Source organism: Aeromonas sp. s2 (assembly GCF_040907935.1).
Lineage (GTDB): Bacteria > Pseudomonadota > Gammaproteobacteria > Enterobacterales > Aeromonadaceae > Aeromonas > Aeromonas dhakensis.
On the sequence record NZ_JBFOCR010000005.1, the window covers coordinates 57,370 to 288,055 of the forward strand.

Annotated in this window: 185 protein-coding genes, 1 pseudogene and 1 other annotated feature (2 of these 187 running past the window's edge); of the genes and pseudogenes, 83 read left to right on the top strand and 103 right to left on the bottom strand. The window is 61.8% G+C overall.

Translation table 11 applies throughout. From position 1 onward, the window contains the following. From nrdA to ubiG, 3 genes are all read right to left on the bottom strand, one after another. Positions 1-266, bottom strand: partial view of a class 1a ribonucleoside-diphosphate reductase subunit alpha gene (gene nrdA, locus AB5Y81_RS01795; RefSeq protein ID WP_026139081.1) — the 5' portion only. 2,002 nt of this gene lie to the left of the window's left edge; 266 of the gene's 2,268 nt are visible here — the first part of the coding sequence; it begins with the start codon at positions 264-266; its stop codon lies beyond the left edge, outside the window. Between the two features lie 644 nt (positions 267-910). After that, positions 911-1,597, bottom strand: a complete 687-nt coding sequence (locus AB5Y81_RS01800; RefSeq protein WP_279484378.1) for an HAD-IA family hydrolase — start codon at positions 1,595-1,597, stop codon at positions 911-913. Continuing rightward, positions 1,597-2,313 (bottom strand): bifunctional 2-polyprenyl-6-hydroxyphenol methylase/3-demethylubiquinol 3-O-methyltransferase UbiG, encoded by a 717-nt coding sequence (ubiG, locus tag AB5Y81_RS01805; RefSeq protein ID WP_016350657.1) that lies wholly within the window; start codon positions 2,311-2,313, stop codon positions 1,597-1,599. The genes AB5Y81_RS01800 and ubiG overlap by 1 nt, the downstream gene beginning before the upstream one ends. A 201-nt stretch (positions 2,314-2,514) precedes the next feature. Between ubiG and gyrA the strand changes: the two genes are divergently transcribed. Both gyrA and AB5Y81_RS01815 read left to right on the top strand, forming a co-directional pair. Beyond that, positions 2,515-5,250, top strand: coding sequence for a DNA topoisomerase (ATP-hydrolyzing) subunit A (gene gyrA, locus AB5Y81_RS01810; protein ID WP_279484377.1), 2,736 nt, complete (start codon positions 2,515-2,517; stop codon positions 5,248-5,250). Between the two features lie 198 nt (positions 5,251-5,448). Continuing rightward, positions 5,449-5,616, top strand: a complete 168-nt coding sequence (locus tag AB5Y81_RS01815; protein ID WP_005300645.1) for a hypothetical protein — start codon at positions 5,449-5,451, stop codon at positions 5,614-5,616. A 36-nt stretch (positions 5,617-5,652) separates the two neighbouring features. On the opposite strand, the gene AB5Y81_RS01820 is transcribed toward AB5Y81_RS01815, so the two are convergent. Further along, positions 5,653-6,708 (bottom strand): PA0069 family radical SAM protein, encoded by a 1,056-nt coding sequence (locus tag AB5Y81_RS01820; RefSeq protein WP_279484376.1) that lies wholly within the window; start codon positions 6,706-6,708, stop codon positions 5,653-5,655. A 174-nt stretch (positions 6,709-6,882) separates the two neighbouring features. On the opposite strand from AB5Y81_RS01820, the gene AB5Y81_RS01825 reads away from it, so the two are divergent. From AB5Y81_RS01825 to AB5Y81_RS01890, 14 genes and pseudogenes are all read left to right on the top strand, one after another. Beyond that, positions 6,883-7,470, top strand: a complete 588-nt coding sequence (locus AB5Y81_RS01825; RefSeq protein WP_042049426.1) for a tetratricopeptide repeat protein — start codon at positions 6,883-6,885, stop codon at positions 7,468-7,470. Positions 7,471-7,706: 236 nt separating this feature from the next. Next, the gene (thrS, locus tag AB5Y81_RS01830; protein WP_005300655.1) at positions 7,707-9,635 is read left to right on the top strand and encodes a threonine--tRNA ligase; all 1,929 of its coding nucleotides are present in this window, start codon (positions 7,707-7,709) and stop codon (positions 9,633-9,635) included. 21 nt (positions 9,636-9,656) lie between these two features. Continuing rightward, positions 9,657-10,187: a translation initiation factor IF-3 gene (infC, locus tag AB5Y81_RS01835; protein ID WP_185219337.1), complete on the top strand. Its 531-nt coding sequence runs from the start codon at positions 9,657-9,659 to the stop codon at positions 10,185-10,187. 86 nt (positions 10,188-10,273) lie between these two features. After that, complete coding sequence (gene rpmI, locus AB5Y81_RS01840) at positions 10,274-10,471, top strand: 50S ribosomal protein L35 (RefSeq protein ID WP_005300673.1); 198 nt, start codon at positions 10,274-10,276, stop codon at positions 10,469-10,471. Between the two features lie 15 nt (positions 10,472-10,486). Next, positions 10,487-10,843 (top strand): 50S ribosomal protein L20, encoded by a 357-nt coding sequence (rplT, locus tag AB5Y81_RS01845; protein ID WP_005300683.1) that lies wholly within the window; start codon positions 10,487-10,489, stop codon positions 10,841-10,843. Between the two features lie 316 nt (positions 10,844-11,159). Next, positions 11,160-12,143 carry a phenylalanine--tRNA ligase subunit alpha gene (gene pheS, locus AB5Y81_RS01850; protein WP_005300689.1) on the top strand — a complete coding sequence of 328 codons (984 nt, stop codon included), beginning with the start codon at positions 11,160-11,162 and terminating at the stop codon, positions 12,141-12,143. 12 nt (positions 12,144-12,155) lie between these two features. Continuing rightward, positions 12,156-14,543 (top strand): phenylalanine--tRNA ligase subunit beta, encoded by a 2,388-nt coding sequence (gene pheT / locus AB5Y81_RS01855; RefSeq protein ID WP_279484374.1) that lies wholly within the window; start codon positions 12,156-12,158, stop codon positions 14,541-14,543. Positions 14,544-14,546: 3 nt separating this feature from the next. Beyond that, entirely contained in the window at positions 14,547-14,843 is a 297-nt protein-coding gene (gene ihfA, locus AB5Y81_RS01860) for an integration host factor subunit alpha (RefSeq protein ID WP_005300715.1), read from the top strand. A 54-nt stretch (positions 14,844-14,897) separates the two neighbouring features. After that, on the top strand, positions 14,898-18,842 hold the full coding sequence (locus tag AB5Y81_RS01865; RefSeq protein ID WP_279485543.1) for a transporter substrate-binding domain-containing protein: 3,945 nt from the start codon (positions 14,898-14,900) through the stop codon (positions 18,840-18,842). A 1-nt stretch (position 18,843) separates the two neighbouring features. Next, positions 18,844-20,091 (top strand): response regulator, encoded by a 1,248-nt coding sequence (locus AB5Y81_RS01870; protein ID WP_010634037.1) that lies wholly within the window; start codon positions 18,844-18,846, stop codon positions 20,089-20,091. Between the two features lie 3 nt (positions 20,092-20,094). Continuing rightward, a complete protein-coding gene (locus AB5Y81_RS01875) occupies positions 20,095-20,694 on the top strand; it encodes a GNAT family N-acetyltransferase (protein WP_010634036.1) in 600 nt (199 codons plus the stop codon). A gap of 66 nt (positions 20,695-20,760) precedes the next feature. Then, positions 20,761-21,552, top strand: a pseudogene (cobB, locus tag AB5Y81_RS01880) (Sir2 family NAD+-dependent deacetylase); the annotation flags it as partial. Between the two features lie 85 nt (positions 21,553-21,637). Further along, positions 21,638-22,114 (top strand): hypothetical protein, encoded by a 477-nt coding sequence (locus AB5Y81_RS01885; protein ID WP_201891551.1) that lies wholly within the window; start codon positions 21,638-21,640, stop codon positions 22,112-22,114. Continuing rightward, positions 22,114-23,763, top strand: coding sequence for a sensor domain-containing diguanylate cyclase (locus AB5Y81_RS01890; protein ID WP_279484372.1), 1,650 nt, complete (start codon positions 22,114-22,116; stop codon positions 23,761-23,763). Before AB5Y81_RS01885 ends, AB5Y81_RS01890 begins: the two co-directional genes overlap by 1 nt. Positions 23,764-23,849: 86 nt before the next feature. Here the strand turns inward: AB5Y81_RS01890 and AB5Y81_RS01895 are convergent, their stop codons facing one another. The 7 genes from AB5Y81_RS01895 to AB5Y81_RS01925 form a co-directional block, all read right to left on the bottom strand. Then, positions 23,850-24,854 carry a substrate-binding domain-containing protein gene (locus AB5Y81_RS01895; protein WP_211029581.1) on the bottom strand — a complete coding sequence of 335 codons (1,005 nt, stop codon included), beginning with the start codon at positions 24,852-24,854 and terminating at the stop codon, positions 23,850-23,852. Continuing rightward, the gene (gene rbsK, locus AB5Y81_RS01900; protein ID WP_279484371.1) at positions 24,854-25,786 is read right to left on the bottom strand and encodes a ribokinase; all 933 of its coding nucleotides are present in this window, start codon (positions 25,784-25,786) and stop codon (positions 24,854-24,856) included. The genes AB5Y81_RS01895 and rbsK overlap by 1 nt, the downstream gene beginning before the upstream one ends. A 107-nt stretch (positions 25,787-25,893) precedes the next feature. Continuing rightward, positions 25,894-26,769: a ribose ABC transporter substrate-binding protein RbsB gene (gene rbsB / locus AB5Y81_RS01905; protein WP_214453787.1), complete on the bottom strand. Its 876-nt coding sequence runs from the start codon at positions 26,767-26,769 to the stop codon at positions 25,894-25,896. Between the two features lie 21 nt (positions 26,770-26,790). After that, positions 26,791-27,756 (bottom strand): ribose ABC transporter permease, encoded by a 966-nt coding sequence (rbsC, locus tag AB5Y81_RS01910; protein ID WP_005300744.1) that lies wholly within the window; start codon positions 27,754-27,756, stop codon positions 26,791-26,793. After that, on the bottom strand, positions 27,753-29,276 hold the full coding sequence (rbsA, locus tag AB5Y81_RS01915; protein WP_279484370.1) for a ribose ABC transporter ATP-binding protein RbsA: 1,524 nt from the start codon (positions 29,274-29,276) through the stop codon (positions 27,753-27,755). The genes rbsC and rbsA overlap by 4 nt, the downstream gene beginning before the upstream one ends. Before the next feature lie 20 nt (positions 29,277-29,296). After that, positions 29,297-29,716, bottom strand: coding sequence for a D-ribose pyranase (rbsD, locus tag AB5Y81_RS01920; protein ID WP_139430836.1), 420 nt, complete (start codon positions 29,714-29,716; stop codon positions 29,297-29,299). A gap of 205 nt (positions 29,717-29,921) precedes the next feature. After that, a complete protein-coding gene (locus tag AB5Y81_RS01925; RefSeq protein ID WP_279484369.1) occupies positions 29,922-30,539 on the bottom strand; it encodes a glutathione S-transferase family protein in 618 nt (205 codons plus the stop codon). 268 nt (positions 30,540-30,807) lie between these two features. On the opposite strand from AB5Y81_RS01925, the gene AB5Y81_RS01930 reads away from it, so the two are divergent. Further along, positions 30,808-31,545: a hypothetical protein gene (locus AB5Y81_RS01930; protein ID WP_211030101.1), complete on the top strand. Its 738-nt coding sequence runs from the start codon at positions 30,808-30,810 to the stop codon at positions 31,543-31,545. A gap of 72 nt (positions 31,546-31,617) precedes the next feature. After that, positions 31,618-32,295 carry a DUF2987 domain-containing protein gene (locus tag AB5Y81_RS01935; RefSeq protein WP_279484368.1) on the top strand — a complete coding sequence of 226 codons (678 nt, stop codon included), beginning with the start codon at positions 31,618-31,620 and terminating at the stop codon, positions 32,293-32,295. Positions 32,296-32,378: 83 nt separating this feature from the next. Here AB5Y81_RS01935 and ttcA read toward each other — a convergent pair whose 3' ends face one another. The 11 genes from ttcA to ccoN form a co-directional block, all read right to left on the bottom strand. Further along, positions 32,379-33,287 carry a tRNA 2-thiocytidine(32) synthetase TtcA gene (gene ttcA / locus AB5Y81_RS01940; protein WP_005300763.1) on the bottom strand — a complete coding sequence of 303 codons (909 nt, stop codon included), beginning with the start codon at positions 33,285-33,287 and terminating at the stop codon, positions 32,379-32,381. 67 nt (positions 33,288-33,354) lie between these two features. Continuing rightward, positions 33,355-34,299, bottom strand: coding sequence for a universal stress protein UspE (uspE, locus tag AB5Y81_RS01945; RefSeq protein ID WP_017764530.1), 945 nt, complete (start codon positions 34,297-34,299; stop codon positions 33,355-33,357). Positions 34,300-34,433: 134 nt separating this feature from the next. Continuing rightward, a complete protein-coding gene (locus AB5Y81_RS01950) occupies positions 34,434-35,189 on the bottom strand; it encodes an FNR family transcription factor (RefSeq protein ID WP_005300768.1) in 756 nt (251 codons plus the stop codon). Between the two features lie 68 nt (positions 35,190-35,257). Next, positions 35,258-35,944: a sulfite exporter TauE/SafE family protein gene (locus tag AB5Y81_RS01955; RefSeq protein ID WP_368146527.1), complete on the bottom strand. Its 687-nt coding sequence runs from the start codon at positions 35,942-35,944 to the stop codon at positions 35,258-35,260. After that, on the bottom strand, positions 35,928-36,119 hold the full coding sequence (gene ccoS, locus AB5Y81_RS01960; RefSeq protein ID WP_005300771.1) for a cbb3-type cytochrome oxidase assembly protein CcoS: 192 nt from the start codon (positions 36,117-36,119) through the stop codon (positions 35,928-35,930). The genes AB5Y81_RS01955 and ccoS overlap by 17 nt, the downstream gene beginning before the upstream one ends. Before the next feature lie 121 nt (positions 36,120-36,240). Continuing rightward, the gene (locus tag AB5Y81_RS01965; protein WP_279484367.1) at positions 36,241-38,640 is read right to left on the bottom strand and encodes a heavy metal translocating P-type ATPase; all 2,400 of its coding nucleotides are present in this window, start codon (positions 38,638-38,640) and stop codon (positions 36,241-36,243) included. A 92-nt stretch (positions 38,641-38,732) separates the two neighbouring features. Continuing rightward, complete coding sequence (locus AB5Y81_RS01970) at positions 38,733-39,221, bottom strand: FixH family protein (RefSeq protein ID WP_017782879.1); 489 nt, start codon at positions 39,219-39,221, stop codon at positions 38,733-38,735. Positions 39,222-39,339: 118 nt separating this feature from the next. Beyond that, a complete protein-coding gene (gene ccoP / locus AB5Y81_RS01975) occupies positions 39,340-40,329 on the bottom strand; it encodes a cytochrome-c oxidase, cbb3-type subunit III (protein WP_017780111.1) in 990 nt (329 codons plus the stop codon). Beyond that, on the bottom strand, positions 40,329-40,508 hold the full coding sequence (locus AB5Y81_RS01980; protein WP_005300779.1) for a CcoQ/FixQ family Cbb3-type cytochrome c oxidase assembly chaperone: 180 nt from the start codon (positions 40,506-40,508) through the stop codon (positions 40,329-40,331). The genes ccoP and AB5Y81_RS01980 overlap by 1 nt, the downstream gene beginning before the upstream one ends. A 12-nt stretch (positions 40,509-40,520) precedes the next feature. Beyond that, positions 40,521-41,135 carry a cytochrome-c oxidase, cbb3-type subunit II gene (ccoO, locus tag AB5Y81_RS01985; RefSeq protein WP_005300783.1) on the bottom strand — a complete coding sequence of 205 codons (615 nt, stop codon included), beginning with the start codon at positions 41,133-41,135 and terminating at the stop codon, positions 40,521-40,523. A gap of 16 nt (positions 41,136-41,151) precedes the next feature. Next, positions 41,152-42,576: a cytochrome-c oxidase, cbb3-type subunit I gene (ccoN, locus tag AB5Y81_RS01990; protein ID WP_005300785.1), complete on the bottom strand. Its 1,425-nt coding sequence runs from the start codon at positions 42,574-42,576 to the stop codon at positions 41,152-41,154. A 283-nt stretch (positions 42,577-42,859) separates the two neighbouring features. On the opposite strand from ccoN, the gene AB5Y81_RS01995 reads away from it, so the two are divergent. From AB5Y81_RS01995 to rmf, 15 genes are all read left to right on the top strand, one after another. Beyond that, a complete protein-coding gene (locus AB5Y81_RS01995; protein WP_024941808.1) occupies positions 42,860-43,318 on the top strand; it encodes a hypothetical protein in 459 nt (152 codons plus the stop codon). 109 nt (positions 43,319-43,427) lie between these two features. Beyond that, on the top strand, positions 43,428-43,886 hold the full coding sequence (locus tag AB5Y81_RS02000) for a GAF domain-containing protein (protein WP_005300791.1): 459 nt from the start codon (positions 43,428-43,430) through the stop codon (positions 43,884-43,886). A 101-nt stretch (positions 43,887-43,987) separates the two neighbouring features. Beyond that, on the top strand, positions 43,988-44,626 hold the full coding sequence (gene proQ / locus AB5Y81_RS02005) for an RNA chaperone ProQ (protein ID WP_024941807.1): 639 nt from the start codon (positions 43,988-43,990) through the stop codon (positions 44,624-44,626). Between the two features lie 8 nt (positions 44,627-44,634). Next, positions 44,635-46,650, top strand: a complete 2,016-nt coding sequence (prc, locus tag AB5Y81_RS02010; protein WP_279484366.1) for a carboxy terminal-processing peptidase — start codon at positions 44,635-44,637, stop codon at positions 46,648-46,650. A gap of 133 nt (positions 46,651-46,783) precedes the next feature. After that, the gene (gene pepN / locus AB5Y81_RS02015; protein WP_139725520.1) at positions 46,784-49,408 is read left to right on the top strand and encodes an aminopeptidase N; all 2,625 of its coding nucleotides are present in this window, start codon (positions 46,784-46,786) and stop codon (positions 49,406-49,408) included. 70 nt (positions 49,409-49,478) lie between these two features. Continuing rightward, on the top strand, positions 49,479-49,700 hold the full coding sequence (locus AB5Y81_RS02020) for a DUF2835 domain-containing protein (protein ID WP_005300804.1): 222 nt from the start codon (positions 49,479-49,481) through the stop codon (positions 49,698-49,700). Positions 49,701-49,978: 278 nt separating this feature from the next. Continuing rightward, a complete protein-coding gene (locus tag AB5Y81_RS02025; RefSeq protein WP_368146529.1) occupies positions 49,979-54,820 on the top strand; it encodes an NAD-glutamate dehydrogenase in 4,842 nt (1,613 codons plus the stop codon). 47 nt (positions 54,821-54,867) lie between these two features. Then, positions 54,868-55,878, top strand: coding sequence for a quinone-dependent dihydroorotate dehydrogenase (gene pyrD, locus AB5Y81_RS02030; RefSeq protein WP_017780106.1), 1,011 nt, complete (start codon positions 54,868-54,870; stop codon positions 55,876-55,878). A gap of 87 nt (positions 55,879-55,965) precedes the next feature. Then, positions 55,966-56,502 carry a cell division protein ZapC gene (locus tag AB5Y81_RS02035; protein ID WP_010634013.1) on the top strand — a complete coding sequence of 179 codons (537 nt, stop codon included), beginning with the start codon at positions 55,966-55,968 and terminating at the stop codon, positions 56,500-56,502. Between the two features lie 270 nt (positions 56,503-56,772). Further along, positions 56,773-57,276, top strand: a complete 504-nt coding sequence (locus AB5Y81_RS02040; RefSeq protein WP_124249443.1) for a hypothetical protein — start codon at positions 56,773-56,775, stop codon at positions 57,274-57,276. Positions 57,277-57,976: 700 nt separating this feature from the next. Next, entirely contained in the window at positions 57,977-60,151 is a 2,175-nt protein-coding gene (gene rlmKL / locus AB5Y81_RS02045; RefSeq protein ID WP_279484365.1) for a bifunctional 23S rRNA (guanine(2069)-N(7))-methyltransferase RlmK/23S rRNA (guanine(2445)-N(2))-methyltransferase RlmL, read from the top strand. Continuing rightward, positions 60,145-60,375, top strand: coding sequence for a glutaredoxin family protein (locus AB5Y81_RS02050; RefSeq protein WP_017780103.1), 231 nt, complete (start codon positions 60,145-60,147; stop codon positions 60,373-60,375). Before rlmKL ends, AB5Y81_RS02050 begins: the two co-directional genes overlap by 7 nt. Before the next feature lie 73 nt (positions 60,376-60,448). Next, positions 60,449-62,371 (top strand): ABC transporter ATP-binding protein, encoded by a 1,923-nt coding sequence (locus AB5Y81_RS02055; RefSeq protein WP_117403747.1) that lies wholly within the window; start codon positions 60,449-60,451, stop codon positions 62,369-62,371. 8 nt (positions 62,372-62,379) lie between these two features. Beyond that, positions 62,380-64,017: a DUF3466 family protein gene (locus tag AB5Y81_RS02060; RefSeq protein WP_017780101.1), complete on the top strand. Its 1,638-nt coding sequence runs from the start codon at positions 62,380-62,382 to the stop codon at positions 64,015-64,017. A 163-nt stretch (positions 64,018-64,180) separates the two neighbouring features. Further along, on the top strand, positions 64,181-64,357 hold the full coding sequence (rmf, locus tag AB5Y81_RS02065) for a ribosome modulation factor (protein WP_010674759.1): 177 nt from the start codon (positions 64,181-64,183) through the stop codon (positions 64,355-64,357). Positions 64,358-64,445: 88 nt separating this feature from the next. Here rmf and fabA read toward each other — a convergent pair whose 3' ends face one another. From fabA to AB5Y81_RS02085, 4 genes are all read right to left on the bottom strand, one after another. After that, positions 64,446-65,006: a 3-hydroxyacyl-[acyl-carrier-protein] dehydratase FabA gene (gene fabA, locus AB5Y81_RS02070; RefSeq protein ID WP_005300828.1), complete on the bottom strand. Its 561-nt coding sequence runs from the start codon at positions 65,004-65,006 to the stop codon at positions 64,446-64,448. Positions 65,007-65,084: 78 nt separating this feature from the next. Continuing rightward, positions 65,085-67,064, bottom strand: coding sequence for a Lon protease family protein (locus AB5Y81_RS02075; protein WP_017779050.1), 1,980 nt, complete (start codon positions 67,062-67,064; stop codon positions 65,085-65,087). A gap of 209 nt (positions 67,065-67,273) precedes the next feature. Next, the gene (locus AB5Y81_RS02080) at positions 67,274-68,524 is read right to left on the bottom strand and encodes a site-specific integrase (RefSeq protein WP_026141275.1); all 1,251 of its coding nucleotides are present in this window, start codon (positions 68,522-68,524) and stop codon (positions 67,274-67,276) included. A gap of 322 nt (positions 68,525-68,846) precedes the next feature. Then, a complete protein-coding gene (locus tag AB5Y81_RS02085; protein WP_017779038.1) occupies positions 68,847-69,161 on the bottom strand; it encodes a YebG family protein in 315 nt (104 codons plus the stop codon). A gap of 170 nt (positions 69,162-69,331) precedes the next feature. Here AB5Y81_RS02085 and AB5Y81_RS02090 point away from each other — a divergent pair, with 170 nt between their 5' ends. Continuing rightward, positions 69,332-70,228, top strand: a complete 897-nt coding sequence (locus AB5Y81_RS02090; protein WP_042051819.1) for a triacylglycerol lipase — start codon at positions 69,332-69,334, stop codon at positions 70,226-70,228. A gap of 49 nt (positions 70,229-70,277) precedes the next feature. On the opposite strand, the gene AB5Y81_RS02095 is transcribed toward AB5Y81_RS02090, so the two are convergent. Beyond that, entirely contained in the window at positions 70,278-72,248 is a 1,971-nt protein-coding gene (locus AB5Y81_RS02095; protein ID WP_279484359.1) for an SDR family oxidoreductase, read from the bottom strand. A gap of 248 nt (positions 72,249-72,496) precedes the next feature. Between AB5Y81_RS02095 and AB5Y81_RS02100 the strand changes: the two genes are divergently transcribed. The 4 genes from AB5Y81_RS02100 (at position 72,497) to AB5Y81_RS02115 (ending at position 75,835) form a co-directional block, all read left to right on the top strand. Then, positions 72,497-73,075, top strand: a complete 579-nt coding sequence (locus tag AB5Y81_RS02100) for a phasin family protein (protein ID WP_279484358.1) — start codon at positions 72,497-72,499, stop codon at positions 73,073-73,075. Between the two features lie 82 nt (positions 73,076-73,157). Continuing rightward, positions 73,158-74,342: a patatin-like phospholipase family protein gene (locus AB5Y81_RS02105; protein ID WP_279484357.1), complete on the top strand. Its 1,185-nt coding sequence runs from the start codon at positions 73,158-73,160 to the stop codon at positions 74,340-74,342. A gap of 1 nt (position 74,343) precedes the next feature. After that, positions 74,344-74,994 (top strand): TetR/AcrR family transcriptional regulator, encoded by a 651-nt coding sequence (locus tag AB5Y81_RS02110; RefSeq protein WP_065017611.1) that lies wholly within the window; start codon positions 74,344-74,346, stop codon positions 74,992-74,994. Positions 74,995-75,037: 43 nt separating this feature from the next. After that, complete coding sequence (locus tag AB5Y81_RS02115) at positions 75,038-75,835, top strand: hypothetical protein (RefSeq protein WP_042051813.1); 798 nt, start codon at positions 75,038-75,040, stop codon at positions 75,833-75,835. 66 nt (positions 75,836-75,901) lie between these two features. Here AB5Y81_RS02115 and AB5Y81_RS02120 read toward each other — a convergent pair whose 3' ends face one another. After that, positions 75,902-77,326 (bottom strand): wax ester/triacylglycerol synthase family O-acyltransferase, encoded by a 1,425-nt coding sequence (locus AB5Y81_RS02120; protein WP_095592766.1) that lies wholly within the window; start codon positions 77,324-77,326, stop codon positions 75,902-75,904. Between the two features lie 292 nt (positions 77,327-77,618). Next, positions 77,619-77,996 carry a polyhydroxyalkanoic acid system family protein gene (locus tag AB5Y81_RS02125; protein ID WP_279484356.1) on the bottom strand — a complete coding sequence of 126 codons (378 nt, stop codon included), beginning with the start codon at positions 77,994-77,996 and terminating at the stop codon, positions 77,619-77,621. Between the two features lie 211 nt (positions 77,997-78,207). On the opposite strand from AB5Y81_RS02125, the gene AB5Y81_RS02130 reads away from it, so the two are divergent. After that, a complete protein-coding gene (locus tag AB5Y81_RS02130) occupies positions 78,208-78,951 on the top strand; it encodes a hypothetical protein (RefSeq protein ID WP_279484355.1) in 744 nt (247 codons plus the stop codon). Between the two features lie 90 nt (positions 78,952-79,041). Here AB5Y81_RS02130 and AB5Y81_RS02135 read toward each other — a convergent pair whose 3' ends face one another. The 3 genes from AB5Y81_RS02135 to prpB form a co-directional block, all read right to left on the bottom strand. Continuing rightward, the gene (locus AB5Y81_RS02135) at positions 79,042-80,487 is read right to left on the bottom strand and encodes a bifunctional 2-methylcitrate dehydratase/aconitate hydratase (protein WP_123246134.1); all 1,446 of its coding nucleotides are present in this window, start codon (positions 80,485-80,487) and stop codon (positions 79,042-79,044) included. Positions 80,488-80,616: 129 nt separating this feature from the next. Beyond that, positions 80,617-81,744 (bottom strand): 2-methylcitrate synthase, encoded by a 1,128-nt coding sequence (prpC, locus tag AB5Y81_RS02140; protein ID WP_279484354.1) that lies wholly within the window; start codon positions 81,742-81,744, stop codon positions 80,617-80,619. Positions 81,745-81,755: 11 nt separating this feature from the next. Further along, a complete protein-coding gene (gene prpB / locus AB5Y81_RS02145) occupies positions 81,756-82,643 on the bottom strand; it encodes a methylisocitrate lyase (protein ID WP_279484353.1) in 888 nt (295 codons plus the stop codon). 148 nt (positions 82,644-82,791) lie between these two features. Between prpB and AB5Y81_RS02150 the strand changes: the two genes are divergently transcribed. From AB5Y81_RS02150 to rsmF, 4 genes are all read left to right on the top strand, one after another. Next, positions 82,792-83,424 (top strand): paraquat-inducible protein A, encoded by a 633-nt coding sequence (locus tag AB5Y81_RS02150; RefSeq protein ID WP_279484352.1) that lies wholly within the window; start codon positions 82,792-82,794, stop codon positions 83,422-83,424. Continuing rightward, the gene (locus tag AB5Y81_RS02155) at positions 83,402-84,010 is read left to right on the top strand and encodes a paraquat-inducible protein A (RefSeq protein ID WP_010633988.1); all 609 of its coding nucleotides are present in this window, start codon (positions 83,402-83,404) and stop codon (positions 84,008-84,010) included. The genes AB5Y81_RS02150 and AB5Y81_RS02155 overlap by 23 nt, the downstream gene beginning before the upstream one ends. A gap of 77 nt (positions 84,011-84,087) precedes the next feature. After that, complete coding sequence (locus AB5Y81_RS02160) at positions 84,088-86,640, top strand: MlaD family protein (RefSeq protein WP_279484351.1); 2,553 nt, start codon at positions 84,088-84,090, stop codon at positions 86,638-86,640. A 130-nt stretch (positions 86,641-86,770) separates the two neighbouring features. Next, the gene (gene rsmF, locus AB5Y81_RS02165) at positions 86,771-88,198 is read left to right on the top strand and encodes a 16S rRNA (cytosine(1407)-C(5))-methyltransferase RsmF (RefSeq protein ID WP_279485542.1); all 1,428 of its coding nucleotides are present in this window, start codon (positions 86,771-86,773) and stop codon (positions 88,196-88,198) included. 214 nt (positions 88,199-88,412) lie between these two features. Here the strand turns inward: rsmF and AB5Y81_RS02170 are convergent, their stop codons facing one another. From AB5Y81_RS02170 to AB5Y81_RS02245, 16 genes are all read right to left on the bottom strand, one after another. Then, the gene (locus tag AB5Y81_RS02170) at positions 88,413-88,688 is read right to left on the bottom strand and encodes a RepB family protein (RefSeq protein ID WP_139752365.1); all 276 of its coding nucleotides are present in this window, start codon (positions 88,686-88,688) and stop codon (positions 88,413-88,415) included. A gap of 181 nt (positions 88,689-88,869) precedes the next feature. Next, on the bottom strand, positions 88,870-89,898 hold the full coding sequence (locus tag AB5Y81_RS02175) for a site-specific integrase (RefSeq protein ID WP_279484350.1): 1,029 nt from the start codon (positions 89,896-89,898) through the stop codon (positions 88,870-88,872). Between the two features lie 298 nt (positions 89,899-90,196). After that, entirely contained in the window at positions 90,197-90,976 is a 780-nt protein-coding gene (locus AB5Y81_RS02180; protein WP_279484349.1) for a YchF/TatD family DNA exonuclease, read from the bottom strand. Between the two features lie 17 nt (positions 90,977-90,993). Beyond that, positions 90,994-91,941 (bottom strand): DNA polymerase III subunit delta', encoded by a 948-nt coding sequence (holB, locus tag AB5Y81_RS02185; protein WP_017779019.1) that lies wholly within the window; start codon positions 91,939-91,941, stop codon positions 90,994-90,996. Continuing rightward, positions 91,926-92,567: a dTMP kinase gene (gene tmk / locus AB5Y81_RS02190; protein WP_279484348.1), complete on the bottom strand. Its 642-nt coding sequence runs from the start codon at positions 92,565-92,567 to the stop codon at positions 91,926-91,928. Before tmk ends, holB begins: the two co-directional genes overlap by 16 nt. Beyond that, positions 92,567-93,568 carry an endolytic transglycosylase MltG gene (gene mltG / locus AB5Y81_RS02195; RefSeq protein ID WP_005300892.1) on the bottom strand — a complete coding sequence of 334 codons (1,002 nt, stop codon included), beginning with the start codon at positions 93,566-93,568 and terminating at the stop codon, positions 92,567-92,569. Before mltG ends, tmk begins: the two co-directional genes overlap by 1 nt. Continuing rightward, on the bottom strand, positions 93,558-94,412 hold the full coding sequence (gene pabC, locus AB5Y81_RS02200) for an aminodeoxychorismate lyase (protein WP_043170178.1): 855 nt from the start codon (positions 94,410-94,412) through the stop codon (positions 93,558-93,560). Before pabC ends, mltG begins: the two co-directional genes overlap by 11 nt. Positions 94,413-94,431: 19 nt before the next feature. Then, positions 94,432-95,673: a beta-ketoacyl-ACP synthase II gene (gene fabF / locus AB5Y81_RS02205; protein ID WP_010633978.1), complete on the bottom strand. Its 1,242-nt coding sequence runs from the start codon at positions 95,671-95,673 to the stop codon at positions 94,432-94,434. A gap of 82 nt (positions 95,674-95,755) precedes the next feature. After that, positions 95,756-95,992, bottom strand: a complete 237-nt coding sequence (acpP, locus tag AB5Y81_RS02210; protein WP_005300909.1) for an acyl carrier protein — start codon at positions 95,990-95,992, stop codon at positions 95,756-95,758. Positions 95,993-96,149: 157 nt separating this feature from the next. After that, complete coding sequence (gene fabG, locus AB5Y81_RS02215) at positions 96,150-96,884, bottom strand: 3-oxoacyl-ACP reductase FabG (RefSeq protein WP_005300916.1); 735 nt, start codon at positions 96,882-96,884, stop codon at positions 96,150-96,152. A 13-nt stretch (positions 96,885-96,897) separates the two neighbouring features. After that, positions 96,898-97,833 carry an ACP S-malonyltransferase gene (gene fabD / locus AB5Y81_RS02220; protein ID WP_017788074.1) on the bottom strand — a complete coding sequence of 312 codons (936 nt, stop codon included), beginning with the start codon at positions 97,831-97,833 and terminating at the stop codon, positions 96,898-96,900. 69 nt (positions 97,834-97,902) lie between these two features. Then, a complete protein-coding gene (locus AB5Y81_RS02225; protein ID WP_010633976.1) occupies positions 97,903-98,862 on the bottom strand; it encodes a beta-ketoacyl-ACP synthase III in 960 nt (319 codons plus the stop codon). A 7-nt stretch (positions 98,863-98,869) separates the two neighbouring features. Beyond that, positions 98,870-99,889 carry a phosphate acyltransferase PlsX gene (plsX, locus tag AB5Y81_RS02230; RefSeq protein WP_017779016.1) on the bottom strand — a complete coding sequence of 340 codons (1,020 nt, stop codon included), beginning with the start codon at positions 99,887-99,889 and terminating at the stop codon, positions 98,870-98,872. A 9-nt stretch (positions 99,890-99,898) separates the two neighbouring features. Then, positions 99,899-100,066 carry a 50S ribosomal protein L32 gene (rpmF, locus tag AB5Y81_RS02235; protein ID WP_005300935.1) on the bottom strand — a complete coding sequence of 56 codons (168 nt, stop codon included), beginning with the start codon at positions 100,064-100,066 and terminating at the stop codon, positions 99,899-99,901. A 19-nt stretch (positions 100,067-100,085) separates the two neighbouring features. Next, on the bottom strand, positions 100,086-100,607 hold the full coding sequence (gene yceD / locus AB5Y81_RS02240) for a 23S rRNA accumulation protein YceD (protein ID WP_010633974.1): 522 nt from the start codon (positions 100,605-100,607) through the stop codon (positions 100,086-100,088). Between the two features lie 250 nt (positions 100,608-100,857). After that, the gene (locus AB5Y81_RS02245) at positions 100,858-101,523 is read right to left on the bottom strand and encodes an START domain-containing protein (RefSeq protein ID WP_017779015.1); all 666 of its coding nucleotides are present in this window, start codon (positions 101,521-101,523) and stop codon (positions 100,858-100,860) included. Positions 101,524-101,769: 246 nt separating this feature from the next. On the opposite strand from AB5Y81_RS02245, the gene AB5Y81_RS02250 reads away from it, so the two are divergent. Further along, positions 101,770-102,351, top strand: coding sequence for a nucleoside triphosphate pyrophosphatase (locus AB5Y81_RS02250; RefSeq protein WP_026141059.1), 582 nt, complete (start codon positions 101,770-101,772; stop codon positions 102,349-102,351). 72 nt (positions 102,352-102,423) lie between these two features. Here AB5Y81_RS02250 and AB5Y81_RS02255 read toward each other — a convergent pair whose 3' ends face one another. Both AB5Y81_RS02255 and rluC read right to left on the bottom strand, forming a co-directional pair. Next, positions 102,424-103,071: an HAD-IA family hydrolase gene (locus AB5Y81_RS02255; protein WP_279484347.1), complete on the bottom strand. Its 648-nt coding sequence runs from the start codon at positions 103,069-103,071 to the stop codon at positions 102,424-102,426. After that, positions 103,071-104,015 (bottom strand): 23S rRNA pseudouridine(955/2504/2580) synthase RluC, encoded by a 945-nt coding sequence (rluC, locus tag AB5Y81_RS02260; RefSeq protein WP_010633970.1) that lies wholly within the window; start codon positions 104,013-104,015, stop codon positions 103,071-103,073. The genes AB5Y81_RS02255 and rluC overlap by 1 nt, the downstream gene beginning before the upstream one ends. 411 nt (positions 104,016-104,426) lie before the next feature. On the opposite strand from rluC, the gene rne reads away from it, so the two are divergent. Further along, positions 104,427-107,528, top strand: a complete 3,102-nt coding sequence (rne, locus tag AB5Y81_RS02265) for a ribonuclease E (RefSeq protein ID WP_279484346.1) — start codon at positions 104,427-104,429, stop codon at positions 107,526-107,528. Positions 107,529-108,266: 738 nt separating this feature from the next. On the opposite strand, the gene AB5Y81_RS02270 is transcribed toward rne, so the two are convergent. The 4 genes from AB5Y81_RS02270 to apbC form a co-directional block, all read right to left on the bottom strand. Next, positions 108,267-109,736 carry an inorganic phosphate transporter gene (locus AB5Y81_RS02270; RefSeq protein ID WP_005300957.1) on the bottom strand — a complete coding sequence of 490 codons (1,470 nt, stop codon included), beginning with the start codon at positions 109,734-109,736 and terminating at the stop codon, positions 108,267-108,269. A 399-nt stretch (positions 109,737-110,135) separates the two neighbouring features. After that, complete coding sequence (dcd, locus tag AB5Y81_RS02275; RefSeq protein ID WP_005300960.1) at positions 110,136-110,717, bottom strand: dCTP deaminase; 582 nt, start codon at positions 110,715-110,717, stop codon at positions 110,136-110,138. Between the two features lie 63 nt (positions 110,718-110,780). Next, positions 110,781-111,425, bottom strand: a complete 645-nt coding sequence (udk, locus tag AB5Y81_RS02280) for a uridine kinase (RefSeq protein ID WP_005300963.1) — start codon at positions 111,423-111,425, stop codon at positions 110,781-110,783. Positions 111,426-111,535: 110 nt separating this feature from the next. Beyond that, positions 111,536-112,618, bottom strand: a complete 1,083-nt coding sequence (gene apbC / locus AB5Y81_RS02285) for an iron-sulfur cluster carrier protein ApbC (RefSeq protein WP_017779010.1) — start codon at positions 112,616-112,618, stop codon at positions 111,536-111,538. 186 nt (positions 112,619-112,804) lie between these two features. On the opposite strand from apbC, the gene metG reads away from it, so the two are divergent. Together metG and AB5Y81_RS02295 are read left to right on the top strand one after the other, a co-directional pair. Continuing rightward, positions 112,805-114,838: a methionine--tRNA ligase gene (gene metG / locus AB5Y81_RS02290; protein ID WP_279484345.1), complete on the top strand. Its 2,034-nt coding sequence runs from the start codon at positions 112,805-112,807 to the stop codon at positions 114,836-114,838. A 197-nt stretch (positions 114,839-115,035) separates the two neighbouring features. Beyond that, positions 115,036-115,671: a glutathione S-transferase family protein gene (locus tag AB5Y81_RS02295; RefSeq protein WP_010633965.1), complete on the top strand. Its 636-nt coding sequence runs from the start codon at positions 115,036-115,038 to the stop codon at positions 115,669-115,671. Between the two features lie 89 nt (positions 115,672-115,760). Here AB5Y81_RS02295 and AB5Y81_RS02300 read toward each other — a convergent pair whose 3' ends face one another. Continuing rightward, positions 115,761-116,033: an acylphosphatase gene (locus AB5Y81_RS02300; protein ID WP_005300975.1), complete on the bottom strand. Its 273-nt coding sequence runs from the start codon at positions 116,031-116,033 to the stop codon at positions 115,761-115,763. Positions 116,034-116,118: 85 nt separating this feature from the next. Here AB5Y81_RS02300 and AB5Y81_RS02305 point away from each other — a divergent pair, with 85 nt between their 5' ends. Next, a complete protein-coding gene (locus AB5Y81_RS02305; RefSeq protein WP_213343409.1) occupies positions 116,119-117,549 on the top strand; it encodes a methyl-accepting chemotaxis protein in 1,431 nt (476 codons plus the stop codon). 146 nt (positions 117,550-117,695) lie between these two features. Here AB5Y81_RS02305 and AB5Y81_RS02310 read toward each other — a convergent pair whose 3' ends face one another. Continuing rightward, positions 117,696-119,210: a flagellin gene (locus AB5Y81_RS02310; RefSeq protein ID WP_041207233.1), complete on the bottom strand. Its 1,515-nt coding sequence runs from the start codon at positions 119,208-119,210 to the stop codon at positions 117,696-117,698. A gap of 347 nt (positions 119,211-119,557) precedes the next feature. Between AB5Y81_RS02310 and AB5Y81_RS02315 the strand changes: the two genes are divergently transcribed. Further along, positions 119,558-120,751, top strand: a complete 1,194-nt coding sequence (locus tag AB5Y81_RS02315) for a class I SAM-dependent methyltransferase (protein WP_005300980.1) — start codon at positions 119,558-119,560, stop codon at positions 120,749-120,751. Positions 120,752-121,221: 470 nt separating this feature from the next. Here the strand turns inward: AB5Y81_RS02315 and AB5Y81_RS02320 are convergent, their stop codons facing one another. Then, positions 121,222-121,866 (bottom strand): glutathione S-transferase family protein, encoded by a 645-nt coding sequence (locus AB5Y81_RS02320; RefSeq protein ID WP_279484344.1) that lies wholly within the window; start codon positions 121,864-121,866, stop codon positions 121,222-121,224. A gap of 260 nt (positions 121,867-122,126) precedes the next feature. On the opposite strand from AB5Y81_RS02320, the gene AB5Y81_RS02325 reads away from it, so the two are divergent. From AB5Y81_RS02325 to AB5Y81_RS02340, 4 genes are all read left to right on the top strand, one after another. Further along, the gene (locus AB5Y81_RS02325) at positions 122,127-123,311 is read left to right on the top strand and encodes an acyltransferase (protein ID WP_279484343.1); all 1,185 of its coding nucleotides are present in this window, start codon (positions 122,127-122,129) and stop codon (positions 123,309-123,311) included. A gap of 389 nt (positions 123,312-123,700) precedes the next feature. After that, a complete protein-coding gene (gene selD, locus AB5Y81_RS02330; RefSeq protein WP_010633959.1) occupies positions 123,701-124,738 on the top strand; it encodes a selenide, water dikinase SelD in 1,038 nt (345 codons plus the stop codon). Continuing rightward, positions 124,735-125,835 (top strand): tRNA 2-selenouridine(34) synthase MnmH, encoded by a 1,101-nt coding sequence (gene mnmH / locus AB5Y81_RS02335; protein ID WP_017779004.1) that lies wholly within the window; start codon positions 124,735-124,737, stop codon positions 125,833-125,835. The genes selD and mnmH overlap by 4 nt, the downstream gene beginning before the upstream one ends. 25 nt (positions 125,836-125,860) lie before the next feature. Then, positions 125,861-126,505 (top strand): MBL fold metallo-hydrolase, encoded by a 645-nt coding sequence (locus AB5Y81_RS02340; RefSeq protein ID WP_005300995.1) that lies wholly within the window; start codon positions 125,861-125,863, stop codon positions 126,503-126,505. On the opposite strand, the gene AB5Y81_RS02345 is transcribed toward AB5Y81_RS02340, so the two are convergent. From AB5Y81_RS02345 to AB5Y81_RS02375, 7 genes are all read right to left on the bottom strand, one after another. Continuing rightward, positions 126,495-127,496, bottom strand: a complete 1,002-nt coding sequence (locus AB5Y81_RS02345) for an HD domain-containing phosphohydrolase (RefSeq protein ID WP_017779003.1) — start codon at positions 127,494-127,496, stop codon at positions 126,495-126,497. The two genes, AB5Y81_RS02340 and AB5Y81_RS02345, sit on opposite strands and share 11 nt — an antisense overlap. Beyond that, on the bottom strand, positions 127,493-130,663 hold the full coding sequence (locus tag AB5Y81_RS02350) for a response regulator (RefSeq protein WP_279484342.1): 3,171 nt from the start codon (positions 130,661-130,663) through the stop codon (positions 127,493-127,495). The genes AB5Y81_RS02345 and AB5Y81_RS02350 overlap by 4 nt, the downstream gene beginning before the upstream one ends. 205 nt (positions 130,664-130,868) lie before the next feature. Then, positions 130,869-131,156, bottom strand: a complete 288-nt coding sequence (rplY, locus tag AB5Y81_RS02355) for a 50S ribosomal protein L25 (RefSeq protein ID WP_005301003.1) — start codon at positions 131,154-131,156, stop codon at positions 130,869-130,871. A gap of 106 nt (positions 131,157-131,262) precedes the next feature. Continuing rightward, positions 131,263-132,114 carry a hypothetical protein gene (locus tag AB5Y81_RS02360; protein WP_279484341.1) on the bottom strand — a complete coding sequence of 284 codons (852 nt, stop codon included), beginning with the start codon at positions 132,112-132,114 and terminating at the stop codon, positions 131,263-131,265. A 63-nt stretch (positions 132,115-132,177) separates the two neighbouring features. Continuing rightward, entirely contained in the window at positions 132,178-136,092 is a 3,915-nt protein-coding gene (hrpA, locus tag AB5Y81_RS02365) for an ATP-dependent RNA helicase HrpA (protein ID WP_258117934.1), read from the bottom strand. Positions 136,093-136,309: 217 nt separating this feature from the next. Further along, positions 136,310-136,732, bottom strand: a complete 423-nt coding sequence (locus tag AB5Y81_RS02370; RefSeq protein ID WP_005301012.1) for a CBS domain-containing protein — start codon at positions 136,730-136,732, stop codon at positions 136,310-136,312. 84 nt (positions 136,733-136,816) lie between these two features. Continuing rightward, entirely contained in the window at positions 136,817-137,887 is a 1,071-nt protein-coding gene (locus AB5Y81_RS02375; protein WP_005301015.1) for a transcriptional regulator, read from the bottom strand. 591 nt (positions 137,888-138,478) lie between these two features. On the opposite strand from AB5Y81_RS02375, the gene AB5Y81_RS02380 reads away from it, so the two are divergent. The 3 genes from AB5Y81_RS02380 to katG all read left to right on the top strand — a co-directional run bounded on the left by AB5Y81_RS02380 (position 138,479) and on the right by katG (position 145,008). After that, positions 138,479-139,801: a YjiH family protein gene (locus AB5Y81_RS02380; RefSeq protein ID WP_017779000.1), complete on the top strand. Its 1,323-nt coding sequence runs from the start codon at positions 138,479-138,481 to the stop codon at positions 139,799-139,801. A 586-nt stretch (positions 139,802-140,387) separates the two neighbouring features. Beyond that, a complete protein-coding gene (locus AB5Y81_RS02385) occupies positions 140,388-142,076 on the top strand; it encodes a glycosyltransferase family 39 protein (protein WP_258117930.1) in 1,689 nt (562 codons plus the stop codon). Positions 142,077-142,821: 745 nt separating this feature from the next. Continuing rightward, positions 142,822-145,008 carry a catalase/peroxidase HPI gene (gene katG, locus AB5Y81_RS02390; RefSeq protein ID WP_258117929.1) on the top strand — a complete coding sequence of 729 codons (2,187 nt, stop codon included), beginning with the start codon at positions 142,822-142,824 and terminating at the stop codon, positions 145,006-145,008. A 468-nt stretch (positions 145,009-145,476) separates the two neighbouring features. On the opposite strand, the gene AB5Y81_RS02395 is transcribed toward katG, so the two are convergent. From AB5Y81_RS02395 to AB5Y81_RS02410, 4 genes are all read right to left on the bottom strand, one after another. After that, positions 145,477-145,806, bottom strand: a complete 330-nt coding sequence (locus AB5Y81_RS02395) for a YbaB/EbfC family nucleoid-associated protein (protein ID WP_005301028.1) — start codon at positions 145,804-145,806, stop codon at positions 145,477-145,479. A gap of 113 nt (positions 145,807-145,919) precedes the next feature. Then, positions 145,920-148,466 carry a DNA polymerase III subunit gamma/tau gene (gene dnaX, locus AB5Y81_RS02400; RefSeq protein WP_258117928.1) on the bottom strand — a complete coding sequence of 849 codons (2,547 nt, stop codon included), beginning with the start codon at positions 148,464-148,466 and terminating at the stop codon, positions 145,920-145,922. Between the two features lie 184 nt (positions 148,467-148,650). Then, complete coding sequence (gene apt, locus AB5Y81_RS02405; protein ID WP_005301034.1) at positions 148,651-149,196, bottom strand: adenine phosphoribosyltransferase; 546 nt, start codon at positions 149,194-149,196, stop codon at positions 148,651-148,653. A gap of 131 nt (positions 149,197-149,327) precedes the next feature. After that, positions 149,328-149,705 (bottom strand): YbaN family protein, encoded by a 378-nt coding sequence (locus AB5Y81_RS02410; protein ID WP_010633947.1) that lies wholly within the window; start codon positions 149,703-149,705, stop codon positions 149,328-149,330. Positions 149,706-149,883: 178 nt separating this feature from the next. Between AB5Y81_RS02410 and dusC the strand changes: the two genes are divergently transcribed. The 3 genes from dusC (at position 149,884) to AB5Y81_RS02425 (ending at position 152,156) form a co-directional block, all read left to right on the top strand. Next, complete coding sequence (gene dusC, locus AB5Y81_RS02415) at positions 149,884-150,828, top strand: tRNA dihydrouridine(16) synthase DusC (RefSeq protein WP_258117927.1); 945 nt, start codon at positions 149,884-149,886, stop codon at positions 150,826-150,828. A gap of 97 nt (positions 150,829-150,925) precedes the next feature. After that, the gene (locus AB5Y81_RS02420; protein ID WP_017782825.1) at positions 150,926-151,294 is read left to right on the top strand and encodes an RNA polymerase-binding protein DksA; all 369 of its coding nucleotides are present in this window, start codon (positions 150,926-150,928) and stop codon (positions 151,292-151,294) included. Positions 151,295-151,388: 94 nt separating this feature from the next. Then, entirely contained in the window at positions 151,389-152,156 is a 768-nt protein-coding gene (locus AB5Y81_RS02425; protein WP_279484340.1) for an ABC transporter substrate-binding protein, read from the top strand. Positions 152,157-152,196: 40 nt separating this feature from the next. On the opposite strand, the gene rnd is transcribed toward AB5Y81_RS02425, so the two are convergent. The 7 genes from rnd to AB5Y81_RS02460 all read right to left on the bottom strand — a co-directional run bounded on the left by rnd (position 152,197) and on the right by AB5Y81_RS02460 (position 159,852). Beyond that, positions 152,197-153,309, bottom strand: a complete 1,113-nt coding sequence (gene rnd, locus AB5Y81_RS02430) for a ribonuclease D (RefSeq protein ID WP_181969393.1) — start codon at positions 153,307-153,309, stop codon at positions 152,197-152,199. A gap of 96 nt (positions 153,310-153,405) precedes the next feature. Further along, complete coding sequence (gene fadD, locus AB5Y81_RS02435; protein WP_124249486.1) at positions 153,406-155,082, bottom strand: long-chain-fatty-acid--CoA ligase FadD; 1,677 nt, start codon at positions 155,080-155,082, stop codon at positions 153,406-153,408. Positions 155,083-155,280: 198 nt separating this feature from the next. Next, on the bottom strand, positions 155,281-156,147 hold the full coding sequence (locus AB5Y81_RS02440; RefSeq protein ID WP_185450460.1) for an alpha/beta fold hydrolase: 867 nt from the start codon (positions 156,145-156,147) through the stop codon (positions 155,281-155,283). A 9-nt stretch (positions 156,148-156,156) separates the two neighbouring features. Next, positions 156,157-156,672, bottom strand: coding sequence for a Slp family lipoprotein (locus tag AB5Y81_RS02445; protein ID WP_010633940.1), 516 nt, complete (start codon positions 156,670-156,672; stop codon positions 156,157-156,159). 95 nt (positions 156,673-156,767) lie between these two features. Further along, entirely contained in the window at positions 156,768-157,469 is a 702-nt protein-coding gene (gene tsaB, locus AB5Y81_RS02450) for a tRNA (adenosine(37)-N6)-threonylcarbamoyltransferase complex dimerization subunit type 1 TsaB (protein WP_279484339.1), read from the bottom strand. Positions 157,470-157,627: 158 nt separating this feature from the next. Beyond that, positions 157,628-159,538 (bottom strand): ATP-dependent DNA helicase, encoded by a 1,911-nt coding sequence (locus AB5Y81_RS02455; protein ID WP_010633938.1) that lies wholly within the window; start codon positions 159,536-159,538, stop codon positions 157,628-157,630. Between the two features lie 71 nt (positions 159,539-159,609). Continuing rightward, positions 159,610-159,852 (bottom strand): hypothetical protein, encoded by a 243-nt coding sequence (locus AB5Y81_RS02460; protein ID WP_017764451.1) that lies wholly within the window; start codon positions 159,850-159,852, stop codon positions 159,610-159,612. Between the two features lie 186 nt (positions 159,853-160,038). Beyond that, positions 160,039-160,163 (top strand) — a sequence feature (His leader region). Between the two features lie 28 nt (positions 160,164-160,191). Here AB5Y81_RS02460 and hisG point away from each other — a divergent pair. The 11 genes from hisG (at position 160,192) to hisIE (ending at position 174,977) form a co-directional block, all read left to right on the top strand. Beyond that, complete coding sequence (gene hisG, locus AB5Y81_RS02465; protein ID WP_017764450.1) at positions 160,192-161,088, top strand: ATP phosphoribosyltransferase; 897 nt, start codon at positions 160,192-160,194, stop codon at positions 161,086-161,088. Positions 161,089-161,100: 12 nt separating this feature from the next. Then, on the top strand, positions 161,101-162,426 hold the full coding sequence (gene hisD, locus AB5Y81_RS02470) for a histidinol dehydrogenase (RefSeq protein WP_279484338.1): 1,326 nt from the start codon (positions 161,101-161,103) through the stop codon (positions 162,424-162,426). Further along, on the top strand, positions 162,423-163,490 hold the full coding sequence (gene hisC, locus AB5Y81_RS02475; RefSeq protein ID WP_368146532.1) for a histidinol-phosphate transaminase: 1,068 nt from the start codon (positions 162,423-162,425) through the stop codon (positions 163,488-163,490). The genes hisD and hisC overlap by 4 nt, the downstream gene beginning before the upstream one ends. 15 nt (positions 163,491-163,505) lie before the next feature. Then, on the top strand, positions 163,506-164,636 hold the full coding sequence (gene hisB / locus AB5Y81_RS02480) for a bifunctional histidinol-phosphatase/imidazoleglycerol-phosphate dehydratase HisB (protein ID WP_010633935.1): 1,131 nt from the start codon (positions 163,506-163,508) through the stop codon (positions 164,634-164,636). Continuing rightward, positions 164,636-165,265, top strand: a complete 630-nt coding sequence (hisH, locus tag AB5Y81_RS02485; protein ID WP_279484336.1) for an imidazole glycerol phosphate synthase subunit HisH — start codon at positions 164,636-164,638, stop codon at positions 165,263-165,265. The genes hisB and hisH overlap by 1 nt, the downstream gene beginning before the upstream one ends. A 5-nt stretch (positions 165,266-165,270) precedes the next feature. Next, a complete protein-coding gene (hisA, locus tag AB5Y81_RS02490) occupies positions 165,271-166,020 on the top strand; it encodes a 1-(5-phosphoribosyl)-5-[(5-phosphoribosylamino)methylideneamino]imidazole-4-carboxamide isomerase (protein ID WP_201880631.1) in 750 nt (249 codons plus the stop codon). A 151-nt stretch (positions 166,021-166,171) separates the two neighbouring features. After that, positions 166,172-167,281, top strand: coding sequence for a two-component system response regulator (locus AB5Y81_RS02495; protein ID WP_010633932.1), 1,110 nt, complete (start codon positions 166,172-166,174; stop codon positions 167,279-167,281). Beyond that, entirely contained in the window at positions 167,274-169,427 is a 2,154-nt protein-coding gene (locus tag AB5Y81_RS02500) for a PAS domain S-box protein (RefSeq protein WP_279484335.1), read from the top strand. Before AB5Y81_RS02495 ends, AB5Y81_RS02500 begins: the two co-directional genes overlap by 8 nt. Further along, on the top strand, positions 169,424-173,395 hold the full coding sequence (locus AB5Y81_RS02505) for a PAS domain S-box protein (protein WP_279484334.1): 3,972 nt from the start codon (positions 169,424-169,426) through the stop codon (positions 173,393-173,395). Before AB5Y81_RS02500 ends, AB5Y81_RS02505 begins: the two co-directional genes overlap by 4 nt. Before the next feature lie 180 nt (positions 173,396-173,575). Beyond that, the gene (gene hisF, locus AB5Y81_RS02510) at positions 173,576-174,349 is read left to right on the top strand and encodes an imidazole glycerol phosphate synthase subunit HisF (RefSeq protein ID WP_279484333.1); all 774 of its coding nucleotides are present in this window, start codon (positions 173,576-173,578) and stop codon (positions 174,347-174,349) included. After that, positions 174,342-174,977, top strand: coding sequence for a bifunctional phosphoribosyl-AMP cyclohydrolase/phosphoribosyl-ATP diphosphatase HisIE (hisIE, locus tag AB5Y81_RS02515; protein WP_201889258.1), 636 nt, complete (start codon positions 174,342-174,344; stop codon positions 174,975-174,977). Before hisF ends, hisIE begins: the two co-directional genes overlap by 8 nt. A 91-nt stretch (positions 174,978-175,068) precedes the next feature. Here the strand turns inward: hisIE and AB5Y81_RS02520 are convergent, their stop codons facing one another. From AB5Y81_RS02520 to AB5Y81_RS02530, 3 genes are all read right to left on the bottom strand, one after another. Then, positions 175,069-175,389 (bottom strand): hypothetical protein, encoded by a 321-nt coding sequence (locus AB5Y81_RS02520; RefSeq protein WP_279484332.1) that lies wholly within the window; start codon positions 175,387-175,389, stop codon positions 175,069-175,071. Positions 175,390-175,455: 66 nt separating this feature from the next. Beyond that, positions 175,456-176,154: a YafY family protein gene (locus AB5Y81_RS02525; RefSeq protein ID WP_201880787.1), complete on the bottom strand. Its 699-nt coding sequence runs from the start codon at positions 176,152-176,154 to the stop codon at positions 175,456-175,458. A gap of 193 nt (positions 176,155-176,347) precedes the next feature. Further along, entirely contained in the window at positions 176,348-177,970 is a 1,623-nt protein-coding gene (locus tag AB5Y81_RS02530) for an acyl-CoA synthetase (RefSeq protein WP_279484331.1), read from the bottom strand. Positions 177,971-178,602: 632 nt separating this feature from the next. Here AB5Y81_RS02530 and AB5Y81_RS02535 point away from each other — a divergent pair. Then, positions 178,603-180,129, top strand: coding sequence for a YfcC family protein (locus tag AB5Y81_RS02535; RefSeq protein ID WP_279484330.1), 1,527 nt, complete (start codon positions 178,603-178,605; stop codon positions 180,127-180,129). Between the two features lie 58 nt (positions 180,130-180,187). Here AB5Y81_RS02535 and AB5Y81_RS02540 read toward each other — a convergent pair whose 3' ends face one another. Beyond that, on the bottom strand, positions 180,188-180,376 hold the full coding sequence (locus AB5Y81_RS02540) for a hypothetical protein (protein WP_017764436.1): 189 nt from the start codon (positions 180,374-180,376) through the stop codon (positions 180,188-180,190). A gap of 504 nt (positions 180,377-180,880) precedes the next feature. Here AB5Y81_RS02540 and AB5Y81_RS02545 point away from each other — a divergent pair. Continuing rightward, the gene (locus AB5Y81_RS02545) at positions 180,881-181,426 is read left to right on the top strand and encodes a glycine zipper 2TM domain-containing protein (protein ID WP_016350791.1); all 546 of its coding nucleotides are present in this window, start codon (positions 180,881-180,883) and stop codon (positions 181,424-181,426) included. Between the two features lie 127 nt (positions 181,427-181,553). Here the strand turns inward: AB5Y81_RS02545 and AB5Y81_RS02550 are convergent, their stop codons facing one another. The 12 genes from AB5Y81_RS02550 to mocA all read right to left on the bottom strand — a co-directional run bounded on the left by AB5Y81_RS02550 (position 181,554) and on the right by mocA (position 203,194). Further along, positions 181,554-184,772: an ExeM/NucH family extracellular endonuclease gene (locus AB5Y81_RS02550; protein WP_279484329.1), complete on the bottom strand. Its 3,219-nt coding sequence runs from the start codon at positions 184,770-184,772 to the stop codon at positions 181,554-181,556. A gap of 528 nt (positions 184,773-185,300) precedes the next feature. Further along, the gene (gene xdhC, locus AB5Y81_RS02555; RefSeq protein WP_117403607.1) at positions 185,301-185,786 is read right to left on the bottom strand and encodes a xanthine dehydrogenase iron sulfur-binding subunit XdhC; all 486 of its coding nucleotides are present in this window, start codon (positions 185,784-185,786) and stop codon (positions 185,301-185,303) included. After that, a complete protein-coding gene (gene xdhB, locus AB5Y81_RS02560; protein WP_206220100.1) occupies positions 185,783-186,661 on the bottom strand; it encodes a xanthine dehydrogenase FAD-binding subunit XdhB in 879 nt (292 codons plus the stop codon). The genes xdhC and xdhB overlap by 4 nt, the downstream gene beginning before the upstream one ends. After that, a complete protein-coding gene (xdhA, locus tag AB5Y81_RS02565; protein WP_279484328.1) occupies positions 186,654-188,972 on the bottom strand; it encodes a xanthine dehydrogenase molybdenum-binding subunit XdhA in 2,319 nt (772 codons plus the stop codon). The genes xdhB and xdhA overlap by 8 nt, the downstream gene beginning before the upstream one ends. A gap of 329 nt (positions 188,973-189,301) precedes the next feature. Further along, positions 189,302-190,678 carry an NCS2 family permease gene (locus AB5Y81_RS02570; RefSeq protein ID WP_279485541.1) on the bottom strand — a complete coding sequence of 459 codons (1,377 nt, stop codon included), beginning with the start codon at positions 190,676-190,678 and terminating at the stop codon, positions 189,302-189,304. 285 nt (positions 190,679-190,963) lie between these two features. Next, entirely contained in the window at positions 190,964-192,280 is a 1,317-nt protein-coding gene (gene guaD, locus AB5Y81_RS02575) for a guanine deaminase (RefSeq protein WP_279484327.1), read from the bottom strand. A gap of 24 nt (positions 192,281-192,304) precedes the next feature. Further along, complete coding sequence (locus AB5Y81_RS02580; RefSeq protein ID WP_017780980.1) at positions 192,305-193,822, bottom strand: nucleobase:cation symporter-2 family protein; 1,518 nt, start codon at positions 193,820-193,822, stop codon at positions 192,305-192,307. A 95-nt stretch (positions 193,823-193,917) separates the two neighbouring features. Next, a complete protein-coding gene (locus AB5Y81_RS02585; protein ID WP_215269079.1) occupies positions 193,918-196,815 on the bottom strand; it encodes a molybdopterin-dependent oxidoreductase Mo/Fe-S-binding subunit in 2,898 nt (965 codons plus the stop codon). After that, a complete protein-coding gene (gene ygfM, locus AB5Y81_RS02590) occupies positions 196,812-197,588 on the bottom strand; it encodes a molybdopterin-dependent oxidoreductase FAD-binding subunit (protein WP_215269080.1) in 777 nt (258 codons plus the stop codon). Before ygfM ends, AB5Y81_RS02585 begins: the two co-directional genes overlap by 4 nt. Positions 197,589-197,668: 80 nt before the next feature. Further along, positions 197,669-198,997, bottom strand: coding sequence for a putative aminohydrolase SsnA (ssnA, locus tag AB5Y81_RS02595; RefSeq protein WP_215269081.1), 1,329 nt, complete (start codon positions 198,995-198,997; stop codon positions 197,669-197,671). A gap of 30 nt (positions 198,998-199,027) precedes the next feature. Then, entirely contained in the window at positions 199,028-202,138 is a 3,111-nt protein-coding gene (gene ygfK / locus AB5Y81_RS02600) for a putative selenate reductase subunit YgfK (RefSeq protein WP_279484326.1), read from the bottom strand. 420 nt (positions 202,139-202,558) lie between these two features. Next, the gene (gene mocA, locus AB5Y81_RS02605; RefSeq protein ID WP_279484324.1) at positions 202,559-203,194 is read right to left on the bottom strand and encodes a molybdenum cofactor cytidylyltransferase; all 636 of its coding nucleotides are present in this window, start codon (positions 203,192-203,194) and stop codon (positions 202,559-202,561) included. Between mocA and yqeC the strand changes: the two genes are divergently transcribed. Continuing rightward, a complete protein-coding gene (gene yqeC, locus AB5Y81_RS02610) occupies positions 203,193-204,041 on the top strand; it encodes a selenium cofactor biosynthesis protein YqeC (protein ID WP_279484323.1) in 849 nt (282 codons plus the stop codon). The genes mocA and yqeC overlap by 2 nt on opposite strands. A gap of 19 nt (positions 204,042-204,060) precedes the next feature. Further along, positions 204,061-205,653, top strand: coding sequence for a selenium-dependent molybdenum cofactor biosynthesis protein YqeB (gene yqeB, locus AB5Y81_RS02615; RefSeq protein ID WP_279484322.1), 1,593 nt, complete (start codon positions 204,061-204,063; stop codon positions 205,651-205,653). A gap of 72 nt (positions 205,654-205,725) precedes the next feature. Here yqeB and AB5Y81_RS02620 read toward each other — a convergent pair whose 3' ends face one another. The 12 genes from AB5Y81_RS02620 to fadI form a co-directional block, all read right to left on the bottom strand. Next, positions 205,726-206,649: a DMT family transporter gene (locus AB5Y81_RS02620; protein WP_279484321.1), complete on the bottom strand. Its 924-nt coding sequence runs from the start codon at positions 206,647-206,649 to the stop codon at positions 205,726-205,728. Positions 206,650-206,833: 184 nt separating this feature from the next. Further along, positions 206,834-207,766, bottom strand: coding sequence for a carbamate kinase (gene arcC / locus AB5Y81_RS02625; RefSeq protein WP_010633906.1), 933 nt, complete (start codon positions 207,764-207,766; stop codon positions 206,834-206,836). A 95-nt stretch (positions 207,767-207,861) separates the two neighbouring features. Continuing rightward, on the bottom strand, positions 207,862-209,286 hold the full coding sequence (gene hydA, locus AB5Y81_RS02630) for a dihydropyrimidinase (RefSeq protein ID WP_368146534.1): 1,425 nt from the start codon (positions 209,284-209,286) through the stop codon (positions 207,862-207,864). A 99-nt stretch (positions 209,287-209,385) separates the two neighbouring features. Further along, positions 209,386-210,603 (bottom strand): YgeY family selenium metabolism-linked hydrolase, encoded by a 1,218-nt coding sequence (locus AB5Y81_RS02635; RefSeq protein ID WP_279484320.1) that lies wholly within the window; start codon positions 210,601-210,603, stop codon positions 209,386-209,388. Between the two features lie 96 nt (positions 210,604-210,699). After that, positions 210,700-211,899: a diaminopropionate ammonia-lyase gene (dpaL, locus tag AB5Y81_RS02640; protein WP_279484319.1), complete on the bottom strand. Its 1,200-nt coding sequence runs from the start codon at positions 211,897-211,899 to the stop codon at positions 210,700-210,702. Between the two features lie 127 nt (positions 211,900-212,026). Then, positions 212,027-213,214, bottom strand: coding sequence for a knotted carbamoyltransferase YgeW (gene ygeW / locus AB5Y81_RS02645; RefSeq protein WP_279484318.1), 1,188 nt, complete (start codon positions 213,212-213,214; stop codon positions 212,027-212,029). A gap of 428 nt (positions 213,215-213,642) precedes the next feature. Then, positions 213,643-215,577, bottom strand: a complete 1,935-nt coding sequence (locus tag AB5Y81_RS02650) for a sigma 54-interacting transcriptional regulator (protein ID WP_279484317.1) — start codon at positions 215,575-215,577, stop codon at positions 213,643-213,645. 215 nt (positions 215,578-215,792) lie between these two features. Further along, on the bottom strand, positions 215,793-216,677 hold the full coding sequence (locus AB5Y81_RS02655; protein WP_279484316.1) for an AEC family transporter: 885 nt from the start codon (positions 216,675-216,677) through the stop codon (positions 215,793-215,795). 11 nt (positions 216,678-216,688) lie between these two features. Then, on the bottom strand, positions 216,689-217,246 hold the full coding sequence (locus tag AB5Y81_RS02660) for a YaeQ family protein (protein WP_010633897.1): 558 nt from the start codon (positions 217,244-217,246) through the stop codon (positions 216,689-216,691). 192 nt (positions 217,247-217,438) lie between these two features. Beyond that, positions 217,439-217,579 (bottom strand): TIGR02808 family protein, encoded by a 141-nt coding sequence (locus AB5Y81_RS02665; RefSeq protein ID WP_005301193.1) that lies wholly within the window; start codon positions 217,577-217,579, stop codon positions 217,439-217,441. A 295-nt stretch (positions 217,580-217,874) separates the two neighbouring features. Then, positions 217,875-219,998, bottom strand: coding sequence for a fatty acid oxidation complex subunit alpha FadJ (gene fadJ / locus AB5Y81_RS02670; protein WP_208199408.1), 2,124 nt, complete (start codon positions 219,996-219,998; stop codon positions 217,875-217,877). Then, positions 219,998-221,308 (bottom strand): acetyl-CoA C-acyltransferase FadI, encoded by a 1,311-nt coding sequence (fadI, locus tag AB5Y81_RS02675; RefSeq protein WP_005301198.1) that lies wholly within the window; start codon positions 221,306-221,308, stop codon positions 219,998-220,000. The genes fadJ and fadI overlap by 1 nt, the downstream gene beginning before the upstream one ends. Positions 221,309-221,501: 193 nt before the next feature. Between fadI and AB5Y81_RS02680 the strand changes: the two genes are divergently transcribed. The 9 genes from AB5Y81_RS02680 to AB5Y81_RS02720 form a co-directional block, all read left to right on the top strand. Beyond that, complete coding sequence (locus AB5Y81_RS02680; protein WP_279484315.1) at positions 221,502-222,452, top strand: AAA family ATPase; 951 nt, start codon at positions 221,502-221,504, stop codon at positions 222,450-222,452. 34 nt (positions 222,453-222,486) lie between these two features. Beyond that, complete coding sequence (locus AB5Y81_RS02685; protein ID WP_162513016.1) at positions 222,487-223,377, top strand: DUF58 domain-containing protein; 891 nt, start codon at positions 222,487-222,489, stop codon at positions 223,375-223,377. Beyond that, on the top strand, positions 223,362-223,934 hold the full coding sequence (locus tag AB5Y81_RS02690) for a DUF4381 domain-containing protein (protein ID WP_124249788.1): 573 nt from the start codon (positions 223,362-223,364) through the stop codon (positions 223,932-223,934). Before AB5Y81_RS02685 ends, AB5Y81_RS02690 begins: the two co-directional genes overlap by 16 nt. Then, the gene (locus AB5Y81_RS02695) at positions 223,931-224,941 is read left to right on the top strand and encodes a VWA domain-containing protein (RefSeq protein WP_279484314.1); all 1,011 of its coding nucleotides are present in this window, start codon (positions 223,931-223,933) and stop codon (positions 224,939-224,941) included. The genes AB5Y81_RS02690 and AB5Y81_RS02695 overlap by 4 nt, the downstream gene beginning before the upstream one ends. Further along, positions 224,941-226,431: a tetratricopeptide repeat protein gene (locus AB5Y81_RS02700; protein ID WP_279485540.1), complete on the top strand. Its 1,491-nt coding sequence runs from the start codon at positions 224,941-224,943 to the stop codon at positions 226,429-226,431. The genes AB5Y81_RS02695 and AB5Y81_RS02700 overlap by 1 nt, the downstream gene beginning before the upstream one ends. Continuing rightward, positions 226,428-227,969 (top strand): hypothetical protein, encoded by a 1,542-nt coding sequence (locus tag AB5Y81_RS02705; protein ID WP_279484313.1) that lies wholly within the window; start codon positions 226,428-226,430, stop codon positions 227,967-227,969. Before AB5Y81_RS02700 ends, AB5Y81_RS02705 begins: the two co-directional genes overlap by 4 nt. A 12-nt stretch (positions 227,970-227,981) precedes the next feature. Beyond that, positions 227,982-228,572 (top strand): sigma-70 family RNA polymerase sigma factor, encoded by a 591-nt coding sequence (locus tag AB5Y81_RS02710; protein WP_005301215.1) that lies wholly within the window; start codon positions 227,982-227,984, stop codon positions 228,570-228,572. Continuing rightward, positions 228,565-229,302 carry a DUF3379 domain-containing protein gene (locus AB5Y81_RS02715; protein WP_368146536.1) on the top strand — a complete coding sequence of 246 codons (738 nt, stop codon included), beginning with the start codon at positions 228,565-228,567 and terminating at the stop codon, positions 229,300-229,302. Before AB5Y81_RS02710 ends, AB5Y81_RS02715 begins: the two co-directional genes overlap by 8 nt. 410 nt (positions 229,303-229,712) lie before the next feature. Beyond that, on the top strand, positions 229,713-230,686 hold the 5' portion of the coding sequence (locus tag AB5Y81_RS02720; protein WP_005301224.1) for an outer membrane protein transport protein. 325 nt of this gene lie beyond the right edge of the window; only the first 974 of its 1,299 coding nucleotides appear in the window; the start codon lies at positions 229,713-229,715; the stop codon falls past the right edge of the window.

A 230,686-nucleotide genomic window follows, 5' to 3' on the forward strand; every position in this document is an offset into this window, starting at 1 on the left:
TTGCGCAGGTGGAAGATGGCCAGACGGGCGGCCATGTACTGGTAGTCCGGGCTTTGCTCGGAGATCAGATCAGCAGCGGCCTTGATGACGGTTTCGTGGATATCGGCGGTACGGATGCCGTCATAGAACTGGATGTGGGACTTGAGTTCCACCTGGGAGACCGACACGTTGTCGAGACCCTCGGCGGCCCAGTCCAGCACGCGGTGAATTTTATCCAGATCGATGGGTTCTTTGTGGCCGTTACGCTTCGTCACAAACAAGTTCATTGGCTGATGACCTTTAGTTGATTCCCGAAAAACCATCGCACGGCGTTGGCCTCCGGCCCGGGCAGGGCGATGGAGGTGGGTACCTATTGTGCGATGAATCACAAGATATAGTGTTATTTTGAATTCGAGCTACAAGATAGTGAGGTCTGCCCGGCTTTGCAATCTGTGGATAAGGCAATTGCTGTGGATAAATTGTGGGTGTTGTCGATGGAGTTAGTGGACGCTCACAGCGAACGGGTTTTCATCCGTCCGATCCGGTAAATGCAAGTCTGATGATCGAACATGGAAAATTTAAATAACTTTTTTTGCTTGCGAAAACGGGGTGTTTTTACTAGCAAATTCAGCCTGATTATCCCTTGTGCAGCAAGGGTCAAAAGGTGTCCGATCCCGCTGCCGCACTGCTTGTCAAACCGGCAAAACGGGGGATCAATTGCCGATCCTCCGTTTTGCTGCGCGAGTGACCAGATGGGCGTCATTTTCACCGCTCAGTTCAAGGGATGGTCGCAAAGCTGCGTCTGATATCCATCTCTTGTGTTATCCACCTGCTGCGTTATCCAAGAGAACCCAGGCGTGGAGCTCCCCCTGATCATCCACTTCTATATGTATCCACGGCAGCCTTGCCTGACTGCTCAGGCGGGCAAGGCTTAATCCAGCTCGTAGCGCAGCCAGTGATGCAGGGCCTGCACGGTATCAAAGTGAAGATCGGCGCCCCACTGGGCGGGATCCTCGTCGTCATTGAGGTAACCCCAGCCGGCGACGGCGGTACGCATGCCGGCGTTGCGGCCGGCCTCGATGTCGCGCACATGATCCCCCACATAGAGGCAGTGAGCTGCTTCGACCCCCAGCTGCTCGCAGGCAAAGAACATGGGGGCGGGGTCGGGCTTGCGCACAGGCAGGGTGTCGGCGCTGACGGTGACGCCGCAACTGGCAAGCGCCGGCAGGGCCGCCAGCAGCGGCTCGGTGAGAAAGCCCGGCTTGTTGGTGACGATGCCCCAGGGCAGCTTTTTCTCGTCGAGCCACTCGATGAGATCCACCATGCCTTCATAGGGGTGGGTGCCGACACAGAGGTTGGCCGCGTAGTAGTCGAGCAGGGCGGTACGAAGGCGGGTGGCGCCAAGCTCTTCCAGCAATTCGTCGCCAAGGCCGGCCCTGAGCAGCCCGAGCGCCCCGTGGGAGGTGGTCTGACGGATGATGTCGTCAGAGAGGGGGGCGAAGCCCTCGCTTATCAGCACGTGGTTGACGGCGGCCCCCAGATCGGGGGCGGTGTCGAGCAGGGTGCCGTCCAGATCGAACAGCACGCAGCCAAGGGGCGCAGCAGAGTGAGTCGTCATCAGCCTTGCTCCGGGCGCTCGAACGCCACCATGTAGTTGACGTCGACGTTGCGACCGAGCTTGAAGCTGTTGGAGAGCGGCGCATAGTGCACCCCGCTCATGTCCCGTACCAGCAGGCCTGCCGCCTCACCCATGCGACACAGTTCGGCGGGGGTGATGAACTTCTTGTGGTCGTGGGTACCCTTGGGCACCATCTTCATCAGGTACTCGGCGCCGAGGATCATCATCAGATAGGCTTTCGGGTTGCGGTTGATGGTGGAGACGAACACCTTGCCGCCCGGGCGCACCAGGGTGGCGATGGCGCGCAGCACGGAGGCGGGATCCGGCACGTGCTCCAGCATCTCCATGCAGGTGACCACGTCGTACTGGCCGGGGGCCTCATCGGCGTGGGCTTCGGCGGTGATCTGGCGATACTCGAGCTCCACGCCCGCCTCGAGGGCATGGAGGCGGGCGACCCCGAGGGGCTCCTTGCCCATGTCGATGCCGGTGACCTTGGCACCCCGGCGGGCCATGCTCTCGGCGAGAATGCCGCCGCCGCAGCCGATGTCGAGGATGCGCTTGCCGAACAGGCCACCGCTCTTGTCGGTGATCCAGTCAAGGCGCACCGGGTTTATCTGATGCAGTGGCTTGAACTCTCCCTCCATGTCCCACCAGCGGGAGGCGATGGCTTCGAATTTGGCAATTTCTGTCAGATCGACATTGGCATCACTGTGCATTTTTTGATGATCCTGTGGCAAGGGCGCGCAGGCTGGGTGGGGCGCGCGCAATCTGTTGTCCTGGCGGGCATTATAACGGACGGACTTTGTCACACCAGCCCGACTTGTTACCGGATTTGTGGCTTAAGGTATTTGGCTCAGTGTGTTACCATGTCGCGCTGTTTAAGCCAAAGAACAACTAATTAGGGATTAAGGCTTTCTATGAGCGATCTGGCCAGAGAGATCACGCCGGTCAACATCGAAGAAGAGCTCAAGAGTTCCTATCTTGATTACGCCATGAGCGTGATCGTAGGACGAGCTCTGCCGGATGTGCGTGATGGCTTGAAACCGGTTCACCGCCGCGTTCTGTATGCAATGAACGAGCTGGGGAACGACTGGAACAAGCCCTATAAAAAATCGGCCCGTGTGGTCGGTGACGTAATCGGTAAATATCACCCGCACGGCGACATTGCCGTGTATGACACCATCGTTCGCATGGCGCAGGATTTCTCCATGCGTTACATGCTGGTCGATGGTCAGGGCAACTTCGGTTCGGTCGACGGCGACAGCGCCGCCGCCATGCGTTACACCGAAGTGCGGATGGCCCGCATCTCCCACGAGTTGCTGGCCGATCTGGACAAAGAGACCGTGGACTGGGTGCCGAACTATGACGGCACCGAGATGATCCCGGCTGTCATGCCCACCAAGGTTCCCAACCTGCTGGTCAACGGCTCCTCCGGTATTGCGGTGGGCATGGCGACCAACATTCCGCCTCACAACCTCACCGAGATAGTCAACGGCTGTCTGGCGTTGATCGAGAACGGCGACCTCACCATCGACGAGCTGATGACCTACATCACCGGCCCGGATTTCCCCACCGGTGGCATCATCAACGGTCGTTCCGGCATCGTGCAGGCGTACCGTACCGGTCGTGGCTCCGTCTATGTGCGTGCCAAGGCCGAAGTGGAGGTGGACGAGAAGACCAGTCGCGAGACCATCATCGTTCACGAGATCCCCTATCAGGTGAACAAGGCTCGTCTGATCGAGAAAATCGCCGAGCTGGTCAAAGAGAAGAAGATCGAGGGCATCAGTGCCCTGCGCGATGAGTCCGACAAGGACGGCATGCGCATCGTTATCGAGATCAAGCGCGGCGAGTCCGGCGAGATTGTGCTGAACAATCTCTACAAGCACACCCAGATGCAGACCACGTTCGGCATCAACATGGTGGCGCTCGATAACAACCAGCCCAAGGTGATGAACCTCAAAGAGATCCTGGATGCGTTCCTGCTGCACCGCCGTGAAGTGGTGACCCGCCGGACCGTGTTCGAACTGCGCAAGGCGCGGGATCGGGCTCACATCCTGGAAGGTCTGGCGGTGGCGCTGGCCAACATCGACCCGGTCATCGAACTCATTCGCCACAGCGCGACCCCGGCCGATGCGAAAGCGGGCCTGGTTGCCCGCGGCTGGGAGCTCGGCAACGTGGCCTCCATGCTGGAGAAAGCCGGTGACGACGCGGCCCGCCCCGAGTGGCTGGAACCCGAGTTCGGCATCCGCGAAGGTCACTACTACCTGACCGAGCAGCAGGCCCAGGCCATCCTTGACCTGCGTCTGCACAAGCTGACCGGCCTCGAGCACGAGAAGATCCTGGAAGAGTACCAATCTCTGCTGGATCTCATCGCCGAGCTGCTGTTCATCCTGGCGAGCCCGGTACGGTTGATGGAAGTGATCCGTGACGAACTGCTGGCCGTGCGCGAGCAGTACGGCGACGAGCGTCGTACCGAAATCAGCATGTCCAGTGCCGAGATCAACATCGAAGATCTGATCACCCCGGAAGACGTGGTCGTGACCTTGTCTCACCAGGGTTACGTGAAGTATCAGCCGCTCTCCGACTACGAGGCCCAGCGCCGCGGTGGTCGTGGCAAGTCGGCCACCCGGATCAAGGAAGAGGACTTTGTGGAGCGTCTGCTGGTGGCCAACACCCACGACACCATTCTGTGCTTCTCCACCCGTGGCAAGGTCTACTGGCTCAAGGTGTATCAGCTGCCGGAGGCGTCCCGTGGCGCCCGCGGTCGTCCGATCATCAACCTGCTGCCGCTGGATGAGGGTGAGCGCATCACCGCCATCCTGCCGGTTAAAGAATATGACGCCGACAAGTATGTCTTCTTCGCCACCGCCAACGGTACCGTGAAGAAGACCAGCCTGTCCGATTTCAGCCGTCCGCTCTCCTCCGGCATCCGCGCCATCAACCTCAAAGAGGGTGATGAGCTGATCGGGGTGGACATCACCGATGGCAGCAACGAGATCATGCTGTTCTCCGATGCGGGCAAGGTTGTTCGCTTCGCGGAAGGCAGCGGTCGCGCTGATGCCGATGCCACTGACGAAGTCGACACCGGCAACGACGATGATGGCAGCGACAACGGCGAAGGCACCGAAAGCAAGGGCACCTTCAAGGGCGTACGTCCCATGGGTCGTACTGCTGCCGGTGTGCGCGGCATCAAGCTGGGCGCCGGTGACAAGGTGGTGTCTCTCATCGTGCCCCGTGGCGACGGGGCCATCCTCACCGCTACCGAGAACGGTTACGGCAAGCGTACCGCGCTGGATGAGTACCCGACCAAGAGCCGTGGTACCCAGGGTGTCATCTCCATCAAGGTGGACGAGCGCAACGGCAAGGTGATCGATGCGATCCAGGTCGAAGATACCGACCAGATCATGCTGATCACCAACGGCGGTACCCTGGTACGTACCCGGGTGTCCGAGGTGAGCGTCATCGGCCGCAACACCGGCGGTGTGCGTCTGATCCGTACCGGTGAAGACGAAACCGTGGTCGGCCTGCAGCGTGTTGCCGAGAGCGACGAAGAGGAAACCGAGGCACTGGCCGTCGAGGGTGAGGTGTCTGAAGGCACCGATACCGCCGCAGACACCGGTGCTGTCGATGCAGGGGAGGCGGGCGACGAGTAATCGTTCCCCCTTTTCCCGATACGAAAGAGCGACCTTCGGGTCGCTCTTTTTTTATGCCCGCCGTTAGCTGCCCCAGCCAGGCTGCCGCCAGAGCGGCAACCGAGATGTCATCGGGGCGTCATGCCTCTGTCATGGGGGCAGGGCATCTTGCCTGCGTCGGCGATCACAACGGCGGCCTCTGCCGCACAGGAGCATCTTATGACCAGCTGGGTGATGTGGGAAATCTGGTGGAGCCGGGTATGGGGCGAAGCCGGGAGGGACGAGGCGCAGCACGAACAGGAGCTGGAAGTGGCCCATGAACCGGCGAGGCTGCCGGTCGAGCTGATTGCCCGCGAGCGCGCTGCGGGAGTGCGCCCCCGAGGCTGACTTGGTCATGCCCACGGGCTGGCGTCATGACGGGAATTAAAACAGCCGCAGCTGCTCGCCCGGGCGGATGAAGGCATCCTGGCGCAGTTGAAAGTGGCGCTTGCCGAGCCCGAGCCGCTTGGCGATCAAGCGAAAGCGCTGGGCCAGCAGATCGGCAAACTGGCCTGCTCCCCGCATCCGGGTCCCGAAGGCGGGACTGTTGAGGGCGCCGTCCCGGCTGGCTCGCAGCTGGTTGAGGATCGCCTCCTTCTGGCCTGGGTAGTATTGTTCCAGCCAGTCACTGAACAGCGGTGCCAGCTCGTGGGGCAGTCGCAGCAGGATATAGTCGGCGCAGTGGGCGCCGGCCTCGGCGGCGCTCTTGATGATCTGCTCGAGCTCGGGTTCGTTGAGCCGCGGGATCATGGGGGCCGCCAGCACGCCGACCGGCACGCCGGCGCGGGCCAGTCTCTCCACCACCTTGAGCCGGCCGGCCCCCGTGCTTGCTCTTGGCTCCAGTTGTCGCCGCAGGGTTTCATTCAAGGTGGTGACCGACACCATCACCTGACAGAGGCCCTCTTGGGCCAGCTCCGTCAGCAGATCGAGGTCGCGCAATATCATGGCGCTCTTGGTGATGATCCCCACCGGATGGCGATGGGCCAGCATCACTTCCAGCAACTGGCGGGTGAGGCGATAGTGGTGCTCGATGGGCTGATAAGGGTCGGTATTGGCCCCCAGCACTATGGTCTGCGGCTGATAGGCGGGTCTGGCAAACTCCCGGCGCAGCAGCTCGGCGGCATTGAGCTTGGCGAACAGCCGGGTTTCGAAATCGAGGCCGGGGGAGAGCTCGAGATAGGCGTGGCTCGGTCTGGCATAACAGTAAATGCAACCGTGTTCGCACCCCTGATAGGGATTGATGGAGCGGCCGAAGGGAACGTCGGGGGAACTGTTGTAACTGATGATGCTGCGGGCGCTGATCTCCGTCACCTCGGTGCGGGGAGCGCTGGCGGCGAATGCCGCTTCCCACTCGGGTTGGGCCCAGCCGTCGTCGACCGCATCGACCCGCTGGCCGCTGAAACGGTGATCAACATTGTGGGAACTGCCTCGTCCTGCCATCGCATTGCACTAGCACTGTTTATATATACAGTTATCATGCTGCCCCCCATTGCCGAATGCAAGTTCTGCCGACCTATCCCGCCATAAAAAGCATGTCAAAAGGATCTCTTGCTTGATCGCGGCGCTACATTTCGTTTACATAGACGAAATGCGAACTGGATCACGGAAATCATCATGGCCCCCATCACCTACCGCTGGCTCTTCATCGCCGTCATTGCGCTGGTTATCTGGCGCCTGATCCCGCTCTCTACCGAGCAGGAGCTGGCCTCGGCCAACCGCGCCTGGCGCACCGGTCACTTCGATGAGGCAACCCGGATCTGGTCGCCGCTGGCGGATCAGGGCCAGCCACGGGCGCAGGCGCTGATGGGCTGGAGCCATGAAATGGGGCAGGGGAGCGAGCAGGATATGGATCGCGCCATCAGCCTCTATCGTCAGGCGGCGCAGGCGGGGGACGCCTTCGGCCAATACCGGCTGGGGGAGCTCTATTTGCGGGGTGCCGGGGTGAAGCGGGATCTGCGCGAGGCATTTCACTGGATGGAGCTGGCGGCCAGGAACGGCGATGTGCCCGCCATGTTGAAGGTGGGGGTGCTGCATCTGATGGGGGTCAGCGGGCGGGTCGATTTGCCCCGTGCCAAGGAGTGGCTCTATCAGGCCGCCAGGCAGGGCAACCAGCTGGCGCTCAAGGTGCTGCAGGAGCTGGAACTGGCCCAGGAGGGGAGCTCCACGTTCGACTTCAACTGGCAGCCTCTGCTAGGAGAATAACCTCCAAGCGGTTCATCTGGTTGTAGAAAATCTCAGCAAACCCGATACAGCCCCGTCTACTTCTGGTAGCATGGTTCGGTTTTTGGTTTGTCTTGCGACGTTGAACGGGTTGTTTGCGTCACGGGGCGTCTTCGCAAAGTGCTGTGGAGAGCCAGAACATCACCCATTTTTGAATGAATCTTTCCATCCCGCATGTGCCCTTTGGTAGGGGGCACCACTGTATAAGGAAACACACAATGCCAATCATTACTCTGCCTGATGGCAGCCAACGTCAATTTGCCCACGCCGTTTCCGTCATGGATGTGGCCGCGGACATCGGTCCCGGTCTCGCCAAGGCGTGCATTGCCGGTCGGGTAAACGGTGAACTGGTGGATGCCTGCGAGCTGATCGAAGCCGATGCCTCCCTGGCCATCATCACCGCCAAAGACGAAGAAGGTCTGGACATTCTGCGCCACTCCTGTGCTCACCTGCTGGGTCATGCCATCAAGCAACTCTGGCCCCAGACCAAGATGGCCATCGGTCCCGTCATCGACAATGGTTTCTACTACGACATCGATCTCGACCGCACCCTGACCGATGAAGATCTGGCTGCCCTGGAAGAGCGCATGCTGGCGCTGGCCGCCAAGGATTACGACGTCGTCAAGAAGAAGGTCTCCTGGCAGGAAGCACGCGATGTGTTCGAAGCCCGTGGCGAGACCTACAAGGTCGAGATCCTGGATCAGAACATTGCCCGTGATGACCAGCCAGGTCTTTATCATCACGAAGAGTACATCGACATGTGTCGCGGCCCGCACGTGCCCAACATGCGTCACTGCCACCACTTCAAGTTGCAGAAGATGTCCGGCGCCTACTGGCGCGGTGACTCCAACAACAAGATGCTGCAGCGCATCTACGGCACCGCATGGGCTGACAAGAAGCAGCTCAAAGCCTATCTGCAACGTCTGGAAGAGGCCGCCAAGCGCGACCACCGCAAGATCGGCAAGCAGCTCGACCTGTACCACATGCAGGAAGAAGCGCCGGGCATGGTGTTCTGGCACAACGATGGCTGGACCATCTTCCGCGAACTGGAAACCTTCATCCGCGGCAAGCTCAAAGAGTACGACTATCAGGAAGTGAAGGGTCCCTTCATGATGGATCGCGTGCTGTGGGAGCGTTCAGGTCACTGGGAGAAGTACGCCCAGGCCATGTTCACCACCCAGTCCGAGAACCGCGAGTACGCCATCAAGCCGATGAACTGCCCGGGTCACGTGCAGATCTTCAACCAGGGTCTGAAATCCTACCGCGACCTGCCGCTGCGCATGGCCGAGTTCGGCTCCTGCCACCGCAACGAGCCGTCAGGCTCCCTGCACGGCCTGATGCGGGTACGGGGTTTCACTCAGGATGATGCCCACATCTTCTGTACCGAAGAGCAGATCATGGAAGAGGTGTCTGCGTGCATCCGCATGGTCTACGACGTCTACGGCACCTTCGGTTTCGAGAACATCGTGGTCAAGCTCTCCACTCGTCCGGAACAGCGTATCGGCTCCGACGAAGCCTGGGATCGCGCCGAGGCCGCACTGGCCGAAGCGCTGGTGCTGAACGGTCTGAAGTACGACCTGCAGCCGGGCGAGGGGGCCTTCTACGGTCCCAAGATCGAATTCACCCTGCATGACTGCCTTGACCGTGCCTGGCAATGTGGTACCGTGCAGCTCGATTTTGCCCTGCCGGGCCGTCTGGGTGCCACCTATGTGGGCGAAGACAACGAACGTCACGTCCCCGTGATGATCCACCGCGCCATTCTGGGCTCGCTGGAGCGTTTCATCGGGATCCTGACCGAAGAGTACGCCGGACTGTTCCCGACCTGGTTGGCACCTACCCAGGCCGTGGTCATGAATATTACCGACAATCAGGCCGATTATGCGGTGAAAGTAGCCAAAGCATTGAATGATGCGGGCCTTCGCGCAAAAGCGGACTTGAGAAATGAGAAGATTGGCTTTAAAATCCGCGAGCATACTTTGAAGCGGGTACCTTTTATGCTGGTCTGCGGCGACAAAGAAGTAGAAGCCGGCAAGATTGCAGTACGTACCCGTAAAGGGGCTGACCTGGGCTCTTATCCTGTTGAAGAGCTGATTGCTCTGTTGACCCAGGAAGTTCAGACCCGCGGACAAAAGAAAGTGGAGGAATAAGCTATAAAAGGCGGAAAAAAACTGGGCAAGCAACCGCAAGCCCGCGCTCACCGGATCAACGAAGAGATCCGTCTGAAAGAAGTTCGTCTGACTGGCCTGGATGGTGAAGCCATTGGCATCACCTCCATCCAGGATGCTCTGAACTTGGCCCTTGAGGCCGGAGTGGATCTGGTCGAGATCAGTCCGAACGCTGAGCCGCCCGTTTGCCGGATCATGGATTACGGCAAATTCCTCTACGAAAAGAGCAAAACCACCAAAGAACAGAAGAAAAAGCAGAAAGTCGTCCAGGTCAAGGAAATCAAATTCCGTCCTGGCACCGACGAAGGCGACTATCAGGTAAAACTACGCAACCTGGTTCGCTTTCTGGAAGACGGGGACAAGGCAAAGGTCACCCTGCGCTTCCGTGGTCGTGAAATGGCCCACCAGGATCTTGGTATCAAGGTTCTGGAACGCGTCAAGAACGATCTGGAAGAGCTGGCCGTAGTCGAATCGTTCCCGAAAGTCGAAGGCCGTCAAGCTGTGATGGTCCTCGCACCCAAGAAGAAATCTTAAGGCCCACAAGAAATTGACTCATGGGGGCAGCCCCATGAGTCGGTTCGCCTTGCGATTTTGTTGTCACTCACAATGCGGAGTATGAAATGCCGAAGATGAAAACCAACCGGGGCGCCGCAAAGCGCTTCAAGAAGACTGGCTCAGGTCGCTTCAAGTGCAAGCATAACCACCTGCGTCACATCCTGACCAAGAAGAGCAGTAAGCGTAAGCGTCAGCTGGGACCGAAGTTCTTTGTTTCCGCTGCCGACCACAAACGTGTTGTCGCTTGTCTGCCGTACGCATAAGGGGGGATGTGAAAAATGCCAAGAGTTAAACGTGGTGTGACCGCTCGCGCTCGTCACAAGAAAGTAATGAAAGCCGCCAAGGGTTACTACGGCGCCCGTTCCCGTGTCTACCGCGTAGCGGTACAAGCGGTAACCAAAGCTGGTCAGTATGCCTACCGTGACCGTCGCCAGAAAAAGCGTCAGTTCCGTCAACTGTGGATTGCTCGTATCAACGCAGCAGCCCGTCAGAACGGTCTGTCCTACAGCCGTCTGATCAACGGTCTGAAGAAGGCTTCCATCGAGATTGATCGCAAGATCCTGTCCGATATCGCCGTTCACGACAAGCTGGCTTTCACCGCCCTGGTTGAAAAGGCCAAAGCAGCTCTGGTCTAATCCGGTTCTGTTATAAATGCTAAAAGGAGGCTTAGGCCTCCTTTTTTGTTGTCTGTCATTTGTCGCTTGCAGGCGGCGATGACTCTACCATCATGATAGCTATACATATGGCTTCATATGCCATCAAGCTGAAATTGTGTACCCAATCGCAAAGAAGAAGCAGGTCCGGCTCGAAGCCCTACTTGATAACAAAATGATTTCTAGGGAGAAAAGGGCACCTTAACTATGGTCAGTGAAGGGGCTTTTTTTGTATTATTCCCCTCTTGACCTTATTTAGCCTAAAGGCTCCTGTACCGGGAGTGGTGACGAGGAAGACATGCAACAGCTTGAAGAAGTAGTCGGCCAAGCCAGGGCCGAAATTGAGGGCGTAAGCGACATCGCCGCCCTTGACGAAATCCGGGTCAAATATCTGGGTAAAAAGGGCTTTTTTACCGAGCAGATGAAGGGCCTGGGCGCCCTGTCCGCTGAAGAGCGTCCCGCCGCGGGCGCCGTGATCAACCAGGCCAAACAGCAGGTTCAGGATGCCCTGAACGGGCGTCGTGAAGCCCTCGAAGTTGCCGTGTTGAACCAGAAGCTGGCCGCCGAGACCATCGACGTCAGCCTGCCGGGCCGCCGCATCGAGAATGGCGGTCTGCACCCGGTGACCCGCACCATCGAGCGCATCGAGCGCCTGTTTGGCGAGATGGGCTTCAAGGTTGCCCGTGGTCCCGAGATTGAAGATGGCTTCCACAACTTCGATGCGCTGAACATCCCGGCGCACCACCCGGCGCGTACCGATCACGATACCTTTTACTTCAATCCTGATCTGATGCTGCGTACCCACACCTCGGGCGTGCAGATCCGCACCATGGAGCATCAGCAGCCGCCGATCCGCATCATAGCGCCGGGCCGCGTCTATCGTAACGACTATGACATGACCCACACCCCGATGTTCCATCAGGTCGAAGGCCTGCTGGTTGACGAGCATGCCAGCTTCACCGAGCTCAAGGGCATCCTGCACGACTTCCTGCGCAACTACTTCGAGGAAGACTTGACCATTCGCTTCCGTCCTTCCTACTTCCCGTTCACCGAGCCGAGCGCCGAAGTGGACGTGATGGGCAAGAACGGCAAGTGGCTGGAAGTGCTGGGCTGCGGCATGGTGCACCCGAACGTGCTGCGTTCGGTCGGCATCGATCCGGAAAAATACTCCGGCTTTGCCTTCGGCATGGGCGTTGAACGCCTAACCATGCTGCGTTACGGGGTCAACGACCTGCGTGCCTTCTTCGAAAACGACCTGCGCTTCCTCAAGCAGTTCAAGTAAGGGCGAGAGAACATGAAATTCAGTAAATCCTGGGTGATGGAGTGGGTCCGCACCGAGTTGAGTGACAACGCACTAGCCGAGCAGATCACCATGGCCGGTCTGGAAGTGGACGCCGTGGAAGCGGTGGCCGGCCAGTTCAACAACGTGGTGGTGGGTGAAGTGGTCGAGTGCGCCCAGCACCCGGACGCCGACAAGCTGCGAGTGACCAAGGTCAACGTGGGCGAAGAAGAGCTGCTGGACATCGTCTGCGGCGCGCCTAACTGCCGCCAGGGCCTCAAAGTCTGCGTGGCCAAGGTTGGGGCGACCCTGCCGGGTGATTTCACCATCAAGAAAGCCAAGCTGCGTGGCCAGCCGTCTCACGGCATGCTCTGCTCCTTCAGCGAGCTGGGTATCGACGTCGAGGCCGATGGCATCATCGAGCTGCCGCTTGACGCTCCTATCGGCACCGATATCCGCGACTACCTCGCACTCAACGACGTCAGCATCGACGTGGATCTGACCCCGAACCGTGCCGACTGCCTCGGCATCGCTGGTCTGGCCCGTGAAATCGGCGTGCTCAACAGCGTGGACGTGGTCGAGCCGACCTGGACCCCTGCTGTTGCCACCATCGACGCTAGCTTCCCGATCCGGGTTGAAGCGCCGGCCGATTGCCCCCGTTATCTCGGCCGTGTCATCAAGGGGCTGAACCTGCACGCCCAAAGCCCGCTCTGGATGCAGGAGAAGCTGCGCCGTGGCGGCATCCGCTCCATCGACGCCATCGTCGACATCACCAACTACCTGCTGCTGGAATACGGTCAGCCGATGCACGCCTTCGATCTGGCGACGCTGGAAGGTGAACTGGTGGTGCGCCGCGCCAAGGCCGACGAGCCGATGACCCTGCTCGATGGCAACGAGGTGAAGCTCAAAGAGACCACGCTTGTTATCGCAGACGCCCAGGGCCCTGCCTGCATGGCCGGCATCTTCGGCGGCAATCGCACCGGTGTCTCCGAGACCACCACCGACATCCTGCTGGAGTGCGCCTTCTTCGCGCCGCTCTCCATCACCGGCCGTGCCCGTGCCTACGGTCTGCACACCGACTCCTCCCACCGCTTCGAGCGCGGGGTGGATCCTGAGCTGCAGGCCAAGGTGATGGATCGCGCCACCCGTCTGCTGCTGGATATCTGCGGCGGTGAAGCGGGCCCGGTCATCGAGGTCAAATCCGATGCCCATCTGCCGAAGGCTGCCCCCATCAAGCTGCGTCGTGCCAAGCTCGACAAGGTGATCGGCATCAGCGTGGCGGATGCACAGGTGGTCGAGATCCTGACTCGCCTGGGCATGCAGGTGACCGTGGACGCCGACGGCTGGATCGCGCTGGCTCCCTCCTGGCGTTTCGATATCGCCATCGAGGAAGATCTCATCGAGGAAGTGGCCCGCATCTACGGCTACAACAACATCCCGAACCTCAAACCCGCCGCATCGCTCGCGATGGTCGAGCAGGCGGAAGGGCAGGTGACCCTCAAGCGGGTGCGTGACCTGCTGGTCGATCGCGGCTTCCAGGAAGCGATCACCTACAGCTTCGTCGATCCCAAGGCTCAGCAGACCCTGTTCCCGCAGAGCGATGCCATCGTGTTGCCGAACCCGATCTCGGTCGAGATGTCCGCCATGCGCGTCTCTCTGTTCCCGGGTCTGGTACAGGCGGTGGTTTACAACCAGAACCGTCAGCAGCCGCGGGTGCGCCTGTTCGAGCAGGGCCTGCGTTTCATCAAGGACGAAAATGCCGAGAACGGCATCCGTCAGGAGCCCATGCTGGCCGGCATCATCACCGGCAACCAGAGCGACGAGCACTGGGACATCAAGAGCCGCGCTGCCGACTTCTTTGATCTGAAAGGGGATCTGGAAGCGGTGCTGGACTTGACCGCCGAAGGCGCCACCTTCACCTTCGAGCGTGCCGAACACAGTGCCCTGCACCCTGGCCAGAGCGCGGCGATCCTGCGCAATGGCGAGGTCATCGGCCACATCGGCGTGATCCACCCGAGCCTCGAGAAGAAGCTGGGCCTCAAGAGCCGTGCCGTGATGTTCGAGCTGGAGCTGGACAAGCTGACCCCGGCCAAGGTGCCGGTTGCAGCCGAAGTTTCCCGCTTCCCGGCCAACCGTCGCGACATCGCCGTGGTGGTTGATGTTGCGGTTCTGGCCGGCGATGTGCTGGCAGTAATTAAAAAAGTTGGCGGAAATCAGGTAGTTGGAATAAACTTGTTTGACGTATACCAGGGTGCTGGTATGGCCGAGGACAAGAAGAGCCTGGCCATCAGTCTTGTTCTGCAAGACACCCAGCGCACTCTGGAGGAGAAAGAGATTGCCGAGACCGTAGACAATGTCGTGCGGGCCCTTGGTGAAGAGTTGAATGCATCCTTGAGGGATTGATCTATGGCGCTTACCAAAGCCGACATTGCAGAGCACCTGTTCACCCAGCTCGGGATGAGCAAGCGTGAAGCCAAAGATATGGTGGAAGCCTTCTTTGAAGAGATCAGACAAGCGCTTGAGCGTGGTGAACAAGTCAAGATTTCAGGCTTCGGTAACTTTGATCTTCGTGAGAAGAACCAGCGTCCAGGACGTAACCCGAAAACCGGCGAAGATATTCCCATCAGCGCCCGGCGGGTGGTCACCTTCCGCCCTGGTCAGAAACTCAAGGCCAGGGTCGAAAATGTTGAACCCAACGAGTGACAAAAAGCCAGGCAACCGCCTGGCTTTTACTTTTTCATGATAAAAACCAGTCTTTTGCTAGGTCTGCTGCTGGCCGCGCCACTGCAGGCGATGGATCTGCCTCTCTCCACGACCGCCAAGGCATTTGCCGATGCCACCAAGTCGCTGACCATCTGTTATCCGGCGCTCATCAGGCCGCCTTATCTCGATGAGTCGGGAGGGCTGCTGGTCGATCAGATGGAGCGACTGGCCGAACAGCTCCCCTTTCCGCTCATCTATCAGAAGCTGCCCAACTGGTCTGCCGTGCGCAGCGGATTGCTTGAGGGGCGCTGCGATCTCATTCCCAACGTGGGCCCCTCCCTGGAGGCCCTGCCCGGGATGGCGCTCAGTCGTGCCATGCTGGAGGCCGAGTCCGCCATCCTCTATCGCGGCGAGCTGGAGCAGGCCAGGTTTCTGGTCTCGCCCATCTGGCAGGCGAACGAGGTGCTGCGGGCCCTCTATCCCCATTCAACCCAGCAGCCCCTGACCGAGGCGGACAACTGGTACGCGGCGCTGGCGGCGGGCAAGGGGACGGCCTACCTCGGCGACTACCTGCAGCTGCGTTACCTGATGCGCGAATACCCGGACACCGGGCTGCGGCTGCGCCGCCTGCGCAGCGACGAGCTGGTGGTGAGCTACCGGCTGATGATGCGGGACAAACCGGCGCTGCGCGAGCTGATCGACACCGCCATCCGCTACTTGCCGCCGGGCTCCCTCTATCAGGATCTCGACCGCTACCTGGCGCAGGGGGAGCAGGACATCAACCCGCTCCACTTCACCGACAAGGAGCAGGCCTGGCTGGTCGGCACCTCCAGCGCCATCAAGCTGGTGGTCAACCCGGATCTGATGCCCTACAGCGGCCTCGACGAGCAGGGCGATCTCAAGGGGTGGAGCGCGGACGTGCTGAAACTGGTGAGCCAGCAGACCGGGCTCAACTTCCACGTGATCCCCACCGCAAGCCGAGAAGAGGCGCTGGCCAAGCTGCGCAGCGGCGAGGCGGACATGATGGTCGGCCTGCTGGAGACGCCGGCGCTGACCGATGCCTTCGACTTTACCCGGATCATGGCGGTCAGCCGTTATGCCCTGGTGAGCCGCAAGACCCAGCCGTTCGAGACGCTGGCGGCGGTGAAGGGCAGGATAGCGGTGCCCGCCACCCTCTATGACGAAGAGATGCTGACCCGCCTGGAGGGTACGCATCACTGGCGCAAGAGCGACACCCTGGCAGCGGGGATCGCGGCGGTACAGAGCGGCGCGGCCGACGCCATGCTGGCCGAGCTCTATCAGCTGCAATACCCGCTTCGCAACAACCAGCTGGACGGGCTGGAGGTGCGGGAGCTGCCGCAGCGTTTCGGGTTGGGGTTTGCCATCAGTCGGCACAGCCCCAGGCTTGCCGGGGTGATGGAGCAGAGTCTGATGACCCTCACCGGCAAGCAGAATGACGATCTCAAACTGCGCTGGCACCGGCTGGTACTGACCCAGCAGGCCGGGGTCAGCTACGGGATCTGGCTGGGTTCGGTGTTGCTGGCGCTGCTGATCAGTGCCGGTGTCATCTGGCTGATCTGGCGCTCGCGCCAGCAGCTGGCCCGGGAGGTAAGTCAGCGCCAGGAGATGGAGCAGACCCTGGCACTGGAGAGCCAGTTCCGGGAGTCCCTGTTCCAGGCGCTGCCGGTGCCCGTGTTCCTGCGGGACAATCAGGGCGAGATCATCAAGCGTAACAAGCAGGCCAAGCGGCTGGAGGCCCGCTATCTGGCGGAGTTGCACTTGCCGCAGGCCCAGTTACAAGAGAGCGAGGGGGAGATGGCTCTGGGCGATCAGGTCTACTCCTACGCCCAGATCCCGCTCCAGCTCGGCAAGCAGTCGCCGGCGGGGGATCTCATCGCGCTCTCCAACATCAGTGCCCTGCGCGAGCGCACCCGCTTGTTGCGCCAGGCCGAGCGGCGCCTGCGGGCGTTGACCAACACGGTACCCGGCGTGGTGATCCAGTTCCTGCTGCACGAGGAGGGGATCCGCCAGGTGGAGTTCATCAGCCGCGGCAGCTATGAGCTGCTGGGGCTGGCCAGTCAGCAGATCCGCCGCAACCCGGGCGAGGCGCTGGGACGGCTGGCGCCGCAGGACAAGGTCGAGATGCAGCAGCCCATGCGCGAGATGCTGCAGGCCGGCCAGCCCTTCTCCTATGCCCTGCGCTACCAGCATCCGCTCAAGGGTACCCGCTGGCTGCAGTTCTACGGCCGGGGGCGCAGCCTGCCCGAGCAGGGGTGGCGGGTATACGGGGTGGTGCAGGATGTGACGGTGCGGGTCGAGCAGGAGCAGGCGCTGCAGGCCTCCCATGAGCGGGCCGAGCAGGCCGTGCTGGCCAAGGGCCGCTTCCTCGCGGCGGTGAGCCACGAGATCCGCACCCCCATGAACGCCATCCTGGGGCTGCTGGAATGGCTCAGCCACACCCCCCTCAATGCCGAGCAGCACTCTGCGCTCTCCCATGTCAGGCAGGCAGGGGACGAGCTGCTGGGCCTGCTCAACGACGTGCTCGATTTCAGCCGCAACGAGAACCGGCAGCTGGCGCTCTCGCCCCAGCCTACCGATCTGGTGGATTTGTGTGAGCATGTGGCTGCCGTGCACTGGTCCAAGGCCCGCTCCAAGCGGCTGCAACTGCGGCTGGATCTGGATCACCGACTGCCCGCTCAGGTGGAGCTGGATCCCCATCGGGTGCAGCAGGTACTGCACAACCTGCTGGCCAATGCCATCAAGTTCAGCAGCCGTGGCGAGGTGGTGCTGTGGGCCCGCCGGGACGGCACCCAGCTGCTGTGCGGGGTGGATGACGAGGGGCCCGGCATCAGTGCCGAGCTGCTGCCGCGCCTGTTCCTGCCCTTTGAACAGGGTGGGGAGGAGGGGCAGCCGCGGGCCCAGGGGACCGGGCTCGGGCTCGCCATCTGTCGCCAGCTGATGGAGCAGATGGGGGGAGAGATCCGGGTCGAGCCGCGCACAACTGGCGGCAGCCGCTTCACCTGTGCATTGCCGCTGGTGTTGCTGCAGGAGATGCCGCGCTGGCGCCCGCGGGTGAGCAGCGTCCATGTGGCACTCGACGGGGCGGAGCGGGACTATCTGCTGCCCTGGCTCGGCGAGCTCGATCTGCCGGACGATCCGGCCGGCCCGGTGCTGAGCGCCCGCCAGGATGAACAGGGGCTGCGCTACTGGGACTGGCAGGGCGAACCCTGGGTGCCGGGCTCGGTGGTCAGCTTGATGCAGCCGCGGCTGGTGCCCTCCGCCCAGGGCATGATCACGCTGCCGGGGCAGGGGATGCGGGTGCTGTTGGTTGAAGATCACGAGGTGAACCGGGTATTGATCAGCATGCAGCTGACCCAGCTGGGGGCCCAGGTGATCAGCGCGGCCAACGGCCAGCTGGCGCTCGACATGCTGCAGCACGAGACGGTCGATCTGGTGCTGACCGATCTGCAGATGCCGGTGATGGACGGAGCCGAGCTCTGCCGCCGACTGCGAGACACCCCGCGCTGGCAACATCTGCCCACCTATGTGATCACCGCCGATCTCAGCGAGCCGGCGGCGGCGCAGCTGGCCAGCTGCGGTTGTCGTGGTCATCTGGACAAGCCGCTGCTGCTCAAGGATCTCGCCAATCTGCTGCGCACCCTGGGGGACCCCGCACCCGAGCCGAACCCGGAGCAGAAGGCGGCAGCGCCTGCTTCTTGGTCAGAAGCCCAGATGCCGCTGCTCACCCCCGAGCTCATCTCCCTCTATCTGGAGGCGACCGGCCAGGATCTGGCCGACATTGAGCGCTGTGTCACACAAGCAGACGAGATGGCACTGGAAGCCGCTTTACACAAGATGAAGGGGGCCGCCAAAATGGTGGGCGCGACCCCGCTCGTCCAGGTGATTGAACAGTGGAAACGGGATCCACGGCAACCCCTGCTACCCCCGCTGCGGCAAGCTCTGGACGAGGTGTGCCGGCGACTACGTGAGAGGCTCTGACATGATCATCACAGATGAAGAGTTACTGGCCTTGCTGAACTCGGAAGAGACGGATGAGCGCCTGTTCCACCCCGTGACCATCTATGCCCTGGACGGGGTTGCCTATCGGGCGGCAAAAGCCGTCGAACTGCCGGAATTTGCCACCCTGCGCCGCACCCGGCCCGATGCCTGCTGGCAGTGGGAAGGTCTGTTTGCCGCCGGTGCCATCGCCCTGTTCGATCCCGACTCCCACGCTGGTGCCGACTACCTGCCGCAATTGACAGCGCAGGCGGAGGGGATCTATCGCCTCACTGATGACTGGCTGGCGGGGGTCAATGGCCGCTATCTGGCGTGGCAGGAGTGGCTGGCCCAGACCCGGGTGTTGCTGCTGGAGGATCACCCGTTTCAGGGGGCCCACATTCAGCAGGAGATCAGGGGACTGGGATTGCCCTGTCAGTGGGTGCAGGATGGCAATGCCTGCATCAAGGCGCTGGCCGGTGGCGAGATCAAGCTGCTGGTGAGCGATCTCAGCCTGGTGGATCAGGATGCCATCAGCCTGCTGATGAGCCAGCCCCAATACCAGCACAGCGGCCTGCCCATCGTGCTGCTCTCCGCCCACGACCAGACCCTGATCGACGGCGCCCGCCGCCTGCTGCACGATGCCGGGTTCAACGTGCTGGCGGCCCTGGCCAAGCCGCTGCTGGCCGACGATCTGCTGAGCCTGCTCAAGGGGCTTTATCTGGGGCCGCAGCGTCAGCGCCGCCTGAGCGGACTGCGCCGTACCATCCGCACCTGGCAGGGGGAGGAGAAGGGGCTGCTCGGGCTCTTGTCCGATCCTCCGTCACCCTTGCCCATTTGGCTGGCGGTGACCGGCTTGCCGCCGCGCTGGGAGCTGGTGCGCGAGTGGCTCGTCCAGCGGGGCAGGGAGCCTGGCGAGCTCACCCTGCTGATCCACCGGCGCGACCACCTGTTGAGCCAGGCGGAGCGTTTTGCCCTGGTGCTGCAGGCCAGTCTGGCGGGGGCACGGCTCGCCCTGCTGCTGGACAACGATCAGCACATTCCGTTCGACTTGCTGGAGCGGATGCCGCTGCAGCACCTGCTGTTGGGGCAGAGCCTGCTGCCGAGCCTGGAGGCCATGACCCCGGACTCCCTGCTGGGGCGCTTCATCAACCGAGCCCGGGAGCTTGGCATCGCCCTCTATCTGGACGATCCCTTCAACCTGCTGGACCACAACCTGTGGCGCGATCGCGGCATGGCGGGGCGCTGGTAGAGGGTGGCCCGCTACCTCTGCTGGCCGCCGGACGAAGCCCGGCTGCGACGCTCCCTGTCCGGCTGGCTTCATCCCCGCACCCGCGCCGACCTGCCGCTGATGATGGAGGTCGGGGGCGTTCCCTGCCGTTTGCAGGAGCTGGCGGGGGCCGATCCCGCCCGCATCCGGGCGGCTTATGACGAACTCGGTGAGCAGAGCGTCTACCTGCGTTTCATGCGCGCCAAGCAGAGGTTGAGCGACGAGCAGCTCGCCTTCTTCCTAGATTACCCCAGGGAACACCAGATCGGCCTGCTGCTGACCGACGGTCAGGGGCGGCCGCTGGCCCAGGCCCAGTCCATCCGGCGGCGGTTACACCCGGATCGGGCCGAGTTCTCCTGCATTGTCGCCGATCACTTCCAGCACAGAGGGGCGGGGCGGCGCATCCTGCTGGCGCTGGCCTTGCTGGCGCGAGGCGAGGGGATCCGCGAATGGACGGCGGAGGTGCTACCCCAGAATCGCCCCATGCTGGCGCTGCTGCGCGGGCTGGGCCTGCCGCTCACCCTGGTGACGGGTCGGGAGCTGGTGTTCGTGCGACTCGATCTGAGCGTGCTCGACACCCTGTAACCGCATCATAAGACCAAGGGCGAATAGGCCGGTTTTTCACCCTGTGCTAAGGTCAGCCAGAGAGCTAGCCAGAGGGAGTCAGTCATGGTGCAGTCAGCGAAACACATCGTCATTCTTACCGGTGCCGGGATCTCGGCCGAGTCGGGCATCAAGACCTTTCGTGCCTGTGACGGTCTGTGGGAGGAGCACAGGGTGGAGGACGTGGCGACGCCGGAGGGCTATGCCCGGGATCCTGAGCTGGTACAGGGCTTTTACAACTCTCGCCGTCATCAGCTGCAGCAACCCCACATTCACCCCAATCCGGCCCACTATGCGTTGGCCCGGCTCGAGCGCCTGCTGCCGGGCTGCGTCACCCTGGTGACCCAGAACATCGACAACCTGCACGAGAGCGCCGGCAGCAAGAACCTCATCCACATGCACGGTGAGCTGCTCAAGGCGCGCTGCCCAGGCTCGGGCCAGGTGATCGAGTGGCGCGGCGATCTCCATCAGGAGGAGCTGTGCACCTGCTGCCAGTTTCCCCAGCCGCTGCGCCCGCACGTGGTCTGGTTCGGCGAGATGCCGCTCGGGCTGGATCGCATCTACGGCGCGCTGGCCCAGTGCGATCTTTTCATCTCCATCGGCACCTCTGGCGCCGTCTATCCGGCGGCCGGTTTCGTGCACGAAGCGGGATTGAACGGAGCACACACCATAGAGCTCAACCTGGAGCCGAGCGAAGTGGGCAGCCAGTTTGACGAGAAACGCTACGGTCCGGCTTCCCTGCTGGTACCCGCCTATGTGGATGAGCTGCTGCAACGCTGCGGCGTACACCAGCCGGCGCAGATCGAGGGCCACAACTGGATGGAGATGCGCGGCCCCTAGCTATTGTGCATCAGCGCAGTTGCAATGAACCGGTGAAATCGCCACACTGGCAGCCAAAAAATGGGACGCAGTTGGCGCAACTTACATGATCACTCTCAAGCAATGGATCGCTTTTTCCCTCCTGATGCTGGCCTGTGCCGGCGCATCGGCACAGGCCTCCCTGATGACCCTGGTGTTGCCAGATGGCCAGCAAGTGGCCCTCGATGAGGCGACCCTCTCCGCCTTGCCACAGACCGAGTTCACCACCACCACCCCCTGGACCCAGGGCGCCCACCACTATCGCGGGCCGACCCTGGCGACCGTGCTGGCGGCGCAAGGGATCCAGGATGCTCGCAAGATCGCCGTCTCGGCCCTCAATGGTTATCAACAGGTGGTGGATCTGGCCCTGTTCGACGGCGTGCCGCTGACCCTGGTGCGTACGGAGGACGGCAAGCCGCTGACCCGGCGCAACAAGGGGCCACTCTGGTTGCTTATCCCGTTTACCAGCTATCCCAAACTGGACGTGCCCGCCATCCACAACTGCATGGTGTGGCAGGTGACCCGCATCGAGATCGTCGATTGATGGGGCTATCCCGCCACAAACTGCTGCTGGTGGCGGTCTCGCTGCTGTTTCTGCTCTCGTCGGGCAGCAGCCTCTATCTGCAGCATCGCCAGGAGCAGCTGGTCGACACCTTCTATCGCAACATCCACTGGAACATCAGCCAGGTGATGCTCGAATCCCAGCGTTTCCTCGCCGATCTGCGGCTCTATCGGGTCGGCCAAGTGGAGATGGAGACCCTGAGCCTGGATTACGATCTGCTGTGGAACCGGCTCGACATCTTCCTCATCAGCAGCGAAACCGCCGAGGCGCGCGAGCGGCACGGGTTTGGCAGGGCGCTGGCCGGACTGTTCGAGCAGATCAAGCGGCTCGAGCCCCAGATGGCGGCAGGGGAGCTGCGGGAAGGGGCCCAACTCGCCCGCCTGCAGGAGGAGATCGCCAGCCAGACCCGGCTCATCGAGCAGATAGGCAACCAAATCCTCTCCGGCCAGGAGCGGGAACGTTCGGTGAGCCAGATCCGCAGCAGCCTGTTCTGGCTGCAGATCTGGCAGCTGATCCTGCTGCTGACCGGCGGTGCTCTGGTGGCCGCCCTCATTCGCGCCAATCTGGCGAACCGTCGGCTCGCCCTGCTCGACCCCCTGACCCGGCTTGGCAACCGCCGGGCCCTGCAGGAGCAGCTCTCCCGTGCCCTGCTTGCCGGCGAGGCGAGCGCCCTGGTGGTGCTCGATCTCAAACGCTTCAAGCTGGTCAATGATCTGCTCGGCTATCAGGTGGGTGATCGGCTGTTGCAGACGGTGGCCGACAAGCTGCAGCAAGCCCACGGCAACCATGCCTACCGGCTCGGTGGCGACGAGTTCGCGGTAGTGCTGACCACGGCGGACGGGACGCTGGAAGCGCGCATCCACCAGCTGGTGAGCCTGCTCCACTTCGAGTTCGTGACCCGGGAGTGCAGCTTCGAGCTGGCCTGCCGGCTCGGGGTGGCCAGGGCGCAGCAGCAGGATGCCGGCCGGCTGCTGGATCAGGCCATCCTGGCCCTCAATCAGGCCAAGCGCAGCCAGGAGGGGGACATCAGCTGGTTTGCGCCGGCCATGCTGCAGCAGTTGCAGTTGACCCAGCATCAACTTCATCAGCTGCGAGACTGGCTGGCCGGACGCGAGCCGGCGCCGCTGCGGGTGGCACTGCAGGCGATGACGGATGAACAGGGCAACGGCCTGTGGCAACTGGCGCTCTACTGGCAAGAGCATGGCACGCCCTGTCATATGCGCTGGCTGCAGGAGTGCGGCGTGCTGGGCCCAGTGCTGGCCCGGCTGCTGCAAGCGCACGAGGCGCAGCATGTCGATGGGCGGGCGTTGTTGCTCCCGCTCGACAACCAGGCTCAGCTGGCTCAGGTGCTGGCCTGTCTGCCGGGCACATCCCGCACGCCGCTGGTGCTGCTGGTGCTGGCACTGCAACCGGATGCTGCCTTGCTGGCGGGATTGCGGCAGCAGGGTTGCACCCTGGCGCTCAGAGACATTGGCAGCGCCACCCCGGCCCAGCTGGCAGCCGGCTGGCCCGTGCGCTACTGGTTGCCGCAGGATGATGAACATGGCGAGTTGTTGCAGCCGCTGGCCCGGCGACTGGGGCTGGTGCAACTGCAGGTGCTGGCGGGCAGTGAGGCAAGGCAGCTGGCCTGAGCACAAAGGGCGGTATTGAACCTGCCAGAGACAAAACGAAGCAAGGCGACCCCAGGGTCGCCTTGCGCTTTTATTGCAGGTGAATGTCAGGGGCGAGGGGCGCAGGAATCTCTGATCACCAGGTCGGGATCGACGGTGATCAGGTGGTCCGCCAGCACCTCACCGTTGATGCGTGCCAGCAGCCGGGTGACGGCGAGGCGGCCCAGCTCCTCTTTCGGCTGGTTGACCGTGGTGAGCGGCGGTGACATGAATTCGGCCAGCGCCACGTTGTCATAGCCGACGATGGAGAGATCCCGCGGGATCACCAGTCCCGCCTGATGCGCTGCGCTGATGGCCCCCATCGCCATCATGTCGTTGCAGACGAACAGCGCAGTGGGACGCTCGGGCAGAGCCAGCAGACGGCGCATCGCTTGATGGCCGCTGGCGCAGTCAAAGTCACCCTCCTGAACCCACTGTGGGTTGACGGTGAGCCCGGCCTCCTGCATCGCCTGCTCGAAGCCCGCCTGCCGCTGGTTGGCGGGGGCGCGGCTGTGGGGGCCCGTGATGCAGCCGATGGCGGTGTGACCCAGCCCCAGCAGGTGGCGGGTCGCCAGGTAGCCGCCGCGATGGGAGTTGTCGGCGATGAGATCCACGTCGGCGCTCTCCATCCCCCAGTCCATCACCACCACCGGCAGGCTCTTGAGCCAGTCGAGCTGGTTGAACACCTCCTGCTGCCCCTCGCTGCACATGATGAGCAGGCCGTCGACCCGCTTGCGCAGCATCATCTTGAGGTAGGAGAGGGCGGTCTCGGCCTGCCCCTCGGTGTTGCCCAGCATCAGGTTGTAGCCCTGCTCGAAGCAGTAACGCTCCACCCCGCGCACCACCTCGGCGAAGAAGGGGTTGCTGGAGGTGGTGACCAGCATGCCGATACTGTTGGTCTCCTTCACCTTGAGGCTACGGGCCACCAGGCTCGGGGCGTAGTTGAGCTCGCGCATGGCGGCGAAGACCCGCTCGCGGGTCTCCTCGGCGACGAAACGGGTCTCGTTGATGACGTGGGAGACGGTGGTGGTCGACACCCCCGCCAGCGCCGCCACCTCCTTGATATTGGCCATCAGTGCCCCTGCGCAGTCTGCTCAAGCAGGAAGGCGTCGACCTCCTGCTTGCTCGGGATGGAGCTTTGGGCACCAAACCGGGTGACGGAGAGCGCCGCGGCGCCATGGGCAAAGTGCACGGCCGCGTCAAAGTCGGCGCCGGCGAGCTCGGCTGCCAAGAGGGCGCCGTTGAAGGTATCGCCGGCCGCCGTGGTGTCTACTGCTTTCACCCGAAAGCCCGGGATGAGCGCTTGTTGCTGCCCCTTGCTGCAATAGACCCCCTGCGAGCCCAGGGTGATCATCACTTCTTCGATGCCCATCTGGTGGAAGCGGGCGGCAGCCTTTGCCGCGCTCGCCTCGTCGGTGACCTTGACGCCGGTCAGCAGCTCGGCCTCGGTCTGGTTGGGGGTGATGAGATCGACCAGTGCCAGCAGTTCGCTTGAGAGCGGGCGAGCGGGGGCGGGGTTGAGCACCACCCGGGTGCCGTGGGCGCGGGCCAGGCGGGCGGCTTCCAGCACACTCTCCAGAGGCACTTCCAGCTGCAGCAGCAGGGTGTGGGCGGCGGCTATCATCGCTTCATGGCCTTTCACCACGGCCGGGCTGAGGGCGCCGTTGGCTTCGGCTGAGATGCCGATGCTGTTCTCCCCCTCATCGCTCACATAGATGATGGCGATCCCGGTGGGGAGCTTGGGGTCGAGCTCGATGGCGCTCACGTCGATACCGTCTTTGGCAAAGCCGGTCTTCATCTGCTGGCCGATGGCGTCATCGCCGATGCGGGCGATAAAGGAGACTTGTGCACCTAACCGGGCGGCGGCCACCGCCTGGTTGGCGCCCTTGCCACCGGGCACCACTTGATAGCTGTGGCCGGTCAGGGTTTCACCCGGGCGAGGAAAGTGGGGAACGCGCAGCACGTGGTCTGCATTGACACTGCCCAGAACGACGAGACGATTCATGTTGAGTACTCCTGATGCATCTTGGCATGGACACGAAAGCCGGATCCAGGCCGGGAGGCACCGTAAACCTTGAGTGAAAAGGGGGAGGCGAACCTCCCCCCGTCAACTTACTTGCTGACCACTTGCAGCGGAACCGGGATGGATTTTTCCACCGGCTGTCCCTTGAGCACCTTGTCGGCGGTTTCCACGCCGATGGCACCGATCAGGGCGGGCTGCTGGGCCACGGTGGCGGCCAGTTTACCCTTGGCCACGGCGGCCTTGCCATCGTCGGTGCCGTCGAAGCCGACGATCATCACCTCTTTGCCGGCGGCCTGCACGGCGCGGATGGCACCCAGCGCCATCTCGTCGTTCTGGGCGAACACCGCCTGCACGCTCGGGTGGGCGGCCAGCAGGTTCTCCATGACGTTCAGACCCTTGGTGCGGTCAAAGTCGGCGGGCTGGGAGGCCAGCACTTCCAGTTTGTTGGCGGCCACGGCCAGGGAAAAGCCTTCGCCGCGGTCACGGGCGGCGGAGGTACCGGCGATCCCTTCCAGCTGGATCACCTTGGCACCGGCACCCAGCTTCTGGGTGATGAAATCGCCGGCCAGTTTGCCACCTGCCACGTTGTCGGAGGCGATGTGAGCCTTGACGTCACCCTGCGCCGCGCCGCGGTCCAGGGTCAGCACCGGGATGTTGGCCTTGTTGGCGAGGCGAATGGCGTTACCCACGGCTTCGGAGTCGGTCGGGTTGATCAGGATGGCGTTGACCTTGCGCACGGTGAGATCTTCCATGTTGGAGAGCTCCTTGGCCGGGTCATTCTGGGAGTCCAGCACCACCAGCTCGTAGCCAAGCTCCTTGGCCTTGGCTTCGGCCCCTTCCTTCATGGTGACGAAGAAGGGGTTGTTGAGGGTGGAGACCACCATGGCCAGGGTGTGATCGGCGGCCTGGGCGGTGCCCAGCACGGACATGATGGCGGCAGCGAGCAGGGTATTGAGCTTTTTCATCATTTCATTCCTTGTGTGTGCTTACTTGCTTTTGTTATCGATCATCACGGCGAGCAAAATCACGCTGGCCTTGGCGATCATCTGGTAATAGGACGAGACGTCGAGCAGGTTGAGGGCATTGTTGAGGAAGCCGATGATGAGCGCCCCGATCAGGGTACCCATGATGCGGCCCTTGCCCCCCATCAGGCTGGTGCCACCCAGCACCACGGCGGCGATGGCATCCAGCTCGTAACCCATGCCGGCGGTCGGCTGGGCGGAGGAGAGGCGGGAAGTGACGATGAGCCCGGCCAGTGCCGACAGCATGCCGCACAGACCATACACCGCGAGCTTCACCCGATCCACATTGATGCCGGAGAGGCGGGTGGCCGATTCGTTGCCGCCGAGGGCATAGATGTAGCGACCCAGGCGAGTGTGGTTGAGCATGAACCAGGCCAGCAGGAAGACGATGGCCATCAGCCAGATGGGCACCGGCAGGCCGAACAGGTAACCGGTACCCAGCCAGGCGAAGTGATCGGCGCCGTCACTGAAACCGGTGGAGATGGGGCGCCCCTCGGTATAGACCATGGTGACGCCGCGCAGGGCGGTCATGGTGACCAGAGTGGCGATGAAGGCCTGTACCTTGCCCTTGGCAATGATGAGGCCGCTGATGCCCCCAAGCAGGGCACCGGCACCCAGGGTGAGGGGGATCACCAGCATGATGGGCAGCTCCATGGCCACCATGGTGGCGGCCAGGGCGCCGCACAGGGCCAGCACCGATCCGACCGACAGATCGATGCCGGCGGTGAGGATGACCAGGGTCATGCCGACCGCCATGATGGCGTTGACCGAGGTCTGGCGCAGGATGTTGAGCAGGTTGTCGGCGGTGAAGAAGTTGGGGCTCAGGAAGGAGACCACGCCGATCAGCACCAGCAGGGCCACCAGCGATTTGTTCTCGATCCACCACTCCTTGCTCATGATGCCGCGGCGGGAAAGGGTTTGGGTTGTCATTGTGCTGCCTCTTGCTCTGCTTGCCACTGTTTGCCGACTGCCGCCGCCATCAGTTTTTCCTGATTGGCGTCGCGGGTATTGAACTCTGCGCTGATGCGCCCTTCGTGCATCACCAGGATGCGGTCACTCATGCCGAGCACTTCCGGCATCTCGGAGGAGACCAGGATGATGCTCATCCCCTCCTTCTTGAACTGGTTGATGAGCTGATAGATCTCCTTCTTGGCGCCGACATCGACGCCGCGGGTCGGCTCGTCCAGGATCAGCACCTTGGGCCGGGTCAGCAGCCCCTTGGCGATGGCTACCTTCTGCTGGTTGCCGCCGGAGAGCAGTTTTATCAGCTGATCCTGACTCGGGGTCTTGATGTTGAACAGGCGCACATAGTCGCCCACCGCCTGGCGTTCGGCCTGGCCGTCAATCTTGCCACCACGGATGAACTCGCCGAGGGCGCACAGGCTCATGTTTTCGCGCACCGACAGCTCCAGCACCAGGCCATCGCCCTTGCGATCCTCGGAGATGTAGGCGATGCCGGCCGCCAGGCCATCGGCCGGGCTTCTGGGGGCCAGCGCGTGACCATCCACCGACACCTGGCCGGCGCTGATGGGGCTGGCACCGTAGATAAGCTTCATCAGCTCGGTGCGGCCGGATCCCATCAGGCCGCTGAAGCCCAGAATTTCACCCTGACGCAGGGAGAAGCTCACCCCGCGCACGCCGGGGCCGGCCAGATCCTTGACCTGCAGGCTGACCGGGCCGAGCTCGCGCACCAGGCGCGGGTACTGCTCTTCCAGCCGGCGGCCCACCATCATCTCGATGATCCTGTCTTCGTCGAGCTCGCTCACCGCCTGCTCGCCGATCCACTTGCCGTCGCGCAGCACGGTGACCCGATCGCAGATCTCGAAGATCTCTTTCAGGCGGTGGGAGATGTAGACGATGCCGCAGCCCTGCTCACGCAGCTCGCGGATGACCTTGAACAGCTGCTCGGTCTCGGTGTCGGTCAGCGCATCGGTGGGTTCGTCCATGATGATGACGCTGGCATCGAACGACAGCGCCTTGGCAATTTCCACCATCTGCTGTTCACCGATCGAGAGACTCCCGAGCCGGGTATCCGGGCCGTGTTTGACGCCAAGTCGTGCCAGCAGGGTGCTTGCCCGTTCGCGCAGCTGCTTGTGATCGATGCTGCCAAAGCGGGTGCGCGGTTCGCGGCCGAGGAAGATGTTGGCGGCAATGGAGAGCTCCGGCAGCAGGTTCAGCTCCTGGTGAATGATGCTGATCCCCTGATCCTGGGAGTTGCGGGGCCCTTTGAAGTGAACCGGCTGGCCGCGATAACTGATGGTGCCCGCATCGGCCTGATAGATGCCGGTCAGTACCTTCATCAGGGTGGATTTGCCAGCGCCGTTTTCGCCGAGCAGGGCCATTACCTGACCCGGGTAGACCTTGAGGCCTGCCTCATCGAGCGCCCGCACCCCGGGGAAGGTCTTGACGATCCCGGTGAGCGACAGAATGGGCGAAGGGGTTGTACTCATGGCTGATTCCTTGAAAAGGCTTAAAACGCCACGCCGGCGCAGAGAATGAGGTTGGCGTAGGGGGTCACCTCGCCGCTGCGTACAATGGCCTTGCTCTGGCGGGAGCGGGTTTTGAACTCCTCGTGCAGGCAGTATTCGATGGTGATGGGCTTGCCCTGGGCTGCGGCGTGCGCCTCCAGCTGATCCACCAGCGCCTGATGGGCGGCTGGGCTGATCTGCTTGATCTCGCTCGCCATGATCACCTTCTCCACCACCAGGTCGGTGAGCAGGGCGGTCAGCACGGTGCCAAGGCTCGGCGTCCCCGCCATCAGCGCCAGATCGATGCGCTCGGGGCCCGCCGGAATGGGCAGGCCCGCATCGCAGACGGTGATCTCGTCGGTGTGGCCCATCCTTGCCACCAGGGCACTCAGGGGAGCATTGAGCAGTACGCCTCGTTTCATACAGCACCTCGGCAGGCTATGCCCGCGTATCTGATGTTAGCTAGGCAACCGGTTACGCAACCGGTTGCGTCATGAGGAGGAAGATAGGCGTTCAGGCGTTCTGGATCCACCAGGAGATGGCAGAAATGTGAAAACGATCTCAATGGCGAGGGGAAAGCGGGGAAAAAAGGTGCCATAAGAGCACTGGCACTCGCAACGAGAGGAATTAGAGGGCGAGCGCTTGTTGCACGTCGGGGCGTGCCAGCATGCGCCGATAGTGATCCGCGACCTTGGGAAAGTCGCTGATGGCCACCCCGTCGCCCTCGAGCCAGCTCGCCACCACGAACAGGTAGATGTCGGCCAGGCTGAACCGCTCCCCCAGTACCCAGGGGCCGGCCAGATAGTGGCGCTCTATCTCGGCAAAGCCCTCGCGCATGTTGTGCGGCACCTTGGCCTGCATGGCGGCGATGGCCTGCGGGTCATCGGCCCAGCGGCTGGCCCGGCGGCCGTGGGCATGGGCGACGTGCACGGTGGCGGCGAGAAAACCGTGCACCTCCTGCATGCGGGCCAGCAGGAAGGGGTCGTCCAGCGGTGCCAGCTGTGCCTCTGGGAAACGCTGCGCCACATAAAGCAGCAAGGCCGGCGTCTCGGTGAGCACACCGTGCTCAGTGACCAGAGCCGGGACCCGTCCCTTGGGGTTGATGGCCAGATAGGTGGGGGAGCGCTGCTCGCCGGCCGCCAGATCCAGCCGTTTGACAACGTGAGGGGCACCGGCTTCGGTGAGGGCGATACGCACGGCCATGGCGCAGGTGCCGGGCGCGAGATAGAGGGTCAAATCAGACATGAACATCTCCTTGTGAAGCGCGTGCCCCCTGTGATCCCGGGTGGGGCGGGGCGCGCAAAAAAATCCGCACTGTCGCCTGGCATCCTACGCCCCTGGTGGCCGTCGGCCAAGGGCGGGATCCCGGCCAGGACAAGGGGAACTGATGAAATCAAAGGCTTTTTGAGCGCAGACGTGCGGGAAAAACGGCTACGCATGCCGGGTCAAATCGCTATAATGTGCTCCCTGAATAGCGGTCTTTCGGATGTTGGATAGTCAATTGAGTAACAAAATGCGGATAGGTGGTTCCCTCGAACAGTCCCTGAGCCAGGGATATCGTCTCGACCTCAAGGGGGTATTACAGGAGAGCTGGCAACAGACGCGGCGCACCGGGTTCGGCCTGCTGCTGGCCATCGTCGGGGTAACGGCCATCTGGATACTGTTGAGCAACACCCTGCTCGCCCCCTATGTCAATCAGGAAGGGGGGATGGACGTGGCCCTGGTGCTGAGCCTGCTCATCACCGTCATCATGTCGCCCATGACCTCTTCCCTCGACATGCTGGGGTTGCAGCAGTCGGTGGGGGTGCGTGCCCGGCCGAGCCAGGTGTTCGACTTCTTTCGCCACTTCCTGCGCCTTGGCAGCCTGAGCCTGCTCGGCAGCCTCATCACCAGCCTGTTCGGCCCGCTGTTCGAGCTGGTGGGTCTGCCGGTGATGCTGGCCTTCATTCCGTCGGCCCTGATCGGCATGGGGCTGGTGTTTACCGTGCCGCTGGTGCTGGAGCGCGGCCTGTCGCCGGCGCAGGCCATTCTGGTTTCCCTGCGGCTGTTTGCCCGCGGCTGGCCCAGCATAGTGCTGCTGCACGGGGTCATGATGGCGCTCTTCTTCCTGGCGCTGATCCCCATGGGGTTGGGACTTATCTGGGTGGCACCGCTCTATTTCAACTGCAAGGGGATCCTCTACCGGGATCTGTGCGGGGTGGCGGTCGAAGTGACCGACGTGAGCCAGGGCCCCGATCACTTCAACGCCTGACGGGCATGCAGGGCGTCAGACAACAGCAACAGATAGCGGCGCGTGTAGATGCGTGATGCAAAAGGATGGCATATGAACAATCGATACGGGATGGCAGCCGCGCTGTTGCTGGCCCCTATGCTGGCAGTGGCGCAGCCCTCCCTAGAGCTGCAGTACGGCACCTTCTACAGCCAGATGAAGACCTTCGCCAAAGGGGAGTTTGGGCACGCCAGGCTGGGTTTTTATCTGACCGATCCGCAAAATGGCCGGCGCTGCCTGCTCACCTCGGCCCGTGTCTCGACCCTGGATCGGGACGTGGCGGCCGAGGTGACCATCGACAGCGAATTGCGGCTGCCCTATGACGACGATCTGAATCTCGACAAGGCGACCGTGGTAGTGGGGCTCACCGAGCCTCATGCAGTCTGCGATCTGTCGGTGCAGGTGATGGCCGACGTGCCGCCACCGGCAGACAGTCGGTGGGAGCTCAAGGTGAGCGAACTGACGGGCCGCCAGCACGACATGCAGAGCCTGCTGGAGAAGCTGGCCGGCATGGTCGGCAAATATTTCCTGCCCGAGATGACGGGGATGAGGATCAGTTTGGTGCAGCCAAGCGGCACCGCCTACCTCATCGACGGTGCCCGCCAGCTGCCGCTGCCCTGGCAGGAGGGGCAACTGCTGCTGAGCAACGCCCAGCTGGCGGAGTTTGCCGAGGGCAAGCTGCAGTTGCAGGGGGAGATCCTGCGGCTGACCCCTTGGCTGCACAAGGGCTGATGGGTCCCGGGCCGCCAGCTGGCCGGTATAAAAGTAAAAAAGGAGCGCCTGGCGCTCCTTTTTTCATTGGTGATGGTGAGGGCTTAGCGCACCTCAATCACGTCCAGCATGTCCATCTCGTCGATGTCCAGCAGCGGTGCCTTGGGCAGTTCGGGCGGATCAAACGCCTTGTCGCCGCCGTCGATGATGCCGGAGTCGCGGTTGATGCTCTTGAAGTCAAACAGCTTGTGATCGAGCAGGTGGCTCGGGATCACGTCCTGAATGGCGGTGAACATGGTCTCGAGACGACCCGGGAAGCGGCGATCCCACTCCTGCATCATCTGCTTGATGGCCTGGCGCTGCAGGTTCTCCTGGGAACCGCACAGGTTGCACGGGATGATGGGGAAGGCTTTGACCTCGGCATAGCGCACCAGGTCCTTCTCCTTGCAGTAGGCGAGCGGGCGGATCACCACGTTCTTGCCATCGTCGCTCACCAGCTTGGGCGGCATGGACTTGAGCTTGCCGCCGTAGAACATGTTGAGGAACAGGGTCTCGAGGATGTCGTCGCGGTGGTGACCAAGGGCAATCTTGGTGCAACCCAGCTCCTGGGCGGTGCGGTAGAGAATGCCGCGGCGCAGGCGGGAGCAGAGGGCACAGGTGGTCTTGCCCTCCGGTACCTTCTCCTTGACGATGGCGTAGGTATCTTCTTCGACGATCTTGAAGTCGATGCCAAGGGTGCTCAGGTATTCGGGCAGCACGTGCTCGGGGAAACCGGGCTGCTTCTGATCCAGGTTGACCGCCACCAGATCGAAGTGGATGGGGGCGCTGGCCTTCAGGCTCATCAGGATGTCGAGCATGGCGAAGCTGTCCTTGCCGCCGGACAGGCACACCATGACCTTGTCACCCTCTTCAATCATGTTGAAGTCGGCAATGGCCTGACCTACGTTGCGCCGCAGGCGCTTCTGCAGTTTGTTGAAACTGTATTTTTCTTTGGCGTTAAGCTCTTCTAGCATGACCTGAAACCCGGGACAAAAATAAGCGGCTTATTATAGCCATGTCCCGGGGGAGGGCAAGAAAGGCTTATGCTGGACGGCGGCTATCGACCGGGCAGCTGTAGTCGGCGGGCTTGAGGATCAGCATGTCGCAGGCGAGGCGATCCACCACGTGTTCGGCTGTGTTGCCGAGCAGGGCGGCGGAGAGCCCGGTGCGACCGACGCACCCCATGATCATCAGGGTGGCCTGCAGCTCGCCGGCGAGATCGGGCAGCACCTCTTCGGGCAGGCCTTCCGCCACCCGGGTCCAGAGATGGCCGATGCCGTATTTGTCGGCGTGGCTCAGCAGCAGGCTCTCGTGATGTTTGCGAATGGCGTCGTTGTAGGCGTTGGGGTCAAACTCCGGCAGCTCGATGGCCACGTTGACCGGGGTACCCGGGTAGGTGTTGACCAGATAGAGGTTGGAGCCGAGCAGCTCGGCGATGGCGATCCCCTCTTCGGTGATCCGCTCGTTGAGCAGTTTCTGATCCTGATCGTCGCTGGAGCAATTGATGGCGGCGATGATGTTGCCGCCCCGCTGCCAATGCCCCTCTTTCACCAGCAGCACGGGGCAGGGGCACTTGCGCAGCAGATGCCAGTCGGTGGGGGTGAAGATGAAGGTTTGCAGGAAGGAGTGGTGGTGAGTCGCCTTGACCACCAGATCGTGGCGCTGCTCCAGTACTTCCTGAATGATGCATTCGAAGGGACGGTTGTGCCAGACCACCTTGATCTCGCAGTCCAGCCCACGGGCACGGTAGGGTTTGAGTATGTCGTCGAGCCACTCACGGCGCTGGGAAATGACTCCGTGGCGCATCTCTTCCCGCTCATCCACCGACAGCATGGCGGTCATTTCATACGAGAAGTCGTAAATGGTGAGTAACAGGGTCAGCTGCGCCCCTTCATCCAGCTCGGCGACCTTGACCGCACGTTCGAGGGCGATTTGCCGCTCTTCTTCCGGGTTGATGACCACCAGGATTTTTCGGTACTTGACCATGTTCTCCTCCTCCTTGGCAAAAATACCAATGATGGCAGACCTTTAGCCATTACAGCTTAGCTCAGGAGGAGAAGGGGGGACGTGTGCCGGATCAAATTTCGGGGTAAACCGATCCGGCACCGGAGAGAGGAGGCTTAACCGCAGGGGGGACGGGTTGCACCGGCCATGACGCCGAGGGCGACGTGATCCAGCACGGTAATATACTTGCCCTTGACGCTGATGAGGCCGGACTTCTGGAAGCGGCCCAGCAGACGGCTGATGGTCTCGACGGTGAGGCCGAGGTAGTTGCCGATGTCACCGCGGGTCATGGAGAGGCGGAACTCCTTGGCGGAGAAACCGCGCTCGGAGAAGCGCACCGACAGGTTGTGCAGGAAGGCGGCAAGGCGCTCTTCGGCATTCTTCTTGGAGAGCAACAGGATCATCTCCTGGTCGCCCATGATCTCGTTGCTCATCAGCCGCATGATCTGCTGGCGGAGCTTCGGCATCTTGCCGGAGAGATCGTCAAGCACGTCGAACGGGATCTCGCACACCATGGCGGTTTCCAGCGCCTGGGCGAAGGAGGGGTGCGCCTGCTTGTGGATGGCGTCAAAGCCGACCAGATCGCCAGCCAGGTGGAAGGCAGTGATCTGCTCGTCACCCTGTTCGGTGATGGTGTATGACTTGATGGTCCCGGAGCGGATGGCGTAGAGCGATTTAAGCTCATCGCCGGCCTTGAACAACTCTTCACCCTTCTGGATCGGCTTCTTGCGCTCGATGATGCTGTCCAGCTGATCGAGCTCGTTGTCGTTCAGAGTGAAGGGAATGCAGAGCTGGCTGATGCTGCAATCCTGGCAATGAATTGCACAGCCACCGCTCTGAATACGTCTGCCAGGTTTCTTTTCCGGGATCATAGGCTCATACGAATAATTGATTTATATCAAACAAGTTTACCATCAACTCATCCGTTTTGGATAGGGTTTCAAAAGGACGCAATCCCGATCCAGAGGGTATGCAGCCCGTATGCGATGAGCAGGAGGGCCCCACCAAGGCGAAAACTGCGCAGGGTCAGCCAGTAGCGCAGCCGATCTGCCAGCCCCCCCAGCGCAAACAGGGTCGGCAGGGTGCCGAGGCCGAAAAAGAGCATGATCAGTGCTCCGCCGCCAGCGGATCCCGCTGCTGCGCTCCAGGTCAACATGGAGTAGACCAGCCCGCAGGGGAGCCAGCCCCATACCATGCCAAACGGCAGTGCCTGCCAGGCCGAGGTGAAGGGGATAAACCTGCCCGCCAGCGGCTTGAGGCGGGGCCACAACCTGGCGCCCATGCGCTCGAGCAGCAACACCCCCTGCCACCAGCCGGCGAGATAGAGCCCGAGGGCAATCATCAGGAAGGCCGCCACCAGCCGCAAGCCGGCGATGGCGTGCTTGCCCGCGCCGAGCTCACTGGTGGTGGCCAGCACCCCCCCGACCAAGGCGCCGGCAATCACATAACTGAGGATCCGGCCGAGGTTGTAGTTGAGCAGGTAACCGAGCCGGCCCCAGAAGTGCTGCTTCTCGGCAGGAATGGCCATGGAGAGGGCGGCGGAGACACCGCCGCACATGCCGATGCAGTGGCCGGCGCCAGCCAGTCCCACCAGCAAGGCGCCCAGCAGATCAAGGGTGGCCGTCATCTTTGTGCTCGTGTTCGGCATGTTTGGGGGCGGGTTGCTCTTCGTCGAACAGGATATTGGAACCCTGGCGGTCGAGATCTTCAAACTGCTCGGAGCGAATGGCCCAGAAGAAGACGGCGCCGGCGATGATGACGAAGAGGATGGCGATGGGGATGAGGACGAAGATGATGTTCATGCAGCAAACCTTGCAATGAAAGGGGTCATAGTACACCCGTTGGTGGCCGCAGGCCCGTCGATTTGAGGGTGAAGGGAGCAAGGCCCGCTCCCTTCACCCTGTCTGTCCCTGTGGCCACGGCTCAGCGGTTGAGCCGCATGGAGTTGGTGACCACGATGAGGGAGCTCAGCGACATGCCCGCCGCCGCCACGTAGGGGGGCAGCCAGCCGCTCGCCGCCAATGGCAGCACCAGCAGGTTGTAACCGATGGACCAGGCGAAGTTCTCCTTGATGATCTTGCGGGTGCGCAGCGCCAGGGCGCGGGCATCCAGCAGGCGGGAGAGATCGTCGGCCAGCAAGATGGCGTCGGCGCTGTTCTTGGCAAGATCGGTGCCGCCGGCCATGGCGAAGGAGGCATGAGCGCCGGCCAGCACAGGGGCGTCGTTGATGCCATCTCCCACCATGATGCTGATGTCGCCGCGGGCTTCGTGCTCCTTGAGATAGGCCAGCTTGCCATCCGGGGTGACGCCTTTGACCAGCTCGTCGACCCCCAGTTCGCGGGCTACCTCGTCGGCCTGGGCCGAGCTGTCGCCGGTGAGAATGGTGGTCTTGAGGCCGGCCGCCTTGAAGGCCTGGATCAGCGCTTTCGCATCCGGGCGCAGGGTGTCGGTCAGCAGGAAACGGGCGAGCGCCCGATCCTCGTCGGCCAGATAGATGACCAGCCCGTCCGCTTGTGTTTCTTGGGCATCGCTGATGCCGAGCCAGCGGGCACTGCCGAGGCGATAGTGACGTCCCTCGATCACCCCCTCGATACCGTGTCCGATGACGGGGGTCACCTTGCTGGCCGCCAGCAGCACGGCGTCGTCTGCGGCGTTGCTGCGAAAGGCGCGGGCGATGGGGTGTTCGGAATAGGCCTCCAGGGCGCGGGCGATGGCAAGGCAGCGCGCCTCGTCGAGATTGCCCAGGGCCTCCGTGCTGGTCAGGCTGATGTTGCCCGTGGTCAGGGTGCCGGTCTTGTCCATCACGATGCGGTTGGCCCGGGTCAGCACGTCCAGCACGTGGCCGCGGCGCAGCAGGATGCCGGCACGGGTCAGGCGGGCGGTGGCCGAGGTGAGCGCGGTGGGAGTGGCCAGCGACAGGGCGCAGGGGCAGGTGGCGACCAGCACCGCCAGGGTGACCCAGAAGGCCTGCTCCGGCTGATGGAAGTGCCAGAAGGTCCATACGCCAGCGGCGATGAACAGCAGCACCAGAATGAAATGGCGGGAGAGCACATCCGCCATCTGGGCGATGGCCGGTTTGTCGTCCAGCGCATGATCCTGCAGCCGCATGATCTGGGCCAGGCGCGACTCTTCGATACGATGACTGACCCGGATCTCCAATGGGGCGTCGGTGTTGATGGTGCCGGCGTAGACGGCATCTCCCGCCTGCTTGAGCAGTGGCAGCTGTTCGCCGGTCAGCATGGATTCGTTGAGACTGGCCTGCCCAAGCAGGATGATGCCGTCCGCCGGTAGGGTGGCCCCCGCCAGCACTCGCACCCGATCGCCAACCTGCAGCGTCTTGGCCGCCACCTCGTGTTCGCCATCCTCATCGAGCCGGGTGGCCATGATGGGCACCAGCCGCGCCAGGTTGGAGCTCGACTCGGATGCCTTGCGTCTGGCCCGCAGCTCGAGGAAGCGCCCCAGCAGCAGGAAGAAGACGAACATGGTGATGGAGTCGTAATAGACCTCACCGGTATTGAACACGGTGGCCCACATGGAGGCGACGAAGGCACCGATCAGCGCCAGCGACACCGACACGTCCATGGAGAGGTGCCCCTGCCTGAGGCTGCGCCAGGCGCCCACGTAGAAGGGCTGGGCCGAGTAGATCATGATGGGGGTGGAGAGCAGCAGACTTATCCACTTGAAGTAGACCATGAACTCCTCTTCGACACTGATGAAGAGGTCCATGTAGAGCGCCACCGCGCACATCATCACCTGCATGGAGCCGAGCCCCGCCAGTGCCAGCCGGAACATGTAGCTGCGCACCTCTTTGGCGTAGAGCGCTTCCTGCTGGTGAGTCTGGAAGGGGTAGGCGCGATAGCCAATTTTGGCAAAGCCCTTGAGTATGTCGCTCAACGAGAGCCGGTCAGGGTCCCACTTGATGCGGGCTCTGTGGGTGGTGGTGTTGACGTTGATGTAGTGCAACCCGGTCAGGTTGCCCAGATGGCGTTCGATGAGCCAGGCACAGGCGGCGCAGGTCAAGCCTTCCACCGTCAGCTGGATCTCGCGCACCTTGTGGCTGCCGGTGGCGCTGTCGGTGACGAAATCCTGCTGTACTTCGGCCAGATCGTAGTGGGTGAGGGCGGCGAGCTCTGCGGGCACCAGCTCGCCCTTGGTGCCGGGGGCAGTACGGTGCTCGTAGTAGCTGGCCAGGCCGCATTCGAGAATGGTTTCCGCTACCGCCTGACAACCGGGGCAGCACATGGGTTGGACTATGCCCTTTATCTCGAGGGCATAGCGGCTGCCGGCGGGGACCGGCTCACCACAGTGAAAGCAGCCAGTCATGGCAGATTGTCGCAGACCACCGGGTCTGCGGATGAAAAGCGGTGACCACCGATCAGGGCCGGCAGATCAGGATGAAGCGGGCCAGTCATGACTCAGCGCCCTTTGGGATCGAGTTCGACGGGAGCCTTGGTGGGGAGCTGGACAGTCTCTTGCAGCCGCCATTCGTGGTTGAAGGCATCCACCCGCACGTGCCACTTGCCGGTGAGGGGCTTGTCGAGCAGCAGGCGATAGACGCCGTTGCCGTCGGCGGTCACCATGTGCTCGCTGTCCATGCCGGCGAGGGTGGGGTGAAACAGGGAGAGGTAGAGCGCCTGGCCGGCCGGGATATCCCCTGACAGCGGTTTGAGGGTCAGCTCGTTGCCGTTGACCTCCAGCGCGATGTGGATGTTGAGGGCTTCGGCGCGATCAAACTTGCTGAGATCCTGATTAATCTCTTTGCCTTGCTTGTAATAGTCTTCGGCCACCAGATTGACGCCATCCTTGCTGGCGATGATCGCCGTGCTGATGCTGCCGATCACGGCGGCGGTCGGGAGGGCGATGATGAACCAGGGCCAGAATTGGCGATACCAGGGTTGGGACATAGTGCTACTACCGTGAAACCAGTGGTTAACGAAACAGAGGAATTTCAGTCAACACAAGATAACAAAAAGCCTCGAAGAGTCGAGGCTTTTTGCTGAGTAATCACGTGTTTATCACATGTTACTGCTTATTTTGCTGGTCGTTGTGGGACAAGCTGTAAACGTAGGAGGCGAGCAGGTGCACCTTGTCTTCACCCAGAATATCCTTCCAGGCCGGCATCACGCCGTGACGACCGTGGGTGATGGTCTGCTCGACCACCTGACGGGAACCGCCGTAGAGCCAGGTGTTGTTGGTGAGATCCGGTGCCCCGAAGGCGATGCCGCCCTTGGCGTCCGGACCGTGACAGGCGGCGCAGATGGTGAAGCGCGCTTCACCCTTCTTGGCTTCCACCATGTCCACCTTGCGACCGGAGAGGCTCAGCACGTAGGAGGCCACTTCGCGGACTCCGTCCTTGCCGAGGATCTCGCCCCAGGCGGCCATCACGCCCTGACGACCGCCCATGATGGTGGTCTTGATCTGGTCGGGCGCGCCGCCCCACTGCCATTCGCTGTCGGTCAGGTTCGGGAAACCGCGACCGCCGCGGGCATCGGAGCCGTGGCACTGGGAGCAGTTCTGCAGGAACAGACGCTGACCCACCTTGCGGGCTTCCGGATCGGCGGCTATCTCCTCGATGGCGCGATAGGTCTTGCCATCGGCCTGATAGGCCAGCTCACGGAACTTGGCGCCGTAGATCTCGTCAGCCTTGACGAGCTCGCGATCGTATTCCACCGCACGCCCTTCAGCCTTGGCGGAGGCTGCCGCTGCCTTGGACTCGGCCAGCGAGCGTATGTCCTGGTTGGAGCTCTGCCAGCCCAGTACGCCCTTGAAGTTGCCAAGGCCCGGGAAGGCAATCAGATAGACCAGACCGGTGACGATGAAGAAGAGGAACATGTAGGTCCACCACTTTGGCAACGGGTTGTTGATCTCTTCGATACCGTCGAAGGCGTGCCCCATGGACTTGCCCTCTTCCACGCCCATCTTGTCGCGCAGGCACCATACCAGCAGCAAGAAGCAGCCGAGGATGGTCCCCAGACTGATGACGGTCACAAAAATGCTAAACAAAGTGCTCATTATTGTTTCGCTCCTGCGTTCTTGTTATCAGCACTGGGTTGCTCGTCGTCGGCAAATACCAGATTGGCAGCCTCGTCGAAGGAGGTCTTGCGGCGCTTGCTGTAGGCCCAGACGATGATGCCGATCATGATGGCCATCAACAGCAGGGTATACAGGCCGCGAAAAGTGCCGTAATCCATATCCTGACTCCTTTATTTCAGGGCATGACCCAGTGATTGCAGATAGGCTACCAGCGCATCCAGCTCGGTCTTGCCCTTCACGGCCTCACCGGCCCCCTGAATGTCGGCATCCGTGTAGGGTACGCCGAAGTGATCGCGGAACAGGGCCAGCTTCTTGCCGGTCAGCTCACCGGTCAACACGTTGGTGTCGAGCCAGGGGAAGGCGGGCATGTTGGACTCGGGCACCACGTCGCGCGGGTTGATCAGGTGGGCACGGTGCCAGTCGTCGGAATAACGACCGCCAACCCGGGCCAGATCCGGACCGGTACGCTTGGAGCCCCACAGGAAGGGGTGCTCCCAGACGCTCTCACCGGCGACCGAGTAGTGGCCGTAACGCTCGGTTTCGGCGCGGAACGGACGGATCATCTGGCTGTGGCAGACGGTGCAGCCTTCGCGGATGAAGATGTCGCGACCTTCCATCTGCAGGGCGGTGTAGGGCTTGAGGCCCTCGACCGGCTCAGTGGTCTGCTTCTGGAAGAACAGCGGGGTGATTTCCACCAGGCCCCCCAGGCTGATGGCAAATATGATGCCGACCACCAGCATGGGAACGCTCTTTTCAAAGATCTCGTGACGGTTATTGTTGCTCATGCTTTGACCTCTTCAATCATGCTGGCTGTGCGACAGGTTCCAGGGAACCTTTGGGCGCGGTGATGGTGCGATAGGCGTTGTAGGCCATCAGCAACATGCCGGTGACAAAGAAGCAGCCACCCAGGAAGCGCACAAAGTAGAAGGGATAAGAGGCCTGCAGCGCTTCTACGAAGCTGTAGGTCAGGGTGCCGTCGTCGTTGACCGCACGCCACATCAGACCCTGCATCACACCGGAAATCCACATGGCGACGATGTAGAGCACGGTGCCCACGGTCGCCAGCCAGAAGTGGACGTTGATGAGCTTGATGCTGTACATGCGGCCCTGGCCGAACAGGTTCGGGATCAGGTGATACACGGCACCGATGGAGACCATGGCAACCCAGCCCAGCGCGCCGGAGTGGACGTGACCGATTGTCCAGTCGGTGTAGTGGGAGAGGGCGTTGACGGTCTTGATCGCCATCATGGGGCCTTCGAAGGTGGACATGCCGTAGAACGACAGGGACACGATCAGGAAGCGCAGGATGGGGTCGTAACGCAGTTTGTGCCAGGCACCGGAAAGGGTCATGATGCCGTTGATCATGCCGCCCCAGGAGGGGACGAACAGGATCAGGGACATTACCATGCCGAGGGACTGGGCCCAGTCAGGCAGGGCGGTATAGTGCAGGTGGTGCGGACCGGCCCAGATGTAGAGGGAGATCAGCGCCCAGAAGTGGACGATGGAGAGACGGTAGGAGTAGACCGGACGACCCGCCTGTTTCGGTACGAAGTAGTACATCATGCCGAGGAAGCCGGCAGTCAGCAGGAAGCCTACCGCGTTGTGGCCATACCACCACTGCACCATAGCATCCATGGCGCCGGAGTACATGGAGTAGGACTTCATGCCCGAAAGCGGCACTTCCATGTTGTTGACGATGTGCAGCACGGCCACCGTGATGATGAAGGCACCGAAGAACCAGTTCGCCACATAGATGTGGGAGGTGGTGCGCTTGACCAGGGTGCCGAAGAAGACCACGGCATAGGCGACCCAGACGATGGTGATGGCGATATCAATCGGCCATTCCAGCTCTGCGTACTCCTTGGAGGTGGTGTATCCCAGCGGCAGCGAAATGGCGGCAGAAAGGATGATGGCCTGCCAGCCCCAGAACACGAAGGTCGCCAGCGGGCCACCAAACAGTCGGGTTTGACAGGTGCGTTGCACCACATAGAAGGAGGTCGCCATCAGGGCGCTACAGCCAAATGCGAAGATGACCGCGTTGGTGTGCAGAGGGCGAAGGCGACTGTAAGTCAGCCAGGGAGTATCAAAGTTGAGGGCAGGCCAGATCAACTGGGCTGCAATCAGTACGCCAACCGACATGCCGACAATTCCCCAGACAATCGTCATGACGGTGAACTGGCGAACAACGGTGTAGTTGTACTCAGGATGGTTAGTTGTATGGCTCATCGTTGTATTCCGCTTCCGATGCTGCTGTTGTTTGATTTTGTGTCCAGTGAGGTGGACCGACTTCATTGGCTACTGCCTTTTCTCTTGTTAACAACTGTTAATAAAAGGAAAAGCAAAAAGTAGCTAAATGAAAATTCAATGGGAATGATACTGAACTGACAGGTAAAATAACAGTATAAACAGTGATATATTTGGCTCCGTTGGGTCTCGCCTGTTCAATTATTTACCTTGCGCGAGATCACGAAAATGTCATTTTTCAGACATCTTACAAGGTTGTTCTTTCATGAAAGAGAGACTCACTTCACGCAAAATTATCCATTTGGCGATCGTGTTGACTATTTTGCTCGGTTTGGTTGCCTATCGAACCTGGTTCGATGGCGCGCAGACGGTGATGGCAAGCTCGGAAAAAGATCAGATTTGTGATCTGTCCCACAGCTCATGCCCCCTGCAGGCGGGGAATAAGCCGCTGACCGCCCGCATCGCCTCGCTGCCGGTCCAGGCCGAACGTGACTTCGTGATACAGCTTCAGGGCGGCGATCCGGCCGTCACGCCGGTGAAGGCGTGGCTGGAGGGGCGGGACATGTTCATGGGGACCATTCCGGTCACTTTTGAGGCCATAGCCCAGGGCTGGCAAGGGACGACCCTGGTGGGATCCTGCACCTCGCCGATGATGGTCTGGCTGCTCAATATCGAGTGGAGCAATGGCCAGCGCCAGCAACTGGCGCTCTCCGTCGCTCGCTGAGGGCCTCTTCCTGAGGTGCAAAAGGAGGGGGCAAGGTGAAAATTGATTTGAATTTTTCAGGCAGGGCGTTACCTTGCACTGATTGTCAGGGAGTGAAGTTCATTTAATCATGATTGAAAAACAAGCATTTTATCGCACGCTCAACCAGCAGGCCCAGGCATTGCTGGAGGGAGAGCCGGATCTCATCGCCAACCTGGCCAACCTGTCCGCCCTGCTCAATCAGGAGCTGACCGACATCAACTGGGTCGGCTTTTACCTGTTGCAGGGGGAGACCCTGGTGCTCGGCCCGTTCCAGGGCAAGCCGGCCTGCGTACGCATTCCGGTCGGGCGCGGGGTATGCGGCACGGCGGTGGCCGAGGGCAAGACCCAGCTCATCGACGACGTGCACCAGTTTGAGGGGCATATCGCCTGCGACGGTGCCAGCAATGCCGAAATCGTGATCCCGCTGCGTCGGCGTGGCGAGATCATTGGCGTACTGGATATCGATAGTCCAATCTTTAACCGCTTTGACGAGCAGGACCGGATTGGCCTCGAAGAAACGGTGCAAATTTTGGAAAGCATGCTCTAAGTCATTGCTTGATGGTTCGCAAAAGGCCCCAAGCTCTCTATAATGGGGCCTTTGTTGTGCTCGGGCGTGCCCGCGCGTTTATATGAAAGCCAAGGTTATACATGGAAAACACTGAGAAGCTGAAGAACAGTAAAGAGATCGTTGCCTACCTGGTCGAGAAATTCCCGGCCTGCTTCATTGCTGAAGGAGAGGCCAAGCCGCTCAAGATTGGCATCTTCCAGGATTTGGCCGAGCGTCTTGCTGACGACGCCAGAGTCTCCAAGACCATGCTGCGCTCCGCTCTGCGTCAATACACCTCCAGCTGGCGTTACCTGCATGGCCTCAAGGCCGGCCAGGCCCGTGTCGATCTGGACGGCAACCCGGGCGAGCTGCTCACCGAAGAGCACATCGAGCACGCCAAGCAAGCCCTGAAGGAGAGCAAAGAGCGCGTCTTTGCCAGCCGTCGTACCAACAATAAAGAAGAGAAGGCCAAGCAGCCGCGTCGTCCTGCTCCGCGCAAGGCCGATGCCGCCACCAAGTCCAGCAAGCCGAAAGCCGCTCCCAAGGCTGCTCCGGTTGCTGACGAGGCCCCGTTGGTCAAGGTGGATGCCGCTACCCTGAAAGTAGAGCAGGGTGTGCGCGTGGTGCTGGGCAAGTCGCCGGTACCGGCCACCATCAAGGAAGTGACCAAGGATGACGTTCAGGTTCAATTGCAGACCGGCATGATGCTGCGGGTCAAATTCGAGCACCTGGTTCTCTAAGGAGACAAATGTTGAAGCATGGCGTAATTCGTTTTTCCCTCGTTGCCTGTAGCCTGGCGCTTGCCGGGCTTGCACAGGCCATCGAGCCGGTGCTCAAGGAAAGTGATTTGCCTGTGTTGGCTCAGGAGAGCCAACATGCTACGGCTAGCAAGCGAATTGCCAATCTGTTTACCCGCTCGCATTACAAGCAGTTCAAGCTGGACGATGCCTTTTCCTCCGTGATCTTTGACAAGTATCTGGAGAATCTGGATTACAGCCGCAACCTGTTTCTGGCCTCTGACATCAGCCGTTTTGAAAAGTACCGTACCGGCTTTGACACCGACCTCGAAAGAGGGCGGCTGGCACCGGCTTACGAGATGTTCAACCTGAGTCAGCAGCGGCGTTATGAGCGGTTCGAATACGCCCTCAAACTGCTCGATACTCCTTTCGATTTTACCCAGCCCGACAACTACGTGTTTGATCGGGAAGGGGCGGCCTGGCCGAAAGACGAGGCCGAACTCAACGAGTTGTGGCGCCAGCGGGTCAAGTTCGATGCCTTGAGCCTCAAGCTCAGCGGCAAGGAGTGGCCCGAGATCAAGGAGCTGCTCGGCAAGCGTTACAACAACGCCATCAAGCGGATGTCCCAGACCGAGAGCGAGGATGTATTCCAGCTCTTCATGAACTCCTTCGCTCGCGCCATTGAGCCGCACACCAGCTATCTGTCTCCGCGCAGCGCCGATCGTTTCAACACCGAGATGAACCTCTCGCTGGAGGGGATTGGGGCCGTGCTGCAGGCCGAAGATGACTTCACCGTCATTCGCTCCCTGGTGCCCGGCGGCCCTGCTGCCAAGTCCAACCACCTGAAACCGGACGACAAGATCGTCGGGGTAGGGCAGGACGACGGCAAGATTGTCGACGTGATCGGCTGGCGTCTCGATGACGTGGTCGAGCTCATCAAGGGGCCCAAGGGCAGCAAGGTGAAGCTGGAGATCCAGCGCGGCAAGGGCGCCAGCGCCAAGACCGAGCAGATCGAGCTGGTACGTGACAAGGTGCGTCTGGAAGACAGGGCCGCCAAGTCCAAGGTGATCACCGCCGAGGGCAAGAAGATCGGTGTGCTCGAGATCCCGAGCTTCTACGTCAACCTGCACGACGACGTGATCAAGGAGCTCTCCAGCCTCAACAAGCAGAAGATCGAGGGGCTGATCGTCGATCTGCGTGGCAACGGCGGTGGTGCGCTGACCGAGGCCTCTGCCCTGAGCGGCCTGTTCTTCGCGAGCGGTCCGGTGGTGCAGATCCGGGATCACATGGGCCGCATCACCGTCAACGGTGATGACGACGGCAACGTCTACTACGGCGGCCCCATGTCGGTGATGATCGACCGCTACAGCGCCTCGGCCTCCGAGATCTTCGCTGCCGCCATGCAGGATTACGGCCGTGCCATGATCCTCGGCGAGAACTCGTTCGGCAAGGGCACGGTGCAACAGCATCGCAGCCTCGCCAAGGTCTATGACTTCTACGAGCAGCCGCTGGGTCACGTGCAGTACACCATCGCCAAGTTCTACCGGATCAACGGTGGCAGCACCCAGAACAAGGGTGTCGCCCCGGACATCAGCTTCCCCACCGCGGTGGCACCGGAAGAGACGGGCGAGAGCCGCGAGTTCAACGCCTTGCCGTGGGACAAGATAGCGTCGGCCAAGTACGACAAGCTCGGCAACTTTGCCAGCTTGCTGCCCAAGCTGCAGGCGGCCCACGAGGCGCGGATCAACAAGGATCCGGAGTTTGCCTACGTGATGCAGGACATCGCCGAGTACAAGGAGGAGAAAGACAAGAAGTCGGTCTCCTTGAACGAGGCGGAGCGTTTGGCGGATCAGGCCAAGCAGGACGAGAAGGCGCTCAAGCGCGCCAACGAACGCCTGACTCGCCTGGGCAAGCCGACGGTGAAGAGCCTGGACGATCTGCCTGCCGATTTTGAGGCACCCGACGAGTATCTGGTCGAGGCTGCCAACATCACGGCGGATCTGGCCAAGCTCAGCAAACGCGGCTGAACAGGGACAGCCAATTAATCAACAAGGGCGACTTCGGTCGCCCTTTCCTTTGCCTGAATGCAAACTATTTGACCCTGCCAACCGGTTATGACAGCCTCTGACACGTCAATAACAAGCGTGGAAGCAAACAATAATGACCGATCACTCCCAGGCCATGACGGCCAAATATCGCCAGGATTACCAGGCTCCGCTCTACTGGTGCGACAGCATCGACCTCGATTTCCAGCTGCAGGAGCCGCAGACCCGGGTCACCGCCATCTCGCGGCTGCGTCGCAACGGCGACCACAAGGAGCCGCTGGTGCTGGATGGCGAAGGGCTGGTCCTGCACGCCATCAGCGTGGACGGAGTTGCCTTTAGCCAGTACGAGCAGGGGGAGAGCAGCCTGACCCTGTTCAACCTGCCGGCAGAATGCGTGCTGACCATAGTCACCGACATCAACCCGGCCGCCAACACCGCGCTGGAAGGGCTCTACAAGTCCGGCGATGCCTACTGCACCCAGTGCGAGGCGGAGGGCTTTCGACGCATCACCTATTACATGGACAGGCCCGACATTCTGGCCCGCTACAGCACCCGCATCACCGCCGACAAGGCCAAGTATCCTTTCCTGCTCTCCAACGGCAACAAGGTTGACAGCGGCGATCTGGGTGACGGTCGCCACTTCGTGCAGTGGCAGGATCCCTTCCCCAAGCCGAGTTACCTGTTTGCGCTGGTGGCCGGGGACTTCGACGTGGAGCGCAGCCACTACACCACCAAGAGCGGCCGCAAGGTAGCCCTCGAGATCTTCGTCGACAAGGGCAACCTGGACCGCGCCGGTTTCGCCATGGAGAGCCTCATCAACTCCATGCGCTGGGACGAGCAGCGCTTCGGCCTCGAGTATGACCTCGACATCTACATGATCGTGGCGGTGGACTTCTTCAACATGGGCGCCATGGAGAACAAGGGGCTCAACATCTTCAACTCCAAGTTCGTGCTGGCCAACCCGGCTACCGCCACCGACAGCGACTACCACGGCATCGAGCGGGTGATCGGCCACGAATACTTCCACAACTGGACCGGCAACCGCGTCACTTGCCGCGACTGGTTCCAGCTCAGCCTGAAAGAGGGGCTGACGGTGTTCCGGGATCAGGAGTTCTCCTCCGATCTGGGCTCGCGCGGGGTCAATCGCATCAACAACGTGCGCACCGTGCGCGGCCCGCAGTTTGCCGAAGATGCCGGTCCCATGGCCCACCCCATCCGCCCGGATGTGGTGATCGAGATGAACAACTTCTACACCCTGACCGTTTACGAGAAGGGCTCGGAAGTGATCCGCATGCTGCACACCCTGCTGGGTGAAGATGCCTTCCTGGCGGGCATGCGCCTCTATTTCGAGCGCTTTGACGGTCAGGCGGTCACCTGCGATGACTTCGTGCAGGCGATGGAAGATGCCTCCGGGGTCGATCTCGGCCGCTTCCGCCGCTGGTACAGTCAGTCCGGCACCCCCGAGCTCACCGTGTCCGACGAGTACGATGCCGACAGCGGCGTCTATCGTCTGCATGTGAGCCAGCACACCCCGCCGACCCAGGATCAGCCGCAGAAACTGCCGCTGCATATCCCCCTCGACATCGAACTCTATGACGAGCAGGGGGCCATCATCCCGCTGCAGTACCAGGGCAAGGCCATCGGCAACGTGCTGGACGTGCTGGAAGCGGAGCAGACCTTCGTGTTCGACAAGGTATCGGTCAAGCCGGTGCCCTCCCTGCTGCGAGACTTCTCGGCGCCGGTCAAACTGCATTTTGACTACAGCGACGAGGCGTTAGCCTTCCTGATGCGCCATGCCCGCAACGAGTTTGCCCGTTGGGATGCGGCGCAGATGCTGATCAACAAGGCGGTGATCGACGGTGTGGCCCGGACTCAGCGAGGGCAGGGGGTTGATGTCTCCCGGACCCTGCTGGCGGCCTTTGTCGCCATCCTTGACGACGAGGGGCTCGACCCCGCCCTCAAGGCGGAGATCCTGGCGCTGCCGGGTGAAGCGACCCTGGCCGAGCTGTTCGAGGTGGCCGACATCGATGCCATCCATCAGGTGCGCAACGAGATCCAGACCTCGCTGGCCCAGGCCTTCGGGGCCCGTCTGGTGGCCTGCTACGAGAGTTTGCGCCTGCCGGCTTATCAGGTGGTGCACGCCGACATGGCCAAGCGGGCGCTCAAGGGGGTCGTGCTGGGCTATCTGGCGGCCCTCGACGCCGGCAGTGCCGATCTGCTGGTGCGCCAGCAATATGCGGCCGCCGACAACATGACCGACACCCTGGCGGCACTGCAGGTGGCCAACAGCCACCTGTTGCCGTGCCGTGCCGAGCTCTTGGCCGACTTCGAGGGCAAGTGGGCCAAGGACGGACTGGTGCTGGACAACTGGCTGCGGCTGGTGGGTGCCAAGCCGGCGGAAGATGTGCTGGAAGAGGTGAAGCAGGCGATGGCGCACCCCACCTTCAGCATTCGCAACCCGAACCGGCTGCGGGCGCTGGTGGGCAGCTTTGCCATGAACAACCAGGTGCAGTTCCATGCGCGCGATGGTCGCGGCTACCGCTTCCTGACCGATCTGCTGATCGAGCTCAACGAGGTCAATCCGCAGGTGGCCTCCCGCCTCATCACTCCGCTCATCCAGTTCAAGCGGCTCGATGAGGGGCGCAAGGCGTTGATCCGCACCGAGCTGACCCGTCTGGCCAACCTCGAGGGGCTGGCGCGGGATCTGTTCGAGAAGGTAAGCAAGGCGCTGCAGCAGTAAGCACGAGCGGGCGGGGGAGCCATCTCCCGCCCTTTACCGTGAGTCTTCAACCACGACCAGAGGAGTCATCGTGAAGCAGTTTACCTTTCGCCTCTCATTGAGCCATGACGAGGTCATGCTGATGTACCAGGGCCATGCCAAACGGCTGGTGGTGCGCAGCGAGCAGGGGCTGACCCTGGAACTGGGCATTGAGAAAATCCGGCCCTTCGTCGCCATCAGCGGGGTACATGGCTACTTTCGCCTCAAAACCCAGGACGATTATCGCTTTATCAGCCTCGAACGCATAAATTAACAAAACTCGAACATATTTCCGCGTAATTCACTGCTTTCAGTCATTATCTATCCGGTAAATCCGTAACCATCCAGTGGGATTTTCTGTTTTTTGCCAGAACGGCAAAATTTTTCACAGCTTAAGGCGTGATCTGCCCCTTGTTTTTAACAACTCATTATCACCTTTGCTCGCCTTCCTTGATCCAAGACATTACACTTCGCAGCAACTCTGTACCGGTGGGCATCCAGGGTGGATGTCTCTGTGTCGGTGGTTAATGTCGTCCGATAAGGAATATAGAAATGGCATTGAAAGACGCCCCTACCTCAGTTCTGCTCGAAAACGTTCTCAGCCTGATCCATCAGAAGTTGCCCAAGAAGAGTGCCTCCCTGGTCGAGTGCTTCGTCGCCAAGTTCTACGGCAACATGGCGAGCACCGATCTGCACGATCGCAATGACAGCGATCTCTATGGCGCCGCGCTCAGCCTGTGGAATGCGCTCAACCAGCGCACCAGCACAGAGCCCTATATCCGGGTCTACAATCCCGAGCTGACCCGCCACGGCTGGCAGTCTCCCCATACCATCGTCGAAATCATCCTGCAGGACTCTCCCTTCCTGGTGGATTCCATCCGCATGGCGCTCAAGCGCCGGGGCATCACGGCGCACATGATGCTGCACCAGCCGCTGCACCTCATTCGCGGCAGTGAAGGCAAGATCAGCGCCATTCTGGATCTGGACAACACGGCCGAACAGACCTCCGTCGAGACTGCCTTCCTCATCGAGATCGATCACCTCACCAGCGAGGAGCAGATGGAAGGGCTGACCGCCGAGCTCAACTCAGTGGCCGGTGAAGTGGCCCTGGCGGTCGGTGACTGGCAGCCCATGCTGGCGCGCCTGAACGAGATCATCGACGAGCTGCCCAAACGCAAACACCCGGTCAGCAAGGCCGAGGTGGACTCCTGCGTCGCCTTCCTCAAATGGGTGGCCGCTCACAACTTCACCCTGATGGGCTATCGTCGCTACGACGTCAAGGCGGTGGAGGGGGATCACGAGATCCTGCCACAGCCGGATTCGAGCCTGGGTCTGATGAAGAACTCCATCAAGGATGAGGGGCAGCGCCTGGGCACCATGCCGGCCAGTGCCCGTCACGCGGCCCTGAGCTCCTCCCTGCTGATCCTCACCAAGTCCAACAGCAAATCACGGGTGCATCGCCCGGCCTATGTGGACTACATCGGCATCAAGCGCTTCGACGAACATGGCAAGGTGGTAGGCGAAGATCGCTTCATCGGTCTGTATGCCTCCTCCATCTACAACACCAGCGCGACCCAGATCCCCCTCATCAGCCACCGCCTCGAGCGCATCATGGCCGCCTCCGGTCACGAGAAGGGTTCCCATGCCTACAAGGCGCTGCTGAACGTACTGGAAACCTACCCGCGTGATGAGCTGATCCAGGCTCGCGAAGAGGAGCTGCTGGCCACCGGTCTCGGGGTGCTGGAGATGCAGGAGCGCGACATGCTGCGCCTGTTCGTGCGCCGCGACGTCTACGGCCGCTTCTTCTCCTGCATGGTCTATGTCACCAAGGAGCGCTACAACACGGCGCTGCGGGTCAAGACCCAGCAGATCCTGCAGAAGTATTTCGGCAGCAGCGAAGAGGTGGAGTTCAACGTCTACTTCACCGAGGGCGTGCTGGCACGGACCCACTACATAGTGCGGGTCAACAACAACAACGTGGATGTGGATGTGAACGAAGTACAGAACAACCTGATTGAAGCGGCCCGCAGCTGGGATGACCGTCTGGACTCCGTGCTGCTCTCTCACTACGGTGAAGCCCGTGGCAACGAACTGCGCCGCCGTTTCAGCACCGCCTTCCCCCGTGCCTACAAGGAAGACGTGCTGCCGGGTTCCGCCGTGGCCGACATCATGGAGCTGGACAACCTGAGCGAGGCCAATCCGCTTGGCATGCTGTTCTACCGTGCCCAAGAGGAGGAGAACGATCGCCGGGTCCGCCTCAAGCTGTTCCACCGCACCGAACCCATCCACCTCTCCGACGTCTTGCCCATGCTGGAAAACATGGGGCTGCGGGTCATCGGCGAAACCCCGTATCAGGTGCGCACCCCGGCGGGCGACATCTTCTGGATCCTCGACTTCTCCATGCTGCTGCATGGGGAGCAGCCGTTCGATCTGGAGCAGAGCCAGCAACGCTTCCAGCAGGCTTTTGCGGCCATCTGGAACAAGCAACTGGAAGATGACGGCTTCAACCGGTTGGTGCTGGGCGCCGGCCTCACCGGTCGTCAGGTATCCGTGCTGCGCGCCTATGCCAAATACATGCGTCAGACCGGCGTCTCCTTCAGCCAGTCCTATATCGAAGAGACCCTGACCCGCTACCCGGATATCGCCCAGCTGCTGTTCACCCTGTTCGAACAGCGCCTGGATCCGGCCGGCAAGCAGGACGCCAAGGTACAGGCCAAGCTGCACGAGCAGCTCGCCGCCAAGCTCGATCAGGTTGCCAACCTGGACGACGATCGCATCATCCGCCGCTATGTGGAGATGATCGACGCCACCCTGCGCACCAACTACTACCAGCTGGACAAGGCGGGCAACATCAAGCCCTACGTCTCCTTCAAGCTGGCCCCCTCCAGCATCACCGACATGCCGTTGCCGCTGCCGAAGTTCGAGATCTTCGTCTACTCGCCGCGGGTGGAAGGGGTGCACCTGCGCTGGGGCAAGGTAGCCCGTGGCGGTCTGCGCTGGTCCGATCGCAAGGAGGACTTCCGTACCGAGGTGCTGGGTCTGGTAAAAGCCCAGCAGGTGAAGAACACCGTCATCGTGCCGGTGGGAGCCAAGGGCGGCTTCTACTGCAAACAGATGCCGGCGGGGGCGCCCCGTGCCGTCATCCAGGAGGAGGGCAAGGCCTGCTATCGCCTGTTCATTCGTGGCCTGCTGGACGTGACCGACAACATCATCGGTGGCGAGGTGATCCCGCCCAAATCCGTGGTGCGTCACGACGAGGACGACTACTACCTGGTGGTGGCCGCCGACAAGGGTACCGCGACCTTCTCCGACATCGCCAACGAGATAAGCCTCGAATACGGCCACTGGCTGGGCGATGCCTTTGCCTCCGGCGGCTCGGTCGGTTATGACCACAAGAAGATGGGCATTACCGCCCGTGGCGCTTGGGAGTCGGTCAAGCGCCATTTCCGTGAGATCGGCGTCAACTGCCAGACCACCGACTTCACCTGCGTCGGCATCGGTGACATGGCCGGTGACGTGTTTGGCAACGGCATGCTGCTCTCCGAGCACACCCAGCTGGTGGGCGCCTTCAACCACATGCACATCTTCGTCGACCCGACCCCCAATGCGGCCAAGAGCTTCGTCGAGCGCAAGCGCCTGTTCGAGCTGCCAGGCTCAAGCTGGGATGACTACAACCGGGAACTGATCTCGGCAGGGGGCGGCATCTTCCTGCGCTCGGCCAAGTCCATCAAGCTGAGCCCCGAAATGCAGACCCTGCTCGGCACCGACAAAGCCAGCATGGCCCCGAACGAGCTGATCAAGGCGCTGCTCTGCCTGAACGTCGATCTGCTGTGGAACGGCGGCATCGGTACCTATGTGAAGAGTGCCCGCGAGAGCGATGCCGAAGTGGGCGATCGCAGCAACGATGTGCTGCGGGTCAACGGCCGCGATCTGCGGGCCCGCATCGTGGGCGAGGGTGGCAACCTGGGCTTCACCCAGCTCGGCCGGGTGGAGTACGCCAGCCAGGGTGGTCGCATCAACACCGACTTCACCGACAACGTGGGCGGGGTGGATTGCTCCGACAACGAGGTGAACATCAAGATCCTGCTGAACCAGCTGGTGGCAGCAGGGGACCTGACTCTCAAGCAGCGCAACCAGATGCTCTACGAGATGACCGACGACGTGGCGCAGATTGTCATCACCAACGCCTATCGCCAGTCCCAGTCCATCTCGGTGACCAGTTTCCGCGGCGCCGAGCAGCTCAAGGAGCAGCAGCGCTTCATCCAGGGGCTGGAGCGCGAAGGCAAGCTGGACCGCGGCCTCGAGTTCCTCCCCTCCGACGAAGAGCTCTCCGAGCGGATGGCGGCAGGGCAGGGGCTGACCCGACCCGAGCTGGCGGTGCTGGTGGCCTACGGCAAGATGGTGCTCAAAGAGCAGCTCAATTGCCCGGAAGTGACCGACGAGCCCTTCCTCGCCAACATGTTGGTGACCAGCTTCCCGGCCAAACTGCAGCAGCAGTTCGGGGCGGCGTTGGCCCAGCATCCGCTGCGCGGCGAGATCATCGCGACCCGGGTGGCCAACATGCTGGTCAACGACATGGGGCTCAACTTCGCCAGCCGGATGAAGGACGAGACCGGTGCTTCGGTGGCGGAAGTGGCCTGCTGCTTCGCCATGGCGCGCGAGGTATTTGGCCTCAACCAGCTGTGGCGCGACATCGAAGGGTGTGACAACCTGGTGGACGCCCAGACCCAGCTCGAACTGATGTTCTACAGCCGTCGCATCGTGCGCCGTGCAACCCGCTGGTTCCTGCGCGCCCGCAACCGCAGCTGGAGCATCAGCGAGAACATCGCCTTCTTCCGTCCGGCCTTCGAGACGCTGGGTCAGCACCTCTACGAGGTGATGGACGAGAGCGAAGTGACCGAGCACCAGCAGGCTGTTGCCGCCCTGGTGGCCAAGCAGGTGCCACAAGCCATCGCCCGTCAGGTGGCCCACATGAGCAGCCTCTTCTCCAGCCTGGATCTGGCGCAGATTGCCGCGGAGCACAAGACCGACATCCTGCGCGCCGCCAACGTCTACTATCGCCTCGGCGCCAAGCTGGATCTGCACTGGTTCCTCGACCAGATCAATCATCAACCGGTGGGCAACCACTGGCAGGCGATGGCGCGGGCCTCCTTCCGCGAAGATCTGGACTGGCAGCAACGCAGTCTCACTTCCGTGGTACTGGAAGGGTGCAAAGATCAGGGAGAATGCGCTACCATACTGGCCGACTGGATTTCGGAGCATGAGCAACTCTTGTCCCGTTGGACCCACATGTTGGCCGACTTCAAGACCACCAGCACTCACGAGTTCGCCAAGTTCTCGGTGGCCTTGCGAGAGTTGAACCTGCTCCAGTTGAATTGCCGAACCTCGGCATAACCCCAAAAGCCCCGGCCAGTTGCCGGGGCTTTTTTTAAGGAGCAAACATGCTGTACCCTCTCGCCAGGCATTTCCTGTTCAAGCTCAATCCGGAACAGGCGCACGATCTCTCCATCAAATATTTGCCCCGCCTTCTCGGTACACCGCTCGATTGTTTCTTCCGCCACTCCCTGCCAAAACGCCCCGTCACCGTCATGGGGCTTTCTTTTGCCAATCCGGTGGGTCTGGCGGCCGGGCTCGACAAGGACGGTGAGTGCATCGATGCCTTCGGGGCCATGGGGTTCGGTTTTATCGAGGTCGGTACTGTCACCCCCAGACCCCAGAGCGGCAATGACAAACCCCGTCTGTTCCGGGTCATTCCGGCAGAGGGGATCATCAACCGGATGGGCTTCAACAACAAAGGGGTCGACCACCTGGTCGCTCAGGTCAAGCAGGCCAAATATCAGGGGGTGATCGGCATCAATATCGGCAAGAACAAGGACACCCCCATCGAGCAGGGCAAGGATGATTATCTGATCTGCATGGACAAGGTGTATGACCACGCCGGTTATATTGCCGTCAATATCTCTTCCCCCAATACCCCTGGGCTGCGTTCGCTGCAATATGGCGAGGCACTGGATGAGCTGTTGGCCGCCCTCAAGGTTCGTCAGCAGGAGCTGGCCGCGCAATATAAGAAGTACGTGCCGCTGGCCGTTAAAATTGCGCCGGATTTGACCCCGGATGAAATTAATCAAGTCGCCGCATCCTTGATAAAAAATGGCATCGATGGCGTGATTGCCACCAATACCACCCTCGAGCGCGACATGATTTATGACATGCCCCATGCCGGTGAAGCGGGGGGGCTCAGCGGTCGTCCTCTGCAGCACAAGAGTACCGAGGTGATCCGCCAGCTGGCCAAGGCGCTGGATGGTGCGCTGCCCATTATCGGGGTCGGCGGTATCGACAGTGCCATGGCGGCCCGCGAGAAGCTGGCTGCGGGTGCCAGTCTGGTCCAGATTTATAGCGGTTTTATTTATAAGGGCCCGGATCTGATCAAAGAGATTGTGACCCATATATAAGAAATAAATCGGTGCCCTTTATTTAAAGTTGCTGAAATTCTCGACATGGAATAAAGTCGAGTAACGACTTCCAGTAAGGGCACCTCCATGTGTATCCAACCCAATGACAATTGGCAGTGGCATTATGATGCTCATGACGATCGTCTGATGCTGGATTTATCCGACCGCATGATATTTGCCACCGAATATAAAGGGCGGCAATTGGTGCCTAGCTCCTTCACCACCCAGCCGTTTTGTGTGGATGATGCCGCGCTCTATTATCAGCTGATGGACAGGGTGGCAGAACTGGAGTGGAGCGTGCCCCATCAGGTGCAACTGGTCCTCAATGCCATCGCCGTCAGCCGCTTTTATAAACCCTTGATGCCACAAAGCTGGTTCTTTGGCGAAACCCATCCGGTTATCACTCCGGAAACCGGTGCACTGGTGTGCATGGGGACGCCTCATGGCAAGGGGGAGTTTCTGGTGATTGAAGCCGGTGATCAGGCCAGCGTCTGTTTGAACCTGACCGACGATCTGATATTGACCACCAGCAAGACACTGCCCCGGTTTGGCGTCATCAAGGTGATGAACAATCGCATGAGCCCAAGACCCGCGGCTCAGGCGCAATATCGCCAAGTCGGTTGATATATTCCCGCATAACGTTACCTGCCCTCTGAAGAGGGCAACTGACAATAGACTGCCAGTTGTCATCACTTTCATTTCCATTCTGAACCTGGTCTGAACGTTAACAAGGCCGAACGATATTTAATTTAATCGTTGACCGTTGTGGCCGGTGGAAATGTGAACTGTGCCACTTGAGGCTTTTCCATAAACTACGTAATCTCAAAATGCGAGTGTAATAATGTGCGTGTATCTGGTTGATACGTGTAAGTAGCATGATCAAGGAAATGACTCATGAAAATAAACAAGTATCTATTGGCCAGCAGTCTATTCCTTCTCCCCTTGACTACCTCGGCGGCAGAAGATTTGTCAGTTCTCATCTATGGAGCATCAATACACAGCGGGTGTGAGAAGGCCAAAGGGCCACACGGAAAGACTTGTGACTTCAACAATATCAACCCTGGTTTGGGCGTTGACTGGGTATTCTTGGGGGATCAGGATACCGGCAAGCTCTCATTGCGTGGTGGGGCTTATGAAGACTCTTATGAAAAATTGGCAGCATTTGCCGGCTTTATGTACCGCAAGGAGTGGTATTTGACCGAGAGCTTCTTTGCTGGTCTCGGGTTGCAGGCCGGCTATCTTGATGGCTCTGGCATGAATGGCTTCGCCGTGCTGCCCGTTGTCAGCCTGGGTTACAAGAATGTGGCATTGGAAATAGGATACGCTCCCAAGATGGACCACGTCCCCGGCAGAAAACATGCTGCAGTGACTTCATTTGGTTTGCGCTGGGCAATTTAAGGCAACCAGACCGATGACAGACCCGCATCAAGCGGGTCTTTTCATTTTACGTTATCTTGTTTGTCATCTGGATACCCGCTTGTCGCGGTCAATAGCGTCAAATACAGGAAGTTATTTTTTCATTCTGGCGCCAGTGAATAAAGACCAATAAAAATGCCCTCACGTCAATTCGAGGCGAGGGCGACAAACACACACTACAGGAGGAATAAGCTGTTGTATCAACAACACGGGACTATTCTAAAACCTGTAGTTTCTCTTGAAACCTGATAGATATGACAGGTGGGGCAATGTCGGCATAAACGGGGAGGGGATGTAAAAAAATAGCCCTCCCGTTTACGGACGATAACGGGAGGGCAAAGCACGGGGTTTACAGAAAGGACTTGCTCTGTCGTGAAGAATAATAACGATTTGAGTTTTGTTTGACTCCTGTCAGATGTGGCAATTTAGAAGAGGGAAAGGGGGAATATATATCCGGATAACGGATCAAGACTTGCTCGCAAAATAGCCGATGCTGCTTTTTGTGCCATCACTCGCATTGACGTTGCGTGTGCTGTCGTTACGGAGTCACTCGCTTGTCATCAATGTCACCATTACCGGCCTTCATCCTGCACAGGCGCAACCACAGCCTCAGGGTCAACTGCGCGCTCTTTATGCAGACATGCCCAAGCTTTTGCTGCTCCGGATCGCCGCTTAAGGTATAATGCGGCACTATTTTTATGGCTTCCCCGTGAGCGTGATGAAAGAATTTTTTGCAACCTGCCCCAAGGGGCTGGAAAACCTGTTGGCCGTCGAGCTGACCAATCTGGGTGCAGAGCAGGTCCGCGAGACCGTGGCCGGCGTCCATTTCTGCGGCGAGCTGGCCATCGGTTACAAGGCCTGTCTGTGGAGCCGTTTTGCCTCCCGCATCGTGCTGGTGCTCTCCGAGTTCCAGATGAACGACGATCTGGACCTCTATCTGGGCGCCCATACCATTCCCTGGGAAGAGCACTTCTCCGGCACCGCCACCATAGCGGTGGATTTCACCGGTACCAATGCCTCCATTCGCAACACCCAGTACGGCGCGCTCAAGATCAAGGACGCCATCGTCGATCGCTTCACCAAGCGTGGTCATGTGCGCCCGGACGTGGACAAGAAATCCCCGGACATTCGCATCATGGCCCATCTGGGCAAGGGCAAGGCCAATATCACGCTGGACTTGTCAGGCCCCGCGCTGCACCAGCGCTTCTATCGTCAGGGCACCGGTGAGGCACCGCTCAAAGAGAACCTGGCCGCGGCCATGATCGCCCGTAGCGGCTGGGCCGGTGAGCCCATGATGGACCCCATGTGCGGTTCCGGTACCCTGCTGATTGAAGCGGCCTTTATCGCCGCCGACATGGCGCCGGCCCTGCGCCGCGAGCGCTTCGGTTTCGATCGCTGGCTGCAACATGACAGCGAACTGTGGCAGAGCCTGATGATGGAGGCGCAAGTGCGCGCCAAACGCGGCATGCAGCGCTGCGAGGTGAAGCTGTTCGGTTGTGATGCCGACGCCCGCGTGCTGCTCAAAGCACGTGACAACGCCAAAGCCGCCGGCGTGGCCCATCTCATCACCTTCAAACAGGCCGATGCGACCGCCTTGGAAAACCCGCTGCCCATGGCGGCGGAAGGGGAGACCCGTCAGGTCGGCATGCTCATTTCCAACCCGCCCTATGGCGAGCGTCTCGGCGAGTTCCCGGCGCTGCTGGAAGTGCACCAGGCCCTTGGCGATGCCCTGCGTCGCAGCTTCCAGGGGTGGAAAGTCTCGATCCTTTCTGCCTCCCCCGAGCTGCTCAGCTGTCTGCGCCTGCGCGCCGACAAGCAATATCGCCTGTTCAACGGGGCGCTCGAGTGTCAGCTGCGCAACTACCAGATCGCGCTGGACTCCGTGGCCTCCCAAAAAGAGGTGGCGCAGGACTTTGCCAACCGTCTGCGCAAGAATCTGAAGGCCCTCGAGAAGTGGGCGAAGAAAGAGAACCTAGACTGCTACCGTCTCTACGACGCCGATCTGCCGGAGTACAACGCCGCCATCGACCGCTATCAGGACTACCTGGTGGTGCAGGAGTACGCGGCGCCCAAGGACATTCCCGCCCAGAAGACCCGTCAGCGCCTGCTCGACATGGTACAGGCCGCCATCAAGGTGACCGGCATGGATGGCGAGAAGGTGATCCTGAAGGTGCGCGAGCGTCAGGAAGGCAAACAGCAGTACCAGAAGCTCTCCGAAGAGCAGCACCGGATGGAGGTGCAGGAGTACGGTGCCCGTCTGTGGGTCAACCTCTACGACTATCTCGACACCGGCCTGTTCCTCGACCACCGTCAGACCCGCCGCATGCTGGGCGAGATGGCCCGTGGCAAGCGCTTCCTGAATCTCTTTGCCTACACCGGCAGTGCCACCGTGCACGCGGGTCTGGGCGGTGCCAGCGAAACCACCACGGTTGACATGTCGCGCACCTACCTGAACTGGGCACAGGACAACATGCGCCTCAACTCGCTGGTGGGCCGCGAACACAAGTTCGTGCAGGCGGACTGCCTGAAGTGGCTCTCCGAGGCGGACGAGCAGTACGACCTCATCTTCATCGATCCGCCCACCTTCTCCAACTCCAAGCGGATGGACGAGAGCTTCGACGTACAGCGCGATCACCTGTTGCTGATGCAGCACCTCAAGCGTCTGCTGGCCGCTGGTGGCACCCTGGTGTTCTCCAACAACAAGCGCCACTTCAAGATGGATCTGGCCGGTCTCGAGGCCATCGGTCTCAAGGCCCAGAACATCACCGGCAAGACCCGGCCGAAGGATTTCGAGCGCAACCAGCATATCCACAACTGCTGGATCATCACCCATGCCGAGGCCCAGGGCAGATGCTGACTCTGTTTCACACCGACGGTTGCCACCTGTGCGAACAGGCGTGGGGGCTGGTGGAGCAGGCCGGCCTTGCCGGCAGGACCCGCCGCTGCGACATCCTGGATGACGCCGACTGGCTCGAGGCCTACCGGGTGCGCATTCCGGTCGTGCGCGACGAGGCCGGGCGTGAACTGGGTTGGCCCTTTACCCTGGCGGAGCTGCAAGCGTGGCTTGCCGCCCGGGAGTAGTGGGCGATTTGACGATGAAACGGGGGGAGACTCAGTCTGCCGCCCGTTTTTTCATTAGCAAGAAGGAACAAGAATGGCTCTTTTGACATTGCACGGCGCTTCCCTGTCGTTCAGTGATTTTCCGCTGCTCGACCAGGCCGAGCTCACCATCGAGCGGGGCGAGCGCCTCTGTCTGGTGGGGCGCAACGGGGCGGGCAAGTCCACCCTGATGAAGGTGATCGCCGGCGAACTGCCGCTGGATGACGGCCGTCTGGTGCTGCAGCAAGACTTGAAGGTGACCCGCCTCGAGCAGGATCCCCCCGCCTCGAGCGAGCTCACCGTGTTTGACTACGCCGCCGAAGGGCTGGCCGGGGTAGGGGAGCTGCTCAAGCAGTATCACCATATCTCCATGGAGCTGGCACACGATGCCTCCGATGCCAACATTCGCAAGATGAGCCAGCTGCAGGAGCAGCTCGACTACCAGAATGGTTGGCAGTTCGAGACCCGCATCAACCAGGTGCTGACCCTACTCGGTCTGGATCCCGACGTGACCCTCGACAGCCTCTCCGGCGGCTGGCTGCGCAAGGTAGCCCTGGCTCGCGCGCTGGCCTGCGATCCGGATCTGCTGCTGCTGGACGAGCCGACCAACCACCTGGACATCGATGCCATCAACTGGCTGGAAGAGTTTCTCAAGGATTTTCGCGGCGCCATCGTCTTCATCTCCCACGACCGGGAGTTCATCCACAAGCTGGCGACCCGGATCATCGATCTGGATCGCGGCGTGATCACCTCCTGGCCCGGCAACTACGACGAGTACCTGCAGGGCAAGGAGGAGTGGTTGCGGGTCGAGGAGCTGAAAAATGCCGAGTTCGATCGCAAGCTGGCCCAGGAAGAGGTGTGGGTGCGCCAGGGGATCAAGGCCCGCCGTACCCGCAACGAGGGACGAGTGCGAGCCCTCAAGGCGATGCGCATGGAGCGGACCCAGCGCCGTGAGCTGCAGGGCAAGGCCAAGCTGCAGCTGGACGAGGCGGGCCGCTCCGGCAAGCTGGTATTTGAAAGTGAAGGCTTGGGTCTCGACTTTGGCGATCGCACCCTGTTTCAGGGGCTGGATCTGCAGGTGTTGCGTGGCGACAAGATTGCGCTGGTCGGCCCCAACGGCTGTGGCAAGTCGACCCTGATCAAGCTGCTGCTCGGCCAGCTTGAGGCAACTCGCGGCTCGGTGCGGCAGGGCACCAACCTGGAAGTGGCTTACTTCGATCAGTACCGCGAACAGCTCGACCCCGAGAAGACGGTGGTGGACAACGTGGGCGAAGGCAAGCAGGAGGTGATGGTGCGCGGCCGCTCCCGTCACATCCTCGGCTACCTGCAGGACTTCCTGTTTGAGCCAAAACGGGCACGCACCCCGGTGAAAGCCTTGTCAGGGGGCGAAAAAAACCGTTTACTGTTGGCCAAATTGTTCTTGAAGCCCAGTAATTTACTGATCCTCGATGAACCAACCAACGACCTGGATGTCGAAACGCTGGAACTGCTGGAAGAGCTGCTGGCGGACTATCCCGGTACCCTGCTGCTGGTGAGCCACGATCGTCGTTTCATCGACAATACCGTGACCGGTTGCTGGTTGTTTGAAGGGGATGGGCGGATCAGTGATTATGTGGGGGGCTATGCCGACATGATGGCCACCCGTGCCCAGCAGCAGTCTCAGCTGGCCGCACAGCCGGCGGCGAAGCAGCCCCAGAGCAAGGCGCCAGAGCCTGTCGTGACGCAGGCGACGGTCGCGGCAAAACAGAAGAAACTCTCTTACAAGTTGCAGCTGGAGCTGGATAATCTGCCAGCCCGGCTGGAACAGCTGGAGGCGGAGCTGGATGCCCTGCAGACGGAGATCAACCACCCCGGTTTCTTCTCCCTGCCTGCGGAGCAAACCCAGACCAAACTGGATGCCCTGAATGCCGCAGAGGCGGCATTGGAACAAGCCTTCTCCCGCTGGGAGGAGTTGGAAGCGTTGAAACATCAGGACTAAGGAAGTAGATGAAAAAGCAATTATCCATGTTGGCCATTCTGGTCAGCGCCAGCCTGAATGCCCAGGCGGCACAAAGTCCCTTTTTCACCATTGTCGATGCGTCCGACAAGGGTTACGCCAGCGGGATCAGCGGCGACGGCAACGGGCTCATCGGGATCAACACCAAGAACAACATGGCCGAGCACTTCTCGACCGTGCGCTTCGCCGACTTCCTGGTTGACCGCTTCCGCTTCGAGCAGGGCTGCATGCTCTCCAACTCGGTCTGCAACTCCTTCTGGAACGACAACAGCAACTTCGCCTACCAGTGGCGTCGTGACTTCCTCGATGGTGTCGACCAGCGCAACAACGTAGGTTACGTGCAGCTGGGCGAGACCGACGGTCTGGTGACCGCGCTGGGTGACGTACCCGGCACCCGGGCGGGCTACAAGATGAATGGCAAGGTGCGTACCGCCTTTGCCGTGGTCGAGGAGGGCAACCCCGTCGAGCTGAAGGATGGCGCCGGCACTCACAGCCTGAGCGTGCCGACCAGCATCAAGAAGCTGGACAATGGCCAGTATCTGGTGACCGGTACCGCTGCCACCGGCAAGAACATCGCCGTCAACTCCGAAACCTACAACTGGTGCTTTGCCGGCAACGACGGCCAGTACGGTGACTACCGTTACTGCCCGGGCCTCAACACCCAGGCGAGCTTCTGGCTGGTCAACAGTACCGGTACCTTCAACAAGCTGCTGCAGGCCAACGAGTATGCCCGGGGCCGCAACGAAGTGGTGCAGACCGCTTCCGCGCTCGGCGTGGGCAAATTCAACGGCACGCTGTATGGGGTAGGGTACTCCTCCACCGGCGAGATCGGCACCAACTACCTGGATGGCCGCAACCTGGCCGCCTACTGGACACTGGATCTGGATGGCAGCAAGGTAGGGACCACCCAGATCATCCCGCTGGCCGAAGGCGAGCCCGGCAAGGATGACGCCAAGCTGCAACACAGCTGGGCCGTGGGGGTCAATGACAACGGTTATGTGGTCGGCAACCAGCTCTATCGTATCAACAAGGGCCAGAACCGCCCGGTGGAGATGTTCGTGTTCAACCTGAATACGCCGACCACCAACGCCGTGGTCTCCCTGCAGGACAAGCCGCTCAGCGGCTCCGGCTCGGAAGCGGCCGCCATCAACAACCACAACATGGTGGTTGGCTGGCGTGATTCCCGCCATCAGACCCAGCCCGTGGTCAACGGCACCAACCGCATGCAGGAAGGCTTCCTGCTCAACGCGGCGACCGGCAACAACTGGTACCTGAACGATCTCATCTGTGGTCTGGATGATGCGGGTGCCAAGCAGTGTGCCCAGAACGGTTACTACTATCACATCGCCTATGCCAGCGGCATCAGCGAGAATGGGACTGTGGCCGCGACCGCCTATCGCTACAACAGCGAGAGCGATCTGAACAACCGCACCAACGCTACCGTGGTCAGCGTCAAGCTGGCACCGGTCGTGACCGACTACAAGAACAACGATCCGGCCGGTTATGTGGTCGCCAACGCACCGGTCAACAACCAGACCGGTCAGGATGGCGGCAGCGGTGGTGGTAGCCTGTTCTGGTTGACTCTGCTGGCCCTGCCATTCGCCTGGTTGCGCCGTTTCCAGCGCTAAAAAGTTGTGTCACTAAAAATTAATGCGGTTCAGTGTCTTGTGTCACAATGACCGGATAGCATGAAATTTTTTGTTTGACCCTGCCAACCCCCTGGGGTAAAGATGAAAGCGACCGATGAAAAATTGGTCGCTTTTTTTGTTCCACGGAAGAGGGTCGTAGATGATGAAGAGACAAAAACGGGACCGTCTGGAAAGAGCTCGTGCTCGTGGTTATCAGGCTGGCGTGGTCGGCAAACAGAAAGAAGCGTGTCCGTATCAATGCCTGGATGCACGTGGGCACTGGCTTGGTGGTTGGCGTGATGCCATGGAAGGGCGGGGCTCAGGCCTCTTCATGAAGTAGTCGGTACTTCATCACACATTGCAAAAAGGAAAGGGGCCATGGCGGCCCCTTTACGTTGTGCGGTCTGACCAGGTGGCCAGTCAGCTCATCAGAATGCGGTGGTGTCCTTGAACAGGCCCACTTTCAGGTCGGTGGCGCTGTAGATGGGGCGACCATCCACTTCCACCACGCCATCGGCAATTCCCATCACCAACTTGCGATTGATGACGCGCTTGAAGGTGATCTTGTAGGTTACTTTCTTGGCAGTCGGCAGGATCTGACCGGTGAATTTCACCTCGCCAACCCCCAGTGCACGGCCTTTGCCGGGGCCGCCTTTCCAGCCGAGGAAGAAACCAACCAGCTGCCACATGGCATCCAGACCGAGACAGCCAGGCATGACGGGGTCACCCGGGAAGTGGCAATCGAAGAACCAGAGATCCGGTGTGATATCGAGTTCTGCCAGGATCTCGCCTTTACCGTGCTCACCACCATGGTCATTGATCTTGACGATGCGATCCATCATCAACATGTTGGGGGCGGGCAGCTGGCTGTTGCCCTCACCAAACAGCTCGCCACGGCTGCAGGCGAGCAGCTCTTCACGGGTAAACGAGTCTTTGCCTTGTTCACACAGGGAAAGGCGGGCATCAATGGTGGAATTGTCTACGGTCACGCTGGTTATCCTTAAAATGGGTCAAAGCGGGGCCAATTTAGCGTACAGATGTTCGCTAAACAACTCCGATCACTTCGTTTATACCCCGAACAGCCTGCCAAACAGGCGGCGCAGCACGCCCCCCTTGACGGCCTCGGTGCCGTTGAGCTCATCCAGGCGCTGCTGGATGCGGCCAAACAGGGTATCCGGCATGTCCGGCTCACCTGCAACACAACCAGTCAGCAGCTCGATGGCCTCTTCCACATGATCCACCGGGTGGATATGGAACTGGCCGGCCTCTACTGCCGCGATCACTTCATCAGAGAGGTTGAGCTGCTGGGCGTTGGTACCGGGCAGCAGGATCCCCTGTTTGCCGGTGAGGCCGTGGATCTTGCACACCCGGAAGAAGCCCTCGATCTTCTCGTTGACGCCGCCGACGGCCTGCACGTTGCCAAACTGGTCGACCGCGCCGGTAACCGCAAAGTGCTGGTAGATAGGCTGGCGGGCGAGGGCGGAGAGCAGGGCACATAGACCGGTCAGAGACGCGCTGTCACCATCGATTTCATGGTAGGACTGTTCGAACACCAGGTTGGCCGACAGCGGGGAGGGATTCTCGGCACCAAATTTGTTGGAGAGATAACCGTGAATGATCATCATCGCCTTGGCGTGGATATGACCTGCCAGCTCCGCCTTGCGCTCGATGTCCGCCACATCACCATCCCCCAGATGCACGGTGGCGGTGAGGCGCACCGGCTCGCCGAAATCATAGGGGTGCCCTGAGACCTGAATGACGGAGAGACCGTTGATCTGACCCACTTCCTCACCATCGGTCTGCAGCAGGATCTGGCCGTCGATGACCCCCTGATCGGACTGCTCGACCAGGTAGTTGAGCCGATAATCCTGCTCTTCCAGTGCTCCGCGGATGTGCTCGTCGGTGACGACGTCCGCTTCCAGCTCACGTGCCAGGCTGTCGGCCATGCGCATGATGGCTGAGAGCTGCACCTCGGAGAGGGAGAGCCACTCCTGATGATCACAGAGCCGGCTGGCATGGCGGCAGAGGGCGGCGAGGGCGGTCGGCGTGAAGTCCAGCAGGTTCCAGCGCTCGCGCAGCCAGGCCAGATATTGCAGATAGTCAGGCAGATCCTCTTCGATGTTCACCTCGGAGACCAGGTCTGCACGCAGGAAAATGCGCTCCGACATGTCTCTGTCCAGCATCTGGAATTCGGCCACATCGAGCCGGTCACCGACCAGGATCAGCTTGAGCTTGATGGGGGTGGCTTCTGGGGTAAAGAAGGGGGTGAGGGTCTTGCCTTCCTGATAGGCGTTCCAGTCCAGCTCGCCTTTTTGCATCGCGTTCTTGAGCTTGAACCAGAGATGGGGCTGATCCAGCAACTCATCCAGCTGCAGGATCAGGTAGCCACCGTTGGCCTGACGCAGCAGGCCAGGTTCCAGCAGGTGCTGGTTGGCATAGACGGAACCTTGCTCGGTCTGGTAGTTGATGGAGCCGAACAGGGTGTCCCAGTTGAGATCGCGGCCATACACCACGGGGGCTTCCTGCTCCTCATGGTGGATCAGCAGGTTGATGAGGACCGGGTGCTGAAATTCGAGCCCTTGTGCCACATGGGCGGCCAGATCGGAGAGGAAATCATCGATCTTGGGATCGTTGTTCTGCTTGCGCATGATGCGGGTGACCAGACGCTCGGCATCCAGATGGTGGCTCATCAACTTGAGCAGTTCACCGACCATTTCACAAAACTCGATGCCGGTACCGGGTTGCAGGCGCAGCCAGATGGGTTTGAACGGATTGTTCAGGTTTTCCGTGTAGCAGAGATCGAACAGGTCGCCATCCTTGCCATTGGAGGCGGCGATCAGCGTCTGGCAGACATCTTCATAGTCGACCCCGGGGAAACCGTTGAGCAGCATGACCGGGCAGTCGCCATCAAAACTGGCGAGACGCTTGATGCCGGAGATGGCCCTGGGTTGCAGCGCGGCAAACGGAATGGGTTCGAGCTCGCTGAGGGCAGGAAACTGTTCAATCGCAAAAGCAGGTTTTAATTGTTCTGATGTTAATTCAGCCACTTAAGACATCCGGTCGGAGATAGGATCAATTGTTGCCATTATACACAGTTCAATAAGTGGTAACAGGAAACAAGATATAGAATTTAACATAATATACATTATGCGCGGTTGTGAATGTGGAGCAATTGAGTGTTCTGGATTGGTTCAACAACACTGGTTGGTTTGCCAAGAACGAATCTTTCCTTTTCTGTTATCTCTCACTGTTTAACTTAATCATGTAACCGATCCAGTGGTTTGTGATTGGCACTCTCGTGACGTTCGCTGTTGCCGGTGTGCAGGTATTTGGAGGTGGTATCGATGCTGTCGTGGCCGGCATCGGCCTGCACATGGGACAAGGGCCGGCCGTTGAGGTTGATGTCGTGAGTGATGCCGGTATGGCGAATGGAGTGCGGTGTCAGGTTGCGCATCTCGGCGCCATCCTGGGCAAAGCCATCCTGTTCCGCCAGCGTGGCAGCCGCCTGAATCACGGCCATCACCAGCTCGCGCAGCTGACGGATGCCGAGGTTGGCATTGAGTTCACCTTGTTCACGGCCGTGGGCTGCGGCCTTGTGGCGCACAAACAGTGGCGTCTGTTCATCGGGTACCGGCAGTGGCGAGAGACCGAGAAAGGTCCGGTAGCGTTTGAGGGCCTCCAGCAAGGCATGGGAGACCGCCACGGTGCGGCGCTTGCCACCCTTGCTGCGGGGAATGTAATAGCCCCAGACGCCGGTTTTCCCATCGCGGCGAAACTGCCCCATGACGGGGGTAAAACCTGGCCTTGCCGCCACCTCGGAGATGCGCAGGTAGCAGGCATACATCAGGCTGATCAGAAAGCGGCTGCGCTCGTGCTGCTCCGGTGACTCGGTGGCCAGCCGATCGGCCGCCTGCATCACATAGGACCATTGCAGCTCGCTGAAGGCCTGGCCCTGGTCATCCGGCTCCTGCTGGACGCAGCGCTTCACCCGTTGCAGCAGAAGCGCCGGGTTGCGGTCCATGTACTCTTCCTGGATCAAAAACTGGAAAAAGGCCGACAGAATGGCGAGCTTGGTCTTCATGGCCTGTTCACTGAGGCGGTACGGCAGTTCACGGCCCAGCTCCCGTTTGCCAAGAAAGGGTCGCCACTGGGGATTGGGCAGACGCTCTCCCCACTCCTTGTCGAGCACGAACTGCGCCACGTTGCGATAGGCAATCAGGGCCGCTGGCGGCGACTGACAGTAGTCGAGGTAGCGCATCATGATGCGCCGGGTCAGATCCTTTGGGCTGATGCGCATCTCGCTGAAGCACCAGTGCAAGAACGTGGTCAGCTCACTGCGATAGGTCTTGTAGTTGTTCTCGTTGTTGCGCTGCTCCAGCAGCCAGTCGACGGCGAGCTCGTAGACGATCCCGGCATCGGGTACGTCGGTGAGGCTGAGGTTGGCCAGGTACTGATTGACCTGGGGGTTGCCCGCCTCCAGGTATGCTAAGCCATCGAACAGCGGCATGGCGGGTGGAAGTATGGTCATGGTCTTGCTTGAAATGGTTCTGGCTTGCGGCCTGCTCAAGGGTAATGCCGATAAATGGGGTTATCGGCATCATCGGTGGTGGGGACATTGTCAGGAAACATGGATGCAGTCGCCACGTTGAATCACTGCGAACACATTCTTATCCCATTCAATGAATATGCACTCTTGTCAGAAAATTCTCGGGGTAAATAGTCTGAAAATTGACTGTTAATTCTTTATTTTTTTTGAATAAGAAAGTGTTTGGCCGTGACGGCTCGCCCCTTTTCCCTGTCCTTCCTCACCCTGTTATCCAGACGCCTTGCTACGCAACCCGCTTGAGTGACTTGCCTTTGGGTTCGGTTGCTTCACTCTGGGTTTCCTGGCTCTCTGCCTTGTTGCTCCCCTGCCCCTTTCCACCGCGCAATACGCTCTGCAGTGCGTCCCGCTGTTCGGCCAGATAGAAGGCCAGGCTCTCCTGCTGTTCCAGCTCGAGTGCAATGGGAGCCGCGGCCAGCAGCGTCATCAACTCATCGGCAGTGTCCAGCAGCTTGTCATAGGCGTCAGCCTCTTTCTTGCTGGTAAAGGTCATCTTCTCCACTCCCCCACGAACCACAACATATTTGATCTCAACGGCCATAGTGGCGTCCTCCTTCTGATGGTGAATACAAGTATATGTATGGATATACAGTATTGCAAATAGCCACAGGTAGGTAGGATTTCAACAGAGACTGACCGAGAGCGGGTTGGCCGTCACATTGATGAAAGGGTCATTTGACTTCCATGCCAAACTGGTCGGATGATTGGGTCATGACGATAACAAAGCAATTACTGATCCTGCTGCTGGTTGAGGTGACGCTCCTTGGGAGCATCGCCCACCTTGCCATCGGCCTCTCTTGGGCGCCCTCCATCTTGTTTGTGGTGGTGGCCCTGTTGGGGCTGCGCACCCTGGTAGTATTGCTGACCTGGGGCTTTTCCCGCTTCTATCCGGTGCCTGCCATCGGCTGGCGAGCCTGGCTGCCCATGGTGGGGCGCGAGATAGCGGCCTACCTGCTGACCTTCACCTGGCTGCTGCCGTTCGAGCGCTGGTTGATGCCGCCTGACAAGTTGACCCCCTCTCCCCTGCCCCTGCTGCTGATCCACGGTTATGGCTGCAGTCGCGGCATTTGGCGGGTACAGCGGGCACGGCTGGAGGCCGCCGGCCACACGGTGGCAACCGTCACCCTGACTCCTCCCTTTGGCCATCTCGACGACATGGTGCCGCTGTTGGCCAGGCGTATCGACGAGGTGTTGGTCGCCACCGGCGCATCGCAACTGGTGTTGATCGGTCACAGCATGGGCGGGCTGGTGTGCCGCGACTATCTGGCGGTGGCGGGTGGTGACAAGGTGGCGCAGCTCATCACCCTGGCCACCCCTCATCAGGGCAGCCAGCTCGCCACCCTGGGACTCGGCGACAATGCCCGCGAGATGGAGCCAGGCTCCGGCTGGTTGCAGCGCTTTGCCGCCGTGCCGCTCTGCGTACCCGGCGTCTCGGTGCGCACCAGTCATGACAACTTCGTGCTGCCCCAGTCCCGCCAGCGCCTCGATGGCATGGAGGACGTGGAGCTCGCCGCCCTTGGGCACCTCTCCCTGCTCTACTCCCGCCGCACCACGGCCCTGCTGCTGACCCTGCTCTCCCGCCCGCAGCCGCAAATGAAAAGGGCCTGATTGCTCAGGCCCTTTCCGTTTTTGCTACATCAACTCGTTGTGGTCACCACTAGAAGTGGATCCCCTTGATCAGGGTGGAGACTGCCATCTGATCCGCCGAGGCCTTGGACTCGTTGCCCTCCTTGGGGTCGGAGAAGGTGCGGAAGCTGGTGTTCATGATCACCTGGGCCACCCGCGGTGCCAGGGCATGGATCACCTGGCCAAACACCCCGAGTCGGGTGGCGAGGCGCACGTGCTTGTTGATGATGGTGTCGCACACCAGATCGGCGGCCTCTTCCGGCGTCATCATGGGCACCTGTTCATACACCTTGGTGGGCGCCACCATGGGAGTTTTCACCAGCAGCATGTTGATGATGGAGAAGTTGACCCCCTTGTCGGCAAACTCGGAGGCGGCGGTGCGCACCCAGGCATCCAGCGCCGACTTGGAGGCGACGTAGGCGGAGAAGCGCGGCGCATTGGTCAGCACCCCGATGGAAGAGATGTTGATGATGTGCCCCTTCTTCTTCTCGATCATGGTGGGCAGTACCCCCATGATCACCTTGAGGGTGCCGAAGTAGTTGAGCTGCATGGTGCGCTCCAGATCGTGGAAACGATCGAAGGAGTCTTCGATGGCGCGGCGGATGGAGCGACCGGCGTTGTTGACCAGAATGTCCACGCCGCCATGCTCGGCCACGATCTGGCGGGTGATCGCCTCCCCCTGCGCCAGATCGGCGAGATCACCCTGATAGACCTGCAGGGTCAGGCCCAGTTCGGCAAACTCGGCCTGGGTTTCGGCAATCTTGTGCTCGTCCCGGGCTATGGTCAGCACCCTGGCCCCCGCCTCTGCCAGCTTCTTCGCGGTGGCCTTGCCGATGCCGGAGGTGGCACCGGTGATCAGCACCACCTTGCCCTCGACCCGGCCGCGCAGGGTGCGGTCGATGAACAGATCCGGGTCTAGGTGACGCTCCCAGTAGTCCCACAGGCGCCAGGCATAGCTGTGCAGCGGCGGCACTTCGATGCCGGTCCCCTTCAGCACCCGCTGGGCCTCGCGGTTGTCAAAACGGGTCGGATAGTTGATGAGCCGGAAGATGTCCTTGGGCAGGCCTAGATCGGCGATGGCCGCATCGCGAATGCGTCGCACCGGGGTCAGCGCCATCAGCATGGTCATCAGATGGCGGGGAATGAAGCTGAACAGGGCGGCATTGATGCGAATGGCCGGCTCGGGGGCATGGGCCGCCCGGGAGAAGGTGCTCAGCATGTCGCCGACCCGCATGGGGTGCGAATCGGTCAGGTGGAACGCCTTGTTGTCCTCCCCTTCCTGGTGGGCGATGTGATCGATGGCATCCACCACGAAGTTGACCGGCACCAGGTTGATGCGCCCCCCTTCGACCCCGATGGCGGGCATCCAGGGCGGCAGCATGCGGCGCAGCTTCTGAATGGTCTTGAAGAAGTAATAGGGGCCGTCCACCTTGTCCATCTCGCCGGTATTGGCGTCGCCGACCACGATGCCGGGTCGGTAGATGCGCCAGGGGATGGTGCTCTCCTTGCGCACTATCCCTTCGGCCTCGTGCTTGGTCTGGAAATAGGGCATGTCGAGGTGTTCGGCTTCATCGAACATGTCTTCCCGGAACAGGCCGTCAAACAGGCCGGCCACCGCGATGGAACTGCAGTGATGGAAGCAGCGCACCTTGAGCCGCTCGGCCAGTTGCAGGGCCTGACGGGTGCCCTCGGCATTGACCTGCTGCTGAATGCCCGCCTTGGCGTTGAGATCATAGATGGCGGCGAGATGCAGAAAATGATCGACCTTGCCGATGAGGGGTTCCAGTTCGCCGTTGCCGACGCCGAGCAGCGGGTGGGTCATGTCGCCCACCACGGCAATGGCGCGATCCTCACCAACGCCCCAGTAGGCCAGCAGGTCGGGTACCCGCTCGAGATGGGCTGCCCGCATCAGGAAATGCACCCGACTATTTGGACGCTGCAGCAATTTTTTAATCAGCCGGCGGCCGATGAAGCCGCTGCCACCTGTGATGAAATAATCCATGGTATTTATATCCCTTACTGATTTGGCTGTTAGTTGCTGTTAGATATATCACGCTTTTACTGAAAATATTCATTCGAATATCATTCTTCGTGACCCAGTCCAAAATTACCAGGGTTGCCTGTTCCGTTATTAGGTAGAACCCTCTATTTTTTCTCCCTAGACTGAGGATGAAAGTTAAGTAATGCCACAACGAATATACCAAGGTTGTTGTCATTACCATCATCTATATCACGAGTAAGGAGACTGTCATGGCCAAAAAATTGAAAGCACTGGCAAGTTCGGTGACCGACAACCACCTCACTTCCACCATCAAAGAGTCCACCCAGCAGATCTGGCTGGCTGGCCTGGGTGCCTATGCCAAGGCGCAAGAGGAAGGCGGCAAGATCTTTGAAGCCCTGGTTCAGGAAGGGGAAGCCTTGCAAACCCGTACCCGTCAGAGCGCCGATGAGAAGATCGCGGCCATGACCGACAAGACCGCCGGTACTTGGGGCCGTCTGGAGCAGGTATTTGAGGATCGCGTGGCCCGTGCCGTCGCCAGCCTCGGCATCCCGACCCGCAAGGACATCGACAAGCTCTCCAAACGGATGGCCGAGCTGACCGAAGTGGTGCAGCAGCTGATCGATGCCCAGGACGACACTACCCCGGCTGACGAGGCCAAGCCTGCTGCCGCAGCGGCCAAGAAGCCGGTTGTTGCCAAGAAGCCGCCGGTCAAGAAAGCCGCCCCCGCCCCCGTCGCCAAAGTGAAGGAAGAGGTCAAGGAGCTGGCAACGGAAGTAGAGAACGTGGCCAAGGAGATCAAGGAGAAGGGCGAAACCGCACTCTTCTGATCCTGACCGGCTTGTTCTGACTGATGATCCACCGGCCCATGCCCTCTGCTGGGCCGGTTTTGCGTGATAAGGGAGGCAAATCATGAGCACGATTGCGGTTGCCCTCGCCGGGGGGGGACCTCTGGGGGGAATCTACGAGATCGGTGCCTGCGCCGCCCTGGCCGACAGCATCAAGGGAGTGCGTTTCGAGCAGGCTGACATCTATGTGGGGGTGAGTTCGGGGGCGGTGATCGCCTCGGCGCTGGCCAACGGCATCTCCCCCGACAAGCTGGTGCGGATCCTGCTGAGCGACGACAGTGGCGAGTTCTTCGACCCCTCTACCCTGCTGCGCCCCGCCTTCGGGGAGTATGTTGAGCGGCTCACCTCGCTGCCGCCGCTGGCGCTGGCGTGTCTGGCCGACTACCTCTCCTCCCCCTGGAACAAGAGCCTGCTCGGCTCACTGCAGGGGCTGTCCAAAGCGATCCCCACCGGCATGTTCGACAGCCGCGGGGTGGATCGGATCCTGACCCAGTTCTTCTCGCGCCCCGGTCGCAGCAACGATTTTCGCGAGCTGGCCAGCCGGCTGTTCGTCATCGCCACCGAACTCGACACTGGTCGGGCGGTGGCCTTCGGCAGTCCGGGGCTCGACCAGGTGCCCATCTCCGCCGCGGTGCAGGCCTCCGCCGCCTTGCCTGGCCTGTTCCCGCCCTCCCTCATCGATGGCCGCTACTACGTGGACGGCGCGCTCATCAAGACGCTGCACGCCTCGGTGGCGCTGCAGGAGGGGGCCGATCTGGTGTTCTGCATCAACCCGCTGGTGCCCTTTGATGCTGGCCTGGCCAGCGAGCGCCCCGCCAAGCTGGTGGATAGCGGTCTGCCTGTGGTGCTGGCCCAGACGTTTCGCGCCATTATCCACTCGCGCATGCACGTGGGGATGGATCGCTACAAACACCAGTACCCAGATGCGGATGCCCTGCTGTTCGAGCCCTCCCCGGCCGATGGTGAGATGTTCTTCACCAATGTGTTCAGTTATCGGGACCGGCGCCATCTGTGCGAGCACGCCTTCCAGCATACCCGCCGGGATCTGTGGCAGCGGCGGGCCGAGCTTGGTCCCATCCTCGCCAGACACGGGCTGGAGCTGGATCTTGACGCGCTGGCCGATGAGCAGCGCTCCCTGCTGACCCCGGGCATCGGCGCGGTGGCGGCGCTGGATGCCTCACTGACCAAGTTGCAGCACTGGCTGACCCGTCGCTATGGCGACAAGGGCCGGCGTCAACCGAAGGAGTAGCATGGATCGCAAACCCAAGCGGCGTACCAGGGATCGCATCCTGGCCACCGCCCTCGCCCAGTTCAACCTGCTGGGCGAGCCGACCGTCACCACCACCGCCATCGCGGCCGAGCTGGAGATGAGCCCGGGCAACCTCTATTACCACTTTCACAACAAGGAGGAGATAGTCAACGCTCTGTTCGGCGAGTTCGAACAGGAGATGGCCCACCTGCTCGACACCATTACCCCGCCGTTGAACGAGGCAGAGGACATCTGGTTCTTCTTGCACCTGATGTTCGAACTCATCTGGAAGTACCGCTTTTTCTATTACGACATCAGCACCCTGATGAACGGCAACCACAAGGTGGAGCTGCGCTTTTCGGCCCTGCTGCGGCGCAAGGAGCTGACCGCCGCCGCCATCTGTCACCACCTCTGGCGCAGCGGTCTGCTAGAAGGCGACGAAGCGCAGGTGACGGCGCTGGCCGCCAACATCGCACTGGTGGGGACCTTCTGGATCTCCTATCAGCGAGCGCTGCATCCGCGGGCCGATGCCGACATCGCCCTCGGCGTTGTTCAGGTGATGGAGCTGGTGGCCCCCAGGCTGCGAGCCGATGCCCGCGCAGCGCTCGATGCCATCGCCAGCCATTATCGTCCCGCCACCGTGGCGGGTTGACCGAACCGTGTTTTTTGATTGTGTTTTTAACAGGGAGAATCATATGACCACTTCACAGCCCAACTTCGATTTCACCCCCTTCCCCTGGCCGGAGGCCACCTATGACTATGCCGGGGAGCGCCTTGAGCAGCACTGGGAGCGGCTGCACCAGGGGGATGCCGAGCCCTGGCCCGAAGATGAACAGGTACAGGAGGCATGGCGCGCCTATCACGCCGGTGATTTCGCCCGGGCCGTCAGCCTGGGGCTGGCCGCCGGCGAGGATGGCCTCAACGTGGCGAACAAGGCGCTGGTGATCCACGCCAGCTACCTGCTGGATGACAAGTATGCCAAGCGCGAAGCGTTCGAGCTGGCCGCCAGCAACGCCGAGAGGCTGCAAAAACGTCAGCCAGACAACGTCAACGCCTGGTACTTCCACGCCCTGGCGCTGGGTCGCTACAGCCAGGTGATCTCGGTCTCCAAGGCACTCTCCATCGGCATAGGTGACAAGATCAAGAGCAGCCTGGAGCAGGCGCTGGCGCTGGAGCCTGACCACGGGGAAGCCCATATCGCCTTCGGTGCCTGGCATGCGGAGATCATCGACAAGCTGGGCGCCATGATCGGCGGCATCACCTACGGCGCCAAGAAGGATGAGTCCGAGCGTCACTTCAAGGCGGCGCTGGCCATCATCCCCCACTCCGCCATTGCCCGCATGGAGTACGCCAACGCCATGGTGATGATGCACGGCAAGAGCAAGATGGCGGCGGCCGAGGCACTCTATGGCGAGGCTGCCGAGTGCGAGCCGTTGGATGCCATGGAGCGGCTCGACGTGGAAGCCGCCCGTGAGGAGCTGGAGGAGGAGTAATTCGCCAGACTCATAAAACAAGAGGCCAACCCCCGGGTTGGCCTCTTGCTTTTGAAACGCGGCGGATCAGCCGTGCAGCAGCTGATCCAGCATGGCGGGGTCGCAGAGCAGATCCGGCTCCATCAGCACCAGCAGCAACAACTGCTCAAACTCCACCGCGAAGCGCTCGACGATGAGGTCGGGGTCCGGCACCCGTTTCTTGTCGGTGATCAGGCCCACCTGCACCTTGTTGTCATAGGAGAGGATGGAGACGCCGACCGCAATGTCGCCGGCCTGGGGCACCCAGAACAGCGGCTGGCGCAACCTGGCGCCGGCCAGATAGAGGGTCTGCTGCGGGCCAGGCACGTTGGTGATGACGGCGCTGGCCTTGGCGGAGAGGATGTCGATGGCCTGTTGCTGCACCGCCTTGGGGGCCATGCCCATCACTTCCAGCAGGTTGAGCACCACTGCCGGTTGCAGGGAGGATTTGAGCGCCTGCATCCGATCCCGCACCGCATAGAGGCGTTGCAGCGGATGTTCGATGTTGAGGGGCAGATCCAGGGCCACCAGCCCGAAGCGGTTGCCAAGGGCCCCCTTGTCGTCCGGGGCGCGCATGTTGACCGGCACCAGGGCCCGGATGTCGACGTCGGCTTCGTCGCCCTTCTCCAGCAGATAGTGGCGAAAGGCCCCGGCGGTGGCGGCGATCAGCAGGTCGTTGACCGAGCAGCCGAGCACCCGCCCCACCGCCTTCACATCCGGCAGCGGGATCTGTTCTGACCAGGCGACCCGCTTGGTGCAGCCGGTCTCTCCCCTGAGCCGGGTATCGGCATCATCGGAGAGGGTGGCGATGGTGTAGAGCTCGGCGGTCACGTCCCGGCTGGTCTTGAGGTAGTCCATCGCCTTGGTGGGGTGGGTCAGCACCTCGACGTATTTGGACCAGAGGGTGCCGGTCAGCTTGAGGCCGGCCCGCAGCAGGCGACTGCCCTGCTGATCGTGCTCTTCGTCGCCGTCGTCGTTGGCCACCGGCTCGGGCTGCGGTCTGGGAGCGGCAACCGGGCTCTCGTCCATCATGGTGAGCATGGCCCGCACCAGGGAGAAGCCGTCCCCCATGGCGTGATGAAAGCGCACCACCAGCGCCTGACCGCCGAGGGAGGTGTCTACCAGGTGCATCTCCCAGAGCGGACGCTGGTGGTTGAGGGGGGTGGAGGCAAAGTCGGCCACCAGCCGCTCCAGCTCTGCCTTGCCGGCCTTGCCCGGCAGGATCACCCGCTTGAGGTGCAGGTCGAGATCGAAGTCGGGGTCGGTACGCCAGTAGTACTCCCCCCCTTCCAGGCAGGCTTTCTGTGCGAAGCGTGGCTGTACCCGTACGGTGTGCAGCAGGCTCTCGCGCAATCTGGTTTCATCCAGCTGACCGTCGAACATCAGCACGCCGACGATCTGCATCAAGTTGTTGGGTCTGTCCATCCGCAGCCAGGCGGTATCGACACAGGAGATGAGTTCACACACAGACATGTATTATCCCTATTGTTTCGCATTATTTGTGCCACATTTCGTTCTGGACGTCGGCGACCAGAACGGAAGCAACAAACTATGTTTTATTATGTTGGTGAAACTGCACGGCGATTAATTAACGCCAGCCATCCATGACAAAGACAGAGGCTCTTATTGCCCCGTGAAAATTAAAAATACGACTTGTGATATGCCGCCTGAATAATAATCTCCAGGTCGGCTGTTTCGTCAAAAGAATATAAAGCGCGCTATTTCACCATTATTTATTGCGCTGGATCAGTCTTTATTGGATTGGTTATCGCCGCGTGGGACAAGGCAGGCGCTGATCGACATATTCGAGGATCTCCTGCTCCAGTACGCTGCGTACCGGTAACAGCATCAGGCCGAGGCGCACTTCCAGCGACAGGGTATCCTCGGTGAGGCAGAGGGAGCCATTGACCCCGGCGCCGCGAAACAGCAAGCGGGTCTCCTCCTCGTCTTCCCACTCGCAGTCGAGTTCGTACTCTTCGCTCATGTCCTGGGCGATGGCTTCGGCGGCGAGCCGAGCGCCGGCGAGGCCGAGCGGGTGTTGACGGCTGACCTGGATGGTCGACAGGTTGCTGCCGGTAAGGGGATCGTATAGAAACATGCTAACTCTCTGAGCGGTGACGACATTTACTGATATTAAACACATGAATCAAACAAGTGAAAGTGATTTGCAACATATTTGGGACTCACTTAACAAAGGCTGTCGAGTAAAAGCTCCATCGATTCCGCCTGGGTTGCCGCCGCGTTACACTGGGCTGGCGACTCGTGACGAGTGACTCCCGCCCCTCGCCGGTCGTCCGTTTTATCCGTCACAGGCCATGGGATACACCAGAGAACACAGGTCAAGAGAGCAGCAGATGACCCAAGAGAAACAACCATCCGATGACCACCACCTGGATGAAGAGAACACCCTGGGGCGACTCTACCGTCAGCTCAACCAGGTGGCCGCCTTGCGCGAGCAGATGCGCACCCACCCGCAGGATCAGCAAGACAGGGACGCATTGCGCCAATGGCAGGCCGACCGGCTGGGGCGCACCCACCGCGATCTGCTGGAGAGCAAGCGCTACGGCCCGGCTGCGCAGTTTTTCCTGACCGACCTCTACGGGCCGGGGGATTGTGCCCGCCGCGATGCGGACGTGATGCGGGTGATGCCGACTGCCGAGCGGCTGTTGCCGGAGTCCGGCCTCAAGGTGCTGGCGCAGGCCATTGAACTCGACGCCCTCTCCGAGGAGCTCGATTACCTGATGGTGGTGGCGCTGCGTCGTAGCGGCAGCATGGCGCGATTGAACGCCAAGGCCTATGCCCTCGCCTATCAGGAGGTGGGTGAAGAAGCGCGCCGCCGTCATCAGTTGCAACTGGTCAACGAGCTGGGGATGACCCTGGACCGGCTGGCCAGAAAACCGCTGCTCGGGGCGACCTTGAAGCTGATATCGGGGCCGGCCCATCTGGCGGGGTTGGGCGAGCTATTCTCCTTTGTCGAGCGGGGTTACCGGGTCTGTCACCACATGGGGCGGGCCAGCGAGTTTCTCGAGACCATCGCCAGCCGCGAGACGGCGATCATGCAGGCATTGCTGGCGGGCGATGACACAGTGCTGGATTGACCTTGAGAGTCATGCAGGCACACATGCAGTCAAACATGACAAAGCGGGCCGAATGGCCCGCTTTTCGTTTATCGCTGGACAGGAGTGCGGTCAGATCACCAGCAGATCCATGAAGGCGTGCACCGGGGTGGCGGCCAGTTGCTTGCCATCCTGGCAGAGGGCCAGGATCGCCTCGGCCCGTCTGGCCGGGAAGCGGGTGGCCAGGTTGTGGCGGAACTTCTCTACCAGCAGCGGGATCCCCTCCTCGCGGCGGCGACGATGGCCGACCGGGTACTCCACCTCCACCTTGGCGGTATGGGTGCCGTCCTTGAAGAAGATCTGGATGGCGTTGGCAATGGATCGCTTGTCCGCTTCCAGATACTCGCGGCTGTAGCGCTTGTCCTCCTGCACCACCATCTTGGCGCGCAGTCCATCGATGCGGGGATCGGCAGCCACGGCGTCCTCGTAATCCTCGGCGATGAGGCGTCCGAAGATGAGCGGCACCGCTACCATGTACTGCAGGCAGTGATCCCGGTCTGCCGGGTTGTTGAGGGCGCCCACCTTGCTGATGATGCGAATGGCCGACTCATGGGTGGTGAGTTCGATGCGGTCAATTTCGTCGAGGCGTCCCTTCACCTGTTCATGCAGCTTCATGGCGCACTCTACCGCGGTCTGGGCGTGGAACTCGGCAGGGTAAGAGATCTTGAACAGCACGTTCTCCATCACATAGCTGCCGTAGCTCTGATGCAGGGCGAACTGGTTGCCCTTGAACAGCACGTCGTAGAAGCCCCACTTGGGAGCCGTCAGAGCGCCTGGATAGCCCATCTCGCCGCTCATGGTGATAAGGGCGAGGCGCACTGCGCGGGAGGTGGCATCCCCCGCCGCCCAGCTCTTGCGAGAACCGGCATTGGGTGCATGACGGTAGGTACGCAGGCTCTGGCCATCGACCCAGGCCTGGGAGACCGCATCGATCACCTGATCGCGGCTGCCCCCCAGCATGTGGGTCACCACGGCGGTACTGGCAACCTTCACCAACACCACGTGATCGAGACCGACCCGGTTGAAGGAGTTCTCCAGCGCCAGTACCCCCTGGATCTCGTGGGCCTTCACCATGGCCGTCAACACATCGCTCATGGTGAGCGGCGCCTTGCCTTCTGCCACCCGGGTACGGGAGAGCCAGTCGGCGGTGGCGAGGATCCCCCCCAGGTTGTCGGAGGGGTGACCCCACTCGGCGGCCAGCCAGGTGTCGTTGTAATCGAGCCAGCGGATGATGGCACCGATATCCCAGGCGGCCTTGACCGGATCGAGACAGAGCTGGGTACCGGGCACCCGGGCACCATGGGGTACCAGGGTACCGGGCACGATGGGACCAAGGTGCTTGGTGCACTCGGGAAAACGCAGGGCCAAGAGGCCACAACCCAGGGTATCCATCAGGCAGTAACGGGCGGTATCGAGGGCGGCCTGGCTGGTAATGGGGTGATTGCAGACGTAATCGGCAATATCGACCAGCACCTGATCGGGGTCTGGTCTGTGGTTGACGTCGACGTTGGCGGACATCGTGACTTCCTTATCGTTGTAGTGAATGAAACGGGGTGATGAAACGGCGCCCTGCCCGACCGCCTGCGCACATCGACCCCGCTGTTGCCGGTGTCGGGTGACGCAATGGGGTAACAGGGCCGCCCATGGTTATCGCTGCTGCAGCGAGACGAAATGCCGGGGCGCCGGGCCGACGTAATCGGCGCTCGGGCGGATGATCCGGTTGTGCTCGCGCTGCTCCATCACGTGGGCGCACCAGCCGGTGACCCGCGAGCAGACGAAGATGGGGGTGAACAGCTTGGTCGGGATCCCCATGTAGTGGTAGGCGCTGGCGTGGAAGAAGTCGGCGTTCGGGAAGAGCTCTTTCTCCTCCCACATCACCTTCTCCGCCTCGCAGGAGACGCGATAGAGCCGGTCATCGCCCACCGCCTCGGCCAGCTTGGCCGACCACCCCTTGATGATGACGTTGCGCGGATCCGAGGTGCGATAGACGGCGTGGCCAAAGCCCATGATCTTCTCCTTGGCTGCCAGTTTGGCTTGCAGCTCGCACCGTGCCTGGGCCTCATCCTGCCAGGGCTCGATCATCGCCATGGCGGCCTCGTTGGCGCCGCCGTGCAGCGGGCCGCGCAGGGTGCCGATGGCCGCGGTGACGCAGGAGAACATGTCCGAGAGCGTCGAGGCGCAGACCCGCGCCGCAAAGGTGGAGGCGTTGAACTCATGCTCGGCGTAGAGAATGAGGGAGACGTGCATCACCCGGCGCTCCAGCTCGCTCGGTGCCTTCTGGTGCAGCAGTGCCAGGAAGTGGCCGCCGATGCACTCTTCGTCGGTGTCGAGGGCGATGCGCACCCCGTCGTGGCTGAACTTGTACCAGTAAAGGAGAATGCCTGGGAAGGCAGCCAGCAGCCGATCCGCCACTTCATGCTCGTGCTCGAAGCCGTCCTCCGGCTCCAGATCGCCGAGCATGGAGCAGCCGGTGCGCAGCACATCCATGGGGTGGGCGTCGGCTGGAATGCGCTCGAGCACCTCCAGCAAGGCGGCAGGCAGGGTGCGCAGGCTGCGCAGGGTCCGCTTGTAATCCTCGAGCTGCTGCTCGTCCGGCAGCTCGCCCTTGAGCAGCAGGTAGGCGACCTCTTCGAACTGGGCGCCGTCGGCCAGCTCCTGGATGTCATAGCCGCGATAGGTGAGCCCGGTGCCGCTCTTGCCCACGGTGCAGATGCTGGTCTCCCCCGCGCTCTGGCCACGCAGGCCGGCGCCACCCAACGGTTTTTGCTGTCCCATTGCCTTTCCTCCTAGTCCCTGGATGTAAACAGACGGTCCAGCGTCTGCTCGTAGTGGTGATAACCGAGGAAATCGTAGAGTGACTCCCGGGTCTGCATGGTGTCGACGACGGCCCGCTGATGGCCATCCTGGCGAATGTGCTGATAGACGTTGAGGGCCGCCTGGTTGGCTGCCCGGCTGGCGCTCAAGGGATAGAGCACCATGTCAACGCCGTGGGCGGCAAGCGCCTCCTTGTCGAATAGCTCGGTTTTGCCGAATTCGGTCATGTTGGCGAGAATGGGGACCCCGGCCGCCTGCTTGAACAGGTCATACTGGCCGAGCTCGGTCACCGCCTCGGCGAAGATCATGTCGGCACCGGCGGCCACATAGGCGGCTGCGCGCTCCAGCGCCGGGCCAGTCCCCTCCACCGCCAGCGCGTCGGTGCGGGCCATGATGACGAACTCGTCGTTCTCCCTGGCATCCACCGCCGCCTTGATGCGATCACACATCTCCTCCTGCGAGACCACCGCCTTGTTGGGCCGGTGGCCACAGCGCTTCTGGGCTACCTGATCTTCCATGTGCACGGCAGCTACTCCGGCCCGCTCGAAGGCGCGCACGGTGCGGGCTATGTTGAAGGCCCCGCCCCAGCCGGTATCGATGTCGACCAAAAGCGGCACACGAGTCGCCGCCGTGATGCGTTCGGCGTCGGTCAAGACGTCGTTCAGGCTGGTCATGCCAAGATCCGGCAGGCCATAGGAGGCGTTGGCCACGCCGGCGCCCGAGAGATAAATGGCCTGAAAACCGCTGCGCTCAGCCATCAGCGCCATGTAGGCATTGATGGTGCCGACGATCTGCAGGGGGCGTTCATTGGCGAGGGCGGTGCGAAAGCGCAGACCTGCCGAGGGGGTAAGGCTGGACATCATGACTCCTTTCACTTGTCTGGTCTGACTATCTAATATCACGTTTACGTTAACGTCAATCATACTTTCGTGGCAGACCCCTGCCAGGCAAGACAGGACGTGGCTTTTAGGGTAAATTTCACCAATTCCTTCAACAGGTTGAATCGTAATGTCGGATCCCAATCCCGTGATCGTCTGCCCGGCTTGCGACTTGCTGATCGAACGCAAGTTATTGCCGCTTGGGCGCCACGCCCACTGCCCCCGCTGTCATCAACATCTGTACGGGCGCTACGCATTTCGCCCCTCCCAGCTGATGGCGCTGACCATCACCGGTTTCCTGTTGCTCCCGTCCGCCTTCTTCGAGCCGCTGATCTACCTGCGCCTGGCTGGCGTCAATTCGGACGCCAACCTGCTCAAGGGGATCCTGGTGCTGCTGCTCGAACACGAGATCTGGGTGGCGGGGCTGGTGTTCTGGTGCGCCGTACTGGCGCCGGTGGGCTTGCTGCTCGGGATCTTTACGCTGGCCTCGGGCCTTGCCAAACGCTGGCACATACTGGCGCCGACCCTGAAAGCGGTGGAGGTGTTTCGCCACTGGGCCATGCTGGAGGTCTACATCGTCAGCCTGCTGGTCGCCCTGTTCAAGCTGGTCGACATCGCCGATGTGCGTCTCGGCGGCGGCCTGCTCAGCCTGGGGATCCTGATGCTGCTCAACCTGACGTTGCTGATCCTGTTTGACCCCGCCCCCTATTGGGAGCGGGTACCGCTGGAGGAGCCGGACCATGTCCCAGACCAGCGCCCGTGAACTGGGGCTCTGCCGCTGCCACACCTGCGGCCTGCTGGTGCGCTATCAGGCGGGTAGCGTCTGCCCCCGCTGCCACAGCCGGCTGCAAGTGCGCATTCCCCACTCCCTGGCCTGGTCCTGGGGGTTGCTGGCGCTGGCCAGCTTCATGCTGCTGCCCGCCAACCTGCTGCCCATCACCCACTTCTACAACAAGGGGTTGTTGCAGTCCGACACCATCTTCAGCGGTATCATGATGCTCTATCGCAGCAAGATGTCGGGGATTGCCACCATAGTTCTCACCGCCAGCATCATAGTGCCGGTGGGCAAGATTTTGGGGCTGGGCTGGATCTGCTGGCAACTGCAGCGCAGCAAGCCGGTGCGGCGCAAACGCCAGCTCATCATGTACCGCATCATCGATTTCATCGGGCGCTGGTCCATGCTGGATCTGTTCGTCATCTCGCTGATGGTGGCCCTGGTGGATCGCGGGGTGCTGCTCAACGTGCGGGCCGGCCCCGGCGCCACCGCCTTTGCCGGTGTGGTGGTGCTGACCATGATGTCGGCCCGCATGCTGGACACGCGCCTGCTGTGGGACAAGGCGGCACGCTAGGGACCACCATCGCATATGCCTGAAACTGTTTGTCTTTATCTGAACTGCTGTTTATCTCAGCCAATTAAGGAGTCGGTATGATCGGGGCTGAACCCGTCATTGAGAAGCGTCGCTGGTTGTCACCCGTCTGGTTGCTGCCCTTTATCGCCCTGTTGCTGGCGGGGGGCTTCATCTACCAGCAGTTTGTCAGCAGCGGCCAGCTTATTCGCATCAATTTCGCCCAGGGCAACGGCATCTTGCCGGGCAAGACCCAGGTGCGCTACCAGGGGGTCGCCATCGGGGTGGTGCAGGAGCTGGCGCTGGCCGAGGATGGCCGCAAGATAGCTGTGTTGGCCAAGATTGACAGCCGGGCCCGCCCGCTCATCCGCAAAGGTTCGGATTTCTGGCTGGTGAGCCCCAAGGCGTCGCTCACCGAGATCTCCGGCCTCGATACCCTGGTCTCCGGCAACTACATCAACCTGCAGCCCGGGCGGGACAACAACCCGCTGCAGGAGGAGTTCGACGCGCTGGACGGCCCTCCCCCCGGTTATCAGGCCCAGGGGCGGATGCTGCACCTGACCGCCGATTCGCTCGGCTCGGTCGGCATCGGCGCCAAGCTCTATTTTCGCGGCATCGAGGTGGGCAGCGTCATCAACACCCGCCTTGGCGAAGAGAACCAGAACGTGATCCTGGATCTGGTGATCGAGCCGCGTTTTGAACACCTCATCAAGGCCGACACCCGCTTCTGGAACATCAGCGGCATCAAGGGCTCCTTCAGCCTGGCCGGGGTCAATGTGGAGGCCGGCAGCCTCACCTCCATCCTGAGCGGCGGCATCGCCTTCGACTCTCCCAAGGACTCCCCGGAGCCGGAGAAAGGCCAGGTCTTCACCCTCTACAAAGGGTTGGCCGAGGCGGCCCGCGGCGAGCGAATTAACATCCAGGCGGGGGATCTGCCTATCAAGGAGGGAATGCCCATCTTGTTTGAAGGCATCGAGATCGGCCGCATCGACCCCATTCGCCTCACCGACAAGGGCCGGGTGGTGAGCGCGCTGATCAACCCGGAGCAGGCGTTTCGGATCACCGGCAACAGCCGTCTGGTGTGGGAGAGCGTCTCCCTCGGCGCCGGTGGTATCAAGCATGCGGATCGCCTGCTGGCGGGCCCGGCCATTCGCCTCGACTATGTGGCGGGCGAGCGGGTCAAGGCCATGACCCTGAGCAGCAAGGAGCAACCGGGCGGCATCAAGCTGGTGCTGCAGGCCGACGATCTGGCCGGCCTCAGCGAAGGGGCGCCGCTCTGGTACAAGGGCTTGCAGGTGGGTCAGATCAGCCAGCTCACCCTGGATGGCGGTGGCAACGCCAGCGTGGCCCTGGTCGTGCAGAGCCAGTATCAGCATCTGCTGAACCGGGCCCGTTTCTATCGGGCGGCGCCGCTGCAGATCGATGCCGACTTGAGCGGCATCAAGGTGGAAACCAGCCCGGCCAGCGCCTGGATTGGCGGCGGCATCAAGCTGGTGCAGGCCCCCTCTGGCGAGCGGGTCAACCGGCTCTATCCCAGCCAGGAGCTGGCCCTGCTCGGTACCCGGGATGCCAAGCCCCGTCGCTGGATCTTGAAGGCCGAACAGGCCGACGGCATCGGCATCGGCTCCCCCGTGCTCTATCTGGGGCTCGAGGCGGGCAAGGTCAATGCGCTGCGCGCCGCTAGGGAGGGGGTGGAGATCGAACTCGAAATCGCCGGTGTCTATGCCCCCCTGCTGGAGCAGCAGCCGCAATTCTGGAAAAAGCCGGCGCTGGATACCCGAGTGCGGGTGGATGGCGTGCAGGTCAAGGTGGGGAATCTCGCCACCCTGCTGCGCGGTGCCATCGAATTCGATCGGCTCGGCACGGGTCGCAGCAGTCACCAGCTGTTTGACAGCAAGGAGCAGGCCAAGGCCAAGGTACGGACCCTCTCCCTGGTGGCCGACAGCAACCCGGGGCTTGGGGTCGGCAGCCCGATCCGCTACCGCGGGGTCGATATCGGCAAGATTGAACAGATTGAGCTGGAGCCGACCCTGGGTCAGGTGATCTTCAAGGCCGAGCTGGATGGCCAGTATGCCGCGCGCTTCCTGCAGTCTGGTGCCCGCTTTACCCTGGTGCAGGCCAAGCTGGGGCTGGGCGGCGTGGCCCACCTTGATACCCTGATCAAGGGCGCCTTTGTGGAGGCGCAGCCAGGCCAAGGGGCGGGCAAGGAGCGCTTCCCCCTCAGCCAGAGCGGCCCGGCCGGCCTGACGCTCACCCTCAAGAGCGCGTCGGTCAACGGTTTGAGCGTCGGCAGTCCATTGCTGTTTCGCAAGATGGTGGTGGGCAGCGTGACCAAGGTGGCGCTGGCCCGCGATGGCAGCGAGGTGCTGATCGACGTCAACGTGGAGCAGGAGTACGCCCATCTGGTGCGGGCCAACACCCGCTTCTGGAACGTCTCCGGGGTCAAGGCGGATATCGGCCTGACCGGTGGCACCATAGAGGTGGAGACGGTGCAGAGCCTGCTCGCCGGCGGCATCGCCTTCAACACTCCGGAGAAAGAGATGGGGCCGACCGTCAAGGCCGGCCACAGCTACCCGCTGCATGCCAAGGCCGAGAAAGAGTGGCAGGAGTGGAGCCCCCGCATCCAGCCCTGATCGCTCCCCTCACTCACGCTCACTCAAGCCCGGCACGCTGCCGGGCTTGTTTTTAGTCGCCGCGCTTTCAGAATATTCCTGCCCTTGTGATAAGATGTCGCCCCTCATTTTCGGTCAACGAGACGGCTCCGTGCACGACAACTCCTATCTTCCCGATCACTTCTTGCGCCATATCGCGGCCATCATGCCGGCGCACCTCTCCATGGATGAGTTCGTGGCCAGTTGTCGACGACCGCTGCGGCGCAGCATCCGGGTCAACACCCTGAAGATATCGGTGGCGGCGTTTGTGGCGCGGATGCAACCGCTCGGTTGGCAGCTCGATCCCGTGCCCTGGTGCGACACCGGCTTCTGGCTCAGTCGCGAAGACGAGAGCGTGCCCCTTGGCAACACCGCCGAGCACTTGAGCGGCCTCTTCTACATTCAGGAGGCGAGCTCCATGCTGCCGGTCACCGCCCTGTTTGCCTGTGAGCAGACCCGGCGTGACGGCATGTTGCTGGACGCGGCGGCGGCCCCCGGCTCCAAAACCACCCAGATCGCGGCCCTGATGGACAACCAGGGGATGCTGGTTGCCAACGAGTACTCCAGCAGCAGGCTCAAGGTGCTCAGTGCCAATCTGCAACGCTGCGGCGTGACCAACGTGGGCATGACCCACTTCGATGCCAAGGTCTTCGGCCAGTGGTTACCGGAGACCTTCGATGCCATCCTGCTCGACGCCCCCTGCTCCGGCGAGGGCACGGTGCGCAAGGATGAAGACGCCCTGCGCAACTGGAGCATCGAGAGCATTGACGAGATCGCCGCCGTGCAGCAAGGGTTGCTGGAGAGCGCCTTCCATGCTCTCAAACCGGGGGGCGTACTGGTCTACTCCACCTGTACCCTGAGCCTGCAGGAGAACCAGGCCGTCTGTCAGTCACTGCAAGACAAGTTCGGCGATGCCTTCAGCTTTGACTCGCTGGCCGATCTCTTCCCCGCTGCGGAGAAAGCCTGTACACCGGAAGGATATCTGCACGTTTGGCCCCAGATCTTCGATAGTGAAGGCTTTTTCGTCGCCAGATTGCGCAAGCACCACTCAGTGCCCAACACCATGTTCAAACCGGGCAAGCTCGGCAAATTTCCCTTCTCGCCGCTGCCGGCCAAGGAGTCCGAACCCATGCTGCGCGAGATTGAAGCAGCCTTCGGGGTGGTGCAGCAGGGAAATCTGTTTGGCCGCAGCGAGGAGATCTGGCTCTTCCCCCAGCTGTTCGAACAGGTACAGGGCAAGCTGCGTTTCGATCGCATCGGACTGAAACTGGCGGAGACCTTCAAGAAAGGGTATCGGCTGACCCATGAGTGGGCACTGGCCTATGGCGATGGTGCGAGCAAGGGATTCGTCGAGCTCGATATAGCGAATGCGCGGGAGTTCATGATGGGGCGGGATGTGTGGCCGGAGCAAGCCACCGGCACTGGCGAGGTGATCGTCCGCTATCAGGGTCATACCCTGGGCATGGGGAAATGGGTAGGCAGCCGGGTCAAGAATGCCCTGCCCCGCGAGCTGGTGCGTGACAACAATCTGTTCGTGTAACAAGTTGTACCGGAGCAGGAAAACCCACACTCCGGTTGAACCTTTGCGCGGATCTTGAAAAGCCTTGAGCCTTGTCTAAGCTTAAAGGCAATCCGAACACCAGTTAGCGCACGGCTCTGCAAGGAGCCAATTCCCCTATGCCAGGTACAAGGAATTCGTACCTGGCTTTTTTTATGTCCCGGTTTCTCGATCTTTGCCTCAATTGCCGGCGCGTTTACTCGAGCATCTCCGCCGGTGCTTGTGCATCGATCTGCGCCCTGTCCTGTTTCTGCTCATGCTGCAGCTCTTGCTGATAGAGCAGATCGATGGCCTGTTCGATGAGGGATGCCTGGCTGTCTTCGAGCAACAGCCCCAACATGGCCAACCGCTCGGCATGACGATTGCTGATCCAGCATTGCAACCGGCTGTGAGTTTCCTGTTTGCGTTTCACGTGCTGGCGCTGCCGTTCGGCATTGTCTTGCGCCCCGCTCACTTTCATTTCCTGGCTCATATCACCTTGCAACTTTGATTTTCACAGCCCGTTATCTCTCACCAAGTCTTCAATATTCGCTGACCAACACCGAAGAGCCTGACTCTCCCCTTCTTGATGGAGTGAGATCCAGTGCGCTGCAAATATATCATTGGATCAACAAGATATCATTTAACATAAAAAATAGAGTGACGCGGTTATATTACAGCAGACCATCCAGGGCGTGATCCGAGAACTTGTGAGCATCGTCGAAATACTCCTGCAAGGTACGGATGTCCTTGTGGCGGGTGACCTCGATGATCTTGTTCATCGGTTTGCCGGCAGTGACCGCCGAGGTGATGAAGCCGCGGCGCAGACTGTGGCCGCTGACCTGGAGATCGTCGATGGCCTGACCTGTACGCCGCTTGATCATCAGGTTGATACCTTGCGGACCGAGCGGTTCCTGCATGAGCTGACCCCAGCGATTCATGCGGCGAAACAGGGCACCCTCGCTGATCCTGCTCTGTTTGAGCCAGCGCGCCAGTGCCGACACCGGACAATACTGTTTGCCTGGCACCAGGGCGATCTCCGTTTCATGCAGCTGATGTTTGCTGGGCTTGAGCCGAAGACGGATCCCCTGCCCCACAAAGTCGAGATCATCCACTTCAATCCTTGCCGCCTCCGAGCGTCGCAAGGCGCCGCTGAACATCAGCAACAGCAGGGTGTAATCCCGCAGCCCCGCCAGATTGCCGGTGTCGATTTCATCGAGCACACAGGCCAGCGGTTGCAGGGTCAGCGCCCCCGTTTTTCGTTTGCGATTGTCACCGAGTCGCACTATGCCCCGCATCATCTCCTTTATCTCCGCGTGCTCGGTCGGCATGGGGTGGATCCCCTTCTGCTTGAAAGCATAACGAATACCGGCGAGCCGTCTTACCAGGGTGGCTGGCTTGCGGGGATCGCCGTTGCGAAGCTCCCCCTTCCCCTCTTCCTTGTCCAGCCAGACCCAATCGGCCAGGATGCCGTCGGCCTGATCCGCCAGGAAGTTCATGATGTCATGATGGGTGGTTTGCAGCGGATCGAGCCCATGCAACTGACACCAGAACACGAAGATACGGGTATCGGCCTGGTAGGCATTGAGGGTGGAGTCGGCTTTGGCGCTGCGCAGGAAGCGTCTGGCCCGGCTGTTCAGCTGAAGATCGAAGACGCTCTGCAAGGGCTGCTGAACTGGGTTTGAAATACGTGGGTAGTTCACTTAACTCTATGATTTAATGCGGAGTTTCGTTGGATCTTACAGGATCTTGCAGATCTATCAAGTATCGATAATGAATATTATCGATACTTATGAAGAGTGCTTTTAACCCATTTCACCCTCCTCATTTATTCCTCAGCACACTGTTCTTCTTGCTTCGTTTTATCAGGGTTGAGGGCTTTGCCTCATCAGCATCCACTACACGAAGTGAGAGATAACGAACAACTATGATCGTTTTTGAATGGGCCATGATAGTGCTGATTGTCATAGTAAAACGCCCCGCTATACGGGGCGTTGTTTGTTATCGCTTTGCCAACTTGAACAATTCAAAAAAGTTGTCACTGGTCGCTTGCGCCAATTCGGCTAGCGGCATTTGCCGCAGATCCGCGATGAACTGGGCCACGTCGCGCACGAAGGCCGGCTCGTTCTCCCTGCCCCGGTGCGGAACCGGCGCCAGATAGGGAGAGTCGGTTTCAACCAGCAGTCGTTCCAGTGGCAGCGCCTTGACTACAGATTGCAGCGCAGCCGCATTTTTGAAAGTGGCGATGCCGGAGATGGAAATATAAAAGCCCATCGCCATGGCCGCCTCAGCCATTTCAAGCGACTCGGTGAAGCAGTGCAGCACCCCGCCGACCTGCTCGGCCCCCTCTTCGCGCATGATCTGCAGGGTATCCTGCTGGGCATCGCGGGTGTGGATGATGAGGGGCTTGTTCAGGGCGCGGGCCACCCGGATATGCTCGCGGAAGGAAGCCTGCTGTACTTCCTTGTTCTCCGGCGAATAGAAGTAGTCGAGCCCGGTCTCGCCGATGGCTACCACCCTTTCATCCGCCGCCTGGGCCAACAACAAATCGGCATCGACGCCAGGCTCCTGGTTGAGAGGGTGCACGCCGCAGGAGGCAAACACCTGAGGGTAAGGGGCGATCGCCTCCAGCATGGTCGGGAACTGCGCCTGGGTGACGCTCACACAGAGAAAATATCCCACGTCCTGCTCGGCGGCCTTGGCCAGCACATCGGCCATGTCGGTCTGCTTGCTGCCATAACTCAGACGATCGAGGTGGCAATGGGAATCAACGAGTAACATACAAAACCTTTTGGGATCTATAACCAGCGAGTGAGCCAGTTCATCAAATGAATGGTGGGGTTGGAAAGCTGCCCGGGCTGGCAGGCCGCCTTGAGCCCAACGAGCTGCTGCTCTGCCTCCAGCAGCTTTTCACTGGAGTGACGTTCCGCCAGTTGTTGACTGAGCGCGGCCAGATCCGGCATGGCCAACTGGTGATGGCCACAGCCGGCCTGCGTCTTGAGCGCATCGCACAAGAACAGCTGCACCCAGTGCAGTCTGACCTGGGTATCGCTTGCCAGCAGGCTGCACACATGGTTGGTCCGGGTGGGTGTTTGCGAGAGGGCGAGAAAACTCTCAAGCAGATCACGGCGATCCGTGTCCTGCTGCTGCATCAAGTAATCCAGCACTCGCAGCGGCGCCCCCTGGCAGATCCGCACCTGAGCCTGGGTGGCCTGATGACCCTGCTCGGCGAGCCAGGCCAGAGTCTCCCCTTCCGCCGGCAACTGGCAGACATGCTTGTGGCAACGGCTGAGAATGGTAGGCAGCAGGCGGGAAACCTGGGAGGCGATCAGCAGCAACAAGCTGTCGCCGGCCGGCTCCTCCAGGGTTTTGAGCAGGGCGTTGGCGGCAGACTCCGTCATGCGCTCCGCATCCGGGATGATCACCACCTTGCCGCGGCCAAGCTGGGCCGAATTCTGCAGGCGCGCACAGATCTCGCGGATGGCCTCGACCCCTATGGTCTTGCCCTCAGTGGTGAGGGTGCCCAGATCCGGGTGGTGGCCCTTTTCAAACAGCTGGCAGGAGTGGCAATGACCGCAAGGCTCGCCCCGATCAGGCTGATGGCACAGGTGCAGGCGGGCCAGCTGCTGTGCAAGTTGCTCCTTGCCAAGACCGGGATCACCCAGCAGCAGCCAGGCGTGCCCCAGCCGGCCGGCGGCGGCAGTCTGACTCAAGGCATGCCAGTCCGGGATCAACCAGGGATACATGAGGGCTCGTCTTTCAGGTAGTGGGCCAAGGCAGCCTCGATGGCCGCCTTGACCTGCTCCGGCGCTTGGCCGGCGTCGATCACCTTGACTGACGCATCGGCGGCAGCCAGTTCCAGATAACGCTGGCGGGTACGCTCGAAGAAGCTGAGCTGCTCAAGTTCGATCCGGTCCAGCTCACCGCGATGGCGAGCCCGCTGCAGGCCGATGGCGGGATCGATGTCGAGATAGAGGGTCAGATCCGGTTTGAAGCCGCCGAGCACGGCCCGCTTGATGGCGCCGATGAGGTTGGCATCGATGCCGCGACCACCGCCTTGGTAGGCCTGGGAGGAGAGATCGTGGCGATCGCCCACTACCCAGACGCCGTCAGCTAGCGCCGGCTTGATGCGTGTCTCCACCAGTTGCACCCGGGAGGCGTACATCAGCAGCAATTCGGCTTCGATGGTGAGCCGCTCGTCGTGCACCTCCTTGACGATGGCCCGCATCCGCTCCGCCAGCGGCGTGCCGCCCGGTTCGCGGGTACACTCGATCCGCGCCACGCCGTGGGCATGCAGATAGTCGGTCACGTAGCGCACCGCGGAGCTCTTCCCTGCGCCTTCCAGTCCTTCAATCACGATAAATTTAGACATTAGGGTTTCTTCAAAATGTATTCACGCACCGCCCGATTGTGTTCATCGAGGGTCTTGGAAAAATAGTGGGCCCCGCCCCCCTTGGCGACGAAATAGAGATAGTCGGTCGACAGGGGATTGAGCGCCGCCTCGATGGAGGCCTTGCCCGGCATGGCGATGGGGGTGGGCGGCAAGCCGTCGATCACATAGGTGTTATAGGGGTTCACGTCGGTCAGGTCGCTGCGGCGGATATTGCCGTCATACCTGTCCTTCACCCCGTAGATGACGGTGGGATCAGTCTGCAGCTTCATGCCAAGGCGCAGACGATTGACAAACACCGAGGCGATCCGCGCCCGCTCTTCCGGCATCCCCGTCTCTTTTTCGATGATCGAGGCCATGATCAGCGCCTCGTAGGGAGTCTTGTAGGGCAGATTGGCCTGACGCTTCTCCCAGCTCTGCTGCAGGAAGGTCTCCATGTCCTGATGGGCACGGCGCAAAATGGAGAGATCGCTGGCATGAGTGGTATAGGCGTAGGTCTCCGGCAGGAACCACCCCTCCAGCTTGCCGTTTTCAATGCCAAGCTCCTGTGCCAGATCGGTCTCGGGCAACTCGACGGTCAGCCGTTCCAGATAGGGGGCGCTGGCCAGCTGCTTCAACCAATCCTCGAAACGGGAACCTTCGACGAAGGTCAGGCTGAAGTGAAACTCTTTGCCGGAAGCAAACAGGGAGAGGGTATCCTTGAGCGGTGCCCCTTCCTTGATCTCATAGGTACCGGACTTGATGGCAACCAGCTCGGGGTGACCGCGCAACCAGAGTCGCACCGCCCAGGGGCTGGTTTCCCCCTCCCCCAGTTCGGCGATCAGACGCGCCGCATGGGCTCCCTTCTCGACGGTAAAGAGACGGGTCGGTCCCTTGTTGGTGAGCGTCTCCACCTGTTGCCACTTGTAATGTACATAGCCCCCGGCAGCGGCGACAGTCAGCGCCGCGCCCGCGAGCAGGGTGTAAAGCCGATTAAACTTCAATGACCAAACGCTCCTGTAAACGGCGGATCAATTCCTGACTGGCATATTGGGTCTCCCCGATGCCGGTGACCGGCACTATGCCCATCAGGGTATTGGTCAGCCATACCTCTTCGGCCTGCCACAGTGACTCCAGCGGAGCCTCCACGACACGCAGTTCAATGCTCATCTGTTTTAGCATTGCCATCACATGGCGCCGCATGATGCCGTCTATGCCGCAGTGGGAGAGATCCGGCGTAAACACCGTTCTGCCACGGCGCCAAAACAGATTGGCACTGACCCCTTCTACCAGAAATCCCCGACTGTTCAAGACTATACCTTCGACCCCGGAACGGGCCGCAAGTTCGCTTTTCAGCAGCACCTGCTCCAGCCGGTTGAGGGTCTTGAGGCCTGCCAGCATGGGGGCATCCCCCAACCGCTGCCGGCATACCAAGAGTGGAATGCCATCTTGCTGCCATGTCGGGTAGTGAGCCGGGTAAGCGGCCAGCGACAGGATCCGGGTCGGCGCATGGCAGGCTGTGCCATCATAGCCCCGGCCACCGCTGCCGCGGGTCAGCATCACCTTGATCACCGCCAGCGCTTGATCGCGGGCCAATTGGGCCACTTCATCGCCAAGTTGTTGCCAGTCCAGCTCGGCAAGGCCGAGTCTGGCGCTCGCTTGCTGCAACCTTGCCAGGTGTGCCGGCCACCAGACGGGCCGGCCATCCCTGACCAACAGGGTGGTGAAATGACCATCCCCATAGGCCAGACCACGATCCATGGCGGACACGCTGTCTGTCGGTATTCCATTGATCAGCAAAAGGATCCCTCCGATAAAAAAGGCCCGATACTGACGTATCGGGCCCATACTATCCGCCCAGGGCGAATTATACGCGTTTGAAGATCAGTGAGCCATTGGTGCCGCCAAAACCGAAGGAATTGGAGAGGGCATATTCGAAGTTGCCGGCCTTGGCAACATGAGGCACCAGATCCAGATCGCACTCATCATCCGGGTTATCCAGGTTGATGGTGGGCGGCGCCATCTGATCGCGCAGCGCCAGTACCGTGATGATCGCCTCGATGGCGCCGGCTGCACCCAACAGGTGACCAGTCATCGATTTGGTGGAGCTGACCATCAGGGATTTGGCATGTTCGCCAAATACAGCCTTCATGCCGCGCAGCTCGGCGACGTCACCCAGCGGGGTAGAGGTGCCGTGGGCATTGATATATCCCACCTGCTCGGGGGCGATGCCAGCATCCTTGATGGCATTTTGCATGGCGCGGGCGCCACCGTTGCCGTCAGCGGGAGGCGCCGTCATGTGGTAGGCATCACCACTCATGCCAAAGCCGACCAGCTCGGCATAAATCTTGGCGCCACGGGCCTTGGCGTGTTCGTACTCTTCCAGTACCAGCACCCCGGCACCATCACCCAGCACGAAACCGTCGCGATCTTTATCCCACGGACGACTGGCCTTGGTGGGCTCGTCGTTGCGGTTGGAGAGCGCCTTGGCGGCGGCAAAACCGCCCATCCCCATCGGGGTGGATGCCTTCTCGGCACCACCGGCCACCATCACGTCCGCATCGCCGTAGGCGATCATGCGACCGGCCATGCCGATGGCATGGGTGCCTGTGGTACAGGCAGTGGTGACTGCGATGTTGGGGCCCTGCAGGCCTCTCATGATGGAGAGATGACCGGACACCATATTGATGATGGTGGATGGTACGAAGAAGGGGCTCAGCTTGCGGGGACCGCCGTTGACGAGGCTGCTGTGGTTCTGCTCAATCAGACCCAGACCACCGATACCGGAACCGATCGCCACACCGACGCGCTCGGCATTCTCCTCGTTGATGACGAGACCGGCATCATCCAGCGCCTGCACGCCTGCGGCGATGCCGTACTGGATAAAGAGATCCATCTTGCGAGCTTCTTTGCGGTTGATACCGTACTGCTCGGGATCGAAATCCTTGACCTGGCCTGCGAAGCGGGTCGCAAACTCGCTGGCATCAAAGTGTTCGATGGGAGAAATGCCGCTCTGCCCGTTGAGCAGGGCTTGCCAGCTGGATTCGGCAGTGTTGCCTACCGGGGAAAGCATCCCCAAGCCGGTCACCACGACTCTGCGTTTTGACACTGAGGTAGTCTCCGAGAGGTGTTTTGAAAAGGAGTAAACATAAAAGAAGCGGCCCTTGGGCCGCTTCTTTCAGAACAGGAACTTATTCCTGATTAGCGGTGATGTAGTCGATAGCCGCTTGAACAGTGGTGATCTTCTCGGCTTCTTCATCAGGAATTTCGGTATCGAATTCTTCTTCCAGCGCCATTACCAGTTCAACGGTATCCAAAGAGTCAGCGCCCAGGTCGTCGACGAAGGAGGCAGCGTTCTTAACGTCTTCTTCTTTAACACCCAGTTGTTCGATGATGATTTTCTTTACGCGTTCTTCGATGTTGCTCATGACCTGAATTTTCCTTTAAAAATACGCTATTGCGTCTGGTTGGGGTAGTTTATTCAATTGACGTGAGTTTGCAAGTAGCTTGCCGCTGGTCAAACCACGAAATTCGCCAAACTTCGGCGTACTATCGCAAATTTGAACAGATCTCACGACAAATTGATTACACCATGTACATCCCGCCATTAACATGCAGGGTTTCGCCAGTGATGTAGGCGGCATCATCCGATGCCAAGAATACCACAGCAGCGGCAATTTCTTTTGGATCGCCCAGACGAGCGGCAGGTACCTGGCTCATGATGCCGGCACGCTGCTCTTCATTGAGCGCCTTGGTCATATCGGTCTCGATGAAACCGGGGGCAACCGCATTCACGGTAATGCCGCGGGAGGCCACTTCACGAGCCAGCGACTTGGTGAACCCCACAAGGCCCGCCTTGGCGGCCGCATAGTTGACCTGACCGGCGTTGCCCATGGTGCCGACCACGGAACCGATGCTGATGATGCGGCCATTGCGCTTCTTCATCATGGCGCGCAGCACCGGCTTGCTCAGACGGTACAGGGAGGTGAGGTTGGTGTCGATGATCTCGTTCCACTCATCATCCTTCATCCGCATCAGCAGGTTGTCACGGGTGATCCCGGCGTTGTTGATCAGGATGTCGATGTCGCCAAAACGCGCCTTGATAGCGGCGAAGACGGCTTCGATGGATTCCTGGCTGGTCACGTTCAGAGCCATGCCGCAACCCTGTTCACCCAGATAGGCGCTGATTGCCTCGGCGCCGCTCTCGCTGGTCGCTGTGCCGACTACCTTGGCGCCACGGGCCGCAAAAGTTTCAGCAATCGCACGGCCGATGCCACGACTGGCACCGGTCACCAACACAACCTTATCGGTAAAGCTCATTCATTGCTCCTGTTTACTTGATCTGGGCCAGCGCCTGCTCGAAAGAGGCGGCATCGTTGGCATGAATACCTTCCACGCGCTTGTCGATGCGCTTGGCGAGTCCGGTCAGTACCTTGCCCGGTCCCATTTCGATCTCGAGGATGACTCCCTCGTTGGCCATCCGCTCGACAGTCTCGGTCCAACGAACCGGGCTGAACAACTGACGCACCAACGCCTGCTTGATGGCGGCCGGATCCTGCTCACAGGATACATCGACATTATTGATGACGGCGATGGCAGGAACCTTGATCTCGATCCCGTCCAGCGCAGCTGCCAGTTTTTCGGCGGCAGGTTTCATCAGAGCGCAGTGGGAGGGCACGGAGACCGGCAGCGGCAGCGCACGCTTGGCTCCGGACTCTTTCATCAGCACGTTGGCGCGCTCGACGGCCTCTTTGTGACCGGCGATGACCACCTGGCCCGGGGAGTTGAAGTTGACCGGAGAGACCACCTGCCCTTCAGCCGCCTTCTCGCAGTTGGCGGCGATGGCGTCGTTGTCCAGGCCGATGATGGCGGCCATGGCACCAGTGCCTTCCGGCACGGCTTCCTGCATGGCCAGACCACGCAGCTCAACCAGTTTGACCGCATCGGTAAAGGCCAGTGCGCCGCTGCAGACCAGGGCGGAATACTCACCCAGACTGTGGCCTGCCATCACGGCGGGGGTTGCCCCACCCTGCTGTTGCCACAGGCGCCACAGCGCGACAGAAGCGGTCAGCAGTGCAGGCTGGGTACGCCAGGTTTTGTTCAGCTCTTCGGCCGGACCTTCCATGACCAGGGCAAACAGGTCATAACCCAGCACCTGGCTCGCCTCGGCGAAGGTCTCCTTGATCACGGCATGTTGTTCGGCCAGCTCGGCCAGCATGCCGACGGTTTGGGAGCCCTGTCCCGGGAAGGCAATGGCAAATTGGGTCATCATTGATTCCTTTAAATAAGAGAAAAATGAGAACGGCAGGATGAAACGCTCGTCCCATCCCGCTGACGATCAGAGGCGAACCAGCGCCGAGCCCCAGGCAAAACCGCCGCCGAAGGCTTCCAGCAAGACCAGCTGGCCCGGTTTGATCCGGCCGTCGCGCACCCCTTCATCGAAGGCGATGGGCACGGAGGCGGCAGAGGTGTTGCCGTGTTTGTCGAGGGTCAGCACCACCTTGTCCAGCCCCATGCCAAGCTTCTTGGCGGTGGCGCTGATGATGCGGAAGTTGGCCTGATGGGGCACCAGCCAGTCCAGCTCGCTCGGCTCGATGCCGGCGGCGGCCAGGGTCTCGGTGACGATTTCGCTCAGACGGGTGACCGCGACTTTGAAGACATCATTGCCCTTCATGTACATGTAGGCTTCGAGCTCGGCCCCCGGCATGCCGCGACGGGGCTGCGGCAGCTTGAGCAGCTCGCCATAACGACCATCCGCATGCAGATGGGTGGAGAGGATGCCGGGGGTGTCGCTCGCACCGATCACCACGGCCCCTGCCCCATCCCCAAACAGGATGATGGTGCCACGATCCTCGGGATCGCACATGCGCGACAGCACATCGGCGCCGACGACCAGCACGTGGCGGGCGGCACCGGATTTGACGAACTGATCGGCAATGGAGAGCGCATACGTAAAGCCGGCGCAGGCGGCCGCCACGTCGAAGGCCGGGATCCCTTGCACCCCGAGCAGCCCCTGCAGTTCACAGGCGGCGGCCGGAAAGGCGTTTTCGGCGCTGGTGGTGGCCAGCACTATCATGTCGAGATCGGCGGCCGTCAGGCCCGCGGCCTCCAGTGCGCGCAGGGCCGCCTGGTGAGACAGGGTTGCAACGGTTTCATCGGCACCGGCAATGCGGCGTTCACGGATCCCGGTACGCTCCACAATCCACTCGTCACTGGTCTCTACCATCTGTTCGAGGTCGGCGTTGGTGCGTACTGAGTGCGGCAGATAGCTGCCAGTACCCAAAATTTTGCTATGCATAGAGTTCTTATAGATCCCTGTCGGAAAAGACAGATTCAAGGCGATCTGCGATTTGCAATGGAAGTTGATGCTTGGCCTCTTGCGCGGCCAGCAGGATCGCGTTACACAGGGCACGCCGTTCGGCCCGCCCATGGCTTTTTACCACAATGCCGCGCAATCCTAACAGACTTGCACCGTTATACTGGTCGGGGTTCAGGTAAGAAAAACGTCGTTTGAACATAAATCCGGCGATACGGCCAAGAAAACTGCGTTTCTTGCGGGGATATCCGGCCAGTTGAGCCATCATCCGCACCACCCCCTCCGCCGTCTTGAGGGCGACGTTGCCGACAAAACCGTCGCAGACGATCACGTCGCAATCGCCGCTAAAAATTCGATCCCCTTCAACAAAGCCGACAAAGTTGAGCGCCTGGCACTGGCGCAGCAGTTCGGCACTGTGGCGCACCAGATCGTTCCCCTTGATCTCCTCCTCCCCCACGTTGAGCAGGGCCACCCTGGGAGTGGCAACCCCCTCCACCTTTTCAGCCACCACTGAGCCCATCACGGCAAACTGCAGCAGGGTGTCGGCATCGCAGCTGACGTTGGCGCCTAGATCCAGCATCACGGTGCGTTTGCCAGACAGGGTGGGCAGCGCCTTGATGAGGGCGGGTCGGTCGACGCCGGGCAGGGATTTGAGCACGCATTTGGCCATGGCCATCAGTGCACCTGTGTTGCCGGCACTGACGCAGGCATCGGCCTCGCCGCCCTTGACCAGATTGAGTACGACTCGCATGGAGGAGTCTTTCAGGGTGCGCAGTGCCACGATCGGTTTGTCGCCCATCCCAACGACCTGGGAGGCATGTACAAAACGGACGCGAGGGTGATTGAGCAAGCCATGTTGCTGCAGGAGGGGGGTGGTCTGGTGCTGGTCACCGACCAGGATCAATTTCAGCTGGGGTAAAAGAGACAGTGCCTGCACGGCGGCAGGCACTGTTTCCGAGGGGCCAATATCTCCCCCCATGATGTCTAGCGCGACAGTTTGCGTAGACAAAGGCAATCCTTAAGCGATTACCTTTTTACCGCGGTAGAAACCATCGGCAGTCACGTGGTGACGACGATGGATTTCGCCACTGGTCTGATCAACAGTCAGGGCAGCGGTGGTCAGCGCATCGTGGGAACGACGCATGCCACGCTTGGCACGGGTTTTACGGTTCTGTTGTACGGCCATTGTAGGCTAACTCCTAAATTCACTTACGTTTAAGCTCTTCAAGAACTGCAAAGGGATTCGGCCGCTCATCAGCAGGTTCGATTTCACCCCAGGTCATTTCCATGTTACCGCGCGGGCAAGCATCCATGGGATGCATGGCCACCTGCGGCAACGAGAGGATGAGTTCATCCTCCAGGATTTGATGAAGATCCATCTCGCCGTTTTCGTCCAATTCAATGGGCTCATAAGCTTCCGGCAGTTCTTCCTCGTTTGTTCTTTCGAACAGCGGAGTGTAGATAAATTCAGCTTCACAGAGATGCTCGAATGTCTCTCCACAACGCTGGCAAACCAAGTCAACCTTGGCATGGGCAGTGCCTTTCATAACGGTCAACTTCTGGACATCTTTGCCAAAGTGCAGCGATACATCGATATCACTCCGCAAGCCTGCGGTTGATTCCTCCAGCCTGGGCATCTGCGACTTTTCCACTATCCCGACATAATCGAGCAGCTTCGAGGCACTACGGACTGGATCAACCTTTACGGGCAACTTCACCTTTTGCATAGGGCGCGAATATTATAGGTCCAACAACTGATAGTCAAAGGAAAAAGTCCTTACCGCCGATGATTTTAACCTCACAACCCCCGCACATGGCGGAACTTGCGCTCACCGGTGCCTGATTATGCCACAAACCTGCGGATCCGACACCGGATCCTGGCCGGATTTGCTGGTGCGTCAGGCCCCAGACAGTTGTCAGACCGTCCCGCCGTCACTTGCTTGTCCAATTCGCCCGCGCTTCCTCACCCTGCCGCAGTCAAGGGGTGGCGCTACAAGCACCATGCTTTCCACCACGTCGCTGATGAAGACAGGCACAGAGCCCCACCGGGGCGCCCTCCATCAGGCGGCGAATGGCGCGAAAACTCTGCAGCGCAGCGTCGGCAGCCATGGGATTGACGAGCCAGGCTGGCAGCGTGTCGCCCGGGTTGGTATAGGTTTCGAGGCGCACCAGCGTCGTGCCGTTCAGCTGAGGCAGCGCTTCCCAGCGTCCTTCACTGGTGCGGATCCGCACCCGGCCGGGATAAGGCGGCAAAGCATCGGGGGCCGCCCAGACGCTCAGCACCAGGCCGCAATCTGGCAGCCGTTGCAGGCGGGAGTGGGTGATCAGCTCCCGGTCCTGTACGGGCCAGGGGGCCGCGAGGCGGGTATAGACAATATCCTCATCGGGGGCGGGCTTGGCCAACACCCTCACCTCCAGGCTTTGGGGCAGCCACTCCTGATGTCGACCGGTATCACGCAGCACCGCGAGCAACGCCGCAGGGGGCGCTGCCACATACATCTCCAGTCGCAAGGCCAGAAAGGCGCCGGGTGGATGAGGGCGGGTCCAGAGCAGTATGCCCTCCTCCCCTGCCTGCAGGTGCCAGCCTTGTCCCCAGACGGGCAGACAGAGCAGCCACAACAACCATGCCCCCAGCTTGTTCATCTCATCGCTCCGTTACCCCGCTCTTATGCTTATAGCCGTTTTCGGACGGGACAGAGACAGTCGGTGAACGGGGAGCCAAACCAAGTCACTCCATCAGCCAGATGTAGCCGACGCGCACTGTATTCTGAGCAAGGCCAGCGCATCGAGCAGGATCACCCGCTTGCGAGCGCGGCGATATTTGCCCGCGCCGCACAATGGCGATACCATCGGCGCTTGCCCGTTTCTGACCCTGGATACCTGATTGCCATGTCGCGCCCCCTGATCCTCGCCTCCACCTCCCGTTACCGCAAAGCCTTGCTGGAAAAGCTAGGCCTCCCCTTTGAGTGCGCCGCGCCCGAAGTAGATGAATCTGTGCTGCCAGGTGAAGAGGCACAGGCGCTGGTGGCCCGCCTTGCCCATGCCAAAGCCAGCGCCATTGCCGGCCTGCGTGATCAAGGGCTGATCATCGGCTCGGATCAGGTGTGCGTCTGCGATGGCCGGATCCTGGGGAAACCGGGAACGGTCGAACAAGCGGTAGCCCAGCTGATGGCGGCCCAGGGGCGCAGCGTCACCTTTTATACCGGCCTGTGCGTACTGGATGCGGCCTCCGGCCGGGTCGAGCAGCTGGTTGAGCCTTTCACCGTCCATTTTCGCCAGCTGGATGAGGGGGCTATCCGCCGCTATGTGGAGGCCGAACGTCCCCTCGACTGCGCCGGCAGCTTCAAGTGTGAAGGCATGGGTATCGTGCTGTTCAAGGCTCTGGAGGGACGCGATCCCAATGCACTGATCGGCTTGCCGCTGATCGGACTGATCGAACTGCTGGAGCGCCACGGCCTCTCTCTGCCCTGATGAAGGCAGAATGTTGGCAATAAAAAACGGAAGCCTTGGCTTCCGTTTTTTATTGCATCCCGGTGCTTGTCATCAACCCAGCAGCGCCCTCAGCTCCGCCATGGTATCGACCACCGCCAGCGGATGGTGGGCCTGCAGGTGCCCCCGGTTGTGCACGCCCCAGCTTACGCCGATGCGCGGCATGGCCAGCGCTTCGGCCATCGCCATGTCGTGGATGGAGTCACCTATCATCACCGCCTGTGACGGGATCAGCGCCAGCTCGGTCAGGATTTGGGTCAACATCAGGGGATCAGGCTTGGAGTTGGCCTCATCCGCTCCGCGCGTGGCGGCAAAGAGTGGCCGCAACCCGGTTTCATCCAGTACCCTGTCCAACCCCCGCCGTGACTTGCCGGTCGCCACCGCCAGCGCAATGCCCTGCTCGTGCCAGCCGTGCAGCAGCTCCCTCGCCCCGGCAAACAGTGGGCTGGGAGTGGCATCGTGCAGATAGTGGTGGCGATAGCGGGCGATCAGAGCATTGGCTCGCTCACCGCCCTGCTCCAAGGAAAACAGCCGGGGGATGCCGACCTCCAGACTGAGGCCGATGATCTGATGAGTCTCGGTGGCGGTGGGTACCAGCTCGGCACAGTCACGGGCGGCGGCAGCCACGCAGGCCACTATCCGGCCCACCGAGTCCATCAGGGTACCGTCCCAGTCGAAAATGGCGAGCCGGATCTGCGTCATCAGCGGGCCAGTCCGTTGAGGAAGGTTTCGAGCTCGGGCGACAGGGGCGCTTCGACCTGCATCTCGCGACCATCGGCCGGATGGGTAAAGGTCAGCCGCCAGGCATGCAAGAAGAGCCGTTTCAGGCCTTGGCTGCGCATTTTCTCGTCAAATGCCGCTTCTCCATACTTGTCGTCACACGCGATGGGGTGGCCGGCATGCAGGGTGTGCACCCGGATCTGGTGGGTACGGCCGGTGATCGGGCTGCACTCGACCAGGGTCGCCTCGGCGAATTGACGGGCAATGCGAAACCGGGTTTCTGACGGCTTGCCATCGGCACTGACCCGCACGACCCGCTCGCCGGATTGCAAATCATTCTTGCGCAGCGGCGCATTGACCACCTTGACGTGGGGTTGCCACTGGCCACGCACCAGCGCCAGGTACTGTTTGCGCATGGTCTTGACCCGCAGCTGCTCGTGCAGACTACGCAGGGCGCTGCGCTTCTTGGCGACCAGCAGCACACCGGAGGTGTCGCGATCGAGACGATGCACCAGTTCGAGAAAACGGGCTTCCGGGCGCAGGGCGCGCAGCCCTTCGATGACCCCGAAGCTCAGCCCGCTGCCGCCGTGAACGGCCATGCCGGACGGCTTGTTGAGCACGATCATGGCGTCGTCTTCAAACAGGATCTGGCTTTCCAGACGCTGGATGCTGCCGAGGTTGGCCGAGGGCAATTCATTCTTTTCGGCGACCCGCACGGGGGGAACCCGTACCTCGTCGCCGGCGCAGAGTTTGTACTCCGGTTTGATGCGCTTTTTGTTGACGCGCACTTCCCCCTTGCGAAGGATGCGATAGATCAGGCTCTTGGGGACGCCCTTTAGCTGAGTCTTGAGAAAATTGTCGATGCGCTGCCCGTCATGCTCAGCTTCGATGGTGAGCAGCTGCACTTGTTGTTGTATCTGTGTCATGGCGCGGATTTTAACACTGCCGACGGCCCTTGGCTGCATGCTTTGTTGAAAAATGGCGCCTTGCTATAAAAGTGATTTAAATGGGATAATAAACAAGGTTTTGTCATTGTGTTCAAGCCTTGTACTAAGTGGCCAAAAATTATGCCACCCAATCCCGAAACACCGTGTATACAAGAACATGACGGTTCCCGGGTGCGAGGTACAGCGCATGGAGAACGCAAACAGAACCGCCTATTTGTCTCCACACCGGTATCCTTTTCATGCCTTCTCGAGAAGGCTGAACCAGAGTGCCCTTAGTTTGCGCCTCATGCATACCCCAACCGGGAGGTTGCCCCAGTATGCTGAAGACCCGAGGCCGGCGCCGGCAGGATCCTGTGGAGGAAATCAAAATGACAAAATAACGAGAACTCAATGAAAAGAATGCTAATCAACGCGACTCAGGAAGAAGAGTTGCGCGTAGCGCTGGTTGACGGACAACAGCTCTACGATCTGGATATTGAAAGTCCGGGACACGAGCAGAAGAAAGCGAACATTTACAAGGGCAAAATCACCCGCGTAGAACCCAGTCTCGAAGCTGCTTTTGTCGACTATGGCGCCGAGCGCCACGGTTTCCTGCCGTTAAAGGAAATCGCCCGCAATTACTTCCCCTCCGGTTACTCCTATCAGGGTCGTCCCAACATCAAAGAAGTGGTCCGCGAAGGCCAGGAAGTCATCGTCCAGATCGACAAGGAAGAGCGTGGCACCAAGGGTGCAGCCCTCACCACCTTCATCAGTCTGGCCGGCAGCTACCTGGTGCTGATGCCGAACAACCCCCGTGCCGGCGGTATCTCCCGTCGCATCGAGGGCGATGAACGGACTGAACTGAAAGAAGCCCTGAGCGGCCTGACCGTGCCGGACGGCATGGGCCTCATCGTGCGTACCGCCGGTGTGGGCAAGTCCCCGGAAGAGCTGGAATGGGATCTGAACGTTCTGCTCAACCACTGGGACTCCATCCACAAGGCGTCACAGAGCCGCTCCGCGCCGGTGCTGATCCATCAGGAAAGCAACGTCATCGTGCGTGCCATCCGTGATTACCTGCGCCGCGATGTGGGCGAGATCCTGATCGACAACCCGGTCATTTTCGAACGCGCCAAGTCGCACATCGAGCTGGTACGTCCCGATTTCCTCAACCGCGTGAAGCTGTACAAGGGTGAAGTTGCCCTGTTCAACCACTTCCAGATTGAGAGCCAGATCGAGTCTGCCTTCCAGCGTGAAGTGCGCCTGCCCTCCGGCGGCAGCATCGTGATCGATCCGACCGAAGCGCTGACCTCCATCGATATCAACTCCTCCCGCGCCACCAAGGGCGGCGATATCGAAGAGACTGCGCTGCAGACCAACCTGGAAGCGGCCGACGAGATTGCCCGTCAATTGCGTCTGCGTGACCTGGGTGGTCTGATTGTCATCGACTTCATCGACATGACGCCGGTTCGCCATCAGCGCGAAGTGGAAAACCGTCTGCGTGAAGCCGTGCATCAGGACCGTGCCCGCATCCAGCTCGGCCGGATCTCCCGTTTCGGTCTGCTGGAGATGTCTCGTCAGCGTCTGCGTCCCTCCCTCAACGAGTCCAGCAGCCATATCTGCCCCCGTTGCCAGGGTCAGGGCGTGATCCGTGACAACGAATCACTGGCCCTGTCCATCCTGCGTCTCATCGAAGAAGAGGCGATGAAGGACAACACCGAGCAGGTGCATGCTCAGGTGCCGGTCGATGTCGCCGCCTATCTGCTCAACGAGAAGCGCAGCTCCATCGCCAGCCTGGAACAACGTAATGATGTGCGTGTCTACATCATTCCGAACCAGCACCTGGAAACCCCGCACTACGAAGTGACCCGCATCCGTCAGAACGAGATCCCGGAAGCGGCCAGCTACGAGCTGAAAACCGAAATTGCCAAGCCGGTCTACCAGCCGAAACAGGCCCAGACCATCGAGCGCGAGCAGCCCCTGCTGCAAGGCTTCGTCCAGGCACCGCAACCGGCTGCGCCCGCCCCTGTTGCAGCCCCGGTTGCCGAAGAGCCGGGCCTGTTCGGCAAGCTGTTCAAGAGCCTCTCCAACCTGTTCGGCGGCAATGCTGACAGCGCCGAGGTCACCGCGCCTGCCGAGAAACCGGCAACGCGCGAGGCTCGCAAAGAGGACGGTCACCGTCATCAGCGCGATGAATCCCGCAGCCGTGGTCAACGTGGTCGTCGTGACGACAACCGCAGCAGCCGCAACGGCGATGCCGGCGAGAAGCGCGAAGGCGTGGCCAGCCGCGAGAACGGCGAAGGCCGCAACCGTCGCCCACGCAAAGAGCGTGAGCCGCGTCAGGAACGTGAAGCCCGTGGTGACGTGCGCGAACAGCGCATGGAACGTGAACCTCGCGAGGCTCGTGAGCCGCGTCAGGAGCGCGAACCCCGTGCCCCACGTCAGGCTCGTGAGCCCCGAGCTCCGCGTGAACCCCGTGCCGAGGTAGTGGTCGACACGCTGGACAGCGTAGAAGCCGTTGCCACCAACGTGGAACAGCGTCAGGAAAAAGAGCAGAAAGTGGCCGAGCGCCGCGAACGCCGCCAACTGCGCAAGCAGATCCGTGTCGATGCGCCTGCCGATGACGCCGCTGTTGCCCATGCTGCCGATGTAGCGCCGGTTGCCACCGTCGATGCCGTTGACGCGACTGAACAGCAGGATGAGCAGGCAGAAGGCCAGCGTCGTTCCCGCCGTACTCCGCGCAATCAACGTATCGAAGGCCAACGCCGCAAGCGCATCAACGAAGAAGCTCGCAGCCAGCGTGACGATGAAGAGCAGACTGCCGAAGTCGCAGCACCGACTCTGACTGCCGCCGCGCAAGCCGATGCAGCCCAGGTCAAAGTGGAAGAGCCGGCTGTGCCCGTGATCACCATCCCGAGCGCTGAAGCCGTTGCTGCTGCCCTGCAGGCCTCCTCCGCCCTGACCGAGCACGTGGTTGCCGAGGCCGTCGCCGAAGAAGCCCGCGAGCAGGCCGAAGCCGTTGTCGCCGCTGAACCGGTAGCAACCGTCGTCGAAACCGCCCCCGTGGTGGCCGAACCGGTCATTGCTGCTGTTGAAGCCGCGCCTGTTGCAGTGGAAACCGTGGTAGAGGCTGTCGTTGAGCCCGTACAGGTTATTGAGACTCCGGTTGTGGAAGCGACCGTAGAAACCGCCCCGGCAGTTGCAGACGTTGTTGCCGCACCGACCTTTGAGCCGGTTGCCGCTGTGGCCGAACCTGTTGTCGTTGCAGAGACTGCCAAGGTTGAACCCGCAACCGCAGCCCCGGCTGCCAAGCAGGTCAAGCGCGGTGGCAGCCTGCTGGCTGGTGCCCGCAAGGCCTCTGCCCCGATGGCAACTCCGGCCGCCGCCCCTGCCCTGCCGGCACGCGAGCCGGTCGAGTATGCACCCTTGGTGCGCAGCGAAGTGGCCACTTCCGGCCGTCATGGTGGCAGTACTGCCGCCGTCAACGTTGCAACCAGCCCGGCCGGTCGTCCCTGATTGACCCGCTAGCCTGATAAAAGAGCCACACACTGTGTGGCTCTTTTTTTATCTCTCTATGTAGCTCGTATTGACCCAGGAGCAGCGCCTGCAACCCAGTCCATTACAGTCTGCTCATCTTCTTTATGCCACTCTGTGCAAACCGATCCCGTCATGCTTCCCTACCCCACTACCCCACTACCCCACTACCCCACTATCCCACTATCCAGGCTTCATACCGCTGATGCATCCATATGACCTGAAACCCGGGTCGTTTTACGACAGCAGACATGGTCAGTTGAAACCGCGGTTAACACGGCTTGCTCCCCCACTCCAGGCGGCTTTCCAAGCAGTGCAGCTGTGATAGCGGAGCAGAACATTGCTCATGCCGTTGCACACTGTCCATTTCTTCTATCGGATATTCACCAACGCACATTTGTACTCTTTGTCTTTGCCTCGTTACATCATCTGAACTCTGCGGCTCGCGCCGATTGGCCTCCCCACTACTTGAGTGATTGGTCTAACGGGCCACGGTGTTGTCGATGTGACATCCTCCCGCTTTGTATACTGGTTTTTTGAAGGTCGTGATATGGGCGAGATCAGAGACGAGTCTTTTACATTGTTTTCAAATATTTAGTTTGATGGCATATCATGGGGGTACTGGAGTCCTCGACCTTACCAAGATATGGCAGAGCGTTTAGTTTTGAAGGTATGAAAAAAGGGCCCTTGGGGCCCTTTTGACAATCAGATGGAACTGGTTCAGCTGAACAGATGGTTGCTGATCAGGAACAGACCACCGGAGAGCAGCATGGTGAGCGGCAGGGTCAGCACCCAGGCCATCAGAATGGTCTTGATGGTCTGGCTCTGCAGGCCCGACTTGTTGGCCACCATGGTCCCCGCTACCGCAGAGGAGAGAATATGGGTGGTGGACACCGGCATGCCGGTCAGACTGGCAATACCGATGGAGGCAGCTGCCGTGATCTGGGCTGCGATCCCCTGGCTATAGGTCATGCCGGAGGAGCCGATCTTCTCGCCTACCGTGTAGACGATACGACGCCAGCCCACCATGGTGCCGCAGCCAAGCGCCAGGGCGATGGAGACGATAACCCAGGTCGGCGCGTATTCGGCGGTAGCGGTCAGATCCTTGCGCCATTTGGCCAGATCGGTCAGCTCCTTGGCCGGCAGCGGCAGCTTGGAAACCTTGCGGGCGGTATCGTCGATGCACAGCAGCAGGCGACGTACTTCACGGCGATCGGTCAGGTCCATCTCTTCATAGGTACGCACCTGGGCAAGACGATTGTCCAGGGTGGCCATGGCCTGCAGTGCACCGGAGGCGGCGCAATGGGTCATCAGCTCTTCCTGGGCCTGGGCCGGCACCTTGAAGTCCACCACCTTGGAAACCAGCTCATGGTTACGCTGATAGATCTCCATGATGCGCTGGTTGGCATCCTGGGTGCGATCCAGATCGTAGGAGCGGCTGTTCATGTCCAGCGCGAAGTAGGCCGGCGCCATGCAGATCAGCACCAGCATCACCAGACCGATACCCTTCTGGCCATCGTTGGAGCCGTGCACGAAGCTGACCCCCATGGCAGAAGCTACCAGCGTGAGACGAGCCCAGAACGGCGGATGCTTCTTGCCATCCACCAGCAGGCGCTCTTCCGGCGTTTTGTGGATCTTGCTGCCCTGCCAGACACGTTTCATGGCAAACAGCAGTATGGCCGCAATGATGAAACCGACGGTGGGCGAGATGATGAGGGAGAGCATGATATCGATCGCTTTGCCGACGTTGATGCCTTCCTGCAGCGGTTGATGGTTGATCCAGGCATAGGCGCCGCCTACCCCCAGTATGGAGCCGATCAGCGTGTGCGAACTGGATGCGGGGATCCCGAAGAACCAGGTGCCCAGATTCCACACGATGGCGGAAAACAGCAGGGAGAACACCATGATAAGACCCTGGGTAGAGTCCATTCCGAGCAGCAGATCAATGGGCAGCAAGTGAACAATGGCATAGGCCACCCCCAACCCGCCCATCATGACCCCGGCAAAGTTGAACAGACCGGAGGCCACCACGGCCGTATGTGCCGGCATCGCCTTGGTATAGATGACCGTTGCTACCGCGTTGGCGGTATCGTGAAAGCCATTGATGAATTCATAGGCCAACACAAAAAAAACGGCCAATACCAAACCAATTGACCACCACAAACCCAAACCACTAAACATTTCAAACATAAAAAACGAACCTGTTTATGAGTTGCGGCGGATTATGCCAGAAGGCTGGTAACGCCATACCCGTTGTTGAAATATTTCAGTAAGAAAAAAAAAGAGCATTCAGCCAAAAAATAGCTTAGCGCCAGTCACCATGCGGCTTGTCTTGGATTAATTAAACAGACCTTGCCTGACAAAAACAGTCCCCAAACGGGAACAATTCATCATTTCCGGCCACTCCAATCCCCCTCCACAGGTGCGCGTTGCGTCAATCTTGGACCAACCCAAAAGGGAGAATTGCACAAGGAACCGACAACTTACCTGCCGACACAGGTTGCCACCACCATGGATAAGGGCGCCGTTGCGGGCGCCCTTCTTCAGCATATTGTCTCTTGTCGACTGCCAAGGATCACACAGGCCAGATCAGTCCTGGTTGATGCGGCTGGCCACGGCGCCCTGCTGGCTCTTGTACTTGGCGTTTTCCCGCTTGTTGTAGGGACGCGCCGCCACACCGGAGAGCATCTCGAAGTTCAGCGCACCGATCTTCATCTTGGGGCGCAGCGCCAGCGGCAGCTTGCCGCCGTTGTAGAACTCCAGCACGATGCGGCCGGACCAGCCCGGATCAATGCGGTGTGCGGTCACATGTACCATGAGGCCCAGGCGAGCCAGGGAGGAACGGCCATCGAGCCAGCCGACGATATCCGCCGGCAGGGTGACCGATTCATAAGTGACCGCCAGCGCCAGCTGACCCGGGTGCAGATAGAAGGCTTCCCCATCGGGAATGTGGATTTCGTCGCTCATCACCCGATCGATGGCATCGGCCATCTCGCTGCTCGGCCCGCTCAGATCAATATAGGGAGCGGTGTGATCGCGAAACACCCGAAACTCGTTGCCCAGCAGCACGTCGACGCTGACGCCACTGATCCGTTCAATACCGGGTCTTGGCTCAATGACGATCTTGCCTTCATCCAGATGACGTTCGATATCGGTATCACAAAGACGCATTGGGCGACTCTCCTGACAAATTGTTCATTTAAAAAAGCCGGGCATCACCCGGCTTGATATCTCTCAACCAATCAACATATGGCGGATCCGCGCCTTGAGCATGTCAATGGCGATGCGGTTCTTGCCGCCACGGGGCACGATCACGTCCGCGTACTGCTTGGAAGGCTCGATAAACTGCAGGAACATGGGACGCACCGTCTTCTGGTACTGCTTGAGCACGGAATCCATGGTCCGGCCGCGCTCCTGCACGTCGCGCACCAGGCGGCGCAGCAGGCAGATGTCGAGCGGGGTATCCATGAAGATGGAGGCATCCATCAGATCGCGCAAGCGGCTGTCGGTCAGCAACAGGATCCCTTCCAGAATGATCACCCGGCGCGGGGCAAAGGGGGTCACATCGCTCATGCGGGTGTGTTCGGTATAGGAGTACTGGGGAATGTTGACGGCATCCCCCTGCACCAGCTGGCTCAGGTGCTGTACCAGCAGGTCGTGATCCAGTGCGTTGGGGTGGTCATAGTTGGTCTTGACCCGCTCTTCCATGGTCAGGTGGGTCTGATCGCGATAGTAGCAATCCTCGGTGATCACGCCAATTTGACCGGCTCCCAGCTCGGCCACCAGCTCTTCATAGATGGTTTGGGCTATAAGACTTTTGCCGGACGCGGATGCACCAGCAATACCGATGATCACACACGAATGTTGAGTATCAGACATTGAAAAATACCTAAAGAGAAGAGCAGTGGGGATTGTTTAAACCGATCCATTATATAAAAAAGGGTGAGCCCTGCCCACCCTCAAATCCACCCCAAACGGCCGACCGCCGATTATTCATCCAGCGCCATGGTATAGAGGGGGGTCGCAATCGGTTTTCCGCTGAAATAGAGTTCAGCCCCCACCCGACGGGCCAGTTTCAGATAGGCCTCTGCCAGCTCCCCTTTCGGTGCGCCGAACACGGTCGGGCAGCCATCGTCCATGTGTTTGCGGATGTCGATGTGCAGTGGCAGCTGACCCAGCAGCGCCACCTGATACTGCTCGGCCATCTTCTGGCCGCCGCCGGTACCGAATATCGCCTCATGATGACCACAGGCGCTGCAGACGTGGTAGCTCATGTTCTCGACGATGCCGAGCACGGGCACATTGACCTTGTTGAACATGGCCACCCCCTTGCGCGCATCCGCCAGCGCCACGTCCTGAGGGGTGGTGACAATCACCGCTGCCGTGGTCGGTACCTGCTGGGCCAGGGTGAGCTGGATGTCGCCGGTGCCCGGCGGCATGTCCACCACCAGGTAGTCCACCTCGCCCCAGCGGGTCTCGTGGAGGATCTGGGCCAGCGCCTTGCTCGCCATGGGGCCGCGCCAGATGGTGGCATCCTGCTCGGAGACCAGATAGCCGATGCTGTTGCTCTTGAGGCCACAGGCCATCACCGGCTCCATCAACTTGCCGTCATGGCTGACGGGGCGCTCCTTGAGGGTTCCGGTCATGGTCGGGATGGAGGGGCCGTAAATGTCCGCATCCAGAATGGCGACTCGCGCCCCCTCCTTTTGCAGTGCCAGCGCCAGGTTGACGGCGGTGGTAGACTTGCCCACCCCGCCCTTGCCAGAGGCGACCACGATGATGTTGCGAATGCCCTGCACCGCCGCCAGCCCCTGCGCCCGCGGCATGCTGGCCACCTCGATCTCGCCCACCCAGTCGATACGGGTCGCACCGGTGACGCTGCGCAGCCGGGCATCGAAGTCCTGCTGGATCTGCTCGAACAGGGAGTGGCCGGCGAAAGGCAACACCAGCTTGATGGTGAGCGCCGAACCCTGTTTGTCGATGCTGCGTACGAAGCCGGCAGCCACCAGATCCTTGCCCCACCCTGTCGGCTTAAATTCGGCCAGGATCTGTTTTACTGAATCAATCACCATTAACTCCTCATTATCTTGTCATTATCTTGAGGTGAACGGTTACCGCACACAAATCAGTGGCTTGCCTGCTTGCCGACCGGCGTGCGCCGGCGGGCAGGACGAGCCACAACCCTAGGCAGGCTACCCCCAATTCGGGTAACATGCACGGCACTCTATCATCCCAACAAGCACATCAAGAACGACTATATGGCAACTGATCCTCGTACAATGCTGGTAACCTGCGCCCTTCCCTATGCCAATGGCTCCATCCATCTTGGCCACATGCTGGAACACATCCAGGCCGATATCTGGGTTCGTTATCAGCGAATGCGCGGTCACCAGGTGCACTTTGTCTGTGCCGACGATGCTCACGGCACCCCGATCATGCTCAAGGCCCAACAGCTGGGGATCACCCCGGAAGAGATGATCGCGGCCGTCTCCCAGGAGCACCAGGCCGACTTCGCCGGGTTCAACATCAGTTTTGACAACTATCACTCCACCCACAGCGACGAGAACCGTGAGCTGGCCGGGCTTATCTACGGCCGTCTGCAGGCCGGCGGCAAGATCAAGAGCCGCACCATCTCCCAGCTGTTCGATCCGGAAAAATCCATGTTCCTGCCGGATCGTTTCGTCAAGGGCACCTGCCCCAAGTGCAAGTCCCCGGAGCAGTATGGCGACAACTGCGACAGCTGCGGCGCCACCTACAGCCCGACCGAGCTCATCGATCCGAAATCCGCCGTCTCCGGCGCCACTCCGGTGATGAAGGACTCCGAGCACTTCTTCTTCGACCTGCCGCAGTTTGAAACCTGGCTGGCCGACTGGGTACGCGGCTCCGGGGCCATTCAGGAAGAGATGGCCAACAAGATGCAGGAGTGGTTCGAAAGCGGCCTGCAGCAGTGGGACATTACCCGTGACGCCCCCTACTTCGGGTTCGAAATTCCGGGCGCCCCGGGCAAGTACTTCTACGTCTGGCTGGATGCCCCCATCGGTTACATGGCGTCGTTCAAGAACCTGTGCAACAAGCGCGGTGACATCGATTTCGACAGCTACTGGAAAGCGGACTCCGAGGCCGAGCTCTACCACTTCATCGGCAAGGACATCGCCTACTTCCACTGCCTGTTCTGGCCATCCATGCTGGAAGGCGCAGGTTTCCGCAAGCCGACCAAGGTCAACGTGCATGGCTATGTGACCGTCAACGGCGCCAAGATGTCCAAGTCCAAGGGCACCTTCATCAAGGCCTCCACCTATCTCAATCACCTGGATCCGGAGTGCCTGCGTTACTACTACGCCGCCAAGCTCAACAGCCGCATCGACGATCTGGACTTGAACCTCGAAGACTTCGTGCAGCGCGTCAACGCCGATGTGGTCAACAAGCTGGTCAACCTGGCGTCGCGCAACGCCGGCTTCATCGCCAAGCGCTTCGACGGCAAGCTGGCCGCCACCTGCGCCGAGCCTGAGCTCTACGCCGAGTTTGCCAACGCCCGCACCGTCATCGCCGAGTCCTACGAGAGCCGCGAGTTCAGCCGCGCCATCCGCGAGATCATGGCACTGGCCGACAAGGCCAACCGCTACGTGGACGACAAAGCCCCCTGGGTTATCGCCAAGCAGGAAGGGGCGGATGCCGAACTGCAAGCGGTCTGCTCCGTTGGCATCAACCTGTTCCGCGTGCTGATGGCCTACCTCAAGCCCGTCATGCCGCTCCTGGCCGAGCGCGCCGAGGCCTTCCTGGCCGAGACCCTCAGCTGGGAGGGTATCGCCGCCCCGCTGGTCGACCACACCGTCGCCCCGTTCAAGGCGCTCTTCTCCCGCATCGAGCCGGCCAAGATTGACGCCATGATCGAAGCCTCCAAGGAAGATCTGGCCAAGGAGCAGGCACCGAAAGCCACCGGCCCGCTGGTTGATGACCCCATCAGCGAAACCATCGCCTACGATGACTTCGCCAAGGTGGACCTGCGGGTGGCGCTGATCACGAAGGCCGAAGCGGTGCCGGAAGCGGACAAGCTGCTCAAGCTGCAACTGGACATCGGCGGCGAGACCCGTCAGGTGTTTGCCGGCATCAAGTCCGCCTACAACCCGGAAGATCTGGAAGGCAAGCTGACCGTGATGGTGGCCAACCTGGCCCCGCGCAAGATGCGCTTTGGCATGTCCGAAGGCATGGTGCTGGCCGCCGGCCCGGGTGGCAAGGATCTCTGGATCCTGGAGCCGCAGGAAGGGGCCCAGCCTGGCATGCGCGTCAAGTAAACGCTACCGTAGCCGTTAACAATGAGGGAGGCCTGGGGCCTCCCTTTTATTTTCCCTCTTTCCTCCTCCTCTTCTCCCACCGCTTGCGCCGTTTTGCGCTTTGTCTCCCACCTTGGGTGCTTGTTGCTCCCAAGCAATTTGCCTAGACTGGCGATTCACTTCGGGCCCATGGCCCATTCATCAGGCAAGGAGCAAGCATGATCACCTTATATGGCACCCCCGTCAGCCGGGCCCTGCGCGTATCCTGGTTACTGGAAGAGCTGGACGTGGCATGGCAGTTCCAGTTTCTCGACTTCGCCAAGGGCGAGAATCGCAGCGACTGGTTTTTGACCCTCAATCCAAGCGGCAAGATGCCGGTGCTCAAGGACGGGGAGTTCGTGTTGACCGAGTCCGCCGCCATCATGCAGTACCTGGCCGAGGTGTATGGCCCGAACTGGCTGCCGGCCAGAGGGACCCAGGCCTCGGCACTGCACGCCCAGTGGGTCAGTTTCATCACCTGCGAGCTGGAACAGCCGCTGTGGACCATCGGCAAGCACCGCTTCGCCCTGCCCGAGGCCCAGCGCCTGCCGGCCATCTTCCCCACCGCCAAGTGGGAGTTCGACAAGGCGGCGGCCATCGCCGAATCCTGGGTGCCCGAGCAGGGTTACCTGCTGGGTGAGCAGGTAACCATCGCCGATCTGCTGCTGGCCCATACCCTGATGTGGGCCACCCGTTTCGAGCAGACCATTCCGCCCAAACTCGCGGCCTATCGGGATCGTCTGGCCAAACGCCCCGCCCTGCAGGCGGTGCTGGCCAAGACCCAGGCCATCGCCGATGCCGCTCAGGCCGGCTGACCTGCGGACAAGAAACCGTCAATGCAAACGGGAGCCCGCAAGGCTCCCGTTTTTTATGGCTGTTTGGCATCATTGGCGTGGCAAGGCGCTCAATTGGTATGAAAGCCGCTCCCCTTGGGCGGTGGCGCAACTTCATACTCCATCCGGGTCACCTCGGCGGTGCGCGGGCCACGCTCCAGCCAGCCCAGCATCATTTGCACGCTCTGCTCCGGCCCGCAGATGAGGATCTCCACCGAGCCATCTTCCAGGTTGTAGGCATGGCCCCGCAGCCCCAGTTGCAGCGCCCGCTCCCGGGTGAAGTAACGAAACCCCACCCCCTGCACCAGGCCCCACACTCGCACGACAAACGATTGCTCTCCCATTTCTCACACCTTCCCCTTAAGAAATTTCCCTCCAAGGCGATAATGAGCGCGACACTCTCATCCCCTTGCAGGACGCAATACCATTATGAAAGAAGTAAAGTTTCGGTGGGTTGACCGTTATCTCATTCACCTCACGATCAGCGAAAAATTTCTCATCACCTTCTGGTGCCCACTGTTGTTCATCGCCTTTATCAGCTGGTACCTGCTGGCAGGCGGCCATCAGCAGGAGATGCAGCTGCGCCTGGATCAGCTCAAGCAGCGGGTCGAACTGAGCGCCCAGCTGGCCAGCCAGCACGCCGATCTGACCCTGCCCGCCGAGCTCACGCTGAGCCCGACCGGCAGCACAGGGTTAACCCAGCAGGGCGACATCTATCGATACGGCGCCAGCGCCGGCCAGGCCGGGGTCGTCACCGGTACCCTGGATGCCTCCCGCTACTCCCTGTGGGATGGCCAAGGAACCACCCTCACCATCATCGCCGTGCTGGCCGCCCTGCTGGCCCTGGTGACCCACTACCTGATGACCTTCGTGTCGGGGGCGCTCTACTCCACCAACAAGGCGCTGCAGACAGTGGCGGATGGCGATCTCACCTTCCGCCTCAACTTCTTCCCGGTGCGCGACGAGTTTTCCATTCTGGCCGGCAGCATCGACCGCTTCACCGACCGCCAGCACAAGATAGTACAGCTGGTGGAAGAGTCCGCCGAGGCGCTGACCATGGCGGCCGACGAGTTTCGCGATCATGCCAGCGAAGGCGAAACCATGGCCCGCTCCCAGCGCCAACACATGGACTCCCTTGCCGCCGCCATGGAGCAGATGTCCGCCGCCATTCGCGAGGTGGCCCGCAACGCCAACGACACCCTGCAGCAGACCCGCCAGTCGAGCGAAGAGGCAGCCAATGGCGCCTCCCGAGTATCGCGCACCATCACCGCCATCCGCACCCTGGCCGACGAGATCGGCAACGCCTCCGGCGCGGTGGAGCGGCTGACCCACAATGCCAATCGCATCAACGAAGTGGTCAACGTCATCAACGCCATCTCCCAGCAGACCAACCTGCTGGCCCTCAACGCTGCCATAGAAGCGGCCCGCGCCGGCGAGCAGGGCCGTGGCTTCGCGGTGGTGGCCGACGAGGTTCGCACCCTGGCCAGCCGTACCCAGCAGGCCACGGTAGAGATCCAGCAGATGATTGAAGAGCTGCAGGCCGGCACCGGGGCACTGAACGACATCATGGAGAAGACGGTGGAGCGGGCGGCCAGCAGTCAGCAGCTCATCAGCGAGGTGGGGCTAGACATCGACAAGCTCAGCAACCACAGCGATGCTGTGCTGGAGATGAGCACCCAGATCGCCACTTCGAGCGAACAGCAGAGCTCGGTGGCCGAAGAGATCACCCGCAATCTGGATCAGGTGCGCCATGAAGCGGGCCAGGTGGAAGCGTCCGCCAGCGCCTCGGTGGCCGGCACTGCCGGCCTCAAGGCCACCGCCACCGAGCTGACCCAGGCCCTGAAAGGCCTGAAGATCTAACTTGCCGCGCAATAACGACAGAGGCCATCCCAGGGATGGCCTCTGTCGTTTCAGCATTAACACGGGTTTGAAATAGCGTCACCGAACTATTTGTGCTCAATGACGCTCCACTCATTTGATCGCGGTGCTGCCCGCTTCCCCCATCATCATGACTGCAGCAGGCTGAGAGCCATATTGGGTCGGCTGTTGGCCTGACTTAAGATGGATGAGCTCGCCTGCTGCAATATCTGGGTACGCACCAGGCGGGCCGACTCACTCGCTATGTCGGCATCCCGGATCCGTGAACGGGCAGCACTGAGGCTCTCATTGGCGTTGGCCAGATTTCGTACCCTGGCGTCCAGTGCATTGGCCTGGGCCCCGAGCCGCGAACGCTGAACCCCTAGCTGTTTCATGCCCACATCCAGCGTCTTGATCGCTCTGCTTGCATTGTCATCATTAAGAACATCAATATTATCAATGGTATATTTCTTCTTGTCTGCTTGATAGAAACCCAGTGCATGCAAGCTCGCCCCTTGCATGTCGATGTTGGAGTACTTGTCACCAGATGAGTGCAATTCCATCTGGCCGATATAAGTCGTGGGGGACACATCTGGCAAAAGAGCGCTCAAAGAAGAATTGCTGCTCACTGGCGGCGCCGGTGGTGCGGGTTGCGGAGGGGGCGTTGTGCCATTGGCCAGCGCAAGACTGTTCCCCTGTGAGCTATAAACGGTCAATGCATTGCTGGCAGGATTGTTGCTGTTGGACGCACTCACATAAAAACCTAAACCTGCAGATTGCGCAGTACTGTTGATGCGTTGAACCACAGTTGCCATGATGGCGCTATTTTTTGCGGTCGGATTGACCGGATCCCATCCAGTCATATCAATCCCGCTGGTCAAGTCCACAGAGTGGCCCGCCACATCGATATAGGATGGCAAGGCGGACAAATCGACGGAAGAGGCCACGGAAAATGGCAGTTGCCGTGCTGTTACCGGCCCCTGATTATTGGGAAAGGTTGTGCCATTGATATCAGCCACGAGCGCTTCCAGGGTTGCATAATCCTTGTCAAAGGTCACGCCGTTGAGAGTCACGGGCTGAGCTGAAAGTTTGAGATCAGAAATGTCATAAGCCCCCGGCTTGCTGCCTGCCGGACTGCGCGCTTGCCACTCCATCTCCCCCAGATTTTTGGTTTGTGCATTGAGATCGGTGATGACGGTATTCTGACCTGCATAAGCTCCAACCGAGAAGATCCCCTTATAACTCCCCGCCAGCAGTTCCTGTCCGGCAAACTGGGTACCTGTGGCGATCCGGTCCATTTCCAACTGCAGTTGCTTGAATTCAGCATTCAGGGCTATGCGATCCTCTGTCGTATTGGCACCACTCCCTGACTGCAACGCGAGAGTACGCATCCGCTGCATCAGGTTCATCGACTCATCGAGTGCCCCATCAGCCACATTGATAACTGATATCCCATCATTGGCATTGCGGATCGCCGTGTTGGTCCCGTTTACTTCACTGGTGAGACGATTGCCAATCTGCAAGCCGGCAGCATCATCGGCAGCACTGTTGATACGCAATCCGGATGAGAGTCGTCGATAGACCGAATCCAGCGTGTTTGATGACTGACCAAGGTGACGAGACGCATTGAGGGAGGAAACATTGGTCGCAATAGAGAGTGACATGGACAGCTCGATACAAGGAAAGATTCAAAATGGCCTCCACACTATCGACATCACCAAATGGCTCTTTAGAGGAAATTGCACAGAATAAAGATAAAAATACCAATATGGATATATTTTGCGCACTAAAGGAGTGGGCTTGAGCAAAAAAAAAGCATTTAAGGCCAATACTGATAAGCTGAGCAGCCAGATACGCCAACGCCGAGTTTCATGAAATTACGTGAAGCCGGTACCTGATCGCTGCTCAAGGGAAGAGAGCAGTCATGCGTCGTATGCCAGCAAAGACTGGCTTAGCAGCCCTCTTGCCCTTAGAATGTGGCCCCTTTTCTTTTGACCATCTGGCAACTCCCATGAGCGCTTCCATCTATCTCGTCAAAGGCCGCGAAAAATCCCTGCTGCGTCGCCACCCCTGGATCTTCTCCAAGGGGATCGAGCGGGTTCAGGGCAACCCCATTGACGGCGATACCGTCGAGATCCTCACCCATGACGGCAAGTGGCTCGCCCGTGGCGCCTGGTCCGGCAGCTCCCAGATCCGCGCCCGGGTCTGGACCTTCGACAAGGATGAGACCGTCGATCTCGATTTCTTCATCCGTCGCCTGAAATACGCCCAGGAGTCCCGTGACGGACTCATCAAGCGTCAGGGCCTCACCGGCTATCGCCTGTGCGCTGCCGAGTCCGACGGCTTGCCTGGCTTGACCATCGACCGCTACGCCGACTTCCTGGTGTGCCAAATTCTCTCCGCTGGCGCCGAGTTCCAACGCGAGCTGATCACGCAAGCGCTGCGCACTCTCTACCCCGAGTGCAGCATCTATGAGCGCTCCGACGTGGCGGTGCGCAAGAAGGAAGGGCTGAAAGAGCGCACCGGCGTCATCCATGGCGAGACCCCGAACGAGCCGGTGGTGATCGAGGAAAACGGCGGCGTCAAGATCCTGGTGGACATCCGCAACGGCCACAAGACCGGCTTCTATCTGGATCAGCGTGACAACCGTCAGGCCGCCGCCAAGTACACCGAAGGCAAACGGGTGCTCAACTGCTTCTGCTACACCGGCGGTTTTGGCGTTTATGCTCTCAAGGGCGGCGCCAAGGAGGTGGTCAATGTGGATCTCTCCCAGAATGCGCTGGACATCGCCCGTCAGAACGCCGAGCTGAACGGTCTCGATACCAGCAACACCCAGTTCGTCCGTCACGACGTGTTCAAGCTGCTGCGTGAATATCGCGAGAAGGGCGAGAAGTTTGACGTCATCGTGCTGGATCCGCCGAAGTTTGCCGAGAGCAAGGCCCAGCTGCTGGGTGCCTGCCGCGGCTACAAGGACATCAACATGCTGGCGTTCCAGCTGCTGGCGCCGGGTGGCGTGCTGCTGACCTACTCCTGCTCCGGCCTGATGGAGCAGAGCCTGTTCCAGAAGATCGTCGCCGATGCAGCCCTCGATGCCGGCCGCGACGCCCAGATCCTGGAGCTCTTGTCCCAGGCATCCGATCACCCCATAGGTACCGCCTATCCGGAAGGCTTCTACCTCAAAGGGCTGGTGGTGCGCGCCCGCTAAGCCGAGCAGACCAGCGCTGCCCCCCTTGTCCCCGGTTCCAGATCCGGGTTAAGGCAGGGTCCGGCAAGCCATCAAAAAGCCCGCGATCGTAGCGGGCTTTTTTTATGCGGCCGCCAAAGAGATAACCTCACCCCCGACTTTGCCGCCAATAGCGATTGGCACCCTATCTCTCCTCTTCGACTGACTACAGCCATCCTCAATCAAGAGTTGCCGCATCGTTAGCCCGCTTCTCATGCCTCTTTCACCCTTGGCATGGCATACACAGCCCACCAGCAGGGACTGCCCGGTATTTGTTTTATGCAAAAACATGAAATGTTATGCGTCAGCATTAAAAATATCTCGGGGAAATATCGGCCATAAACGCATACTCACTCACCTGAGTGAATATTGTTGTTTTCCCCTGTGGTTGGTCACACCCTGCCTCTCCCGGCTCGTCAAAGCACCAGGTCGGCAGGAATGCATCATTCCATTCAGTCACGCGCTGGCGCCCCCAACGGGAAGTAGTGCCGAAATGGTCTGGCCTCCTCCACCACCCGCACGATGGAGGGATGGCTGAGTAGACGGGCGCGATAGGCACGCAGGCAGCCATGGCTAGCGGGGATCTCGTGGGCCCAGTCGGCGTAGAAGAGCGAGGGCGCGGCGGCGCAATCGGCCAGCGTGAAGTCTGCGCCGGCAATCCAGTGGCGCCCTTCCAGCCGCTGATCGAGCCAGGGGTAGATCTGATCGAGCAGCTCGCGGGCCTCCGCTACACCATAGCGGTCGCGATCTGTGACCGGACGCAGCGCATCCAGCACCACTTTTTGCATCGGCGTCATCACATAGTTGTCGAACACGCGATCCAGCATATGCACCTCAAGACCCGCATCGCCAGGCGGGATCAGGCAGACGGGGCCCGGGTGGTGCGCCTGCAGATGGGCGACTATGGTGCTGCTCTCGAGGATGCAGCGACCGTTATCGAGCAGCACCGGGAAGCGCTTGAGCGGCCAGAGAGCGGCAAGTTCGGCGTTGGCCGCCGGCTCTTCCAGATTCCGGTACTCGAACGGGGTGGCATTCTCGTAGAGGGCGATCAGCACCTTCTGGCTGTAGGATGAGAAAGGATGGGCATAGAGTTTCATCGGGATGCTCCTGGCTCGCGGATGGATGACTCACCTAGTCTAGATCCCTTCTCCACTTCCGATGCCGCGCTCATCCCTTCCTGGTTTTTGGATGATAAATGCGCATTCATGACGAAAATCACATCCGTATGGCTCTCTTTTAGGTAGGGTGATCCCGCCTGTGGCCGCCAAGCCGGGGCAGTCGACTCATCAGGGTTGATGAGCGGCACCACAACAAAAATTGATGTCAGGCCAAGCTGAACATCATCAAGGATCCCGTCATGAATCAATCATTGCCGCTGTTGACGCCGCTGCGGGGCATCGCTGCCCTGATGGTGGTGCTGTTCCACGCCCGCTTGCTGCTCTTTCCCCAGTGGATGGAGTCGATCGCCGGCCACACCCAACTCATCGAGAACAGCTACCTCTGGGTCGATCTGTTCTTTATTTTGAGCGGACTGGTGCTGGCCCATGTCTACGGGGAGGCCTTCGCCCGCACGCCCCGTACCATAAGTTATGGCCGCTTCCTCTGGCTGCGGCTGACCCGGGTTTATCCCCTCTACCTGGTGACCCTGCTGCTGCTGGTGGGCTGGGAGCTCTACAAGGCCCGCCATGGGATTGGCTTCTACGCCGGCCCCCTGTTCAAGATGTGGGAGTGGGAAGGGATGGCCCCCTTCGGCTCCCCCTTTACCCCGGCCGAGGCGCTGCCAAGCAGCCTGTTGCTGCTGCAGGTGGTGACCGATCAAGGATTGACCTGGAACTTCGCCGCCTGGTCGCTCAGCGTGGAGTGGATTAGCTATCTGCTTTTTCCGCTGCTCATTCCGCTCGCCGTCACCCACAGCCGCTGGAGCAACCTCGCCCCCTTGCTGGCCCTGACGGTGCTGGCCTTTATCGTGCACAGCCGGGGTACCCTGGATGTCACCAGCGGGGCGCTGGCCATCGGGCGCGGGGTGAGTGAATTCGTGCTCGGCCTCTGGCTGCTGCCGAAGGTCAAGGCCGCCAGCCAGTGGCCCATGATGCAGCGGGATTTGCCGCTGCTGCTCGCCTTTCTGCTCCCCTTCGCGCTGATGCAGTTCACCATGACACCGCAGCTGACCCTGCTGCTGATCAGCGCCTACGTGTTGCTGATCTGGATTGCCGCCTGCCAGGGCGATCGCCAGAGCCCGCTGCTGCGCCTGCTGGATAACCGCGTCACCAACTGGCTGGGGGATCTCTCCTACTCCATCTACCTGCTCCACGCCCTGGTGCTGCTCACCGGCTGCGAGCTTGTCCACTATCTGGCGCCGGGGCTCACTGCGTGGTGGTACGCCCAGACCAACCCCCTGCTGGGGGTGCTGGCTACCCTGTTGATGCTGGCGGTGCTGATCGGTCTCTCGGCGCTGAGCTACGCCCTGCTGGAGCGGCCGCTGCAACGGCGCCTGCGCCGGCTCGGCAAGGCTCGCCAGCCGGTGATAGAGCAAGCCGGTTAAGTTCCCCACCAAAGATGGCCCCGAGGGCAGCATGGCTTGCCTTCGGGGCGACGCCGGGGGAGAGCCTTGCCAGCGTCATGGCGAAGGCTGCTCCCTCCCTTTGAACCCGCCAATTCCCTGTGCTTTGTGTGAATTCCAGTTCGAACCAGAGCGGCCATTTGTGGCATAATGGCCCGTCCTGTGGCCCTTGGCGGGGCAGCGCCGGCGCGATGTCGCCCCTCCTCCCCCGTCCTGCCAAGCTGTCTTGCACGGCAAGCCTTGCATCGCTGCGTACACAGCCAGCCTTGGCCACCCAAGTTTCGCGCGCATGCGCACCCATTTGACGGCTCCGCAGAGCCGCTGCACTTATTTTGTTTGTACACGCACGTTTGCACACACAAGGGGAAAGTATGTCTTCCATTCGTCTGACCCAATACAGCCACGGCGCTGGCTGCGGCTGCAAAATCTCTCCCAAGGTGCTCGACACCATTCTCAAGAGCCAGATCCCGGGCTTTGACGACCCGACCCTGGTGGTCGGCAACAGCAGCAAGGATGACGCGGCCGTAGTCGATATCGGCAACGGTCAGGGTATCGTCTCCACCACCGACTTCTTCATGCCCATCGTCGATGATCCCTTCACCTTCGGCCGCATCGCCGCCACCAACGCCATCAGCGATATCTACGCCATGGGCGGCAAACCCATCGTCGCCATCGCCATCCTCGGCTGGCCCATCAACACCCTGCCGGCCGAAGTGGCCCAGCAGGTGATCGACGGCGGCCGTCAGGTGTGTCACGAAGCGGGTATTTCTCTGGCCGGCGGCCACAGCATCGATGCCCCCGAGCCCATCTTCGGCCTGGCGGTGACCGGTATCGTACCGCTCAACGCCATCAAGCAGAACGACACCGCCAAGGTGGGTGACACCCTCTATCTGACCAAGCCGCTTGGCATCGGCATCCTCACCACCGCCCAGAAGAAGGGCAAACTCAAGCCCGAGCACGAGCAGCTGGCCCCCAACGCCATGTGCACCCTCAACAAGATCGGCCAGCGCTTTGCCGAACTGCCCGGCGTGCACGCCATGACCGACGTGACCGGCTTTGGTCTGGCCGGCCATCTGTTGGAGATGTGCGAAGGCTCTGGCGTCAGTGCCCGCCTGGACTTCAAGGCGCTGCCGCTGCTGGACGAGGTGGATTACTACCTGAGCGAGGGCTGCGTACCGGGCGGTACCCTGCGCAACTTCGACTCCTATGGCGCCAAGCTGGACGCCATGGACGATCGCACCCGCAACATCCTGTGCGACCCGCAGACCAGCGGCGGCCTGCTGGTAGCCGTCGGTAAAGAAAGTGAAGCCGAGCTCCTCGCCATTGCCGCACAGGCAGGGCTGACCCTCTCCCCCATCGGCCAGCTGCAGGCCCAAACCGGCAACCAGTTCATCGAGGTTGTCCAATGAGTGCTCTGCCACTGGCCACGGATTACGCCCGGATTTTTCTGGATGACGTTCCGCTCATCGACCTGCGCGCCCCCATCGAGTTCAAGGAGGGGGCCTTCCCCTGCTCGACCAATCTGCCGTTGATGACAGATGATGAGCGGGCCCAGGTCGGTACCTGCTTCAAGCAGCAGGGTCAGGCGGCCGCCATCGCGCTGGGTCATCAACTGGTCGGTGGCGCGGTGCGGGCCGAACGCCTCGAAGGCTGGCTGGCCCAGCTGCGCCGGCAGCCGGATGCCGTGCTCTACTGCTTTCGTGGCGGTCTGCGCTCGCAAACGGTGCAGCAGTGGCTGCATGAGGCGGGAGTCACCCGCCCGCGGGTGGCCGGTGGCTACAAGGATCTGCGTCGCTTCCTCATCGACACGCTCGACGGGGCGGCAGCCGAGTGCCACTGGAGCGTGCTGACGGGCATGACCGGCTCCGGCAAGACCCACATGCTGGCCAAGGTGGCCCAGGCGCTGGATCTGGAGGGGCACGCCCACCACAGGGGGTCGTCGTTTGGCCAGCTGCCCGGCGGCCAGCCCAGCAACATCAACTTTGAAAACAACATGGCCATCGAGCTGCTCAAGCGCCGCCAGCAGGGGGAGCAGCGTTTCGTGGTGGAAGACGAAAGCCGCCTCATCGGCCGCTGCTGCCTGCCCAATTCGCTGTTTGACACCATGAGCCAGGCCCCGCTGGTAGTGGTCGAGGTGCCGCAAGAGGAGCGCGCCGAGCAGATCCGCCAGGACTATGTACACGATCTCTGGCTGCGTTATGAGGAGCGTTTTGGCGCCGAAGAGGGCTGGCCGCTGTTTGCCGCCTACCTCACCGATGCCCTGGCCAGACTCAAGCGCCGGCTCGGCGATCAGGCCCATCGCGAGCTGGATCAGTTGATGCAAGTGGCCCTCGAAGAGCAAGGCCGCAGTGGCCACACCGAGCTGCACCTGTCCTGGATTACCCTGCTGTTGACCCGCTACTACGACCCCATGTATCTCTACCAGCTTGGCAACAAGCGCGAGCGCGTCATCTTCCAGGGTGACAAGCAGGCCTGCCTCGACTTCTTTGCCCAGCAGCGTGCCTGATCTTCACCGTACAAGAGGACCCCATATGTTGAAATTCGAGGTGATCCCGGTCACCCAGTTTGCCCAGAACTGCTCCCTCATCTGGTGCGACGAGACCCATCAGGCCGCCCTCATCGATCCGGGCGGAGAGGCGGACAAGCTGCTGGCCGCCATCGCCAAACGGGGGCTGACCCTCACTCACATCCTGCTGACCCACGGTCATCTGGATCACGTGGGCGCCGCCGCCGAGCTGCGCGACAGAACCGGCGTCACCATCACAGGCCCCCACAGGGAAGATGCCTTCTGGCTCGACATGCTGCCCCAGCAGAGCCAGATGTTTGGCTTTGCCCATACTCCGGCCTTTACACCGGATAGCTGGCTCGAACAGGGTGACAAGGTGCAGGTTGGCAAGTGCGAGCTGGAGGTCTACTTCTGCCCGGGTCACACCCCGGGCCATGTGGTGCTGCTCAGCCAGGCCGAGCAACTTGCCTGGGTGGGCGATGTGCTGTTTGCCGGCAGCATAGGTCGGACCGACTTCCCGCGCGGGGATCACGGGACGCTGATCAAGTCGATCACCGAGACCCTGTTGCCGCTGGGGGACGACATCGTCTTCATTCCGGGGCACGGCCCCAGCTCGACGTTCGGCCGCGAGAAGGCAAGCAATCCCTACCTGACGCAACCTATCTGGTGATCTCCCGCTCCTCGCGGGTGTCCCATTGGCTCTTGAGGCGCAAGATCTCCGGCATGATCTCGAGAAAACGGGCGAGCAGCCGGGGATCAAAGTGCTGGCCGGCACCGTCACGCAGCGTGGCCAGCACCTGCTCCAGCGGCCAGGGCTCCTTGTAAGGGCGGCGTACGCTCAGGGCATCAAACACATCGGCGATGGCCACGATCCGCGACGCCTCGGGGATCTCTTCGCCGGTCTCCCCTGCGGGGTAACCCGAACCATCCCACTTCTCGTGGTGATGCAGGGCTATCTCCGCCGCCATCCGAAAGATGGGGGCGTCTGAGCGGCTCAAGATCTCGTAGCCGATGCGCGGGTGGGTGCGCATGATGACCCACTCCTCTTCGGTGAGAGGACCGGGCTTCTTGAGGATGTGATCGGGGATCCCAATCTTGCCCATGTCGTGCATGGGGGCCGCCAGCTCCAGCAGCTCCGACTGCTCCGGACTCCAGCCCGCCGCACTGGCCAGCGCGCGGGCGTAGGCGGCCATGCGCCAGATATGTACCCCGGTGTCGGTGTCGTTGTAGTGACCCGCCTCGCTCAGCATCACGATGGCGGTGCGGTAGCTGTGCTCGAGCTGATCGAGGCGCACCAGAGAGAGGTGGTTGCGCACCCGGGCGCGCACCGTACTCGGGCAGACCGGCTTGTAGATATAATCCACTCCGCCCGCCTCGAACCCCTGGCTCTCGCTGTCTGCGTTGTCGCTCGCCGTGATAAACAGCACCGGGATCCCGGCGTGGGCCGGATCGGCCTTGAGCCGGCGGCACACCTCGTAGCCATCCATGTCAGGCATGCGCACGTCAAGCAGGATCAGGGCGGGCTCGTGGCGCGCCACGGCGGCCAGCCCCTCCTCGCCTCCCTTGGCGAAGAAGAGGCTGTACTCCTCCTTGAGGATTTGTCGCAGCAGCCCGAGGTTGCTCGGCTCGTCGTCGATGATCAGCACACGCGGTCGGTTCATGATCCAGGTGCCTCCCGATTCTCCAGATAATCCTCCAGCTTGCAGGTGGCAAGCTGGATGTCGAACAGCTCCAGGGCCGCACTGATCTCGCTCACCAGCTCAGCGGGCAAGTAGCTCTTGGCCTGGCCCAGTGCAGGCTCGATCAGCTCCAGATCCTCGCTCATGAGGGCCTGACGCAGGGCGTGCAGGCACACCTCCTGCGCCTCCCCCTGCGCCAGCGGGGAGCTGACGGCACCTGGCTCGCGCCCGGCATAGATGTCGATGGCCTGCTGCGCTCGCTCCAGCGCCTCGAGCAAGGGGGCGATGAGCTGACTGATGTCTCCCCCCTGTTCGATGGCCTCGTTCAATTCCGCACTGATGCGCGCCACATCGGTGAGCGACAGGCTGCCCGCCACCCCCTTGAGCTTGTGGGTCAGGCTCGCGGCCGCGTCCGTCTCGTGCTGGGCGATGTAACCCGGCAGCACGGTACCGACCGTCATGTAGTCATCGCGAAAACGCCGCAGGTATTTGAGATAAACCGACGCCTCGCCCCAGTTGCGCAGGCCGGTATCGATGTCGATGCCGGCCACCGGCTCCTGGGCTGGCGGCGCGTCGCTGACCGTAAGCGGCGCCACACTGTCGGGCAGGTAGCGCAGCAGGGTGGCGATGAGCTGCTCCACGTCGAGCGGCTTGGCGATAAAGTCGTTCATGCCAGAGGCCAGCGCTGCCTCGCGCTGATCCTTGAACACCCCGGCGGTGAGTGCCAGCACGGGGATATCCTCCCGTCCCGGCAGCTGGCGCAGACGACGGGTCGCCTCGTAGCCATCCATCACCGGCATCTGCACGTCCATGAGCACCAGATCGATGCGCTGCGCCGAGTCGGCAAGGCAGGCCAGAGCCAGCTCCCCGTCGACGGCGGTGATCACCACGGCCCCCTCCCGCTGCAGCAAGCGGGTTGCCACCTCCAGGTTGATGTCGCTGTCATCGACCAGCAGTATGTGCACGTCCGGCAGACGCTGATGGCGCTGACCGCTTTCCAGCGGCTCCACATGTTCGCGCTTCTCGTGAATGAGGCGCGCCACCGCGTTGTAGAGACTGGAGCCGGTGACCGGTTTGTGCAGCACCAGATCCACCTGCTCCGAACCGGGGCGGCGCATCAACTCTTCCTGGGAATAGGCGGTCGCCATGATGATGATCGGCGAGCGATCCTGCTGTTCGAAGGCACGGCGAATGGCCACGCAGGTCTCGAGCCCGTCCATGCCCGGCATCATCCAGTCGAGCAGGATCACGTCGAAACGCTCCCCCTGGCGCAGCAGATGGTGCAAGGCCTGCTCGCCCGACTCCACCACCCGTGACTGCCAGCCGAGGGAGCCAACCGTCATCGACAGGGTATCGCGGGTCACCTGGTTGTCGTCGGCGATAAGCAGCGAGACGTGCTGTAGCCGTTCGTGGAACACTTCGGGTTGCTCTACCTGAGCCAGCCGGACACGGAACCAGAATTCGCTCCCCTTGCCCAGTTCGCTGGTGACACCGATGTCGCCCCCCATCAGGCTCACCAGACGGCGGCTGATGGTCAGGCCAAGCCCGGTTCCGCCAAACCGGCGGCTGGTGGATGAGTCGGCCTGGGAGAAGGCATTGAAGATGTTGGCCTGCTGCTCGGGAGGAATGCCGATCCCAGTGTCGCGCACCCGAAACAACAAGGTGGCCGTGCCATCTTGCTCGGCCTCCAGCTCGACCTTGACCTCCACCTCCCCGCGCTCGGTGAACTTGATGGCGTTGCCGGTCAGGTTGAGCAACACCTGTTCGAGGCGCAAGGCATCCCCTATCAGGTGCGTGGCCCGCTCGGGGGCACTGCTCACCACCAGCTCGAGGTGTTTTTCGCCCACGCAGGTGGACATGATGGCCGCCACGTGATCGAGTACCTCTTCCAGACTGAATGGCACCTGCTCGAGCTCGAGCCGGCCCGACTCAATCTTGGAGAAATCGAGGATGTCGTTGATGATCCCGAGCAGTGCCTGCCCGGCCTGGTGGATCTTGCGCACCAGGGCCCGCTGGCCATCGTCAAGCCCTCCCTGTTCGAGCAGGTAGGTCAGCCCCATGATGGCGTTCATGGGGGTACGGATCTCGTGGCTCATGTTGGCAATGAAATCCCCTTTGACCCGCGCGAGCCTGGCTGCCTCCTGCTGTGCCAACTGCTCCCGATGCCGACTGTGCACCAGCGAGGCCACCCCGGCACCGAACAGCAACAGCAAGGTGGCGCAACTGGCCGAGATGAGCCCCCAGATGTGAGTGCGGATGGCCAGCAGCTCGCTGCGTGGCACCATGGAGGCGGCTTTCCAGATCAGCTGATCGTGATTGAGTGCCGGGTACAGGGTGGTCCAGCTCCACAGCCCGTCTGCCAGTTCAACCTGGCCGCTCGAGGCGCCCCAGAATGCCTGCCAGGCCCGGGGAGAAGATTGCTTCAAGGTGAGGTCAGGGTGCTCGAGCATGAACCCCCACTCTTGTGCCGGATCCGGGCTGCGCAGCCAATAACCGTCCTGGTTGAGCAGCATGGTGTGATCGGCGGCCTTGCCACTGCTGTTGGTGAACTCCTTGAGCATGCGAGCGCCCTGCACGTTGATAAGCAGCAAGCCCAGATCGCGGCCCCCCAGACGCATGCGCTTGGCGATGCGGATCATGGGATTGAAGGGGCGATCGATCACCCCGTGTTCGACGTTGAGATCGAGCGGCGAAACGTAAACCCGCTCCCAGGGCAGCGCCATGGCATCGCGAAAGTAGTAACGCTCCCCTTTGTTTTGCAGCTGGTCGTCGGCCACACGCTGCAGATGCTGACCCTGACGATCGATACGCACCCGCTCCATGCCGTCCGGCGCCAACCAGCGCACCTGGGCATAGTCGGGATTGCGGTTCATCAGAATGGTAAACTGGGCAGCCATGGTGTCACGCTCGCCGCGGCCCGCCGCCTCGAGCAGAATGGGCTCTTCAGACATGCTGCGCACATGGCGCAACGGCACCGCCAGTTCGTCATCGAGACGACTGCTGGCGAGCGCCAGGAAGGTGCTCTCATCACTGCGAACACGATAGAGCTCGCGCTCGACCAGTGCGTCCCCCAGCAGGTATCCCCCCACCAGGACCAGCACCAGAATGGGTGAGAACAGCAGGAAATATCCCCGTATGATTCCCTTCATGACGGTCAACACCACCCCGTGATTGGACTTGTTCGAATACTTTATATGTGTCAGAGCACCACAATTGGTGTCCTGCTGTCAATCATGCCTACAAGTAAAGACTAACAGCACTAGTTGAGTATTTTATTTTTATCGGAAAAAAATGCCGTAAAAACAAAGAGGCCACCCGATTGGGTGGCCTCTTCACAGGAACGTTCGTGGTCGATTAGACGCGAACGAAGTCCAGGTGCAGCAGCTTGTAACGTACCGGGTGACGCTGGATAGCTTTCACTTTTACGTTAACTTCTTCACCGTTGATAACCAGAGTCAGTACGGACTCATAGAATTCCGGCTTTTCTTGGGCCAGGATGAATTTCTTGTGGTCAACGGTGATGGACACGGCTTCTTTGCCTGCACCGTAAACGATGGCAGGAACTTGGTCAGCGTGACGCAGGCGGCGGCTCGCACCTTTCCCCAGGTCAGAACGGACTTCAGCTTGGAATACGAAAGACATAGTATGTATCTCTTTTAGATGAATTTATGGTGCAGACTGCGACCGGTCGGCACCTCGCAAAACGAGCGCGAATACTATCACGGGCCCCGAGCAGTGACAAGAGACCTCAGCGTCCCTGTTCCAATCTGGCAAAACGCTGCAATCGCTGGGCCAGACTCAGGGCATCGAAACGGGCCAGCGTCTGCGGCGCCGGGCAGTAGAGGGTATCTCCCGCCTTCACCTTGATGCCCTGACCCATCAGCGCCTGGTTGTCATCGACGATGGCCAGCAAATAGCTGTAGGTATCCCCCGCTACCCCGGTCACGGTCCCGTTCTGGGCCAGCATGGCAGCGATGCGCCAGAGGGTCTCTCCTGCGGCGACCTGATGACAGACCCGCTTGCCGCCAGCCGCCGGCGCTGCCAGCGTCAGCGTGCTGCTGACAGGCACCATCATCCCCTGCCCATCCCCCTGCGATGACTCAAATTGCGCCAACCGGGTAGCTGGCGTCTGCCAGCTGGCCTGCTGTGACAAGGCAGCCAGCAGGGGTTCCCCTTGCTCATTTGCCTTGGGTTGGCCCGGTGATGGGGGCACGGCAAACTCCGCCATGAAGGGCACGGCCAGGGTCGCCACCTCTTGTGTCGGATGAGGTTGATAGGCCGCCGGGGTAATGGGTGCCAGCCCGTAGGCCGCTTCGTCGATGCGCCGCAATCTTGCCAGATAAGCTTTGGAAAGCTCGGCCTCCCCCTCGAACAGATCGAAGGGAGGCACCAGCCGGGCCGGAAACAACACCTGCCAGCGTCCCTTCTTCTTCTTGAGCTCGAGGGTGGGAAATTGATTACCCCGCCAGGCCACAAACATGGCGGGCGGGGTGCGATGCAGCGGGTAGTACTCCGGGTTCAACTGTACCCAGGTTTGCTCGGCAATGGGTTGATAGCCACTGATGTTGACCATCGCCATCCCTAACCAGAATCCAAGCATCCTTGCTCCTCCGTTAGCGTCCAGGCAGCCGGTAGCGCACCCGCGGCCTTTCTCCTCAGCAGATTAGCACTGGGCGATGGCGTTTAGCACCCGTTTATCGGAGACCGGATAGGGGGTCCCCAGATTCTGGGCAAAGAACGACACCCGCAGCTCCTCGATCATCCAGCGGATGTTGGCCACCTCGGTGGGCACCAGCTGGGATTTGGGGATCTTGGCCAGCAGCGCCTTGTATTCCGACTCCACGCTGTGCACCTTGAGCATGTAGACCCGATCCCGGTTCGGGTCGATGGCCAGCTTCTCTAGGCGCCGCTCGATGGCGCGTAGATAGCGCAAGAGATCCGGCAGCCGCTGCCAGCCGGTCTCGGTCACGAACCCCTTGTGAATGAGGTTGCCGAGCTGCTGCTGGATGTCGGACATGGCAAAGGCGGTGTCGAGCTGCATCTTGCCCTTGAGTCGCTTCTTGATCTCATGGGAGAGGGTCAGCACGGCTTCCACCTGCTTGGCCACTTCCACCACGGCGTCGTTGAGCTCGGCACGGACATACTCCTTGAGCGCCTCGAAACCGGCCTCGTCCCAGGCCATACCGCCGTGCTGCTCGATGAGCTTGTCGCAGCCACAGGCGATGCAGTCGTCAATCAGCTCCGCCACCTTGCCAAACGGATTGAAGTAGAGCCCCAGCTTGGCCTTGTTGGGCAGCTTCTCCTGCAGGTACTTGATGGGAGATGGCACATTGAGCAGCACCAGCCGGCGCTGACCGGCCCACATCAGCTGCTGTTGCACCACCGGGCTCTCCACCAGCTGAATGGCGACCGAATCCTTCTGATCCACTAACGCCGGATAGGCCTTCACCTCGAAACCGCTGCGCTTCTGGCTGTACTCCTTCGGCAGCTCGCCAAAGCTCCAGAGGGTGAGGCCGGACTGCTCGATGTCGTCGTCCGCCACTTGTGACAACGTCTCCTGCACCTTGCCGCGCAGGGACTCTTTCAATGCCTCCAGGTCTTTGCCTTCCGCCACCTTCTTGTGCTTGTCGTCCACTACCCGGAAGGTGAGTTTCAGGTGATCGGGCACCGCAGCCCAGTCCCAGGATTCGCGGGGCACGGCCACACCGGTCATGCGCCGCAGCTGGCGCTCCATCTCATCCAGCAGTGGCCCCTGCTCGGGGTTGATGCTGGCGAGCAGGGCATCTGCATAGTTGGGGGCTGGTACGAAGTTCTTGCGCATCGGCTTTGGCATCGACTTGATGAGGGCCACCAAGAGCTCGTGACGCAGCCCCGGGATCAGCCACTCGAACCCCTTCACCTCCACCTGGTTCAAGAGTGGCAGCGGAATATGCAGGGTCACGCCATCGGCGGCCTCCCCCGGCTCAAACTGATAGGTCAGTTTGAGCTTGAGGCGCCCCTGCTGCCAGAAGTTGGGATAGTCGAGATCGCTGATGTGGGCCGCATCCCCCTTCATCAGCATCTCTTTTTCGAAGTTGAGCAGCTCGGGATCCTGCTTCTGCGCCTCCTTCCACCACTTGTCAAAGTGACGGGCAGAGATAATTTCTTCCGGCAGGCGGGCATCGTAGAAGCGGAACAAGTCCTCATCATCCACCAGGATGTCGCGCCGACGGGATTTGTGCTCCAGCGCTTCCACCTCGGCCAACAGCTTGCGGTTGTCACTGAAGAAGCGGTGGCGGGTCTCGAAATCCCCCTCCACCAGGGCGCGGCGGATAAACAGCTCGCGGCACAGGGCCGGATCGATGCGGCTGAAGTTGATGGTGCGCTCGTTGACCAAAGTCAGGCCATAGAGGGTCACCTTCTCCTTGGCCATGACGGCGCCATTTTTCTTCGACCAGTGGGGGTCGCTGTGGTGCAGCTTGATGAGGTGGCCCGCCAGCGGCTCCACCCACTCGGGTTCAATCTTGGCGTTGATGCGAGCGTAGAGACGCGAGGTCTCAACCAACTCTGCGGCCATCACCCACTTGGGCGGCTTCTTGAACAGGCCCGAGGCCGGGAACAGATGGAAACGGCCGTTGCGGGCGCCGAGAAACTCCGGCTTCTCCAGATCCTTGTTGCCGATATGGCTGAGCAGCCCCGTGAGCAGGGCGCAGTGCACCGTCTTGAAATCCGCCGGCTCTGCATTGGCCTTGAAGCCCAGCTCTTTCACCGTCTGGCGCAGCTGGAAGTGAATGTCCTGCCACTCGCGCACCCGCAGGTAGGAGAGAAACTCCTTCTGGCACATGCGTCGGAACGGGTTGCTGCCAAGCAGGTCTTGTTGCTCTTTCAGGTAGTTCCACAGGTTCACAAAGGCGAGGAAGTCGGACTCCTTGTCTTCAAAGCGTCTGTGCTGCTCGTCGGCGGCCTGCTTCTTCTCCATGGGCCGCTCGCGGGGATCCTGAATGCTGAGGGCCGCGGTGATCACCATCACCTCGCTCAGACAGCCGGTTTGCGCTGCGCTGATCACCATCTTAGCCAGGCGTGGATCAAGGGGGATACGCGAAAGCTGGCGACCGGTCTCGGTCAGCTGAAGCTTGGCTTCGCGATCGCCCGTGGCAGGCAGCTCGCGCACCGCCTCCAGCTCTTTCAAGAGGGTCAGACCGTCCTTGATATGGCGTGACTCGGGCGGCTCGACGAAGGGGAACGCCTCCATGTTGCCAAGGCCGAGCGCCAGCATCTGCAGGATGACGGAAGCCAGGTTGGTGCGCAGGATCTCGGGGTCGGTAAAGGCCGGACGGCCGTTGAAATCCTCCTCGGAGTAGAGGCGGATACAGATACCGTCCGCCACCCGGCCGCAGCGCCCTTTACGCTGGTTGGCGCTGGCCTGGGAGACTGGCTCGATGGGCAGGCGCTGCACCTTGGTACGCCAGGAATAGCGGCTGATACGGGCCGTGCCCGGATCGATGACGTAACGAATGCCCGGCACCGTCAGCGAGGTCTCCGCCACGTTGGTGGCCAGCACGATGCGCCGCCCGGCGTGGGGCTGGAACACCTTGTTCTGCTCGGCATTGGAGAGGCGGGCGTAGAGCGGCAGTACCTCGGTGTCGCGCAGGTTGAGCTTGCGCAGGGCATCGGCGGTATCGCGGATCTCCCGCTCGCCGTTCATGAAGATGAGGATATCTCCCAACCCTTCGCGGGCCAGCTCTTCGACTGCATCGAAGATCCCCTGCAGCTCGTCGCGCTCCTCCAGCCCCTCGCCCTTGTCACTGCTTTTTTTATCAACAAACAGTGGGCGGTAGCGCACCTCCACCGGGTAGGTGCGGCCGGAGACCTCGATCACCGGCGCCTTGTTGAAATGGCGTGAGAAACGTTGCGGGTCTATGGTGGCCGAGGTGATGATCACCTTGAGGTCGGGGCGCCTCGGCAGCAGCTGCTTCAAGTAACCCAGGATGAAGTCGATGTTGAGGCTGCGCTCGTGGGCCTCATCGATGATGATGGTGTCGTACTGGGTGAGCATCCGGTCGTTCTGGATCTCCGCCAGCAGGATACCGTCGGTCATCAGCTTGATGTGGGTCTGCTCGCTCACCTGATCGGTAAAACGCACCTTGTAGCCCACGTAGTGACCGAGCTCGGACTCCATCTCCTCGGCAATACGGGCCGCCACGGTACGGGCCGCCAGACGGCGCGGCTGGGTGTGGCCTATAAAGCCTTTCACCCCGCGCCCCAGCGCCAGGCAGATCTTGGGGATCTGGGTGGTTTTGCCCGAGCCGGTTTCCCCGGCGATGATCACCACCTGATGTTCGTTGATCGCCTTGGCGATCTCCGCCTGCTTCTGGCTGACCGGCAGATTGTCCGGATAGGTGACCCTGGGCACCCCGGCCAGACGGGATTGATAGCGCGCCTCGGCCACATCCAGATCGGCGGCAATGGTCTCGAGTACGGCGGCCTGCTTGGCTTCCGGCAGCTTCTTGGCCCCGTGCAGACGGCTGGAGAGACGGCGGGCGTCGAGGTTCATGCAGGCAGATAGACGGCGGCGCAGCGCCTCGATAGAGAGAGACAAGGTACGAATTCCTTAAAAGAGTGCCCATCAAGGGCCATATCGATAGCTGGGGGAGATCCTAAAGAGCGAGGCTGGACGGTGCAAGCCTTAAAGCGGCGCCGAGGGGGATGAGGCCTGTATCACAGCGGGCATCGGCATTCCCCATGCGGCAATAAATAGAGCAGGCATGGTGCCTGCTCTGTGCTGCCAACGTGCTGACGAGGTGAAAACTGCGTCCTCAGGCACGAGCCTTGTGTACGAAACAGGTCCCCAGCTGGGCGTGGATGGCCTGCATCACGTCGTGGCGGCTGATGACCCCGAGCAGATGCCCCTCCTCCACGACCGGATAGATCTTGGGCTTTTGTCCCATCATCATCTCGGCCAGCTCGAGGATGCTGGTATCGGGGCCGACGGCCAGCACCTCCTTGCGCATCACATCCCTGACCTGGGCCACCTGTTCACAGTGATAGGCCTCTTTCAACATGACGGCGATACAGTCCTGCTCGGAGACCCAACCCACCAGGTGGCCCCGTTCGTCCACCACGGGGCCGCCAAGCTGGCGACTGTTGAGAAACTTTTCCACTGCCGCCTGCACCATCATCTCCGCGCTGAAGGTGATGGGACGAGTCTGCATGTAATCCTTTGCCTTGAGTGATTCCATCGTGCGTTCCCCCAACCTGCCTCCCGGGCGGGAGGCGCGAGCCGGGCACTATGTCCGGCTCACTCCAAGCATAGCTCGCATGGATCAGGAGATGGATTGCAGCAACAGCAGCAGCTCGTTCTGGCTGTGGCAGTCGGTCTTCTTGAACACCCCTTTCAGGGTCGAGCGCACGGTTTCCACCTTGACGCCACGCAGCTCGGCGATGTCGTTGCTGCTGTAGCCCTTGCTCATCAGCACCAGCAGCTCTTTCTCGCCGATGGTGAGCGGATAGAGGCTGGCCAGCGCTTCGATGTCGGGGTTGAAGGAGTGTTCGGGATCCCGCAGCACCACCTCCACATAGCGCTCGAAGCGATTGAGACCGCTCATCAGGGTGCACTGGATCAGCAACGGCCGCAGATTGGGCTGACGAGGAATGGACATATAGGCGCTGGCACCGGGCAGCAGATAGGCGAAGCCATTCAATATCTCTTTGAACTGGCGCTGCTGCTCCTTATTTTGCAGCGAGAAAATACCATTGCCCGCTCGCAGTTCCACGTTCTCGTCGGCAATACGATTGAAGGCGACGTTGGAATAATGGATATGCCCTTTGTCATCGACGATGGCGCTGGGTTTATTATGGTTTTTTACCAGCTGTTGCAGCTGATAGTTCTGGGTTTCCAGGGCCAGCAAGTTCCAATAATGTTGGCTCCAGGCCGCCAGGCCAGAATAAACTTCGCCAAGGGAAGAAATTTCCTGCGCGCTGAAATCATCCTGCGTCGCCGCACGATAGGTAGACAGGCTGCTCAGCCCCCGCCCCTTCACCCGGCAGACACCGCCGGCCGCAAACTGGGCGCCGAAACTGGCCAGCAAACCCGCCGAATTGGAGAGGCTGTTGGCACTGACGATCCCCTGGCAGCCCTTGTCCAGATAGTGATTGAACCACACATCCTGGCGATGGTGCTGGACATAGAACTGCTGCTGGGCTTCGGTCAAACCACTGGAAAAGAGCTTGATGCCGTCGCTCTTGTCGTCATCCCGCAACAAGAACAGCGACGAGCTGCCTGACACGTCGGAGCGGAACTGATCCACCACCAACTTAATGTCAGAATCATTAATACCGCACTCATATAACTGGCTTATATAGGGCGATACCCTTTCTTTTACTAATGCCTTCACACCCGAACTCCTAATTTCTTATTTTTATTGAAGTGGCATCTTACTCTGCAATGAGAAACGCGAAAAGTAGTCAAATGAACAAAGGTTTTATAACTGATCCATAAATAGTAATGATGAAACGACATAAGAGCGCTCGAAAGCGAAAATCTTAAATCCAAGTTAATGTTTTTTATGATTTTTGTCGCTGATGTTGTGCTTGTCTGTGGCAAACAACAGGCTCCGCCGACGCGACAATGTTGCAACAAAGCAGCCCTCTCGTGCCATTTGCTGCGACAAGTTGCCCAGGGGTGCCAATCAACGCAACTATGTCACTCCACAGACCTGGTTATTTTGGGCCGCTCCACGCCTAAGCGCCTGCCACCTCTCGCCCTCGGCCATGCTGGCACCCTGCCCGACAGCTCCCTGCTCCCCTGATCATTTCTCAAATCCAACCGACTCCCTTTGCCGCCAACCTCATCGCTTACTCGCTGTCGTCGCCGCTCAAGGTGTTTCATTTTGGTTAATTTTGTGTTTAATTCACTCCTGAAATACTTAATGTATATACAAATAACGACCCAACACACGGACTGACACCCACCGCAAGGAGCAGATATGGAATCGGACAACCTACTGTCAACCCCCATGAAGCCAGGCGCAGGCATCAAGCTGCTGCTGACCAGCCTGCTTGGCATCGCCATCTTCTTCATTCCGGTCGAGCTGGGGGGGCGCAGCACCATAGTGGTGGATCATCTGGCCGGCCTGGTGATGACCCAACGCCCCCTGGCGACCGGCCTCATCCTGTTGCTGATCGGGTATGGTGCTGTGATGCCCTTGCTCGATGGCCGCTGGCGTGCGCGCCCCATCGACAGGCTATTGAGCCTGTTCAAGCTGCTGGGCCTGGGAGTGGCCTTGATCTATGTCACCGGGATCGGGCCGACCTGGTTGATGACCCCGGATCGACTGCCTTTTCTGTTCGACAAGCTGGCCATGTCGGTGGGCCTCATCGTGCCCATCGGCGCCATGGCCCTCACCTTTTTGCTCGGCTTCGGTCTGCTGGAGCTTATCGGCGTATTGATGCAGCCCGTGATGCGCCCCCTCTGGCGCACGCCAGGCCACTCCGCCATCGATGCCGTGGCCTCGTTCGTCGGCAGCTACTCGGTGGGTCTGCTCATTACCAACCGGGTTTTCCTGGCAGGCAAGTACACGGTGCGCGAAGCCGTCATCATCGCCACCGGCTTCTCTACCGTGTCGGCCGCCTTCATGATCATCGTGGCCAAGACCCTTGGCCTGATGGCGCAGTGGAATTTCTACTTCTGGTCCACCCTGATCATCACCTTCATCATCACCGCCATCCTGGCGCGCGTGCCTCCCATCGCCACCATGGCTCATGAAGGCGACACCGACGAACCCTTGCCTGCCGGCCAACGCCGCTGGCAAGCGGCCATGGCTGCCGGGCTCACCCAATCCAGCCAGGCCGAACCCTTGCTGAGCCAACTGCGGGACAACCTCAGGGACGGTCTTCACATGGCTGCCGCCGTGGTGCCGACCATACTGTCGGTCGGTTTGCTGGGCCTGCTGCTGGCCCAGCACACCCCCCTGTTCGATCTGATAGGCTGGCTGCTATGGCCGCTCACCTGGCTGCTCGATCTGGGAGAGCCGCTGGCTACCGCCAAAGCGCTCTCGGCCGGTCTGGCGGAGATGTTCCTGCCGGCCATCCTGCTCAAGGATGCAGATTTGCTGGTGCGCTATGTCGCGGCCGTGGTCTCGGTCAGCTCGGTGCTCTTTTTCTCGGCCTCCATCCCCTGCATCCTGGCCACCCGGATCCCGGTGAGTGTGGGACAACTGGTGGTGATCTGGCTGCTGCGTACCCTGCTTGGTATTGTGCTGGCTGCGCTTTGCGGTCGCCTTGCCATTGCACTCGGCTGGCTGGCTTGAAGGATCAAAGAGGCTCACGCATCAGCACGTTGGCTGAAACACTAAATAGGGAGGCTTGCCTCCCTGTTTATTTAATTTATCGACCCCCTCTCCAACACTGAAAATAATGCATGCCCTGCCCATTAACGATCATCAAATTGATACCGTCTGAGCATCACCAATAATGAGCAACAATGGGTCAGGTGCATGATGTGCCGCTTGAAAAATTTATAAACAATATAAATCCATTTAAAAAACCGTATGGCAAACGTGACCAAGGCAAGTCTTGAATCAGGCCTGTCATGTCGCCCGCGAGCTCACGGTGACAGCTACGTCAGCCCCGCAGCAGGCCTCAATGCAGCCGTCTTTTAGGTTGACGAACCAACCTGACAGCAGAACAGCAGTACCCCATTTTTATTTTTACAGGCAATATTTGGTAACAACTTCCTCATTATCATTCCCCCATGGCTGTGATACTACAGTTGACTGCCGATCTCTTATTTTTGGTGACACAGATTAAATATGGATATTGTCATGACACATCATCGCCATGCATTTTTCGACAGGGTCGACAGGCAACCGCAATTCATGCGGTCAGGAGGGTCCCATGCTGCCCACTAGACCCGCAGTCGAGACTCATCTCGGTGCCTTGCTTATCATGGTCTTCGTCATCGTGCTGATGGGTCAGTTTGGCCACCAGCTATGGACGCCAGACGAACCTCGCGAAGCCGCCATCGCCTGGGAGATGTTCAACAGCCGTGAGCTGGCCATCCCGACCCTGGCCGGCAGCAGCTTTATCGAAAAACCCCCGCTCTATTACATTCTTGCCATCCCCTTGCTGGCCCTGCTGCACGATACCCTGGGCATCATGGTGACGTTGCGCCTGGTGGGGGCCCTCTGGGCCCTGGGCACACTGCTGTTCACCGGCCTGCTGGCCAAGCGGGTATTGGGTTCAGGCACTGCGGCGCTCTGGTCGGTCATTGCACTGGGAACCATGGAGGGCTTCATCATGAACAGCCACTGGATCCGGGTAGACACCAGCCTCGCCTTTTTCGTCGCCTTCACCATGTGGGCTTTCGCCGAATGGTACCTGGGTGGTCGATCACGGATGCTCTGGTTCGCAGGGCTCGGTCTCTCCCTCTGTTTTCTGGTCAAGGGGCCCATCGGCCCCATCACCCTCTTCTTTGGCTGGCTGGCACTGTTCATCCCGGCGCTCAGGCGTCATCTTGCCGCTAACGAGGGAAACCGTTTCGTGATGCAGCACCTCGGCATGAGCCTGCTGTTCGTCATGCCCATCGCAGGCTGGCTGTTGGCCCTGTGGCAACATCCCGAGGGAGACGCGCTCTGGCAACAGTGGTTCTGGCAAAATCAGGTGGGCAGGTTGACAGGCAGCGCCGCCGAACTGGGCCACATCAAGTCCGGTGAATACTTCTTCTACCTTGCCGGGCTGGCTGAATACACCCTGCCCTGGCTGCCCCTCGTGCTCTATTGGGGCTGGCAGACCATCAGGCAGAAACAGTGGAGCGCCTCCCGCCTGTTCCTGCTCATCTGGACAGTGGGCACCCTGCTGCTGCTCAGCGTGGCCTCCACCAAGCGGACCCTCTACCTCTTTCCGCTGATGCCGGTCTTTGCCCTGATGATCGGGCAACTGAGCCTCAGCTGGCCTCGCTGGCTGAATGGCTATGGCCGTGGCTGGACTCTGTTCATGTTCCTGTTCGCTTTGGCCCTGCTCATGGCCCCTTTCTACCTGCCGCTGTTGCCGGTGGAGATCCCCGACCAGACCCTTGGCGTCATCAGCACCCTCGGCTGGCGTCATGTGCTGGCGGCGGTATTGCTTATTTTCGCGGCTGAACAGTTATGGCGCTGGCGTGAAATTGAGGGAGCCACCCTGCTGGCCAGTGCATCCGGCATCATGTTCTTGCTGGCATTTACCCTGGCCTACCCCGCCATTGATGCCGCCAAAGCGATGAAAGGCGATACGGATCGTTTCTTGCTGAAGATCCCCATCGAGCAGCGTGCCCGGATTGCCGGCTGGAACTTTGGTGAAACCGAGCGGGGACTCTTTTCGGTGTACGGCGACTGGCAGATCAAAAACGTCGACACGGCGCGGCTTCATGACATCTTGACTTGCCGTGACCCCATCTTCACCAGCCTGCTCATCAATCAGGACGACAAGAACTTCCAGTTGGCCAGCTTGCTGGCCGGGCATACCTACCGGTTGCTGGCCACGGGGCACCCCAGAGTGGACAGAGATGCCCGCGCCATCTACTGGGTCAAGGGGCGCTGCGACCATTGATGAATTGCACGGGGATAGACCCCATCGGAGAAAGGCCATTGAGATAGACGCTGGCTCAAGGTGGCCAGTCAATTTGCCAACGCCGGCTGAACAGCCTGCTCCTGCATCACCAGATCAGGCCGCATAAAGCAAAGAAGCCAGGACTGTCGCACTCCTGGCTTCTTTGCTTTTTACGCGCTTATCCGTGCTCAATACCTGTCAACATGACGCGCCTGCACGATATTCCCTTGCCAATGTCCTTCAAATAAGAGTCGCAGCCGAAAACCCGGCCATGATTGCTTGCCCGGACTATCAACATGACCGGCTTTTTAATGAAGAGCTCCCACCGCCATCCATTCGATTCAATCAGGCGCCCTCGGTTCACGCTATAGACATTGAGCATGCAATAAAGAGTCGTGATCAGATGGCCTGCGATAAGGCGCAGACTCTTCCCCCACTCATCCATGGCCAGGCTGAGGCAAGGCGCCGGTTCGACGCTCAACTATCATCTATGTCTCCACGATTTGATCATACTGACAGGCAGCCAGAGATAACGCACATATCTGCACGCCGGCGCTCTCGTGTGCAAGGGAATCACGGGTGGCTCAAGCAGAAATTGTCGTATGAAAGCTGATCTTCAATCGTCATTGCCGATGAATGTCAGAGTTTTAACCTTATGTTCAGTAACGCTATTTCAGAGTTAGATTGATCTTAGGAACGAAGAGCACTGTTTCACCGTCATAACGTTAATAAGAGGACATAGTGAATGGACAAACACACTCATGGGGCCGGTCAGTGCCCTTTTGCACACGGAGCCAATACTTCCGCCGGCCAGGAGCCTCAAGTTTGGTGGCCCAATGCCCTCAACCTCGACATCCTGCACCAACATGACCGCAAGACCAATCCGATGGATGAGTCTTTCAATTATGCTGATGCCTTCAGCAGCCTCGATTACGATGCCCTCAAGGCCGATCTGCATGCTCTGATGACCGACAGTCAGCCCTGGTGGCCGGCCGACTGGGGCCACTACGGTGGTCTGATGATCCGCATGGCCTGGCACTCCGCCGGCAGCTATCGCGCCACCGACGGGCGCGGCGGTGCCAACACCGGCAACCAGCGCTTCGCGCCCCTCAACAGTTGGCCCGATAACGGCAATTTGGACAAGGCCCGTCGCCTGCTGTGGCCGATCAAACAGAAGTACGGCAACAAGATATCCTGGGCCGACCTGATGATCCTGGCCGGTAACGTGGCCTATGAATCCATGGGGCTCAAGACCTTCGGCTTTGCCGGTGGCCGCGAGGATATCTGGCATCCGGAAAAAGATGTCTATTGGGGCTCCGAGAAGGAGTGGCTGGCGCCGAGCGGCAGTGAAGGGAGCCGTTACAGTGGTGAACGGGATCTGGAGAACCCGCTGGCCGCGGTGATGATGGGGCTGATTTATGTCAACCCGGAAGGGGTGGATGGCAATCCCGATCCCCTGAAAACCGCCCACGACATGCGCGTCACCTTTGCCCGCATGGGGATGAATGACGAAGAGACCGTCGCCCTCACCGCCGGTGGCCACACCGTCGGCAAGGCCCACGGCAACGGCAGCGCTGCCAAATTGGGGCCCGCTCCAGAAGGGGCGGATGTGCATGAACAGGGGCTTGGCTGGATCAACCACGAGACCCGTGGCATCGGTCGCGACACGGTGACCAGCGGGATCGAGGGCGCCTGGACCAGCAATCCGACTCGCTGGGACAACGGCTACTTCAAGATGCTGCTGGGCCATGACTGGTGGCTCAAGAAGAGTCCGGCCGGCGCCTGGCAGTGGGAGCCCGTTGCCATCAAGGAGGAAGATCGTCCGGTGGACGTGGAAGACCCCTCCATCCGCTGCAACCCCATCATGACCGATGCGGACATGGCGCTGCGCTTTGACCCCGTCTACCGGGAGATCGCCGAGCGCTTCGCCGCGGATCAAGACCTCTTCTCCGACGCCTTTGCCCGCGCCTGGTTCAAGCTGACCCACCGCGACATGGGGCCGCGCAGCCGCTACCTGGGGCCGGAAGTGCCGAGCGAAGTCATGGTGTGGCAAGATCCGGTGCCGGCGGTGAATTACCAGCTCTCCGAGCAGGAGGTGAGCGAGCTCAAGGGCAAGCTGCTGGCCTGCGGCGTGGCGCCGGCCGATTTAATCGCCACCGCCTGGGACAGTGCCCGCACCTTCCGTGGCTCCGACTATCGCGGCGGCGCCAACGGGGCCCGTATCCGCCTCGCTCCCATGAAGGAGTGGGAGGGCAACGAGCCTGCTCGCCTCGAGAAGGTGCTCAATGCCCTGACTGCCCTGCAGGCCACCCTCAGCAAGCCGGTCAGCATCGCCGACCTGATTGTGCTGGGGGGCAGCGCGGCGGTAGAGCAGGCGGCCAGGCTGGCTGGGGTTGATATCGTCGTTCCCTTTGCGCCGGGTCGGGGCGATGCCGGCGCCGAGCAGACCGATGCCGAGTCGTTTGCCTTCCTGGAGCCGGTGCACGACGGTTTTCGCAACTGGCAGAAGGGGCACTACCAGGTGCAGCCGGAAGAGATGCTGCTCGACCGAGCCCAACTGCTGGGGCTCACTGCCCGCGAGATGACAGTGCTGGTCGGTGGTATGCGGGTGCTTGGCACCAACCACGGCGGGTCGGCCCACGGCGTCTTTACCGACCTGGTCGGGGTGCTCAGCAACGACTTTTTCGTCAACCTGACCGACATGGCCTACAGCTGGAAGCCCACCGGGCGTAACAGCTACGACATAGTTGATCGTCAGAGCGGCGCCGTGAAGTGGACCGCCACCCGGGTTGACCTGGTGTTTGGCTCCAACTCGGTGCTGCGTGCCTACGCCGAGGTCTATGCCCAGCAAGATGGCAAGGAGAAGTTCGTACGCGACTTCGTCAAGGCCTGGGTCAAGGTGATGAACAACGATCGCTTCGACCTGAAATAAGCCGCCAGGTCCGTAGAAATAACGCCAGCCGCGAGGCTGGCGTTCTTTTTTGTCGGCACGCGCCGCCAGCGGCGGTGCATCAGCCCCCTCACGAACGAGGTACAGGCAAGTGAAGCAAGAGGGGGCGGAAGGGATACAAGCAGAGAATACAGGCCTTGCACCGATTCGATGTGGTGGGCAGCGTGACAGACGTGGACCCCTACTCATAAAAACGCAGCTGACACGGGGAAAGTGTCAGCTGCGTCATGACTACTCGCGATGCATCCGGATGGTGAAGGCATTTGAATCGCTGCACAAGCCACTGGCTGACAACGGGAGGAAATCACCTGCCCCATCCTGGCCCATGGGTCGGCAACGACGCTCCAGCGTTACCGGAGAGAGTTGACCGGGAAGTCGGGGCAAGTGCCCCATCACGACCGACGGGCAGACCATCACGCGCAGCCTATTGCTGCGACTGGAAATGAGTCCTTAAAAGGGCATCTTGAAGCCGGGAGGCAGTTGCATGCCGCCGGTCAGCTCGCCCATCTTGGCCTTGTTCTGCTCTTCGACGCGACGCACGGCATCGTTGACGGCCGCAGCCACCAGATCTTCCAGCATCTCTTTGTCATCTTCCATCAGGCTCGGGTCGATTTCGATGCGACGCACACTGTGGCTGCCGGCCATGGTGACCTTGACCATGCCAGCGCCGGCTTCACCGACTACTTCCATCTGGGCAAGCTGCTCTTGCATCTTCTGCATGCGCTCTTGCATCTGTTGGGCCTGTTTCATCAGGTTCCCCATTCCACCTTTACCAAACATATGTCGTCTCTCGTCTTGAAATCCGGCATCCAGCGCCGGGCCGTGGGTTTACCCGTCCTAAGTGGGGACGGCCAAACCGTTTTTCAACCGGGCACCAGGCCCGGATGGTGTGATCAGTTGCTCAGCGGCTCTATGCTGTCGTGGTGCAGCATGGCGCCAAACCGCTGTTGCAAGAATTGCACGTTGGGATCCTGCTCCAGATCCCGGGTGACCTGCTCCCGCACCCCGAGGTAGAGGCGGTGCTCAATCTCGAGCGGGGTTTCCCGCTCGGGCACCACGCCCAGGGTGACGTTCACCTGTACCGCAAGCCCCAGTTCGGGGCCGATGATCTCGGCCAGATCGGCGCGCGCCCTGTCGCTCACCAGATGGCGCTGCTCGGGTTTGAGAGTCAGCAGCACCTTGTCGCCCTGCTGCTCCATCACCGAATTGATGGCCAGCTGGCGCAGGCGGCCGCCCACACCGGTGCGGGCAATCAGTTCGGCCCAATGGTCGCCGCAATTGGCCAGCAGCGAAGAGGGGATCAATCTGGCCGCCTCCTCACTCCCCTGCGGCTGGTTGTCGCTCTCCAGCTCGTTCCAGTCGATGGTTTCCATGACCGAGGCGGCTGGCTCGCTGATGGTCTCCTCAGGGGGCGTTGCAACGGTGGCCGGGGCACTCGGTGCAGCAACCGTCTGCCGGCCGGCACTGCCATCCAGATCCCAGGGCGGCAGATCATCCGCCTGGGGACGCGCGGCAGGCGCAGTCGGCGTCACCTGGGTGGTTCGCTCCGGCAAGGGGGCGCTGGCGAACGCATCGTTGAAACCCTGATTCAAATACTCTTCGTAGTCGCTGCTGCTCTCTTCATAGACATCGAGCGGCGGCAATTCATCGTAACCTGACTGGACCGCCTGGGCAGCAGCCTGCACTCGGATACCGCTCGGGGAGTTAAGTGCCGAGGGCGGCATGGCCGCAGCCGGTGCCACCGCTGCCGGTTTGGCGGCCGCCATCGGCTTGACCAGCGTCGCCCGGGCTGGCGCCACATTGCCGCTCGGCTCGCCGCGCAGGCGGCTTCGCAGCAGATTGCGCTTGCCGAGCAGGCTCTGCATGCTGGCCACCGTTGAAGAGACACTCCCCTCCCCGCTGTCAGCCACTTCGTCAGCCACATTCGTTGGTGCGGCGCTTTGTACGGAGGACGCGGGCTCGGCTGCGGCAGGCTGAGCCGCGGGTACGATCGACTCGGGCGCGGCCTCATAGCCCATCTGCTCAGCTTCACGCAGCAGCTCCGCCTGCTCGGCAAAGAGCGGATCCAGCGCGGCGCCGCCTTCCGGCTCCGCCATGTCAGCCACCTGTGGGTGAGGCTGGGCGGCCTGTCCGGCCTCCTGCGCCCCTTGGTGCTCGACCGATGCAGAAGAAGTAACCGGCGCGGGCGAAATCGCGGCGTCGGTTGACGGAGCCTGCGGCATCATGCCGGTGGCCGGGGGTGGCTCAACCCCCTCGGGCTTTCCCAAGGTGGGGGCCGTGCTCCTCGCACCAGCGGCGGGCAGGCCACCGAGTGCCGGAGGCAGCGCCGTCAGGCTGGCCGGGTGCAGCACCTCGCGCCGGGGCGAGAAGGCCAGCATCCGCAGGCAGGTCATCTCCAGTGCGGTGCGGCCATCGGGGGCCCAGGGCAGATCCTTGCGGCCACCCAGCACGATCTGATAGCAGAGCTGCACCTCTTCCGGGCTCATGGCCTGGGCCAGCTGCAGCAGGGCATCGGCATCCGCCCCCTGCTCCTGCACGGTGGCGGGCAACAGCTGCGCCATGGCGATGCGATGGAGCAGCCCTTCCAGCTCGGCATGGAGCTGATCAAAGTCGGGGCCCAGGGTCGCTATCTCGGTGATCTTGGCCATGGTGGCGGGTGCATCCTGGCGCAGCACAGCTTCCAGCAGTTGATGCAGATGGCGGTGATCCAGGGTCCCCAGCATGGCCAGCACGCTGTCGGTGCGCACGCTGCCATTGCCGTGGGCCAGCGCCTGATCGGTCAGGCTCAGGGCATCGCGCATGCTGCCGTCCGCCGCCTTGGCCAGGGCCAGCAGGGCGCGCGGCTCGAAGGGTTGTCCCTCCTGATCCAGCACCCATTCGAGCTGCTTGGCGATCTGGGTCTGATCCAGACTCTTCAGATGAAACTGCAGGCAGCGCGAGAGGATGGTGATGGGCAGCTTCTGCGGATCCGTGGTGGCCAGCAGGAACTTCACATAGGGGGGCGGCTCTTCCAGGGTTTTCAGCAGCGCGTTGAAGCTGTGGCGCGACAACATGTGCACTTCGTCGATGAGATAGACCTTGAAACGGCCACGGGCCGGTCGGTACTGCACGTTGTCGAGCAGCTCGCGGGTATCTTCCACCTTGGTGCGTGACGCCGCATCGATCTCCAGCAGATCGACGAAGTTGCCCTGATCGATCTCGCGGCAGGTGTCGCACACGCCGCACGGATGGCTGCTGATCCCCTGCTCGCAGTTGAGGCTCTTGGCCAGGATGCGCGCAATGGTGGTCTTGCCGACCCCGCGAGTACCGCTCAGCAGATAGGCGTGATGCAGCCGTCCCTGATCCAGGGCGTTGGTCAAGGCGGTCAGCACATGATGCTGGCCTACCACTTGTTCAAACGTATGGGGGCGCCATTTACGCGCCAGAACCTGATAGCTCATAGATCTCGATGCAGGGATGACAAGGCATTGAGGCTGGATGCTAACACAAATGCGGGGCGGGCTGTATCGGCTATCGGCCGAGGCGGGAGGGATCGCTTGAATTTCAAACCGATGCCCGCTCGGGCACCGGTTTGGACGCAGGCAACGGGCTGACGAGGCCCGTCTGCGTGATTGGACTGGCGGCTTATTCGCCCGGCAGTTCGACCAGGGAGACCACCTTGACGCCGGCGGCGGTCAGGCGGGCATCACCACCCAGCGACGGCAGGGAGATGATGAAGGCGGCATCGGCCACTTCACCGCCAGCGCGGCGGATCAGCTTGACGGTGGCATCGACGGTGCCGCCGGTAGCCAGCAGATCGTCTACCACCAGCACCTTGTCACCGGGCACGATGGCGTCGGTGTGCAGTTGCAGGGTGTCGGTGCCATATTCGAGGGCGTAGGACTCCTCGATGACGGCGCGGGGCAGCTTGCCCGGCTTGCGAACCGGCACGAAGCCCAGACCCATGGCGAAGGCTACCGGCGCGCCGAAGATGAAGCCGCGCGCTTCGGTACCGACAATCTTGGTGATCCCTTGATCACGATAGTGATTGGCCAGCAGATCGATGGTGGCCTTGAAGGCCTCGGCATTCTCGATCAGGCTGGTGATGTCGCGAAACAGGATGCCCGGCTTCGGATAGTCGGGAATGGTCTTGATGCTCGCTTCGATAAATTTCAGGGTTTCCGGATTCATGGTTTGACCGTTTGTTTTTCGACGCAGATGGTCGTTTCTCTCAGCTTCCCGCCAGCGGGAAATAAAAAGGCCCGTCACGCAAAAATGACGGGCCGACTCCATAGCATTATTGCCGCAATAGCTTAGGGACTTCACTTCTCCATTGCAACTGGCTCCAGCACCGGCAGCCGCATTAACCAGGTGAGCAGGATCACCATTATGGCAATGAGCAGCAGCCTGACCCACAGCAGGGGCACCACCGCCAGCGACACCGAGAAGGAGAGCAGAATAAAGAAAATAGCGCGCCGCCTGGCATGGCGGCGAATGCCGCGATACTGCTGCCAGTCAGCAATGGGAGGCCCGAACCAAGGATGGCTTAGCAGCCAGCGATGAAAGCGGGGGGACGAGCGGGCAAACAGCGCCGCCGCCAGCAGCATGAAGGGGGTGGTCGGCAGCAGGGGCAGGACTATCCCGACTATCCCGGTGGCGAAGGCAAGCCAGCCCAGGGCCATCAGACACCAGCGTTTCATGGGTACTCCTCTGAATGTATCTCTGCCTTTAGCCTAACAGAGTTGGCCTGGAAGCTGACAGCCTGGCCCAGGCGGTGGCCGTCGATTGGGTTCATCGAGTGGCCAAACGGCTGACAATCCCGGCCATTGCCACTACAATCTGCGCTCTTTTTTCTCTGTTTGCCCTGCGGAACCGGTTATGCGCGTTATTTTGGCCCCCATGCAGGGGGTGCTGGATCACTTGATGCGGGAGGTGCTCACCTCCGTCAACGACTACGACCTCTGCGTCAGCGAATTCATCCGGGTGGTCGATCAGCTGCTGCCGGCCAAGGTGTTCCATCGCCTCTGCCCCGAGCTCAAGCAGGACGGCAAGACCCGGGCCGGCACGCCGGTGCGGGTACAGCTGCTGGGCCAACACCCAGAATGGCTGGCCGAAAACGCGCTGCGGGCCATCGAGCTTGGCTCCCCCGGCGTCGATCTCAACTTTGGCTGCCCCGCCCCCACGGTCAACAAGAGCAAGGGAGGGGCCGTGCTGCTCAAGGAGCCCGAGACCATCTATCGCATCGTCAAGGCAGTGCGCGAAGCGGTGCCGGCCCATCTGCCGGTGAGCGCCAAGATCCGCCTCGGCTACGATGACAAGGATCTCTATCTGGAGAACGCCCAGGCGGTTCATCAGGGCGGGGCCAACGAGCTGGCCGTGCACGCCCGCACCAAGCGCGAAGGCTACAAGGCGCCGGCTCACTGGGAGTATGTGGACGCCATTCGCCGCGCACTGCCCATCCCGGTCACCGCCAACGGCGAGATCTGGAACCATGCCGATGCCCTCACCTGTGCCCGGGTGTCCGGCTGCGATGCCCTGATGGTGGGCCGCGGCGCCATCTCGTTGCCCAACCTGGCCAACGTGATGAAGACCGGCTGTGCCCACATGAGCTGGGCCGAGGTGCTGCAGTTGATGGTGAGCTACACCGAGCAGGATTTGGCCAGCGAGAAGGCCGACTACTACCCGAGTCGCATCAAGCAGTGGTTCAGCTACCTCAAGCGGGAGTATCCCGAGGCAGACCAGCTGTTTCAGGAGATCCGGGTACTCAAGGAGACCCATCCCATTCGGGACGCCCTGCTGCAGGCCGCGAAAACTGTGATCTAACCGTTCTTTACTTGACGCATATCATCTTGATAATCCTGTCGCTTCCCTATACTGCCCACAATTTGTTATTCGTCCGTTGGGGGCTAGTGTGTGTGAAATGACGCAAGCTCAGTTGGCCGTGTGGCGTGATCGCCTGCTGACTGACTGGGCGCAAGTAAGAGAAGAGCTGATCGGTCAGCTCAAAGCCTGTCGGCGTGACGAGTGGGCGGAGCAGGTGGATCACTGCGAGCGGGATCAGCTGGTCGATCTCACCAGCCGCCTCGACTTGCCCAAGGTGGAGCAGAGCGTGGCCCGGCTCAAGCGGATCGATGCCGCCCTCTGCCAGATGGATCTGGGCCTCTATGGCCTCTGCTCCGACTGCGAGGAACCGCTGGCCATCGAATCGCTGGAGCAGGACCCGACCCTGCAACGTTGCCCGCGCTGCGAAGCCCGCTATCGCAAGGGATTCCACGCCCACGAGCTCTGAGGGATGCACCTTCGTGCATCCTTTCCCCCGGGCTGGTCAGCCCGACATTTCTATTCAATAATCAACAACAACCACGCTGAACAGGGATAGCTCCGTGTACAGAGTCTTGTTGTTATGGTGTTTGTGCACCGCCGCCTGGGCGCAGGAGTCACTGCAGGTGGGCTGGGCCAGCTGGCACCCGTTCAGCTTTCGCGATGAACAGCAGCAGCTGCAGGGGCTGGACATCGACCTGCTGCAAGCCATCTTCAGCCGGGCCGGCTTCAGCGCCAGCTACAGCGAGATGCCCTGGGCCCGCGTACTGCGCGAGCTGGAGTTCGGCACCATCCAGCTCACCATGTCCGCCAACCAGACCGCCGAGCGCGAGCGGTACGCCCGCTTCAGCCTGCCCTATCGCAACGAAGAGACAGTGCTGCTGGTGCGCCGTCAGGACAGGGCTCGCTGGCAAGGGATCACCCAGCTCTCGGACCTGCTGCCACGGCAGGATTTCACCATAGGGATGATGCGTGATTTTGATTACGGCACCGATTTTCGCACCTTCATGCAATCGCCCCAGATGCAGGATCGGCTGCTGGCCCGCCTGCGGATGGAGCCCTTGCTCAAGCTGCTGCTGGCCGGTCGCATTCAGGGGGTGGTCATCGATCCCATGGGGCTGCAGGAGATGAACCTGGCCGGTATCTCACTCGATGACCTCACCCCCCTGCTCAATATCCAGCGCACACCGGTGCATCTGATGCTGAGCCGGCGCACCACCACGCCAGCCCAGCTGCACCGGCTGGACGAGGCCATCCAGGCGCTGCTCACCAGCCCGGAATACACCCAGATCCTGGCCCGCTATCGCTATCAATTGCCGCCCATCAGATGAAAAAAACGGGCCCAGTGGGCCCGTTCTCTTGTGCGCTATCTCATTGGGCCAACAGATGGCCAACCAGCTCAAAGCGCCAGCCCTGCAGCAGCATGGGCTTGTCGGCCCGGGCCCGCTCTTCGTCGCTCATGCGCCAGCTCCAGGTGAAGTACTGGTGAATGATCTTCTTGCTGGCCACCAGTTCGGGCGGAATATTGCTGGCCTTGGCCTTCTCTTCCACCATCCCCTTGATGCGCTTGAGCTCCGCCTTGTACTGGGGGTAATCCACCAGCCGGCGAATGGGCTCGGGCCAGCCGGCGGGATCGCTCTGCTGGGCGGCAGCCACGATATCCAGCATCCGCTTGCCGTGGATCTTGATCTCGATGGGGGCCAGCCCCAGCTCGTTGAGATCCCGCAGGGAGGTGGGCTTGCGCTCCGCCACCTTGAACAGGTGCAGCTCCTTGACCACGAAGTTGAGGGCCAGATCCCGGCGCACCGCCTCCTGCTGACGCCAGGCGGCCAGCTCGCGCAGGATCGCCAGCTCACGGCGCCCCAGCTGCCAGGCGTTGACGATGTCGAGATAGGCTTGGCGGGGATCACTGCTCTGGGTCTTGCGGGCGGAGTGGTTCTGGCACTCCTGCTCGAACCAGGCGAACTTGCCGCTTTCACGCAGCGCCGCCATCACCTTGTCGTAGAGGGGCAGCAGATAGAAGACGTCGGCCGCCGCATATTCAAGTTGACGGGGGGTGAGCGGACGCGCCAGCCAGTCGGTACGCGCCTGATCTTTTTCCAGGGTCACACCGAGAAACTCGTTGACCAGGGCGCCGAAGCCCACCGAGACCCCGTGGCCCAGAAAGGCTGCCGCCAGCTGGGTGTCGTGCATCTGGTTGGGCAGATGACCCGCCTGATGCTGGATAAGCTCCAGATCTTCGCCGGAGGCGTGCAAAATGGCGATCTGCCCTGCCCGACCGAGTCGCTGCCAGAGGGAGGAGAGATCCAGCGTCAAGGGATCCAGCAGTGCCAGCTGGTGGCCGTCGTAGATCTGGAACAGGCCCAGCTGGGGGTAATAGGTACGGGTGCGGACGAATTCAGTATCGATGGCCAGGGGAACGTCGGCCAGGGAGGCGAGATACTGATCCAGTTCGGCTTGCTGTGAAATGAGTTGATAATGCATCTGTGCCTGCGCGTTGATCAGGGCCAAAAGAAAAAACCGTGGGCTGACCCACGGTTTTGCATAACGACGGCATGCTGCTTGGCAGCGCCACGCCGGTTACTGCTTGGCAATCTCCTCGTCGCGCAGCACGCGGCGCAGGATCTTGCCCACATTGGTCTTGGGAAGTTCGTCACGAAATTCTACCAGTTTCGGGACCTTATAGGCAGTCAGATGTTTGCGGCAGTGCGCAATAATCTCGTCTTCCAGCAGCTTTGGATCTTTCTTGACCACGAAGATCTTCACCAGCTCGCCGGAGACCTTGTGCGGTACGCCGACGGCGGCCACTTCCAGCACTTTCGGGTGGAGCGCCACCACGTCTTCAATTTCGTTCGGATAGACGTTGAAACCGGAGACCAGGATCATGTCTTTCTTGCGATCGACGATCTTGAAGAAACCCTGCTCGTCGCACACCGCGATATCGCCGGTACAGAGCCAGCCATCCTGCATCACCTCGGCGGTGGCTTCCGGCCGCTGCCAGTAACCGCTCATCACCTGCGGGCCGCGTACCTGCATCTCCCCCGGTTTGCCGAGTTCGTGGATCACCTGACCGTTGTCATCCACCAGCCGGATGTCGGTGGAGCAGACCGGCAGGCCGATGGAACCGTTGTAGTCCACCAGATCGTAGGGGCAGACGCTCACCAGGGGTGAACACTCGGTCAGACCGTAACCTTCCAGCAGCGGGGTGTCGGTCAACGCCTTCCACTGCTCGGCCACCGCCCGCTGCACCGCCATGCCGCCGCCGATGGTGAGCTTGAGCTTGTCAAACGGCATGCTCTGGAACTCGCCATTGTTGACCAGCGCGTTGAACAGGGTGTTGACCCCGGTGATGCAGGTGAAGGGGTACTTCTTGATCTCTTTGACAAAGCCCGGGATGTCGCGCGGGTTGCTGATGAGCAGGTTGTAACCGCCGATGCGCATGAACAGCAGGCAGTTCACGGTCAATGCAAACACGTGGTAGAGCGGCAGTGCGGTGACCACGAACTCCTTGCCCCGCTCCAGCATGGGACCATAGACGCCGAGGCACTGCTCCACGTTGGCAATCATGTTGCGGTGGGTCAGCATGGCCCCCTTGGAGAGGCCGGTGGTGCCACCGGTGTACTGCAGGAAGGCGAGATCGTCGTTGTTGATCTCGGGCTTGATGTACTGCAGATAACGACCCTTGGCCAGCGCCTGACGCATGGTGCTGGCGTGGGGCAGATTGTACTTGGGCACCAGCTTCTTGACGTATTTCACCACGAAGTTGACCAGGGTTCCCTTGGCCAGCCCCAGGTTGTCCCCCATCCGGGTCAAGATCACGTGCTTGACCGGGGTGTCATAGACCACTTTTTCCAGGGTGTGGGCAAAGTTGGAGACGATGACGATGGCCTTGGCGCCGGAGTCCTTGAGCTGATGCTCCAGCTCGCGCGGGGTGTAGAGCGGGTTGACGTTGACCACTATCATGCCGGCACGCAGGATGCCGAACACGGCGATGGGGTACTGCAGCAGGTTGGGCATCATCACGGCGACCCGGTCGCCCTGACTCAGCTTGAGCTCGTTTTGCAGGTAGGCGGCAAAGGCGCGGGACTGCTCCTCGAGACGACGATAGGTAATGGTCTGCCCCATGTTGACGAAGGCAGGCTGGTCGGCGAACTCGTTCACCGACTCTTCAAACATCTCGACCAGGGAGCTGTATTGGTCTGGATTGATCTCGGCGGGCACCCCTTCTGGATAACGCTTCAGCCAGACTTTTTCCACGAACTTCTCCTGCATAACTAGCACCTGTGCGCTCACTGTGTTGCCTCCGTCCCTGTTCACATCCATTTCAAGCAGTTGTTTTAAGCTCATACTCTAATGCCGCCCATATTTACATAGGGCAACATCAATTAACAGCGAATTAACAACAGAAAAATGTGAGGGGGAAGACAAACCTGGAATTATTGAAAGCCGTCGATTCTACCGAATTTGACAAAATTTTTCGATACAAACAGCGGTCTCTGCCGAATTTTCCATATGAAAATGGTGGTTTCCCGCCAAAACGACACGCTCAATGCGTGTAAAGGCGGCATGACGCTCTCCCCACTGTACCTGCAGGCTGGCAAAACCCTCTGCGCCGGCGATAAACAGCACGGGACAGGCAATGGCCCGGATCAGGGCCTGGGCCTGCCCCTCGCTCATGCGCATGGGGGAGAGATCCCTAAGACGAGGATCGCTGCGCCAGTGCCAGCGCCCTGCCCGCGCTTCCAGCTGCCGCTCGCAGATAAGGCGTGCCGCACTCGGGGTGATGTCCGCCACCTTGCAGCGCGCCGCCACCGCCTCGTCGATGGAGGCAAAGCCCTGGGAGGCTCGCTCGCGGGTTCGGCTGCGGTTGAGGATGGCTCGGCGCAGCTGCTCCGGCACGGCGTCGTCCGGCTGACTGAGGGGTCCGAGCCCCTCCAGCAGAATGAGCCGCTCCACCTGCTCGGGGAAGACTCCGGCATAGGCGGAGGCAATCAGCGCCCCCAGGGAGTGGCCCAGCAGCACAAAGCGCGACCAGCCGGCGGCCTGGGTGATCTGATAAAGATCGTCCAGCCAGTCGACAAAGACATAGGGTGTGTTCTTGTGATCCGAGCGACCGTGCCCCGGCAGATCGACACAGACGAGGTGAAAGTGGGTCAGATAAGGGGCCAGGGGCACAAAGCTTGCGCTGTTGTCGAGCCAGCCATGCAGGGCAAGCAGCAGCGGTTTGTCCCCCTGCTCTCCCTGCGCCGGCAGGCTCTCGAGCAAGGCAACCCGGCGGCCGTCGGCCAGGGTCAGGAAGCGCTCTTGCAGCAAGGTGTTCATGCCCAGCTCCTAGCGGCGCAGCGGCCGTCTCGGCCAGTAGGGATCATAGAAGGGGTCGTAGAAGTAGGGATCCATGTAGCGAACCTCCACCTCCTTGACCGGCGGCCACAGCTTGCTGCCCGTCACCTTGAGCACCGAGAAGCGATATTTGTGCTCGCCAATCTGGCTGTCCACCGGCTGGGCTATGGTGCCGAGCACCGTCAGGCTGCGCCCCTTGGCATAGAGGGTCGGGTCGACAAAACCCTGCATGATGGCCAGAAAACGGCCCGGGCTCTGTTCGGTCTGCTCCGGCACCCCGTTGGACTTGAGCGGCAGATAGACCACCTCGATGACACTCTGATCCGCCTTGTTGTGTACCGACGAGATGACGCCGCTCCAGCGGGCCGGCTTGCCTTCCAGGCCGGCAAGCGCCGGCTGGTAGGCCACCAGCTGGTTGGCGGGCTCATAGGCCAGCTCTTGCGGAACCGAGCTGCAGGCACCGAGCAGAAGGCCGGCGGCCCCCATCACCATTGCACGCTTCAACATGTCACTCTCCTTGAGTCGGGCTGGGCCCGACCTCTCAACCGCCCACGTGGGGCCTGTGTCGACCGGCATGAGCGACAAGTCTGCCACTCCTGCCCTTATTCGCGACCCGGCAGCTTCTTCCAGGTCACCTTGTCACGCAAATATACCGGGGTCGCCTGCTCGACCGCCACCGCCTCGCCGGCCAGCCAGGCGCTGCGGGCCAGCGGCAGCATGTCCTCTGCCGCCGGGAAGCGTACCTGGCTCGCCACCAGCTCGTCGGCCAGCACAGCGAGAGTCTCGCCATAGGTCTCAAATCCGGTACCGACGCGGGTAAAGCTGCCCGGCAGCGTGCCGCGGGACGCCACCAGTGCGGCGGGGCCGCTCACCACCTCTTCGCCCACCAGCTGGATGCGGCCATCGATGAGCTCATAATGGCCGAAGTAGACCTCGTCCATGCGTGCATCGATGGCGGTCAACACCCGCTCGGCGCCGTCCAGCCGATGAGCTCCCTGCGCCATGGCGGCCAGGGTGGAGATACCGATCAGCGGTACACCTGCGCCCAGCGCCAGCCCCTGTGCCACGCCGATGCCGATCCGCACCCCGGTAAAGGAGCCTGGACCACGGCCGAAGGCGATGGCATCGAGCTCGTCCAAGGTTACCCCGGCCTCGTCCAACACAGCCTGAACCATGGGCAGGATTTTACGGGTGTGATCCCGCGGCGCCTCTTCCCAACGGGAGAATACCTTCTCCCCCACCAGCAAGGCGGCGGAGCAGGCTTCGGTGGCGGTATCTACGGCCAGGATCTTCAACTCGTTCATGCTTTCCAATCTCTATAAAATCAGTCAATTACATAATCTGCAAGCAGGCTCTGCCAGCAGTTTTCACATTCTGGTGCGCGCATTGAGGGCCGCCTCGACCCCCTATCGGCAGCGTGGCCGCCTCGCCAGTGCACGGGTGCGCAGCATCTTCGGTAGATTCAGCTCTTGCGATCGAAAAAACCGCCCAGGGTGGCCAGCTCCCGGGTCCGAGGAATCGCGGGCAGGCTCTTGATAAAGGTCGCGCCGTAGGGTTTGTTGACCATGCGGGGATCACAGATGACCAGTACGCCGTGATCACTGCGATCACGAATGAGCCGCCCCACCCCCTGCTTCAAGGCAATCACCGCCTTGGGCAGCTGGATATCGGCGAAGGGATCACCGCCCCTGAGCTTGCAATCATCCACCCGCGCCTTCAGCAGCGGATCGTCGGGGCTGGCAAACGGCAGCTTGTCGATGATAACACAGGAGAGCGCGGCACCACGCACGTCGATCCCCTCCCAGAAGCTGCTGGTCGCCACCAGCACGGCGCGGCCATTCTCGACAAACTCCTTGAGCAGCCGCTGCTTGTTGTCCTCCCCCTGCAGCAACACGGTGCGACCGATCTCCCGGCGCAGCACCTCGGCCACCTGGCGCATCACCTGATGACTGGTACAGAGGAAGAAACAGCCCCCCGGCGTCTTGTTGATGAGCGGGATCATCAGGTTGGCCAGCTGCTCGCCCCGACCAAAGGCATTGGGCTCGGGCAGGAAGCGCGGCACACACAGGCGCGCCTGCTCGCCATAGTCGAACGGACTGTCCAGGATAAGCTCGGCGCTGCCGGCCAGCCCCAACTCCGCCTTGAAGTGATCAAAGCGCATGTCCACCGTCAGCGTCGCCGAGGTAAACACCCAGGCTACCTCGGGGCGCAGCACCTCGGCGCCGAAGCGCTCGGCCACCGACAGCGGGGTCAGATTGAGGGTGAAATGGAGCCGCGAGCAGTCATACCAGTAGGAGAAACCGGTCTGGTTGACCGCCAGCACCTCGCCAAGGCGAGTGCGCAGCTCGCTGATGCGCTCGAAACAGTGGTCAAGTTGCTCCCCTCGCCCCAGCGCCAGCTTCAGCACCTCGTAACACAGGCCGAGGGCATCGTTGAGGCGGGCCAGCGCCTGGCCCCAGAGCGGTTGGCGCAACATGTCGCGGGTGTTGCCACGACCGCCGTCCACCCCGAAGGCGAGCCGCAAGTCCTGGCTCGCGATGGCGAGCCTGTCTGCCGCCTTGCCAAGCTGACCCATGTCGTGGGCCTCGGCCCGATAGGCAAGCTGGATATCCTGCGCCAGATCCTGGATGGTGCGGCTGCCCACCGACTTGCCAAAGTAGTTGGTGGCGATCTCGGGCAGCTGGTGCGCTTCGTCAAACACATAGACCTGCGCTTCTGGCACCAGCTCGCCAAATCCGGTGTCTTTCACCGCCATGTCGGCGAAGAAGAGGTGATGGTTGATCACCACCACCTGGGCATCCATGGCGCGGCGGCGAGCCACCACCAGATGGCAATCGTCGTAATAGGGGCAATCGCGGCCGAGGCAGTTTTCATTGGTGCTGGTGACGTGGGCGAGGATCTCGGCGTTTTCCTGCAGTCCAGGAATGTCCCCCACGTCACCGTTGTCGGTGGCGGTGGACCAGGACTTCACCTTGACCAGATCGTTGAGCACTTCGGGCTTTTGCAGGTGGGATTCGCTGAGCAGCCGGTTCATCCGCTCGATGCACAGATAGTTGCTGCGCCCCTTAAGGAGAGCCACCGGCGGGGTATAGGAGAGTGCGCCGGTGATGGTAGGCAGGTCTCGATAGAAGAGCTGCTCCTGCAGGTTTTTGGAGCCGGTGCTGATCACCACCCGCTTGCCGGATTCCAGCGCCGGCACCAGATAGGCGTAGGTTTTGCCGGTACCTGTGCCCGCCTCCACCAGCAAGCGACCGTGTGACTTGATGGCGTTGGCCACCGCTTCGGCCATCTCCAGTTGCGGGGCGCGGGCGACAAAACCGTCGATGTGGCTGGCCAGAGGGCCGTCTGGCTTGAACAGGGTCTGGATGGTCAAAGGGGCGTCCCGCTGCAACAAAAGGGGGCATTATGCCAAAAAGGTGGCAAAAGCGGGACTGACTTCTGCCCCTAGACGAAGAGATCGATCTGGTGATCGGGGTCCGGCTTGTGATCGTCCTCTTCAGGCTTTTCCTGATCACGCTTGACCGAGGGGTAAGGCTGCTGGCGCTGCTGGGAGTCACCGTTGTCGGTGCTGGTCTTGCGCAGCTGATGCTTCTGGCTGATCTGGGTTACTTCCCGCTTGATGTCGTCACTGCTCGGCGCGGCCGGCGCCCTGGGCAGAATGGGGAATAACAGGTCCTGGCTGGGCATGATGTCGCCTCCTCTGGCTCACCTTGTCTAGTTATCGACCATAAAACCGTTTTCTCAACTTTAATCGACCAAATCACATTTTCCGGTTGCTTTTTCCGTCAAGGCAGGTAGTTTAAATCGGGCGTCAACTACGACATCTTATTTGTAAAGGATTGATTACATGCAGTTCACCAGCCTGAAGACTCATCACCACCATCATCATCCCGAATAGTCTTTCAGGAGGTTGACTGCTGGAAGACACTTAACTGGTGACTTCCAAAAGGACCGCAAGATTCATAAACCCTCGGAAGCACCCACTTCCGAGGGTTTTTTCGTTTTTGACTAGAAGGAAATCGAGCAATGGAAACACAACGTCTGCGCATCGCCATGCAAAAATCTGGTCGCCTGAGCCAGGACTCCCAGGCCCTGTTCAAGAGCTGCGGCCTCAAGATCAACCTGCGCGAGCAGCGCCTCATCGCCCATGTCGAGAACATGCCCATCGACATCCTGCGGGTGCGTGATGACGACATCCCGGGGCTGGTGATGGAAGGGGTGGTCGACCTTGGCATCATCGGCGAAAACGTGCTGGAAGAGGTGCAGCTCATCCGCGCCTCCCAGGGCCAACCCTTTGCGGTCAAGACCCTCAAACAGCTCGACTTCGGCGGCTGCCGCCTCTCCCTGGCGGTGCCGGACGACGTCAACTACACCGGGCCAGAGAGCCTCGCCGGCAAGCGCATCGCCACCTCCTACCCTGGGCTGCTCAAGCGCTTCTTCGACGAGAAGGGGCTCGCCTTCAAGAGCGTGATGCTGGGCGGGTCGGTGGAAGTGGCGCCGCGCGCGGGCCTGGCCGACGCCATCTGCGATCTGGTCTCCACCGGTGCCACCCTGGAGGCAAACGGCCTCAAAGAGGTGGAGGTGATCTACCGCTCCAAGGCGGTACTGGTGCAGGCACCCAACCCCTTGTCCGATGCCAAGCAGAAGATCATCGATACCCTGCTGCCCCGCATTCAGGGGATGCAGCAGGCGCGCGAGAGCAAGTACATCATGCTGCACGCCCCCAAGGACAAGCTCGATGCCATCACCGATCTGCTGCCGGGCGCCGAGCGACCCACCATCATGCAGCTGGCGGGCGAGACCAATCAGGTGGCGTTGCACGTCGTCTCCAGCGAGACCCTGTTCTGGGAGACCATGGAGCAGCTCAAGGCGCTGGGTGCCAGCTCCATTCTGGTGCTGCCCATCGAGAAGATGATGGAATAAGGAAGGGACATCATGCAGACCCTGATCTGGAAGACCCTCTCCCCCGCCCAGCAGGCCGACGTGCTGACCCGGCCCGCCCTGAGTGACGAAGCCGACATCGGCGCCGTGGTACGGGAGATCATCGGCTCGGTACGCAGCCGGGGCGATGAGGCCCTGCGCGAGCTGAGCCAGCGTTTCGAACGTGCCCCGCGTCAGCAACTGCAGGTAAGCAATGCCGAAATCGAGGCCGCCTGCGAGCGCCTCGATGACGACATCAAGGGCGCCATCGAGGCGGCCATCGCCAACATTCGCACCTTCCACGCCGCGCAAGCGCAACCCGTGGTACGGGTCGAGACCCAACCCGGGGTGGTGTGCGAGCTGCGCACCCAGCCCATCAGCCGGGTCGGCCTCTACGTGCCGGGGGGCAGCGCGCCGCTCCCCTCCACCGTGATGATGCTGGCCATTCCGGCAGCGATCGCCGGTTGCCGTGAAGTGGTGCTCTGCACCCCGTCTCCGGCCAGCGACGAGATCCTGTTTGCCGCCCGTGCCTGCGGGGTCGAGAAGGTGTTCGCCATCGGCGGTGCCCAGGCCATCGCCGCCATGGCTTACGGCACCGAAAGCATCCCCAAGGTGGACAAGATCTTCGGCCCGGGCAACGCCTATGTGACCGAAGCCAAGGGCCAGGTGTCCCGCGACTGGCGCGGCGCCGCCATCGACATGCCGGCCGGCCCCTCCGAGGTGCTGGTGATCGCCGACGAGAGCGCCAACCCGGCCTTCGTGGCGGCGGATCTGCTCTCTCAGGCCGAGCACGGCCCCGACAGCCAGGTGGTGCTGGTGACCACCTCGCCCCTGCTGGCCGACGCCATCAACGGCGAGATCAAGGGCCAACTGGCCAAGCTCACTCGCCGCGACATCGCCACCAAGGCGCTGGGTTCAAGCCTGGTGATCCTCTGCGATAACCTGGATGAAGCGTGTGCCATCTCCAATGCCTATGCGCCAGAGCACCTCATCGTGCAGACCCGTGCACCCCGCGAGCTGCTGGACCGACTCGAGAACGCCGGCTCCATCTTCCTTGGGGCATGGACGCCCGAGTCGGTCGGCGATTACGCCAGCGGTACCAACCACACCCTGCCCACCTATGGCTATGCCCGCACCTGCTCGAGCCTTGGCCTCGCCGACTATCAGCGCCGCTACACGGTGCAGGAGCTGAGCGCCGAAGGTATTCGCGGCCTTGGTCCCATCGTCGAGCGTATCGCCCAGGCCGAGGGGCTTGATGGCCACAAGAATGCCGTCACCCTGAGGTTGAACGCCCTGGCCGCCGCGTCCCAACAAACAGCACAGCAGAAGGATTTGTCATGAGCATTGCCAATCTGGCGCGCCGCGTGGTGCGGGCCCTCACCCCCTATCAATCCGCCCGCCGTATCGGCGGCAAGGGCCACGTCTGGCTCAACGCCAACGAGGCCCCGCTGGCCTATCCCTTTACCGTCGAGGGGAGCCGTCTCAACCGCTACCCCGAGTGCCAGCCGGCCGAGTTGGTGAACGGTTATGCCGCCTACGCCGGGGTCAATCCCGATCAGGTGCTGGTGAGCCGCGGTGCCGACGAGGCCATCGAGCTCTTGATCCGCACCTTCTGTGAAGCGGGACAGGATCAGATCCTCATCTGCCCCCCCACCTACGGCATGTACGCCATCAGCGCCGAGACCTGTGGTGTCGGTATCGTCGAGCAACCGCTTACCACCAGCCGCCAGCCGGACTGGCCCGCCATCGCCGATCGCCTCGGCGACGTGAAGCTGGTGTTCCTCTGCTCCCCCAACAACCCCACCGGGGATCTGGTGGGGCGCGACGGGCTCATCGCCCTGCTGGAGAAGGCGCAGGATCGCGCCATCGTGGTGGTGGACGAGGCCTATATCGAGTTCTGCCCCGAGGCTTCCGTGGTGGACCTGCTGGCTCGCTTCCCCAATCTGGTGGTGACCCGCACCCTCTCCAAGGCCTTTGCCCTGGCGGGGATCCGCTGCGGCTTTACGCTGGCAAACCCGGAGGTGATCGCCATGCTGGCCAAGGTGATCGCCCCCTATCCCATTCCCGAGCCTATCGCCCAGATAGCGGCGCAGGCCCTCTCCCCTATGGGGCTCGAGCTGATGCACGAGCGTGTGGTGGAGCTCAACAGGCAAAAGGCCGCCTTCAAGGCTGAGCTGGCCAAGCTTGCCTGCGTGAAGGAAGTGTTCGAGGACAAGGGCAACTTTGTGCTGGTGCGCTTTGTGGATGGCGCCAGCGTGTTTGCCGCCATGAAGGCCGCCGGCATCATCTTGCGGGACTTCTCGACCAAGCCGGGCCTGGACAACAGCATTCGCGTCACCATCGGCTATCAGGGCGAGATGGACGCCGTGCTGGCCGTGCTGCGTGATCTGCCCCCCACTTTGTAAGACAAGGATGTAGCGATGAAGACCCCGTTTTTGTTTATCGACCGCGACGGTACCCTGATTGAAGAGCCGGTGACCGACAAGCAGGTGGACAGCCTCGCCAAGCTGCGCTTCGAGCCCATGGTGATCCCGGTGCTGCGCGAGCTGCAGGCCGCCGGTTACGTGCTGGTGATGGTGACCAACCAGGATGGGCTGGGCACCACCAGCCTGCCGCTGGAGAACTTCCAGCCGCCCCACGATCTGATGATGCACCTGTTCGAATCGCAAGGAGTAAGCTGGGAAAAGGTGCTGATCTGCCCTCACTTCCCCACCGACGGCTGCAGCTGCCGCAAGCCCCACCTCGGCCTGGTCAAGGAGTATCTCGCCTCGGGTCGCATCGACTTTGCCAACTCCTTCGTGATTGGTGACAGACAGACCGATCTACAGCTTGCCGAGAACATGGGCATTGGCGGTATTCGCTACCACCCGCAAGATCACGGCTGGCTCGCCATTCGTGATCAGCTGCTCTCCAAAGGACGAGTTGCCGAGGTGGAGCGCTATACCAAGGAGACCCGCATCCAGGTGGCTGTGGATTTAGACAAGAGCGGCGGCAACCAGATTGAAACCGGCATCGGCTTTTTTGATCACATGCTGGATCAGATAGCGACCCACGCCGGTTTCAGGCTCAAGCTCAAGGTCAGCGGCGATCTGCACATCGACGATCACCACACGGTGGAAGATGTCGGCCTCGCGCTCGGTCAGGCCCTGCGCCAGGCTCTTGGCAACAAGCGCGGCATCGGTCGTTTCGGCTTCGTGCTGGCGATGGACGAGGTGCAGGCGGTGATCGATGGCCGCCCGCGTGCGGATGAAGAGACCCCGCTCACCGAGCAGGAGGTAGCCACCGCGCTGGATTTGAGCGGTCGCCCCTACTTCGTGTTCGACTGCCCGAGCGGTTTTGGCCGCGACAACGTGGGCGAGATGGCCACCGAGATGGTGCCCCACTTCTTTCGCTCCCTCTCGGACGCCATGGCCATCACATTGCAGATGAAGGTGGGCAGCGGCAACACCCACCACCAGGTGGAGGCGCTGTTCAAGGGCTTTGGCCGTGCCCTGCGCCAGGCCATTCGAGTGGAAGGGAGCGAACTCCCCTCCAGCAAGGGGGTGCTGTGATGGAAGTGAACAAGCAGAAGCTGGTCATCATCGACACTGGGTGTGCAAACCTTGCCTCGGTCAGGATGGCGTTCGAGCGCCTCGGCGTGCAACCGCGGGTCTCCCGCGAGGCGGCCGACATCGAAGCGGCTGACAAGCTGATCCTGCCCGGCGTCGGCACCGCCGTGGCCGCCATGAAGAACCTCAACGAGCGCAATCTGGTGCCGCTTATTCGCGCCGCCAAACAGCCACTGCTGGGCTTTTGCCTCGGCATGCAGATGCTGGCGGAGGCCTCCGAAGAGACCATGAGTGAGGGCGAAGACAAGGGCGGGCTGATCGACTGCCTCGGCATAGTCCCTGGCAAGATCCGGCTGATGGAGGTGGGCAACCTGCGCCTGCCTCACATGGGCTGGAATCAGGTGGAGCACGACGAGAGCCACCCGCTGCTCAAGGGGATCCCAAGCGGCAGCTACTTCTACTTCGTCCACTCCTACGCCCTGGAGGCGACCGACGCCACCATCGCCACCTGCGACTACGGCCAGCAGTTTACCGCCATTGTCGGTCGTGACAACTTCTTCGGCGCCCAATTCCACCCGGAGCGCTCCGGCGCGGCCGGTGCCCGCCTACTGCAAAACTTTCTGGAGCTTTAACAAGGATGATTATCCCAGCCATTGATCTGATTAACGGCCAAGTCGTCAGGCTCTATCAGGGCGACTACGGCCAGAAGACCGCCTACAGCGACAGCCCGCAGGCCCGTTTCGATGAATATGTCTCCCAGGGGGCGGTGCAGCTGCACCTGGTGGATCTGGACGGTGCCAAGGATGCCAGGGCGCGCCAGCTCCCCCTCATCGCCCAGCTGCTGTCGGCCACCGAGGCACCGGTACAGGTAGGGGGTGGCGTGCGCAGCGAGCAGGATGTGGCGGACCTGCTGGCCGCCGGCGCCAGCCGGGTGGTGATCGGCTCCACCGCCGTCAAATCGCCGGATCTGGTGGCCAACTGGATGGAGAAGTACGGCCCCGAGCGCATCGTGCTGGCACTGGACGTCAATATCGACGCCCAGGGCAATCGCCATATCGCGGTAGCCGGCTGGCAGGAGAATAGCGGGGTGACCATAGAGGCACTGATCGAGCGCTTCCTGCCCGCCGGGCTCAAGCACGTGCTCTGCACCGACATCAGCCGTGACGGCACCCTGGCCGGTACCAACGTCGAACTCTATCGGGATCTCTGCGCCCGCTACCCGAGCGTCGGTTTCCAGGCCTCCGGCGGCATTGGCGGCATCGAGGATATCGAGGCGCTCAAGGGCTCCGGGGTCAAGGGGATCATCCTCGGTCGCGCCCTGCTGGAGGGCAAGTTCTCGGTGGGGGACGCCATCGCCTGCTGGGGCAGCCACGGCAGCGCCGGCTGATCCCGCCACAGCAGACAACCTCCTGACGTTGACTGGTGAAGGCCCGCCTGCGGGCCTCTCTCCAGCAAGGGGTAAATCGGGGTAAGTCCTTATTACTTGGTAACAATTGACTCTATACTCGAACTCACTGAGACAACGTCACGGAGGATCCATGTTTACATCTCACTCCGCCACCATCCTGATTGTCGACGATTCCCCCGAGAATCTGATGGTGCTGACCGACCTGCTCTCCTCCACCTACCGGGTGCTCGCGGCCCAGAGCGGAGAGAAGTGCCTGCGCATCGCCACCGGCAAGATCACACCGGACCTCATCCTGCTGGATGTGATGATGCCTGGCATGGACGGCTACGAGGTGCTCAAGCAGTTGCGTCTCAACGGGCAAACCAGCCGCATCCCGGTCGTGCTGCTCACCGCCCTCGCCGATCCCCAGAGCGAAGAGTACGGCCTGTCGCTGGGAGCCGCCGACTACATCACCAAACCCATCAAACCCGCCATCGTCCAGGCCAGGGTACGCACCCAGCTGGAGGCCAAGCAGGCCCGCGACGGTCTGCAGAACCAGAATGCCGCGCTGGAAGCCGAAGTGGCACGGCGCATGGCGGAAAATGATCTGACCCAGCAGGTCTCCATCCGCGCCCTCGCCCATCTGGCGGAGATCCGCGATCCCGAAACCGGCAATCACATCCTGCGCACCCAGGGCTATGTCAGGCAGCTGGCCAGCGCGCTGTCGACCCATCCCCGCTTTGCCGAGACCCTGACCCCCCGCTACATCGACCTGCTGAGCCGCTCGGCCCCGCTGCACGACATCGGCAAGGTGGGCATACCGGATCAGATCCTGCTAAAACCGGGCAAGCTGACGCCCGAGGAGTGGCAGATCATGCGCACCCACGCCAAGCTCGGCAGCGATGCCATCGAGGAGGCTGAACGGGACATTGATCAGCCACTGGTATTTCTCACCCTGGCCAAGGAGATCGCCCACTGGCACCACGAGAAGTGGGACGGCAGCGGCTATCCGGACGGTCTGAAGGGAGACGCCATTCCACTCTCGGCCCGCTTGATGGCGCTGGCGGACGTGTTCGACGCCCTCATCAACGTGCGGGTCTACAAGGCGGCCATGCCCTATGACGAGGCGCGCGCCCTGATCCTCTCCGGCAGCGGCCAGCATTTCGACCCGGATGTGGTGACCGCCTTTGACAGCCACTTCGACGAGTTCATCGCCATCGCCGAGCGTTACAAGGACGACAACGAGGTCCCTCATGGCTGAACGGCCGCCCTTGACCCGGGCCCATGTACTCAATGTGGTGCTCACCTATGCCGCCGTGGCGAGCCTGTGGATCCTGCTATCCGACAAGGCGGTGGAGTGGCTGTTCAGCACCCCGGCGCAGTTCGCACTGGCCAGTACCATCAAGGGGTGGCTGTTCATTGTCATCACCGCCACCCTGCTCTACGCCATGCTGCGCCGGCGCATCGATCAGCCCACCGTCAGCAGCACGCCATCAAGGCGCCAACTGCTTCCCTTCGTGCTGTTCAATGGCCTCATCATCGCCCTGACCGCCATGGCCATCGCCCAGAACATCAATCTGACCCAGGACAAGGAGGCGACCCGGCTCGAGACCATCGCCGACCTCAAAGGCAAGCGCATCACCGAGTGGCTCAACTCCCGCGAATTCGACGCCCACATCCTGCTCGAAAACCCGCTCTACGGCGCCCTCTATCGCGAAGCCCAGACCAGTCATGCCGGCCAGGCCGACCTGATGGCCAGACTCGATGAGTTTCTCTCCATCCGCCGTTTCAGCGCCGCCACCGTGCTGGCGCCGAGTGGCGAGGTGCTGTGGCAGACGCAGGGGGCCAGCGGCCTCAACTCCGCGCTGCGCAATGCCCTGGCCAGTGTCAGCGCCGGGCGCATCACCCGGGTGGGCCCCTACCTGGACGAGCAAGGGCATGCCCGGCTCGATTTCATCGCTCCCCTGCCGGTGACCGACGGCAAGCCCCCCCTGATCGTGCTGCAGATCAGCAGCAGCGATCCCCTCAACAGCATTCTCAAGACCTGGCCAGTGCCGGACAGCAGCGGCGAAGCTCTGCTGTTTCGCCGCAACGGCGAGCAGATCCAGTTCATCAATGACGTCCGCTATCGTCCGGACTCTGCCCTCAGCCTGCAGTTGCCGGCCAGCAGCAAGGAGCTGCTGGCGGCCCAGTACCTGCGCCATGATCACGACGCCCAGGACAAAGCGATCTTCTTTGGCCGGGACTATCGCAACGTGCCGGTGTTTGGCACCGCCCGTCCGGTGCTGGGCACCGACTGGTATCTGCTGGCCAAGATAGACGAGGCAGAGCTCAACCGCGCGGTATTGAAAGAGAGCATCTGGATCGGGCTCATCGGCCTGCTTGCCCTCTTCATTACCAATGCGGGCATAGTGCTGCTGCGCCAGCACACCCGGCTGCAGATGGCCGAGCAGGTTCGCCAGTCCCAGGCTGGCCGGCTGCAGGCGCTGCAGTTGCTCTCCGCCATCGCCGACAGCTCGGAAGACGCTATCTTCGCCAAGGATCTGGAGGGCAAGTACATCCTGTTCAACCGGGCAGCCAGCCAGTTTGTCGGCAAGTCGGCCAGCGAGATGCTGGGCCAGGATGACACGGCCATCTTTCCCCCCGATCAGGCGCGCATGCTGATGGAGATTGGCCGCCAGGTGATTGCCAGCAACCGGGTGCAGACCCAGGAGGAGTTTCTGACCCTGCCAGGCGGCGAGCGGGTGTTTCTCGCCACCAAGGGGCCGCTGCAGGGCAGCGATGGCGAGGTGATCGGTATCTTTGGCATCTCCCGCGACATCACCGACTTCAAGCGAGCCGAGGCGGGCCTGCGCGAGCGTGAAGGATTGTTCCGCGCCCTGGTGGAGCAATCCCTGGCCGGCATCTACATCATCCAGCAGGGTCAGCTCTGCTACATCAACCCCGGTTTTGCCCGCCTGTTCGGCTACGGCTCGACTGCGGCGCTGCTGAAGATTTGCTCCCTGCCAGCTCTGGCCAGTGCCAAGGACAGCGCCAGAGTGGCCGAACAGCTGCAGCGCTGCGAGCAGGAAGACAGCGAGATCCACACCCGCTTCACCGCCCTGCATCACGATCACCAGAACATCGAGATGGAGCTGTACGGCCGGCGCGTCGACTACCGTGGCCAGCCCGCCGTGCTCGGCCTCTTGCTGGACATCACGGAGCGGGAGCAGGTCGAACAGGCCCTGACCCGTCAGGCGAGCGAACTGCGCCAGCAAAACAACGAGCTGGAGCGGTTCAACAAGGTGATGGTGGACAGGGAGCTCGCCATGCTGGCCCTCAAGCACAAGATCAATGAGTTGTCGCTCCAGCTCGGAGAGCAGCCCCCCTACCCGCAGGCCCCCACTCCGCCGGAAGAGTCCCTATGATGAACTGGTCTTCGCTGTGGCATCTTCGCCCCACCAAACAGCGCTGGGGCGTCTGCCTGCTGGCACTGCTGCTGCCCGTCCTGATGCTGCAGATCCGGGTCCAGCTGCCCATCGCCTTTGGCGAGCGCCCCCTGCTGGTGCTGTTCATGCTGCCCATCATCGTCTGTGCCCTGCTGGGGGGGCTGTTGCCCGGTCTGCTCTGCACCCTGATGAGCGGCCTGCTCACGGCCTACTTCGTGTTGCTCCCGGTCCACGAGCTGCGCATCGGCTCCGGCCAGGATCTGGTGCAGTGGGGCATTCTGGAGGTCAACGGCATCCTCATCAGCCTGCTGAGCGCCGCGGTGCACCACTCCCGCAGCCGGGAGACCCAGCGTTGGCAAGAGCTGGCAAGCATCCAGTCCCGTCTGCAACAGAGTGAAACCCGCTTCCAAGCCACTTTCGAACAGGCGGCGGTCGGCATTGCCCTGGTCGCCCCCGACGGCAAGTGGCTGCGGGTCAACCAGCGGCTGTGCGACATGGTGGGCTACCAGGCCGACGAGCTGATGGGGATGACCTTTCAGCAGATCACCCACCCGGACGATCTCTTCATCGACCAGACCTATGTGACCCAGATGCTGGCCGGCGAACGCCAGCAGTACACCCTGGAGAAGCGCTACCTGCGCAAGGGAGGCGAGATCCTCTGGATCACCCTGACGGTGGCGCTGGTCAAAAACCTCAAGGGGGAGCCCGACTACTTCATCTCGGTGATCGAGGACAACCAGCAGCGCAAGGAAGCGGAGGAAGCCCTGCGCCGCAACGAAGGGATCCTGCGTGAATCCCAGCACCTGGCCAAGATCGGCAACTGGCGCTGGCACATCGCCGATGACAGCCACTTCTGGTCGCCGGAGATCTACCGCATCTATGGCCGCGATCCCTCCCTGCCCCCTGCCATCTACCCCGAAGTGAAGAAGTATTTCACCCAGGAGGGGTGGCGAACCATTGCCCAGTCGGTCGAACGCTGCCTGCAGGATGGCCTGCCCTACGAGTGCGACGCCGAGGTGATCCACGATCAGGGTGAGCCTGCCTGGATCATCGCCCGGGGGGCGGCGCTTCGAGACAGCGAGGGGGCCATAGTCGAGCTTTACGGCACGGTACAGGACATCACGGAGCGCAAGCTTGCCGAGCAGCAGTTGCTGCACAACCAGCAGATAGCGCTCGATACCCAGCGCCGCGCCCGACTGGCGGCGCTCAATCTGATGGATGACGCCATCAGCGCCCGCATCCGCGCCGAGACCACCAGCAGCGCCTTGCGCGAGAGTGAACAGCGGTTGCTGCTGGCCCAGGAGGGGGCGCACATCGGGATCTGGGAGTGGAACATCCAGAGTGGTCGCCTCTACTTCTCCCCCGAGTGCGCCCGCCTCTATGGCCGCAGCGCCGAGCAGCTCAGCGAGATCCACACCTGGCAGCGCTGCCTGCATCCGGACGACAAGCCGCGCATCGACAAGCTGCTGGCAGACCTCCCCGCCGGCGGCAAGCCGGTCGAGCTCGAGTTCCGGATCCTGCTGCCCAACGGCGAGGTGCGCTGGCTCAGCAGCAAGGGCAGCGTCTATCGGGATGCCCAGCAGCGCCCGCTGCGCCTGCTCGGCATCCATCTGGACATCACAGAGCGCAAACTGGCCGAGCAGCAGCTGCGCCAGTTGTCGCTCGCGCTGGAGCAGAGTCCGGACGGCGTCTTCATCACCGATACCCAGGCCCGCATCGAGTATGTCAACGTCGCCTTCCTGACCACCAGCGGCTACCAGCAGAGCGAAGTGATCGGCCAGACCCCGACCCTGCTGCGCTCCGGCCTCACCCCCAGGGCCACCTATATCGCCCTGTGGGACGCCATCAAGCGCGGTCAGCGCTGGCACGGCGAGTTCATCAACAAACGCAAGGACGGCTCCCACTACCATGTGCTGGCCACCGTCTCCCCCATCCGCCAGGAGAACGGGGTCGTGACCCACTACGTGACGGTACAGGCCGACATCACCGAGAAGAAGCAGCTCGGCGAGGAGCTGGATCAATACCGCTATCATCTGGAGGAGATGGTTGACGAGCGCACCCTGCAACTGGCCCAGGCCCATCAGCGGGCGGAGAGCGCCAACCGCGCCAAGAGTGCGTTTCTGGCCAACATGAGCCACGAGATCCGCACCCCCATGAACGCCATTCTGGGGCTCACCTATCTGCTCAAGCGCGACACGCCGGATCACACCCAGCAGGAGCGGCTGGAAAAGATCGACAACGCCGCCCAGCACCTGCTCACCATCATCAACGACATTCTCGATCTCTCCAAAATCGATGCCGGCAAGATGGCGCTGGAGCAGAGCGACTTCTCCCTTACCGCCATGCTGGACAACGTCAGCGCCCTGATGAGCGAGCAGGCCCGCGCCAAGGGGCTCACCATCATAGTCGACATCGGCGACACCCCGGCCTGGGTGCACGGCGACATCACCCGTTTGCGCCAGGCGCTACTCAACTACACGGCCAATGCCATCAAGTTCACCGAGCAGGGCTCGGTCACCCTGCGGGTACGACCGGAGCGCCAGTTTGGCAGCGACTATCTGCTGCGTTTTGAGGTGGAGGACACCGGCATCGGCATCAGCCCGGAACAGACCGAGAAGCTGTTCCAGGCCTTCGAGCAGGCGGATGTTTCCACCACCCGCAAATATGGCGGCACCGGGCTGGGGCTCGCCATCACCAGCCGGCTTGCCACCCTGATGGGCGGGGATGTGGGGGTCAGCAGCACCCTCGGCAAGGGCAGCTGCTTCTGGTTTACCGCCCGCCTCTCGGCAGGAGTGGGCGAGCCGCAACAGCCCGCCCGGCTGGAGCAGACGGTGCAGCAGGCGCTCTTTTTCGCCAACCACACCAGGGTGCTGCTGGTGGAGGACAACGCCATCAACCGCGAGGTGGTGCTGGAATTGCTCGGCAACAGCGGCCTGGTCATAGAGACGGCGGTGAACGGCCAGGAGGCGCTGGCGCGCGTCAGTCAGCACCCCTTCGATCTCATCCTGATGGACATACAGATGCCGCTGATGGATGGCTACAGCGCCACCCGCGCCATCCGGGCGCTGCCGGGTTGGGATAAGGTGCCCATTCTGGCGCTTACCGCCAGTGCCTTCGAAGAAGACAGAAGGGCCTGCGAGTCCGCCGGCATGAACGACTTCATCGCCAAACCGGTCACCCCGACCCGCCTGTTTGCAGCGCTGCAACAGTGGTTGCCCAACAGCTCAGCCGCCAAACCCGCTTATCAACGCCGGGCCAACGATCTGCTGATCGGCCCCCTCGCCCGCCTGCAAGGGGTGCCCGGGCTCGACCTGCAGCAGGGGCTGGCGGTGTTGCAGGGCAACCAGAACAAGTACGTGACCCTGCTGCGCCACTTCGCCAGCGAACACAGTCTGGACATGCAGCAGCTGGCCGCTCAGCTGCAAACCGGTGACAAGCCCGCCGCCACCCGGCTGGTTCACACCCTGCGCGGGGTTGCCAGCACCCTGGGGCTGGTCGAGCTGGCCGCGCTCTGTCAGCAGCTGGAGCAGGCCCTTGCCAAAGGAAACCTGGTCCCGGCCGAGCTGATGATGCCCATCGAGCGCCACCTCTCTGAGCTGCTCAACCTGCTGGGAGAGGAGGAGCGCCTGGTCCCCGCCACCTCGACACCCCTTGGCGGCCAGTGGCAACAACCGCTGCTGCGTCAGATGGAAGATCTGCTGCTGCAAAGCGACACCGCCGTGCTGCCGCTGTTCGAGCAGTATGCCGCCCCCCTGATGCTCACGCTGGGCGCCCAAGGCGAGACGCTGGCCCGTCAGCTCAAGGTGTTCGACTTTGATGGGGCCCTGCTCACTCTGCGGGCACTGCTGGCAACGGATGATTCTCATGGGGAACCACTGGCACGCCAGCCCGATGGCAGCATGGGATCCCAGGGGGCCAACAGGGCAGATAAAGGGTTGAATCACTGAATAAAGTCGTGCATATAGTGGTGTTCCCCCGCGTGAAAACACCGTCCGGATCCGGTCTTTTCTCCCGTACAGGAACCCGCTGTTAAAGCATGCCATTGACATTTTTTCACTCGCCACCGGGCTCTCGGGCCCGTTAGCAACAACGTTAGTTTTAACAGTGCTTTACATGGAGCAACGAGCATGTTGTCAAAGCGTATTATCCCCTGTCTCGACGTCAAAGATGGCGTGGTGGTCAAGGGAGTGCAGTTTCGTAATCACGAGGTGATGGGCGGCATCGTCGAGCTGGCCCGCCGCTACGCCAGCGAGGGGGCCGACGAGCTGGTGTTTTACGACATCACCGCCTCGAGCGATGAGCGGGTGGTGGACAAGAGCTGGGTGAGCCGGGTGGCCGAGGTCATCGACATCCCCTTCTGCGTCGCCGGTGGCATCAAGAGTGTCGAGGATGCCAGCCAGATCCTGGAATTCGGGGCCGACAAGGTCTCCATCAACTCCCCGGCGCTGGCCGATCCCACCCTCATCACCCGACTGGCCGAGCGCTTCGGCGTGCAGTGCGTGGTGGTGGGCATCGACTCCTATTTTGATGCCCAGAGCGGTCACTATCAGGTCAAGCAGTTTACCGGCGACGAGAGCCGCACTCGCACCACCGCCTGGCATACCCTCGACTGGGTCGAGGAGGCGCAAAAGCGTGGCGCTGGTGAAATCGTGCTGAACGTGATGAACCAGGACGGCATGCGCCAGGGCTATGATCTCGAGCAGCTCAAGCTGGTGCGGGCCGTCTGCAAGGTGCCGCTCATCGCCTCCGGCGGCGCCGGTGCCATGGAGCACTTTCGCGATGCCTTCACCCTCGCCGACGTGGACGGTGCGCTGGCCGCCTCCGTGTTCCACAAAGGCCTTATCCCCATTCCCGAACTGAAACGCTGGCTGAAAACCGAAGGAGTCGCCATCCGTGAATAATCAAGCAGTAAACAACGACGCATCGCTGGCTGAGCGCCTGGACTGGGCGAAATGTGACGGCATGATCCCCGCCATCGTCCAGCATGCCGCCAGCGGCGAGGTGCTGATGCAGGGATTCATGACCCGGGAAGCCCTGGATAAAACCCTGGCGACTGGCCAGGTCACCTTCTTCAGCCGCAGCAAGCAGCGCCTCTGGACCAAGGGGGAGAGCTCGGGCCATGTGCTCCAGCTGGTCGCCATCACCACCGACTGCGATCAGGACTCCCTGCTGATCGCCGCCAACCCCGTCGGCCCCACCTGCCATCTGGGCAATCCCTCCTGCTTCGATGGCCACCCCGTGCCACCGCTCGGCTTCCTGGCCGAGCTCGAGCAGATCCTGGCCGCACGCAAAGGCGCGGATCCGGCCACCAGCTACACCGCCAGCCTCTATGGCAAGGGCACCAAGCGCATCGCCCAGAAGGTGGGTGAAGAGGGTGTGGAAGTGGCGCTGGCCGCCATGGCCAAGGATCGGGAGGAACTTATCAACGAATCCGCCGATCTGCTCTACCACCTGACCGTCTTGCTGCAAAACGAGGGACTAGGTTTGAAGGATGTGGTGCAGCGGCTGTATGAGCGCCACACCAAGTAATGACCAGCCGGTGAAGCACAAACGGGCCCTGATGGGCCCGTTTCATTTAATGGCCAGCACCGGCACGAGAGCCGGCAGACCGCACACTCTTTCAGCCGATACGGGTCCAGAAGCTCATGCTCACCGAGTCAGGCTCCAGCAGAGTCAGGCACTCCCCTGCCACGGCATTGTGCAACCACTGCTGGCAATAGGCTTCGACCAGTGACTGGCTGGGGGCCATCACCAGGTCAGCATAGAGGCCGTCGGCGCCACGCAGCAGGCAGTGCACAATGAGCTCGGACTGCTGGACAAGAAATTCGGACTCGACCCTGTGTGCCAGGGCAAGCAAATCCGCCTCCGTCACCCCCTCCTTGAGCCTGAAAGTGGCAAACTCGACGCCCCCTGCCCCTTGCATGTCGCCCTTGATGATCATCTTGTTCTCTCCGTTGTGGATGGTCTGGAGAAAACAGCATAACGAAGGGCTACTGACAGCCTTGTGTCAGTCCTGAATTGCCGTTTCGGCACCACTGCGCGCATGGGTGAACTCGTCCGACTGTCGCAGGGTGAGGTAATCGGCCAGGGTCACGCCAGGGGGCGCCCCTTCCCCCTGACGGCACTGTGCCAGGGTATCGATGCGATCCACCCTGAAATCCCGGTAGGCCTGACGCAGCGCACACCAGGCGCCGAGCGTCCAGCATCCGCCCCAGTAAAAGAGTCCGAGGGGATAGATGTGGCGGCCCGTCTTGCAGGCTCTGGCATCCTGATAACCTATTTCCAGCCAGCGGCCGGCGGTGATGGCCTCGTGCAACTGATCCCAGCGGGCGTATACCGGATGCGCAGTGCGATAGTCCGGTACCCGCACCACGGGGTTGCAGTCCATCTGAATGCCCTGTGCCGGCAGCGCCGCCTCTATCTTGGCGAGCAGGGAGCGGGCCGGATCGGCCATCCCCTTGCCGGTCAGCACCGCCACCAGGTTCACCCCGGTGATAAGGGCCTCCAGCTCGGCTGCGCTCAACTGCAAGGGGGCCATCTCGAACCCCTCGCTCAGCCGATAGCCCAGCCCGGCTTCACCATAAACGGGAATGCCAGCCAGAGAGAGATCGTCCATATAGCGGTAGATGGTGCGCTCCGAGACACACAGGCGCGTTGCCAGCTCGCGGGCGGTCAGAGGCTGGTGAGCCCGCAGCAGGTTGGTCAATTGAAACAGTCGATCCGATTTTCTCACGGGCATCCTCAGGCTGGCGGGATATGGCAGGCATGGTAAGCCCGGATGGGCCCGAAAGGCACGTATTGTTGGCTGGCAACCGCTACCATCGAAACCTTGCTTCCTGCATCTCGCAAAGAAAAACGGGCCCGCAGGCCCGTTGATTGACTTGGCGCTCTCGTCAGAGTCACCCCAGCTGCTGGCGCAGCATAAATTTCTGCACCTTGCCGGTGGAGGTTTTCGGCAGTGGGGTAAAGATGATGCGCTTGGGCGCCTTGAAGTGGGCCATCTGCTCGCGACAAAACGCAATCAGCTCGGCCTGGCTGAGTTCGCGCCCCTCCTTGAGCTTGACGAAGGCACAGGGCACCTCCCCCCACTTCTCGTCCGGCATGGCGATCACCGCCACCTCGTCTACATCGGGGTGGCGATAGAGCACGTCCTCTACCTCCAGACTGGAGATGTTCTCCCCGCCGGAGATGATGATGTCCTTGGATCTGTCCTTGATCTCCACGTAACCGTCCGGGTGCCACACCGCCAGATCGCCGCTGCGAAACCAGCCCTCCGCCATCGCCTCGGCGCTGGCGACCGGGTTCTTGAGATAGCCCTTCATCACCACATTGCCGCGCAGCACGATTTCGCCCATGGTCTTGCCATCCTGAGGGACCGGCTCACCGCTGACCGGATTGATGACCCGCATCTCCCCCTGCAGGGGTGAGGCCACCCCCTGGCGCGCCTTGAGACGCGACAGCGTGGTGGCATCCTGCCCCTGCCAGCTTCTTTGCGGCTCGCACAACACGCAGGGGCCATAGGTTTCGGTAAGGCCGTAGACGTGGGTCACGGCGATCCCCATCGCCTCCATGCCGGCGATCACGGTGGCGGGTGGCGCCGCCCCTGCCGTCATCGCCTTGATGGGGTGGTCGAGCCCGCGTTTGAGGGCCGGGTCGGCGTTGTTGAGCATGTTGAGTACGATGGGCGCGGCGCAAAAATGGGTCACCTTGTGCTCGTGCAGCGCCTCATAGATGGCCGCCGCCTGCACATGGCGCAGGCAGACGCTCACCCCGGCCGTCGCCGCCAGGGTCCAGGGAAAGCACCAGCCGTTGCAGTGAAACATCGGCAGGGTCCAGAGATAGACGCTGTGCTTGGGCAGCTCCCAGGAGAGCACGTTGTTGACCGCATTGAGGTGGGCGCCGCGATGGTGATAGACCACCCCCTTTGGGTTGCCTGTGGTGCCGGAGGTGTAGTTCAGGGAAATCGCCTGCCACTCATCTTGCGGCAGCCAGCCGGGCTCATCCCCATTCCCCTCGGCAAGAAACCCCTCATAGGTGAGGTCGCTTATCATCTCCCCTTGCTGATAGAGGGGATCGTCGATGGCGATCAGCAGCGGCTTGTTCTCGACAAGTGCCAACGCCTTTTGCACCAGGGCGCCGAACTCCCGGTCCACCAGCACCACCTTGCTCTGGGCATGCTGGAAGATAAAGGCCATCGACTCGGCATCGAGCCGGGTGTTGATGGTGTTGAGCACGGCGCCGCTCATGGGCACCCCGAAATGAGCCTCGAACATGGCCGGGGTATTGAGGGCGACGATGGAGACGGTATCCCCCTCGCCGATGCCGCGCAGGCGCAGGGCCGAGGCCAGCTGGCGGCAGCGTCGCTCGGTCTGGGCCCAGCTCTGGCGCAGGGGGCCGTGGATCAGCGCCGGATAGTCGGGGTAGACCCGGGCGGCCCGTCCCAGAAAGCTGATGGGGGTCAGCGCCTCATAATTGGCGGGATTTTTTTCCAGATCGCGCTGATAGATGTTCTGCTCTGTCATCGGGTTCCTTCCTCGCAGGTAGCAAAAGCGGTGCGCTCCCGGGAGCGCCGGCAACCATCCTCTGGCGTCCTGCCAGAGGGTGCTCGTATCGGGGATCACAGCCTAGCGCGAGGCGATGGCCACAGGTATTAGCAAAACGTCTTAGAGGCGCGGTGCTGGCGACGCCAATCTGACCGCTCCGCATGTCGGCGCCTGTTTTTTCAGCGACAAATATCGACGGCCAATATCCTCAGCATAAAACCCGGCAAATAATGAATATGCTGCTGGCATGCAAGCTGGCCATATCAGGTTGCAGGCTTGCCGATATCGATATATTTACAAACACCACCGCCTGGATATTTATGGCATAAGACAGTGCATCCTTTTATTGCCAATAAATTAATGACAGATTCCTCATGAAATATATTTTGTGACGGCTTCCATAAAGCAGGCCCGCAGCGCTGTTCATGCTTCCCCTCGGCGGGTTATGGTTTCTTGGTGAAACAATCTACCGGATGTTCAATATCAGGCCAGATTTCTCGCCAACGAGTGCTCAGCTGGCAGTCAAACTGCGCACTTCTCTGTCATGACGAAGGAACCCTATCGACCCGATATTCCGCCGAGCCCGAACCTGCTTTATCGAGGAGCATTTTATGTGTGCCGAGCCGAATACCCAGACCCGCAGACAATTTCCCACCGCGTTTACCATCTTGTTTTTGATCATGTTGTTGGCCATCGCCCTCACCTGGATAATTCCGGCAGGCGCCTATGCCAAGCTCTCTTATAATGCCACCAGCCATATGCTGACCATCAACACGCCGCAAGGGGAAACCCGGCGAGTGCCCGCCACTCAGGATGAGCTGACCAGGCTCGACATCAATATCGGGGTGGAGCAGTTCGTCAACGGCACCATCCGCAAGCCCATCGCCATCCCCGGTACCTATGAGCGGCTGGCCCAGGCGCCGAAGGGGCTCTCCGACGTGGCGGTGAGCATGGTCAAGGGCACCATAGAGGGGGCCGACATCATCGTCTTCATCCTGGTGCTGGGGGGGCTTATCGGCGTCATCAACAAGACCGGCGCCTTCAATGCCGGACTGGTGGCGCTGTCGCGCAAGACCCGGGGCAACGAGTTCCTGTTTGTCGCGCTGGTCTGCTTTGTGATGGCACTGGGGGGCACCACCTGCGGGCTGGAGGAGGAGGCTGTCGCCTTCTATCCCATCCTGGTGCCCATCTTTCTGGCGCTCGGCTATGACGCCATCGTCTGCGTGGGGGCCATCTTCCTTGCCGCCTCCATGGGCACCACCTTCTCCACCATCAACCCCTTCTCGGTGGTGATCGCCTCCAACGCCGCCGGCATCCCCTTTACCGAGGGGCTCAGCTTTCGCGCCGTCGGCTGTCTGGTGGGCACCCTGGTGGTGATCGGTTATCTCTACTGGTATTGCAAGAAGATCAAGGCCAGCCCCGCCTTCTCCTACACCTATGAAGACAGAGAGAGCTTTCGGGCCCGCTTCCTGAAAGAGGGCTCCCTCGATGAAGGTGTCCCCTTCACCCTGCGCCGCAAGATCATCCTGACCCTGTTCATCCTCGCCTTCCCCCTGATGGTGTGGGGCGTCTCCATGGCTGGCTGGTGGTTCCCGCAGATGGCGGCCTCCTTCCTGGCCGTCGCCATCGTCATCATCCTTATCTCCGGCCTCAAGGAGAAAGAGGCTGTCGAGGCCTTTACCCAGGGGGCATCCGAGCTGGTGGCAGTCTCCCTCATCATCGGGCTGGCGCGGGGGGTCAACCTGGTGCTGGATCAGGGGATGATCTCGGACACCATTTTGGCCTATGCCTCCAGTCTGGTGGCCGGCATGCACGGCGCCGTGTTTGCGGTGGCCCAGATGCTGGTGTTCACCCTGTTGGGGCTGGTGGTGCCCTCCTCTTCGGGGCTGGCGGTGCTCTCCATGCCCATCATGGCGCCGTTGGCGGATACCGTGATGATCCCGCGCTACATCGTGGTGTCGGCCTACAACTGGGGACAGTACGCCATGCTGTTCCTGGCCCCCACCGGGCTGGTGCTGGTCACCCTGCAGATGCTCGGCATCCAGTTCAACCAATGGGTCAGGTTCGTGCTGCCCATGGTGGGCTTCGTGCTGGGTTTCGGCGCCCTGATGCTGGTGGCGCAGGTGATGATGATCTAGGGCAGATGGCCCCCGCCCCGGCGGGGGTCATACCTTATCCAAGCCGTAGATCCGGGGCCTAGTGGCGCACCCTGTGCTGCTGGCGAAAACAGAAGAGCTTGAGGCTGATGTCGGCAAGGTCGGCGGGCAGCTCCTGCGCCGTCTCGCAGAGGGGTTGATAGAGGGAGTCCAGCAGCCGCTGGGCTTGTTCCCGGGTGATGATACCGGCCTGCACGGCCGGTTGTATCCATCTTGGCAGCATCGACATATGAACCCCCTTGCTGACCGGATGACCGCAGCCGAATCTGGCCTGACTGCGGGTGGCGCCTACCGGCTCACATTGGTGCGGGCCGCCAGAGACGCGCGATTGATCCTCTCTGCCAACAGAGCAAGCATAATGCTTGCCGTGATCTGTTATCGGCCGCCAATCCTCCCGGCAACAGTGATTTATCAAGCGGTTGGCGCACCCTGACTGACGCTGGTGGATGACAAGCCCCTCTGGTTTGTCATTAGGCCAGCCGGCGGCGGCAGGAGCTTGGCGCAAAATGGGAAAATAGGCCCAGCTGAATCGCAAAATTCCACTCGCAGATCGCTTTTTCTCCCTTCAGCCGCCCTTTGTCGCCAAAGCCCGACACCTTTTTGACGAGACGCTTTTCGGTGCAGTCAGGGGCTGTCGTGCCCGCACGGGCTTTGCCTTGTGCCTCCTTGCCCTTGTGCCAAGATGAGCGCAAGCAAGAGACGCATCCCGTGATGCATTTGAGGAGAAGAGAAAATGAACAAATCCATGTTGGCAGGAGTCGGGATCGGTGTGGCCTCTGCGCTGGCCTTGTCAGCCGCCGCCAGCGGATCCCTGTTTTCATCACAGCCTCAGTTCGCCGAAGTGCTGGCCAGCAAAGCGGTGACCGAGACCATCAAGACCCCTCGTCAGGAGTGTCGCAACGTCACCGTGACCCACCGCAAACCGGTGCAGGACGAGCACAAGATCCTGGGTACCGTGGTCGGCGCGGCGCTGGGCGGGGTGCTCGGCAACCAGTTTGGTGGCGGCAACGGCAAGAAGGTGGCAACCGCCGCCGGCGCCGTGGCGGGTGGCTATGCCGGCAACCAGGTGCAGGGCAACATGCAGGCCGGTGATACCTACACCACCACGGAGCAGCGCTGCAAGACGGTGCAGGAGAGCAGCACCCGCACCCTGGGCTATGACGTCACCTACCGCCTCGCCGGTCAGGAAGGGGTGATCCGCATGAACAAGGCCCCCGGCGCCACCATCCCGGTCAAGGATGGCAAGCTGGTGATCGACGGTCCCCAGAGCGGCAGCTGATCCCGTCAGCTGGTCCAGCTCAGAGGCCCATCCTGGTGATGGGCCTCGCTGTTTTTGGCACTCTTGGCCGACAACAAAAACAACAGAAAGGGGCCCGCAGGCCCCTTTTCATATTGAGAAGTCATCCTCAGTGGCGACCGAAGGGCCACCATGACTTGTCGTTGTCCAGAATGTCGACCCGGGCCTCCTGCAGGTTGCCCGGCTGGGCACCCTGCAGCGCGGCCAGGCTCACCTTGAACTGCTCGGTGGGCTCGACAAACCAGTCATCGATGATCAGCACCTTGACCGACTTGCTGCCCCCCTCGCCAGCGGCCCAGCTCACGGTCTGGCTGAACCAGGGCAGGAAATCCAGCCCCCAGCGCGCCGTAACCCCGTCAAGGGCCACCCGGGCCCGGGCCGGTTTGCTCAGATCGCCGCTGCGCACCAGCGGGATCTCGGCAAACCACTGCCCCTCGTTCACCGTCAGGCTGGCGCGCGCCAGCGAGATGGTGGACGGCGCCAGCTTGTCCTTGATGGTCACCAGGGTCTGGTGCTGCTCGCCCAGGGTCGCGCCGCTCGGGTCAAACAGCTCCAGGGTAAAGGTCTCGTCCCCCTCGTTCAGGGTGTCGCTCTTCACCGGGATGCTGATGGTCTGGCTGTCGCTCTGGCCGGCGGCCCAGTGCAGGGTGCCGGTGAGCGGCGCCACGTCGCTTGCGTCCGCGCTGCCGTAGGCAATGCGATAACTCACGCTGGCCTCCCCATAGCTGCCGTCGCGGCGCGCCACGCTCAGGGTCAGGGTGTTGCCCTCCTCCACGCTGGCGGCTGCGCTCTCGAGGCTCAATACCCCGGCTGGCGGCAGCGGATACTGGATGGCCACCAGCACGGGATCGTGATCCGAGGCGCTGAAGGGCCCCTCGGATTTCGCCAGCTGGCCGCTGTACTTGGTGCCGTACTCGAAGAAGTTGCTCTCGGCGGAGTTGATGTGCCAATCCTCGATGCCGATCACCTTGGCCGCGAGGCTCGGGTTTGCCAGGGCGTGATCCAGGTTGCCGAGCTCCCCTTCATAGCTGTAGGAGTAGGTGTCGGTGCCGTGGAAGCGGGTGTTGAGGTTCACCAGACCATACCCCTTGCCAAGGGCGCTGCCGCTCTCCTCGAAGGGTTGACCCGCCAAGGTGGTGAAGGAGGCGCTCATGATCTGGCGCGATTGGGCGGCCGGATCATAGTCGGTCAGCACCCGGATGGGATCCTCCATGCCGTAGGCGTTCATGTCGCCGATGAGCAGCAGATCCCCGGCCAGATCCTTGAGGTGCTCACCCAGCACCTTGGCGGCGGAGACCCGCAGCGCATTGCAGTGGCCCTGGCCATCCAGCGGATCGGCGCTGGCGTAGTCGGGGTAATCCTCGAAGCAGGCAGAGCCCTTGGACTTGAGGTGGTTGACCACCAGGGTCAGCGGCGCATCCCCCTTGGGCGAGCTGAAACGCTGCACCAGCGACTCGCGCATCCCCTGGTTGATGGTCACCGGCTTGCCGCTGGCGTCCTGCGCCTCGGCCTGCTGCACCGGCAGCGCGATGAGGCTGGCGGCCCCCTCCGGGGTCACCTTGGCGGGCCGGTAGATGAGTCCCACCGTGATGGCGTCAGTGCCAATCGGCTTGCCATCTGGCGAGGCAATCCAGCGGTAGTGATCCGCCTCATCCGGCTGGGCAGCGTTGAGGGCCACCACCAGGTTGGCGATGGCGGAGTTGTCGCCGTAGCCGTTGTTCTCTATCTCCATCAGCCCCACCACGTCCGCATTGAGGCGGGTGATGGCGCTGACGATCTTGGTGCGCTGCAACTCGAACTCCGCCACCGTCAAGGCGCCCCGGTTGCTGCCGGTGGGGTTGGCATCGCCCCCCACGACCGTGGTGAAGAAGTTGAGCACGTTGAAGCTGGCGACTCGCAGATCCCCCGCCTCGGCAAGCTCAGGGGTTTCCACCCGATCCCAGCCGCTGTGATCTATCTGGCTGGCATCGATGCGGTTACTGGCCACCAGCCGGAACAGGTTGTAGGAGTAGCCAAGCGCCCCCTCCAGCCCATTGAGCTTGTCGCCGATGCGCAGGTAACCATCCTCGGCGTTGAAGCCGGGGAACCAGGGCAGCACACCGTCCGGCGCCTTGGCGTCGGTCTCCACCACCAGCTGGTTCTGCTGGTTGCGCAGGGCCCAGTTGCTTGCCTCCTCGCTCATGGCGGCAAACTTCTGGGTCGACTTGATGAGCGGCGCACCATAAGAGAGCACCAGGTTGTTGCGCTTGCCGTCGTAATCGAAGCTGAAGTTGCGGGTCACCACCAGGCTGGATGCGGGCACCAGTCGCACCTGCATCCCCTCGTGACGTTCCAGCAGCTGGCTCAGGCTCTCCCCCGCCACCGGCACCAGATCCACCGCCGCCGGCACGGCCCCAGCGGGCCGGGTCACCACCAGCTCGTCGGCGTTGATCTGGGTCTGATTGAAATACTCTTTCACCTTGCCAGAGACGCACACCTCGGCGCCCGGCACGATGGCAGCGTTGGCCTTGGTGCTGTAGACGAAGAGGCCGTCGGAGGTGGCCGGATCGCCATCCCCCTGCTCATCCTGAATGAAGAAGCCCTTGTAGAGGCCGCTCACTACCTGAGTCACCACACCGCGGGTGGCGTAGGCCTGCTCCGATTCAAACTTGCCGGCCGGCACCAGGGGGCTGCTGGTGCCTGGGCCCTGAATGGCGGGCACCGGCACCAGGCTGTCCACCGGGCAGACGAAGGCGGGCGGCTGGGTGCCATCGCAGGGGCCATCGCCGCTGCAACCCAGGCCACTGGCGTCATCTTTCGGGGCGGCCACGTATTCGAGCGCCGGATCGAAGGGGGCGGTTGCATCAGTCCGGCCGGTGGTGACGGTGGCCTTGCGGCGCAGGGTCATGTCCAGGGTCGAGACGTTGCCAGAGACCCAGGCCGTGCCCGGATCCACACCGACCTGGCCGAAACTGTCGATTATCTCGCTGCCGCGATAGAGCACCAGGGCATCGTCACCGTTGAACACCAGGTTGCCGCTGGTGCGGTTGGCCTTGGCCAGGATCTCGCTGCTGGCGGAGGGGTTGGCCAGCACCAAAGTGGCCCCCGGGGCCAGCGTGCCTTGCAGCGCCAGGCTGTTGGTAGGTGATTCGCTGATGGGTTTGCCGTTGGCGTAGAGCGCCAACCGGTATTGGGAGAGATCGACGGCGTCGCTGCCGAGGTTGCTCAGCTCCACCGCCTTGTTGTTGCCCGAGCCTTCCAGGTATTCGCTGATAAGCAGCTGTGCCTGTGCCTGTCCCGCCAGCGCCAGCCCGACGGCCAGCGCTACCAGAGAGTGTCTTCCTGACATGCCAGTTTCCTTTTCTTTTTGACGTTATGTTTTGCGCCCCGCCAGGCGGGCCGCAGCACCTTGTTACGATTCTGATTGAGCATCATGGCGGCCTCGGCCAACCACAGCGCCTACTCTGCCCGTTTCGGCGCAGGGCCGCCGCGAGCTGGCTAACAATTACAGAAAAATGTTGCGGCCACGTGACGAAAAAGGGGCTTTTTTTCAGCCCCCTTGCCGTTATTTTCCGTTATTTCCCGCCCACCGGTATTTGCTGCCGTCAATATGCAAGAGAGGCGCACAAGATGGCGACACAAGTTGACATAGTGCGTAAAAACAGACGCTTGCCATTTCCAGGCCGCTGCGCGGACCAGACTGTTCATTATTTGTGCTAACAGCCCGGCAGTGCAGTATGCCTGTTCCCCTGTGCCCGCCCGAAATAACGGGATGCGTGTTTGACCGGCGGGGTGAAAATAACCCTCCCGGCATATTTCAGGCGCTGTCATCCCATGCAAGAGAGTCGTTCAGAGGGAGCATCGCAGGAGGGCCCCATCACCCCTTGCAGCACTTTTTCACCGCCCGCACCACGTTCTGATAACCGGTGCAGCGGCACAGATTCCCCGACAGCCCGCGGCGGATCTCCGCCTCGGTCAACGGGCGACGCTTGGTCTTGTCGAGCAGGGCCGCGCTCGCCATCACGAGGCCCGGGGTGCAAAAGCCGCACTGCACCGCCCCCTCGTCGATAAAGGCCTGTTGTACATCGGAGAGTTCATTGCCTTTGCGCTCACCCTCCACGGTGCGAATGGATTTGCCATCGGCCCATACCGCCAGATAGAGGCAGCTATCGATGGCGGTGCCATCCACCCGCACGGTACAGGCGCCGCACTCGCCGACACTGCACCCCTCTTTCACGCTGATCAGCCCCTGCCCGCGCAGGAAGTGAAGCAGCGACATGGTGGGCGGCACAGCATAGGAGTAAGGCTTGCCGTTGATCTCGCACTGGATCTCCACGGCGGGACAGCTTTGCGGTTGCATCATAGGATCTTGCCTCCGGCACGTTCGACGGCGCAGGCGACCACCCGCTGCGCCAAGGTTTTGATCAGGTGCAGGCGAAATTCCTTCTCTGCCCGCCAGGAGGAGCGCGGTGCCACATCGGCCACTACCGCCTCGGCAATGGCGGCCAGCGTCGCCCGAGTCAGCGGTTGCCCCTCGGCTGCCGCTTCGGCGTGCGGGGTGCGCACCGGCGTCGGTGCCGCCACGCCGTAGGCCAGCCGCAGGCGCTTGAAGTGACCACCCTCAATCTGGCAGTAGGCGGCGCAGCCTATGGTGGCGATGTCCATGGCGCCCCGCATGGCGTATTTGAAGTAGTGGGAGCCCGCATGGGGGTGCGCGTCCGGGGCAAAGTGAAACGCCACCAGGATCTCCGCCGGTTGCAGCGCAACCTTGCCCGGGCCGGTGTGAAAACCGGCGATGGGGATGCGGCGCGTGCCATCGGGGCCGGCGATCTCAAGCTCAGCCTCCAGCGCGACCGTCGGCGCCGCCGAGTCGGCACTGGTGGCGCCGTTGCAGATGTTGCCGCCATAGGTGGCGACGTTGCGGATCTGCGGGCCGGCGATGGTGGCGGCGGCTTCGGCCAGCATCGGCAGGCGGCGCTGCACCAGCTCGTTTTCGATGAGCTCGGTAAAGGTTGTGCCGGAGCCGATGCGAATAGAACCGTCGGCCAGCTCGCTCACCCCCTTGAGTTCCGGCAAGTCGTGAATATCGACGATATGGCGATAGGCGGCGTTAAGGTGATGCAGCTGGATCATCACATCGGTGCCACCGGCCAGCAGGCGCGCCTCGGGGTCGGCCTGGCGCAGGGCAACCGCCTCGGCCACGCTGTGGGCCTTGTAGTAACGGGCAATATCAAACATGGCGTTGCTCCTCCCCTGCTCCCTCGCCAATCAGACCCGCCGCGACAAACTCCCGAAACAGGGTTTTGGGGGTGATGGGCAGCTCGTTGATGGCGACCCCGGTCGCCATGCGAATGGCGTTACGGATCGCCGGGCCCGGCGAGATGATGGGCGGTTCCCCCAGGGATTTGTGGCCATAGACCGACTGGGGCTCATGGGTCTGCACGAAGTCGCACTCAAGCTCGGGCAAGTCCAGCATGGTGGGGAACTTGTAGTCGAGCAGGTTGGGGTTGCGCACCACGCCGGTTTTGGCGTCGATGATCATCTCCTCGAACAGCGACCAGCCGATCCCCATCCCCATGCCGCCGTGCACCTGCCCCTGTGCCAGCTGTGGGTTGAGGATCTTGCCCGCATCGTGCAGGTTAAGAATGCGATTGATGGTCACCTTGCAGAGATCGATGTCGACACTGAGATCGACAAAGGTACAGCCAAAGCTCGGTGGGTTGGTGGTGGTCTTGTGGGAGACCTCGGAGGTGATCTGGCCGCCGATGGTGAGGTGGTAGTAGGCGTTGACCGACACCTCGGCGACGCTGATGAGCACCTTGTCCGGCGCACCCGCCAGCACCACGTAACCGTCGATCAGGGTGAGCGACCCCACATCCTGATGGCAGAGCTGGGCTGCCAGCGAGAGGATACGCGCCCGCAACTGCAGCGCCGCCTGATGGATGGCGGGGGCCGCCACATAGCTCTGGCGCGAGGCGAACGAGCCCGGATCGTAGGCGGTGATGTCGGTATCCTGGGTCGAGATGACCCGGATCTGCTCAAATGGAATGCCTAAGGTTTGGGCCGCCATCTGGGCAAAGACGGTATCCGACCCCTGCCCTATCTCGGTGGCACCGATCTGCAGATTGACGGTGCCATCCTGATTGAGCAGCATGCGGGCGCCGGCAATTTCGACCCCCACCGGATAGGTGTTGGATCCATAACTGAAACACGCCACCCCGATGCCACGGCGCACCCGACTCGCCGGATCCTGCGCCAGACACTCGGCCTTGAGCCGTTCCCACTGGAACTGCTCGCCACCCCGACGCAGACACTCGGGCAAACCCGCACTGTAGATGGTCTTCTGGTTGACCTGATTGACATCCCCCTCGCGGGCCACGTTGGCGATGCGCACCGCAAGCGGATCCAGACCCAGCTCGGCGCAGGCATCGTCCAGCATGCATTCGAGGGCAAACACCACCTGCGGCGCGCCATAGCCACGCATGGCACCGGCGGTGGGCAAATTGCTGTAGAAGGTTTTGGCGTCATAGCCAAAGGCGCTGCGCGGATAGAGGTAGCTTATTTTGTTGGCGCCGGCGCTGGCGATGGAGTGACCGTGGGAAGCATAGCCGCCGGTGTTGGAGAGCACGTCAAGCTGATACCCCTTGAGGGTGCCATCCCGGTTGATGCCGAGGGTGCCATCGATGGCAAAGCCGTGGCGGGTGCGGGAAGCGAAGAAGCACTCCTCCCGGCTCAAGGTCACCTTGACCGGCACGCCACCGAGCTTATAACTCAGAAACGCCGCCATCGGCTCTTCCAGCACATCCTGCTTGTTGCCAAAGCCGCCGCCCATGTAGGGCTTGATCACCCGCACGCTGGACCAGGGCAGGCCGAGGGATTTGGCCACCCGGCTGCGCACAATCTGGGGGATCTGGGTGCTGGTGACGACGATGATGTGGTCCGGCTGATCCATGTAGGCGTAGCAGGTCACCGTCTCCAGATGGCAATGCTGCACCACCGGCGTCTGGTAGTGCCCCTTGAACTGCAAGTCAGCGGCGGCGATGGCCTGCTCCGGCTCACCCGCCCGGATCTGGCTCTGGCGCAGCAGGTTGCCGGTCGGGTGGATGGGATAGGCCCCCTCGGCCAGGGCGCTGGCCGCATCCGTCATCACCGGCAGCGGCTCGTAGGTCACCTTGACCAGGGCGGCAGCCTTCTCGGCAACCAGCGGATCGCGGGCCACGACTATGGCGACGCCATCGCCAAAATGGCGCACATGGTCGGTGAGCAGGCGCCGGTCTTTCACGTCCCGCTTGGTCTCATCGAGGGACCAGGCGTGACCGGCGGTGCGAAAACAGGTGGTGGGCACATCCTCGTGGGTGAACACGGCTTCGACCCCGTGCAGGGCCAGCGCTTCGCTGGCGTCGATGGCAAGCACCTTGCCGTGGGCGATATGGCTTCGCACGTATTTGGCGTGGCGCATGCCGAGCATGATGTTGTCGTCGGTGTAGCGGGCGCTGCCGGTCACCTTGGCCTCGGCATCCACCCGCTTGAGCGGTAATCCTATGGACATATGCAAGTCCTTTGTCAGGCAAAAAAATCAGAACCGGTATAAAAAACAGCAAGATATGCGCCCGTTTCCGGCAAGGCGGGCCAACCGGGGGGCAAAGGCGGCGAGCAAAGGGAAGAAGTGTGAAGAAGATCCCATCCGGCGCCCATCAGGCTCTTCGTCATGACCGTGGCCAGCCCCGCAGCTGCAGCCCATGGAAGACTCGGCGGCGCCATTGCCGGGCGGCGTTATCAATCTGGTAAGCCCCGTTATCAAAATGGTATGAGTTAGGTTTGAAGGGCGGGGCCGGCCAAGAGAGGCTGGCCCCGCGATAGAGAAGGACGCGATGCGGACTAGATGGCCCAGCCGCCGGCGTAGAAGAGCACCAGCGCCAGGGCGATGATGACGGTGCCGACGTTGAGCTTGCGCCACTCCTTCGAGCAGATGCGACCGATCACCAGGGCGCTGAAGCCCAGCATGATGCCGGTGACGATGTTGCAGGTGAGCACGATGAAGACGGCGCACAACAGGCCGGACATGGCCCCGACGAAGTCATCGAAATCGAGTCTGGCGACGTTGCTCAACATCAGCAGCCCCACGTACATCAACGCCGGTGCGGTGGCATAGGCCGGCACCAGGTAGGAGAGCGGCGAGAGGAACAACATCAGCAGGAACAAGACCCCCACCACGGTGGCAGTGAGGCCGGTCTTGCCCCCTGCCGCCGTGCCCGCCGCCGATTCGATGTAGACGGCGGCAGGCGCAGCCCCCACCAGACCGGAGAAGATGCTGCTGATGGAGTCGGCGCTGAGCGCCTTGCCGCTGTTGATGATGTGGCCATCCTTGTCCAGCAGATTGGCCTGCCCCGCCACGGCGCGAATGGTGCCGGTGGCATCAAACACCGCCGTCATCACCAGCGCCAGCACGCTTGGCAGCACCAGCGGCGAGAGCGCCCCCATGATGTCCAGGCTGAAGATGAGGGACTTGCCCTGCTCGTCGGCGAGGCTCGGCATGGCGAACAGCCCCTGATACTTGACCGCCGGATCGAAGATGAGGCCGAAAATGGAGATGGCGATTATCACCAGCAGGATCCCGCCCGGCACCTTGAGCTTCTCCAGCCCGACGATGACCGCCAACCCGATGAGGGACATGATGACCGGCATGGAGGTAAAGGCCCCCAGCGCCACCGGCAGCCCCTCCAGCGGGTTCTTGATCACCAGCCCCACCCCGTTGGCGGCGATCAGCAGCAGGAAGAGCCCGATGCCGATACCGGTGCCGTGGGCGATCCCCATCGGCAGGTTGTCGAGGATCCAGCTGCGCACCCCGGTCACCGAGATGGCGGTAAACAACACCCCCATCAGAAAGACGGCGCCGAGCGCCACCGGGATGGAGATCTGCTGCCCCAGCACCAGGCTGAAGGCGGTAAAGGCGGTGAGCGAGATGGCGCAGCCGATGGCCATCGGCAGCTTGGCCCAGAGCCCCATCAACAGCGAACCAAAGCCCGCCACCAGACAGGTGGCCACGAACACGGCGCCGGGGGGAAAGCCCGCCTTGCCGAGCATGCTGGGCACCACGATCACCGAATAGACCATGGCGAGGAAGGTGGTGAGCCCCGCCAGCACCTCCTGGCGCACATTGCTGCCCCGCTCGCTGATCATGAAGTAGCGATCGAGCGCGCCGCCGGCGGGCTGTCGTCCCGCCGCCGACCCCTTGTCCGCAACTGCCCCGTCCATCTCGTTTATCCTGTTTGTCTGGCTCATGGCCGACTCCTTCCTGCATCCCTGAATGTGTCGTGACGAAATGGCGGTCGGTGCCGTGGATCTCTGCTGCCACGGTCGCCGGCATCATGGGGTTGGCAGGCAAGGCAAACGTTTGACTTGCCATCTAGAAAAACCGGGCCATTTCACCTGCTGTGGCGGGGCAAGCGCCCCGCCTGTCGTGCGGCGCAGGCACCACGCTGGTCCCTGCTGCCGTGTTCCCGGGACGAGCATGCCCGCCCCTCTGCTTTGAAAACCGGATCAGCCCCGTTCGTGCACCAGCTGACCATCCACATAAGTGCGGTAGATGGATCTGTCATCCCCCAGGGTCAGCAGCACGAACAGCTTGTCGCGCAAGGTGGTGGAGTTGTCGTAGCGCAGCTGCTGCAACGGGGTGGCGACCGGGTCGAACACCACGAAGTCCGCCTCCTTGCCCACCGCGAAGCTGCCGATCTGCTCGTCCAGCCCCAGCGCATGGGCGCCGCCCAGGGTGGCCAGGTAGAAGGCCTGATAGGCCGAGAGGCGCTCGCCCTGCAACTGCATCACCTTGTAGGCCTCGTTGAGGGTCTGCAGCATGTTGAAGGTGGTGCCGGCGCCGATGTCGGTGCCCATCCCCACCTTCACCTGCTTGTGCCACGCCTTGTGCAGCTTGAACAGCCCGCTGCCCAGATACAGATTGGAGGTGGGACAAAACGCGATGGTGGAGCCGGTCTCCTTCAGGCAATCCCACTCCTGCTCTTCCAGATGGACGCAGTGGGCAAACACGCAGTGGTGGCCGGTCAGCCCATGCTGGTGATAGACATCGAGATAGCCCTGATGCGCCGGGAAGAGGGATTTCACCCAGGCTATTTCGTCCTTGTTCTCGCACAGGTGGGTGTGCAGATAGGTGGTCGGGTACTCTTCGCGCAGCCGCCTCGCCATCGCCAGCTGCGCCGGGGTCGAGGTAGGGGCAAAACGCGGCGTGATGGCGTAGAGCAAGCGGCCGTTGCCGTGCCAGCGCTCGATGAGCGCCTTGCTCTGTTCATAGCTGCTCTCGGCGGTATCCAGCAGATAATCTGGCGCGTTGCGATCCATCATCACCTTGCCGGCGATCATCCGCATGTTGATGCGGCTGGCCGCCTCGAACAGGGCATCCACCGATTCGGGGTGGACGGTGCCGAACACCAGCGCCGTGGTGGTACCGTTTCGCAGCAGCTGCTTGATGAAGAAGGTGGACATCTCGCGGGCGTACTCGAGGTCGTTGTAGCGCCGCTCGGCCGGGAAGGTGTGGCGGTTGAGCCACTCCAGCAGCTGCTCGCCATAGGCCCCCACCATCTCGCTTTGCGGGTAGTGGATGTGGGTATCGACGAAGCCCGGCACTATCATCTTGCCACGATAGTCCCGCACCCGCACCTGGGCCGGAATGCGATCACGGCCCTCCTCCCACTGGCCGAACCAGTCGATGCAGCCGTTGCGGATGATCAGCAGGCCGTCTTCGATGAGGCGGGCATTGGGCTCTATCTCCTCGGGTTGGCTCACCACCCGGGTGATGTCAAAGAAGCTGCCGCGCACCGCCTTGACGGAGTTGTCGTTTTTCATCTCTCAATTCCCTCTTGTTGTTCGTTAGCCGCGATCCACTTGCGGGGCGCGCACCTGGGCCTCGTCCGTCGCCAGCCCCTGTTGGCGGGCGGTGGCTGACGGAGCGGGCCGGGTGGCAAAGCGGGTGTCGGGTTTGTCGCTCAGCTGGATCAGCTCCACCGCCTCGGCGGCATTGGCGGCAGCCTTGCGTCTGCGGCTCTGGGGCAGCACCAGGTTCATGATGATGGCGGTGATGCCGCCAGCGCAGATGGGGTTCTCCACCAGCATGTAGATCCCCGCCGGCAGCACCTTGAACACGTTCGGGTCGTAGGAGACCCCGAGCCCCAGCCCGAGCGAGGTGGCGACAATCAGGGTCTCGCGCCGATCGAAGCCATGGCTGATGATGATGCGACCACCGGCGATGGCGATCATGGAGAACATGATGACCATGGCCCCCCCCATCACTGGCGACGGTATGGTGGTGAAGAAGCGCCCCACCACCGGGAAGAGGCCGAGCAGCACCAGGATGACGGCGATGAACTTGCCCACATGGCGCGAGGCCACCCCGGTCATCTGGATGACGCCGTTGTTCTGGGCGAAGGTGGTGAGTGGCAGGGAGCCGAGCGCCGAGGCGATCACCGACACCAGGCCGTCCGCCAGCACGCCGCCGGAGAGCCGTTTTTGAAACTCGGGCCCCTGGATCTGCCGGTGGGAGACCATGGCGGTGGCGGTGATGTCCCCCACCGCCTCCAGCACGCTCAACAGATAGATGGTGCCAGCCAGCACGAAGGCGTGCAGATCGAAGGAAAAACCGTACTTGAACGGGATGGGTACTGTGATGAGCGGAAGGTTCTCAAGGGCGGAGAAATCCACCATGCCGAGCATCAGGGCCACCGCATAGCCCACCAGCAGGCCGATGGCAATCCCGCTCATGCGAAGCAAGGGGCTCTTGCTGCAGTTGAAGGCGACGATGACGCAGAGCACCAGCAGCCCCAGCCCGATGTTCTCGTATTTACCGAAGGTGCCGCTGCTCATGGCGGAGAAGCCGCCGCCAAAGTCGATGATCCCCACCTTGATGAGGCTCAGGCCAATCATCAGCACCACTACCCCGCTCACGGTGGGGGTGATCACCCGCTTGAGATAGGGCAGCACGAAGGAGGAGCCCATCACCAGGAAGGCCCCGACGAAGGAGACCCCGAGCAGGGTCGAGACGATCAGCTCCTCGTGCAGGCCATCTTTTTTCATGGCGCTGCCCAGCGCAATCATCACGGTGACGAAGGAGAAGTTGACCGACTGGATGGAGAGCAGCCCCGAGCCGATGGGGCCGTAGCGGTTCACCTGCAGCCAGGTGCCGATGCCGGAGGCGATCATCGCCATGGAGACCAGGTAGGCGGTGGTCTCGGTGGAGAGGCCGAGGGCCCCACCCACGATCAGGGCCGGCGTCACCATGGGCACGAAGATGGCCAGCAGGTGGGTCACGGCCCCCATCAGGGTTTGGTAAAAGGGTGGTTTGTCTTCGAGCGCATAAATCAGGTCCGAGTGCTTGCGTGTTGTTTTAGACATCTTGATTGTCCCATCACACAGAATATGGGCGGAGTACTCATTCCGCTGTCAGGTGCTGGGGGCGAGCCTGCGCCCGCCCCTCACCTTTTCTTTTGTTATGCCGACGCTTGTTGCTCCAGCTTGCCGAGCTCGCGCAGGATCTGCTCAGGCGTGAAGTGCCACTTGCGCAGCCAGACACCGCAGGCGTCGTGGATGGCGGTGGCGATGGCGGGCGCCGCGCCGTTGACCCCGATCTCCGAGATGGACTTGGCGCCGTAAGGGCCGACCTTGTCGTCACTCGGCACCAGGAAGGCCCGAAAATCGCGCGGAATGTCGCCGATCTTGGGCGCGCCATAGCTCTTCAGATCCCGGGTCAGCGGGATGCCCTTGCCGTCGTAGCAGATCTCCTCGGTCAATGAGTGACCGATGGCCCGCATGGTCGCCCCGTAGATCTGGCCGAGCGCCAGTTCCGGGTTGATGGGGGTGCCGCAGTCGAGCAGGGCGTAGAACTTGTCGAGCCGGATCTCGCCGGTTCTGACGTTGACCGCCACCTCGGCGAAGTTGGCCCCGTACGGGAAGGCCAGCTCAGAGGTGATGTAGCTGGCAGTGCCCACCAGGATACCGAAGCCGGTACCGGTCTCGGCCTTGTGGGCCAGCTTGGCGAGGCTCACCTCCCCCAGCTTGCCGCGCACCACGCCCGGGAACGCCAGCTCAACATCGGCTACCTGCTCGCCCAGCATGGCGGCGCCGTGCAGCAGGATCTTCTCCTTGAGGTTTTCGGCCGCCTTCTTGGCCGCATTGCCGGAGAAGCAGGTGCCTGACGAGGCGTAGGCCCCCTTGTCGAACAGGGCGTGGTCGGTGTCGCCGGAGATGACGTGCACATCCCCGAGCGGGCAGTGCAGCACCTCGGCGGTCAGCTTGGCCACCACGGTATCGAGGCCGGTGCCGATATCGGCGCCACCGGAGTGGACGATAAAGGTGCCGTCCGATTCCAGCTTGACCATGCAGTTGGCCTGATCGATATCCGGGATCCCCGATTTCTGCATGATGATGGCGACGCCACGGCCGATGCGCCAATCCCCATCGGCGGGTTTGGGGCTGTCCCAGGCAATCAGCTCGCGACCCTGTTTGAGGATGGGTTCGAGGGCGCAACTGGCCGCATGGGGCACCGAGGTGGGCATCTTGCCCTCGCCGATGGCCCCCAGCACCTTGAGGATGTCCCCCTCGTGCACCCGGTTGTGCTCCACCATCTCGAGCTGATCGATGCCCAGTTTCTCGGCAAGTTCCGCAATCGCCATGGTCAGCGCGAAGTTGCCCTTGGGCGCGCCATAACCCTGATAGGCGCCGGTCGGACAGATGTTGCTGTAGTAGGTATTGACGGTAAAGCGCACGTTCTCGCACGGATAGAGCGGCAGGGAGAGCGCCGGGCCGTTGCTCGGCACCGTCAATGAGTGGTTGCCGTAAGGGCCTGTGTTGGCGCGAAAATCCATCTCGATGGCGGTGATGGTGCCATCTTTCTTGGCCCCCACTTTCACCTTCACCTTGGCCACATGGCGCGAGGTGTTGCTGATGAACTCCTCTTCACGGGTGTAGCGGAAGGTGACGGGACGGCCGGTGACCCTGGTCGCCCAGGCGCACACCTCTTCCAGCAGGATGTCCTGCTTGGAGCCAAAGCCGCCCCCTACCCGCTCCTTGATCACGTGCACCTGGTGCTGCTTCATGCCGACGATGCGCGCCACCTGACGGCGCACGTGCCAGGGCACCTGGGTGGAGGCGTGAATGACCAGCCGATCCCCATCCATGTAGGTGAAGCAGATGTGCGGCTCGGTCGGGCACTGCTGGGCCTGGGTCGATTCGTAGGTGCGCTCCACAATCTCGTCAGCCTCGGCAAAGCCCTTGGCCACATCGCCAATCTGGCCATGGACGCTGGCGGCCAGGTTCTCGTGGGGGCGAGAGCCGATGGGGAAGTTGATGATCATGTGCTCGTCGCCGCGGCGCACCGAGCAGGCGTTCTGCTGCTCGAGATCCGCCGGCGCACCGGCCATGTAGACGATGGGCTCGTCGTGCACCAGCGGCGCATTGGGGGCCATCGCCTGGTCTATGTTCATGACTGCCGGCAGCACCTGATACTCGACCTCGATGAGTTTGAGCGCCGCCAATGCGATGGCTTCGCTCTCGGCCACCACGGCGGCAACACGATCACCGACGTGGCGCAGCTTGCGACCAAACATGCGGCGATCCAGCGGTGACGGCTCGGGGGCGCTCTGGCCACCCGGGGTGTAGTAGACATCCGGGCAGTTGAGGTGGGTGATGACGTGCACCACCCCCGCCATGGCTTCGGCGCGGCTCACGTCGAGTTTGGTGATCACCGCATGGGGATGGGGGCTTCGCAGCATCTTGATGACCAGCGCATCCTCGCTGACCCGATCCTCCACATAGCAGGGCTTGGCCTGCACCATCTTGGCGGCGTCCACTTTCGGGCAGCTCTTGCCGATATGGCGCAAGTCGCCCCGAAACTCGGGGGCAATCTGGCACAGGTAATCGGGATCCTTGAGGCGCGAGCTGGCAAGCTCGATGGCCTGATAGAACTGCTGGTAGCCGCCATCGCGGTGAAAGAGACCCGAGAGGGCATCGTCGATTTGATCACGGGTGGGCTCAGGGTGGCGATCAAGCAGGTCGGTGACGATGAGCGCCGCAGCCGGATCGTTGTAACCGGACTGCACCACGCCTACGTCCACCATGGCCTGCTGCACCAGACTGAGCTGGTTCCAGCTGCCCAGCGACTCGGCGGTGCGCACCTGCGCCCCATCCAGCTGGGCGGCGATCAGCAGGGAGGCGTTGATCACCTTGCCGTTGAAGAGGATGGCGTCGGAGCCGGCAAAGCCGAAGCCGTCGTCGCTGTTGCGCACCGAGTGCATCCGGCACTGGTTGAACAGCACCCGCTGGGCATTCTCGCCCGCCGGGGTGATGACGGTGCGCAGGGCACCGTTCAGGGTAAAGTTGAGTTCCATCATGCCTGTACCTCCTGCTGCTGGCACTCCACCAGCAGATCCGCCACCACCACGCCGCTGATATAGCGCTTGTAGGCCACGCTGCCGCCGAGATCCGCGCGCGGCGCAATCAGCGCGCTCACTGCCGCCTCCAGCGCCGCATCGTGCAGCTCATGACGCTCCACATCCCGCAGGCGCATCGGCTGCGGCGTGACGCCGGCCAGGGCGACCCGCATCTCGCCAAGGGCGTCGAGGGCCACCGCAGCAGTCATCACCGCCAGACCATCGGCGTTGCGGCTGATGCGGCGAGTGGCGCAGCGCAGCTCGGGCTCCGGCAGCACCACCCCCAGCACCAGCTCCTTGCGCTGGCCCGCCAGGTAGGCATCGATGGGTTGCAGCTGGTTGTTCTCCAGCACCACCACGGCTTCGAGCACCAGCAGTACCGGCAGCAGCGGGGAGTCCTGCTGCTGGCAGGCAATTTCGCCGCCAATGGTGGCCTGATTGCGCAGATGGCGGGAGTAGACAAACCCCAGCGCCTCGCACAGGGCGGCCGGGGTACGGGGGTCATCTTTGAGGGCTTGCAGGGTGACGGTGGCGCCGATGTGGAGTTGACCATGCTGCTGCTCGATCTGGCCAAGTCCGAGCTTGTCCAGCGAGATGGCCACCTTCTTGTCGGTGCGGGTCGGCGCGGCGTTGAGCTTGCTGCCGCCCCCCATGTAGACGGCGTCGTTGCCAAAGCGGGCCTTGAGTTCCAAAGCCTGACCCAGTTGCTCGGGTCGGAAGAATTGCTCAATCATGTGTCGTCCTTACTCTTGCTGCCCGCCGCCGGGCAAATCCACAGGGCGGGCAATCCAGTCCAAACGTGCGGAGGGTGGCCTCAGGCCAGCGCGTCCATTCGTTGCCACAGGCGGCTCGCCACCTTGCTGGCCTGCTCATAAAGGGGCTCGACGTCAAAGGCGAACTCGCGATCCTGATAGACCATGCGTCCCTCGACCATCACGCTGTTGACCGAGGATGAGCCCATGCCGAAGGCGAGATGGCCACCGAGGTTGCGCGGCGCCAGCGGGGTCGGTGCGGCGTAGTCGCAAATGGTGAGGTCGGCCTTGTAACCCGGCTCCAGCCGGCCAAATTTGGCGCCGAAATTGCGCTCAAGCAAGGTGTTGCCGTTCCAGAGGAAGCGGGCAAAACTGTCGGGCCACAGCGCTCCGCCAGCATCCCTGTGCTTGAAGTAGGCAAACTTGAGCTCTTCGAGCATGTCGGAGCCGATACCATCGGTGCCGAGCGCCAGATTGCGGTATTCCGGCAGGTGCAGGTTGTAGCCCACGTGATTGTTCATGTTGGAACGGGCGTTGTGCACCAGGAAGGCATCGCGGCTGTTGAGCAGCTCGATGTCGGCCGGGCTTAAGTAGATGCCGTGAGCGATCAGGGTCTTGCTGTCGACAAGGCCAAACTCGTCCAGCCGGGCGATGGGCTCCTTGCCATGGTGGTGGTGGCCGTGGGCCATGTCGTATCTGTCTTCCGCCACATGGATATGCAGCCCGCGACCGGTGACCTGCACCGCTTCGCACAGCATGGCCAGCCCCTCGTCGGGTACGGTGAAGGGGGCGTGGGCACCGATATGGGCCTCCACCAGATAGGGCTCGCTCCCCTTGGCTTTGGCCGCATCGATCTGTTGGGCGAACAATATGTTCTCCTCCACCCCGGCCTGCAGCTCGGCGAGGCCTCCGTTGCGATCCGTGGTCTCGAAGCAGGTCATGCCGCGCAGGCCCGCCTCCATAAACCCTTTGCGCAGCACGTTCAGGGAGCCCTTGATGAAGTTGGGCGAGGCGTGGTGGTCGATCACCGCACTGCAGCCGCTCTTGATCGCTTCCAGCGAGCAGATGAGGCCGCTGTAGTAGAGGGACTCCTCATCGAGCGCCCGGTCGAGCCGCCACCAGAGGTTTTTCAGGGTGGAGATAAAGTCCGGGCAGGGGGCGATATTGGCCATGATCCCCCGCGACAGGCCGGAGTAGAAGTGGTTGTGGGCACAGACGATACCCGGCATCACCAGCTTGCCGCCCATCTCCCGATAGTTGGCCTGCGGGTAGAGGGCCCGCAGATTGGGCCCCACCGCTTTGATAAGCGATCCTTCGATGGCGATATCCACCCCTTCCAGCACCAGGGTCGGTTCCAGCTGGACGGCGGTGACGTTTTTCAGAATAAACATGGTTGGCTCCTTCGCTTATTCGTGGTTCGCTCAGGCCTCGACGGCCCCCAGCAGGTAGTGGTGATGAGCATGGACATGGCTGATGATCCGGCACATGTCGCCAAGGGCTGCTGGCGCATCCAAAATCTGGCTCTGGGCGTCTATGGTCAGGCGATAGGTCTCGCCATCCTGACGCACCCGCAGCTCACCCCCATCCGCCAGATAGAAACCGGGGTTGCGGCTGTTGTCGAAATCCTCGGGCAGGCTGAAGATGGTGACCTTGTCCTGATAGGGCTTGCCCTGCCACGGGCAGAACTGGGCGCAGTTGCCACATTCGTTGCAGTAGGCATCCAGGTGCAATGTCTGAAACTCGTCCTTGAAGCCCGGCACCGCAATGGCGACGTTGGCCCGGTTGGGGCAGACGTCCACACACTTGCTGCAGAGGTAGTTGCACTCGAGGCAACGGTGCGCCTCTTGCGCCACGAAGGCCTCTCGCTCGCCCTTGTCGACCATGGTGACGGCGATGTTTCCCTTGCGGCGGTAGATCTCATCCTTGCCCGACGGCTGGATGGTCACTTCACGCTGCTGGCTGGCGATATGCTCGCGGGCCAGCACCAGATCCGCGGCGCCGCGGGCACCGCCGATGGCACCGACGATGGAGGATGGGCCGCTCTGTACGTCACCGATGAGGAATACGTTGCGACGGCTGGTTTCGCCGCTCTGACTATCCACCTCGGGCCAGCCATCGCTGCCAAGGGGAATGCCCATGGCTTTCAATACCTCGCAGTCAGGCTGCTCGCCGATGGCGGTGATCAAGGCATCCATCTGTATCACTTCGGTCTGCTCGGTGGGCACTGGACGGCGGCGGCCCTGCTCGTCAGGATCACCCAGCGCCATCATCCGCACGGTGAGCTTGCCATCTTTGTCAAAGCGCTCCGGATTGGTGAGGAAGCAGAAACGTACCCCATCCTCCACCGCTTCCAGATACTCCTCGCGATAGGCAGGCATCTCTTTCTCGCTGCGGCGGTAGATCACGGTCACATCGCTGACACCCGGCACCTTGAGGGCGGCGCGGGCACAGTCCATGGCGGTGTTGCCGGCACCGATCACCGCCACATGGCGACCCAGCGGCAGCGGTTTGCCCTGATTGAAGCTGCGCAGGAAGTGGAAGGATTTGTAAATCCGCTCGTGCCCCCCTTCGAGGCGCATGCCACCGTTCTTGTCAGCGCCAATGCCGACGAAGACATAGCTAAAGCCCTGGGCGTGCAGCTTGTCGACGGTGAGCGCCGGATCGCAGCCAAACTCGAACTTGACCCCGTGAGCGGCGACAAAGTCGATATCGTGCTGGATAAGCTCGGCCGGAATGCGGAACTCGGGGATGATGTGTTTGACCACGCCACCGGCATCGGCTTCGCGCTCGAACACGGTGACTGGGTGACCGGCACGGGCCAGGAAGTAACCGGCGGAGAGACCGGCCGGGCCTGCACCAATCACCGCAACCGGGTGCTTGTCACCGCTGCCTGCCGGTTTGTGCCAGCGCGCCTTGTACCCTTCCCAGCCGCGCTCCAGCGCTACTTTTTTCAGCTCGCGGATATTGAGCGGGCTGTCGTAGTCGAGACGGGTGCAGTTGTACTGACACTGGTGATCGCAGATATGACCGGTGATGGCGGGCAAGGCGTTGCGCTGATAAATCAGCTCAAGGGCAGCGACATACTCCCCCTCGCCCATCAGGCGAATGTACTCGGGGATATCCTGATGCACGGCGCAGGCGGTGACGCAGGGCGCCACGTAGCAGTCGGTCATCGGCAGACCGCCGCCCACTTCGATGCGATCGTCAGACTTCCACTCCTTCTGGGTGTAATCCATGGTGAGCGCCTTGGCGGCAAGCGCTTCCAGCTTGGCCACATCTACCTGAGCCATGGCCCAGCTATCGGAGGCATCGATCTCTTTGAGGCACTCAATCTGGCGCAGGTAGCCACCCGGTTTCAGCAGGTCGGTCGCCATGGTGATGGGACGAATGCCGGTTTCGAAGATCTCGGCGATGTTGAACTTGCTGGCACCACCGGAGTAGGAGATGGGCAGCTTGCCATCGAAGGCGCGTGACAGCACGGCCGCCACGTTGATGGAGAGCGGGAACAGCGCCCGGCCGGACATATACATCTCATCACCCGGCAGCGCCCCTTTGCGGTTGATGGTGCCAAGGGTGTTGGTGAGTTTCACCCCGAAGGTGAGCCCCTTCTCGGCCCCCAGCGCCATCAAGCGGGTCAGCATGGCCTTGGCTTGATCCAGCTTGAGGTCATGATCGAACGACTCTTCGCTCAGACCGATGTAATCAAAGCCACAGGTGTCGAGGATCTCGCGCACCCGCGGGTAACCCAGCAGGGTCGGGTTCAATTTAACGAAGGTGTTGAGCCCCTTCTCTTCCAGCATGTAGCGGCAGATGGCCTCGATCTCGTTCGGCGGGCAGCCGTGCATGGTAGAGAGGGTGACGCCGTGCACCAGCTTGGCCGGGATGCGCTCCACCAGCTGTTGCAGGCGAGCGCGTCGCGTCCCCAGTCCCAGCTCGGCGATAAACTGCTCGTCAGCCACGAGGTCTCGCACCACCTGCTGATACTCGGCAAATTTCGGACTTTGGCTTGCATCCATCAGGCTGTGGATGAACTGCTGCATCGGCGGCTGTTTGATGCCATCGAGGTTGTACCCCACGCTCATGTTGAAGATGAAGGACTTGGCCTCGTCGCCCTGGCGCGGGTCGAACACCTCCTCCAGCAGATAGAGGGCAAACCAGGCTTTCAGATACTCGTCAAACGCCTTGGGCAGGGTGAACTCGGTGGACCACTCGGTGTTGAAACACTCGTCTTCGGCATCGATGCAGGGCTTTTCCAGTTCGAGACGGTCCAGGATCTGCACCGTCTTGAGCTCGATAAAGCGCCCGCCGGTCAGCCAGGAAGTGACGATGTTCTGGGCCAGCTGGGTATGGGGGCCGGCTGCAGGGCCGATGGGGGTCTCGCAGGTTTCACCGAACACCTTGATCTTGCGCTCGTCCTGCTTGCGATAGAATTGCGCGGCGGGAATGCCGAAGATGGATTGACTCGCTTTATATTCCGAGAAGATACGGACCAGAAGGTTCTTGAAGGGAACGGGTCGCATAATATCGCCCATGTTGATCTCCTTGCAGCGGCACTGCTCATTGACAGGGTGAATAAATGGGGCCCATCCACAACCACGCATAAAAAGCCCCTTGAAACTGACAAGAGCAACAATCAGGCCAGCGCCGGATCTTTTTATTTTTCAGCCATAAAAACGTGAGGCACCTCCAATTAATAAAACATCGAAAGCCGATACCAGTTTCGACAATGAGAGTGGCTATCAACACCGAATTTAAATAATGGAAACGCCTCCCTCATTGCTGAAAATGATCTCACTTTGGCGCGGCGCGCTATCAGTTTGATAAAGAGTGCGGCCGCAGCCATTATCAGGCCGGCCAGGATGATAACGGCCGCTGTCAGCCCCTGATAACGGGTTAGACAAGAAGATAAATATGCAAAGCAAGGCCGGGCAAGCCTCTGCCAGCCGACCGGTTCAACGCTCGAATGCTTCGTTTGCCAGCAGCGCCTGATAACGCTCAGGGGTGTCCACATCCTGCAGGATGGCGGCGCTCTGCACCTCGATGAAACGATGGGGGTGCACCAGCAGCCAGCGGCGCACCGAACCCTGTGCCGGCGCCGCCGCCAGCGCTGTGGCAAGGGCTCTTGGCAACAGCACGGGGTGGCCAGCCTCCCCCTGATAGGAGGGAAAGAGAGTCTCGTCCCCCCGCGCCTGCCAGAGCGTGCGGTACACCTCGGGGGGGATGCAGGGCAGATCGCCGTGGCTCACGAAGAGGTGATCGCTGCTACAGGCGGCAAGCCCCGCACGGATGGAGCTGCCAAGTCCCTGTGCATAATCATGGTTGTGTACCAGCCGGATACGGGGGTGATTGGCGTAGCGGCTGATCAGCTCATCGGCGCGGTGCCCCACCACCAGAATAACCCGGTCACACAGCACCAGGGCATTTTTGAGACTCTCATCAAGAATCGTACTCTGGCGATACGGTAGCATCAATTTCCACGCGCCCATTCGTGATGAGAGCCCGGCCGCCGTAATTAGGCAGTCGCACCGCTCGCGCGAATGCCAGTGCTTCTCACTGACCGCGCCTCTATTTTCATCGGTCGTCGCCATGGCTATTTCATCACCCTTTCTGCTCACCTCGCCAAATATCGAGAGTGTATTAAACCCGCTCACCGAAAATATTGATGGGCGTACCACTTTAATTAGTCTTTGCGGCGCCGGGGGGAAAACCAGCACCCTCTTCTGGCTGGCCGACTATTTCCATCAACAGGGCAAGAAGGTGCTGCTCACCACCAGCACCCGGATGTTTCTGCCCGCCCCCTCCCCTCGGCGCACCCTGCTGATCGAGGCCGACCCCATCCGGCAGCTGACCCGCTGTCAGGCGCTGCCCGATGAACCGATGCAGCTGATGCTGTTCAGCCACCTCGATCGGGCCAGCGGCAAGGCGGTGGGGCCGAGCCCCCAGCAGATCGATCTGCTCAAGGGGCAGCAACGCTTCGACATCATCCTGGTGGAGGCGGACGGCGCCCATCACAAGTTATTGAAAGCGCCCGCTTTGCACGAACCTTGCATTCCTCAACACAGTGATTGGGTGATCGCCCTGGTGGGCGGCGCCATGGTGGGAGCCAGCGCCGACCCGGCGCAGATCCACCGCTGGCCCGAGTTCCAGGCCCTATGCGGGATTGCGGCCGGTGAACGGCTCGACTGGGCCCTGTTTGACCGGCTCATCGCCCACCCCGAGGGGGCGTTCAAAGGCACCCCGCACGGGGCGCGCCGAGTCTGGTTTATCAATGGCGATTATCAAAATGAGCAGCAGTGGCTGCCCGCCCTGATAAACCTGCTGCAACGCCACCCCGAGCTCCACGCCATCTGGCAAGGGGCCGTGCGTGAACCCGGCGCCATTCACCATGTTTGCTGTCGGCCTGCCCCCGAAGCCGCGCAGTCGCTGACCCGTTAAGGATGAGACGAGGTACCTTATGAATCTGTTTGCACACGCTGCCCGACTGGAGCAGGAGAACACCCCCTTTGCCATGGCCCAGATCATCGAGAGTCGCGGCTCCACCCCGCGCCATCAGGCCCAGATGCTGGTGATGGCCGATGGCCGGATCCTCGGCACCATCGGCGGCGGCATGATAGAGCGGCTGGTGATCGAAGAGGCCGTGGCCGCCATTGCCGAGCGCAAGCCGCGCATCTTCCACGGCCGGATGGCCCGCAACGGCGAACATGCGGTGGGCTCGGATTGCGGCGGCGCCATGTCGGTCTATATCGACGTCTACGGCCTGCGCCCCCGCCTGGTACTGATCGGCGCCGGCCACGTCAACCGGGCACTGGCCCATGCCGCAGCGCCGCTCGGCTTTGACATCCACGTGGGGGATTGCTTCGAGGGGAGCCTCAGCCCAGATCGCTTCCCGGCCGGTACCCATCTGCAGCAGGCCGACACCATCAGCGCGGTGATCGAGGCGCTTGCCATCGAGCCCGCCAACTTCGTCATCATCGCCACCAACCACCAGGACAAGGAGGCGCTGGAGCGGCTGATCAGCCGTCCCCTCGCCTACCTGGGGCTGCTCGCCAGCAAGCGCAAGGTGCAGACCTTCACCCAGGCCCTGCGCCAGCAAGGGGTGAGTCAGGCCCAACTGCAACGGCTGCACGCCCCCATCGGCTACAACATAGGTGCCGAGACCCCCGAGGAGATCGCCATCAGCATCCTCGCCGAGCTGCTGCAGGTGAAAAACGGCAAGGCTGGCGGCCTGATGCAGGATGACGTGCGCCTCAAGCGGGATCAGCTGGTGGTGATGCGCGGCTCCGGCGATATCGCCACCGGGGTGGCGCTGCGCCTCTACCATGCCGGCTTCAAGGTGGTGATGCTGGATCTCGACAAGCCAACGGTGATCCGCCGCACTGTCGCCTTTGCCCAGGGGATGTTCGACGGTGAGACCAGTGTCGAGGGGGTGTGCGCCAAGCGGGTCGAAAGCGTCGAGCAGGCGTTCGAGCAGCTGGATCGGGGTGTCATACCGCTGCTGGTTGACCCCGACTGCACGACCCTTGCCGAACTCAAGCCCCGCTATCTGGTGGATGCCATCCTCGCCAAGCAGAATCTCGGCACCCACAGGGAGATGGCCCCCATCACGGTGGCCCTCGGCCCGGGTTTTGAGGCGGGGCGCGACTGCGATGCGGTGATCGAGACCAACCGCGGCCACCATCTGGGGCGGGTCATCTATCAAGGTCCTGCCCAGCCCAATACCGGCATTCCCGGGGTGATCGAGGGGCACTCCGCCCGCCGGGTGGTGCGCGCCCCTGTCGCCGGGGTGATAAAGAGCCTGATCAAGCTCGGCGATCTGGTGCAGGAGGGAGATGTGATCGCCCATGTAGGTGATACCCCCATTATCGCGCCACTCTCCGGCATGGTGCGGGGGCTGCTCAGCGATGGCATCGAGGTGACCGTCGGCTTCAAGATCGGTGACATCGACCCCAGAGGCGAGCGGGCCGATCCCACTACCGTCTCTGACAAGGCGCGCGCCATCGGCGGCGCCGTGCTGGAGGCCATGATGCATCTGGCCCAGCGCAGATAAGAGAGTGTTCTTAAAACCAGAAGGGCCCGCCATGATGGCGGGCCCTTTTCCATTCTCGTTCCTCTAATCAGCTTAGCCCTGCTTGACCCGGGTCTCCCCCGCCACCGACACCACAGAGCTCTTGCCCTTGCGGCTGATGACGATAAGCGCCAGCACGATCAGGGCGATGCCGCTCCCCTCCACCGGCCCCGGATTTTCACCAAGCAGCCACCAGGAGAGCAGCACGCCGCTCACCGGCACCGCCAGGGTGCTGAGCCCGGCAATCCCGGCCGGCAGCTTTTTCAGCACGAACAGCCAGAGGCTCCAGGCCAGCGCCGTGGCGAAGATGGCGCTGTAGGCGAGCGCACCAAACACGTAGGGCTGCCAGTCGATGGTTCGCTCCGGCACCAGCGCCGCCACCAATGCCATCACCAGGGTGGCGTAGATCATCTGCCAGGTGGTGAGGGACATCAGATCCACCCCGGGGTGGCGGGCATACATCCGCTTGGCAATGATGGCGCTGATCCCCCAGCAGATGCCGGAGGCAATGCCCAGTAGCGCGCTCTTCATGGAATCCAGGTGCAGCTGCCAGGGCTCGATCACCAACAGCAGGCCGCAGGCGGCCACCCCGACCGCCAGATAGTGCAGCTTGCGCATCCGCTCCCCCAGAAAGAGCGCCGCGAAGATCACCACCCAGAACGGCATGGTGTAACTCAGAATGGCCACCTTGCCCGCCCCGCCGCTGATGAGCGCCCACTGGGCCAGCCCCACCATGCCGCAGGTCTGGAACAGGGCGATGGCGAGGGTATAGCGAAACGGGGTAGGTTTGAGATAACGGCGGCCGCGCAGGCACTGCACCAGCAGCAACACCAGGGATCCGCACAGGCAGCGCAGGGCGGTAAACTCGAACGCCCCCGCGTAGAGCATCACCTGCTTCATCACGATCCAGCTGTAACTCCAGATGGCGGTGAGCAGGACCAATCCCCCCAGCGCCGCCATGTTCAACTTGCTATTCATTGTGCTGCCTTGTTGCTGCGGCGGCCGGTGCGTCCGCCATTCGGGGCGCCATCTTACTCCTCTGCCGTTCCCCTGCCCACCGCGGATAAGAGCTGGCCGGCCCATGCTTTCCCTCTGCCAATCCCTGACACCGGCCAACAGAAAGGGGCCTTGGGCCCCCTGTTTGCAACCATCAAAGACGAGGCTACAAGCTGATCAGGGTGCCGGTCTTGCCGGCAATGCCATCAGCCGCCTTCTCCAGCAGGGTGATCAGGGATTTGCGCCCCGCCATGGAGGTGGCGAACGAGAGCGCCGCCTCCACCTTGGGCAACATGGATCCCTTGGCAAACTGCCCCTGTGCGATAAAGCTGTTGGCATCGGCGACGCTCAGGGTATCGAGCCACTGCACCTCGGGCTTGCCGAAGTTGATGGCTACTTTTTCTACCGCGGTAAGGATGATCAGCATGTCGGCATCGATGAGCTCCGCCAGCCTGGCACTGGCCCAATCCTTGTCGATCACCGCGCTGGCACCACGCAGGTGGTTGCCCTCCCGCAGCACCGGAATGCCGCCGCCACCGACGGTGATGACCACCTGACCGGCGGCCAGCATGGCAGAGACGGTCTCTTTCTCGATGATGTCGATGGGTTTGGGGGATGCCACCACCCGGCGATAGCCGCGGCCGGCATCCTCTTTGAGCCGCTCGCCCTTGGCCATCAACGCCTCGGCCTCCTCCTTGCTGAAAAAGCCGCCGATAGGTTTGCTCGGGTCAAGGAAGGCGGGATCGTTTTTATCCACCTCCACCTGGGTCACCAGGGTGGCCACCGGCTTATGGATGCCGCGCTCCAGCAGGGCCTCGCGCAGGGCATTTTGCAGGTCATAACCGATATAACCCTGACTCAGGGCCACACAGACCGACATGGGCAGATGGGGCGCCTTGGGGTCGTGGCGGGCCGCCACCTCGAACGCCTGCTGGATCATCCCCACCTGCGGGCCGTTGCCGTGGGTCACCACCACCTCGTGCCCCTGGGCAATCAGGTCGGCAATGGTGCCCGCCGTGCTCTGCACCGCCTTCATCTGCTCGGGCAGGTTGTTGCCCAGCGCATTGCCGCCAAGGGCCAGTACGATTCGCTGTTTCATCTTGTTATCTCCAGTGAGGGGACAGGCCGGCGCGATACCGGCCCACCTTTCGTTGTTCGCATAAGTTTGCGGGTCTGCGTGTTTTGAACGGATTGTCAGCCTGCCACTGTGGGACAAGGCGAGTGCAGCTCCGGTGCCAAGGCCGGGTCAAAGGGCGCTCTGGCCAGAAAGCGGCCATGGCCGCGTAGCCCCAGAAACTCGCCGTCGCGGGCGACCATCTCGCCGCGGCTCAGGGTCAACCTGAGCCGGCCGGGGCAGCGCATCCCCTCGTAGGGGCTGTAGTCGCCGTTGTCGTGCAGCAGTGGGTGAGAAATCAGGGTGTCACCGCGGGGATCCATCAACACCAGATCGGCGTCAGACCCCAGTTGCAGATTGCCCTTGCGCGGCCAGAGGCCAAACAGGCGCGCCGGGTTGGCGCTGGTGAGCGCCACGAAGCGCGACGGCGAGATGCGCCCCCCCAATACCCCGTGGGCAAACAGCAGCAGCATCCGGTTTTCGACCCCGGGCAAGCCGTTGGGGCAGCGGCTGAAATCGCCGCCGGAGAGGGTCATGCGCTGGGCGTGGGAGAAGTTGCAGTGATCGGTCGCCACCGTATCGATATCGCAAGCAGCGATACCGACCCACAGCTTGTCCTGCTCGCAACGCCCGCGCAGCGGCGGGCTGAGCAAGTAGTCGACCCCGTTCTCCTTGTAATAACACTGCTCATCGAGCAGCAGATATTGCGGGCAGGTCTCCACCCAGACCGGCTGGCCCTGGCGGCGCGCCAGTTTCAGATACTCCAGCCCCAAGCCGTTGGAGAGGTGGACGATATAGAGCGGGGCATTGCCCGCGAGCCCCGCCAGATTGATCATCCGGGCGATGGCCTCCGCCTCGCACTCAAGCGGGCGGCTTTGCGGGTGATACCATGGCTCACAGTGGCCAGCGGCCAACAGGGCAGCCCGGCGCGCCGCGATGGCGGCATCGTTCTCGGGGTGGACGGTGGCGAGCGCCCCCACCTCCTTGAGGCGGGCCAGGGCGCGCAGCACGTCATGATCCCCCAGCTTGTACTGATAGGTGAGATAGAGCTTGAAGCTGCTGATCCCCTCCTCCTGCACCATGACGGCCATCTCGTGGAGGATGGCGCCATCCACATGCTGTACGACGCCGTGAAAGCTGTAATCGATCACCGCCTGATCGGCGGCATAGTCGTGATAGCGGGCCAGCTGGTGATGCAGGTTGCACCCCGCAGGGCCAAATCCCATGTGATCGACGATGGTGGTGGTGCCACCACAGGCGGCGGCACGGGTACCGCTGAAAAAGTCATCGCAACTGCGGGCAATCCCGACATCTATGTTGAAGTGGGTATGGACGTCGATGCCACCCGGCATCACGTAGCAACCGCTGGCATCGATCAGCTCGGTCTCGCCATCGGGCTGGATATCGGCGGCCCGAGCGCGGATCACTCCGTCTTCGATCAGCAGATCCTGACGATATTCTCCCTGCGCATCGACCAGCACGCCGTTCTTGATGAGTCGTTTCATCCACTCCCCCTCAACTCCTGTTGCCCTTCACGCAGCAAGCCCCGCCTGAGCGGGGCTGATCATGGTGGACAGGGACGCCAGTCTCCCTGCCCTGCGCTCTTACTTGTCCAACTCGGCCAGATAGAGCATGGGGATCACTGCGTACATGGCGGAGCACTTGACCAGATGCTCCTTCCAGGTCTTCTCGTTCGGCGCATGGGCCTCCGGCTCTTTGCCCGGGCCAAAGCCGATGACCGGGATGCCGTGGCGACCCATGATGGAGACCCCGTTGGTCGAGAAGGTCCACTTGTCCACCACCGGCGCTTTATTGAACAGCTGGGTGTACGCCTTGGAGAGGGTCTTGACCGTGATGTGATCCTCTTCCACCTTCCAGGTCGGGAAGTAGCACTCGGTCGGGTAGACCAGGCCGGTGTAGGCCGGACGGTCGTACTGGTACATGGAGACCTCGGCACCGGCGGCTTGCACCGCAGGCAGGGCGCGGATCTCGTCGAGCGCCCCTTGCCAGGTCTCGCCCCAGGTGAGACGACGGTCGATGGAGACGGCGCAGCTGTCCGCCACGGCGCAGCGGCTTGGCGACGTGAAGAAGATCTCGGAGACGGTCAGGGTGCCCTTGCCGAGGAAGTCGTCGTTGCCGAGGTTGTGGCTGAGTTCCTGCAATTCGCCGAGAATAGGGCCCATCTTGAAGATGGCGTTGTCGCCGCGCTCCGGCGCGGAGCCGTGGCAGCTCACCCCCTGCACTTCGACGCGGATCTCCATGCGACCACGTTGTCCACGGTAGATCTGGCAGTCGGTCGGCTCGGTACTGACCACGAATTCGGGGCGGATCTTGCTCTGCTCGATGATGTACTGCCAGCACAGACCGTCGCAGTCCTCCTCCTGCACGGTGCCGGTCACCAGCAGGGTGTACTCGTCTTCCAGCCCCAGATCCTTGATGATCTTGCCGGCGTAGACCATGGAGGCCATGCCGCCTTCTTGGTCAGATGCGCCACGGCCACCGATGATCTCGTGATCTTCCATCCCCTCATAGGGGTCAAACTTCCAGTTGGCCATGTTGCCGACCCCCACGGTATCGATGTGGGCATCCATGGCGATCAGGTGCGGACCGTGACCGATATAGCCCAGCACGTTGCCCATGGGGTCGATCTCCACCTTGTCGAAGCCGACCTTCTCCATCTCCTGCTTGATGCGCAGCACCACCCGCTCTTCATCGCAGCTTTCACTCGGGATGGCGATCATGTCGCGCAGGAACTGAGTCATCTCGGCCTTGTACTGGTAGGCCTTCTCCAACACCATTTCAAACGGAATTTGCTTGCTCATTGTGTCTCTCCATAACCAACCTGGGGTGCGGAAGTACGCCTCCCGCCCGCTACTCGTCATGGCACCCGCCGGGCACCATCCTGTTTCAATTCGTGCCTAGTCGCAGGCGGGGTGCTTGCCTTCCCACACCACTTCCCGGTAATGGGCCACGTCGGTGTCCCCTTCGGTGTTGATCACCAGCACCACCGACTGCTCATCAAGCCCCAGCCGGGCCATCAGCGCGGCGCGATCCGGGTGGTGACGCACCGCCGCCAGCACGCCGGTGCCAACCGAGCCGGATTCGCCGGAGATGATGCGGGGATCATCGCCAAGGGGGTTGCCGAGCACTCGCATGCCGAGCGCCGATACCTTGTCGTGACAGGAGATGAACTGGGTGGTGCAGCCGCGCAGCACAGGCCAGCCGAGGGGATTGGGTTCGCCGCAGGCGAGGCCGGCCATGATGGTGCGCATGTCGCCCCCCACGTTGACCATCTCCCCCGCCACGCCGGAGCGGTAGATGCAGTCGGCCTGATCCGGCTCGACCACGATACTGTGCAGGTTCTTCGCCCCGAAGCAGTCCACCAGATAGCCGAGCACACCGCCCGCCAGCGCCCCGACCCCGGCCTGCAGCAGCACGTGGGTGGGCTGTTTGATGCCCATGGCCTGCATCTGCTCGACCGCTTCGTCGGCCAGGGTGGCATAGCCCTGCATGATCCAGGTCGGGATCCTGGTATACCCCTCCCAGGCGGTGTCCTGCACTATGTACCAGCCGCGCTCCTCGGCCATCTTCATGGTCAGGCGCACTGTGTCGTCGTAGTTCATGTCGGTGACGATGCACTCGGCCCCCAACGCCAGAATGTGGTCCACCCGCTCTTGCGCAGAGCCCTTGGGCATGTAGACCACCGCATGCTGACCCACCTGCTTGGCGGCCCAGGCGACGCCGCGACCGTGGTTGCCGTCGGTGGTGGTGGCGAAGGTCATCGGCTCCTTGATGGTGCGCTTGATGAGATCGAAGGTGAAATCATCTACCGCCACCCCATATTTTTCACAGAGCAGGTTGGCAATGGCGTAGACGCCACCCAGCATCTTGAAGGCGTTGAGGCCAAAGCGTTTGGACTCATCCTTCACCAGAATGTTCTTCACCCCGATATAGGCGGCGAGCGCCTTCAGATCGCACAGGGGGGTGGGCTCATAACCGGCCAGTTTTTTATGAAAGGCGCGGGCCTTTTGCGCCTCGGTACGGGAAAACAGGGGCAGCGACTCACCGGTAAAGAAACGGTTATCGGCAATCTCCATCTTCAGGGAAAATTGGGACATGAATACCTCGCAAAGAGTCATCTCGCCGGGGATCATCGAGTGAAAAGCGCCCCGGGGAGAGAACCCGTGACAATAACTGCGTGATGACGACGGCCGGACGGGACTTATTTCCCGCCCGGCCAGGCCATTATTTGACGCGTTTTTGCGCCTCTTTTATCAAGCCTTCGAGGGCGGCGCCCGGTGCCGAGAATTTACGGGCGACAATCATGGCGGCGATAATATAGGGCTTCCAGCTCGCCTCTTTATAAGTGGCGATCCGGTATTTCTCGAATACCCCTTCACTCACTTCCCCTTCCTTGCAGGAGACGCCGGAAATATCCGCCGGCAGGCAGTGCATATAGAGTGCCTCGCCCCCCTTGGTGAGGGCCATCATCTCTTCGGTGCAGTGCCAATCCTTGTGCTTGGCGTTCTGTGCCAGGCAATGCTGCTCCAGCTCTTTGAGGCCGGCGTGATCGTTGGCCCGCAGCAGCTCGGTGCGCTGCTCCATCACCTGATAGGGCGCCCAGGACTTGGGATAGACGATGTCGGCATCCTTGAACGCCTCTTCCATGGAGGTAACCTGACGAAAGCTCCCGCCGGAGGCCTTGGCATTCTCCCTGGCCACTTCGATCACGTCCGGGATCAGGTCATACCCTTCCGGGTGGGCCAGGGTCACGTCCATGCCGAAGCGGGTCATCAGGCCGATGATGCCCTGCGGCACGGAGAGCGGCTTGCCGTAGCTCGGCGAGTAGGCCCAGGTCATGGCAATCTTCTTGCCCTTGAGGTTCTCGAGGCTGCCGAAGTGCTCCTGCAGCCAGGCGAGATCAGCCATGGATTGGGTCGGGTGATCAATGTCGCACTGCAGGTTGACCAGCGCCGGGCGCTGGGGCAGCACTCCCTTCTCGAACCCCTCGTCGAGCGCGACGCCCACTTCACGCATGTAGGCGTTACCGGCGCCCAAGTACATGTCGTCGCGAATGCCGATGGCATCGGCGCAAAACGAGATCATGTTGGCTGTTTCACGCACCGTCTCGCCGTGGGCAATCTGGGACTTGCCCTCGTCCAGATCCTGCTGGGTCAGGCCGAGCAGGTTGAGGGCGGAGGCGTAGGAGAAACGGGTACGGGTGGAGTTGTCACGAAACACCGAGATGCCAAGACCGGTATTGAACAGCTTGGTGGCGATGTTCTCGGCGCGCAGTCCCTTGAGGGCCTCGGCCAGTTTGAGCACCAGCGCCAGCTCCTGAGGGGTCTGCTCCCAGGTCAGCAGGAAGTCTTTTTCATGCAGGTTGGACTTGAGTTCATTGATCTCTTTGATTAACTGGTTCACTGCTTTCATCGTTAGCCCCAATCTGTTGATGAGAAATGCATTGCTCCCCTTCCACTCACAGGTCACCGAAACAAGGGCCATTGGGTGAGTTCATCGGTCAGCGTCAAATAAGGGCAATCAATAAGCGTGCCAACGCATAAATAAGCGGGAAATAACCAGAAAAGGATTCTTGAATGTGAGCCGGCGCACAGCCTGAGGCTATATGGCGCCCCGCCAAGGCAGGTGAGATAGCTTATTTTAAAGCGGATGGCTGCGCGCCACTGAAATAGCGCAAGAATAGTGTGAGAAGAGACGAACCAGGCCCTGATAATTATCAGTCCGGCTATCACCGGCACCTGCCAATTGATAGAAAGCGGGGCCACATTCTCATAATGATAACGCCGCGATTGTCGGTCACAACGCGGTCAAACGGGGCCGCCAGGCGACCCGCTGCGGGTTCAGGCCTGCACGGCGATCTCGTACTTCTTTATCTTGCGATAGAGGGTGGCGATGCCGATCCCGAGTGCCTGGGCGACCAGCTTCTTGTTGCCAAGGCGCAGCAGGGTCTCCTCTATCATCTGCTTTTCCATGTTCTCCAACCCGTTTTCGCCAAGTGGCAGCGCCAACCCGCGCTCGACCTGGCCGGCAGCCGACTCTGGCAGGCTTGCCTCTGGCGATGACCAGGGCCCCCCCGTAGCCGATGCCGAATTGCCAGCGGCAGGAGTGAGCGCAGGGTCGGCCAGCACGCCATGGGGATAAGGAGCGGGCGAGAGCGGCATGCGCGCGATTTGCGCCGTGCTGCGTGGCGGCTCGTCCGCCCCACTGCGCTGGTTGCGCAGGATATTGGGGGGCAGCAGCATGCTCTCGATCACCTCCCCCGCCTGCACCACGTTCACCAGGTACTCGATGAGGTTGCTGAGCTCGCGCACGTTGCCCGGCCAGCGGTAGCCTTCGAGCAGAGCCATCACCTCCGGGCTGAGCCCCGGATACAGCAGGCCGATGCGGCTGGTGTGCAGGTTGAGGAAGTAGTGGGTCAGCAGCGCCACGTCCCCCTCCCGCTCGCGCAGGGGCGGCAGGTGGATGGGAATGACGTTGAGGCGATAGAAGAGATCCTCGCGAAACTTGCCCTCGGCGATGTACTGCTCCAGATGCTGGTGGGTCGCGGCTATGATGCGAATGTCCACCGGCACCGGCCGGCTGGCGCCGATGGGGGTCACCTCCCGCAGCTCCAGCACCCGCAGCAGCTTGGCCTGCATGGTGAGCGGCATGTCCCCTATCTCGTCGAGAAACAGGGTGCCCTGCTGGGCGGCCTGGATCAGCCCCTGCTTGCCGGTGCTGGAAGCCCCGGTGAAGGCCCCCTTCACGTAGCCGAACAGCTCGCTCTCGAGCAGCTGCTCGGGGATGGCGGCGCAGTTGATGGCGATGAAGGGCTTGTCGCGGCGCGGGCTGAGCCGGTGAATGGCGCGGGCCACCACCTCCTTGCCGGTGCCGCTCTCGCCGCACACCAGCACACTGGAGGGGCTCAGGGCAATGCGATGAAGCAGCTTTTTCAGGGCCCGCATCGGCTTGCTCTCCCCGATCAGCATGCTGACTCCCTCGTCGGGTTCCAGCGGCGGGTTCGGCGTGCCGTGGGACTGGTGAAACGCCATCAGAAACAGCTGCTGGCCCTGTACGTGGTGCAGCTGGCCGATGATCAGCTCCTGACGATCCCCTAGGGTGACGATGTGCTGCAGGTGGCCGGTCAACCCCTGCTGGGCAAAGGTGAGCGGTCGCAGCCCTATCTCGCAGCCCAGCAGCGCCTCCTGCTGGCAATTGAGCTGCTTGAGCGCTACTTCGTTGGCGTAGAGCACCTGGCTCTTCTCGTCGAGCAGCAGGCAGCCCTGATCCATGTGGTTCATCAGGCTGAGGAAGACCTTGTTGACCCCGTCAGACAGGCCGCGCGAGTCGAGCAGCTTGGCCACGAAGATGCTGGAGATGTGCTGCACATAGTCGCACACCTCCTGCAGGTTGTTGTTGAGACGGGCCTGCTGCTCCGGATTGAAGGCCACCAGGCTGATCACCCCGATGCAGTTCTCCTCCACCATGATGGGCACCCCGAGAAAGGCCCGCTCCCGGCAGCTCTCCTTGCAGCTGCACCCCTCGCAGACCGGATCCTCACTGGTGTGGGTGACGATCTTCTCGCGCTGATGCTCGATGACGTAGCGCAACAGGCGGGAGTCCCCCTCCAGCTGGCGACCGAAGAACTTGCCGTAAGGGCCGGTTCCCGCCACCCGCACCATGTTGGCGTCCACGATTTCCACTTCCAGTTGCAGCACGCTGGCCAGCATCTTGGCAAAGCGCAAAATGGTGGGCTGGATCTGCATCAACAAACATTGGTTACTGACGGACATCATGTTGTAAATCCCCTGGCTCCCACCCCGGGTGGGATTCATGCTGGCCAGATACTATGCCAATTCAACGACAGCGACTTCGCCGAGGATCACGAAAAGGGAACTTGCACCCGCCCCTCTCCCCGGAGTGAGAGATGGCGCAGAGTGGGGAAGATAAAAGCCAAGGAGCAGGCCACGGACATCATCTGGGGTGCGCGAAAACGGTGAGAAAGGACGCCTCAACTGCCCAGATGCAGGGCCAGCCAGACTGCCAGCGGGATCACCAGCACCGAGAGCGCATTGCCGCCGAGCACGATACTGGCCACCTTCTCGGGCTGGCACTGGTACTGCTCGCACAGCATGTAGTTAAGCACCGCCGGCGGCAGTGCCACCGACAGCATCAGAAGCGGAACCCAGGCCGGTTGCAGCGGCAGCAGCCAGACCGCCAGCCCCAGGGAGATGCCACCGGCCAGCAGATAGAGCAGGTTGCACTTGAGGGCCAGCCCCAGGTGATCCAGCTCCCCTTCCATCAGCCGGATACCCAGGGCAAACAGCATCAGCGGCACCGAGATCTGGCCGAGCAGGGAGGCGCTGGTCACCAGGTATTCGGGCAGCGGGATGTGCAGATTGGCCACCAGCAGGCCGGCCAGGGCGGCCCACAGCACAGGGCTGCGCAGCCAGAGCCAGCGGGAGGTGTTGGCCGAGAGAATGAACATGCCCACCGAGAAGTGGAGCAGGTTGGAGAGCACGAACAGTATGATGATGGCGCCCAGCTGCTGCTCGCCGAAGGCCAGCACCATCAGCGGAATGCCGAGGTTGCCGGTGTTGCGAAACATGGCGGGCAGGATCAGGGCCGGTCGGCTGATGCTGCGAAGCCTGAGCAGGGAGAGCAGCAGCCCCGGCAGCAGGATCACCAGGGCCCCCGCCGCGATGAGCGAGAGGTGAGCCATCAGATCCAGCGGGTATTTGACCAGCGCCGAGAACACCAGCGCCGGGGTGAATAGCTCGATATTGGCCCGGTTGACGTAACCCAGCGCGCCGCCCGGACGCAACCTGCCGTAGAGGGCGCCGAGCCCCACCACCGCAAACACCGGAATGACGATATTGAGCAGGGCGCTGAACATGGGCGAGTCCTTTACAGTTCGCGGGCGGGGGTTCCCATCAGCAGCACGGGATCCAGAGTCACCTCCTGGCGGCCGTTGCTCACCCAGAGCTGGCCGTCGGAGATGGTGCAGGTGAGCTGCATGGTGCGCTCGACCATCTCGGTCAGCGGCAGGGTCTGGCTGTCGGAGAGCTCAATCACGGTGAGGTTGTCGTGCAGGCTGAGCTTGCCCTGGTTCTGCTTCCACCAGACGCTGGTGCCACGGCCACCGTAAAGGTAGAGCACCACATGACGGGAGCGGTTGCACGCCTTCTTGAGACGGCGCTCGTCGGGCTGGCCGAGCTCGATCCAGAGTTCAATCTCGTCGGAATAGTTCTTGCGCCAGAGCTCGGGCTCATCATCGGCAGAGAGGCCCTTGGTGAACTCCAGCCGCTCGGCGGCGTGCCAGGCGAAGGCGGCCAGCCGGATCATCATCCGCTCGTCGGTCTCGGAGGGGTGACGGGCCAGGGTGAGAGAGAAGTCCTGATAGAGATTGCGATCCATGTCGGACAGGCTGAGCTGAGCCTTGAATACGGTTGCCTTGAGAGCCATAGAAAACCTTGAATACCTTGGGAAGCGGGCCGAAACGAAAAATTGCGCGCCAGTGTAATCAAAATCGGCGGCAGGTTCGACCTCAAGCAGCACACATTTGGCCCGGCTCGTGCAGATAACGGCCTGCAGAGGCTCCAAAAACAAATGCCAGTCCGAAGACTGGCATTTGGCGGTATGAACGAAAGAAGCGGATCACTTCTCGGCGGACTTGACCCCGAAGGCATTGAGCAGCAAGCAGCAGGTCACTGCCACCGCTACAAACCCGCTCAGGAAGATAAAGGGCATGGCCCCGTATCCCAATACAGTCCAGATGGTTTGTTCAAGCAGACTCATTATGTGTCCTTCATCCAGTGAAATGGGTGTCCCTTTCGTGACGGGGTTATTCCCCGTTCCTGATGATGCTATTTGACCCCAACCAGCGCCTGAGTCCTATGCCACCAAAGTAATAAATAGGGGGCTACTTTGCGTTGGATCAACAATTTATCCCTTGCCGAGGAAAAATATGGACGCAATTCAACCCGTTGTCAGCCTGCGGCCCTCTCCTCTCCCATCGCTGCGCCAATAAAGAAGGAGGCGACCCCGGGGTCGCCTCCTTGTCGGTTGGCCTGTTGCCGCGAGCGGCGCACCCTCAATAGAAGCGCTGCTGCTCCGCCGCCATCGCCTTGAGGCGATCGCAAGGGGCGAAGCGATCGCCATGGCGCTTCTGGTAGTGCTCAAGGCGCGCCACCAGGTGCTCGATGCCAAGGCTGTCCATGTAGCGGAACGGGCCCCCCAGGAACGGCGGGAAGCCGATGCCGAAGATGGCGCCGATGTCGCCATCGCGGGCCGAGGCCACCACGCCGCTGTCGAGCGCCATGGCCGCTTCGTTGAGCATCATCAGCACGCAGCGCTCGGCGATCTCCGCCTTGGCCTGTTTGGCCTGGGGGCTGACGCCCAAGACGCCGTAGACGCTGTCGTCCACCTTCTTCTTGCCCTTGGCGGCTTTGCCGTAGAGGTAGAAGCCCTTGCCGTTCTTGCGCCCCTTGCGATCGTTTTGCAGCAGCTTGTCAAAGGCCGCCGGCGCCTGGAAGCGCTCGCCCCCCAGCTCTTTCTCGAGGATCGGGGAGATCTTGGCACCCACGTCGATCCCCACCTCGTCCAGCAAGGTGATGGGGCCCACCGGGAAGCCGAAATCGAGCAGGGCGCCGTCCAGCACCTCCACCGGCTCCCCTTCCAGCACCAGGCGCGCCGCCTCGTTCATGTAAGGGGCCAGAATGCGGTTCACATAGAAGCCTGCCTCGTCCTTGACCACGATGGGGGTCTTACCCTGAGCCCGGGCAAAGGCCAGGGTGGTGGCAACCGTCTCGGCACTGGTGCCGGCGTGGGGGATGATTTCCGCCAGCGGCATCTTGTCCACCGGGCTGAAGTAGTGTAGCCCCACCACCCGCTCCGGGTGTGCCGCCGCCGAGGCGATCTGGTGGATAGGCAGGGAGGAGGTGTTGGAGGCAAACACTGTGTGCTCGCCGCATTCGCGCTCCACGTCCTGCACCATCTGGTGTTTGAGGGCGAGATCTTCGAACACGGCTTCCACCACCATGTCGACCCGGTGGAAACCGGAGTAGTCGAGGGTGCCAGTCAGCAGGCTCATCTGTTTCTCAAGCTCGCTGCGCAGGATATGACGACGCTTGAGCTTCTTGGCCAGGATGTCGTAGCTGTAGCGCATGGCGTTGCCAATGCCGGCACTGGCCACGTCCTTGATCCGTACCGGTACGCCCGCCTTGGTGGCGGTGACGAAGGCGATGCCGCCCCCCATCAGACCGCCGCCCAGCACGGCGGCATGACCCACCTTGCGCGGCTCGGCCCCCTGATAGGTGACCTCCTTCTTCATCTCTGTGGTGGCAAAGAAGATGGAGCGCAGGGCGGCGGATTCGCTGGTCATCACCAGCTCGCCAAAGTGTCGGGATTCGGCGGCAAGGCCTGCCTGCATCCCCTCTTCCACCCCGATGCGCACCACCTCCAGGATCAGCTCAGGGGCCGGGTAGTTGCCGCGGGTCTTCGCCTTCACCCCCTTGCGGGCCTGATCGAACAGTACCTTGCGGCCGAGCTTGTTGGTCTCCAGCAGTTTGCCCTGCAGATCCCGCTTGAGCTCGTGGCGGGGTTTGCCCTTCTTGGCCAGCTTGATGGCAGCCTCCAGCAGGATGGAGGGGGGCACCACATCGTCCACCAGCCCCAGTTTCCTGGCCTGCTTGGCCCGCACCTGCTTGCCGGTCAACATCAGATCGAGTGCCTTGGCCACCCCGATGAGGCGCGGCAGACGCTGGGTGCCGCCGGAACCCGGCAGCAAGCCCAGTTGCACCTCGGGCAGGCCGAGCACCGTCTTGCCGTGATCGGTGACCACCCGGCCATGACAGGCCAGCGCCAGCTCCAGCCCGCCGCCGAGGCAGGGGCCGTGAATGGCGGCGATCACCGGGATGGGCAGCGACTCGATCTCGGCGAAGATCACCTGCCCTTCCCGCGACAGCGTCTCGGCATCCTTGGCGCTGGTACAGGCCGCCAGCATGCTGATGTCGGCGCCGGCGATGAAGGAGTCCTTCTTGCCGGAGACCACCACCAGGCCGATCAGCTCTTTATTGGCTTTCACCTCGGCCAGCACCGCGCGGATCTCGTCCACGAAGGCGGCTTTCAGGGTATTCATGCTCTCGCCCGGCACATCCATGGTGAGAATGCCGATGCCATCCTGGCGCACCGCCAGGGAAAAAGTCTTCTCGCTCATCACTCTACCTCCAACACCATGGCCACGCCGAGACCGCCCGCCGCACAGGCGGTGTTCAGCCCCAATCCTCCCCCGCGACGCCGCAGCTCGTGCAGGGTCTGGGTGATCATGCGCGCACCGGTGGCGGCAAAGGGGTGACCATAGGCCAGCGAGCCACCGAGGACGTTGAATTTGTCCATGTCCACTTCGCCGATGGCCTGATCGCGCCCCAGCTTGCTCTGGGCAAACTCGTGGCTGGCAAACATCTTGAGGTTGGCCAGGGTCTGGGCGGCAAAGGCTTCGTGCATGTCGATCAGAGTGAGATCGCTGAGCGTGATGCCGGCGCGGTCCAGCGCCAGCGGGGTGGCGTAGGAGGGGCCCATCAGCATGTCCTGCCACACATCGATGGCAGAAAACGCGAAGCTGCGGATATAGCCGAGCGGCTCGAGACCGAGCTCGCGGGCCCGCCCTTCGCGCATCAGCAACACAGCGGCGGCGCCGTCGGTGAGCGGGGTGGCGTTGGCGGCGGTGACGGAGCCGTGCAGTCGGTCAAACACCGGCTTGAGCTTGGCGTAGCTCGCCAGATCCGAGCTTTCGCGGATGTTGTTGTCTCGCTCCAGCGGCGCCTTGTAGGGAGGCACATGGGCGGTGAACACCTCGCCATTGAGCTTGCCATCGGCCCAGGCCTGAGCGGCCAGGGTGTGGGAGCGGTGCGCCAGCGCATCTTGCGCCTCGCGGCTGATCTGGTGGCTCTTGGCCATCTGCTCGGCGGTCTGGCCCATGGAGAGGCCGGTGGAGTACTCGGCCACGGCGGGCGGCACCGGCAGCAGATCCTTGACCCGCAGCTGGCGCAAAATGTTGAAGCGCTGCTGCAGATTGCGCGCCTTGTTGAGATCCACCAGGGCGCGGGCCAGCTTCTTGCTCACCCCGATGGGCAGCACGGAGGAGGAATCGGCGCCGCCGGCGATGGCGATATCCACCGTGCCGGCCATGATGGATTCGGTGACGTTGGCGACGGCCTGGAAACTGGTGGCGCAGGCGCGCGACACACTATAGGCATCGGTGCTGACGCTCATGCCGGTGCCGAGCACGATCTCGCGGGCGATGTTGGGGGCTTCCGGCATCTGTACCACCTGGCCGAACACCAGCTGGTCGATGAGCTTGGGATCGAGATCGGTGCGAGCGAGCATCTCGCTCACCACCAGTTTGCCCAGATCCACCGCAGGCACGCCGTGAAAGGCGGTGGCCTGCTTGGCAAAGGGAGTGCGCAAACCCGCCACGACGGCAATCCGTTCGCCCTGGCGAGTCGTCAGTTTCAATGGCTCTTTCATCCTGGCTCCTTGGTTAAACGAGAAGACTAAAGGGAGAGGTCTGACCTCATTGCGCCACATCTTAACAATCCACTCACAAATTTCATACGGCTGATTGAAACTAAATTGCCGCCATCTTGGCCCCCTCCCTCGCCCTTGTGCGCCAACTGGAGTATAAAAAGATCAACTTCTATGAAAACAACGGGTTTATTGCATGGCAGCGGCCGAGTTCAGACAGCTTGGGGACTATCTTGGTAGTCAGATTCTGGGACAGGGCCCCCTCATCGAGGGGCTGCTGATCGCCCTGTTATGTGAAGGACATGTGTTGATCGAGGGCGCCCCCGGTCTTGCCAAGACCCGGGCCGTCAAGGCACTGGCCGGCGCGGTGGAGGGACGCTTCGCCCGCATCCAGTTCACCCCCGACCTGCTGCCCGCCGATCTCACCGGCAGTGAGGTGTTTCACCCTCAGGATGCCAGCTTCGTGTTTCAGCCCGGCCCCCTCTTCAACCAACTGGTGCTGGCGGACGAGATCAACCGGGCGCCGGCCAAGGTGCAATCCGCCCTCTTGGAAGCGATGGCCGAGCATCAGATCACCGTGGGCAAGAAGAGCTGGCGCCTGCCGCCCCTATTTATGGTGGCCGCCACGCAAAACCCGATAGAACAGGAGGGGACCTATCCCCTGCCGGAGGCCCAGCTCGATCGCTTCCTGCTCAAGCTGCTGGTGGACTACCCGAGCCCCGCCATGGAGCTCGCCATCCTCCAGTTAAACGCCCAGGGCGACACCCTGCCGGCGCCGCCGCTCACCCTGAGCCAGGCCGATCTGCTGGCGGCCCGCAGCGCGGTGCAGGCGGTGCAGATGCAGGGGCGCCTCGAGCACTATCTGGTGCAGCTGGTCTGCGCCACCCGCCCTGGCAGCGGCCTCTGTCCGGAGCTCGAACCCCTGGTCGCGGTGGGCGCCAGCCCCAGGGCCAGCATAGGTCTGGCCAGAGCGGCTCGCGCCAGGGCCTGGCTGGTCGGGCGGGATTTCGTGCTGCCCGAAGACATTCAGCAGCTGGCACCGGCCGTGCTGCGCCATCGCCTCATCCCCAGTTATCAGGCGCTGGCGGACAACCTCGACAACGAGGCGCTCATCACCCTGCTGCTGGATGCGATCCCATGCCCCTGAGCTCGCTCGCACCCTCTGCGCAGGCCCTGCTGTCATGACGGGCGCCGCCGATCCCCTCGCCCATCCCGATATCGCCCTGCCGCTTGCCAGGTTGCTGGCGATCAGGCTGTGGGCCCGGCAGGGGCCGCGCTCGCGTATTCAACCGGTGGCGCAGGGGCGGCTTGGCCGCACGCCGGGGCTCACCTTTCGCGAGCTGCGCGCCTATCAGGCCGGCGACGAGGTGCGCCACATCGACTGGCGGGTGACCGCCCGCCTCGGTCGCCCCTATACCCGCCTCTACAGCGAAGAGCAGGATCAGGCCCACTGGCTGCTGCTCGACCTCTCCCCGGCCATGTACTTCGGCTCACGCCACCAGCTCAAGGCACGCCTGGGCTGCGAGCTGGCTGCCGCCCTGCTCTGGCAAGGGGAAAAACAGGCCAACACCCTGATCTGCCACGGCGTGGAGACACACCTGCAACATCAGCGCGGCCCGCTGGTGCCGCTGCTAGAGGCCCTCTGCCACCACTACCGGCTGGGGCTGGCACGCACGCCGTCCCCCCACGCCCTGGCCCATACCCTGGCCCGGCTCAACCTGCCCCACGGCGCCAGATTGACCCTGATCACCGATCACAGCCCTCTCGATGAGGCGCTCTGCCGCCAGCTGCAGCTGCTCGGCCGGCGCCACGACATTCATTGCTGGCAGATCCGCGATCCGCTGGAGGCGGCCCTGCCCACCCAGGGCCGTCTGGCGGTGCATGCCGGCCAGCAGAGCGGCTGGCTCGAGGCCGGCGAACCCGGGTTTGCCTTGCGCTATCAAGTGGCCGCCGAGCAACTGGCTCGCCAGAGCCATCAGCAACTGCTGCCGCTGGTGCAGCGCCTCTACCGGCTCGACAACGGCCAGCCGCTGCAACGCCAGTGGCAGGAGGGTGCATGCCGCCAATTCTGAACTGGCTTGCCAGCGCCGTGCCGGGCAGCAATGTGCCCACCTCCCCGCTGGCGGCCCAGCTGCGCGACATTCATCCCGGCCCACCGCTGCAGCTCGCCTCTGATCCCCGCCTGTTGGGCTGGTGGTGGCTGCTGATCGCCCTGCTGGTCGGCACCTTGATCATCCTCGGCGTGCAGAGTCTGCTGCGTTATCGCCGCTGGCAGCGACAGCTCGACTGGCAGGCCCCCGATCTGGTGCCTAGGCTGCAGGCCGTGATGCGCGAGGCCGTGCTGCCGCGCTGGCCCGAGGCGGCCTCCCTGCAGGGCGAGCCCTGGCTCATCTTTCTTGATTCTTTGGGGCTTGATTCTCTGGGGGGCAGCCGCTTTCGCGAGCTGGCCCCGCACTGGTCTGCCTGGCTCTACGGCGGTCAAAGCCCGGATGCGCAGCAGCGCCAGGCGCTGCGCCGGGCCTACCTCGCCTGGGGACGTCACTGCATCTGCCCGCCAGCCTGGTTGCTGGCGCTGCGCACTCGCTGGCGAAGCCATACAAGAGATGTGCACATCCGGAGGCAGCCATGATCCTCGCCTGGCCCTGGTTTGCCCTGGCGCTGGTGCTGCCGCTGCTGGTGCGCTTCGGTCTGCCACCCCGCCCCAGCAGCGCACACGACCCCGGCGTGCTGAACCATGCCGGCTTTCCTCTGCTGCGCCCCCATGCCGGCCAGCCCCTGTGGCGGATGGCGCTGTGCTGGTGCGCCCTGGTGCTGGCGCTTTGCCGCCCCCAGTGGCAGGAGCCGCCTCAGGTGAGCTATCAGAGCAGCCGGGATCTCATCCTGGCGGTGGATCTCTCCGACAGCATGCGCACCCAGGACATGCTGGACGACGGGGAGCAAAAAGACCGGCTCAGCGCGGTGCGCCAGCAGATAGACAGGCTCATCGCCGCCCGCCCCGGCGATCTCATCGCCCTCATCGTGTTCGCCGACCACGCCTACCTGCTCTCGCCCCTGACCCAGGAGACCAACGCCCTGCTCGGCCTCACCCGTGAGCTCGATTTCGAGCTGGTGGGGCGCACCACCGCGCTGGGCGAGGCCATCCTGCTTGCTCGCCAGCACAAGGCTCCCAACCGCTCCACCGCCCTCTTGCTGGTCACCGACGGGCGCAACACCGCCGGCAGCGCCGATCCCCTGAGCGAAGCCAAACGAGCCGCCGCCGCAGGCATTCGCCTCTATACCCTGGGGGTGGGCGCCGATCCGGATACCTTTGCCGAGGCGATGGCACCCGCGCTGGCCCCGGCCCAGAGCGATCCCAGCGCCGAGCTGGACGAAGCCCTCTTGCAGCAACTGGCCGAGGTGGGCCATGGCCGTTACTTCCGCGCGCGCACCCAGGGGGATCTCGAGGCCATCAATCAGGCGCTGGATACCCTGGAACCCGTCGCCACCGCGCAAACCCGTTATCGCCCCAACGTGGAGCTCTACCCCTGGCCGCTGGCGCTGGCCTGGCTGCTGCTGAGCTGGCCAGCCCGGTTGCGCTGGCCGGTGCGGCTGACTCGCAAGGCCCAGCCTGATCAGCCGTCCCGAGGCGCCCCATGATGGAGCTCACCCTGCTGCGCCCGCTCTGGTTGCTGGCCCTGCTGCCCTGGTTGTGGCAGGGGTGGCGCCGTCGCCGCCAGGCCCCGCTGCTGGCCCCCGCCATGCAGGCCTATCTGCTGCCGGGGCAGCGGCGCCAGCGCCCCTGGCTCTGGCTGGCCTGCCTGCCGGTGATCCTGGCCTTGAGCGGCCCGGCCCTGCGTCAGCAGAGCCTGAGCGTGCCAAGCCCGGCCCTCGACATCTGGCTGCTGGATCTCTCCCGCTCCATGCTGGCCACCGACCTGCTGCCGGATCGGGCCACCCGGGTGCGGGTACTGCTGCAGGATCTGCTGGCCGACAGCGAGCGGCAGGAAGCAGCCCATCCCATCGCCCTCATTCTGTTTGCCGGGGATGCCTACCTCGCCATGCCGCCCACCCGGGATCAGCAGGCCATCGCCCTGCTGCTGCCCGACCTGCGCCCGGCCATCATGCCAAGACAGGGCAGTGCGCCCGAACGCGCCGTGGCACTGGCGCTCAAGCAGATCCCCGCCGGCCGGCAAGCCCGCCTGCTGCTGATCACCGATGACCTGACCGCCCGTCAGGCCGAGCGGATCAAGGCGAGCTGGCCCTGCCAGGGCAACCTCTTTTGCCACCCCGAAGTGCAAGCCCGTCTCGATATCCTGTTGGTCAACGCAGGCCAGCCCAGTCAACTGCCCGCCACCCTGGGCGGCGGCCTTGGCCGCGAGCTGCCCGCCCCGGATGTGGCGGCGCTGCAACAGCTGGCCGGCGATCTCGGCGGTCAGCTGCAGTGGCTGCAGCAAGGATTGCCGCGCTTTGCCCCCCTGCCCATGAGCCAGACCACAGGCGCACACCAGGCACAGGATCTCGGCCCCTGGTTGCTGCTGCCCCTGCTGCCGCTGGCACTGCTGGCCCGCATCGGCAGCCTATGGCTGGTGGTAATGGGGACACTCTTGCTGACGCCCCCCTCCCTGCAGGCCAATCCGGCGCTTGCCAGCACGCCCCCGGTCGGGGACAACCTGGCCTGGCAGGCCTTCTTGCAGGGACGCTATCAGGAGGCGGCCCGCGCCTTTACCGATCCCGTCTGGCAGGGCAATGCCTGGTATCGGGCCGGCGACTACGGCCGGGCCGTTGCCGCCTACGGCCGGGCCAACAGCGCCACCGCCCACTACAACCGGGGCAACGCCCTGGTACAGCTGGGCCAGCTGGCCGCCGCCGAGCAGGCCTATCTGGCGGCGCTGGCACTGGCCCCCAACCATGAAGACGCACTTTACAACCTGGCGCTGCTGCGCGCCCAGCCGCCCGCGGCAGCACCAGAGGCGCAGGATCCCAAGCCCGTCGATCCCCCCGAACAGGCCGCTACCCCGGATGCCCCGCTGCCTCCATCTCCCCCCGTACTGCTGCTGGAGCAGCGGCTGCGCAAGGAGGATCAGCGCAGGCGCGAGCAGGAGGCCGACAAGGGCCTTCTCCCCACAAGAGGGGAGGATCCCTGGTGACGCGCCTCTTTGCCCCTTGCCATGCGCTCTGCCTTCTGCTGCTCTGGCTGCTGCCGGCGCAGCTCTTTGCCGCCCCGCCCCGGGCCGAGCTGCTGCCGGGTGCCGATCGCCGCGACTGGCTGCTGATCATCGAAGCGGACGGCGAGCGCCAGAGCGATGAACTCGCCATCACCCCCCTGCTGCGCCGCTTTGCGGTGGGCAAGGTGACCATGAGCCGGGTCACCACCCCGCAGCAAAACCTGACCCGCTGGCAGATCCCCCTGCACCTGCTGGACGACACAGAGCAGCAGGTGCCGGCTCTGCCGCTGGGGAAGGAGCAGACACCGTCCATCCCCTTTCCGCCGCGCTCCGAGAGCGGCAGCCTGGTGCCAGCCCCTGCCATCTCCCCCATCGAGTTGCAGGCCCGGGTGCTGCAACAGGGACCGCTCTACCCAGGCCAGCCCTTTGTCTATCAGCTCAGCCTCTGGCTGCCCGCCAACATGGAGGCCCCCAACCTCACCGAGCCGGCCAGTGATGCCTTCACCATCCGCCGTCTCGGCAACGATCAGTGGCAGCCCCCGGCGAGCCCCGGCCTGCCGGGCCGGCTGACCCGCAGCTGGCTGTTGCAGGCCAGGGAGGCCGGGCGCCATCCGCTGGAGTCCCCCCGCTTTCAGGGGCGTTTGCCGCAGGATGACGGCGGCAGCGACCCCCTCTCGGCCCGGGCGGCCACCCTGTTCGTGCAGATCGAGGAGCCCCCGCTGCAACCGGTGGCGAGCCGACTCACCCTGAGCCAGCGGCTGGATCCCCCCACCGGCGCCAGAGCGGGCGAACCGGTGATCCGCACCCTGACCCTCACCCTGGAGGGGGGGGATGGCAACCGCCTCACCCTCTCCAGAGTGCTCGGAAGCACAGCCCTGCCCGCCGGCGTGCAGGCCAGACCGGATGGAGAGCAGCAGCAGGAGCGCTATCTCGCCGAGGGGACGCTGCGCTTCGAGCGCGAGTGGCGCCAGGCCCTGACCGTCGACGAGCCCGGCGATTACCTGCTGCCCGCCATCGAGCTGGCCTGGTTCAACACCCAACACAAGCGCATCGAATACGCGCGCCTGCCCGCCGTCCCCTTGCACATCACCGCAGGGGCGCAGGGGGAACCGACCCGGGATGGGCCGAACGACGAGAGCCTGCGCTGGGTCATCTGGGCCCTGCTGCTGCGCGCCTGCTGGCGCCACGGGCCGCGCTGGCACGCCTTTTATCGCCTGCAGCGGGCGCTGGCCCGCACCGAGGCCGAGCCGATCCGCCAACACCTGCTTGGTTGGGCCGCCCTGCGCTGGCCTCAGCCCCATCTTCGTCTCGACACCCTGCCCTGTCGCCGCGATCCCGCTCTTGCGCCCCACTTCGCCGCCCTGGAGCGAGCCTGTTTTGCCGCCGTCGCCCCCGCTGGCCATGATGGGCACGACTGGCGCGGCTTTGCCGCGGCCCTATGCGGCCATGAAACTTTTGCGATAGCCTATGGCCTCAGGCAACTGGCCCGGATCGGTGGATCCGGGCCTTCATTTAAATAAGGAAGCCCAGCGATGGCTTTAGGATTTTTCAGAAAAAAAGGCGCCACGGTCGGAAAGGATCCCACGACCTCTCCGGTCTATGGAGGTATGGCCGACAAACAAACCAAATACGAAGCCCTGGTGCATGCCCTGCACGGGGACATCTACCGCTACGCCTACTGGCTGTGCCGGGATCCGCAAGTGGCGGAAGACCTGGTGCAGGAGACCTTCCTGCGCGCCTGGAAGGGGATAGACACCCTGGTGGATGACAAGGCCGCCAAGGCTTGGCTCATCACCATACTGCGGCGGGAGAACGCCCGGCGCTTCGAGCGCAAGCAGTTCGATCTCGTCGATCTCGACGAGCACCCACAGAGCGATCAGGAGGCGCTGCACAGCGAGCAGGAGATGGAGAACGAGTGGCTCAGACGCCACATCGCCCGCCTGCCGGCAGAATACCAGGAGCCCCTGCTGCTGCAGGTGCTGGGAGGCTTCAGCGGCGACGAGATCGCGGCGCAACTGGGGCTCAACAAGAACACCGTCATGACCCGCCTGTTTCGGGCCCGCAACCAGATCAAAGAGGCCATGGAGTCAACGACCCAACAGAGAGGACACACCAATGGATGAGCTGGAATTTCGCCGTCGGGCTATAGCCCATCCACATGAGCAGGATCCCACGTTTCTCGAGCAGGCCCAGCGCTCCCCCGCCAACCGCAAGCATCTGGAGGAGATGAAGCAGCTCGATCGCAGCCTGCAGCGGGCGATGGAGGTCGAGGTACCGGCCGGCCTGGCCGAGCGAATCCTGCTCAGGCAGGCACTGGAAGCAGATCAGGAGCAGGTGGTGCCCCTGCGCCCGCATAGCAACTGGCGTGCGCTGGCGATGGCCGCCTCGGTCGCCTTCCTGCTCGGCATGAGCACCCGCTGGCTGAGCTGGCCGCAGGCCACCCCGGACGAGCTCTCGCTGGCCCAGGTCGCCATGGCCCACGTCTATGGCGAGGAGCCCTTCATCAAGGATGTGGACGAGCAGGTGAGCCTGCGCACCATCAACGCCAAGATGGAGAAATATGGCGCCACCCTGATGGGCATGCAGGGGCTGACGATCACCTATGTCAACCACTGCTCCTTCTATCAGGGGCCGGCGCTGCACATGGTGCTGCAGGGCAAGATGGGCCCGGTCACCCTGTTCCTGGTGCCCAAACATGTGCCGCTCACCCTGCAGCCCACCTTCGAGGATGGCCAGCTCAAGGGGGAGATCCTGCAGTTGAAGGGGGCCAACATGGTGCTGATCGGTGACATGGAAGAGCCGCTGGCACCGGTGGCGCAGCAGCTGGAATCCCGGCTGCACTGGTCGATTTAACAGGTGTTAACGCAATCCTGACCCGAACGACCTCGGGTCAACCCAACGGGCAGACCAGACAACTTGGCTGCCCGTTTCCGCCCTTATCCCCCACGATTTGCCGCCATTTCCGGCTCATTCACAGCAAGTGCCGAAAAATATTTTTGTGATGCAGATCGCCCTATGTGCGTGTTTTTTATCCAATAAATGGTAAAAGAGACTATTTATGCGGCACATTCAAACAAATGATTAACACTCCAGAAACTTTTATGTATTCTGCTGTCACTGGTCTGATTTCTTACCTCCTACCAGATCCATAGAATCACGCCAGAATTGAATGGGAAGAAGCTGAAATAACAACAGATCTTGTCACATACGGAGGCAAAAAAGCCCCGATGCTGACAGAAAATCTGCCTACAAGAGAGAACACTATGACAACTGCCTTTTTCAAAAAGAGCCTGATCGCTGCCGCCGTCACTCTGGCCAGTACCCAAACCTTCGCCGCCGCGTTTCAGCTGAACGAACACTCAGCCTCCGGTCTGGGCCGTGCGTACGCCGGGGAAGCCGCCGTGGCAGACAACGCCTCCGTGTTGTCCCGCAACCCGGCAGCCATGACCCAGTTTGACAAGATGGCGTTCTCCGTATCCGGCACCTACATCAAGCCGGACGTGGATGTAAATGGTGACATCTATGCAGGTTCCGCCAAGATGGCCGGCGCCAGCGAGAGCGGCATCGCACCGAGCGCCTTCGTTCCCGCCACCTACTTCATCCAGCCGCTGAACGATCAGTGGGCCTGGGGTATCGGCCTGTTCTCCAACTACGGTCTGTCGACCGAGTACACCGAGAACTTCAACGGTGGCTCCATTGCCGGCAACACCGAACTGCTCACCTTCAACATCAACCCGAACATCGCCTACCGCGTCAACCAGCACTTCACTTTCGGTGCCGGTGTGAACCTGGTCTATGCCAAGGCTGAACTGAACCGCCGTGCCGGCGTACTGGCCGCCGTGCCGCCGCTGAGCAGCGTACCGGGTGTCGGCAAGGACACCATCGTCAGCCACCTGAAGGGTGACGACTGGGGTTACGGCTGGAACGTGGGCACCATGTTCGAAGTCAACGAAAACAACCGCTTCGCCCTGACCTACCGCTCCCAGGTAGATCTGAAGTTCAAGGGTGACTACCAGGGTACCTCTTCCGGCTTCAAGACCGTCGGTGGCGAGCTGCCGCTGGATCTGCCGGCCCAGGCCGAGTTCGCCGGTTACCACCGTCTGAACCAGCAGTTCGCGGTGCACTACTCCGTCAACTGGACCGACTGGAGCGCCTTCCAGGAGCTCAAGGCCACCAGCGGTCAGTGCAACAGCACCGATGGTGCCGGTGTCTGCCTCTACAAGCCGGAGAAGTTCAA

What these genes read in the sequence shown, in the direction of transcription:
- AB5Y81_RS01800 (WP_279484378.1), bottom strand. Translation starts at nt 1,597, where the DNA reads ATGACGACTCACTCTGCTGCGCCCCTTGGCTGCGTGCTGTTCGATCTG.
- ubiG (WP_016350657.1), bottom strand. Translation starts at nt 2,313, where the DNA reads ATGCACAGTGATGCCAATGTCGATCTGACAGAAATTGCCAAATTCGAA.
- gyrA (WP_279484377.1), top strand. Translation starts at nt 2,515, where the DNA reads ATGAGCGATCTGGCCAGAGAGATCACGCCGGTCAACATCGAAGAAGAG.
- AB5Y81_RS01815 (WP_005300645.1), top strand. Translation starts at nt 5,449, where the DNA reads ATGACCAGCTGGGTGATGTGGGAAATCTGGTGGAGCCGGGTATGGGGC.
- AB5Y81_RS01820 (WP_279484376.1), bottom strand. Translation starts at nt 6,708, where the DNA reads ATGGCAGGACGAGGCAGTTCCCACAATGTTGATCACCGTTTCAGCGGC.
- AB5Y81_RS01825 (WP_042049426.1), top strand. Translation starts at nt 6,883, where the DNA reads ATGGCCCCCATCACCTACCGCTGGCTCTTCATCGCCGTCATTGCGCTG.
- thrS (WP_005300655.1), top strand. Translation starts at nt 7,707, where the DNA reads ATGCCAATCATTACTCTGCCTGATGGCAGCCAACGTCAATTTGCCCAC.
- rpmI (WP_005300673.1), top strand. Translation starts at nt 10,274, where the DNA reads ATGCCGAAGATGAAAACCAACCGGGGCGCCGCAAAGCGCTTCAAGAAG.
- rplT (WP_005300683.1), top strand. Translation starts at nt 10,487, where the DNA reads ATGCCAAGAGTTAAACGTGGTGTGACCGCTCGCGCTCGTCACAAGAAA.
- pheS (WP_005300689.1), top strand. Translation starts at nt 11,160, where the DNA reads ATGCAACAGCTTGAAGAAGTAGTCGGCCAAGCCAGGGCCGAAATTGAG.
- pheT (WP_279484374.1), top strand. Translation starts at nt 12,156, where the DNA reads ATGAAATTCAGTAAATCCTGGGTGATGGAGTGGGTCCGCACCGAGTTG.
- ihfA (WP_005300715.1), top strand. Translation starts at nt 14,547, where the DNA reads ATGGCGCTTACCAAAGCCGACATTGCAGAGCACCTGTTCACCCAGCTC.
- AB5Y81_RS01870 (WP_010634037.1), top strand. Translation starts at nt 18,844, where the DNA reads ATGATCATCACAGATGAAGAGTTACTGGCCTTGCTGAACTCGGAAGAG.
- AB5Y81_RS01885 (WP_201891551.1), top strand. Translation starts at nt 21,638, where the DNA reads ATGATCACTCTCAAGCAATGGATCGCTTTTTCCCTCCTGATGCTGGCC.
- AB5Y81_RS01890 (WP_279484372.1), top strand. Translation starts at nt 22,114, where the DNA reads ATGGGGCTATCCCGCCACAAACTGCTGCTGGTGGCGGTCTCGCTGCTG.
- AB5Y81_RS01895 (WP_211029581.1), bottom strand. Translation starts at nt 24,854, where the DNA reads ATGGCCAATATCAAGGAGGTGGCGGCGCTGGCGGGGGTGTCGACCACC.
- rbsK (WP_279484371.1), bottom strand. Translation starts at nt 25,786, where the DNA reads ATGAATCGTCTCGTCGTTCTGGGCAGTGTCAATGCAGACCACGTGCTG.
- rbsB (WP_214453787.1), bottom strand. Translation starts at nt 26,769, where the DNA reads ATGAAAAAGCTCAATACCCTGCTCGCTGCCGCCATCATGTCCGTGCTG.
- rbsC (WP_005300744.1), bottom strand. Translation starts at nt 27,756, where the DNA reads ATGACAACCCAAACCCTTTCCCGCCGCGGCATCATGAGCAAGGAGTGG.
- rbsA (WP_279484370.1), bottom strand. Translation starts at nt 29,276, where the DNA reads ATGAGTACAACCCCTTCGCCCATTCTGTCGCTCACCGGGATCGTCAAG.
- rbsD (WP_139430836.1), bottom strand. Translation starts at nt 29,716, where the DNA reads ATGAAACGAGGCGTACTGCTCAATGCTCCCCTGAGTGCCCTGGTGGCA.
- AB5Y81_RS01925 (WP_279484369.1), bottom strand. Translation starts at nt 30,539, where the DNA reads ATGTCTGATTTGACCCTCTATCTCGCGCCCGGCACCTGCGCCATGGCC.
- AB5Y81_RS01930 (WP_211030101.1), top strand. Translation starts at nt 30,808, where the DNA reads ATGCGGATAGGTGGTTCCCTCGAACAGTCCCTGAGCCAGGGATATCGT.
- AB5Y81_RS01935 (WP_279484368.1), top strand. Translation starts at nt 31,618, where the DNA reads ATGAACAATCGATACGGGATGGCAGCCGCGCTGTTGCTGGCCCCTATG.
- ttcA (WP_005300763.1), bottom strand. Translation starts at nt 33,287, where the DNA reads ATGCTAGAAGAGCTTAACGCCAAAGAAAAATACAGTTTCAACAAACTG.
- uspE (WP_017764530.1), bottom strand. Translation starts at nt 34,299, where the DNA reads ATGGTCAAGTACCGAAAAATCCTGGTGGTCATCAACCCGGAAGAAGAG.
- AB5Y81_RS01950 (WP_005300768.1), bottom strand. Translation starts at nt 35,189, where the DNA reads ATGATCCCGGAAAAGAAACCTGGCAGACGTATTCAGAGCGGTGGCTGT.
- AB5Y81_RS01955 (WP_368146527.1), bottom strand. Translation starts at nt 35,944, where the DNA reads ATGACGGCCACCCTTGATCTGCTGGGCGCCTTGCTGGTGGGACTGGCT.
- ccoS (WP_005300771.1), bottom strand. Translation starts at nt 36,119, where the DNA reads ATGAACATCATCTTCGTCCTCATCCCCATCGCCATCCTCTTCGTCATC.
- AB5Y81_RS01965 (WP_279484367.1), bottom strand. Translation starts at nt 38,640, where the DNA reads ATGACTGGCTGCTTTCACTGTGGTGAGCCGGTCCCCGCCGGCAGCCGC.
- AB5Y81_RS01970 (WP_017782879.1), bottom strand. Translation starts at nt 39,221, where the DNA reads ATGTCCCAACCCTGGTATCGCCAATTCTGGCCCTGGTTCATCATCGCC.
- ccoP (WP_017780111.1), bottom strand. Translation starts at nt 40,329, where the DNA reads ATGAGCACTTTGTTTAGCATTTTTGTGACCGTCATCAGTCTGGGGACC.
- AB5Y81_RS01980 (WP_005300779.1), bottom strand. Translation starts at nt 40,508, where the DNA reads ATGGATTACGGCACTTTTCGCGGCCTGTATACCCTGCTGTTGATGGCC.
- ccoO (WP_005300783.1), bottom strand. Translation starts at nt 41,135, where the DNA reads ATGAGCAACAATAACCGTCACGAGATCTTTGAAAAGAGCGTTCCCATG.
- ccoN (WP_005300785.1), bottom strand. Translation starts at nt 42,576, where the DNA reads ATGAGCCATACAACTAACCATCCTGAGTACAACTACACCGTTGTTCGC.
- AB5Y81_RS01995 (WP_024941808.1), top strand. Translation starts at nt 42,860, where the DNA reads ATGAAAGAGAGACTCACTTCACGCAAAATTATCCATTTGGCGATCGTG.
- AB5Y81_RS02000 (WP_005300791.1), top strand. Translation starts at nt 43,428, where the DNA reads ATGATTGAAAAACAAGCATTTTATCGCACGCTCAACCAGCAGGCCCAG.
- proQ (WP_024941807.1), top strand. Translation starts at nt 43,988, where the DNA reads ATGGAAAACACTGAGAAGCTGAAGAACAGTAAAGAGATCGTTGCCTAC.
- prc (WP_279484366.1), top strand. Translation starts at nt 44,635, where the DNA reads ATGTTGAAGCATGGCGTAATTCGTTTTTCCCTCGTTGCCTGTAGCCTG.
- pepN (WP_139725520.1), top strand. Translation starts at nt 46,784, where the DNA reads ATGACCGATCACTCCCAGGCCATGACGGCCAAATATCGCCAGGATTAC.
- AB5Y81_RS02025 (WP_368146529.1), top strand. Translation starts at nt 49,979, where the DNA reads ATGGCATTGAAAGACGCCCCTACCTCAGTTCTGCTCGAAAACGTTCTC.
- pyrD (WP_017780106.1), top strand. Translation starts at nt 54,868, where the DNA reads ATGCTGTACCCTCTCGCCAGGCATTTCCTGTTCAAGCTCAATCCGGAA.
- AB5Y81_RS02035 (WP_010634013.1), top strand. Translation starts at nt 55,966, where the DNA reads ATGTGTATCCAACCCAATGACAATTGGCAGTGGCATTATGATGCTCAT.
- AB5Y81_RS02040 (WP_124249443.1), top strand. Translation starts at nt 56,773, where the DNA reads ATGAAAATAAACAAGTATCTATTGGCCAGCAGTCTATTCCTTCTCCCC.
- rlmKL (WP_279484365.1), top strand. Translation starts at nt 57,977, where the DNA reads ATGCGGCACTATTTTTATGGCTTCCCCGTGAGCGTGATGAAAGAATTT.
- AB5Y81_RS02050 (WP_017780103.1), top strand. Translation starts at nt 60,145, where the DNA reads ATGCTGACTCTGTTTCACACCGACGGTTGCCACCTGTGCGAACAGGCG.
- AB5Y81_RS02055 (WP_117403747.1), top strand. Translation starts at nt 60,449, where the DNA reads ATGGCTCTTTTGACATTGCACGGCGCTTCCCTGTCGTTCAGTGATTTT.
- AB5Y81_RS02060 (WP_017780101.1), top strand. Translation starts at nt 62,380, where the DNA reads ATGAAAAAGCAATTATCCATGTTGGCCATTCTGGTCAGCGCCAGCCTG.
- rmf (WP_010674759.1), top strand. Translation starts at nt 64,181, where the DNA reads ATGAAGAGACAAAAACGGGACCGTCTGGAAAGAGCTCGTGCTCGTGGT.
- AB5Y81_RS02080 (WP_026141275.1), bottom strand. Translation starts at nt 68,524, where the DNA reads ATGCCGCTGTTCGATGGCTTAGCATACCTGGAGGCGGGCAACCCCCAG.
- AB5Y81_RS02085 (WP_017779038.1), bottom strand. Translation starts at nt 69,161, where the DNA reads ATGGCCGTTGAGATCAAATATGTTGTGGTTCGTGGGGGAGTGGAGAAG.
- AB5Y81_RS02090 (WP_042051819.1), top strand. Translation starts at nt 69,332, where the DNA reads ATGACGATAACAAAGCAATTACTGATCCTGCTGCTGGTTGAGGTGACG.
- AB5Y81_RS02095 (WP_279484359.1), bottom strand. Translation starts at nt 72,248, where the DNA reads ATGGATTATTTCATCACAGGTGGCAGCGGCTTCATCGGCCGCCGGCTG.
- AB5Y81_RS02100 (WP_279484358.1), top strand. Translation starts at nt 72,497, where the DNA reads ATGGCCAAAAAATTGAAAGCACTGGCAAGTTCGGTGACCGACAACCAC.
- AB5Y81_RS02105 (WP_279484357.1), top strand. Translation starts at nt 73,158, where the DNA reads ATGAGCACGATTGCGGTTGCCCTCGCCGGGGGGGGACCTCTGGGGGGA.
- AB5Y81_RS02110 (WP_065017611.1), top strand. Translation starts at nt 74,344, where the DNA reads ATGGATCGCAAACCCAAGCGGCGTACCAGGGATCGCATCCTGGCCACC.
- AB5Y81_RS02115 (WP_042051813.1), top strand. Translation starts at nt 75,038, where the DNA reads ATGACCACTTCACAGCCCAACTTCGATTTCACCCCCTTCCCCTGGCCG.
- AB5Y81_RS02120 (WP_095592766.1), bottom strand. Translation starts at nt 77,326, where the DNA reads ATGTCTGTGTGTGAACTCATCTCCTGTGTCGATACCGCCTGGCTGCGG.
- AB5Y81_RS02125 (WP_279484356.1), bottom strand. Translation starts at nt 77,996, where the DNA reads ATGTGTTTAATATCAGTAAATGTCGTCACCGCTCAGAGAGTTAGCATG.
- AB5Y81_RS02130 (WP_279484355.1), top strand. Translation starts at nt 78,208, where the DNA reads ATGACCCAAGAGAAACAACCATCCGATGACCACCACCTGGATGAAGAG.
- AB5Y81_RS02135 (WP_123246134.1), bottom strand. Translation starts at nt 80,487, where the DNA reads ATGTCCGCCAACGTCGACGTCAACCACAGACCAGACCCCGATCAGGTG.
- prpC (WP_279484354.1), bottom strand. Translation starts at nt 81,744, where the DNA reads ATGGGACAGCAAAAACCGTTGGGTGGCGCCGGCCTGCGTGGCCAGAGC.
- prpB (WP_279484353.1), bottom strand. Translation starts at nt 82,643, where the DNA reads ATGTCCAGCCTTACCCCCTCGGCAGGTCTGCGCTTTCGCACCGCCCTC.
- AB5Y81_RS02150 (WP_279484352.1), top strand. Translation starts at nt 82,792, where the DNA reads ATGTCGGATCCCAATCCCGTGATCGTCTGCCCGGCTTGCGACTTGCTG.
- AB5Y81_RS02155 (WP_010633988.1), top strand. Translation starts at nt 83,402, where the DNA reads ATGTCCCAGACCAGCGCCCGTGAACTGGGGCTCTGCCGCTGCCACACC.
- AB5Y81_RS02160 (WP_279484351.1), top strand. Translation starts at nt 84,088, where the DNA reads ATGATCGGGGCTGAACCCGTCATTGAGAAGCGTCGCTGGTTGTCACCC.
- AB5Y81_RS02170 (WP_139752365.1), bottom strand. Translation starts at nt 88,688, where the DNA reads ATGAGCCAGGAAATGAAAGTGAGCGGGGCGCAAGACAATGCCGAACGG.
- AB5Y81_RS02180 (WP_279484349.1), bottom strand. Translation starts at nt 90,976, where the DNA reads ATGTTACTCGTTGATTCCCATTGCCACCTCGATCGTCTGAGTTATGGC.
- holB (WP_017779019.1), bottom strand. Translation starts at nt 91,941, where the DNA reads ATGTATCCCTGGTTGATCCCGGACTGGCATGCCTTGAGTCAGACTGCC.
- tmk (WP_279484348.1), bottom strand. Translation starts at nt 92,567, where the DNA reads ATGTCTAAATTTATCGTGATTGAAGGACTGGAAGGCGCAGGGAAGAGC.
- pabC (WP_043170178.1), bottom strand. Translation starts at nt 94,412, where the DNA reads ATGGGCCCGATACGTCAGTATCGGGCCTTTTTTATCGGAGGGATCCTT.
- acpP (WP_005300909.1), bottom strand. Translation starts at nt 95,992, where the DNA reads ATGAGCAACATCGAAGAACGCGTAAAGAAAATCATCATCGAACAACTG.
- fabG (WP_005300916.1), bottom strand. Translation starts at nt 96,884, where the DNA reads ATGAGCTTTACCGATAAGGTTGTGTTGGTGACCGGTGCCAGTCGTGGC.
- fabD (WP_017788074.1), bottom strand. Translation starts at nt 97,833, where the DNA reads ATGACCCAATTTGCCATTGCCTTCCCGGGACAGGGCTCCCAAACCGTC.
- AB5Y81_RS02225 (WP_010633976.1), bottom strand. Translation starts at nt 98,862, where the DNA reads ATGCATAGCAAAATTTTGGGTACTGGCAGCTATCTGCCGCACTCAGTA.
- rpmF (WP_005300935.1), bottom strand. Translation starts at nt 100,066, where the DNA reads ATGGCCGTACAACAGAACCGTAAAACCCGTGCCAAGCGTGGCATGCGT.
- yceD (WP_010633974.1), bottom strand. Translation starts at nt 100,607, where the DNA reads ATGCAAAAGGTGAAGTTGCCCGTAAAGGTTGATCCAGTCCGTAGTGCC.
- AB5Y81_RS02245 (WP_017779015.1), bottom strand. Translation starts at nt 101,523, where the DNA reads ATGAACAAGCTGGGGGCATGGTTGTTGTGGCTGCTCTGTCTGCCCGTC.
- AB5Y81_RS02250 (WP_026141059.1), top strand. Translation starts at nt 101,770, where the DNA reads ATGTCGCGCCCCCTGATCCTCGCCTCCACCTCCCGTTACCGCAAAGCC.
- AB5Y81_RS02255 (WP_279484347.1), bottom strand. Translation starts at nt 103,071, where the DNA reads ATGACGCAGATCCGGCTCGCCATTTTCGACTGGGACGGTACCCTGATG.
- rluC (WP_010633970.1), bottom strand. Translation starts at nt 104,015, where the DNA reads ATGACACAGATACAACAACAAGTGCAGCTGCTCACCATCGAAGCTGAG.
- rne (WP_279484346.1), top strand. Translation starts at nt 104,427, where the DNA reads ATGAAAAGAATGCTAATCAACGCGACTCAGGAAGAAGAGTTGCGCGTA.
- AB5Y81_RS02270 (WP_005300957.1), bottom strand. Translation starts at nt 109,736, where the DNA reads ATGTTTGAAATGTTTAGTGGTTTGGGTTTGTGGTGGTCAATTGGTTTG.
- dcd (WP_005300960.1), bottom strand. Translation starts at nt 110,717, where the DNA reads ATGCGTCTTTGTGATACCGATATCGAACGTCATCTGGATGAAGGCAAG.
- udk (WP_005300963.1), bottom strand. Translation starts at nt 111,425, where the DNA reads ATGTCTGATACTCAACATTCGTGTGTGATCATCGGTATTGCTGGTGCA.
- apbC (WP_017779010.1), bottom strand. Translation starts at nt 112,618, where the DNA reads ATGGTGATTGATTCAGTAAAACAGATCCTGGCCGAATTTAAGCCGACA.
- metG (WP_279484345.1), top strand. Translation starts at nt 112,805, where the DNA reads ATGGCAACTGATCCTCGTACAATGCTGGTAACCTGCGCCCTTCCCTAT.
- AB5Y81_RS02295 (WP_010633965.1), top strand. Translation starts at nt 115,036, where the DNA reads ATGATCACCTTATATGGCACCCCCGTCAGCCGGGCCCTGCGCGTATCC.
- AB5Y81_RS02300 (WP_005300975.1), bottom strand. Translation starts at nt 116,033, where the DNA reads ATGGGAGAGCAATCGTTTGTCGTGCGAGTGTGGGGCCTGGTGCAGGGG.
- AB5Y81_RS02305 (WP_213343409.1), top strand. Translation starts at nt 116,119, where the DNA reads ATGAAAGAAGTAAAGTTTCGGTGGGTTGACCGTTATCTCATTCACCTC.
- AB5Y81_RS02310 (WP_041207233.1), bottom strand. Translation starts at nt 119,210, where the DNA reads ATGTCACTCTCTATTGCGACCAATGTTTCCTCCCTCAATGCGTCTCGT.
- AB5Y81_RS02315 (WP_005300980.1), top strand. Translation starts at nt 119,558, where the DNA reads ATGAGCGCTTCCATCTATCTCGTCAAAGGCCGCGAAAAATCCCTGCTG.
- AB5Y81_RS02320 (WP_279484344.1), bottom strand. Translation starts at nt 121,866, where the DNA reads ATGAAACTCTATGCCCATCCTTTCTCATCCTACAGCCAGAAGGTGCTG.
- AB5Y81_RS02325 (WP_279484343.1), top strand. Translation starts at nt 122,127, where the DNA reads ATGAATCAATCATTGCCGCTGTTGACGCCGCTGCGGGGCATCGCTGCC.
- selD (WP_010633959.1), top strand. Translation starts at nt 123,701, where the DNA reads ATGTCTTCCATTCGTCTGACCCAATACAGCCACGGCGCTGGCTGCGGC.
- mnmH (WP_017779004.1), top strand. Translation starts at nt 124,735, where the DNA reads ATGAGTGCTCTGCCACTGGCCACGGATTACGCCCGGATTTTTCTGGAT.
- AB5Y81_RS02340 (WP_005300995.1), top strand. Translation starts at nt 125,861, where the DNA reads ATGTTGAAATTCGAGGTGATCCCGGTCACCCAGTTTGCCCAGAACTGC.
- AB5Y81_RS02345 (WP_017779003.1), bottom strand. Translation starts at nt 127,496, where the DNA reads ATGAACCGACCGCGTGTGCTGATCATCGACGACGAGCCGAGCAACCTC.
- AB5Y81_RS02350 (WP_279484342.1), bottom strand. Translation starts at nt 130,663, where the DNA reads ATGAAGGGAATCATACGGGGATATTTCCTGCTGTTCTCACCCATTCTG.
- rplY (WP_005301003.1), bottom strand. Translation starts at nt 131,156, where the DNA reads ATGTCTTTCGTATTCCAAGCTGAAGTCCGTTCTGACCTGGGGAAAGGT.
- AB5Y81_RS02360 (WP_279484341.1), bottom strand. Translation starts at nt 132,114, where the DNA reads ATGCTTGGATTCTGGTTAGGGATGGCGATGGTCAACATCAGTGGCTAT.
- AB5Y81_RS02370 (WP_005301012.1), bottom strand. Translation starts at nt 136,732, where the DNA reads ATGGAATCACTCAAGGCAAAGGATTACATGCAGACTCGTCCCATCACC.
- AB5Y81_RS02380 (WP_017779000.1), top strand. Translation starts at nt 138,479, where the DNA reads ATGGAATCGGACAACCTACTGTCAACCCCCATGAAGCCAGGCGCAGGC.
- AB5Y81_RS02385 (WP_258117930.1), top strand. Translation starts at nt 140,388, where the DNA reads ATGCTGCCCACTAGACCCGCAGTCGAGACTCATCTCGGTGCCTTGCTT.
- katG (WP_258117929.1), top strand. Translation starts at nt 142,822, where the DNA reads ATGGACAAACACACTCATGGGGCCGGTCAGTGCCCTTTTGCACACGGA.
- AB5Y81_RS02395 (WP_005301028.1), bottom strand. Translation starts at nt 145,806, where the DNA reads ATGTTTGGTAAAGGTGGAATGGGGAACCTGATGAAACAGGCCCAACAG.
- dnaX (WP_258117928.1), bottom strand. Translation starts at nt 148,466, where the DNA reads ATGAGCTATCAGGTTCTGGCGCGTAAATGGCGCCCCCATACGTTTGAA.
- apt (WP_005301034.1), bottom strand. Translation starts at nt 149,196, where the DNA reads ATGAATCCGGAAACCCTGAAATTTATCGAAGCGAGCATCAAGACCATT.
- AB5Y81_RS02410 (WP_010633947.1), bottom strand. Translation starts at nt 149,705, where the DNA reads ATGAAACGCTGGTGTCTGATGGCCCTGGGCTGGCTTGCCTTCGCCACC.
- dusC (WP_258117927.1), top strand. Translation starts at nt 149,884, where the DNA reads ATGCGCGTTATTTTGGCCCCCATGCAGGGGGTGCTGGATCACTTGATG.
- AB5Y81_RS02420 (WP_017782825.1), top strand. Translation starts at nt 150,926, where the DNA reads ATGACGCAAGCTCAGTTGGCCGTGTGGCGTGATCGCCTGCTGACTGAC.
- rnd (WP_181969393.1), bottom strand. Translation starts at nt 153,309, where the DNA reads ATGCATTATCAACTCATTTCACAGCAAGCCGAACTGGATCAGTATCTC.
- AB5Y81_RS02440 (WP_185450460.1), bottom strand. Translation starts at nt 156,147, where the DNA reads ATGAACACCTTGCTGCAAGAGCGCTTCCTGACCCTGGCCGACGGCCGC.
- AB5Y81_RS02445 (WP_010633940.1), bottom strand. Translation starts at nt 156,672, where the DNA reads ATGTTGAAGCGTGCAATGGTGATGGGGGCCGCCGGCCTTCTGCTCGGT.
- tsaB (WP_279484339.1), bottom strand. Translation starts at nt 157,469, where the DNA reads ATGAACGAGTTGAAGATCCTGGCCGTAGATACCGCCACCGAAGCCTGC.
- AB5Y81_RS02460 (WP_017764451.1), bottom strand. Translation starts at nt 159,852, where the DNA reads ATGCCCAGCCAGGACCTGTTATTCCCCATTCTGCCCAGGGCGCCGGCC.
- hisG (WP_017764450.1), top strand. Translation starts at nt 160,192, where the DNA reads ATGGAAACACAACGTCTGCGCATCGCCATGCAAAAATCTGGTCGCCTG.
- hisD (WP_279484338.1), top strand. Translation starts at nt 161,101, where the DNA reads ATGCAGACCCTGATCTGGAAGACCCTCTCCCCCGCCCAGCAGGCCGAC.
- hisC (WP_368146532.1), top strand. Translation starts at nt 162,423, where the DNA reads ATGAGCATTGCCAATCTGGCGCGCCGCGTGGTGCGGGCCCTCACCCCC.
- hisB (WP_010633935.1), top strand. Translation starts at nt 163,506, where the DNA reads ATGAAGACCCCGTTTTTGTTTATCGACCGCGACGGTACCCTGATTGAA.
- hisH (WP_279484336.1), top strand. Translation starts at nt 164,636, where the DNA reads ATGGAAGTGAACAAGCAGAAGCTGGTCATCATCGACACTGGGTGTGCA.
- hisA (WP_201880631.1), top strand. Translation starts at nt 165,271, where the DNA reads ATGATTATCCCAGCCATTGATCTGATTAACGGCCAAGTCGTCAGGCTC.
- AB5Y81_RS02495 (WP_010633932.1), top strand. Translation starts at nt 166,172, where the DNA reads ATGTTTACATCTCACTCCGCCACCATCCTGATTGTCGACGATTCCCCC.
- AB5Y81_RS02500 (WP_279484335.1), top strand. Translation starts at nt 167,274, where the DNA reads ATGGCTGAACGGCCGCCCTTGACCCGGGCCCATGTACTCAATGTGGTG.
- AB5Y81_RS02505 (WP_279484334.1), top strand. Translation starts at nt 169,424, where the DNA reads ATGATGAACTGGTCTTCGCTGTGGCATCTTCGCCCCACCAAACAGCGC.
- hisF (WP_279484333.1), top strand. Translation starts at nt 173,576, where the DNA reads ATGTTGTCAAAGCGTATTATCCCCTGTCTCGACGTCAAAGATGGCGTG.
- AB5Y81_RS02520 (WP_279484332.1), bottom strand. Translation starts at nt 175,389, where the DNA reads ATGATCATCAAGGGCGACATGCAAGGGGCAGGGGGCGTCGAGTTTGCC.
- AB5Y81_RS02530 (WP_279484331.1), bottom strand. Translation starts at nt 177,970, where the DNA reads ATGACAGAGCAGAACATCTATCAGCGCGATCTGGAAAAAAATCCCGCC.
- AB5Y81_RS02535 (WP_279484330.1), top strand. Translation starts at nt 178,603, where the DNA reads ATGTGTGCCGAGCCGAATACCCAGACCCGCAGACAATTTCCCACCGCG.
- AB5Y81_RS02540 (WP_017764436.1), bottom strand. Translation starts at nt 180,376, where the DNA reads ATGTCGATGCTGCCAAGATGGATACAACCGGCCGTGCAGGCCGGTATC.
- AB5Y81_RS02545 (WP_016350791.1), top strand. Translation starts at nt 180,881, where the DNA reads ATGAACAAATCCATGTTGGCAGGAGTCGGGATCGGTGTGGCCTCTGCG.
- AB5Y81_RS02550 (WP_279484329.1), bottom strand. Translation starts at nt 184,772, where the DNA reads ATGTCAGGAAGACACTCTCTGGTAGCGCTGGCCGTCGGGCTGGCGCTG.
- xdhC (WP_117403607.1), bottom strand. Translation starts at nt 185,786, where the DNA reads ATGATGCAACCGCAAAGCTGTCCCGCCGTGGAGATCCAGTGCGAGATC.
- xdhB (WP_206220100.1), bottom strand. Translation starts at nt 186,661, where the DNA reads ATGTTTGATATTGCCCGTTACTACAAGGCCCACAGCGTGGCCGAGGCG.
- xdhA (WP_279484328.1), bottom strand. Translation starts at nt 188,972, where the DNA reads ATGTCCATAGGATTACCGCTCAAGCGGGTGGATGCCGAGGCCAAGGTG.
- AB5Y81_RS02570 (WP_279485541.1), bottom strand. Translation starts at nt 190,678, where the DNA reads ATGGACGGGGCAGTTGCGGACAAGGGGTCGGCGGCGGGACGACAGCCC.
- guaD (WP_279484327.1), bottom strand. Translation starts at nt 192,280, where the DNA reads ATGAAAAACGACAACTCCGTCAAGGCGGTGCGCGGCAGCTTCTTTGAC.
- AB5Y81_RS02580 (WP_017780980.1), bottom strand. Translation starts at nt 193,822, where the DNA reads ATGTCTAAAACAACACGCAAGCACTCGGACCTGATTTATGCGCTCGAA.
- AB5Y81_RS02585 (WP_215269079.1), bottom strand. Translation starts at nt 196,815, where the DNA reads ATGATGGAACTCAACTTTACCCTGAACGGTGCCCTGCGCACCGTCATC.
- ygfM (WP_215269080.1), bottom strand. Translation starts at nt 197,588, where the DNA reads ATGATTGAGCAATTCTTCCGACCCGAGCAACTGGGTCAGGCTTTGGAA.
- ssnA (WP_215269081.1), bottom strand. Translation starts at nt 198,997, where the DNA reads ATGTTTATTCTGAAAAACGTCACCGCCGTCCAGCTGGAACCGACCCTG.
- ygfK (WP_279484326.1), bottom strand. Translation starts at nt 202,138, where the DNA reads ATGGGCGATATTATGCGACCCGTTCCCTTCAAGAACCTTCTGGTCCGT.
- yqeC (WP_279484323.1), top strand. Translation starts at nt 203,193, where the DNA reads ATGGCTATTTCATCACCCTTTCTGCTCACCTCGCCAAATATCGAGAGT.
- mocA (WP_279484324.1), bottom strand. Translation starts at nt 203,194, where the DNA reads ATGGCGACGACCGATGAAAATAGAGGCGCGGTCAGTGAGAAGCACTGG.
- yqeB (WP_279484322.1), top strand. Translation starts at nt 204,061, where the DNA reads ATGAATCTGTTTGCACACGCTGCCCGACTGGAGCAGGAGAACACCCCC.
- AB5Y81_RS02620 (WP_279484321.1), bottom strand. Translation starts at nt 206,649, where the DNA reads ATGAATAGCAAGTTGAACATGGCGGCGCTGGGGGGATTGGTCCTGCTC.
- arcC (WP_010633906.1), bottom strand. Translation starts at nt 207,766, where the DNA reads ATGAAACAGCGAATCGTACTGGCCCTTGGCGGCAATGCGCTGGGCAAC.
- hydA (WP_368146534.1), bottom strand. Translation starts at nt 209,286, where the DNA reads ATGAAACGACTCATCAAGAACGGCGTGCTGGTCGATGCGCAGGGAGAA.
- AB5Y81_RS02635 (WP_279484320.1), bottom strand. Translation starts at nt 210,603, where the DNA reads ATGAGCAAGCAAATTCCGTTTGAAATGGTGTTGGAGAAGGCCTACCAG.
- dpaL (WP_279484319.1), bottom strand. Translation starts at nt 211,899, where the DNA reads ATGTCCCAATTTTCCCTGAAGATGGAGATTGCCGATAACCGTTTCTTT.
- ygeW (WP_279484318.1), bottom strand. Translation starts at nt 213,214, where the DNA reads ATGAAAGCAGTGAACCAGTTAATCAAAGAGATCAATGAACTCAAGTCC.
- AB5Y81_RS02650 (WP_279484317.1), bottom strand. Translation starts at nt 215,577, where the DNA reads ATGATGTCCGTCAGTAACCAATGTTTGTTGATGCAGATCCAGCCCACC.
- AB5Y81_RS02655 (WP_279484316.1), bottom strand. Translation starts at nt 216,677, where the DNA reads ATGTTCAGCGCCCTGCTCAATATCGTCATTCCGGTGTTTGCGGTGGTG.
- AB5Y81_RS02660 (WP_010633897.1), bottom strand. Translation starts at nt 217,246, where the DNA reads ATGGCTCTCAAGGCAACCGTATTCAAGGCTCAGCTCAGCCTGTCCGAC.
- AB5Y81_RS02665 (WP_005301193.1), bottom strand. Translation starts at nt 217,579, where the DNA reads ATGAGTCTGCTTGAACAAACCATCTGGACTGTATTGGGATACGGGGCC.
- fadJ (WP_208199408.1), bottom strand. Translation starts at nt 219,998, where the DNA reads ATGAGCGAGAAGACTTTTTCCCTGGCGGTGCGCCAGGATGGCATCGGC.
- fadI (WP_005301198.1), bottom strand. Translation starts at nt 221,308, where the DNA reads ATGAAAGAGCCATTGAAACTGACGACTCGCCAGGGCGAACGGATTGCC.
- AB5Y81_RS02680 (WP_279484315.1), top strand. Translation starts at nt 221,502, where the DNA reads ATGGCAGCGGCCGAGTTCAGACAGCTTGGGGACTATCTTGGTAGTCAG.
- AB5Y81_RS02685 (WP_162513016.1), top strand. Translation starts at nt 222,487, where the DNA reads ATGACGGGCGCCGCCGATCCCCTCGCCCATCCCGATATCGCCCTGCCG.
- AB5Y81_RS02690 (WP_124249788.1), top strand. Translation starts at nt 223,362, where the DNA reads ATGCCGCCAATTCTGAACTGGCTTGCCAGCGCCGTGCCGGGCAGCAAT.
- AB5Y81_RS02695 (WP_279484314.1), top strand. Translation starts at nt 223,931, where the DNA reads ATGATCCTCGCCTGGCCCTGGTTTGCCCTGGCGCTGGTGCTGCCGCTG.
- AB5Y81_RS02700 (WP_279485540.1), top strand. Translation starts at nt 224,941, where the DNA reads ATGGAGCTCACCCTGCTGCGCCCGCTCTGGTTGCTGGCCCTGCTGCCC.
- AB5Y81_RS02710 (WP_005301215.1), top strand. Translation starts at nt 227,982, where the DNA reads ATGGCTTTAGGATTTTTCAGAAAAAAAGGCGCCACGGTCGGAAAGGAT.
- AB5Y81_RS02715 (WP_368146536.1), top strand. Translation starts at nt 228,565, where the DNA reads ATGGATGAGCTGGAATTTCGCCGTCGGGCTATAGCCCATCCACATGAG.